A 225,595-nucleotide genomic window follows, 5' to 3' on the forward strand; every position below is an offset into this window, starting at 1 on the left:
ATTTTGGTTTGTAAGGCAATTATCTATGTATATCTTGCCTTACAGATTTTTTTTTGCTCACTTTTTCAGTGCCATTGGACTTTAGTCCTCACTACAAACGTGATAAAGATTATTTTATTCGACACACAAGCACGCGGGTTCCTCAATCACTTAATTCCTCCTCAAAGCAATGCTTCAGCTTTTGAGCCAGCACCTCAACGTTAGGCTTTCTCAACATAGTAAGATGATTCCCAGGAACTCTAATCACCTCAACTTTTTGGGTCGTTAATTCGCTCCAGCCAAGAGTCGGATCATGATGATTCATGCTTAGCTGTTCCCTCGATCTAAACAGAGTAATTCGCTGCGGATAAATTTTCGGTCGATAGCTGAGAGTTGCTTGACTATTGGCCTGAAATACAGTAAACATCGAGGGAATTGCCAGCTCGCGCCAGCTTCTTTCTTTTGACTCCTGAGATAGGATGCTAACCATAACCGCCTGTTTCCAATTCCAGCGATGCCAAAAATTAGCTGCAAAATTAAGCATCTTATTTAATTTCGGAAATTTGGCAGCAATACCGCCACTTTGAACATTTTCTGCACCAGCCACCAAGCGAAAATAATCTACTACAAAAGGCCAGATAGAGCGCGAAACAGTAGTCAGAATAAACTTGCAACCGTCCCAAAAAGAAGGTTTGTTAGCAGAAACCGGCGCTAAAGTATCCAGCACAGCAAGCAAAGCCACTTCATCCCCTGCTACGAGCAACTGTTGAGCCATCTCAAAAGCAACCAAACCTCCAAAAGACCAACCTCCTAAAAAATAAGGCCCTTTTGGTTGAACGGTACGCAAGGCTGCGATGTAGTCAGCCGCCATGTCTTCAATGCTAGTTAACGGAGAACTTTCGCCGTCAATACCCTTTGGTTGCAGCCCGTAAAACGGTTGGTTTTCTCCTAGCTGATACGCTAACTCGACATAAGGAAACACGACGCCAAAGATGGGATGGATGCAGAAGAACGGGGGATTTTTACCGCGAGGCTTAATTGCAACTAAAGGCGACCATTCCAGAGAATTTGTTCCTGAATTTAGCGAATCTGCTAAACCTTCAATTGTCGGATTTAAAAAAAGAGCAGACAGCGGCAACTCGCGCTCAAATTGCTGGTTAATCTCATTGATGAGGCGGATTGCCAGCAGGGAATCTCCACCCAAATCGAAGAAGTTATCGCGAATGCCAACGCACTCTGCGTTGAGGATTGTGGCCCAAATTTCGGCGAGGGTTGACTCGGTTGGTGTGCGAGGTGCAATGCAGCTTTTATCTATTGAATTGCTAGTTAGATTTCCCGGTGCAGGTAGGCGCAGGCGGTCAATTTTGCCATTGAGAGTTAGGGGCAGAAAATCCATCGTCACAAAAGCATTGGGAATCATGTAATTGGGCAGTTGTTGTTTGAGGAAATTACGCATTTCCACGGGATTAAGCGTCTGATTGTGATTGGGGACGATATAAGCAACTAGGCGTTTGTTGCCAGACAAATCATCCACAGCAACCGCCGCTGTTTCTTTGACTGCTGGATGCTGAACCAGCAGCGCTTCAATTTCTCCCAATTCTATTCGATAACCGCGAATTTTTACCTGTTCGTCAGTGCGGCCTAAAAACTCAATATTGCCGTCGGGAAAATAGCGAGCTAAGTCACCAGTTTTATAAATTCGTTCTCCTGCTTTCTGGCTAAAGGGGTTAGCAATAAATCGCTGGGCGGTTAATTCGGGGCGGTTCAGGTAGCCTCGCGCCAATCCGCTGCCGCCGATGTACAATTCACCGGGAATTCCAACGGGTACAGGCTGTAAATTTTTATCTAAAATATAGAGTTGAGTGTTAGCTATGGGGCGGCCGATTGGCGGTTTTTTGCGTGAAGCGAAGCTATCCCGCAGGGAATCGCCAATTTCGGCCAAACTTGACCAGACTGTCGCTTCTGTAGGGCCGTAAGCGTTAAAAAATCTGCGCCGGGAAGCCCAGCGTTTAACAATATCCGGGGAACAGGATTCGCCAGCACAGATGATTGTTTGCAGTGCGGGAAGTTCGGCGTTTGGAAGGACAGCTAGCAGCGAGGGCGGGAGGGTAGCGTGGGTAATAGCATTGTCCTGCAAAAATTGGATTAATGTTTGTCCGGGCAACAATGATTCTTTCTTGGCACAGTAAAGTGTTGCTCCGGTTCCTAATGCCATGACAATCTCAAAAATTGAGGCATCAAAACTCAGGGAGGCGAATTGCAAAATGCGGTGATTTGAGTTTAAGTTAAAAGCTTCTATTTGAGCTAGGGCTAAGTTGTAGAGTCCCCGATGTTCGATTAAAACGCCTTTGGGTTTTCCGGTTGAACCCGATGTGTAAATGACGTAGGCTAGGTTTTCTGGTAGGATATTTGTAGTTGGGTTTTCTGGGCTTTGTCGGGCGATAATTTCTCTGTCGGAGTCCAAACACACTACTGAAAAAACTCCGTAATTTTCCGGCTGCGTCAAGTTTTTTGCTAGGTGCTGCTGAGTTACCAAAATCGACACCTGAGCATCTTCTAACATGAAGTTAAGCCGCTCTTGAGGATAAGTTGGATCTAAAGGCAGGTAGGCTGCGCCTGCTTTGATAATGCCTAGCAATCCGACGATCGCATCTAAGGAACGTTCTACACAAAGGCCCACTAAAACTTCTGGTGCTGCTCCCAATTGCTGCAAGTAATGTGCAAGTTGGTTGGCTTGGCTGTTGAGTTGGCGGTAGGTTAACTGCTGGTTTTCAAAGACGGCGGCGACAGCATGGGGCGATCGCGCGACTCGCTCTTCAAATGGCTGATGAAAACACTGGTTTTGCGGATAATCTCTCTGAGTGTCATTCCAATCTATTAATAATTGCTGGTATTCTGGCGCTGTCAGCAAAGCCAAGTCGCTGAGGTGCTGTTTGGGATTGGCAACAATGGCTTCGAGCAGCGTTTGGAAATGTCCCGCCATGCGCGCAATTGTGGCGCTATCAAATAAGTCTGTGCTGTAGACAAATTGCCCTTGAATACTTCCTGCATCTTCCCACAAGTGGCACTCTAAATCTAGCTTGGCGGTTCCTGCGTCAAAGTCAATCACCTCGAAAGCGATTCCCGGCAATTCTAGCGCTGCTATAGGAGTGTTTTGCAGGCTGAAACTAACTTGAAATAGGGGATTGCGACTCAACTCGCGATCGGGGTGCATTTCCTCAACCAACTTCTCGAAGGGCAAATCTTGGTGAGCGTAGGCTGCCATTGCGACGTTTTTTACCCGATGCAATAGTTCCCGAAAAGTTGGATTTCCTGATAAATCTGCACACAGCACCAAACTGTTGACAAAAAAACCGATTAATGCTTCTATTTCGCTCAGGTTGCGATTGGCGATCGGCGTTCCTACTGCAATATCTACTTGTCCTGTATAGCGGTACAGCAAAGTTTGAAAAGCGGCTAGTAGAGTGATAAATAAAGTCGCGCTTTCTTGCTGGCTCAATGACTTTAGCGCCTCGCTCAAAGCAGGGGATAGTGTTATACATTGTTTAGCGCCGCGGTAGGATGGAACGGCTGGTCTTTGCCTGTCTGTTGGTAGATTGAGTGTGGTAATTCCGTTTAACTGCTGCCGCCAATAAGCTAACTGGGTTTCTAATACTTCGCCCTGCAACCATTGGTGCTGCCATTCTGCAAAGTCGGCGTACTGCACGGGCAGTTCTGGTAAGTGCGAGATCCCATTTTTTACAAATGCTGTGTAGAGCGTTCCCAGCTCTCGAATTAGCACTCCAATCGACCAACCATCAGCCACAATATGATGTAAATTCAGCAACAATATATGTTGTGTTTCACTCAGTTGTAGCAGCGTTACTTTGAATAACGGCCCGGCGGCTAAATCGAAAGGGCATTGCGCTGCATCGGTTGCGAGTTGCAGCGCTGCGGTTTCCTGCTGAGTTGGCGAGAGATTTTGTAAGTCGATTGTGGGGAGGGATACGGTTAAAACGGGAGCAATAATTTGTACGAGTTCCCCTTCCAAAAGCGTAAATGTGGTGCGTAAAGTTTCGTGCCGCTGCACAATTTCGTTGAAGGTTTGCTCTAAGGATCTTAAGTTGAGGGAACCTGTTAAGCGGAGCGCTGTTGAGACATTGTAGAAAGGATTGCCCGGTGCTAATTGATTGAGGAACCAAAGCCGCTGCTGAGCAAATGATGCGGGGAAGACGAAAACATCTGTTTCTTGCTGCATATTCATCGAAATTGCACCCGTTCAACCGCCTTAATTTTTATTTACTTTCTTGATTAAAAGATGATAGCTTCATCCGCCGACTGTCCCGAGAAATCGCCACTAAAGCAGGAGCTTTAATATTAGCCTCGCTCTCTTTTAAATTCTCCACAATCTTCGACAATTCTCTGATTGTCGGTGCTTCAAAAACGCGGCGCAAAGGCAACTCTACCGCGAAAGCATCTCGCACTCTCGAAACAAGCTGAGTCGCCAGCAGCGAATGACCTCCTAATTCAAAGAAATTGTCCCGAATACCCACTCGCTTTATCCCCAAAACCTCACCCCAAATTTTCACTAAAACTTCCTCAATAGAAGTCTGAGGCGCAACATAACCGCCAGCCCATTCTAACTTAATCGGCTCCGGTGCAGGTAAAGCGAGGCGATCGACCTTTCCGTTAGCCGTCACCGGTAGCGACTCCAGCACCACAAAAGCCGACGGAACCATATATTCCGGCAGTTTTTCTGCTAGATAAGCCTGCAACTGTGGCACTAATTTACGCGCTGCTTTAGCTTGTAAGGGATTGTTAGCATAAGAGCGCCAAGGACGCAAGTTATCGCGTCGGATTTCTGGCACAAAATCTCTGGTTTCGCCCCGTGCAAACACTACATCGTAGCGCCCTTGACTGTCGGAATTAGACCAACTAATATTAACATTATACGGAACTTCCAAAGCATACCAAGCTTCGGGATATACTCCTAAATCCTCGATTCTTTCTACGGCTTTCTGCAACTGACCTGCTGTTGGAAATTTATCGACAGACAGCGACTCTGCCGTCTTAACTGCTGCCGTTACCCGCGCATTAGGAACATTAGCAATTCTTAAAACATCGAGTTGATTTTGCAATAATATTTGTTGTACCTTGGTAACAGTCAGATTCTGATTTTCAGCCGACCAATCCAGCCGTTTCGCTCCCCCAAACTCCCCTTTGGCTAGGGAGTGGGGGGGTTCTGTTTCCGACGCAATATGCAGAATAGCATTGTACCGAAAATCAGTTAACTCATTGTGATAACTACCGCGAATTAATTGAATTTCTACGCACCTAATCTGCGGAAATCGGTGCTTTAATGCACTAAAAAAATCTGGTTCAATAACTAACTCGGTTTCTTGAAAAATTTGCATTTGTACTCGCTGCTGCAACTGTTCGCCAGCCAGAGAAGGTTCGGCTTGATACAGTTGTACCGAAGCGTGAAAAGCTGCCAGCAACGGCAAGCTGCGGATATCTCCGATGAATATAAAGCCGCCGGGAGCAGTTGCTTTCACCGCACCTTCTAGCACCTGCACGAGATAGTCGATATTCGGGAAATATTGCACGACAGAGTTGAGAATAACTGCGTCAAAAGCTGCTGTCTCTACTCCTTCAAAGTCTGTCGCCATTTTCTGAAGCAGCGTTACATTAGCTAACTGTTGATTTGCCAAGTGCTGCTGAATATAGTTGAGCGAAATAGGTGAAAAGTCTGTGCCGCAATATTGAGTGCAGCGAGAGGCAATTTGGAACAGCAACAAACCTGTGCCGCAGCCAATTTCTAACACTCGGCTAGGCTGCAAAGCTAAAATTTGGGCGGCTTGATTGTTCGCCCAGTCGCGCATCTGTTCTGCTGGGATTGGCTGATTAGTATAACTGCTATTCCAGCCGACAATATTAAATGTTGGATCTGAGTCAACAGCAGGTTGATTGTAAGTTTCATTGTAGAGCATTTGCCACTGCAAAACCTGTTCGTCCTGCAATTGCATTATTTGGTTTTTTTCGCTGGCACTGCTATATTCTGCATTCAGGGCAATATAAGCTACTAAACGTTTATCTCCCTGTCCATCTTCCGAAGCTATTGCTACAGTTTGTTGCACCGCCGGATGTTGAGTTAATACTGTCTCGATTTCTCCTAATTCGATGCGGAAACCGCGAATTTTTACTTGTTCGTCGATGCGTCCTAAAAATTCAAGGTTGCCATCAGCTCTGTAGCGCACTAAGTCGCCGGTTTTGTAAATTCGCTCTCCTGAATTTGGTTTAAAAGGATTGACAATAAAGCGTTCTGCGGTTAAATCTGGGCGGTTGAGGTAGCCGCGAGCGAGTCCGTTTCCGCCGATGTACAATTCGCCAACAACCCCCATTGGTACGGGCTGCAAATATTTGTCTAATATATAGATTTGAGTGTTAGCAATGGGGCGGCCAATTGTCGGGGCGATTTCTGTTTGCTCTGTTGCAGGAATATAACCGGAAGTTGTGACGACGGTGTTCTCGGTTGGGCCGTAATTATTTACTAGCTGGAATGGATGGGATTTTAAAGGAGGTTGTTGCAGTTTTTCGCCGCCTGTGAGCAAGATTCGTAACGCTGTTGTTTGAGGCCAATCTAATAGCAAAACTTTCTCGGCTAAAGGTGTTGGCAAAAAGCTAATGGTGATCGCGTTTGATACTAACCAGTTTTGCAGTTTTTCAGGATCTCGCCTCATGTCATCTTCTGGAAAGTAGATGCTAGCTCCCGCGGCGAGATAAGGCCAAATTTCCCACCCGCAAGCATCAAAGCCGATCGCTGCAATTTGCGTTGCTCGATCGCCCGCTGACACCCCAAACTCTCTTTGATGCCAAAAAACGAGATTTAACAAGCTCCCGTGCTCAATTTCAACTCCTTTCGGCTTTCCCGTGGAACCGGAGGTGTAAATCGCGTAAACCAGATTTTCGGCTGTGACTGCGCTGGTGGGATTGTCGGCGATTTCTTGGGAAATCATCTCCCAGTCTGTGTCTAAACAAACTATCTGTAAATTGGGCGAGCGCAAATTCTCTATCCATTGCTGCTGAGTTAACACAACAGATAATTGAGCATCTTTTAGCATAAAGCTCGATCGCTCAGCAGGATAGCTCGGATCTAAAATTAGGTAAGCTCCTCCCGCTTTCAGGATACCCAACATCCCCAGGATCAGATCGAGCGATCGCCCGCAGCAAAGCCCGACTAAAACTTCCGCCCCAACCCCAATTTTTTGCAAATAACGTGCTAGTTGGTTGCTGCGGAGATTTAGCTCTCCATAGGTGACTCGCTCATCTCCAAATACCAGCGCCACCGCATCCGGTGTCCGATCGGCCTGCATTTCAAATAGCTGATGAATGCACAAATCTTGCGGATAATCCCCCTGAGTATTGTTGCATTCAACTAACAAATGATAGCGCTCTTGGGCGCTCAAATATTGCAAGTTGGCAATTCGCTGTTCGGGATTTGTCACAATCCTTTCTAACAGCGTTTGAAAATGCCCTATCAGGCGGATAATCGTAGCTTCATCAAATAAATCGGCGCTGTAAATAACCATCCCGCTGATGCCCTCCGAGCTATCAACCCACAGCTTATTGCTGGGCGATTGGTTGCTTCCCGAGCTGTTGGGCGATCGCTCCCACAAATGAAACTCCAAATCAAACCGCGCTGTACCCACATCTAACTGCTGCGGGCTGAGTGTTAATTCTGGCAATTCTAACCGATTCCCCGGCGCGTTTTGCAGCGCAAACGCCACCTGAAATAAGGGATTTTGGTTCAACGCGCGATCGGGGTGCAGTTCTTCTACTAACTTCTCAAACGGCAAATCTTGGTGAGCGTAAGCTCCTAATGCTACCTCTTTGACTCGGTTTAAAAGTTCCCGAAAAGTTGGATTTCCCGACAAATCTGTACGCAACACCAAACTGTTGACAAAAAAACCGATTAATGCTTCTATTTCACTGCGGTTGCGATTGGCGATCGGCGAACCTACAACAATATCTTCTTGCTGCGCGTAATGGTAAAGCAACGTTTTAAAAGCTGCCAGCATTGTCATAAACAGCGTCACTCCTTCGCGCTGGCTCAACGTTTCTAAAGCCTCGCTCAGTTGTTTTGGCAGTTGCAAAAATTGCCTTTTGCCTCGGTAACTTTGAATTGCTGGCCTGGGTCGATCCGCAGGCAAATTTAACATAGAAAGGCCGTTTAACTGCTGTCGCCAGTAAGCAAGCTGCGTTTCTAAAACTTCCCCTTGCAGCCATTCGCGCTGCCATTTTGCAAAATCAGCATACTGGATCGACAAAGCCGGTAAAGGCGAAGGTTTTTCGCTAGCAAATGCCGTGTAAAGTGCGCCTAATTCCTGAATAAGCACTCCGATAGACCAACCATCGGAGACAATGTGGTGCATATTCAGCATTAGTAAATATTCGGCATCATCTAACTGCAATAAAGTGACTCGCAGCAACAAGTCATTGGACAAATTGAAAGAGCGTTGAGCTTCCTGGGCGGTGAGCCTGTTTGCTTCAGTTTGTCGAGATTCCTTTGGCAAGTTTCGCAAGTCCACTACATTAAGCGGGAGGTGGAAAGCAGCAGCTATTCTCTGAACAGGTTGCCCCGAAACTAATGCTAAAGTCGTGCGTAAAGCTTCGTGGCGGCGCACAATTTCATTGAAGGTTTGTTGCAGCGCCGAAAAATTGAGCGAACCTGTCAAACGCAATGCTGCGGGAACATTATAAAAAGGATTGTTCGGTACTAATTGGTCGAGGAACCACAAGCGCTGCTGTGCAAAGGAAAGCGGGAGATTTCCGTCCCGCCCCATAGGAACGATCGGTGTAGAAGTAAAACTAGAAGTACGATTAGCTGCTTTTAAAAATGAAACTATTTCGGTTTTTTTCTGAGAAATTTCGGCGCGCAGTTCGGGTGTAATAATTCCTTCTGGAGCGTTGCAGCGCAGGCGAGATCCCTCAATAAAAATATTAATATCTAGACTGCGAAGGTAAGATAAAAACTCAACTAACTCCACCCTGACAGAATCTCTGGCATTTGGCGATGAACTCGATATTTTTGGATCGGGCATTTGGAGTCATCCTGTCATTACTTGGGCAAATCAATCAAAGAAATTCCACCAGCGCACAAGTTAAGAGCTTAACTTACCCCTTGCCGACTGTGGCCTAACCTAAGTATGATTCTGTTTGAATCCGCAACCAAAATCCTACCCAAGGTTTCAGCTTATGCCGTTCATGCCCTTCAATTTCCTGTTTCTATGGCTGGTGGGACTGCTGTCCATCGGCGTTCTTGGCGGAGGTATATACATTCTCTATGAATATTACATCGGCGAACTTGTAGGGATTTCCTACTTAGTCAGCGGAGTCTTGATGCTTCTTTGGTCTGTTGGCGGCCGCTTTATCAGTTTGCCGTTGTTCCGCCGCCCCGGTGCTGACGAACCGAAGCCGACGCGGACGGGTACGGTGCAGCGGGTAGAGAGGCCTGATGGCACTATTTTACAAGTAGAATTCTACGGCCCAGAGGACGGACAGCCGATTATCCTCTCACATGGTTGGGGGCCCAACAGTATGGTTTGGTATTACGCGAAACGGCAACTAACCGATCGCTTCCGAGTAATTGTTTGGGATCTTCCAGGCCTGGGAAAATCCACTCGACCAAAAAACAGCGACTACTCCCTAGAAAAATTTGCCCGCGATCTCGAAGCAGTCATTGCCATAGCAGGAACTAAACCTGTTATCCTACTCGGACACAGCATAGGCGGCATGATTTCTCTAACATTCAGTCGGCTTTTTCCAGAACTTCTCGGTAGTCGAGTAGCTGGTTTAATTCTGGTAAATACGACTTATACTAATCCCCTCAAAACCGCTATTTTTAGCGGTTTATTACGCGCTTTGCAAAAGCCGCTGCTTCAACCTATGCTCTACCTCACCATAGCTCTTGAACCCATTATGTGGGGAATGACTTGGCTGAGCTATCTCAATGGTTCACTGCACATCAGTGTAGAATTATCGGGATTTAAAGGCACTGAAACGCGCGGTCAATTAGAGTTCTCAGCTTTTTTATCAGCCTTGGGTTCTCCCGGCGTTCTCGCTCGCGGCACACTGGGAATGCTCAAATTTGACGAAACAAAAACTTTGCCATCAATTGACATTCCTGTGTTGGTGATCTGCGGCGATTCAGATATTGCCACTACCCCCCCAGCTAGCCTGCGGATGAAAGCAGAATTGCCTCAAGCAGAGCTAGTTACTATACAGAAAGGAGGACACATGGCATTAATCGAACATAACCAAGAGTTTGCAGAAGCTGTCAGGGCATTCTGCACTGAAATTTCGTGACTAAAAATGTGAGTTAAAATCCTGTATTTTCTGGCTGGGGATACCCTATTTTTCTTCTTAGTCTTAATGTCCCAAACTAAAAAAGAATTTTAGGTAAGTTGATAATAAAGCTTGTCCCCTTGCCCTCTGCACTTTCAACCGCAAGTGTCCCTTTATGGGCTTCAATAATACTCTTTGCTAAAAATAATCCTAATCCCCAGCCGGTTTGCTCCTCGGCACAGATGGTTCGACGAAATTGTTGAAATAGGATTGATTGAGCGTCTAGGGCGATCGGATTGCCTTCATTATGGATACTAAGGCTGATCTGCGTTTCAGTTTGCTGGAGCGTAAGTGTAATCGGCGTAGTAGCATTACCATATTTCACAGCGTTAATTGCTAAATTTTCAATCACCCGCCGTATTTCTTTACGGCTGCAATAAGTCCTAATTTCAGACTCAGCTACCAAAATAAACCGCTCTCCATACGTGAAGCTCAAATCTTGTACTACCTCTTGGACTAGCATCTCAAAATCGCATTCTTCAAATTCAATCTTTAAGCTCTGCCCTGCCCGCAGCCGACTCGCATCCAGCAGATTTTGAATCATCGAATCCACCCGATTGATCGCACTCAGCATCCTCGTCGCCACATCCCTATGGGTGTCTCCTCGTTCAAGCCGCCGCAGAGTTAGTTGAGTTCCCATTTTTACAACACTAATGGGATTTCTGAGATCGTGAGTTAGCGTCACCATAAATAATTCTTGAATATCTCGCAGCGTTTCGGAGAATTGAGTGGCCGCGTCATTAACGGCTTGCTCAATGGAGCCGATAATAATGTCTCTATCCTCCACTCCTAAAGGTGCTTCTTCTTCTAAAACTTGAAATATTACTTGACGGAGGAGGTGATACTCGAAAATTAGGTTAGTCATGGAGTAGTCAGCATACCCGGCCCGTTCATGCCCGTGCAGCTTGCCAATCCGCGTACTTTCTACCTCGTCGGCTGTGACTCGGGCAGGTGTCCTGACAATTCTGTTTGAGAGTTCATCTACCAGTTGGTTTAAGTACAGAGGTAGGGAATCTTGCAAGACAAGAGAATTTTGATGCGTTGATGCACCGACTTCCTCACGCGCCCGCTTCTCCCACATCCCCATAATTTTTTCAGAATTTTGTTTAAGACGGTCAGACGCTTGGTTGGACATCGTTTATGATTTTCTGGATGAGTGGCTGTTGAGAGAAGATTTTCTCCCTTATTTATAAGGCCCCGCAAGCAATCTTGCAAGTATCTAGGCAGCCTCAGCGTTTAGGAGGTTAGCAAGTAACAGGTCTAAATCTCATCGTGAAGCAGGCTTGAATATCAGTTCCCATTGCGGTAATTTCTACCGACAGGGCAGATGCCAATTCCACAAAACAATCCAAATCATCCCGCAATTATGTAATACCGATTTAATGTGAAGTTGCATATATTTCGATCCCCCTAAATCCCCCTTAATAAGGGGGACTTTGACCAAGCTCTTGTCCCCCCCTTATTAAGGGGGGTTAGGGGGGATCAGATTCTATGCAGCCTCATATAAAATTGGTATAAGGCCTTAAAATTCCACATCTTCTCGCTCATTTTCGTCGGTTCTGGGAGTATCCAAACCTTTCGCGGCCCAGCGCATTGTTTCAATGTATTTTGCCAGACTCGCCACAGTCGGAGCCTCAAACAAATTGCTGACCGATAACTCGACTTGCAAAGCGTCTCGGATGCGAGAAATCAACTGAGTTGCTAGCAGGGAATGCCCGCCTAGTTCAAAGAAATTATCGTAGATACTAACCTGCTGTTTTCCCAAAACTTTAGCCCAAATTTTCCCGATCGCATTTTCGAGCTCAGTCCGAGGCGCTACATAATTTTCTGTTAGATCCTCGCTGTCTGTATCTATATCAGGCAAGGCGCGGCGGTCTACTTTGCCATTAGGCGTCAGTGGCATATTCTCCAACACTGCATAAGTGGCAGGAACCATATATCCTGGTAACTTTTCTTTCAAAAATTGGCGCAATTCACTTGACTTAAGATTGGGAATTTCTAATTTTTCATTAATGCCGTCAGGAACAACATAAGCTACCAAATGTTTATCGTCGGGGATGTCTTCCCTCACAATTACTACTGCTTCGCGCACTTGTGGATGCTGGCACAAAGCCGCTTCAATTTCTCCCAATTCGATGCGGTAGCCGCGAATTTTTACTTGGTCGTCAATGCGACCTAAAAACTCGATGTTGCCGTCAGCTAAATAGCGACCTAAATCACCTGTTTTATAAAGGCTACAACCTGATTTATTGCTAAAAGGGTTAGGAATGAATGCAGCAGCAGTTAAATCAGGCTGGTTGAGGTAGCCTTTCGCCAATCCGTCACCGCCGACGTACAATTGACCTATAACACCGATCGCCACCGGCTGCAAATCCGCATCGAGGAGATAAATTTGCGTGTTGGCGATCGGACGGCCGATGGGGATAGATGTTGCGGTTTCGGGTACGTCTTGCACGCAATAATAAGCCGAAAAAGTAGTATTTTCTGTAGGCCCGTAAACGTGAATTATTTTAGGGGTTTGCTTTTGTTTGAGAAGTTTTTTAACCCATCTCATATCGAGCGCTTCTCCGCCAAACAGCAAGCAGCGCAGCGAATCAAAAGCTTGCGGTAAAACTCTAGCAATTTGTTGAAATAAGGCAGTTGTTAAAAACAAAACGGTGATGCCTTGTTGGCGCAGTTCTAAGGCTAAATCGTGAGGCGAAAGGGTAATATTTGTGCTAATTCCCACGAGTTGAGCGCCGTTAAGCAAGGCTCCCCAAATCTCGAAGGTGGCTGCATCGAATGAAGCGTTTGATGCTTGGGCAATTTTATCGGTAGGTTCTATTTTTATATAGTTGGTGTTGAGTACCAGCCGATTTACTGCTTTGTGGGTGACAGCAACTCCCTTGGGTTTTCCTGTTGAGCCAGATGTGTAAATAACGTAAGCTAGGTTGTCTGCTGTTGCGGTGTTGGCGGGATTTTCGGCGCTTTCTTTGGCTATGTGTTCCCAATCGCGATCGAAGTAAATCACCGAGTTTGAGAAGTCTCGGAAATTCTCAATCAATTTATCCTGAATTAGCAAGACTTTAACTTGAGCATCTTCCAGCATCAAGTTTAGCCGATCGCGCGGATAGCTCGGATCTAACGGTAGGTAAGCTCCTCCCGCTTTCAGTATAGCCAACATCCCGACAATTAGGTCGATCGATCGCTCTGCACAAAGCCCCACTAAAACCTCCGCCCCCACGCCGAGTTTTTGTAGGTAGCGCGCCAGTTGATTGGTGCGACTGTTGAGTTCTCTGTAAGTGATGTGCTGGCTGTCGAAAGTTAGGGCGACATCCTCCAGATGGTGCCGGGCTCGCTCTTCAAATAACTGATGAATGCACTTATTTTGAGGATAATCTGTCCGAGTATCGTTCCATTCTCTGAATAATTGATTCACTTCATCCTCGCTCAATAAAGGTAAGTTAGCGATTCTTTGTTCTGGATTAGCCACAATGCTTTCCAGCAGCGTTTTAAAATGCCTCAGTATTCGGGCGATCGTAACTTCATTAAATAAATCTGTATTGTACACAGCTAAGCCTCTGAGGCCTTCCGAATCTTCCCAATGTTCGCCGTATCTGCTCCTAAAGTTATCGGAAGCTTCCCACAAATGCAGCTCTAAATCAAAGCGCGTTGTTTGAGTCTCCAAATGAAAATAACTCAACTTTAATTCTGGCAATTCTAGCTCGTCCAGCGGCGCATTTTGCAGCCCGAATACCACCTGAAACAGCGGGTGGCGATTCAACGATCGCTCTGGGTGCAATTCCTCGACTAGCTTCTCAAAAGGCAAATCTTGGTGAGCATAAGCTCCCAGGGTTACTTCCCGCACCCGGCCTAAAAAATCTCGAAATGTCGGGTTTCCCGAACAGTCTGTTCGCAGCACTAAAGTATTGACAAAAAAACCGATTAATGCTTCAATTTCGCTCAGGTTGCGATTGGCGATCGGCGAACCTACCACAATATCTTCTTGTTGCGAGTAACGGTAAAGCAAAGTTTGAAATGCTGCGAGCACTGTCATAAATAAAGTCGCTCCTTCTCGCTGCGAGAGCGCTAAAAGTGCATCCTTCAGCTTTTTCGGCAGTTCTAAATATTGAGTTTTCCCCCGATAATTTTGCCTAGGTGGTGCAGGGCGATCTGTGGGCAAATTTAACATAGAAATCCCGTGCAGTTGCTGCCGCCAATAAGCTAGCTGAGTTTCTAATACTTCACCTTGCAGCCATTCGCGCTGCCACTCGGCAAAGTCGGCATATTGAAGTGATAATTCTGGCAGGGGAGATGGCTGTTGATTTATCAAAGCTGTATAGATAGCTTCTATTTCTCGAATTAGCACCCCGATCGACCAATCATCGGAGGCTATGTGGTGCATATTTAGCAAGAGAATATGCTCCCTATCTGTCAGCCGCAGGATGGTGACTCGCATCAGCGGCCCCCTGGATAAATTGAAAGGGCGAAGAGATTCTGCCGCGGAGAGTTTCTTTGCTTCTGTGTGCCGTTGTTCTGGCGGCAAATGTTGCAGTTCTAATAGTGTTAAATTAGTCTTGAAAGCGGCAGAGATTATCTGCACTGGTTGACCTGATACCGCTGCAAAAGTGGTTCGCAAAGTTTCGTGCCGCTGCACTATTTCGTTGAAGGTTTGCTCTAAGGCTGTTAAGTTGAGCGCACCAGTTAAGCGCAGTGCTGTTACTACATTATAGAAAGGGTTTTCCGGTGCGAATTGGTCGAGAAACCACAAGCGCTGCTGGGCAAATGATGCCGGAAAGACACACACTTCCGCATCCTCAGAAATATTCAGTCTTTCTATATCGTTTGTAAAGGAATTGTCATAAAATTCGGAGGCCATATCTGTTGCTCTTCGGGGATGGGATGTGTTAATTTTTTGATGGCGTGGGGTTGCTTTTTGAGGGTGCGATCGTCTCTTAAAACTTTCGCGAGCAAAAGATCGGAACTGTTAACATCATAAATCTGGGTGCGGGAGTGCGGGAGAGACGCGGGCAAAAGAAACCGAGTTTTTGACCGCACGATCAAGTTATCCGTTGAGGGGCTAGGAGTGCCACCCCCCAATCAAATTTAGTCGGCCAACGGACTCTTAGCCTTGTGATTCGGGTGCAATCGGGTGAGTTAGATGCGAGAATTACCGGGAGCAATTCGTGGAGAGGTCAAGCTGTAGTATGATTTCTAATTGCACAAAGTGTTCTTGGGGGGATTCCCTGCGGGATAGCTTTGCTTCACGCAATTTTCTCACATTTCTAGCTTAGCGACTACGATTGATTAAACAGTGTTCGCAATCTCTTAGATCAACTCACTATAACTTGCGACCTGATGCAGGCAAAATACTTAAGAACACTGAACGTGCAGTTTAAATTAGAGGTTATAGGCTAATGGCGCAGCGGAACGTATACTCGTCAAAGGACGAGCCAGAGGATGCACAATCAGCAGAAGAAGTCCTCCACTCAGTAATGCAAGAACTGGACGCTTTGCATCAAAATGTCAAAGGCCAGTTAAATCAAGACATTACTCGGCTGCAAACTGAAAAAAATCACCTGATTGAAGATATTGAAGACCTGCGGGAGCAATATCGCAAATTGCAGTCTCAGCAAATGGAATCTCTGTCTGGGCGATACATTCAGCAGCAGCAATTGTGGCTGAAGCAGTTGGCTCAAGTTTTGGCTCACAATTTGCAGGATTTGTTGGTGCAGCGGTTCAACGAACTCAGTGCTAATTCGGGAAATTCTCTCAGCAGCCCTATTCCCAGTGGCGAGTTCCCGATACCCTTGCCACCGAGCAACTACGACGAACGGGCTTCGCAGTTGCTGGCGGCGCTGGATGAAAGGATCGATCGCAGTTTCCAGATGCTGGAACAAGATTTAACCAGTTACGAAAGCGAGCTTTCCGTGCGGCTCAACAACATGAAAACCTTGGAACTGCAAGGGGAAGAGCTGTTACAAAATCTCGTAAACCGCATCAGGGAAGAACTCGAAGAAGAAGAAGCATATCTTGAGAATCCTTTCGATGCTCAAGATTCCTATGTCGAGGAATCAACTAATTCTGTTAATTCTGTCCGCCCGCAATTTCTGCCGCCAACACCTGCGGAAACGCCGCGAGAACCCGTGCCACAGCCTTCTTCAGCGCCTGCTGCAACTGTTAAAGCATCTTCTCAAGTACAGACAGGTTTGGTGCTGGCTTTGTCTTCGGCGGTGGTATTGTCGCTGTTTAATGTTTGTTTAAGAATTCTGATTAAAGGCAAAAATCCTCGGATGGTTTTTGGGTTGTTTGAATTTCCGGGGGTGGTGACTCCAGGTTTTGGAAATTCTTTGTTGATTTTGTTGATGCGGCTGATCGTGGTGATGGCTTTGATGCCGATATTGGCGACATTTCTCTATCCTTCTGTGTGGAAAGATATTAGGCGGTTGTTCGAGTCGGGCGATCGAGCTTTGTGGAGTAAAGTTTTAGGAAGCGCATTTTTTCTGTTTTTGTCTCAGGTTTTGATTTATTTGGCGATCGGCAATATTCCAGCGGGGATTGCGATTACGATTTTCTTTATTTACCCGATCGTCACCGTACTGGGTTCTTGGATATTGTTTGGCTCTCGCCCTAGCAAAGTCGGCTTTTTCGCGATAGTCGGGATTACCGCAGGTCTGATTTTAGCTGGGTGGCCGAGTTTTGCTGCCCAAGCTCCGGGCGGCGGCAATGTCGGGGTGGGAGTCACGGCGGCACTGGCTTCTGGGATTACCTTTGCAGGTTACGTATTGCTGACGCAAATGGCCGCGGGCAAGCTGCACCCAATTCCATTTAGTTTAGTTAATTTCGCCGCGATTTTTGTATTTTCCTCCCTGAGTTTGTGGGTGCCACTGTCGGAAAATTTTTCTCCTAAAATCGACCAAAATGTTTGGCCGGGTTTGATTTTGGGAGGTGTTGTTTTAGGGGTGCTGACGCTGTTTAGCTATCTTTTGAATAATTTTGCCATCCGCTTTGCGGGGGCAGCCTTAGCGTCAGTAATTGGCACTTTGGGGCCGGCAATGACCGCACTCTTCGGTTTTCTAATTATCAATGAGAAGTTGCAGCCTGTGGCAATTCTAGGCATGGCTGTAGTGACGTTGAGCGTGGCTGCTATGAGTGTAGAACGCATAACGGCTCCTCAAAAGAAGGCTAGTTAAGGCAAGAATTTGGGCGATCGCCCATTCCAAAACCCGGTTTCTTCAAGAAACCGGGTTTCTCTATGCCGAGACAATATCAATAGGCTTATTGCATAAATCTTTGATTGATAGGGAAACCGCAGAGGCATTTCAAGATAGGAGAACGAATGCCTACAATTAAAGTCTAAACAAGAGAAATAACCACTCGAAAACCCACAATACTAGCCTTACAATCCGGCTGATATCTGAGGCGACACGCGCTGCGACAATTCGGAGGATTATCGTTCCAAGAACCGCCCCGCAACAACCTCAGCGAAGAGTCGCCGTCAGATTCCCAAACGCTACCATCAGCAGGCGCACCGTTATAATTATTGTGCCAAGAATCCGCGCACCATTCCCAAACATTTCCGTGGAAATCGTACAATCCAAAAGCATTAGGTTTAAAACTGCCAACATCTGTCGTTTGAAAGCGATAAACTCCCTTCGGCGCATCAGCGTAATTAGAATTTCCGTTGTAATTGGCTAACTCGCTGGTAATCGTTTCCCCAAAGTGAAACGGCCCCGTAGTTTGCCCCCGGCAAGCATATTCCCATTGGGCTTCGCTAGGCAAGCGATAATTCTTACCAGTTTTGCGAGAAAGTCTCGCGCAAAACTCCAAAGCCTCGTACCAAGATACATTTTCTATAGGTCGATTTGCACCTTTAAAACGGGCAGCATCGGGATTGAGAAATATTTTAATTTCCGGCAGCGCCGCCACTGCTTTCCACTGGGCCTGAGTGACTGGAAATTTGCTAATATAGAAAGATCCTAAAGTTACTGGGTGCTGCGGTTTTTCGTCGCTGTCACCCCGCTCTTTTGGAGAACCCATGAGGAAAGTACCGCCAGGAATAGATACCATTTGCATGACTATACGGCTACCAAGAGGTTCTTCCAAAAAACGCGCTTTACCGCTGTTAAGGTTAGTTGGCTGCCCGCGCTTGTCTACTGTCACTACCTGAAATTCAAAAGTGCTTTTGACAGCCGCAATTCTCTGCGATGCCTTGTTATGAGGCGGATTGGTGTTGGATTTTACCCTGGGATTAACAGAGATATTGCTATTGATTGGCCCGCTGTGATTGAGCGGAGTATTAATAGCAAGTAGCCCTCCCTTTGTCACAGCAGAATTTAAAGCAAGTGGGCCTCCCTTGGTCACAGCAGAATTTAAAGCAAGTTGTCCTCCCTGGACAAAAGGGGGTTGGGGAGGTAAAGAATAGAGATTTAAAGCTTTGATTACTTCATCAGCCGATTGATATCTATTTTTGAGATAATCTTCAGTTAACTTATCTAAAATTTTTGTCAAATCGCTGCTGACTTTTGTGCTGGCGGGCAACCGTTCTCTCCAAACCCAGCCGCCGTTTATGGGGTCATAAAGGTCATCGGAACCGTCAACTTTTGGCAAGCATTGAGTTAGCAGTCTTAGGCAAGTTATCCCCAAACTGTACAAATCGCTTCCGGGGAAAACTTGACCGCGCATTTGTTCTATCGGCGAATATCCGGGCGTTCCTACCGTCGTGCCTACTTTGCTCATCAGGGAGCCCGTCACTTGTTTGGAAATGCCAAAATCTATCAAAACTAACTCTCCGCGCCCTCCTCTTCGGAAAGCTGAATTGCGAAAATTTCCCGCCTTTGGCAGAGATGAGCTAACAGAGGTGCGGCGGCGCATGATATTCTCAAGTTTGATGTCTCGGTGAATGACATTGCGATCGTGCACAAATTTCAAAATCGGCAGTACATCTGCCAACAACTGCCAAATTTTTTCTTCGCTAAAAACACCCTGCTGAGTTAATTCTGCTAGTAAAGTTTGCCCCTCAATCAACTCTTGTACTAAATAAAGTCGCTTGTCTTGCTCAAAATAAGCAATTAATCGAGGAATTTGGGGATGTTCGCCGAGTTCGTAAAGTCGTTTTGCTTCTGCTTTAAACAATTCTGTCGCTTTTTCAAGTGCGGAGGTTCCTTGAAATTGGGGTACAAACTGCTTAATTACGCAGGGATCGTCCATGCGATCGGTATCTACCGCTTCATAAGTTCTGCCAAATCCCCCTTCCCCCAACAGTCTAATCACGCGGTAGCGGTTTCTGAAGAGAGGCGTGAGGTCGGACTTGCCGCAACTTTGACAAAATTTAGAGTTGTCGGGATTGAAAGGATGAGAACACGCGGGATTAGAACAGTAGAACATATCTGGGAAGAAATGATCCGGTTAAGGTTATGATATATCTTTTTTGCCCCCTCATGAAGGAGTAAAAATTTGCAAGCTGTCCTGCATTTAAATTTAAGCTTTCAGGCGGGCAAGATGTTAAGCTTTGTCGAGGCGGGATCTCGTGTCCAGCCCAGAAGAGTTATAAGAAATCGATTTGAAGATAAAAAATAGTAGCTCGATCGACATCCGTAGTATTTAGTATTAAATCAAACACTCTAGAATTATCGGGCTAATGTTGTGAAGCCGGCATCGACATATCGATCCACAGGTAATTTTGAAGTATTTGGTATTGCGATCGCGATCGCGGCGCGTTTGGGCTAACCGGACTGCGACAACCATTGCAACTCAACAGATAATTCATGCTTTGTTCCGGTGAGGGCGCAATGTGTTGTGCGGCAATAGCGACATAACTGTTACCATGACTTGTTCTGCCACTGTCAACTACAAGCTCTGACAATCTTATTTATGGGCGGATTTTTTAAACAGTTTGGACACAGCACCTCTCAACATATGCGGTAGTAACTTTGGTCCCGGCAAAAAAACAATCCCTAACTGCTGCATTAATCCAAGTGCATCACCCTGCCCCCAATGCTCCACGATTTTGCCGTTCTCGACTCGATCGATGTGCATAACCGCCAAGCTGATTTGTTTGCCCGTTGGCGGCAAACCTTGAAATTCTCCGAGGTGTGTTGTTGTGAATGTTCCGCACGTCACCACTTTATTGTCTGCAACCACGACCTCATCAAAAACGTGTTGACCCTGACTAAAAGCTAGATAAAACGACATCCCGAACTGCTTGAACTCCTCCCCGTCCAATGGCTTTGGCATTCCCGCCATGTGAGCAATAAAATTCGGCGCTAGAAGCTCTAAGGCTTGTTCCATTTTGTGATCGTCGAACGCTTTGTAGAACTGGAGAACGATTGCTTTGTTTTGGTCAGTCAGCATACATAATTTTGTTTTGAACTAAATTGTAACGCGACTTACGATCGTTCGATCGCCCTTAACAAAGATCGTACTCTTGGCAGAACAATAAGGGCGTTGCTTAATCAGGGTATGAAAAAAATCACTTGAAAATCCCGAATTTTTGTGAATACTGGTTTCTATGACTTGCATATTTAGCCTTTCATACCCTAAATCAGCAACGCCCAATAAGGCTAGAAACTAAAAGAGCGATCGTACCGAATTGAAGAGCGATCGCACCACTGGTAATTTTGAAGTATTGGGTATTGCGATCGAGTGTTGGAAACTACAACTCATATCGTGTCCGATTAATCAGTTATCATTCAAATTCATCTTCAAAATAACCGAGCGCCTGGAATTCTCTACAAACTGTTTGCCACATTCCTTACAGCGATAGCACTGCTTCCCCCGTCGATAACCGTTTTTGGACAACTGCTCAGATTGACAATGAGGACATTTCATTACTTTCATTACATTACTTGACCGACCTTCCCCCACATACGACTCTAAATACGACACCAACAAGTCCTCAATCTGCTGTACCAGTTGTTGGCGATGCTGTCGATCGGGGTTGCGAAGTGCCGACAGAATGACAGCATTACTGCTGTGAACGCAAACCTCCGCTAACAGGCTGCATTGCGCCTCACTCAAGCTGGGATTTCTTTGCTTCAACAAACTCGCCATAAAGTCGATCGCCTCCTGAGTCATGCTTTCATCGATCGACTGGAAAATCTCGCGCGCTATATAAAACTGCACAAACACCACCCGTGATACAGGCTGTTCAAACATCTCTGCAACAGCAGTGACAAGGGTATGAATCATTTCGCGCAGCGGTAACTGAACGATTTCCGACGTGTTCGCCTGCGCCCACATCCCCTTAACCCGATCGGCATGACGCAGCTCCATTGCATTAAAAATGGCCGCTTTATCAGGAAAAAACTGATACAGAGAACCGATGGCTGTCCCTGCTTTTGCTGCAATTAGATGGGTAGTCGCCTCCCAATAGCCCACCTCGTCAAACACTGCTGCTGCTGCATCCAAGATTTTTTCGACTCTTTCTTTACCACGCTGCTGTTTCGGTTGACGGCGCAAACTGCTTGACAAATGTGAATATTCTGTCATATTCTAGAAAAGCGACAAATCTCTCACAATTTTATGTCTCAAGGAGAACACCATGCAGTCTATGCTTCCCGGTGCGCCTTGGCTGTTGGCACATAAGTCAATGCTGGCAGCGAACCAACCTCGCAAAATTTCCTTGTATGGCACCGACTATGTGATGTGGAAAGATCCTGCCGGAACCATCCATGCCTTGCCCAATGCCTGTCCGCACATGGGAGCAATGCTGTCGGAAGGATGGTGCGAAGCCGAAAGCGATCGCACAAGCGGTGTCGTCTGCCCGTTCCATGCCCTGAAGTTTGATGCTGAAGGCTGCACCGTATTACCCGGATCGAATAAAAAAACATTGCCCTTACTAAAACCGTTAGATCTGATTATTCAAGATGACTTCATTTGGTCTTATGGGGAATACGATCCGCAAGTCCCCATTCCCAATGTGCTCAAGGAAATCGCAGAAACTTACTACTTCATCGGGCATACCGCCGATCGCAGCGTTGAGACAAATTTGCTGACGATGCTGCTAAATATGCACGACTATAATCATCAAAACGGCACCCACCGGGACTTGTTTAGGATTACCGATGTGGAATTTCATCAATTCATTGATGAGGGACATCAATCCCATGCGTTTTATGATATGCCTACTGCCCCTTACACTTTGGCAGAAAAGCTCAGAAAACCAGATTTGTTTTTACTGCCCAGCACCATTAAAGCGCACCTAGAAAATCATTTCCCATCCCTAGTAATTTTTCATGGAGAAATGCCATTCGGCAAAGGTGCACAGTGTCATATATTCGTACCAGAAGCCGAAAATCGGACGCGGACTTATATTTTGCTGTTCGGTCAAGCAAAGCATCCTATATTTAAGGTGTTGGGGGGGACGTATCTCAATTTTGGCAAAGTTGTGGTGGATCAAGATGCGGATATTTTAGGAAAAATTTATCCCGATACGCCTCAAAAAATTAAACTCAATAATGAAGTTGGGATGGATTGGGTACGGCGCAATTTTGAAAGTTTTCCAAATGTGAGGGAGCCTAATCTTTCAAGGTAGATAATGAAGATGGCTTCAGCGTTATGCCACGCCGATCGCTTAATCGGTAAATGTTTTTAGATTTCCCATAAAGCCATTCCAGCACTTATTTTTTTACCTAACTACTTACTTTTGGGCAACAATTGATTGAGCGCACCACACAAGTATCCCTTCACGGTGTCCCTACTTGCACCTACACCGCTCGGAAGGGTAAAGATCATCTCGACAGTTAATAGGTTCCCATCCATTGAGGCAAACACATCAATTGGCAAAGCACGCTGAAATGCTGTTGCGGGATTTTCAGCTTTCATGACACCTGCGCTCACATCAGTGCTAATAGTTTTGATGCTCTCGCGGGCCAAAATGGGTCGTAATTGGGAAAATGCTCTCTCTACCGATAACCCCTCAACCTGAACACGGGCAGAAAAGGCGGCACCATTCAAAAAGTCCCCTTTTTTTTGAAAGCTTTCTTCGCAGGTTGTGGCAACAGCGGGGGTGGCTAAACACATGAGAGCAAGAGTCAAGAGGAGCGATCGCATATTAGCTAAGGAATGAAGAAGGCAACAATTATCAACATCATGATGAACCATCATGGGATTGTTTGGCAAGAGGTGCAAGTGCCTTCGACGGTTTTTAGCATGAGTTGCAGTTGAATTAGTATTTGCTTCTATTCTAGCAACTATAGAAACAAGAATAATTAAGGCTAAAGACTAAAAGGGCGATCGCAGTGAATTGAAGGGCGATCGCCCGTAGGTAATTTTGAAGTATTGGGTATTAAGTATTGTGATCGCTAGCAACCTCAACTGATTGCCTCAATCTTTCACCGGTACATCAGCTCGATCTGAGAATTTTCATCACTATAAAAAAAGACTAGGTATTTGTTTTTTTATTGAGTGTAAAAATTGCAATTGTATCACAATAGGATTACCCCTATCTGCTTGTTATGGAAATAGATCGTGTGCCATTTCTGAATCGCCTCCGGCGCACCATGTCCTCTGCGGAAGCTTGGGGGTTTAGTGTGGTTGGATATCTGATGTGGTTTAACTTATCGCCGTTGATGCAAGCAGAAATTGGCTCCGCATCGCTGTTGGTCTGGATTCCTGGTGTTATCGTCGGAATTCTGTTTAACCTTCAAGTTCAGAGTTTGGGTGAGAAATATCCAGATGTATCTGGAGGAACACCAAATTACATCACGCGATTGCTCGATCGTTACCCTACCCTTTCCCGCTACTTGGGGATTGCCTACTACTTGGGGTGGGTTTCCTTTCCGGCCATTAATGCGATCGTCATCACAGATTTGATCCAATTCCATTTAGCACCGATGGGGCTGAATATTCCAGAAAAAGTGTTTGAGATCGGTTTTACTGCGATCGCTTACTTTGTAGCATTCAGTGGCACCCGCGCCGTCGCCATTCTTCACCTCTTTTTTGTCTTTCCTTCGATCGGCTTTTTACTCCTCTTCTGCGTTCAGGGTTTAGGCTGGCTTGCCTTTTCGCCCCAAAGCGCCGGACTCTTGCCCAGCAGCATTGATGCCATCAGTGTCCACGACTGGCTGAAATGGTACTTGTTTGCCGCTTATAGCTTCTATGGCTGTGACACAGCTTCATCCTTTGTAGCAGACAGTCTCCACCCAAAAGACACCCTCAAGGCGCTGTCTTGGGTTGCCTGGTTCATGCCTCTGGTGTTTGTCGGTGGCACTTTAGTGTTGGTGCAGTTGGCAACCGCTGCCGGTTTAGAAGGCAATTTGTACGGCAAATTCCTGGTGGCTGCCAAGCCTTTCTGGGGAGACGCTGCCCCTGTCATAGTCACTTTGCTGGTTGCGGCTAGCTGTTTGTTGGGATCTGCGACTAGCGTTTGCAATACGCCCCGCATCCTTTTCCAACTCGCGCAGGATGGGCTGTTGTCTCCCGTGTTTGGCGCAGTGTCCCGTCGGGGTGCCCTAGAACCCGCGCTGTTGCTAACCTTTATATGTAGTTTAGGATTTTTAGTATGGGGCAACACCACTCGAATTGTCGTGGTGTCAGGGGTGAGTTTTTTCATTTCTATCATGGGGTTGCACTTGGGGCTGTGGATGCAGCGCAAGGATCCAGTCGTGCGTTGGGGGCGACTATCCTTAGCATTACTGGTGGTGGAGTTCATTTCCCTGGTGGTGGGTGGTGTTGCCTGGGGGTGGATGGATTTTGGTCTCGGATTGCTGTTGCCGTTAGTAGTGATAGCGATCGACGCTGCGATTCTGCGGATTCCTTGGGCATATTTGCATTTACCATGGTGGGATCGACTCCATACCAAGCCAGTAACTCCTCCTAAAAACGAAGATTTTGTGGTGCTTCAGGTCGCAATTTTGATTGCGCTGATTTGTGGTGCAGCGACGATCAGTTGGCTCATCCGCTCTTGGCTGCGGGTAGAAGCCGGAACCAACAATCCCTATCTGCTGATTATTGTGTTGATGACGCTGGCATTTCTGGGAGTGGCGATTGCTTGCTGGACAAGTCTGCCCCAGGTTGCTGCGATGGAAGAACTAGCAATCTCCTCGACTGCACAAGCTAAAGAACTGGAGACGACCCTAAATGAACTGAAAAAAGCTCAGATGCAAGTTATCCAAAGCGAAAAAATGTCTAGCTTGGGACAGTTGGTTGCGGGAATTGCCCATGAAATCAATAACCCGGTCAACTTCATCCACGGTAATCTCACCCACCTAGACGAATATACCCAAAATCTGCTGCAGATGATAGAACTCTATCAACAGCGCCATCCCAGCAACGATCCAGATGTGCAAGCAATGGCAGAGGAAATCGATTTGGAATTCCTCACTGAAGATATCCACAAGATAATTTCATCTCTAAGGGTAGGAACCGAGCGAATTCGCGGTATTGTCCTCTCGTTGCGAAACTTTTCTCGCATGGATGAAGCAGACATCAAAAATGTTGATATTCATGAGGGAATTGAAAGTACATTGCTGATTTTGCAACACCGGCTCAAAGATAGATCGGATCGTCCAGGCGTGGTAACGATCAAAGACTATGGCACATTGCCCAAGGTGGAATGTTTCCCCGGACAACTCAATCAGGTATTCATGAATATTTTGGTCAATGCCCTGGATGCCCTAGATGAGATGAATACCAAACGCTCGTATCAGGAGCTTAAAGACACCCCGAACCAGATTAGGATTAGGACTTCTGCGATCGACAATCAATGGGTGGAGGTTGCGATCGCTGACAACGGCATTGGTATGCCAGACCCAGTGAAGCAGCGCATTTTTGACCCCTTTTTTACCACCAAAGCGATCGGTAAAGGTACGGGTTTGGGAATGTCGATTAGTTATCACATCATTACTGAAAAACATGGCGGGAAAATCAAGTGTTTTTCTACACCTGTCTCTGGTACTGAGTTTGTGATTCAGATCCCCATTCGGCAACAGACAATTTCAGGATTCCCCATCGCTGCTCAATCTTAACCACTTCGGGTTCAGTGCAGCCCTCAAACAATCTGAGGCGGTACAGTAATCGATGGGGGTGTCAATTACCGCCAACTGCTCGATCTGAAGCCGTAACAATCTTAGAAGCGCGATCGCCCTTAACAAATATTGCACTCTTGGGATAACAATAAGGATAGAAACCTGTATTGCAGCGATCGCACGCTCATTGAAGAGCGATCGACCGCAGGTAATTTTTAAGTATTCGGTATTGCGATCGAGCGTTGGAAACTACAACTCATCAATCGTCACTAATCCCCCCTCAGTGAACTGAATCACAAGTTCTTGCTCGTCGAGCAAAGCAGTTCCAATCAGAGGTCTTCGCCCTGTAGCAAATACACGAACTTCTCGTTCTTCCCCGTCCCAAAGGATGATTGCTTCGTGAACTGCTACTAGGACTTCACTGTTATCTGCTAAGTTTACAGGCAGATCGTACAGGAACGGCAACCCCAGTAAGGTAACTGCCTCCGGTGGCAAACATAGGTAGTCAGTGAAGCCCGTATCTATGACAAACTCGATCGGGAAAGTAGAGCCGCTTGGGAGGAGAAACGTCAACGCGACGATCGCGTGCCGATCGGTCACAATACCAGAAATCACTTGTTGACACGCTCCATTACACCACCGAACGAAGCAGCCACATTGTAACCAATACGAATGCCAAAAAGTCGAGCATACGGATGCTTTGCCATCAGACTACGTGCGGCTTTTAGCCCAGTTTTATCAACTTCGTAGTCACCTGTTTCAATATCAATGATGACCATCTTGCCAATATTCTCTTCTAATTCAATTTTTTGGCGGATGGTACTCTCATACAAATGTTTCGCACGACGAGCGACTTCTTCACGACTCAAAAGGATTGTTTGCATACATTCCCTCTTTTTTGTAACTTTTGATCCTGTTATGGATATGATAGCTCACTTACACTGCTACATAACGTTGACTGAGTAGGCACGAATTGCTCTATCTACTGTCGCAATAGTCATAACATTCTGTAAAGCTTGACCTATAAGCATTCTGTCAAATGGATCGCGATGTAATGGTGGCAGTTTAGCCAGTTGAGCTACGCTACTTTCATCCAGAGAAAGACTGACAATTTGATGAAGATCGCGCTGTTTGGGTAAATATGTTTCGGGATGATCCGGCAGAGGTAACTTACCCAACTGGTACTTGACAATTGCTTCCCAGACTGAAACTGCACTCAAATAGACCTGATTATCTGGATCGCGAATTGCATCTCGAACATATGTTGATAACTGGGCGTCACCACTGATGAACCATAAAAATATGTGCGTATCTAGCAGAATCTTCATTTACCTTCAAATGCACAGAGGATATCTTCTGGCAAAGGATCGTCGAAATCATCTGGAACAGTAAACTCGCCTGCACACAAACCGAATGGTCGCAATTGCTTGCTGCTAGAAATAGGCCTGAGTTCGGCGATCGGCTTATCTGCAAGCAGGATAATAAAAGTTGCACCTGCTTCCACTTGACGCAGAAACTTTGAAGGATCGCGCTGAATTTCGTCAACTGTCACGTTCAACATAAAAATGCCTCAGTATAAAGCTTCATGGAGAATACTCCGCCTCACTCAATTGTAGATGATGGAGCGTATGCTCCCAGTTAGGATAAGTCTTGAATCATAATTAGTGAATTAAAGAGCGATCAATCTACTGGTATTTTTAATGTATTGGGTATTGCGATCGAAGCACGATCGGTTCCTGAAAATTCTCAACTCCACTTTCAACTACCTCGATACAGTCGGCCTACAACTGGCTTGTTATATCAAGTCCGAGCAATTGCATAATTTAATTGAACTCACAAGTTATTTGATTGCCAAGATTCAGCGTTTCCTGAACTTTTTCTTTCAGCTTATTGAAGTTCGTAGAGTATTTTTCCTTTAAATTAAATAACTCTCTCAGGTCTGAGTCTGTGAAGAAGCAACTAGCCAAAGGTGATAAAGGCATTGTACCAAATCCCAAAAGCTCACCCTTAGAATCTGTATATATGGGTTTTGAGTCAACCAATTCAATTCTAGATCTCAAGGTAAGTAGACTTTTGCATTTCCTCTCAATATCATCCAATTGCTGGTAAAAAATTTGAATTTTTGACATTAACTCTCTACTACTTGGAGCAAGAAGTAAACGAGACGAGGTATCTCGCCATACGCCGCGATTTTCACTAAAGCATGATTGCCATTTTTTCGATAAAGCATCTTGATTTTGATTAAAAAGTTCCTGAAGTAAGTTGCAGTCTTGCTGTATTTCCAAGCTCAAAAGACAATGAATAGATGCAACCTGCTCACTACTTATAGATTTATCTTGATTGCTAAATATCTCTTCCCACTCAGAATAATACTTCTTGAGTAAATCACGATTATTGGGATCTGCCAAGTCATTGCATATATCTTCCCAAAACACTATATAGACAGGGAACTTATTTTCTAATTCACGCTCTTCCTTTAAAGACTGGACCAAATCTTGAAGCTTTGTATCTCTTGATGCCGTAGTTGCAATAATGTACTCACTGAGTGGAGGTGAAAAGCCTTCTGCTTTGACAATCTCTTCCTTGATTATTTTCTTGGTTAGCTTGTTATCCTCATATCTTTTACACTGAACACCTATATACTTGTTGCCGGAACTGTTTTGCCGACCATAAATATCAATACCATTTTGTGGCTGTCCACTTCTGCCATATTTCTGTGCATGATTGTCGTGCCATTTTCGTTTATAAATTTCCAATGTAATATCCTCAAATTCATCCCAAGATTTAGGTTTTGGTAAATCACTTGTGGAAGGTGTCGGCATGGCTGCTAATGTAATGTTTTTAACAGAGACTGCACTACTAGGATAGCACAACTACCAAATAATTCAGTTTCGATCGCCCCACCGAAAAAACAAATAGAAAACCCCAAACCCTATTTTAAAATAGGGTTTGGGGGTTTTCTTATATATCCAGTTTAAATCACAACTTGCTCGGCTCGATCGCAGGAGCACGCAGAGACACAGTTTTATCCGTAGCAGCCTTAGCCACCAAAGAAGGCACAGAATCGCGCAACTTTGCAGTCAACTGTACAGTAGTCGCATCGTAAACCTGAGTCAGCATCTTCGGATACAAACCAATGCCAATAATCGGCACTAACAGAGCCGCAATAATAAACACTTCTCGCGGTTCCGCATCCACCAACTCTTCGTGTTCCGACAATTCCTTATTTTCAGGGCCGTAGAAGATTTCACGCAGCATCGACAGCAGGTAAATCGGAGTCAAAATCACCCCGACAGCAGCTAGAAATACCACGCAAACCTTAAACACAGGATTGTAAGCATCGCTGGTTGCAAAACCTACAAACACCATCAATTCTGCTACAAAACCGCTCATTCCCGGCAAAGCCAAAGAAGCCATAGAACAAGCAGTCCACATAGCAAAAACCTTACGCATTTTTTGCCCGACACCGCCCATTTCATCGAGCATGAGGGTGTGAGTGCGATCGTAAGTGCAACCCACCATAAAGAACAAACTCGCCCCGATTAAACCGTGGGAAACCATTTGCAGCATTGCACCGCTAACACCCAAATCGGTAAACGAAGCTATCCCGATTAACACAAACCCCATGTGCGAAATCGAAGAATAAGCAATTTTCCGCTTCAAATTTCGCTGAGCAAAAGAAGTTAAGGCGGCGTAAACAATGTTAACCACACCCAAAATTACCAAGATGGGTGCGAAGGTAGCGTGAGCATCCGGGAGCATTCCCGCATTCATCCGCAGTAAAGCGTAACCGCCCATTTTTAGCAGAATTCCTGCTAGCAACATGTGGGCGGGTGCGGTTGCTTCGCCGTGAGCGTCAGGGAGCCAAGTGTGGAGGGGAAAAATCGGCAGTTTGACGCCGTAAGCTATTAAGAAACCTGTGTACAGGAGCAATTCTACATTGGGGGCGTAATCTTTAGCTGCGATCGCCCGCATATCGAAAGTCACAGTATCGCCGTAAAACGCCATCGTCAGCCCGCCCAGCAAAATAAAGAGCGAACCGCCTGCGGTGTATAGAATAAACTTAGTTGCTGCGTAGAGGCGTTTTTTGCCGCCCCAGATTGACAAAATCAGGTAAATTGGGACTAATTCCAGTTCCCAAACTAGGAAAAACAGCAACATATCCTGTACGGCAAAAACTGCGATTTGGCCGCCGTACATTGTCAGCATCAAAAAGTAAAAAAGCTTCGGTTTAAATGTGACCGGCCAAGCTGCTAAAGTAGCCAGCGTAGTAATAAAACCAGTCAGCAAAATCAGCGGCATCGATAAACCGTCAGCACCCACCGACCAATTCAAATCGAGTTGCTGCACCCAAGTATAACTTTCTACCAGTTGCAAATCTGGATTGCTGAAGTCGTACTGAGTGTAAAAAGCGTAAACAAGTAGGGCAAAATCGATCAAACCGACAATTAGGGCATACCACCGCACCGTCTTGCCATCCTTATCGGGAATTAAAGGAATCAGCAAGGACGCAGCAATGGGAAACAGAATTGTTGTTGTTAACCAGGGAAAGTTAGCTGTATCCATTGCGTTTTAAAATGATCCATCAGTTATTAGGTTTAAACACATTTTGCCAATTTTGGCCTAAATTTTATACTTTCTTTAGACGGAACATTTTTTTTTGCTATTATTTGGACAAATTATGCGATCGCAACAGTTAATTTTAATCAAAGATTTATTTCTATTGGTTAATTGTCAATTGTGACTTATGGAGCTACTAACCTAAGACCATTTCTTAAAATATCTCCTGGTGGACACGCCACCGTGCTCATTGGTGTCAACTTAAGACTGAAGCCCATAATAAATGTCGCTTTTTTTCGAGTCTCGATCCCCCTAAATCCCCCTTAAGAAGGGGGACTTTGAGTGCTTCCAGTTCCCCCCTTATTAAGGGGGGATCGAGGCCTCATCGTCAGACAGCAGACCGGTACTAACTTTTACCTTAAGTTGACACCAATGGACAATGCCGTTTCCCTAAAGATTTAACTAACTCCCGAAACGATCGCAAAACCCAGAACTGCGACAAACACAATCAGGGCATAAAATTGAGCGCGACCGCTCTCAAAGTATTTCAAACCTTCGCCACTAACCAAGGTGATAAACCCTGTCAAGTTGACGACACCATCGACGACTCGCAAATCCACTTCCATGACTTGCCGCGCTAAACGGCGGCTGCCTTTGACAAAGAGAAATTCGTTGATATCGTCGAGATACCACTTGTTGAGGGAGAACTCGTAAAGCGGTTTGATTTTTTGGGCGATCGCACTTGCGTCAATTTTACGGCTCAAATACATCAGAGAAGCCAAAGTAATGCCCAGCAAAGCAATACCTACAGAGCTTCCGCCCATGATTAGAAATTCCGTCAAATTGAACTCAGCAGCGTGTTCCAAAACTTCCTCGAGAGACTCGCCAGGAGCACGAACAAACTGCTCGAAATAATTGGCAAACGGCGTACCGAGAAAACCGATAAACACAGAAGGTACTGCCAGCACCACTAACGGCAGAGCCATTGTCAGAGGAGATTCGTGAGGCAAATGGTCGTGCTCATCGTGACTGTCACCAGTTGATGCCAATTCCTTAACGTTCATCGCTCCAGGGCCGAAAACAACACCGGGTTGCAACAGTTGCCGCTTGATGGCGCTGTCATTTCCTCGGAATTCGCCCTCAAAGGTGCTGAAATACATCCGGAACATATAAAACGCGGTCATCCCGGCCGTCAGCCAGCTAACAGCCCACAGAGCGGGATTTGCTGCGAAGGCGCTGGCGAGGATTTCGTCTTTTGACCAAAAACCAGCAAACGGCGGAATTCCGCAGATTGCCAAATTTCCGATTAAAAAGCAAGAAGCGGTAATCGGCATATATTTCCGCAAGCCGCCCATGACTCGCATATCTTGAGCGAGTGCAGGGTTGTGGCCTACAACTGCTTCCATACCGTGAATCACTGAACCTGAACACAGGAACAGCATTGCTTTGAAGTAAGCGTGAGTCATCAAGTGGAAAAGTCCGGCACTGTAAGCGCCGACGCCCATTGCCATCACCATGTAGCCGAGTTGGGAGATGGTGGAGTAGGCTAAGCCTTTTTTGATGTCATTTTGGGTAATCGCGATCGAAGCACCCATAAATGCCGTAAAACAGCCTGTACAGGCAATCAAATTCATGACTGCCGGCAGCCCCTCAAACACCGGGTACATCCGAGCGATCAGGAATACGCCGGCGGCTACCATCGTGGCGGCGTGGATTAGAGCCGAAATCGGTGTCGGGCCTTCCATTGCGTCTGGTAGCCAGACGTGGAGGGGGAATTGAGCGGATTTGGCTGCTGGTCCCAAAAATATCAGGACGCCGAAGATTGTCGCCAGAGTCGCCGAAAGAGCACCGGATTCGACTAAGGAGTGCAGGCGTTCGCCCATCACCTCAAATTCAAAGCTGCCGGTGGCCCAGTAAATGCCGAGGATGCCCAGCAGTAGGCCGAAGTCGCCGACGCGGTTGGTGACAAAAGCTTTTTGGCAAGCGTCAGCAGCGGGTTTGCGATCGTACCAAAATCCGACTAGCAGGTACGAACACATACCTACGAGTTCCCAAAAAATGTAAATCTGAACGATGTTCGGGCTGATTACGAGACCCAACATCGACGCGCTGAAGATGCTCAGGTAGGCGTAAAAGCGCACGTACCCGTCATCGTGCGCCATGTAACCGTCGGTGTAAATCATCACCAAAAAGGCGACCGTGGTTACGATCGCCAGCATTACCGCCGTCAGGGGGTCGATGATATAGCCCATATTCAGCGAGAAGTCGCCAGCAGAAGCCCACTGAATAGTGCGGGTGTAGGGTGCGTGGCCCTGTAGTTGACTCCACAGCAATGCGAAAGAGAGTACCATTGACCCTCCGAGTGCGGAGACGATTAATATCGCATTCGCTTGTCGGAGTTTGTTGGTTGCCTGGTTAAAGGTGATTAAGCCTAGACCTACTAGCATTGCGCCTGCCAGTGGCAGGACTGGAATCAGCCAAGCATATTGATAAAGCAGTTCCATGACTGATAGGTAGTTTAAAGTTTCTACTAGATATTGACAAAACTGTAAACAATTGTGACACACGGCTGCGCCACTGGGCCAAAATACTTGCTCCAATTCTTTAAGTATCGCTATACCGGAGTGCGATCGTCTCGCGCTCGCACTACTTTTTTCCTCGCGAGACGATCGCACTCAACTGCGAAAATTATTATTCTCGTGCCAACAGAAACTATACGATAAATCTCACAGTCCTGTGCCTTCAAGACGGCGAGATTTATTTTGGTGTCAGATGGTTGATAGACAAATGGGGAAAGCTTTCTGCTTTCTACATAAAAGCCGAATGCCTTCTACACCAGAGCCGAATGCCTTGGGACCATTACCGGTTGGCTACTTCCTGAAGTTGCAGCCGTTGAGATGGGGAAGCTAGGTGAGCCGCGAGCATCCAGGAATCCAGAGTCCGCCGCAGTTCCTCGCGTCCTTGGTAGTCTTCCAATCTAAATCGAACTTTATCGCCCTCAAACAAAATCAGCGTGGGCAGACTTGTCAGCCGATAAGTGTGGGCCAACTTGAAACATTGATCTGCATTCACCCCTACGAGCTTGACTTTTCCTGCCCACTGTGCCTCAAAAGTCTTAAGCGTGGGGTCGATCGCGCGGCACAAACCGCACCAAGGCGCCGAAAAGTGAACTAAAACGGGGGTAGAGGCTTGAAACACCTCTTGTGCAAAAGTGCGTTCGCTAACCGACAACACCATGAGCCCTCAAAATTTAATAATTTTTTTCTATCCTAGGGATCATGCTACCAGTATATGTTCCTAGTTACACGCATCAAAAAAGGATGAATTTCCCACAACAAACCGGTAAAAATCACTACACCTACGTAGGAAGGGCGCAGAAACTCAAGCAAATCAAGGGTTTGACGCTTTTGCAGGATTGCCAAAAAAGGAATAATTGAGGTTCGAGATTTGATGGTTTCAAAGGATTCTCCAAAACGAGCCTGAAGCCGACTGTCGCCGTGCCACACTCCGAACAAGTGGTGAAGTACCAAACCGATGGAAGTGACTAGGGTAAAGCTAGTGCCAATCCACAGGGTGTGGGCCACGCACCAAATCACCTGTCCCACCATTTGCGGGTGACGGGTGATGCGAATAATGCCAGTTTCGTAGAGGTGAACTTGGGGCTTTTGGATGGCGGCAATTTCTAGGAGGTTGAAAGTTGCTGGATACAGAAACAGAAAGGAAATTGCCGAAAGTATCCAAACTGCGGGTTTAACTCCGGGTACTCCCTGTACTTGCCAAAGCTGCACGCCGTCGTAGCGATGGTTGAAAAAGTAGACAATCAGAATGACAGCTAGCGGCAAACTGACTAGGGCAAACAAAACGCGGTAAAGTCTCGGCCCGATCAGCTTTTCACCTTTTGGCCGGAGGGCTGCTAAACCGCTGTGGGCGATCGCAAAAACCAGTAACAGGCCCAGAATAACTAAGTGGGAGTCGAGCGCCAAGTCGATCGTCATTGCAAATATTAAGAAAAGTTATTGATTCTCGGCCAATTTGTGTCACAAAGTATCTATGGGAGCATTCAGCGGTTATCAGTCAGTTAACTGTTCACTGTTCGCTGTTGACTGTTGACTGTTCGCTGTTCGCTGTTCGCTGTTGACTGTTCGCTGTTGACTGTTCGCTGTTTGCTGTTCGCTGCCTACAGTCAACCGTCAACCGTCAACTGACAACTGACAACTGACAACTGACAATTTAGATATATGTCTGACCTTCCTTTCACTTTAGACCAGTTACGCATTCTCAAGGCGATCGCCTCTGAAGGAAGCTTCAAACGCGCCGCGGACAGCCTCTATGTATCCCAGCCAGCAGTTAGCTTGCAGGTGCAAAACTTAGAGAGACAGTTGGACGTGCCGCTGTTTGACCGGGGGGGGCGGCGGGCGCAACTGACCGAAGCCGGACACCTGCTGCTGAGTTACGGCGAGAAAATTTTATCGCTTTGCCAGGAAACTTGTCGAGCTCTGGAAGACTTGCAAAATCTCCAAGGCGGTACTTTGATCGTCGGCGCTTCCCAAACAACGGGAACCTATTTGCTGCCCCGGATGATTGGGATGTTTCGCCAAAAGTACCCGGATGTAGCAGTACAGCTTCACGTTCACTCCACTCGCCGCACGGCGTGGAGTGTGGCCAACGGGCAAATCGATTTGGCAATTGTTGGCGGAGAAATTCCTACCGAACTTGTAGAAGCTTTAGAAATTGTTCCTTACGCTGAGGACGAACTGGCTCTGATTCTTCCTCCGTCTCACCCGATGGTACAACAAGAAACTATCCAAAAAGAAGACCTTTACAAATTGCAGTTTATATCCCTCGATTCGCAGTCTACGATCCGCAAAGTAATCGATCAGGTGCTGACTCGCTGCGGCATAGACACGCGCCGGTTGAAAATAGAGATGGAACTAAATTCGATCGAAGCCATTAAAAATGCCGTTCAGTCGGGGCTGGGAGCTGCTTTTGTCTCGGTTTCGGCGATCGAAAAAGAGTTGCTCATGGGCGTCTTGCACAAATCTCAAATGGACGAAGTTGTGGTAACTCGAATTTTGTCGCTGATTTACAACCCCAACCGCTACCGTTCTAAAGCAGCAGAGGCTTTCAGCAATGAAATTTTGCCCCAGTTTGCTACTTATTCGACCATCCAGGAGAGGAAAGAACCCCCGGCGCTCGATTTGGGATTCATAGAAATAGCAACTCCCAACTCGGCGGGAGCTTAATCTATTAGGTCGCTGGCAGTTAGCAGTTCGCGGTTAGTTGATAAATCCAACTCTGATTTAACAATCGCTTTTTCTTCCCTCTTCCCTCTTCCTTCTTCCTTCTTCCCTCTTCCTTCTTCTTACCAAACAAAAATGGAAGTTTACTGCACCCGACCGGGCTGCCCGCGCCCTCAAAACTATTTTCCCGACCTCGATGACAGTTCGCGGCTGAAAACGGTGCAGCAAAAGTTTTGCACCGCTTGCGGGATGCCCATGATTTTGAGCGGCCGCTATTTGCCCGTGAGGTTGTTGGGTCAAGGCGGTTTTGGGGCGGCATTTTTGGCCAGAGACCGCTATACTCCCGCAATGCGGCAGTGCGTTGCTAAACTTTTGCAGCCGTCGGTAAGTCTAACTCCGCCCCAGCTAAAAATCGCTCAAACTCTGTTTGAACGGGAAGCGGCGGTGCTAGAAGAACTGGGAAACGAACATTCCCAAATTCCGAGTTTGCTCGCTTTTTTTGAGCTGACTGTTACGAGTTTGCAGCCGGGAAAAAACGATCAGTTTTTCTATCTGGTTCAAGAATTTATTGACGGTACAAATTTGGAGGATGAACTAGGTGTTAAAGGCAGGTTTTCGGAGGCGGAAACGGTGGAGGTGCTGCGGGAAATTTTGAAGGTTCTCGATTTTGTGCACTCTCGCGGTTCGATTCACCGGGATATTAAACCTGCTAATATTATGCGGGCTAAAAATCGTCGCCTTTATTTATTAGATTTTGGGGCTGTTAAACAAGTAACACAAAGTGTTGGGAGTGCAAAAGCTTCGACTGGTATTTATTCTTTGGGTTACGCTCCGCCAGAACAGATGAGCGGGCAAGAAGTTTATCCGGCAACGGATTTGTATGCTTTGGCTGTGACTTGTATTACTTTGCTGAGTGGTTTGCAGCCGACGGAGCTTTTTGATAGTTACAGAAACGAATGGAATTGGCATTCGCGGGCGCCGGTAAGTTCGCGTTTGGCTCACGTTCTCGATCGAATGTTATTATCAGCTCCCAGCCAGCGTTTTCAATCTGCGAGTGAGGTGGAAGCGGCTCTGATGTCTCGGCCTCAACAACATTCTCAACCACCTACAGTCGTGGTGGCGCCACCTCCGATACCTCTTCAACCGACTCTGCCTCCTCCTGTACGGGTTCCTGCAACACCTCCAGGAGGGCTGCAACCTTCGCAGAGAAGGACTTTTTCGATTTGGGAGGTTTTGTCGGGGGCGGCGTTTACGGGTTTTGAGGGGGGGGTGCTGGCGATCGCCCTGACGAGTTTGCTGCCCTCTCCTGGCTTGAGTATTGGATTGTTGGGGATGATTGTGGCGGGTTTGATTTACGGCCAGTACCGCAGGGCGATCGAACAAACTGAGATGTTGATTATTGGTGCAGGTACTGTGGCTTTGCTGTGGTTTTTTCCGGTTTTACAGACGGCGGCAGGTGCGATTTATCCGAATTCTCCGATCACTGGCGTGTTGTTTGTGGGATGGTTGGGTGCTTTGGGTGCGATCGCTGGCACAGCTATTTTTCGCTTGATTTATAAGTTACTTTCTAATATTTTTTAAGCTAATTAAATCGATGCAAAATCAGAAGTTGATTAACCCGAATTGGGTCATTGCTTGGGGCCCAGAAGCCCGATCCCACCCTGCAACTTGGGAAACGTCCGGTTTTGCCATAATCGGAGATCAACCCACCTTCAGCCCCAATCAGCGATTTGTGCTGGTAGGTGACTGCTGCTTTGATCGCACCCCAATTATCAAACAACATATTGATACAGATGGATTGACCGATTTGGCGATCGTCGGCCGGCTCTGGGAACAGTCAGGCGCTCAAACTTTGAGCTTACTGGAAGGACAATTTGCCCTTGCCGTGTGGGATAGAGACGAGCAAACCTTGTGTCTGGGGCGCGATCGCGTTGGAGCCAAAACCCTCTATTACACCCGTACAGGAACGACTCGCTGGATTGCGCCTCGACTGCGATCGCTCAATCCGTATCACGATCGAGAACTCGATTTAGTTGCTTTGCGCGACTATTTGTGCTGTGCATTTGTACCGGGAGCACAAACGCTGTGGGAAGCGGTGCGAGAGTTGCGGCCCGGTAGCTACCTGTACTTACCGGATATTGAGGCGCAGAGATACTGGCAGCCACAGGAGCAAATTACTAACGCCGATCGCCCTTTGGAATGGCATAGTCAACAAGTGCGATCGCTTTTGGAACAACTGGTGCAGGAAGCGCTACCAGCGGGAGAACCAGTCGCAGCATACCTTTCGGGTGGTATTGATTCCAGTTGCGTCACGGCGATCGCCACAAGGCTGCACGATCGTCCGGTACACACTTTTTCGATGCACTTTGGCGCTCAATATCCCAGCGAGATTGAATTTGCCAACATCGTCGCAGCACATTGTGGCACTGAGCACCATATTTTAGAAGTTTCGCCAAAGCAAATTTGGGAGTTGCTGCCGGAAACGCTGGCGGCGATGGATGATCCGGTGGGGGAAGGCTTGACGGTTCCCAATTTGCTGTTGGGGCGATCGGCAAAGCAATTCGCAGACGTGGTACTCAATGGCGAAGGTGGCGATCCGTGCTTTGGCGGGCCGAAAAATAAGCCGATGCTGCTCAACAGTTTGTATGGTTCGATTCAGGGTAAACCAGATCCGATCGCAGCTTACTTGACTTCGTTTCAGAAATGCTATGTGGATTTGCCACGTTTGCTGAAGCCGGAGGTTTGGGAAAAGGTGAAGAATGCGCCTTCCGTCTTTGCTGAGGAATTGCAACAGACAGAAACGACGTTTTTGAATCGGCTGATGCGGCTCAACATTGAGTTTAAAGGAGCCGATTACATTTTGACCAAGGTGAATAATCTCACGGCTGCGGCGGGGCTAAAAGCTCGATCGCCCCTATTCGATGCGCGGATGGTGGCACTGAGTTTGCAAATTCCGCCAGAATATAAGCTTTCGGGCGCGCAGGAAAAAGCGGTTCTCAAGGCGGCTGTGGCGGATTTGCTGCCCGATGTCATTGTCAACCGTCCGAAAAGTGGGATGGTGATGTCGATGCAGCAGTGGTTTTTGAGGGATTGGCAGCGGCAAGCGCGATCGTTGTTGCTGAATCGTCATGCGGCGATCGCGCCTTATCTCGATCAAACACTAATTCGCGAGTGGCTAAACTATCGTGGCGAAGTTTTTCCCCGCTATGGGCTGAAGCTGTGGCTACTGGTGACGCTAGAAATTTGGTTACAAGTGAATCGCCGTTAGTTACCCCAAATTATGGTAGGGGGCCGTGCCTTTTGTCGTGTCAACTTCAGCAGTTGACGCCCAGATTTGTCGATCGACAGCGGCATTTTCCCTAGGCGGTTTTCGCTCTTGTTTATAGAACCGAATTAAACCGCAGAGGGCGCAGAGGATACAGAGAAACGGAAGAGACAGATGAATCATTCCGATGCCAACGGATTTGATATACAGTGTATTTCATAAACCTGGAATACGCTGTATATAGCAATCCTAAATCATTTGTCAATTTCTTGCTCCCTCCCCTTGGGTTCGGGGAGGGTTGGGGTGGGGTAAAAAGTTTACGACTCCTGCAAGGATTGCTTTAGCTCTCCTGCGATGATTATGGGATGTTTTGTTTCACCCTTTTTAAATTCGCCAACAGTCTCTTGAAATCGCCCGCAATTCTTAATCGGCTGCGATTCTTCAACCCGCAATTTTAACCAGCCGCATTTTTAAACCCCAATTTCAAGCACTATTTTACCAGTTACTGAGCCTGTTTCTAACAGTTCGTGAGCGGCTCGCGCTTCTTCGAGAGGGAAAGTTTTGCTGACGTGAATTTTTAGCAAGTTGCGATCGCACAAACGAGCACACTTCTGCAAAATGTGAGCCTGCTGTTCCTGTTCCTCCACCAAACCTTCCAGCATCGGTGTTAACATTAATTCCAGACTAATTCTCAGATTCCGCATTCTCGCTGTTTTCAAGTTGCCCAAAGCCGGATCGGGTTCCAAAATTGTTACCAAATCTCCATAAATCTTCACAGCCGGAATAGTTTGGTAAAAAGTTTCTCCCCCAACTGTATCGAAAGCCAAATCAACTCCTTGTCCTTGAGTCCAAGTCAAAACCTCATCGACAACATTGGTATTTTTGTATAAAATAACTGAATCTGCACCTAGGTGCTTGACAAAATTGGCTTTTTCCTCAGAACTAACAGTCGTGCAAACCTCTGCACCCTGCAACTTCGCTAACTGTACCGCGACGTGGCCGACACCGCCGGCACCAGCTTGAACCAGCACTTTTTGGCCGGCTTGCAAGCGCCCTCGATCGTACAGCGATTCCCAAGCTGTAATTAAAACTAACGGTGCCGCCGCCGCCTCAGCAAAACTTAAAGCAGCAGGCTTGAGGGCGAGAAAGCGTTCGTCTACAACGGCAAACTCAGCATAAGTACCGATCGACCCGCCCAAACCGCCATTGCAGAAAAAAACTTCGTCTCCCACTTGGTAACTTTGCACACCATCACCGACAGCCTCTACGACTCCAGCACCGTCGCACCCCAAAACGTGAGGAGTTTTCTCGGGGTAAAAAGTGCCGCGCGATCGCAACTTAGTATCTATCGGATTAATCCCCGCCGCTCGCAACCTTACCAAAACTTCAGTTTCTGTTTGTATAGTAGGCGCGGGGATATCTTGCAGTTTCAATACGGATGGGCTTCCGGGGGTTTGAAAAATGATCGCTTTCATCATGGGTGTTACACTAGATCAGATAATCCCTAGACTTTATTGTATATTGCTTACCAAAGCAACAAAAAACTTTTTGTTTATCCCAAAGTTTATGATTGTTGGTAAAAGGCCTTACGTAGCTCGGCAGCGGCAGTTTTATAAACAGTTTGAGGAGTTATCGTTTCTGTCCATAAATCTCTACGATCGTGGTCAATATTATATGAGTAAACACTTTTTTAATTCTGGATCTAAAGTTGGTGGCAATAGAATGTTCAAACACTTATCTACCATCGTACAACCTATAGAGTTCTCTCAATCATTACCTACTAAAGTTAGCAATTTAGTTCTCAAACAAGTTGTTTGTGATGGGGAGTGTTGCCCAAAATCCAGAATAGCTTATGATCGAGATCTACGTTTATTTTCATTCTTCCCGAACCTCCCCCAATACAAACATAAAATCTGGGGAAGTCAATTATTAAGTCATAATAACCAATCCATAGAAAAAAGGGTAGGTAAAAAAAACAATGGACTACTTCATTTATTTCAAAATGACATAATAATTTCTACAAAAGCCCAAAATGTCATCCAGGTAAGGAGACGTTTTGCAACAGCGATCTACTTTGTTGAGGCTGCAAATCAAAAGCCTGTAAGGTTGGTGGATTTAAATTACCACCTCCGAACAGGTATAGATTTAGGGATTGATCGGCTCGTAGCTTTGGCATCCAATAAGCCAACATTTACTCCAACTATCTATGATAAAAAACATCTCAAATCAATCAATCAGCGTTTCAATAAGCGCCGAGCATTTTTACTGTCAAAACTTGACAAGGGAAAATATACCACGCGCCAAATCCAGCAAATCACCTTGAAGCGAAACAAGCGATTAGAAAACTACTTTCATCAAACCAGCAGTTTGATTGTCAAGCGGTTGGTGGATGATAAAACAATCCAGTTAATTATTGGCACAAGTGTGAGGGGTGAACAAAAGATAAAATTAGAAAAAAAGCATCAGAGTTTTGTGGTGGTTCCTTATACCCAGCTCGTCAAATTTATTACTTACAAAGCTGAGTTAGTCGGTATCAAGGTAATAGTTACACAAGCATCTTATACAAATAAGTGCAGTTTTTTGGATTTAGAGCCTGTCGGTAAGCAAGAGTCTTACCAGGGTAATAAAGGTAAATGTGAGTGGTTTCGGTCTTTCAATGAAAGTAGGATTAATGCTGATGTGAATGCAGCGTTAAATATGCTTACAAAAGTAAACGTAAACTCACCCTTAACTTCTCTTAGAGGAGTGCTACAACCGTATATATGTGTTTTTAGTTTCACCTGTACGGGTTGATCCTGTACGAAAAGACCAACATAAAGTTTGGTAATCTCAAGTATGGCCCGGTTTTTTGTGAACTGTTAACTCTCTTGTCGCCTTCACGGCGCTCTAACCTTGTATTCGTTACCCATCCGTGACGATACTTAGTTATTTTTAAATAGATTGGCTTCAGATAACTACAACAATTGTCGAGCGGTGCTAATCGATGTTCGATCTAGATTTATTTTTTTACTTTGAGATTCTTGCATATCTTCTGGGATTATCGGCGACTTTAGGCTTGGTGTCCGCGATTTATCTCAAGCGGCACCGAAGGCTATCTAGTCTACCGCTAGCCCACGAGCAACGGCAGTTGGGAGAATTAAAGGCCGAGGATTTATCCGCGGGATTGAAAATGCGGAAAAACTTTTTGATTTTCCCGAACTCACATCAGTGGCCGGCAACTAACAGCTTCTTGGATAAAGTTTTAGGTATGGGCCGCGCTGTATTCTTCGCCAAGCAACAGTGCCTAACTGTGAATTCTTCGCATCTTGTGGGGCCTCGAACCTGCAAAACCCTAAGTCTGAGCATTTCGGATTCGATGGGGGAAAATCTTGATCGCCCAAATGCCGAGAATCCTCCCAAAGTTAATGGTTTCGCGCAATTAGAGGAAGATTTGTTGGGCGAAATCCTAGCAGGTACTGATTCGCCGGGGGGAGCAGAATTCTTTGATGCCTTAGTTTGCCACTTAGCCTCAGCACTCGGAGTTCGCACCGCCGTCGCTGCCAAATCGATTAAGTCGAAGGCACGCAGCGATGCTGCTGCCGATAGATTGCAACTTATCAGTTTTTGGAGCGACGGACAGCAGCAGCCAAACTTTGAGTGTGACACCGCCAATACTCCCGAAGCGCGGGTGCTGGAGGCGGGAATGTATTCCTGTCCCGACAACCTCTGGGAAACCTTTCCAGAAGACCGCAGACCGGTAGTTACAGGTGCGCGCAGTTTCCTGGGAGTCTTGCTGAAAAACTCTTACGGCGAACCTTTAGGCATTATTTGTATTTTCCACGATCGACCTCTGGTCGAAGCACATCTTGCCAAATTCCGATTAATTCTCAGCATCTTTGCGGGACGGGCAGCCGCCGAATTAGAGCGGCAGCGCCTAGAAGCAGCACTGTCCACTGTAGAAGCGAAATACTGCGCCCTGGTAGAACAAATGCCGGCTGTCACCTACATTTCTCCCCTCAACCGCACGGCTGCCAAACTTTACATCAGCCCGCAAATCGAGACTTTTCTAGGTTATTCTGTAGCTGAATGGAGAGCCGATCCCGACCTGTGGCTGAAACTCGTTCACCCAGAAGACCGTGACCGCGTGTTAGTTGAAAACGCTACACAGAAATTCACCGATGGAGAAGATATCTTCTGCGAGGGGTCGCTGGTTTCAGAATACCGCGCGATCGCCCGCAACGGCCGAGTCGTCTGGTTCCGCGATCAAGCGACCGCAGTTCGCGATCAAGCAAGCAAGTCTGTCATCCTTCAAGGCGCAATGTTTGACATCACAGAGACTAAAGTAGCAGCCAGCGCGCTGCTAGAAAGCGAATACCGCTATTACACCTTGGCAAAAATACTGCCGGTCGGGATTTTCCGCGCCGACGCTACTGGAGAGTGCTTGTACGTCAATGAGCGATTTTTGGAGATGGCGGGACTGACTGTGCCTAAGGCACTAGGCGAAGGTTGGGCGCAAAGTTTGCATCCCGAAGACCGCGAGCGTGTTTTGAGCCAGTGGTATCGCGCTGTCACAGATAAGTTGCCCTGTAACTTAGAGTACCGTTTTTGCAACGGTGACTTCACCACCTGGGTCTTTTCGCAAGCAGTGCCAGAAATGACCAAAAGTGGTGAAGTTCTAGGCTATCTCGGCACGTTGACCGATATCACAGATCGCAAGCAGGCAGAATTCGCCCTGCAACAGGCCGAAGAGAAATACCGCAGTATCTTTGAAAATGCGATCGAAGGCATTTTCCAGATAACGCCTGACGGGCGCTACCTCAGCGCTAACCCTGCTTTGGCGAGAATTTACGGCTACGAGTCGGCAGCCGAATTGATCGCGAATATCCAAGACATAGACCGCCAACTTTACCTCGATCCCAAGCGCCGCGTCGAGTTTTTGCGCGCGATCGAAAAACACGGTTTTGTGTCTGAGTTCGAGTCCCAAGTTTACCGCGCTGACGGCACTACTATCTGGGTTTCCGAGAACGGCCGGGCAGTTCGCGACCCTGACGGAAATTTACTTTACTACGAAGGCACTGTCGAGGATATCACCCTCCGCAAAATAGCCGAAGATAAGTTAGTACACGATGCTTTGCACGATATGCTAACTGGTTTGCCCAACCGATCTTTATTTATGGATCGCTTGGGACACGCGATCGATCTTTCAAAACGCCGCCCCGAGATTTTGTTTGCGGTGCTGTTTATCGATCTTGATCGCTTTAAGGTTGTTAACGACAGTTTGGGGCATTTAGTGGGCGATAGGTTGCTGATCGCGATCGCGCAGCGCCTGGGAATCTGTTTGCGCGCTGGAGATACCGTTGCACGTCTCGGTGGCGACGAATTCGCTATTTTGTTGGAAAATATCAAAAGCACTGAGGATGCGATCCAGATTGCGGAACGAGTGCAAGCGGAACTGGCAGAGCCTTTTTACCTTAACGAATATCAAGTTTTTACCAGTGCTAGCATTGGGATTGTTTGTTCTGGTTTACCTTCGTATCCAAGGGAAACCAGCAAACTGTCGAGTCCCGAAAATCTGGGAAATATCGATCGGGAAAATTCTTTGTCTTGCTTATCTTCCGACTCTCCTGTTCCCAATGTCCCGTTGTCCGTATTGTACGATCGGCCTGAAGAACTGCTCCGAGATGCAGATGCTGCCATGTATCATGCTAAGGGATTGGGCAAAGCTCGCCACGAAGTTTTTGACTTAAGTATGCACACTCGCGCCGTCGCCCTTTTGCAACTCGAAAACGACCTGCGACGCGCTTTAGACTCCCAGGAATTTCAGCTTTACTATCAGCCTATCGTCTCTCTAGTTACTGGTAAAATCAGCGGTTTTGAAGCGCTGATACGGTGGTATCACCCGCAGCGGGGTGTCGTATCTCCCGGCGAGTTTATTTTAGTAGCTGAAGAAACTAGATTGATTATACCTATGGGCTGGTGGATGATGCGATCGGCTTGTCATCAGATCCACGAGTGGCACCACAAATTCCCAGCAAATCCGCCGTTGACTGTCAGCGTCAACCTTTCTAATCAACAATTTAAACAACCGGATTTAATCGATCGCATTCGCGAAATTTTACAAGAAACTCAGCTTGACCCGCGTACTTTAAAGTTAGAAATTACTGAAGGAGTCATCATGGAAAATGCCGAATCAGCAGTCGCTATCCTCGCGGAATTGAAAAAATTAGAAATTCAATTATATATTGACGATTTCGGCACTGGCTATTCTTCTTTGAGTCGCCTGCACACTTTTCCAACTGATGCTTTAAAAATCGATCGAGCTTTTGTCAGCCGCATGACTGAAGATGAAGGCAACGAAGCGATTGTACAGACTATTTTAATTTTAGCCAGTCATTTAGGCATGGATGTAATTGCGGAAGGAATCGAAACCAGCGAACAGCTTAATTTACTCAGAGCGCTGCAATGCGAATACGGACAAGGCTACTTTTTCTCAAAGCCGATAGACAGCATCGCAGCCACACTTTTGATAGAAAGTCAACCTAAATGGTAATTTTACTGTTGACGGTTGACTGTTGGCTGTTGACGGTTGACGGTTGACTGTTGACGGTTGACGGTTGACTGTTGACGGTTGACTGTTGACGGTTGGCTGTTGACTGTTAACCTTTGGGTTTTTGTTTTAGTGAGTTAAGATAAGCATTTAGTTTGGGTGAAAGTTCATTTAATAAGGGATGCAGGCGATCGCTCTGTTCTTGAGTTAAAAGATTTCGAGCTCCGTCAAGTCTTAACCAGTGTCTTGTTTCGTTTAAGGAGCCTCTGGCAATTTTAACAAAACGCTGATTATCTTGGCAGCTATAGCGTCCATGTCCTTCTGCAATATTAGCACCAACACTATCAGGCGATCGCACTATTTGTTTGCCCATCGTATCCTTCGCAAAGTCGTCCCATTTTTTAACAATAAACCATATTTCATTTGATATTTTTTCAGCTAATTGATAAACTCTTAGCTGTTGGAAGCTTTCCATCTTAGCTCCTTTAACATAGTCAACAGCCAACAGCCAACAGTCAACAGTCAACAGTCAACAGTCAACCGTCAACCGTCAACTTCCTTAAAGTTTCGCTTCCAAAGACTTGAGAAACTCAGTATTTACCCCCGACTCCCGCGTCAGGGCAATTTTCCCCGTACGAGCAATTTCCTTAATCCCAAATCTATTCAGAACCTGGACGATCGCCACCATTTTACCGGGATCTCCGACAACTTCCAATGTCAGCGTATCATCACCAATATCCACAACTCGCGCTCTAAAAATTTGAGCTAACTCAATTATCTCCGATCGCGTCCCGCTAGCTGCATTAACTTTCAGCAACATCAACTCCCGTTCCACACAGGGAATTTCCGTTATATCCTGAACTTTAAGCACGTTAATCAACTTGTACAGTTGCTTTGTCAATTGCTCGATAATTTGGTCATCTCCCGGTACAACCATCGTAATCCGAGACACTCCCCCTTGTTCCGCCGGGCCAACGGCCAGACTTTCAATATTAAAACCCCGACGGGCAAACAAACCAGCAATTCGAGTGAGGACACCCGCTTCATCTTCAACTAAAACCGAAAGAGTGTGTTTCATTTCTCCAAAAAGACGCATTTCGTGCAATTCTACTTTCGCCAATTCGCCTTTAAGCAGAAGTGCACGCCCATTGAACCTGCCTTAGACATTTTATCGCGAGTTATTGGCCGTTCATCTCCGGGAAAAAACAATATATGAAGCTGTCGGGGCCAGAGTCACGTCCGATCGACAATATCACTCATAGATCAGCGTAAATCCGCCCCCACCCGCTTATTGTTGTCGATCGCACCCACACCATCTAAGTTTTTTGTGTACGAACGTACACAATTACTTGAGCGAATAAAAATTTTTCAGGTCTTGTCGCTGACGGGGACTGAAAGTTTGAGACCCATTGGATCTCAAACTTCCTTCAAATAAAAACCCGGTGTTGCAGCGACGGCATTTGGCGGCGGACTTGTTCTAGTCGATCGGGATTAATTTCTGCGATCGCCACACCCGGTTCCTCTCCAGCATCAGCCAAAACCACACCCCAAGGGTCTATAATCATCGCGTGACCGTGAGTTTGACGGCGGCCGTAGTGGCGGCCAGTTTGTGCAGGGGCAATCATATAACAAGTATTCTCGATCGCCCTAGCTTGCAACAAAACCTTCCAGTGATCCTTGCCAGTGTAAGCAGTAAACGCCGCCGGCACGAACAAAATATCAGCCCCCTTGTACGACAAATGCCTGTACACTTCCGGGAACCGCACGTCATAGCACACCGAAAGTCCCAGCGTCCCCAACTCCGGCGACACATAAACCGGTGGCAAATCTTCACCAGCTTTCACAGTGTTCGATTCCCTGTAAGTAATGCCGTCGGGAACATCCACATCGAACAAATGTACTTTTCTGTACCTTGCCACTTCAGTGCCGTTTGGGTCTACCAGCAAAGAGGTATTGTATACCTTCCCCCCCTCCGTCGGCACGGGAAACCCGCCACCCAGAATCGTTACCTGGAACCGTTGGGCCATCGTTTTGAGGAATTTTTCGCTTTGGAGTCCGATCTCCTCTGAAAAAGCAATCTTTTCCTCCTCTTCTCCCATAAACGAGAAATTTTCTGGTAAGGAAACTAACTCGGCACCCCGACGCACTGCCAGGTCGATTAATTCCTCTGCCTGAACCAAATTTTTTTGCAGGTCAGGCAAGCTAGTCATTTGAATTGCTGCGGCGAGATAAGACTTCATCGATTCACAATATTAGTCATTAGTCATTAGTCATTAGCCATTAGTCATTGGGAACTAATTTGATAACTAAATAGTTTATATCCTTGGCTTTTACCCATTTAGGCGCTGGTTTTGCACTAACTGGTATGGTGTGAGAGTTTTGATATTTGAGTTTTAAATTAACCTGTAACTCATAATTCAAAAATCAAAACTCTCAGCTTTTACCTCCTAGGTTTTGCAACCTAAGTTCCCTCAAATCTTAAGGCATTGGATGGAAAAGCAGGTCGGGGAAAAAGCGGTTAAATTCAATTAAAGCCGCAGCTTGAATAGATATCCAAAGGATAGCCAATACTGGTGCTGTCGAAAGAAACTTGACAAAGTATTGCATGAATTCTGCTCCTGAAAATTCGAGACAGTTGGTAATTGCCGATCAATCTAGCGCGCTAATTGCTAATTTCTAGTTAATTACTTAACTGTTAGCTATTAGCTCTTCTCCATTTCCCAATTTTAGCGGGGGGAAACCGTAATTTCGTCGTCCTTCGCAAACATTTCACCGCTGGTGATGGATGTGAGAGCTGCCAGAGGCCATAAAACGCCACTCAGCATACATTTGATTGCCAAAGGAACGTCGATAATAATCTCTTTTTCCTCTGGAGTTGCTGATTTTTTGGTAACTTGCAGATAAGAACGGCCGACCCAACCAATCCAACCTGCCATATACAAGAACAGTATGCTAGGAATCAAAAAGTCCCCTGCTTTGCTCAAGTTGCCGTCTACGATTAAGTGCGGGTATCCTTCCGGGCCGCACATAGCTTGAGAATAGCGCTCGAATCTTGCTTTCGCAGATGCGGGGTCGCCATTGGTAGAACGTGCATTTTTAGCCAGTTCCTTGAATTCGGGAGAGTCTTTGCACGGCACTAAATTGTAAGCCGAAGCAACTGGAGCAAAACTGAACCAGACACTCAACACTAAAATTGCAGCAAACAATCGTCGCATGGAATTGTTTCCTTTTGTTACAAAACAATAAGTTTTTGTACAAGCATTTCAACTTGCCGATCGCGAATCCAGATTACCGCATTTGTTGACAGTCTAAAGTATCCATCAGTGATGCGGCAAAGCCCAATAGAATGAGGGATTCGCGTTTTCATAGGTCAATGCTGAGCTAGCAATACCGCGAGGATATTCCTTCCTTGCATCAGATGATGACCTTACCTGTCGATCAGGCAAAAATCCCTTAACAATAACCTGAGTACAGGTAGAGCGGGGGACTTGCGCCGAATTAGTTAAGCTAGCAATAACTAACCTATCAAATAAAATTACCAGTTAATGGCAACCATTTTCGCGATCGAAACAAGTTGTGACGAAACAGCAGCAGCGATTGTTAAGAATCGTCAAGTTTGCAGCAATGTTGTAGCATCACAAATTAAAATCCACGAGCAGTTTGGCGGAGTAGTGCCGGAAGTGGCTTCGCGGAGTCACCTAGAAATGCTAAATCAGGTAATTGCCCAGTGTCTCGGTGAAGCAAACCTGAGTTGGTCAGAAATTGACGGGATTGCAGCGACTTGTGCCCCCGGTTTAGTAGGCGCATTGTTAGTCGGGCTGACAGCGGCGAAAAGCTTGGCAATAGTCCATCAAAAACCTTTTTTAGGCGTCCACCACCTCGAAGGGCACATCTACGCTTCTTACCTTACCGAACCCGACTTGCAGCCACCGTTTTTGTGTTTGTTAGTTTCCGGGGGACATACTAGCTTTATTTACGTCAAAGATTGTGGCGTTTACGAAACTGTAGGACAAACACGAGACGACGCCGCCGGCGAAGCTTTTGATAAAGTCGCGAGACTGTTGCAGCTAGGATATCCCGGCGGGCCGCTGATTGACAAATTGGCCGCCCTTGGCAATCCCCAAGCATACCCCCTACCAGAAGGCAGAATTTCGCTGCCGGGAGGCGGCTATCATCCCTACGACAGCAGTTTTAGTGGGTTGAAAACAGCAGTTTTGCAGTTAGTGCAGAAACTCAAAAAACAAAGTAACAATGTGAGTAGCGAAGGTATTTTGTCTGCCTCTACAATTAATGATATTGCGGCCAGCTTTCAGGAAACTGTAGCTAAGAGTTTAACAAAAAGAGCGATCGACTGCGCCGTAAATTTCGGGCTTAGCACTATTGTAGTCGGCGGCGGAGTTGCAGCAAACAGCGGACTGCGAAAACATTTACAAGCAGCAGCAGCCAAAAACAACTTGCGAGTATTGTTTCCCCCATTAAAATATTGTACCGACAACGCAGCAATGATCGGCTGTGCGGCGGCAGAACACTTGCAGCGAGGACACACATCACCGCTGACTTTGGGAGCAAATTCAAGAATGGCTGTCAGCGATATTATGGAACTGTACAAGAGTCATTAGTCATTAGTTATTAGTCAACAGTCAACAGTCAACAGTTAACAGTCAACCCAACGATGAAAATCCGCGACGCAGTAGAAAGCGATTTGCCAGCAATTGTCCAAATATACAACGCAGCAATACCCGGCAGAATGGCCACAGCAGATTTAAAACCAGTCTCAGTCGAAAGCCGCCTCGCGTGGTACAGAGAACACTCCCCCAATTCCTGGCCGATTTGGGTAATTGAATCAGAAGAAAATATTCTTGGCTGGCTGAGTTTTCAGCTTTTCTACGGACGCGCCGCCTATCAGCATACAGCAGAAGTTAGCATCTACGTCGCACCCGATCGCCAACGCTGCGGAATCGGACAAAAATTATTGCAATCGGCAATTGTCCAAAGTCCAGAATTGAACCTTAAAACTCTCATAGGCATAATTTTTGCTCACAATCAGCCGAGTGTAAGGTTGTTTGAGAAATTGGGCTTTCAGCGGTGGGGATATCTGCCACAAGTTGCCGAACTTGACGGCGTTGAAAGAGATGTCGTAATTCTGGGTTTGCGTTGTCTGTAGGAACTGATATCAATTCCGGGGCCACCGGAATTGATGTGATGTTTGCTCAATCTGCTAAAATTGTAATTTCATCCAAAGATGCGATCGCCACATCAGCTTTTTCCAAATGACTAACCTGGGCATTTCCCCAGCAAATCCCGATACAGCCAGCCGCGCCCGCATTTTTACCCATCTGAATATCGCCCGCTGAATCTCCCACCATCAAAGTTGCTGCGGGATTTACTCCGAGTTTCTCACAAGCTTGCAGAAACAATTTCGGGTCGGGTTTATGAAGCGTGGAATCCACTCCCATTTCTAACTGAATCCACTCGGCTAATGCGTGGTGTTTCACAAATTTTTGCACCACAGCCGTCGTAGCCGCCGAAAGAATTCCCAGTTTTAAACCCGCTTCCGAAAGATATTTCAGCACTTCCAAACTGCCGACAAATAAAGGAGAAACAGCACTATTTTTAAACATTTCGTCGGCTTCGTCAAAAGCGCGGCGCGCAATAGTTAAAGATTCCAACCATCCCCTGCCGGTTTCCGCGATGTATCCCGCTGCAACAATCTCATTTTCCCTGCGACTACCGACTGCTAGCAAACCCGTGGGGTCAATGCTGCCGCCTTCGATGCCGAAAGCCATTTGTAAAGGCTCTCCAACGCCCGGAATTTGAGCGTCTGCGAGGCGGGCTCGCTTAATCCCCAACAATCTCAAAAACTCCTGAGAATCCTCTAGAGTGCCGTCTTTGTCAAAAATTATGGCTTCGATATTTGAGAAGGTAATGCCCCGACATTTAATAGTTACCAAGAATCATAACTCCGTAATTTTTATATGGTTTTCTATCTTCCCATATTGCGCTATTTTTGGCAATTATTAGTGGCTCGCGATCGTTGTGTTCCTACAAAATCTTGATACAACATTAGACATCTCCAATAATTATTGTGGAACAGGCATCTTGCCTGTTCAAAACAGGCTTTTCGGGAGATGAATCTTGTTGTGTGCCTACAAAATTAGGGCACAACATTGTTGTGTCCCTACAATCAACACACTAAAATCTTCCCGCTAAATTGGCAACGGTTAATGCTAGTTGAACGGGCTGGACAGGCTTGGCAATATGCGTTTGAAAACCAGCTTCGATCGCCCTTTGCCGTTCTTTATCGCTCACATAAGCAGTCAGTGCAGCGGCAGGGATTTCTCCTCCGGCTTCCGCAGCAAGAGCTCGCACTTCTCGAATTAAGAAATACCCATCTTTCTCTGGCATTCCGATATCGGAGATTAGCACGTCATATCGGCCGGGATTCTCAGTCAAAGCATCGATCGCACTTCTGGCAGATGCAACTGTTAAAACCTCAGCCCCGTAGCTTTCGAGCACAAATTCTAAGAGCTCCCGGGTATCGATCCGATCGTCCACAGCTAAGATGTGCAAGCCTTCGAGAGAGGGAACGATGTCCTTTGAGGGGTTTAAAGGCCCTACCAAAACACTTGACTTTAAATTGAGCGGCGATGTCAACTCGACAGGCAACGATCGCAACGGCAATCTCAGAGTCATTGTAGTTCCTTGTTCCTCACCCGGACTATCCGCTTGCACCGTTCCTCCGTGCAATTCTACCAGATGACGCACGATCGACAAACCCAATCCCAGCCCTTGATTAGCCTTGGTGCTGCTGGAATCGCCTTGATGGAAACGATCGAAAATATACGGCAAGAATTCTGCCCCAATGCCTTTTCCCGTGTCGCTAACTCGAAGTTGAGCGTGATTATCGATCGCTGCCAGCGTGACTTCCACTCGTCCCCCCTCAGGAGTAAACTTAAGGGCATTAGACAAAAGATTCCACACAACTTGCTGCAAGCGAGCAAAATCACCTAAAACAGTCGCACCACTCAACTCCGAAACAATTTGAATATTTTTTGCGGAGGCTGATAATTGAACCACATCGATCGCAGCTCCCACCACCACAACCAGATCGATCACATGGATATTAAGAGCGAGCTTGCCGTTGGTAATCCGAGAAATATCCAGGAGATCTTCGATTAACTGAGATTGCGTCCTCGCGCTGCGCTCGATCACCTCTAGAGCGCGATTAGCGGCTGCTTCCTTAAGCTTGCCGGAGCGCAGGACTTGTGCCCATCCCATGATCGGAGTCAGGGGATTGCGGAGTTCGTGGGAGAGATTCGCGAGAAATTCATCTTTAGCACGGTTAGCGGTTTCTGCCTGTTGGCGGGCCAACTGTTCCTGCTGCAATAACTCCGATCGCTCTATCTCAAACTGCTTGCGCTCAGTGATATCCTCGATCGACAACAGAATCATTAAAGCCTGGTCTTCTCGTTCAAGTTTACAAGCATTCAGCAGCATAGTTTTGATCCCGATCTGCTCAAACAGGTGATCCAACTCAAAGTTTTGAAGCTGAACATTACTAAGCAGAATATCTTCCAATATCGATCGCAGTTGGGGAATATTCCACTGCCCGTTGCCTAGCTCAAACAGCGACGATTTTGCTGTTTCTGACGGTGAAACCTGAAACATTTCATAAAACGATCGATTTGCTTTATTCACTCGGAAATTAGCATCTAGGACGACTAAAGGCGTTTGCACAGTTTCCACAATGGTTTCAGCATAATTTCGGGCTTCCTCCAAGGTTCTGGCACTGCGTTTAAGAGCATCAATATCGAGCAAAACCATCACCACACCGTCAATCTGGTTTTCCGTTGTCCGGTAAGGACGAATGCGGAGGTTGTACCAATATCCCGATAAAGTTTCAACTTCTTGTTCTTTAGTCTGGAGAGTATCAATCACCTCCAAAATCATCTGTTCCAAGTCGGGAACGTTCAGAGTTGAGCGGATGTCGCTAAAAGGCCGTCCAACATCTGTGGGAATCACACTAAAAATTTCCTGTGCCGTTGGCGTAAAGCGTCGAATCTGTAAATCGTTTGTCAGCATTAAGATAGGGATATTGATACTGGAAAGCAAATTTATCAGATCGTTATTGACCAGGCTTTGTTCAATATTTCGGTTGCGAAGTTCCTCGTTAGTGGTAGTGAGTTCCTCGTTAGTGGCTTGAATCTCTTCTTTGGCAGTTTCTAACTCCTCGTTGGTGCTTTGCAACTCCTCGTTGCTCGATAGGATTTCTTCGTTCGCAACTTTGATGTCTTGGTTGAGATTTTCCTGTTCCTGGATCACCGCTTGCAGTTGCGCTTGAACCGCAGTTTTTTCTTGGTAAGCAGTTGCAAGTGCCTGCCTCAGTAGCTCAACTTCGCGCACTAAATCAGCTTGCTCGAAGCTTTCAAAAGGGAGAGTGCTGAAGTTAAGCACCGTGGGTGAAGCCTCTTCAAATACCACCAAAAAGTAGCGTCCTTCGACCGCCTGTGGCGGGAACGGAATCACCTCAAAATTGACGATAGTCGATCGTCCGCCCGATTCAACAACCGATACCCCTTCTTTCCTAACGGTCACATTATGCGTTTGTGCGTGATAAATGGCGGTGCGAAGCTCAACTAGCAAGCCTTCCCTTGCCATTGTCAGCAAGTTTAAGTCGGCCGTTCCGAAGGCCAGTCTCAAGTAAGGATTGATGTCTCCCCGCACTTGCAGGATGTTCATGAGCTCGTTGATAACCACACCTGCTAGGGCATAGCGATTCAAAATCAGTTGGTCTGTTTCTCGCTGTAAATCAAAGCTATTTGTCAAATTTTCCTTCACTTCCTGCCCTTCACGTACTTTAGCGACGGGATAGGAACTCGGCGTAAACGAAAAAGTGGGACGAGTCGCCGTCAACTTTTTGGCATAAATTTTAGATTTTTTATCCACTGAAGTAAACAAGTATGAGAATTTTCCGGTACTCTCAGAAGTGCCTAACAAGAGAAAGCCATTTGGGTTAAGACTGTAATGAAAAATGGGCATCACTTTTTTTTGCAATGACTCTCCCAAGTAGATCAGCACATTGCGACAGCTAACTAAATCGATATTGGAAAAAGGCGGGTCGCTACCTAAGTTTTGTCGGGCAAATACACACATTTCGCGCACTGCCTTGCTGATTCTATAGCTACCTCCTTCTTGGGCAATAAAGAAGCGAGTACGTCGTTCTGGTGAAACATCTACCATCTGGTTTTCTGAGTAGACGCCAGACCTCGCTTTGTTGATCGCGTGTTCGCCAATGTCTGTGGCAAAAATCTGGATCGGTGGCGGGATAACTCGATCGCTCAAAAACTCTAACAAGCAAATGGCGATCGAATAAACTTCTTCACCTGTCGAACATCCCGCCACCCAAATCCGAATCGGAGTTTCGGCCGATTTATTTTGGGTAATCGTGGGGAAAACCAGCTCTTTTAACTTTTCAAAGGCTTCGGGGTCACGGAAGAAACTGGTAACGTGGATCAGGATTTCTTCATACAAAGCTGTGACTTCAGCCGAATTGTCTCGAAGATGTTGTGCGTAATCATTCAAGGTTTCCAGCTTGTACAACACCATCCGCCGCTGGATGCGTCGAGCGATCGTGGTGGGTTTGTAGTGGCTAAAATCAACGCCTGTGGTGGATTTCAGCAGCGCAAAAATATTTGCCAGGGCATCTCCCTGTTCGGGCGATTCCTCAAGTTTTGTCAGGGGAAGCGGGCCAGTCAGAAGCGGACTGCGACTATAGTTTCCCAGTTCCTCGGCAATTTTTTCCGGTGGCAGAACGAAATCGACATTGCCTGTAGCAACAGCGGTATTCGGCATACTATCGAATTTTGCTGTGTCTTGACATTGAGCAAAAGTCATGCCTCCGGCTGCTTTGATTGCCTTGAGCCCCAGTGAACCGTCTCCGTCTCCCCCGGATAAAACTACGGCGATTGCTTTGTGCCCGCGATCGATCGCCAATGAGGTAAAAAACGCATCTCCCGGCATATATTTGCCATAAATCTTCTCGCGGGGTGATAGTTGCAGGACGCCTTTAGATAGCACCATCTTGGTGTTGGGCGGAATAACGTAGACTTGATTGGGCTCTACGGCTACGCCGTCTTCTACCTCATTAACAGGCATTTCCGTCGTTCTCGCGAGAATCTCGCTCAGCAGACTTTTGTGATCGGGGGCTAAATGCTGAATCAGCACAAACGCCATACCCGTATCAGTCGGTAAATGGCTCAGTAACCCCGTGAATGCTTCCAAACCTCCTGCTGAGGCGGCAATCCCAACAATAGGAAAGGGGGCATCGGTTTCGGTTAAGTGTTCGCTGTCGAGGGCGGCTGGTGCGATCGATTCGGGTGTATTTTCGGGAGATGATTGAGCAGAAGTCATGATGTGAAGTCCTCGACTTCAGTTATGTAGCAGCAAACACATCTGGTAAGCGTGTGGCTAAGTAATTTTGACTATTTTTATTAAAACTTAACTTGCCACCAGCACGCAAGTAGCGTGTGGCTAAGTAATTTTGACTATTTTTATTAAAGCTTAACGTGCAACCAGAACGCAAGTAGCTTAAGGAAGAGCTGTAGCTTTGAAGCTATTAGATCAGCGCGCTCTGAAAACTCTATCTGCTGTTGGGGCGATCGCAAGGAGAAGCTAGCAATAACCAGGTATATTTGTTTACCTATTTAGCTTTTTAGAGGGATCAGTGTAGCAGACAGCGCGATTACTGATTCCGTATTAATTCTAGCAGTATAAGCGACTTGTGCGCCTTGTATTCCTTTTAAATCTTCTACTCGTTTTTGAATTTCGGAGACTCCAGCAGCTTTTAATGCTGTTAAGAATGCTGGGTCGCTGTAAACATCTTCAGAAAACGAAACTTCGTCACTTTTAGAAAGATTTTGAATGCGGGCGGCTTTGTTGACTGTAGAGCCAAAATAGTCGATCGAATTATTAAGATTTACGAGCAAAGCCGTACCTCGGTGAATGCCAATTCTGACTTGAATCCACTCTTGTTGTTGGCGAGTGGAGTTATACTCTCTCAAACAGGCTACAGCACCAGCGGCAGCCATAATGGCTTGTTCGTTGCTGATAAAGGAAGCCATGACGGCATCGCCGATGGTTTTAATGACTTTACCGCCAAATTTCTCGATAAACTCAAAGAAAATTTCAAAATGATCGCGCACAATATTGTAAGCTTTAGTATCTCCCAGCGTTTCGTACATTCTGGTAGAACCGGTAATATCAGTAAACATAATAGTAATCGCCCGAATCTTGACTCGCTCTCTTTCCGATATTACTCGATCGCCGAACAAACGCTTATAATCCGGGTGATGAAGCAGTTGCATTCCTGACAGCCGCAGGGGCAATTGTTCTAATGTCAATTCATCTGGCAATTCATCTGAATGCAAAATCAGCCCGGACAAATTGTGATCGGTATTAGTTAGTTCTATCTTAACTTTTCCGGGACGCACGACTAGCTCTTGTTTGTCAAAATCTGGGCCGGCTAACTGTTTGAGTTGAATTTCTTGTATGCCTTCTGTTTCTGCGCCTTCAACCTTTAAAATCCCTTTAGCTAAAGTGAGGGGACAGCAGTAGCGATATCGACCGTTTTCTAAGGTGACAGTTTCGGATTCGGTGCAGTATAAAGGCGTTACCAGTTGCAGTTTGCTCTGGAGTACGGGAGGGGGAGCGCAGACGGGCCGCAGTTGCGGGTCTTCGATTTTTTTGTTCAGGGAAAAAGTAACTTCGACGCGATCGAGCAAATCAATTTTAAACTCGCGATCGCACATTGGGCAAAAAGACATTTCTGATGTGTCTGCCAAATCCTTGAATTCGTCTGTAATCATGTTGCAGTGGGGGCAGTGAATATCCCAGTGCAAGTCGAAGACACCGGCTTTGACTCCGTGCAGAAATTCCGAAGTAATTCTTTTAATATTCTTGACTGTATCGCCTGCTAGGTAGTAAGGGTTAATCCGCAATCTCTGCAAAATGTGGGAACCGATTAACCAGTTTTCGATTTGGTCGATCGTTCCTTTGCTAGAATTGGAACGTTTTTTAAGCTGTTCAAATTGTTCTTTCAAAAGTTCGCTGTTCATTTTGCGCTTGCCTTGGAGCGTCAGGGCAAGAAATATATAAGGATTATGTTGTGTGATTTGTGCGCCTGGTTTGTTCTTGCCTGATAATTCTGATGAGCTTGCACTTGTGCGGATGTCCCTGATGTTTGTAAATCTTAACAAATTAGCACGCAAAAGGCGATGTTTCTTTAGGCAGAGGGATCTGCAACTTGCATCAATTCAAAGTGCGATCGCTGCATCGGTCTACAGAAATCTCTTAAATCTCGGTAATTGGGAATTGGTAATTGGGAATTGGGAATTGGGAATTGGGAATTCTCAACCACCCAGCAGCGACTAATGACTAATAACTAACTCAAAAAAAAAAGAGGGAATTTTCCCTCTTTTAATCACACACTAACTGCGATGTTATTCTTCCGTCGCAGGAGGGATTTCTTCCTCTACTACATCTAATACTGCTTCGGGTGCTGCTTCGGGTGCTGCTTCGGGTGCTGCTTCGGGTGCCGCTTCCGGTGCTACTTCGGGTGCTGCTTCGGGTGCTACTTCCGGTGCTACTTCCGGTGCTACTTCCGGCAGATCCTCTTCCATTGCTGAGGGTACGTCTTCGAGTATTTCGTCGGAGAGTTCATCATCAACATCAGTTGAGTCTACAGGAATGTCCATGCCTGCTTTAGCTTGCTTTTGAGCCAGCATTTTCTCACGGAACTTAGCTGCCATTTCCTCAGCTTTTTCGTACACCAATTCGCGATTTTTGACCATCGCGCCCGGTTCCGGTTCCAATTGCTTAGTGGAGAGAGAAATCCGGCCCCTCTCGGCATCCAAGTCAATGATCATCACTTTCACTTCGTCGTTGACATTGAAGACGCTATGAGGCGTATCGATGTGATCGTGTGAAATTTCCGAGATGTGCAGCAAGCCGCTGACGCCGCCGATGTCGATAAAGGCACCGTAAGGCTTGATACCGCGTACTGTACCGATGACCACTTCCCCGACTTCGAGGCGGTTCATCTTGCGCTCAACTAAGGCGCGACGATGACTCAACACTAGGCGGTTGCGGTCTTCGTCTACCTCTAAGAATTTTAATGGTAATTCTTCGGCGACTAATTCTTCCTTCGGTTTGCGGGTGCTTATATGAGAACCGGGAATAAAGCCTCGCAAGCCTTCTATTCTCACGAGTGCGCCGCCGCGGTTGGTGGCAAATACTTGCGATCGTACTGTGGCATCTTCTGCTTGCAGTTGTCGCACTCTTTCCCACGCCCGCATATACTCGATGCGCCGGATGGACAGGGTTAATTGTCCGTCTTCATTTTCATCGGTTAGAATGAAAAATTCTCTGGTTTCGTTTGATTGCAATACCTCTTCAGGGCTTTCGACTCGATTGATCGACATTTCCTGAATGGGAATGTACGCTGCTGTTTTAGCACCGATATCAATCAGAGCGCCCCTGGGTTCTATACTAAAAACTGTACCCGCTACTACATCGCCCGGGCTAAAGTGATAGTCATATTTATCAAGTAGGGCTGCAAAATCTTCGTGAGTAAAGCCGATGTCTTTGACTGTGGTTTTGAGATTGACCATGCGAATAGTTTCCTAGGATTTCTCTCCTTCATGTTTTTCGTTTGTGCCGGCAGATATTAGAGATTTTGGTGAAAAAGCGATTAACTTTTTTCCAAATCTTTTACTAAAGTCAGTTTTCGCTAACTTTTGCCGGGTGCAACTGCACACCAGCGCTTGCCATTACTGTTACTCCATACTCTGTGTTAAAACGTTTAATCTTAACATTCCGAGTCAAGTAGACTATTTTGACACTCTCAGGTATAAATAAACTGAGATTCTTCATTCAACGAGCCGACTTGCTGGCGACAGGATTACTCCAGTCTAAGTAGAGGTCGGTTTCTCCAGAAGCGTAAATTTCGGTATGCCCTACCGTATTTAATTAGTCACCGATCTTTAGTTAGGTTTTGTTCAAATGCGAGCTTTCCTAAACTGCAACACCGTTAGGTGTGACTACGCACTCAACTAATCCAGTTAAGTTTTTACGTTGTCTAGTTATACTCTATTTTAGACCGATGACGATCATATCACACCCAGCACTCTTACTGAGAAAAAAGAACACTCGCTCGAATGAGAGTCCCTTGAGTCGCTATTCCTCCCGGCCTTCCTCGCGACACGGTTTTCAATCTCCCAGAATATTTCTCTAAATTAATTTAAGCGAGCTTAGCTGGGACTAGCGCAGGATGCGGGGCTTTCTCGATCGACTGCTTCGGAATCTGGCAAATCTGCGTCAAAATTTGGAGCAGTTTCTGTATCTTCAGCTTCGTTGAGGGGATTCTGAAGGTGATTTAGGGTATCTACAAAATCTCGGATGCCTCGAAATTGCCGATATACTGAGGCAAAACGGACATAAGCGACTTCGCTGAGCGGCCGCAGGTGCAACAGCACCAGTTCCCCTATTTCTGAACTGGCGATTTCTCGGAGCGATCGACCTTGGAGTTGCGCCTCAATTTCTTCTGCCAGAGTTTCGAGATGCCCGGAAGACAAACCGGTTTTTTCGCAGGCCCGAATCAATCCCCTGACTAATTTTGACCTGTCAAAAGATTCGCGCTTGCCGTCCCGCTTGATCACCGTAATCGGGACAAATTCTATACGTTCGTAAGTTGTGAAGCGGTGCTGGCAGCTCAAACACTCACGCCGCCGACGGATGCTTTGACCTGATTCGGCTGAACGCGATTCTAGAACCCGGCTATTTGTGTGTTGGCAGGAGGAACAGCGCATGATTGCTGATTTTAACAGGCATTGCCAGCAAATTGCCATTCATCTAACCGCCTGGGGTCTGATGAATGGCTGGACTAGAAAAATCACTTAGCACACAGCGGTGAAATAGTCCCGCACCAAATTAGATCACTATGATGCGGGCTAACCGCAGTCCGGTTCAAGATATTTTGGACGTGCTGCAGGCGTATAGCTAATTATTTGCCAATCCGGGGAGGTTCCCGAAAGGCGATCGCAAAAAATAGTACGCCTATGGCTAAAGCCAGAATCAAAATGTAAGCAACACTTTCCATGTTAAATTTTCCCTATCTTCCCTTGCCGTATTATTTTATCTTAATTACTGGTTTTATTATTAACTAAAAAAACCCGGTTTCTTGAAGAAACCGGGTTTTTGTGTAGCGGGGAAGTTTCCCCCCCTACCCAGAGGCTGGCGAAATCTAGAGAGATTCTTCTCTTCTTGTTGTTACGTCGCCCACCTTTTGGAACAGGCCCCACTCGACTTGTTCTTCCAGGTCAGCCTCAACTCCAGCAAACACGTCGCGGAAAATAGTCCGAGAACCGTGCCAGATATGGCCGAAGAAGAATAACAAAGCAAAGCAAACGTGTCCGAAAGTGAACCAACCGCGAGTCGAAGTGCGGAAAACGCCGTCCGAATTCAAGGTTTCACGATCGAATTCAAACACTTCACCTTTTTGAGCCGCGCGAGCAAACTTCTTAACATCTAGAGGATTATTAAAGGTTTGACCGTTAAGTTCGCCGCCGTAGAAGCTGACGGTAACTCCGCTTTGTTCAAAGCTGTATTTTGATTCAGCACGGCGGAAGGGGATGTCAGCGCGAACGATCCCATCTTTGTCCGTCAAAATCACTGGGAAAGTTTCAAAGAAGTTGGGGAGGCGGCGAACCGACAATACCCGACCTTCGCTGTCAGTAAATACTGGATGACCCAGCCAGCTTTTCGCAATACCATCGCCATTGACCATCGCGCCGGCCCGGAACAAACCGCCTTTAGCAGGAGAGTTGCCCACGTAGTCGTAGAAAGCCAATTTTTCGGGAATTTGTTCGTAAGCTTCTTGGAAGCCTTGACCCCCGGCCAAGGTAGCTTGAGCTCTGCGATCGATTTCTTGTTGGAAATAGCCGCTGTCCCACTGATAGCGAGTCGGGCCAAAAAGTTCGATCGGAGTAGCAGCAGAACCGTACCACATCGTACCCGCAACCACAAAGGCTGCGAAGAACACGGCAGCGATACTGCTAGAAAGTACAGTTTCGATATTCCCCATCCGCAGGGCTTTGTAAAGACGTTCCGGCGGCCGCACTGTCAAGTGAAACAAACCGGCAATTACGCCGACTACGCCCGCTGCAATGTGGTGAGCCACGATGCCGCCCGGATTATACGGGTCAAAGCCTTCTGGGCCCCAAGCAGGCGCCACTGGCTGGACGTGACCGGTCAGGCCGTAGGGGTCGGACACCCACATTCCCGGGCCAAAAAGTCCCGAAAGGTGAAATGCACCGAAGCCGAAGCAGAGCAAGCCGGAGAGGAACAGGTGAATGCCAAACATTTTTGGCAAGTCGAGGGCTGGTTCACCGGTGCGAGGGTCTCTGAAAAGTTCTAAGTCCCAAAATACCCAGTGCCAAACTGCTGCTAAGAACAGCAGGCCCGAAAGGATGATGTGAGCGACGGCCACGCCTTCAAAGGACCAGAAGCCCGGATCGACATTACCTTCGCCCGTGATGCTCCAACCGCCCCAAGAACCCGTAACTCCCAAGCGAGTCATGAAGGGCAACACGAACATCCCTTGACGCCACATTGGGTTCAGAACTGGGTCTGTGGGGTCAAAAACTGCTAATTCATAAAGGGCCATTGAGCCGGCCCAACCTGCCACGAGGGCAGTGTGCATTAAGTGTACAGAAATCAATCGGCCTGGGTCATTTAAGACGACTGTGTGTACGCGATACCAGGGTAGTCCCATTGACTGCGGTTCTCCAAGGTGTAAGTGATGATGTCTATTTTTACGGAAAAATCAGATTCTGAATCCCCAGCAGTTACCTGCAGGGTTTAAACTCTGCCTTTTGCCGACTGCCATCTACCTTCAAAGGTGGAGGCATAAAAATGAAAGTTATTTAAAGAAGTGTATCGAGTGTTAGAACCGATTGCAATATGTTGGGCATTACATTAGTTGCGGGTTGCCCATTTCGCAGCGCGCGGCGATCGTCCCGAGGCGTTCGAGGACTTGCTCGGCATCGATCAGTCTGGTGAGGGTGACGTTGCCGATATTTTTGGCGGGATCGGCGGGATCGGGACGGACTGCTGGTTGGACTTCTACCATGAGTACGGCGTCTTCTACGCGGTAGAGCCACATTTTTTCGTTGCGATCGGAAAGACAGAGGTTGAGCTGTTGGATGTCCGGTGGCCGCCTCCAGGCGGCGTGACTCCACTCGCCGCCTACCCCCCAGACGCGCCCAACTTTCCAGCCGTCGGATAAGAAGAAGTATTTCACTTGTGTACGCTTGTTGAGATTTTTTTGTCTAACATAACGCAAAACTGCAATTGTACGGAATTACGGAATTATTGAACCGCGAAGACGCGAAGGGTGCATATAAATATTGTTATTCGATCGACTATTGCCTATAATATGCTATGTAAGGCATAATTGCTCCCAATGACATGGAACATTGAGTTTCAATCTGATTTTTACTCTGAGTTTACCGAATTCCCCACTGATGTCAGATTAGAGCTTTTAGCAAAACTCACACTGTTACAAGAATTTGGTTCTAACCTCAAGCGTCCTCACGTCGATACTCTCAATGGTTCTAGCTACACCAATATGAAAGAACTTAGGTTTCAGGCGGCTGGTGGAGTTTGGCGAGTCGCTTTTGCATTTGACCCCCGCAGAGAAGCGATTTTGTTGGTAGCTGGGGACAAATCTGGTAGTAGTGAGAAGCGATTTTACAAGCAACTAATTAAGATAGCAGATAGTAGATTTGCCGACCATTTGAATAAGTTAATGGAGCCAGAAACAGATGACAATTAGCCTGAAGACTATTATGGAGAATTTACCTCCCGAACAACGAGCCATAGTCGAAAAGCGAGCGGTTGAATTAATGGCTGAAGAAATGACATTGCAAGACTTACGAAAAGCAAGGAAATTTACTCAGATTCGCATGGCAGAATTATTAAATATGCGTCAAGAAAATGTCTCGCGGCTAGAACGCCGTGCGGATTTGTTGGTATCTACTTTGCAAAGTTATATCGCGGCAATGGGTGGGGAGTTGTCATTTGTCGTAGAATTCAAAGATCGACCCCCCGTAAAAATTACTGGATTAACATCGATGTTTGAAGAAAGCAGCTACACTAATGGAGAGGAAGAGTTTTAATTGAGGAAACTAAAACCTAATTTTGCCAGATGTCTATTCTTCAATCTAAAATCTAAAATCTAAAATCTAAAATCGAATGACCGCACAAACACCAGTACAATTCCAAGACAGTTTCGACATCATCGTAGTAGGTGGCGGACACTCCGGCTGTGAAGCCGCCCTCGCCACTTCTCGCCTCGGCTGTCGCACCCTTCTCCTCACCCTCAACCTCGACAAAATTGCGTGGCAACCTTGCAATCCGGCTGTCGGTGGCCCGGCTAAGACCCAACTTACTAACGAAGTTGATGCGTTAGGCGGGGAAATTGGCAAAATGGCCGATCGCACTTATCTACAAAAGCGCATCCTCAACTCTTCACGAGGCCCCGCAGTGTGGGCCCTGCGAGCACAAACTGACAAGCGGGAATACGCCGCTGTGATGAATAATATTGTTGAAAACCAAGAGAATTTGACCATCCGAGAAGCGATGGTAACAGACTTAGTTTTGGGCAAAAATGAAGAAGTAATCGGAGTCGAAACATACTTCGGCGTCGCTTTTGAATGCAAAGCTGTAATTCTGACCACAGGTACTTTTTTAGGTGGCACAATTTGGGTAGGCAATAAGTCGATGCCCGCCGGACGTGCCGGAGAATTTGCCGCCGTTGGTTTGACGGAAACTCTCAATCGTTTAGGCTTTGAAACTGGCAGATTAAAAACAGGAACTCCGGCAAGAGTTGACAAACGTACTCTGGATTATACCAACCTGGAACCGCAGCCGGGAGATGCAGAGGTTCGCTGGTTTAGTTTCGATCCAGAAGTTTGGATCGAACGGGAACAAATGCCTTGTTATTTAACTCGAACTACGCCCGAAACTCACCAGTTAATTAGAGACAATTTGCACCTTTCTCCAGTCTACGGCGGCTGGGTTGATGCGAAGGGGCCGCGCTATTGTCCGAGTATTGAAGATAAAATTGTACGGTTTGCGGATAAGGAAAGTCACCAGATTTTTATTGAACCGGAAGGTAGAGATATTCCTGAACTTTATATCCAAGGTTTTTCGACTGGTTTACCGGAAACTTTGCAATTGCAAATGTTGCGGACTCTTCCTGGTTTGGAAAAGTGCGAGATGATGCGCCCTGCTTATGCTGTTGAGTATGATTATTTGCCGGCTACTCAGTGCTTTCCAACGCTGATGACTAAGAAGATCGAAGGGCTGTTTTGCGCGGGTCAGGTGAACGGTACAACTGGATATGAGGAGGCGGCTGCACAGGGGATTGTGGCGGGGATTAATGCAGCCAGGTTTGCGAAAAATCAGGAGATGATTGTGTTTCCTCGTGAGCAAAGTTATATCGGCACTTTGATCGATGATTTGTGTACGAAGGATTTGCGGGAACCTTACCGGATGTTGACTTCGCGATCGGAATATCGGCTATTATTGCGATCGGACAATGCTGACCAACGCTTGACTCCGCTGGGACGGGAAATTGGTTTGATTGACGATCGGCGGTGGGAGTTATTTGAGCGGAAAAAAGCTAATATTGTGGCAGAGAAGGAACGCTTGTACTCGACGCGGGTGAAAGAGCACGAGGAGATTGGCAAGGCAATTTTGGCAGACACTCAACAAGCGATTAAAGGTTCAATTACTCTCGCTGATTTGTTGCGTCGTCCGGGTTTTCATTATGTCGATTTGGAACGGTACAATTTAGGCAATTCTAGTCTGAAGTTGGCTGAGAAAGAGGGTGCAGAAATTGACATCAAATATTCGGGCTATCTGCAAAAACAGCAAAATCAAATTGATGAAATTGTCAGACATGAACGCCGACAATTGCCTGCGGATTTGGATTACATGGCAATTACAACTCTCTCGAAAGAGTCGCGGGAAAAGTTGACTAAAGTGCAGCCACTGACTATTGGCCAAGCGGCCAGAATTGGCGGGGTAAATCCGGCTGATGTTAATGCTTTGTTGATTTTTCTGGAAGTGCGAAACCGTCAGCAGCCAGCGGGTGTAGGTAAATAAGCTAAACTAGAGGTGTCTCAAGGCTTCCTTCAATTTTATGAAATCGCAGTGTGAAAAAGTGTGACTCTTGTGGAACCACTATTTTGTTTGGCGGCTTTCAAATTGATGGATATAGATTCTGGGCGTTGCTGAGTCACGGTATGAATCAACTTTTCGCTTGATGTTACAAAACTCACCCGACTGGGCTTATAAAAATTCCGAAATCTTGAATTTATACCTGTATTCAGCAATGCCACAAAAAAGGAAAACGGGCAGAATCTCAACTCTAATTGATGAAATGCTGCCAGTATATTGTAGATATTGATCAATCCTCGAACCAAGTCAGAATTTCGCAAACATCCCGTATAAAAATCAGCGTTCATCCGTGGTTCAAACATCCCCGAAATTCCCACCATTTTTGCCAACCTCAAAGCCTTAGAAGACCAGCGAGATGCCTTGCTGCACGCTTATATACGCGGTCACTGGTGGTACTAGGAAATAGAGCGGAATTTGGTATTGGGCGATCATTGCACAATCGGCTAAATAGTCATTCCCCAGCTTCGATAACAAAAGTGGGAGAGTCAGAGAGAGGGAGAAGTAGGAAAATCTTCCTTTATTCTCCTGACTACTGACTACTGACTACTGATTACTGACTACTGACTAATGTGCCCAGAGAATCACGCCAGCTTCATAAGGACTGCTGAGATTATCGTGCTTCGGCAAAACCCGCAACGACAAACCTTGCAAACCGCTAGAAGTATAAGTAATGTCAGCCGTATAAAGGCTAGCATTGTGAGAATCTTCTCCCAAATACTCCATCACCACCGGCACGCCACCAATGATATCGCCGTTAGCATCAACCGAACCTTGATAAAGTTCAACTTGCACGTCCGCAGGGGTCAATCCCATCAGATTAATCCGAGATTTAACAGCGATCGACTGATTGACCTTAACTTCCTTATCCTGAGAAATATCAACAGCCTCAATCTTAATATCGTGCCACTTCGCGAGAACGTGCTTCTTCCAGTGAGACAACTCCTTGGCCGGAGCGCAATTATCCGAAGTCATCGTGAAGAATCGATCGCTCACCGGGAAATATGCCCGCCGTGCGTAATCCTTCACCATCCGAGCAGTATTGAACAAAGGACAATTCAAGCGAATAGAATCTTTCATTTTCGCCGTCCAACCGCGGGGAATTCCATCAGCATCCCGGTTGTAAAACAGCGGTACAACTTCTTTTTCCATCAAGTCATACAAAGCATTAGCCTCGACTTCATCCTGATACTTAGTATCTTCGTAAAATTCCCCATGTCCGATCGGCCAACCGGTACGAACATAATCAGCCTCATCCCACCATCCGTCAAGAATGCTCAGATTCGGTAAACCATTCATCGAAGCTTTCATCCCGGAAGTACCGGAAGCCTCACGCGGGCGGCGCGGCGTATTCAGCCACACATCGCAGCCAGACACCATCATCCGAGCAACGTTAATGTCGTAGTTCGGTAAAAACACCATCGAACTCATCGTCTCGTGCTCGCGGATGAAGTGAACGATATCCCGAATCAATTCCTTACCCGGAATATCCATAGGGTGAGCCTTCCCAGCAATCACAAACTGCACCGGGCGATTTTGATCGCGCATGATCCGCATGATTCGATCGACATCGCGCAAAAACAGCGTCGCCCGCTTGTAAGTAGCAAAACGGCGTGCAAACCCGATCGTCAGCACCTTCGGATCGAGAGCCTCCCGCGCGTGTTCGATTTCCGTTTGGGCCGCACCGCGCTCACGCAAAGTCTTTTGCAGCCACTCCCGTGCGAACACCACCAACTCCGAGCGACAGCGTTCGTGATTGCGCCACAATTCCTCATCAGGAATCGACGACATCCGATCCCAGAGTCGATCGTCCTTACCGGTCATTTCCCAGTCCGGGCCAAGGTATCGATCGTACAACTCCTGAGTAGACTTCGCCACACAACTGCGAGCGTGCACCCCGTTGGTAATCGAAGTAATCGGTACTTCTTCCTGCGGCAAACCCGGCCACAAACCCTGAAACATCGGGCGCGACACCACACCGTGCAAAGCCGCTACCCCGTTGACAAAACTCGACATTTTAATTGCCAAAATTGCCATATTCAGAGGTGCGGACAAATCGCCAGTATTCTCCCGGCCCAATCCCAAAAACTCATTTTGCGACAAGCCAAATATCTTGGGATACTGACTCAGATAGTGCATCACCATATCCGGCTCGAACAAGTCAAACCCAGCAGGCACCGGCGTGTGAGTCGTAAACATACTGCTCGAAACCACCACCTGTTCCGCTTCTACGAAACTCAGGTGATATTCCTCCATCAGCATCCGAATGCGTTCCAAAGCCATGAAAGCCGCGTGGCCTTCATTCATGTGATAAGCCGTAACTGTCAGCCCCAATGCCTTGAGCATTTTCACGCCGCCGATGCCCAGCATGATTTCTTGGTGCATCCGCAGAGTTTTGTCACCGCCGTACAGTTGGTCGCTAATATCTTGGTCGTAGCGGCTGTTAGGTTCAATATTTGTATCCATCAGGTACAAAGGAACCGTTCCCACTTGTACTCGCCAAATCCGGGCGTACACCTTGCGGCCGGGATAGTCTACCTCAATCCGCAATTCCGAACCGTCGGGATTGCGTTCTGGGTGCAGCGGCATATTGTAGAAATCGTTGAGCGGATAGCGTTCTTGCTGCCAGCCGTCGGCGTTGAGATACTGCGAAAAATAACCTTCTTGGTATAGCAAGCCGACACCGACTAAGGGCAAGCCCAAATCGCTAGCTGATTTGAGGTGGTCGCCTGCGAGCACGCCCAAACCGCCGGAATAGATCGGTAGGGCTTTAACTAAGCCGAATTCCATCGAAAAGTAAGCGTAGCATTCTTGCTGCTCGGTGTCGCGCTGTTTGCGGTACCAGGCGCGATTTTTGAGATAATCGTCTAATTGTTGGGCTGCTCGGTTCATTTGGGCAATGAAGCCTTCATCTTCTGCCATTTCTTGCAGTCGCTCTTGAGATATGGTTCCGAGCATCAGCACCGGGTTTTGGTTGCTGGAGTCCCAGAGGTCTCGATCGAGGCGGCGGAAAAGGTCTTTGGTATCAACGTTCCAATCCCAGTGCAAGTTGTAGGCAAGCTGGCGCAGGGGTTCGAGAATTGCCGGTAGCGACGGGGAAACGTTAAATGTGCGAATCGGCTGCATAGACAAAGCTTTTATGTTTGAGTAGCGATATTTTCCTCTGTCTTTGGGTACAAGTCCGTTATTCTGCACACTATTTTAAGTTTTAACAAGGGCGGGCGATCGGCTGTTACCTTAACTGCGGTGGCGCGAGCAAATGCCGATCGCCCTTAAAACCGCTTGCCGCACTTCCTGATGAGATTTCTCAATGCCACTAGACCGAAAAATCCAGTGTCCGCCGCCCGCGTGTTCCAGCAAAATTCTCTTTCCGTCGGGCAAAACTATTTGCCACAAGTTTAAAACGGAGGTTTTAATAAGCTTGCACTGGATTTGGTGCAAGTTGGTTTCCATGACCTTGAGTTGATGCACTACCTGATTTTGTGCCGCTGATTTCATCTGATTTTCACTTCTGATTTAACGCCTTTGAGAGAAAGGGGCTTGGTTTGCAGCCCAAACCTCAGCAGGTTAAGGGGTATGCACGTGTTTGACATCAAACACTTGCACTAATAGGAGACACTAATGTTAAGGCGGTTTGAGCAAGCTAAACACCCTATGTCAGGCCCGCCCGACCGCTTTTTGTCGTGTCTATAAAAGCAAGCATACTTGCGACCTCGCAGTTTATCAAGTGTGCTTGCTTTGTTTTGCTGATATGTCCAGAAAGAAGCCCAATCAAGATCCAAATACCAAGCCAGCCTTGCAAGTATTAAGAGAGGCTGTCGGTTTAACTCAATCTCAGCTCGCAAGCCAAATCCCCGATAAAACAGGAGCAAAAACTTTAACTAGACAAGCGATTAGCAATTGGGAGCGAGGACTTGACGCCCCTGAGCTGACAATTCCTCAAGTTAAAGCGCTGTGTCACGCTTTGGGCAAGAATCTTAACGAATTGCCCGACAACTTAGGTCCGCCGAAGCGCTCTAGCAGCGATGATGTTGGGGGTGCAGCGCAGGAAAACCAGTCCGGAGACTAAGATTCTCGGTCAATAACTATAACTTTCGGGTGTGAACGAAGCACCAAATCCCTATGGATGGGTGAGGCGCGCAGATTAACTATTGTTACCAATAGATAAATCTTGAACCGCGACTCACTCACCCTACAAATGACTAATAACTAATGACTAATGACTAATGACTAATGATTAATTAAGCCATTTGCACTTTCCTCAACATAGAATTTACCAAAAGTTTGGTAGCATCACCAGCCGAGAGGGCAGGGCTGAAATAATAACCCTGAATTTCTTGACAGTGGAGTTCGCGCAAACACTCCAACTGCTCTTGAGTTTCTACTCCTTCTGCTACTACGCTCAAGTTCAAATCGCGCCCCAGTGTCGCTACAGCCTTGGCGATCGCCCGTTCGCAGGGATCAGTCGTCAGTCCGCTGACAAAGGATTTATCTATTTTTAAGATATTCAAGGGAAACTTTTTGAGATAATTTAGAGAACAATAACCCGTGCCGAAATCGTCCAGCGCAATTTGCACTCCCATATTCTGCAACTCCCTGAGAACTTTTGTGGTATAATCCACATCTTGCATGGCTGTAGTCTCGGTAATTTCTAACTCTAAATACTTGGGTGCTAAACCGCTTTTTTCCAAGCAGTTCGCTACCATTTCTAATAAATTAAATTGCTGGAACTGCCGAGCCGAAACGTTGACTGCTACCCGCAAATCTGGCTGCAAAGCATCCTGCCAAGCTTTATTTTGAGTGCAGGCTGTTTGCAGTACCCATTCCCCAATAGCTACAATGAGCCCGTTCTCTTCGGCGATCGGAATAAATGTAGTGGGAGTAACTAAACCTAATTGTGGATGTTGCCAGCGTAGCAGGGCTTCCATGCCCTGAATTTTCCAAGTAGTGATGTTGACTTTTGGCTGGTAGAAAACCTCAAATTCTCCCTGTTCTAAAGCCTCGTGCAGCCTGTGTTCTATAGTGAGTAACTGGCTCCCTTGGGGATTAATTGTTGAAGTATATAACTGATAGTTATTTCTTCCCATTTCTTTAGCGCGGTACAAGGCGGCATCGGCATTTTTGACTAAAGTTTCGGCATCTTCACCATCATCGGGATAAAGGGCAATGCCGATGCTGCTGCTAACATGAAAGGGTTGTCCTTCTAGTTTAAATGCAGGCTTTAAATTGTGGAGGATTCTTTGAGCTGTTTTAACTGCATCTTCTAAGCAATTGATATCGGGAAGCAGTATGGTAAATTCGTCGCCTCCCCAGCGGGCAACCGTGTCAGTCGATCGCAAAGTGTCGCTGATGCGTCCGGCAAAACCTTCTAACAGGCGATCGCCTGCAGCGTGACCTAGTGTATCATTAATCTTTTTGAACCTGTCCAAGTCTAAAAACATCACAGCTAGCATTTTTTTGGTTTGTTTAGCTTGTTTTAAGGAAGCCAGCAGCCGCTCGTTAAAAAGTATCCGGTTCGGCAAACCAGTGAGTTGGTCATAAACAGCTTGATAGCGAATAATTTCTTCAGCTTGCTTGCGCTGAGTAATGTCCATCATCGTACCGATCGCCCTTACTGCTTTGCCACTTTCATTGCGGATGATGTAGCCGCGATCGAGCACAAAAACATATCCCCCGTCTGCACGGTGAAAGCTGTATTCTTCCGACCAACATTGAGCGTCTGAGTTCATTGTTTCGTTGAAGCTTAACATCACTCTTTCCCGTTCTTCGGGATGAATATTTAGCCACCACGATTCTAATTCTATCGTCTGAGTTTCGTTGAGTTTGTATCCAAAAACTTTTTCAAATTCTTCGCTCAACCAATACTCATTTTTTAATAAATCAAAATCCCATACGGCATCATTTGTCGCCCTCGTCAGCAGGTGAAAGCGTTCTTCGCTTTTGCGTAGTTTTTCTTCGGATTGCACCCGTTCCGTTACATCCCGAAAGCTGAATACTCGACCCGTAATTTTGCCTCCCGTGCGCTGGGGCAACGAGTAGCGCTCGAAGATTCTGCCATCTGTAAACTCGATGATATCGTAACTTTCTGCTGCGGGGCGATCGGACAATTCTTTAGCACAGTTGAGAAATATTTCTGGGTATTTTAACTGATTGATTCCGAACTCCCAAATTTGCTTGTTATCTCTCGAATCCAGCAGGAAATCCGGCAAGTGCCACATTTCGGCAAACTTGCGATTAAAGGTGAGCACTGTGCCTCCACTGTCAACCGCCAGAATACCGTCAGCAGTAGATTCAATGGTTGCTTGAAGCAACGAAAGAGATGTTTCTAGTTCTAACTCTGCTAATTTGCGATCGCTGATGTCAAACGCTGTGATTAAGATCGAGGCTTTTTTTTCAAATTTTATAATATCTACAGTTGCTTCCAACCAGCGCATTTCTCCAGTTTTCGTGACTATTATTAATTCATATTTTGACCCGGCCGTTGAGCGCGCGTCACTGGATTTACCCCATTTTTTAACTATTTCTAAAAAATCTCGATGAATTAAGTCATATAAATCCAATGCTAGTAATTCTTCGCGAGTATATCCTGTCAGAGCTTCTGTCTGAGCATTGACATAACGGAACTGTCTGCGGTGATAGATAAATGCCACAGCATTCACAGTTTCTATCAGTTGGCGAAACTTTTTTTCACTGCGGCGCAAATTTCTTTCAGCCCGCTTGCTATCGGTAATATCTTGTGCTATGTATAACTTGCCGCTGACCTTGCCTTTACCGTCGCGAATAAGTGAAATAGAAAGCAGTACAATTATTTTTTTTTGCTGTTTAGAAAGGTAGACTTTTTCGACGTTGCGGACAGAACCTTCGGCTGTTAAACTTGCTAACTCTAACTCGGGTGCAGGTGATTCAGTTTTCTTAAAAAGTCCGGCTATTGGTTTACCTAACAACTCTTTTTTAGAGTATCCCAAAAGTTGACAGGTAGCTTGGTTTAACGACAGGATATGACCGCCCGGTGTAGTCGCAATTATCGAGACGTTCATTTCCTCGCAAATATCGAGGGCATATTCGGCAGTTTGCTGCAAATCTTGTGTCATTTGGGCAATAGTATCCCAGATATCCTGTTCTTTTTTTGGATACAACACTTTTTCTCCTTCTGGTAACTTGTTCTTCCCTGTTTCAGACTTGGCTTTGATTAACCCGATCCCCTGGGATAAAATATTTACTGTGTTCGTCCTGATCAATAATGAGATTACTACAGAAATAAAAGCCAGATAAGAACCGATTATTTTTAACCTAAAAGTACGCTCTTTCTCCGGGATTTCCTCAGATTGTATAAAATTGTCAGTCCGTAAATTTACTGACTTTATGTGGGATAATTTCTCCAACAATAAGTCGGCGCTTGCAGACGCAGGAGGGCGAGATGTCGATCGCAAATAGCTATGTTTCTCAGGCGCAACCAAAATTGATCCTAAAGCGCGATTGCCGTTTCCCTCCCCTACACTTGCCAACAATATTTTTGCATTAATGCAACATTCCACACCAAAAATAGCAGCAGTTAAATATCCCCAAATTAATCCATAGATAATTTTCATTTCCTCCTGCTCCTAATTTTAAAAAGATGCTTTTGCCATCAAAAATATAAAAAAATTGAACAGAACTTGAGGTGTCATAGCAAAACGGAGCCAACCTTAATTTATGTGGATTTGTAAATTAAATTTTACCAAGCTAAGAATTTAGCCTTATAACTAATTACAATTTTAATCTTAATTTAAAATGTGTCATCAGCCATTGTGCCACAAATTATCCGCCATTGTGCGTAGACACCGGGTGGGAGCGCGCTAAAATTAGATCATTCCCGCAAGGAGGCGACCGGGATTTGTTAGAAAAATAAACAATTAGCTTAAAATCGATGCAGAGGTCCCCTAATTGAACCCATGAGTCAGACCATCCCAGAACTCCAAAAAGAAGTCCGCGCGCTGCAAGCACAAGTTACTGCCCTGCAAGAGTCGCGGGAAAAACTTGGCGTACAGCGCTCTGAGTGCCGAGTGGCAGTCAGTTTTCCCAAAAATAATACTCCTGAAGCCATTGCCGAGTTCCACCAGCAAACTGCTGCTTTTGGGGAGCAGTGGTTGCAGCAAATCCAGGAAATTGACCGAGAGACTAAAAATATTGAAAAGCAACTGCAACAAAAACAGGCTTTACTCAATTACAAGCAAGGTGAACTAGAAAAAATGCTGGCCGGAGAGCACTGGCAAGAAGTAGAAAACACTGTTCAAACCGGGGAAAAGCGCTTGCAAGCACAAGCTCGCAAAATCAATCAAGTCGCAGCGCAGCTAGAGGTAGAAATCCAAGCTTTAAAAGCACTCTACGACCAACTAAATCCGAGTTATTCCGAGTGGTTTCAACAACCAACTCAAATAGTCAAATTTTCTGCAACAACTATTCCTTACGCTGTTCCCAGCAGCAGCGGGTTGATCTTGGAGAATAAGGAGATTGAGTGGGAAAAAAAGTAGTTTTTACTTTTAAAGTTTCAAGGTAAATTCGTGATTTGAATGTAGCCGTCGAACGATCCAATAAGCAAGACAGATGCGACGGCAACATCGCAAGGCTTTTACCTGCTTTTTTAGATAAAAAATACAAAACTGCCTCTGGCGCAGTTAATTTTAAGATTTTTGAGTTTCATTTTTTGAAACAGGTTTATTTTTAACTCTGGTGTCCACCTAAAATCTAAACTATAACTGTTCTGGACGCATCAACCGGGTTTTACGAAAAGACTTTGTTGCAGCCCTCGCTTCCGCTAAAAAACCCGGTTGATGAGAGTGAGGAGTGCGTAATCCCTGTCTAAAATCTCACATAGACTTACTGATGAAACAATTGATTTGGATAGCGCTATTTATTCTGGTTGCGGTGGCGGCTGTGGGTTGGCGTTCTGACTCGTGGCAGCGGTTGTCGGCTGTACCGGAAGTTTCAATCGAGCGCAATATCCACATTTCCCCAAACCCCTCTCCCTCACCATTTTATGCTGAAAAAAATGCAGCCGGCCAACCCCAAATTGACCCGTCCCGGTTGTGGAAACACGTCGAGACTTTAGCAGGAGAACGTGAGGGAGAAGGATCTCGCTCTTTTACTAGAGATTACATTTCTAAACAACTGCAAACATTAGGATTTTCCGCAGATTTGCAGCCGTTCGATCGCGGAATCAACGTCTTCGCTGAGAGAAAAGGCACTGACTCAAACGCCGGTGCAATTTTAGTGGCAGCACACTACGATACTGTACCAAACTCCCCAGGCGCTGACGACAATGCGACGGGAGTTGCAGTAGTTTTAGAAGTAGCAAGATTGCTGGGTTCTCGCCCCACGCCTCGGACATTGCAGGTAGCATTTTTCGACAGGGAAGAACTCGGACTTTTAGGCAGTTTAGCATTCACCGGTAGCGAGGCGCGGTTAAAAAATTTGCAGGGTGCGATCGTCCTGGATATGGTAGGTTATGCCTGCCGCACGCCCGGATGCCAGCAATATCCCGAAGGATTGACAGCGCAACCTTTTCTAGAAGCATCGGGGGTAACTTCTCCCGACAAAGGCGAGTTTATCGCTGTGATTGGCGATGCCGAACATCCGCTGCTATTGAAAAGTTTTGCGGAGTCTGGAAAAGCCGATTTGCCGCCGGTGGTGGCGCTGCCGGTTCCGCTGAAAGGGTTGCTGACTCCCGATGTTTTACGCAGTGACCACGCGCCTTTCTGGTATAAAGGAATTGGTGCCGTGTTGGTGACGGATACTGCAAATTTGCGATCGCCCCACTATCACCAATCTAGCGATACATTAGCAACTATCGATCGACCTTTTTTCGCCGGTTCTGCTCAAATTGTTGTCAATGCCGTGGCTAAATTATTGGAAATTCGGTAATTAGTAATCGGTAATTGGTAATCGGTAATCTACTCGTTACCCGGAAGAGCCTGGGAACCAGTGAAGTTCCCAAGTTTCCTTCTTCCTTCTTCCTTCTTCCTTCTTCCTTCTCACAAATGACTAACAAAGAAAGCCTGCAACGGCATTTACTGCAACTAGACAATCGAGGCTACAAAGCCTACAAAGACATTCAAGGTAATTACGACTTTTCTGAATTCACATTAATTATTGATTACGTGCAGGGAGATCCGTTTGCTTCTCCCAGTAAATTTAGAGTCCTAGTTCCGCCAAACATTGCTCAAATTCCTGGCGAACTTTTCAAGTCTCGCAGTCGAGAAATAGCCTTGCGAGATTACCTAACTCGCCAGTTTGACAAAGCAGCCTACAGCATCAGCAGCAAACGCGGCACTGGCAAAAGCGGTATGATTGCAGTGACTGGCTTCGGACAAGAAGTTTTAGAGCGAACTTCCGCATTTATCATTTCCTCAAATACATCCGATATCGAAGATTTAGGAGGAGTTGAACTGCGATTTGCCGTCGGACTTCCAGCGGGCGGGCGCAGTATTTTAGGGCGACAAGCTGCTGAAATGCTGTGCGAAGATATCCCGCAAATTGTCAGCAATTCTCTGAAGTATGCTAACTTAAATGCTGCTGAATGTCGCCGTCACGTTGAAACTGTAGAAGATGCTGACTGGCTGCGGCAGCAGTTAGCTGAAAAAGGATTAGTTGCGTTTGTTGCTGACGGTTCTATTTTACCCCGCCGCAGCGGTGTTGACAACAGCCCTTTGTTAAATAATGCTGTGGCTTTTCAGTCGCCGCTGTCATTAAAAGTTGAGTTTAATTGTCCGAATCGCGGTTTGATTTCCGGTATGGGTATTCCCGCTGGCATTACTTTGATTGTTGGGGGCGGCTATCACGGCAAATCAACTTTACTCAGGGCTATCGAGTTGGGAGTTTACAACCGAATTCCGGAAGATGGCCGGGAATTTGTGGTGACTAATCAGGCGGCAGTGAAAATTAGAGCGGAAGATGGCAGAAGTGTTGCGGGAGTTGATATTTCGCCTTTTATTAACCACTTGCCACAAGGTAGAGATACTGCACAATTTTATACTGAGAATGCGAGCGGTAGCACGTCGCAAGCTGCTAATATTATTGAGGCTTTGGAATTAGTCGCTTCTTCAGAAGAGGATTTAGTGCCTGTTTTATTGGTGGATGAGGATACCGCAGCGACGAATTTCATGATTCGCGATCGCCGAATGCAGGAACTCATCGCTAAGGATAAGGAACCGATTACGCCGTTTATTGATAAAGTTAAACAGTTATACGCAGATTTGGGCGTATCGACTATTTTAGTCATGGGCGGAAGCGGCGATTATTTTGATGTGGCAGATACTGTGATTGCAATGGAAAATTTTAAAGCAGATGATGTGACGGAAAAAGCTAAAGAAATTGCTATAAATTACCCGATTAGCCGTGCTGCTGAAGGGGGAGAAACTTTTGGTGAGATTACTCAAAGAGTGCCGATTCCTGCTAGCTTAGATCCGAGTCGGGGACGGCGAGATGTGCGGGTGAAGGTGCGGGATGTTGATGAATTGGCTTTCGGAACTGAGGAGATTGATTTGGGTGCTGTTGAGCAAATTGTGGACAGCGGACAGTTAATGGCGATCGCTGCGGCAATGGTTTATGCTAAGCAGCAATACATGGACGGGAAACGCACTTTGTCGGAAATCATAGATTTGGTGATGGCAGATATTGAGGCGCAGGGGATGGATATTTTATCGCCTTTTCCTGAAGGGGATTTTGCCATGTTTCGACGGTTTGAATTGGCGGCGGCAATTAATCGGCTTCGCAGTTTGTCGGTTGTTGCTAAGTAGACTTGCTTAATATAAGTGTATTGTTGTCCTACTTTTGATATGCTGGCGAAAGTGAGTGCAAAAACCGCGATTGAAGTATGACAGGCAATATAGGACAACTGACTGCTTTAAGCGATCGACCTTATTTAGTATTAAGCAATCAAGGCGAGGTTTTACAGCTAGAGTTAAAACAGCAGCAGCACGTATTGGGGCGCGATCGCACTCGTGCGGATTTAGTCATTCCCGAACCCTGGCGGGCAGTTTCGGGCGTTCACGCTGTTTTGCGCCAAATTGGGGATAATTACTGGATTTACGACGGTGACGGGCAGCGACCGAGCACTAATGGCTTATTTGTCGATCGCACTCGCATCACTCCCAATGACGGTTATTGTCTGAAAAACGGCACAGAAATTAAAATCGGTCTCGATCCTCAAAATCAAGTTTTGCTGAGTTATTTTAATCCGCTGGCGAATCAGGTTGCTGTCCCTAGCAAGCAGTCAATTCTTCTTAAGAATCGGTCGGTTTTGTTGGGCCGCGATCCAAACGCTTCGCTGCAATTAGATGCGCCGCTTGTTTCTAGACGCCACGCCACAATTGACCAAGACAGTCGCGGCAATTATATTTTGCGAGACCACAGCGTTAACGGGGTTTTTGTTAACGGTCAGCGAGTGACAAATTCTCTACAGTTGTCCGAGGGAGATGCAATTCGGATCGGCTCGTTTACTCTAACTTACCGCAGCGGTGAGTTGGAGATGCAAGACTCCGGCCATCAAATTCGTTTGGATGCTGACAGTCTGGTGATTCCGAAGCGTTTGGATAACATCACTTTGGCGATCGAACCGGGGCAGTTTGTGGCTTTAGTCGGCGGTAGCGGTGCGGGTAAATCTACTTTAATGCGGACGCTTTTAGGCATTGAAAAAACTACTAACGGCGCTGTGTTTCTCAACGGCGACAACCTGCGCCAAAACTTCAATATTTACCGCAATCAAATCGGTTACGTGCCTCAAGATGATATTGTACACGCAGATTTGACAGTAGAAGAAGTCTTGAGTTATGCAGCTAAATTGCGCTTACCTCCCGATACAGATGTCAAGCAGGTAGTCGCAAAAACTTTAGAAGATATTGAAATGACTCACCGTCGCAAGGCTTTGGTAAAACAGCTTAGCGGCGGACAGCGAAAGCGGGTCAGTATTGGAGTTGAACTGTTAGCAGACCCGAAACTTTTCTTTTTAGACGAACCGACTTCAGGACTCGATCCGGGTTTGGATAAGAAGATGATGCAACTGCTGCGAAAGTTGGCAAATCAAGGCCGGACGGTGATTCTGGTGACTCACGCGACGGCAAATATCACGATGTGCGATCGTATTGTTTTTATGGGTCGCGGCGGACGCCTTTGTTACTTCGGCCCGCCTAGGGAAGCGCTCGATTTTTTCGATGTCAAAACGGGCGATTTTGCAGACATTTACAACGAATTAGAAACAGGAGAAACTAACGTTCAAAGCTGGGGAGAAAAGTTTAATAAATCCCCCTACTATCAGCGCTATATTGTCAACCACTTCAGCACAGGCAAGGCTAATGCAAAAATACCTTCTGCATCAAAATCTCAATCTTTTGTAAAACAACTCGTTTTGCTCGCCCAGCGCTATTTTCAGCTTATTTCTCGAGACTTAGTTAACTTGAGTTTAGCTCTTTTAACGGCTCCGATAGGCATTAGTTTACTGCGGCTAGCCGTCAGAGATAAAGACCCGTTAATTGGAGCGCCGGAGGCAACTTTAGCACCTTTAGCGCTCAGAGTTTTATTTGTATTTACCTGTGCAGCTATTTGGGTAGGACTGGCAACTTCTCTGCAAGAAATTGTTAAAGAATCTGCTATTTATCTGCGCGAACGTTTGGTAAACTTAGGATTGTTTGCTTATTTGGGTTCAAAATTTTTCATACTTTCTGGTTTAGCAGTATTGCAAACGCTGTTAATGGTAGGAGTTATTTTGATTTCTTTTAAATCCCCGGAACCGAGTTTTATTTCCTGGGCGATGGGGGCAAGTATTACCACATTCCTAACTTTGCTGAGCTGCATAAGTCTCGGATTAGTGGTTTCCGCGATTGTTAAAAATAGCTCTCAAGCTAACAGCGCTTTGCCTCTATTATTGCTACCTCAGATTATTTTTTCGGGAGTTTTGTTTAAGATGGAAGGTGCGGCGAGCAAGTTTTCTTGGCTGATGTTAAGCCGTTGGTCTGTGGGGGCTTACGGCTCTTTAGTTAATGTGAATGCGATGGTGCCCGCACCTACTACATTACCGGATGGGAGTACGCTTCCTCAGCCGTTTGAGCCTACTCCGGTTTACGATCCAACCTGGGAGAATTTGGGTTTAAATTGGGGTATTTTGTGCGTGCATATTTTCGTTTATTTGATGTTGACTCTGTGGTTGCAGAAGCGGAAAGATATTCTATGAATTATTGGCTGATGAAGTCGGAACCGGATGTTTATAGTATTGCGGACTTGAAGGGCGATCGCACTTCTATTTGGGATGGCGTTCGCAACTATCAAGCGCGCAATTTTATGCGAGAAATGAGTCGGGGAGATTTAGTATTTTTTTACCATTCTAATACTAAATCTCCGGGTATTGTCGGGTTAGTGCGCGTCGTGGAAACAGGGATTGCTGACCCAACTCAGTTCGATATGAATAGCCAATATTATGATGCTAAATCGCAGTTAAAGGCGCCTCGCTGGGAAACTGTGAGAGTTGAGTTTGTTGAGGAATTTGCTAAGTTAATATCTTTGGATGAACTGAAACAAAAGTTTAGTGCTGATGAGATTTTGGTGGTGAGGAAAGGCAATCGGTTATCGGTGATGCCGGTATCTGAAGTTGCTGCCCAGAAGATTTTGCAGATGAGATGAGTTGTGACCATTTAACTTGCATATTTGGGGCGGGCTCTTCGGCCCACCCCACAATGCTTAAAGACTTTACAAAAATCCTCGGTAAGGGTATTGAAATTTTGCTTTTTTTAGGCTATTTTCTACTAAGTTGTGGTTGTGCTTAGTAATATGATTCGCGAAAATTTGAGTCAGGCAAGCAATCAGGATTTGGGCGGGGAAGATGCCCACCCCACAGGTCAATATCAGCTTTTTGTGGGACAGGCTTCTAGTCTGCCACTTAAACTCCGAGATGCTCAATTAAAAGTTACTTACAGAAATTTACCTCATTGGGAGTTAGAAGGAGCGGTCTATTTCATCACTTTTAATACTTGGGAAAAGCTGGAATTAACTCCGGCTGCGAGGCAAGTTGTCCTCAATGCTTGCAAGTTTTTTGATAGGCAAAGGTATCAAATATTTTGCTTAGTTGTAATGCCCGATCATGTGCATATGCTCATGCAGCCTTTAGAAAAGTCGGATAATAAATTCTGGTTGCTCAGCAGCATTCTACACAGTATGAAAAGCTACAGTTCTAAACAAATTCCCAAGGTGATGAAGCATATTGGTACTGTCTGGCAGGATGAGCGACATGACCACATTGTCAGAGATGAACGAGAATTTCAGGCTTTTTGGGAATATATTAGGCAAAATCCTGTCAAAGCTGGTCTTTCAGTGACTCCAGAGGAATACCCTTTTTTCTGGCAAATGTAAGTAGTTGGACAGAATTAATTACACAAAATAGAATCTAAAATTCTCTTTCTGTGAGCCTTACAAAATTATATATGTGTAAGTATTTTTGTCCATGTACTTATGAAGTTTAGCTTTTTCTGAATTTCTTGTGGGGTGGGCATCTTGCCCGCCCAAGCTTCAGTCACAGGCAAGATGCCTGTGCCACAAGCTTCAGTCACAGGCAAGATGCCTGTGCCACAAGGATTTCACAGGCAAGATGCCTGTGCCACAAGGATTTCACAGGCAAGATGCCTGTGCCACAACAATTCTTGTGGGGTGGGCATCTTGCCCGCCCCAAATATTTGCACAGGCAAGATGCCTGTGCCACAACAATTCTTGTGGGGTGGGCATCTTGCCCGCCCAAACTATTTGCACAGGCAAGATGCCTGTGCCACAACAATTCTTGTGGGGTGGGCATCTTGCCCGCCCAAACTATTTAAAATTATCCTAAAGACCGGCCGCACAAACAGCCGCTCCAATTAACCCTACATTATCATTTAAAACCAATCTCACCGGCATCATTTCTAACAGCGAATCCATCCGGCCTTTGTGGGTAAAAGCTCGCATAAAACCCCCTTCTTGAATCAGTGGCAAAATTTTAGGAGCGATGCCGCCAGCTATGTACAAACCACCGTAAGGTAAAAGTGACACAGCCATATTTCCCGCGACAGCACCGTAAGCTTCTACAAACATTTGCATTGTTTGTTCGGAAAGCCGATCGCACTTTTTGAGTGCCGCCTGTGCAATTGTCGCCCCCGGATCGACAGTCTTTTCAGTTTTCCCAACTTCTGACTCCCATTGTTTGATAATTTCCCCTACCTCCGCTGATTCCGGGGCAAATTTTCTGTCCCGCAAAAACTGGTAAATTGCCACAATTCCCTGTCCCGAAACGACTCGCTCGATCGATATTCTGGGAATGTCGTGTTTTGCCAACAAATAATTCAGCAATTCAAACTCTAACTCCGATCGCGGCGCAAAGTCACCGTGTCCCCCTTCCGAAGAAAAAACCCTCACCCCATTTACGTCGGGAATTGCAAAACAATTTCCCAAACCAGTACCCGCACCAATCACAGCAATTGGAGCGTGTTGTTGGGGTTTTCCAACTTGCAAAGTGTGCAAATCCTTAGCATCCAAACCGCACACGCCGTAGCCAACCGCAACAAAATCATTAATTAAACTAACGTGTGATATTCCTAATTCCTGTTCCAGACGTTTCGCATCCAGGCGCCAAGGCAAATTAGTCAGTTTTGCAGTGTTGTTAACCACCGGGCCTGCGATCGCAAAACAAGCTTTTTCAGGCACTGGCGCAAAATCCAATTTCATAGCAGCTTCCGTCAAAAACTGCTGCACCATCGGTACTAAATCAGGGAACTCCCCGCTCGGATAGCGAAACTCGTAAAGAGCGTTCATTTCACCATCAGCAGTCCTTTCTACCAAGCGTAAAATTGTCTTAGTCCCGCCAATATCGCCCGCTAATAATAATGCCATAAATCTCTTTTTCCACCAAAGATAACATTCCCCATTTAAACACCCACAGTATTAATTGCCAACCAAGCCCGCAGCACCTCAGCCACAGTCCAAGCTTGAGCCGTACAGCCCCGCGGCGAGTGGGGGGCGTCGCCCTCAAAAATTTCGCTCATACTGCCAACTCCGCCGGCCATTATATGATGTGCCATCGGTTCTAGGAATTCGCGAGCTTGTGCTGGGTTTTTGTATACGTGTAAGTGCGCCAAGACAAACGGGCCAATCAGCCAGCCCCAAACTGTGCCTTGGTGGTAGGCGCTGTCGCGCTGCAATTGGTCGCCTCCGTATGTGCCGCGATACTGCGGGTGCTGCGGCGAGAGGCTGCGGAGGCCGACAGAAGTGAGCAACTGTTGAGCGCAGGCGTCCACCACGCCACGCTGCTGGATGGGCGTCAGTAACGGTGTATAGCGGGTTTCCTGGCGCATCCCCGCTGACAAGGAGTTGGCGGAGTGAGGAGGAATCGAGTGTAGGGGCAGGGATACGGCGAATATTTGGTTGGGCCGCAGGGAACTATCGTTTCCGTCGGGGCCGTCGAGAACGTCGTAACAGTAACCGGTTGAGGCGTTCCAGAAGCGAGGAAATCCGGCGGCTGTTCGATCGCCCAATTGCTGGTATTCATTGTGAGGCTTGCCCAGTTTTCGAGCAAAACTTGCCATAGCTTGTATAGCATTGTACCAAAGCGCGCTGAGTTCGATCGGCTTACCAATCCGAGGCGTCACCACCCAATCGCCGATTTTCGCGTCCATCCAAGTCAGTTGCACACCCTTCTCCCCGGCGTAGATTAAACCGTCATCGGGATCGACGCGGATCTTATACCGAGTTCCCTGTATGTGCCAATCAACAATCTCACATAAAGTAGGCCAGAGTTCGCTCAAAAGTTCCTCGTCCCCCGTGGCATCGATATAAGCGCGAATTGCCTCAAAGTACCAAAGGGTGGCATCTGCGGTGTTGTATTCCGGTGCGCCGCCCGCATCGGGGAAGCGGTTCGGCAGCATCCCCCGATCGACATACCGCGCAAATGTCCGCAAAATTGATCGCGCAATTTCCCCTCGCCCGGTACAGATTGTGAGACCGGGTAGGGCGATCGTCGTGTCGCGCCCCCAGTCGCTAAACCAGGGATATCCGGCGATGATCGTTTTGCCTTCGGGTTCCTCCGGTAGCGGGCGGCTGACGATAAATTGGTCGGCGGCTAGCACTAAGTGATTGATCCAGTCGGGAGATTCGCTCACTTTTGACCAGTTTTGCAGCAGTTGTTGGTCATAAGTGCGACGCACTTCTAAAGCTGTACCGCCGTTGAGTTCGGTATTTTTCTCGGTGCTGGCTATCAATGTGAGAGAACTTCCCGGTGCGATCGTCATGTGAAAAGTCGCCGCGTGCAAGTGATCCTCGCAGTAGTCCAATCCGCGGCGCTTTTCGGCTGCTAGGTCAAATCCGTAATGCCAATTGTATAAGGGCGCAGAGACTCGAAATTTGGCCTCTGGTGGGGCATCTGTCAGCAGGTACAGGGGTGCAGCCTTAGGAAATGCAGTCACGCAGACCCCGCTTTCCAAGGTTTCTAGGCTCATCGGCCAGTCGCCGACGCTCGTCGTGTGGTGGTAGTCGCGATAGTTGATCAGGGCTTTGACAGCGAGGGCGATCGGTTGTGAGGCGCGGTGCAGGCGGTATTGAATATATGTTGTGTTAGCACCTTGCTGCATCCAAATCCGCTTTTCCAGGATAGCGTCGGCGAGAGCAAACCTCCAAACTGGCGTCGTGCCTTCGAGGTGAAAGCTTTCGATGTAGTTGTAGCCGTGGGGTTCGATCGTACCGTCGGCCCAGCGGTTTGTATAAAGCGGATAGGGGCGATCGTTATACACAGCCGTCTCGTCTAGCTTGGCGAGCATCAAAGTGCGTCCCAGCGGGGGTTTGAGGGCGGCTACCAGCAGGCCGTGATAGCGGCGGGTGAGGAGATTCGCGATCGTCCCGCTAGCGTAACCGCCGATCCCGTTTGTGACCAACCACTCGCGAGACTCCGCCGAGTCGAGATTGCAGCAGATTTCCCGTCCAAAAGCCATAACCATAAATTACACACTCGCGCTGATTTTTGACCTACCTTTAGGTAGATTTTCGACATAATATCAACCAGAAATATCAACCCTTGCAGGCCGTTAATTTGGCGATCGCCCCCGTGCCGATTCCTGCTGTAATTTCGGCTTCACCAACCGCTACTTTTGCCCCGTACACAATTTTAGCCTTTGATGCCTCTGTCTAAAGTTAGTTGTTTGTTATATTAAGTAATATTACCGTCTAAACAGGCGCTGAACGTTAAGGGCAAGGATTTGATAGCGCGTCGGGCGATCGAACTACCAACCTATTTTATAAGGAGAACAGCTCAAAGTGAAGATAGGAGCAAATTACCTCGGCAATAACCAATGTGAATTTACCGTTTGGGCGCCCACCCTCAAACAAATCGCAGTCCAAATTGTTTCCCCAAAAAAACGCCTGATACCCCTGCAACAATCAGCAGAAGGTTATTGGCGAACCACAGCTACAGACATCGAACCAGGAACCCTTTACACTTACCAAATCGAAGGAAAAACCGACCGACCAGACCCAGCCTCAAAATATCAACCCCAAGGCGTACACGCTCCGTCGCAAGTAATAGATGAAAATATCTTTACTTGGACTGACACAAATTGGCAAGGCGTGTCGCTAGCCGAAATGATTATTTACGAACTGCACGTCGGCACATTCACCCAAGCCGGAACATTTGAAGCAATAATTCCCCAGCTAAAACAACTTAAAGAATTGGGAATCAACGCCATCGAAATAATGCCAGTAGCCCAATTTCCTGGCCATCGAAACTGGGGATATGACGGCGTATATCCCTACGCCGTTCAGAACTCCTACGGCGGCCCCGAAGGCTTCAAAACACTCGTCAACGCCTGCCACGAACACGGCATTTCAGTAATTCTCGATGTAGTCTACAACCACCTCGGCCCCGAAGGAAACTATCTCAGGGACTTCGGCCCCTACTTTACATCAAAATACGGCTCGATTTGGGGAGACCCCCTCAACTTCGACGACGCCTACAGCGACGGGGTACGCAACTACTTTATTGAAAACGCCCTCTACTGGTTTCGAGACTATCACATCGATGCCCTGAGATTAGATGCAATTCAAGCAATATTTGAAGTAGGTGCCAGACCTTTTTTACAAGAACTCTCCGATGCCACAGCCGATATTTCCCAAGAACTAGGACGGCAACTTTACTTAATAGCCGAAAGTGACTTAAATGATGTCCGCACTATACGTCCCAAAGAACTCGGTGGCTTCGGACTAGACGCCCAATGGTGCGATGATTTCCACCACGCACTGCACGCCTTGCTCACCGGAGAAGACGACCGATACTACCAAGATTTCGGCAAGTGCGAACACTTAGAAAAAGCCTTCAAAGAAAGCTTTGTTTACTCCGGCCAGTACGCCCCCCACAGAAAGCGGAAACACGGCAATTCTGTTAAGGATGAACCGGGTCATAAGTTTCTGGTGTTTGCCCAAACCCACGACCAAATCGGCAACCGCATTTTGGGAGACAGACTCTCGAAAATAATTGACTTTGAAGGATTGAAACTTGCAGCAGGCACAGTCTTAATTTCTCCCTACATTCCCTTCTTTTTTATGGGAGAAGAATACGGAGAAGAAGCACCGTTTTTTTACTTCGTTTCCCACTCGGACGAAAACTTAATTGAAGCTATCCGCAAAGACAAACAACAAGAATTTAAAATCTTTGAAGGTCGAGGCGAGTTTCACGACCCCCAGAGTCCTGAGACTTTCAATAAGTGTAAGTTAAACTGGGAAAAACAAACCCAAGGCAAACACAAAATCCTTTGGGAATGGCACCAACATTTGATTCAACTGCGCCGGACAATACCAGCCCTTAAAAAACTCGACAAAAACAGTCTAGAAGTCTCCAGCATTGAAGCGGAAAAAATCTTATTTCTACGTCGCTGGACAGATGACAGCCAGATATTCTGCATTCTAAACTTCAACACGCAAGATGTCGCTTTTACGGCTGCACTGCCCCAAGGCAACGGTCACAAAATTTTAGACTCGGCTGATGAAAAATGGATGGGTTCAGGTTCTAGCTTGCCTGAAAAGATAAATTCAGAGCAAAAATTGACCGTTAAACCGCAGAGTTTCGCACTCTATGAATTAGAGTAATTAAAACGGGAAGCAGAGCCTCAAATACAGGCGTTCCCAGGCAGAGCCTAGGAACAAGAAACAGGAGGCAGAACCTCTCTCATTCTCAGGCTATGCCGCGGAATGTAGTCCCACAAGAAACGGGAGGCAGAGCCTCTGTCGTTCCCAGCCTGTGCCCATTGGTGACAACTTAATGTTAAACGTAGTATCGGTCTGCTGTCTGACGATTAGGGTTCGATCCCCCCTAGCCCCCCTTAATAAGGGGGGGACAGGAATTTTCTCAAAGTCCCCCTTATTAAGGGGGATTTAGGGGGATCGAGACTCAGTTAAAAGCGAGATTTATCAGGGGTTTCATTCTTAAGTTGACACCAATGCCCTCTGCCGAGGAATGCAGTCGAGGAGGCTCTGCCTCATATATTAAAAAAGAAAACCCTAAAAAACCAGGAGTAAAATTAAAATGATGAGAATTCCCACAACAACTTATCGGATTCAATTTCATGGAGGTTTTAACTTTGAAGCCGCCAAACAAATCCTTAGCTATTTGGAAGAATTAGGAATTACCGACGTTTACGCTTCGCCGATATTTAAAGCTAGAAAAGGCAGCTCTCACGGATACGATGTCGTTGACTCCAATCAGCTCAATCCCGAATTGGGAACATCAGAAAACTTTGAAGCCCTCACATACGAAATCAAGAAACGGAACATGGGATGGCTGCAAGATATTGTCCCGAACCACATGGCTTACGACACTCAAAATTTGCTGCTGTTAGACGTATTGGAACACGGGCCAGATTCCGACTATTTCGATTACTTCGATATTGAATGGAATCACGCTTACGAACATCTCAGGGGTCGAGTGCTGGCTCCGCTGCTAGGAAATTTTTATGGAGATTGTTTGGAAAATGGCGAGATTCAACTCAAATACAGCGAAATTGGGCTGACCATCAATTATTATAGCTTACAATTGCCAGTAAAAATTGAATCTTATGCTAAATTTATCAGTCATAATTTGGGGCATTTAGCCAGAGAATTAGGCAGACGGCATCCAGATTTTATCAAGTTTTTAGGAATTCTTTATTTAATTAAAAATACCCCTTCAGAAACTAAAGGTAAAACCCGATACGATCAGATAGCTTTTGTCAAAGGACTGCTGTGGGAACTCTACAATCAAAATCCCCTTGTGCAGGAATTTATCGATGAAAATATCAAATTTTTTGCCGGAGAAAAGGGCAATCCTGAAAGCTTTAATCTGCTAGATGATTTGCTTTCCGAGCAGTTTTACCGTCTGTCTTTCTGGAAAGTGGGGGCCGAAGAAATTAACTACCGAAGGTTTTTTACAGTCAACGAACTTATTTCGGTAAAAGTTGAAGAGATTAAAGTTTTTCACAAAAACCATGCTCTGATATTCGACATGGTTGATGAGGGAAAGTTTACCGGATTGAGAATCGACCACATCGACGGACTATACGACCCCACAGAATATTTGAAACGGCTCCGGGAGAAAACCCCAGACACTTACATCACTGTTGAAAAGATTCTGGAACACGAAGAAGATTTGCCGTCATATTGGCCGATTGAGGGAACGAGCGGCTACGACTTTTTGAATTACGTAAACGGCGTTTTCTGTCGGTGCGATCGCGAACAGCAATTTACCGAAATCTATCAGAGATTTACTCGCTTAACCGCTCCCTACGAACAGTTGTTTTTAGATAAAAAAGGACTGATTGTTGAGAAAAACTTGGCGGGAGATGTAGACAATTTAGCTCAACTTTTGAAGAACATCTCTGGTCAATCGAGACAGGGAAATGACTTTACTCGTCCCGGTTTGGAAAAAGCATTGGCGGCTGTTTTGACGATTTTTCCAGTCTACCGAACTTACATCAATCAAGACGGTTTGAGAGAGTCCGATCGCACTTACGTAAAATATGCGATCGCCCATGCCAAACAACAAGTACCGCGACTCCTCAAGGAACTTAATTTTATCGAAACGGTGCTGTTGCTGGAAGAAGAAGAAACTCTAACACCAGAACAAAAAGAGCAGCGTCGGCACTTTGTAATGAAACTCCAGCAGTTGACGGGCCCATTAATGGCAAAAGGCGTGGAAGACACACTTTTATACGTCTACTATCGGCTTTTATCTCTTAACGAAGTGGGAGGAAATCCCAGCCAGTTCGGCGTGTCGCTGGTAGATTTTCACGAGTTCAACAAACAGCAGCAAGTCGCTTGGCCGCACAAAATGAATGCTACAGCTACCCACGATACCAAACGCGGCGAAGATGTGCGAGCCAGAATAAACGTTTTGTCAGAAATTCCCGATGAATGGGAACAGCAAGTCAGGTCTTGGAGAGAGGTAAACTCTTCTAAGAAAGTCAACTTTGCGAATCGAATGGTTCCAGATACTAATGACGAATACTTCCTGTACCAAACTCTGCTCGGCAGTTTTCCCTTTGAGGGAATTGAAAACACTGATTATGTCGATCGCCTGAAAGATTATGTGATTAAAGCTGTCCGCGAAGCAAAAGTTTATACGGCTTGGCTGAGACCGGATAACGATTACGAAGCTGGTTTTATGACCTTTGTCGATACCGTTCTCGAACCTTCAGAACAAAATCAGTTTCTCAACAAATTTACACCTTTCTGTAAAAAAGTAGCTAATTACGGAATTTTCAATTCTTTATCTCAAACGCTGCTGAAAATCACGTCTCCGGGCGTTCCCGACATTTATCAAGGGACGGAATTCTGGGATTTAAGCCACGTCGATCCGGATAACCGCCGTCCCGTTGATTTTGATCGCAGAATCGAGGTTTTGCGGGAAATTAAAGAGCAAGCTCAGACGGATATTTTGCAACTGGTTGAAGATTTGATTGCGACGCGGGAAGACGCGAGAATTAAGTTGTTTTTGACGGCAAGAACCCTAGAAGCGAGAAAAAAATACTTGCAAGTTTTTCAATCAGGCGATTATCTGCCTCTGCAAGCAGTTGGGCCGTTTAAAGATAATGTTGTTGCCTTTGCCAGAAGCTTTGGAGAGACTACCGTTATTGTCATTGCTCCCCGGTTTTTGACGGGAATTGTCAAACCAGAAGAAATGCCGATCGGCAAACAAGTCTGGAAAGATACTAATTTGCAATTGCCCGACGAAATGCCGTCTATTTGGCAAGATGCGATTACAAATCAGGCTGTAGAAACTGACGGTACGTTGGCAATTGGTGAAGCTCTCACTTACTTTCCTGCAGCTCTGCTGATCGGTAAAAAATAGCAATCAAAAACTGGAAAATTCAAGAATTTTCCGAGATTCCCAGGAGGCGGACTTGAGGCTCTCCCTCAATAAAATATTGCTTCCCAGGCACAGCCTGGAAGTAAACGGGTAGGGACACTGCATAGCCGTGTCCCTTTTCAGAATTGATATTAAACCTGATTTGAAGTCAAAAAACCGATCGCCCCTACCAACCAAACAAAATTTATACACATAAGACGGCAAATACAACACAACGTATACGGTTTGCCACAATACCCGAATGGATCGCACACCGTACATTGGGAAGAGTAAAGAAAAGCAAAGCAGTCAACAACTGTAGCGGTGCAAGCCTCACGGATGCAACCGTCCCTCAACAGGTTCGGTAAATACCCCTTCATCGCAAGGTCTACCGCCCGCAGTATAGAGATCAGCACCCTATCGAAGACTGTATTAAAGCAGGACTCACTACCCGTAAACAGCGAGGTAAAATCGCAGTCCTGAATAACCAGACTATCGCACAGATAAAACACCAAAATTTTGTAGAGATTGGAGCCGGAACACCCCTATGGGAAAAGTAGTTGGAATTGACTTAGGTACGACAAACTCCTGCGTCGCAGTTATGGAAGGCGGCAAACCCACCGTCATAGCCAACGCCGAAGGGGGTCGCACCACACCTTCCGTAGTAGCATATGCTAAAAATGGCGATCAACTTGTCGGACAAATCGCCAAGCGTCAAGCCGTGATGAACGCCGAAAACACCTTTTACTCAGTAAAACGGTTTATCGGGCGTCGGGTTGATGAAGTAACCCACGAAACCACTGAAGTTTCCTACAAAGTCCTCAAAGTCGGCAACAGCCTCAAACTAGACTGTCCCGCCCGCGGCAAGCAATTTGCCCCAGAAGAAATTTCTGCACAAGTTCTCCGCAAACTCGTAGAAGACGCCAGCAAATACCTCGGCGAAACTGTTACCCAAGCGGTAATTACTGTTCCCGCTTACTTCAACGACTCCCAGCGCCAAGCTACCAAAGACGCGGGAAAAATTGCCGGTATAGAAGTGCTGCGGATTATTAACGAACCTACAGCAGCAGCTTTAGCTTACGGATTAGATAAAAAGAGCAACGAAACCATTCTGGTATTTGACTTAGGTGGCGGTACTTTCGACGTATCTATTCTAGAAGTTGGCGACGGCGTGTTTGAAGTGTTAGCAACTTCTGGAGACACTCACCTCGGCGGTGACGATTTTGATAAAAAAATTGTTGATTTCATCGCTAACGAATTCCAAAGAGCTGAAGGAATTGACCTCCGTAAAGACAAACAAGCACTGCAACGCCTGACAGAAGCAGCAGAAAAAGCCAAGATTGAACTTTCGAGCGTTACTCAAGCAGAAATCAACCTGCCGTTTATTACCGCGACTCAAGACGGGCCAAAACACTTGGACACGACTTTGACGCGGGGCAAGTTTGAAGAACTGTGCTCGGATTTGATCGATCGCTCTCGCATCCCCGTAGAAAATGCGATCCGCGACGCCAAATTAGACAAATCTGCAATTAATGAAGTCGTCTTAGTTGGTGGTTCTACACGCATTCCTGCGGTGCAAGAACTGGTCAAAAAAATCCTCGGCAAAGACCCTAACCAAACGGTAAACCCGGATGAAGTGGTCGCAGTCGGTGCAGCAATTCAAGCCGGCGTACTCTCTGGCGAAGTCAAAGACATCTTGTTGCTCGACGTTACCCCGCTGTCTCTGGGCGTCGAAACCTTGGGCGGCGTGATGACCAAAATCATTCCCCGCAACACCACTATTCCTACCAAGAAGTCAGAAACTTTCTCGACTGCTGTAGACGGCCAAACTAACGTGGAAATTCACGTTTTGCAAGGCGAACGAGAAATGGCGAATGATAACAAGGATTTGGGAACCTTCCGCTTAGATGGAGTTCCACCTGCCCCCCGTGGCGTACCTCAAATTGAAGTTACTTTCGATATCGATGCTAACGGTATTTTGAATGTAGCTGCGAAAGATAAAGGTACTGGCAAGGAGCAATCTATTAGCATTACTGGTGCTTCTACTTTGCCTAGCAATGAAGTCGATCGCATGGTGAAGGAAGCCGAATCGAATGCTTCTGCTGACAAGGAACGTCGCGAAAAGATCGATCGCAAAAACCAAGCCGACTCTTTAGCCTATCAAATTGAGAAGCAGTTGGCAGAACTTGGAGACAAGGTTCCTGCTGATGACAAGACTAAGGTAGAAGGGCTGATCAAAGACTTACGCGATGCGATTAATAGTGAAGATGACGATCGCATCAAAACCTTGACAACAGAGTTGCAGCAAGCATTCTACGCTGTCAGCAGCAACCTGTACCAGCAAGCAGGCGGCCCAACTGATGGCCCTGGCGGCCCTGGTGGCTATGGAGACGGCGGCCCTACTGGCGGCGGCGACGACGTGATTGACGCCGACTTCACTGAAGGCAACAAATAGCAGGCTAAACTAAAAGCCCTAAGCTAGAAACAAGAAACCCGGTTTTTGTTCAAAACCGGGTTTCTCTGTATGATGAAAGATGATTCGGCGATTGAAGTCGCTTCTTGTCAAACGAAGTCCACTCGAAGCGGACTAAGAAGTAAAGTCAGGAGTAATCTAAAATGTCACGTTCTCCTATACAAAATTCCTCCCCAAATACTCTCAATAAATCTCATGTTGCATCCTTGCGCCGACTCCGCCGGATCAGCCATTTACTAGACAATGCAATTCCGATTCCCGGCACAAAATACCGCATTGGACTCGATCCGATATTGGGACTTATACCGGGCGGCGGCGATTTAATCACTTCAATTTTTGCAGGATATGTTGTCTTCAAATCCGCTCAAATGGGAGTGCCACAAGAGACTTTAGTCAAAATGGCCACTAACATCGTATTTGATACAGTTGCCGGTACTGTACCGGTAGCAGGAGATTTGTTGGATGTTGCTTGGAAAGCTAATGTCAAAAATATAGAATTGCTGGATGCTCATTTAGGTTCCCCTGAACAAGGCAAAAAAGCCGATTGGCTATTTGTGGCGGCGTTGTTATTGGGTTTGATATTAATTGTCGGAGGCGTGATTTTCTTGAGCGTGATGCTTTTTGGGTGGTTATTTCGAGTAGTTACAGGGCGTTGAGTTGGGGTTTTAGGATAAACCTAAATCACTCTGGCTGTGTCATGGTAAAAGCATCTAATCGGGATGATTTGTACTTAATAAAGTATATTAGAGGATGATTATTCGCAGGTAATAACATTGGGATTTAAGTAGCCTTAAGGTGAGTCGTTATTCTTTAATTTATCAATAAAAATCGACAATCTCACATATCGGCACCTTAGAAACAGGGCCTCGGAAAATAAACCCCACACTTCTTTTGTAGCAAGACTTGACAGAAATGATAGGACTATCAGCTACGAAAAAATAGCGGCGGCGATAAATCCTCAAGAAATACTAAAATGTGTGAGGGTTTTAAAATTTAACCAGCCCATGGCAAGAAAAGTTTTGGTGCTTTTACCCAGAAGAGATATGCGGCAGAAATCGCAGCTATTGAGCAGAGTCTATTAAAGCACTTCGGAGACATCAAAGACCAAGCAGCATCTCACTTGTGTTCAAAGTGAGATGCTGCCGTTCCTTTGACCGAAATCGAGGTAAATAAGCACTCTTCTTCTATCTCAAATGGGTTCTATATAAAGCGATCGCCCTTTCTCGAACCTAGAATAATATCTCTTAAGGGTATTGACAAAATTTATTAAATGTGTATTTAACTCTCAATTTTCTTGGAAACTAGCTATTGACCCGATCGCCCTTGAGTTCGATATAGTGATATAATCCAGACTATAATATCAAATTGATATAAATGCTTGAATTATCAGCCCTTGGGCTGCTACAGTTGCAACCCATGCACGGCTACCGGCTAAAGCAAAAACTGGAGCTGTTTATGAGCAGTTGCATCAGCGTCAACTATGGAGCGATTTACCCGCTGCTGAAGCGCTTGGAAGAGCGAGGCCAGATTGCGACAATTGCCGAAGAAGCCGGAGATGCGGGCTGTCCGCGCAAAATCTACGGAATTACCGCTCAAGGGCGCGATCTCTGGCGGCAAAAAATGCTCGAACACCCTCAAGAAAGCTGGGTTAACAGTGGTTCCCGGTTCCAAATCAAGTTTTTCTTTTTTGGCGACTTAGAACCCGCAGAACGGCTGAAGCTATTGGAACACCGCTTGCGAGCCTGTTACACCCGGCAAGACTACATCGAAAGCCTCAAGAGCGAATATCCACTAACCGACGACTATCAATTCGCCTCTCGCGATCGCTGCAAGTCAGTGCTGGCCTCAGAGATAGAGTGGTTAACCGAGCAACTAGCCAAGGAAAAAAGTGCGATCGCCGGAGTGCGTGATTCCCCAACCTCCGCCGAATCCGCCGACTCTAAGGGAAAATCCTTCCAACTCAGCCACTAAGGTGACTCATAAGAAGGATGTGTAATCTTCCCTGCGATCGTAGCTTTTGAGAGATAACAAGAAGCTTTCCTAAAAATAATCACTCCCTGGCTTTGCTAACTGCGATCGGACTAAAGCCCTGCACATACCCCAACCACCTTAAAAAGAGACTTTCCCGATTCGATCCTGTTTAAAATCGCTTGTCCTTATTCCCCCATGTTTGAGGGGAACGCCGGAAAATCAAAGATTTCGCCCAAGTCTCAGTCAGAAGTTAAAAAAAATCTAAGTGGTGCTGCCCATGAGTTATTCTAAATCCCCAGAATCCGTCGTTGAAGTTGAAGAGCAAAAATCTCCCACACCGGAACAGCACCCAACCGATGCAGACAGCGATCGACCGCAGGATTTGGCCCCCGTTGCCGATCGCCCCGAACCTGTTGCTAAACCGGAACAGCACCCAACCGATGCAGACAGCGATCGACCAGAGGATTTTCCGCCTATTGCCGATCGCCCCGAACCGGTTGCTAAACCACGATCGCGCTGGCCCCTAATTGCCGCGATCGCGATCGCCACAGGCGCAGCAGGTTTCGGCTGGTACTCGTGGCAATCGGGTCATAATCGCGCACAGCAACCGGCAGCAGCAGCCCAACCCCCAGGCATACCAGTCAAGCTTGCAGCCCTAGAAACCAGCTCAGTCCAAGATGCTTCGGAATTTGTCAGCAGCTTAGAGGCGAAGCGTTCAGTAGAAATCAAACCCGAAGCAGAAGGGCTAGTCACGGAGATTTTTGTCAAATCCGGGGACTTTATAAACAAAGGGCAAGCCATCGCCCGCATGAAAAGCGACAGCGCCCAAGCTGACTTGAGGCAATCCCAAGCCAACCTGATCCGCGCTCAATCCCACTTAGCCGAATTGCAAGCAGGAGCCAGGCCCGAAGAAATCGCCCAAGCTCAAGCCCAAGTCGCCCAAGCCCAAGCCAACCTAGCCCAACTGCGATCGGGCAGTCGCCCCGAAGAGATTGGTCAAGCCCAAGCCCGCGTTTCCCAAGCTGAAGCTGACCTCGCCGATGCCCAAACAGGTAGCCTCTTAGAAGACATCGCCCAAGCAAGAGCGCAAATAGAAGCAAGCACAGCCGAAGCAAAGTTAGCCAGCCAGCAACTTGCCAGATATCAGGCATTGGCAAAAGAAGGCGCAGAATCCGCGAACACCCTCGAACAATACACCCAAAAAGAAGGCAGCGCCAAAGCCAACCTCCGAGAAGCTCAAAGGCGGTTCGAGCAGCGGCAAAAGAACAGACAAGCCGAGATCGATCGCCGGACCGCAGCCTTGCAACAGCAGCGGCAAGCTTTGCGGCAATTGCAAAACGGTTCGCGCCCAGAGGAAATAGCCAAAGCCGAAGCAGAAGTCGCACAAGCCAAGAGCAGATTAGCGCAGTTAGCCAACGGTACGCGCCAAGAACAGCTCGATCAAGCTGAAGCGCAAGTTGCCGAGGCTGCCGCTCAAGTGCGCGGCTTTGAAGTACAACTGCAAGAAACTGCTGTCATCGCGCCCTTCGCGGGAGTCATCGGCGACATACCAGTGAAAGTAGGTGATAACTTGCAAAAAGGTGATGCGATCGCCACCCTGACAGAGAACCAATTGCTAGACTTGCGGTTATCAATTCCTTTGGAACGGCAGCCTCAATTACGCTTAGGGCTGCCAGTACAAATGCTCGACGCTCAAGGTAAGGCGATCGCCCAAGGTCAAATCAGCTTTATCTCCCCGAACGTCAGCGCCAATTCCCAAACAATTTTAGCTAAAGCCACCTTTCCCAACCCCACCGGCGAACTGCTTAATCTCCAGTTTGTAAAAGCTAAAGTCATCTGGAAACAGAACCCCGGAATTTTAGTTCCAGTAACAGCAGTTACTCGCTTAGGTGGGGAAACTTTTGTCTTCACAGCTCAAAAGCCGGAACAGCCAAAACCTGGAATGCCACCTTTAGTAGCGCGGCAAAAGCCCGTGAAATTGGGAGCCATTGAGGGGAATAATTATCAAGTTATCGAAGGTTTGCAAGCCGGGGAAAAAGTTGTTACTGCAGGCATCCTTAACCTGACAGACGGCGCTCCCATTATGGCTCAAGAGGAAGGGAAAGCAGCAGGGGAAAAATTACCATTAGCAAGCCAAAAATAAGGTATGTAGTTGCGCTTCAGCGCTCTTAATAGGTGAATTAAGAGCGCTAAAGCGCAACTACGTACCTTACCTGAAACTACTTGATTGCTCCGCTATAAAAAAGGGAGCTATTTTAATTTTTGACTGAAGTGCAATTAGGAATTACCAATTATCAACTAACAACTACCCATTACCCAAATAATGTTTGCAGATTTCTTTATTAAACGACCAGTCTTTGCTAGCGTCTGCGCCTTAATTATTGTTTTGATAGGCGCAATCAGCATTCCCACATTGCCGATCGAACGCTTCCCCGACATCAGCCCCACCCAAATCAACGTCACAGCCAACTATAGCGGTGCGAATGCTGAAGTTGTCGAAAATGCGGTAACAAACATCCTAGAAAGGCAAATCAACGGCATTGAAGGACTGAAATATCTAACTTCCAGTAGCACTAACAGTGGAACTAGCACCATTACAGCCACCTTTGATACTTCCCGCGACAAAGATATCGCCGCCGTCGATGTGCAAAATCGAGTGGCAGTTGCTCAACCACAACTGCCAGATGTCGTACAACGCACAGGAGTTACAGTTACAAAACAATCTAACAGCCTGCTGCTGGCTATAGGATTATTCACCGAAAATAAAGAATACGATACCATATTTTTAAGCAACTACGCCGACCTCTATTTAGCCGATACTTTAAAGAGAGTAAAAGGCGTGGGCGATGTGCGAATTTTTGGGGAAAGACGCTATGCTATGCGCCTGTGGATAGACCCCAATAAATTAGCTGCTCGTAAGCTAACAATGCAAGATGTAACAAGAGCAATTAATGAACAAAACTTGCAAGTTGGTGTAGGAACAATTGGGCAAGAACCAGCCCCCGAAGGGCAAATGTATCAGATTGATTTGACGGCAGAAAGTCGTCTAAAAAGCCCCACAGAATTTGAAGACATCGTTATTAAAAGCGAAACAAATGGAACTTTAGTTAAGCTAAAAGATGTTGGTAGAGCAGAATTAGGAGCAGAAAATTATAACTCTTTTCTGCGATTTCGAGGTAATGACGCGGTGGGTTTAGGGATTTATCAATTGCCGGGAAGTAATGCTCTAAATGTTGCCAACGCCGTCAAAGTAGAAATGGCAAAGTTAGCTAAAAACTTTCCTCCCGGGGTGATACATAGAATCGCACTAGATACGACTCAATTTGTCCAAGAGTCAATGGCCGAAGTAGTCAAAACTCTGTTTGAAGCAGTCTTGCTAGTGGTGATAGTTATTTTTGTTTTCCTGCAAGATTGGCGCACTACGATTATTCCCACCCTCACAATTCCGATTTCGTTGATTGGGACATTTGCCTTTATCAAAGCTTTCGGCTTTACGATTAACAGTTTGTCTCTATTTGGTCTTACCTTAGCAACAGGTTTAGTGGTTGATGACGCTATCATCGTAGTCGAAAATATTGACCGTCTAGTCCGCCAAGGTATGAATGCCCGCCAAGCAGCTTCCGAGTCAATGCGGGAACTTTTTAGTGCTGTAATTGCTACTTCCTTAGTATTGATGGCCGTGTTCGTACCAGTGGCATTTTTCCCTGGAACAACGGGAGCACTCTATAAACAATTTGCCCTAACAATTGCTTTTTCCGTACTGCTTTCTACATTTATGGCAGTTACTCTTACTCCCTCACTTGCGGCTATATTACTGCGCCCAGGTAAGAAGTTTGGCGGCCCGTTGGGTTGGGTGTTTAACCGAATTAATATTTTTCTGGATTGGATCCAAAAGAAATATAGAGATTCCTTAATATTCTTAACACGATTTAAAACCATTGTTACCCTGTTGTTTATCGCTTCTCTGGGATTCACCGCTTGGCTTTATTTAGCAGTACCGACAGCATTTATCCCAGAGGAAGACCAGGGTTATTTTCTGACAATTATTCAAGGGCCTCAAGGCGTTTCGCTGCAATACACCCAGCAGGTGATGGACGGAGTTGAACAAGAAATCCTCAAAGTTCCTGAAGTTGTGGGAACTTTTTCTGTAGGTGGGTTTGGTTTTAGTGGTAATAGTTCCAATCAGGGGATTATATTTACTACCCTTAAACCTTGGAAAGAAAGGGAAGGTGAAGATCAAACCGTACAAGCGATTATTGGTAAATTGCGGGGTAAGTTTTTCGCGATTCCAGAAGCTAGAATTTTCCCTGTGAATCCGCCTGCCATTCAAGGTTTAGGTCAATTTGGAGGCTTCCAATTTCAATTGCAAGACCGCAAAGGTAACAGCGGTTTAGATTCTCTAGTTCAGGCGATGGGCGGTATTTTAAAGCAGGCGAATCAGACGCCCGGATTGCAGGCGGTATTTAGTACGTTTGCTGCGAATACGCCTCAGTTACTTGTGGAAGTTGACCGCAATCGAGCTAAGGCTCTAGATATTCCCATTAATGATGTTTTCAGTACGTTACAAACGGCTCTGGGCTCTCAGTATGTGAATGATTTTAATCTGCAGCAGCGCAATTATCGGGTGTATGTTCAGGCGGATAAACAGTTTCGTGATAACCCTGAAGATATTAGTAAATTGTATGTCCGCTCTGGAAAGAATGAAATGATTTCTTTGAGCAATTTGGTGAAGATAACTCCGGTGGTGGGAGCGCAAAGTGTTAACCACTACAATTTATATAGGTCAATTGAAATTAGTGGCTCTCCGGCTCCGGGAGCGAGTTCTGGACAAGCGTTAAAATCGATGGAAAAGGTGTCGGCTGAAGTTTTGCCGTCTGGTTTTGGGTATGAATGGTCGGGGAGTTCTTTAGAAGAAATTGAGTCGGGGGGTCAAGCACCAATAATTTTTGGTTTGGGGCTGATTTTTGTGTTTTTGGTTTTGGCTGCTCAGTACGAAAATTATGTCGATCCTTTCATTATTTTGCTATCGGTACCTCTAGCGATTTTAGGTGCACTTTTAGCTCAGTCGTTGCGGGGTTTGGCGAATGATGTTTATTGCCAGATTGGTTTGGTGATGTTAATTGGATTGGCTAGTAAAAACGCGATTTTAATTGTGGAATTTGCTAACCAGTTGCGGGAACGGGGGTATTCAATTGCTAAGGCAGCAGTCGAGGCTTCTCAAGAGCGTTTACGGCCGATTTTGATGACTTCTTTATCATTTGTTTTGGGGATTGCTCCCCTAATTAACCCGGAAGGTGCCGGGGCGGCAAGTCGTAGATCGCTAGGGAATGCGATCGCGGGGGGGATGGTTGTTTCTACTGTCTTGAGTTTGTTTATAGTGCCGGTTCTGTATGTGGTGGTTGTCTCGGCTCGCGATCGCTTTAGGAAGCGCGATCGATTAGACAATCTGCCCGATGATGGTACAACTTTGAACGGCAAAACAATTCCAGGCGAGGAGGTTGAACGCGATAAAGTATCGCCCTTTTAGTTGGTAATTAGTTCCTTTAACTATCCGGTTAGTGGCTCTTTCTTCAAAATACCCCACTATCTGTGTCACCAACTTTTTGAGTGTTGCGACGCTGTGCGGTCACTCGCGGAGAATATTTTTTGTGCAGGTAGCGATCGCCCGATCGCACCCCATCGTGCAATAATGATATGACTTGCACAAAAGCTCTATTAGTAGGTAAATCTTGCCTACCTTACCGCTACATATAGCGTCTCAACTGTCAACCCGTGCAAGTTACCAATTAAACCGGCTGTTGCACTACACAAATTTTTCCTAATGGCTGAAGTCCCCCTAAATCCCGCAGAACTTGCAGAAGCCCTCAACGGCTTTACCGATATCAATTTCCAATTGCCAGACCCCGAAGACGAACAAATACCAGAGTTTGATTTTGAAAATCAGGTTGACAATGCCTGGAAAGTGTGCGATCGCTTCGACTTGCAAACCGACATTTGGCGGGGACGCATTCTCCGAACAGTCCGAGACAGAGAAAAAAAAGGCGGCGAAGGACGCGGCACAGGGTTTTTGAACTGGCTCAAAGAAAGAGAAATTGGCAAAAGTCAAGCCTATTCTTTGATAGAATTAGCTAATAGTGCTGATACTCTGATCCAGCAAGGAGATTTAGACCCAAATTCCATTAGAAACTTCAGCAAAAGAGCCTTTGTAGAAACCGCCAAAGCATCTCCCGAAGTGCAGCAAATGGTAACAGATGCCGCAGCCAGTGGCGATCGCATCACCCGCCGCGAAGTCAAACAACTATCCGACGAATGGATGGCAATGAACTCAGATTTATTGCCAGAAGAAGTCAAAGAAAAAGCATCTACCGGTTCTCTACCTTCCCGCTACCTCGCTCCTTTAGTCAAAGAAATGGAGAAACTCTCCCCATCTCACCAAAGCGAAATTCAAAAAGAAGTAGCAGAAAATCCCGACGTAGATACTGTCAAACAGCTAACATCCGACGCCAAGAACTTATCAAAATATCTCGACGCCGCCGCCCAAGTGCAAGCTCTCAATCAGTCTCACTTAGACATGGAAATGGCATTAGAAGAATCTTTGCGAGTAGGCTGTTTGGGAACCACCGCCGACGTTGTAAAACAAGCCGCACAGCTAGAACAAACCGTAGTCAAACTCTACACTATTTGGAAACGCTTAGGCAGTTTGGCAGATAGATTGTACGTGGATACAGGAGCAAGCACACCGAATTTGCGGTTGCTTTTGGGATGCTTGGACAGTCTTTCGGGAGAAAAGATTGAAGTGGATTTTGGAGATGGAGAACGCTCTATTCGCTTGCAAATTTTCAGCGAATAGCTCAACCTTGACCGCAGATAAAAGCCAACCTCCAGGCTCCTTATCTGCGTCGATTCCGGTTCATCGGCGGTTAAATTTTTTGATTTTTTTCCAAAGATAGCGGGGATTCAAATAACGCCGATATTTGGTAACCACTTCTTTCCCCAACAGCACGACGCTAATCCAAAAACACACTTCGGCCACAACAGCTAGAACGACAGATAAAGTAGTTTTTTGGGTAATGTCCAGCGGCAGGAAGGGCATAACCAAAAAGATTGCCAGCCACGGCAAAAAAGATATGACAAATAAAAACAAACCGAGCTTTTGCATAGATTCACATAATAATACAGCTTTGATATTCCCTTTATCTCTTAGTCCGCTGGGAGTGGATTTTGTTTGTATAGTAGCGATGTCAATCGCCGAGTGACTACAAATTCAGGCGTGGCTGATTCACGGTATGAATAAACTTTTCGCTTGATATTACAAAACTCACCATAGTGGGCTGATAGCAATTGGGAAATCTTGAATCCATACCTGTATTCAGCAACGCCCAAATTCACATCTTGTACCAATGTCAGCAACAGGCAAGATGTCTGTTCCACAAGAACATTTAGTATTTGTGGAACAGGCATCTTGCCTGTTCTTGAGAATGGTTCCACAAATGACTACAAACTTAATTGCCAAGCATCTCCAGCTCAATTCTTAATCCCCGTCGCCGCAATCCCCCGAATAAACTGCCGTTGACCGGCCAAAAACAGCAATACCACCGGCACTGTTCCAATTACCACCGCCGCCATCAACAACTGCCAACTGCTAGTAAACTGTTCCTGAAATTCCGCCAAAACCAACTGCACAGTCCGCAACTCCGGCCGCGTCGTAAACACCAGCGGCTTAAACAAATCATTCCACTCCCCGATAAACGTAAACAAAAACAGCGTCACCAAAGCAGGGCGGGCCAAAGGTAACATCACCTGCCACAAAACCTGCCAGCGGTTAGCCCCATCCAGCATTGCAGCCTCCTCCAACTCCACCGGAACAGTCATAAAATACTGGCGCAGCAAAAAAATCCCAAAACCGTTAGCCGCCGTAGGCAAAATCAGCGCCCCGTAAGTATTCAGCAGATGACCCCACTTCAAAACCAAAAAAATCGGAATCACCAAAAGCTGAAACGGAATTACCAGCGTCGCCAAAACCCCCAAAACTACGGCCTGTCGCCCCCGAAACTTCAGCCTGGCCAAAGCATAACCGGCCAAAGCAGAAGTCACAACCTGAAAACCCGTCACTGCGATCGCCACTACAGTAGAATTAAAGAATGCCAACAAAAAATTACCCCGTCGCCAAGCCTCTTGATAGTTCGCCAAAGTCAGGCCTGTGGCCTTGACACCAACACCAGATGGTGATAAAGAAACCAAAAATACAGCAGCCAGCGGCAGCAGCACCAGCGCAGCCCCCGCCAGCAACAAAATAAAACTCAGCAGTTCCAGCGCTTGAGACCTGTCAAAGGATTTACCCATAAATTTGTGAATTAACCTAAAATAATAAGCCTGTGAGGTTCTCTAACCCGATCGCCTCCCAGAGGATTCCCATACAACAACATAATATGTCGTAGAGGGAAAGAAGGAGTACCAAGCGAGAAAGTTGTGGTTAGGATATAATGTTACAGATAGAGTTGGTACTGTAAAACCCTTAAAGGTGGAGACATAGACCGTATTTCTATCATCTATTTCCGGGAAAAAGATCGACTAACGACTAATTCAAGTAATTAGTAAATAGATAGCATTCTAGCGATAGTCTTTCTGGAGTGTTCGACGGCAAAAGTCCGGCAAACACGCTGATGGCGCCAGTTTTTTCCCGGTAGTCAAAGAAAAGTTCTTTGTCGAAAGAATCCTCAGCTATAATCTCTGATTTAGATGGGGTGCGTTCAAAATAGGTAAAGTGCACGGTCACTGACCCCGAATTTTAAAGGGGTTTCCAAACATCCCAGAAGCTTATATGAGGAGACTACATATCTATGCCCCAGCTTGAGGCTAGCCCAACAATTGACTTTCAAACCGAAACTTACAAAGATGCTTACAGCCGCATCAACGCCATTGTGATTGAAGGCGAACAAGAAGCTCACGACAATTACCTGACACTGGCCGAACTGTTGGCTGATAAAAAAGCAGAGTTAATTGGCTTGTCCAAGATGGAAAACCGCCACATGAAGGGCTTCCAAGCTTGTGGCCGGAATCTTAAAGTCACGCCGGACATGGCATTTGCCAAGCAGTTCTTTTCGGAACTGCACAAAAACTTTCAGACGGCCGCGGCCCAAGGTCAGATTGTAACTTGCTTGCTGATTCAATCGCTAATTATCGAGTGTTTTGCGATCGCAGCTTACAACATCTACATCCCCGTCGCCGATGACTTTGCTCGCAAAATCACCGAAGGCGTTGTCAAAGAAGAATACAGCCACCTCAACTTTGGGGAAGTCTGGCTGCAAGCTCACTTTGAGGAATCCAAAGCCGAACTCGAAGCAGCCAACCGCCAAAACCTGCCCATCATCTGGAAGCTGCTAAATGCTGTCGCAGATGATGCCCGCGTCTTGGGAATGGAAAAAGACGCTTTAATCGAAGACTTTATGATTGCCTACGGCGAAGCCCTAGGCAACATAGGCTTTAACAACCGCGATATCATGCGGATGTCAGCACAAGGCCTCGCAGCCTAATTAATGTGGAAATAAAGAATGGGAAAAAAATTAAAAATTAAAAATTAAAAATGGGATAGCTCATTTTAAAATATAAATTTTTAATCTTCCCATCTTCCCTCTTCCATCTTTCATCTTCAATCTTCCTTCATTTGACAACTTAATGTTTGGTCTAATCGGTCACTTAACCAGCTTAGAACACGCCCAATCAGTAGCTAACGAGCTGGGCTATCCAGAATATGCCGATCAAGGTCTTGATTTTTGGTGCAGCGCACCGCCCCAAATAGTTGATCATATCACGGTAACAAGCATCACTGGACAAAAAATAGAAGGCCACTATGTGGAGTCCTGTTTTCTGCCAGAAATGCTCGCCACTCGCCGGATTAAAGCAGCCACTCGCAAAATCCTTAATGCGATGGCACACGCTCAAAAACACGGGATTAACATCACTGCTTTAGGTGGCTTTTCTTCGATCATTTTTGAGACTTTCAACTTGCAGCAAATTAAGCAAATTCGCAATCTCAAGTTGGAGTTCGAGCGCTTCACCACTGGTAACACTCACACGGCTTATATCCTCTGCCGCCAAGTAGAAGAAGCAGCCCCAAAATTGGGGATTGAGCTTTCAAAAGCCACTGTAGCCGTTTGCGGTGCTACTGGCGATATTGGCAGTGCTGTCTGTCGCTGGCTGAATGTTAAAACAAATGTAGCAGAATTGTTGCTCATTGCCCGCGACAAAGAACGATTGCAAGATTTGCAATCGGAATTGGGGCGAGGCAAAATTATGGACTTGGAAGAAGCCCTCCCCCAAGCGGATATTGTAGTGTGGGTAGCGAGTATGCCAAAGGGAGTAGAAATTGACCCCAAGACATTGAAGCAACCCTGTTTATTGATTGACGGTGGCTATCCGAAAAATTTGGCAACTCAGGTTCAGCATCCCGGAATTTACGTACTCAATGGCGGGATTGTGGAGCATTCCCTCGATATTGAGTGGAAAATTATGAAGATTGTCAATATGGATGTGCCGGGCCGACAGTTGTTTGCCTGTTTTGCTGAATCAATGCTGCTGGAATTTGAAAAATTGTATACCAATTTTTCTTGGGGACGGAATCAAATTACTGTAGAAAAGATGGAGCAAATCGGTCAGATTTCTGTCAAACACGGTTTCCGACCTTTATTAATGTCAGTTTGATGTTAAGAGTCAACAGTTAAATTTGAAATTTTAACTGTTGACTATTTTGTTGGGGCATCGGAATAATATTTTTCGGAGTGCAGCGCGAGCTTCCGGATCGCGCTATATGATAATTATGATGTGACCAAATTTGATATCCTACAAAATTTAAAACTCAAAGTTGGCAATTTTTCCGTCTTTTTTACTATCCCCAGACAGGGTAGGATCGGAAAATAGTCGATCGACTTTCACCTTAAAACCCTATAGAAATTATCAGCGTGGCAAACCCCGACCGCAAACCACTACTACTAGATTTTGAAAAGCCCCTGGCGGAACTAGAAACCCGAATTCACCAGATCCGCGAACTCGCCGAAGAAAACAGCGTCGATGTCACCGACGAAATTCGCAAACTCGAAGCTCGCTCGACACAACTGCGACAAGAGATTTTCAGCAGCTTATCCCCCATGCAGCGGCTGCAACTGGCCCGGCACCCGCGCCGCCCCAGCACCCTCGATTACATTCAGGCAATTAGCGACGAGTGGGTCGAGCTGCACGGCGATCGGCGCGGCGGAGACGACCCGGCCCTCGTCGGCGGAATTGCCCGCATAGACGGGCTTCCCACAGTCATCATCGGCCATCAAAAAGGGCGTGACACTAAAGACAATATCGCCCGCAACTTCGGCATGGCGGCTCCCGGCGGCTACCGCAAAGCCCTGCGGTTGATGGAACACGCCGATCGCTTCGGAATGCCAATTTTCACATTTATCGACACTCCGGGGGCTTGGGCGGGCTTAGAAGCAGAACAGCTCGGACAGGGAGAGGCGATCGCCTGTAACCTCCGAGAAATGTTTCGCCTCGACGTTCCCATTATTTGCACCGTCATCGGCGAAGGCGGTTCCGGCGGCGCATTGGGTATCGGTGTCGGCGAGCGGCTGTTGATGCTGGAACATTCCGTCTACACCGTCGCCACTCCCGAAGCTTGTGCGGCCATTCTCTGGAAAGACTCTGCTAAAGCTAACTTGGCAGCAGAAGCCCTTAAAATCACTTCTTGGGACTTGAAAAACCTCGGCGTTCTCGATCAAATAGTACCAGAGCCGATCGGCGGTGCTCACTCGAATCCCCTCAAAGCCGCTTCCATGCTCAAACAAGCTTTGTTGGAAAACTTAGCAGAACTAACACAGCTTACGGCTCAGCAGCGACGCGAGCTTCGGTATCAAAAGTTTCGCCACATCGGCGTATTCACTGAAATTTCTGCTTGAGCCGATGGATTCAGAGTTATCAGTTAGGAGTTAAAAATCTCTTAACTTTAAACTGATAACTCACAGCTCATTATTCTGCGGTTCAGTCAGCAGTGTTATAATTTCTCAGGTGACACCGGCTTAACAGTTCTTAATGTTGATCTCATAATTAACTGTGCTCACTCGCAGCAGACAGTTGTCTAATTTACCGAAGAAGGCTGCAATGCTTGAGGGAGTTGCCGAGCGAAAGTATTAGGACACTGAATGAACCATCCAACAACAAAGCAGGCTCTGATAACCGGAGCCAGCAGCGGTATTGGCAAAGCGACGGCTCTAGCGTTCGCCGCCGAGGGCATAAATCTGGCCTTAGTTAGCCGAGAGTCGGAAAACTTAGAAGCCGTTGCCGCAGCAGCCCGAGAAGTCGGAGTGAAAGCAGAAGCTTATCCCTTAGACTTGGCAAAAATTGAGCAAGTGCAAAGCAGCATCAGCGCGATCGCATCTCAATTGGGTTCCGTAGATATCCTGGTCAACAGCGCTGGCATGGGCTACACCGGCTCCTTAACGGAAACGCCGCTAGCCGAGTGGCAGAACGTTCTAGACCTCAATCTGACTAGCGTTTGGCAGTGCATTCTAGGAGTTTTGCCCTCCATGCGCGATCGCGGATCGGGAATCATCATCAACGTTTCCTCGATCGCTGGCAGCCAAACCTTCCCCAACTGGGGAGCCTACTGCGTCAGCAAATTCGGTCTCATGGCTTTGTCTAAAACCTTAGCCGCCGAAGAACGGGCTCACGGAATTCGCGTAACAGCAATCTGTCCGGGTTCTGTCAATACTCCCATGTGGGACACAGATACCGTGGACGCCGACTTCGATCGCACCGCCATGTTAACCCCAGAAATCGTCGCCCAATCAATTCTGCACGCAGTTCAGTTGCCAGCAAGTGCAGTAATTGAAGAAATCACCCTCATGTCCAACGCAGGAGTTTTGTGAACTTGAGATTTTAGACTGCTGGATTTTTCTCGAATTCAACAATCTTTGAATCTCTCGCTATATCCCCCTATCGAAAATCTCAAATCGATTCACCCTCACACCAACTTGTTATGACAATTGCATCTTCCACCGATTCCAATGGCTCGAACCCACTCTCGACTGACAGCATGAAACTGTTACAAACCGCAGAGAACAACTCCCCGCGCATCCCCACTCGACCCGATCGCAATTCCTCGCACGGTCAAGAATCCAGCGTGCCCAAACCCTCAGAAGTAGGCCAAGAAGAAATGATGGAGGCCGTTCGCACAATGCTGCTGGGAGTAGGAGAAGACCCCGAACGCGAAGGATTGCTCAAAACCCCAAAACGGGTAGCAGAAGCAATGCGGTTTCTCACCAGTGGTTACAGTCAATCCCTAGAAGAACTCCTCAACGGCGCTATCTTTGACGAAGGCCACAACGAAATGGTACTGGTACGAGACATCAGCGTATTCAGTATGTGCGAACACCATATGCTGCCGTTTATGGGTCGAGTTCACGTCGCTTACATTCCCAACCAAAAAGTAGTGGGATTGAGCAAATTAGCCCGAATTGCTGAGATGTACAGCCGCCGATTGCAGGTGCAAGAACGTTTGACACGCCAGATTGCCGAAGCAGTTCAGACAATATTGGAACCGCAGGGAGTAGCTGTAGTCATGGAAGCCAGCCATATGTGCATGACGATGCGAGGTGTGCAAAAACCCGGTTCTTGGACGGTTACGAGTGCCATGTTGGGCGTGTTTCAAGAAGAACAAAAAACTCGCGAAGAATTCCTGAATTTGATCCGCCACCAACCGGCATTCTTTTAATCATTAGTCATTAGTCATTAGTCATTAGTCATTAGTCATTAGTCAATCACTTTTTGGGTGGTGGCTAGCAATTAAGCAATTTGGTCACTAGCCCCCAGATTCATCCGCAGTCGCAATCTAAAATCTAAAATCTAAAATCTAAAATCTAAAATCAGATGACGATCGACTGATAAACCCATAAAATAGACGGGTGACTCATGACTTGTGACTAAATGAATCCTATTAAATTCGGTACAGATGGCTGGCGCGGCATCATTGCTGACGATTTTACATTCGATCGCGTGGCGTTAGTAGCTCCCCTAGCGGCACAAGTTCTCGCACAAACCGGCGGCAGCGATGGCAGCAGCGGTACCGTAATTGTCGGTCACGACCGCCGATTTCTGGCCGAAGAATTTGCCAAAACAGCCGCTATTGCCATCCAAAACGCAGGATTTGACGTGCTGCTTAGCGAATCCTACGCCCCCACTCCAGCTTTCAGCTTAGCTGCCAAACAATTAAATGCTTTGGGCGCGATCGTCCTGACAGCCAGCCACAATCCCGGTGCATATTTAGGATTAAAAGTCAAGGGCGGATTTGGCGGTTCAGTGTCGCCCGAAGTTACTCAAAAGATAGAAGAAAAACTCGAAAATCCGGCGGCACTTTCAGCAACTCCCGGCAAATTGGAGAATTTCAATCCTTGGCCGGCTTACTGCAAAACCTTGCGGGAAATGGTGGATATTGAGGCGATTAAAGAGGCGATCGCTAGTGGCAAAATCACAGTATTTGTAGATGTAATGCACGGTGCCGCCGCCGGAGGATTAGCTCAAATTTTAGAAGAAACAGTGCACGAAGTCAACAGCGATCGAGATCCGCTGTTCGGCGGCGGTGCACCCGAACCTTTGCCGCGCTACCTGTCGCAGTTATTTCGGGTGATGCGTACTCACCAGCGAAAAAGCTCTGGTTTGTCGATCGGATTTGTATTTGACGGAGATAGCGATCGAATTGCAGCCGTTGACTCTAGCGGCAACTTCCTCAGTTCACAAATCCTAGTTCCCATATTAATCGAACATTTAGCAAAACGGCGCGGGTTGACCGGGGAAGTCATCAAAACAGTCAGCGGTTCAGACATAATTCCCAAAATTGCCAAGCTGTACGACTTGCCTTTATTTGAAACGCCGATCGGTTACAAGTATATAGCCGATCGAATGTTAACCACCCAAGTCTTAGTCGGCGGCGAAGAATCGGGAGGAATTGGCTACGGTACACACATTCCCGAACGAGATGCTTTGCTGTCAGCGCTGTACTTGTTAGAAGCAGTTGTCAAATCCGGGGAAGACTTAAGCGAAATTTACACCCGGCTGCAACAAGAAACAAGCTTTACTTCAGCTTATGACAGAATAGACTTACACCTAGCAAACATGGAAGAAAGGTCGCGTTTGCTGTCGCTGCTGCAAAATCAACCCTTAACAGAAATCGCCGGCAAAGCAGTTGTAGATTGCAACAAAGTTGACGGATATAAATTCCGCTTAGCTGACGGAAGTTGGCTGTTAATTCGCTTTAGCGGAACCGAACCAGTGTTGAGGCTGTATTCAGAAGCTGCCACATTGAAAGAAGTCATGCAAAACTTAAACTGGGCGAAAACTTGGGCTCAGAGTTGAGAAGAATTTGCAACCGCAGATAAACGCAAATAAACGCGGATAAATTGATATCAAACCTCTCTTTCTCTGCGTTCTCTGCGGTCTCTGCGGTTAAAAAAAATCTTTCTTATTAACAAATCAAAAGTATTGTAGGGTGTGTCGCCTTTGAAAATCTCTAAATTCGACAGACAATCTTAAAGCGACGCACCTGACAAAGCTTAATACACAATAATTGTTCGTGCTTGTTTGTTCAACAATTGTGTAAGGTGCGTCGCCACTCGAAAAGTTGATTTTTATGCAGATATTTTTAATGGCGACACACCCTACAGTTAATGTTGCAAGAGTTTTCAAGAATTGGCATAAAAGCAAATGGCATACAGCGATTTCAGCCTTCCGAGAGTCAAAAAAGATTTTGGATTAACCTTAGATGAAAGCCGCAATTTATTTGCTTATACAAAACCAGTTTCACCCTCAGAAATATTAACAACAATCCGGCTCGATTATGTACCGCTAGCAACTTTTATTTCCACAGAAAAAGCCCGATCGGAATTTTTGATTGCCCCGATTTTAGCAGAAGTTCGGCGATTGTCCAACAAACAAGTTTCTCTTTTTTCCGGTAAGGATTTTACGGTCGATCCCGAAAGAGGCTTGCAAGGATTTTGCGATTATATTATTAGCGGTTCTTCAGAACAATTGTTCATCAGTGTTCCGGTTATAATAACAATTATTGAGGCAAAAAAAGAAGATCTTATTGGCGGTTTGGGTCAATGCGTGGCCGCAATGGTAGCCGCTCAATGTTTCAATCAAAACCAAGACACTGAGGTCGATCGCATTTACGGCGCCGTGACGACGGGTACTAACTGGAAATTCTTGATTTTGGAGGAAACTACTGTTTATATCGATCCGATTGAATACTATATTCAATATGTTGATAAGATTTTGGGAATTTTGTTGCAACCATTTTCCCAATCTTTTGTTAATATGGAGCCGTAAGTTTTAAGAGAAATAATGACCGATCGCAAATTGCTAGTTGTAGCTACGGGCAATCCGGGTAAACTCAAGGAAATGCAAGTTTATCTTCAGGATTTGGGGTGGGAATTGGAACTCAAACCGGAAGAGTTGGAAATCGAGGAAACAGGCGAAACTTTTATTGCTAATGCTTGCTTGAAGTCGTCTGAAGTGGCAAAAGCAACGGGCAAATGGTCGATCGCCGATGATTCTGGTTTAATGGTAGATGCACTCAACGGCCAACCGGGGATTTACTCGGCGCGCTACGGGAAAACCGATGCTGACAGGATATCTCGACTTCTCAAAGAATTGGGAAGCCAACAAAACCGGGAAGCACAATTTGTTTGTGCGATCGCGATCGCCCGTCCCGACGGTACAATTGCCTTGCAAGTAGAAGGAATTTGTCGGGGCGAAATCCTCCACACTCCTCGTGGTACGGGAGGTTTCGGATATGACCCCATTTTCTACTTACCCGCACAGCAACAGACTTTTGCCGAAATGACACCTGATATCAAGCGATCGCACTCTCACCGCGGCCTAGCCTTCAAGGCTTTATTACCACAAATGGCGAACCTTGTCAACCCCTAATGAGCAAAAAAGCCAACACAGGAGGTAACTGTGGCATTGGATAGTGACACTGAGGTATCAAAACTAAACAGGAAAGAGGTTTTTCGTTGGCAATGACCACTTACCGATGACCAATTACCAATGCCCAATGCCCCATATCCAATGCCCCAGTATCTTAGATTGCCTCCAAGTTCTTTTCCCCAGTCCGAATCCGAATAATTTGTTCTACAGGAGAGATGAAAATTTTGCCGTCGCCAATCTCGCCCGTCCGGGAAGCAGCGATAATTTTATCAACCACCATGTCAACCTGATCGTTTTCCACAACAATCTCGACCTTGAGCTTTTGCAAAAACTCAACGGTGTACTCAGAACCGCGATAGCGTTCAGTCATGCCCTTCTGACGGCCAAAACCTCTAACTTCAGAAACAGTCATCCCCACAATGCCAGCATTGACGAGTGCGATTTTCACTTCGTCTAGTTTAAAGGGGCGAATAATAGCTTCAACCTTTTTCAAGTTTCTCACTCCTAACAGTTAGTACCTTCGTTATATTACTTAAATCGCGTGACATCTTTTAATATCACTGCTAGTATTAAGTATTTTGTAAAATATACTACCTTATTTTGTACTCGCGATGAGAGGCACGCCAATCTTTAACAATATTCTTCCATTGGCCGGAGGCGCGGGATCTCGGCTCCGATCGATCGCGGTAGAGTGAAAAAGACCCAAGCCCTCCGCCACGGATCTGCTAAAACAGAAAAAGAACCCAGGAGACAGGAGTTTTCCGGGTTTCCACTTTGCCATGTGAGATTTGCACGTATTGCTGAAAACTATAATTGCTAGAGGCGGTCAGTTAAACTATTCCTATGCACCCAGCCAGCCCTCCCCCTGACCGCAGCGGGCTTGATGCCCTACTGAGAAATCGCCCCTTCCTCGCCTTGTGGACGGGCCAGTTATTGGCCCAAGTGGCGGATAAAATCTTTTACGTATTGCTGATTATTCTGGTGAAAACAGGCGGTTACACACCTGGACAGAATCCGGCGGAAAATTCTATGCTGTCAGCGGTGATGATCGCCTACACGCTGCCGGCGATCGTATTTGGTTCCGCAGCCGGTATCGTGGTAGACCGCTTTTCCAAAAAGCAAATGCTGATCGCCTGCAACGTGATTCGAGCCTTGCTGATTGTAGCTTTGCCGTTTTTGCCCAAAGCTTTTGTCGTCTTGTTGACGATAACGTTTTTGGTCTCTACCGTAACGCAATTTTTTGCTCCAGCAGAAGCCGCCGCCATCCCCCTGGCCGTGGGGCGAGAGGGACTGATGTCGGCAAATGCTCTGTTCGCCTCGTCCACAATGGGCGGGATTATTGTCGGGATGACGATCGGCGAACCGCTGTTTAGTTGGGTCAAACACAGCTTCGGACCAGCTTCTCAAGAGTTTTTGCTGGGCGGGTTGTACCTGATATCAGCAGGTTTGATCTATGCCATGCGGATCAAAGAAAGTCATGCCGGCAGCAGTGGCAAAAACGTCCATCCTTGGCTAGACCTCAAAGAAGGTTTGCGGTATTTGAAACACAATCACCTTGTCAGCAACGCGATGGTGCAGTTGACGATTTTGTATTCCGTGTTTGCCGCGCTTCAGGTGCTGGCGATCGCGCTTTCAGGCAAAATAGGTCTCAAAGAAACTCAATTTGGATTTTTGCTGGCTGCTGCGGGAGTTGGAATGGTCTTCGGCGCAGCCTTTTTGGGACACTGGGGTCATCGAATGCACCACAAACCTCTGCCTTTAATCGGTTTCTTGATGATGGGTTTTGTATTAGCAATGTTTGCCTTTACTCGACAGTTATGGGTGGGATTCGGATTGAGTGCTCTGTTCGGTTTTGGTGCTTCCTTAATTAACGGCCCCATGCAGGCTTTGATTCAAGAAAAAACTCCCGAATCTATGCGGGGAAAAGTCTTTGGCTTGGAGAACAATGCGATTAATATTGCTCTGAGTTTGCCTTTAGCGCTGACCGGCCCGCTGACGGATGCTGTCAGCAAAGCCGTGGGTTCGGATGACCTCGGCTTGCGGATTGTGTTGCTGAGTTTGGGCTTTTTGGTCTCGGTGATGGGCATGGCAGCTTGGAAACATACTCGCAAAGTATTGCAGGACGCACTGTGAACTTTGGCAAGAAGGAAGAAGGCCGAAGGAAGGAAGATAAAAAGAGGGAAGAGGGAGAAGTTAGAGGGCTTTCTTTTAGCGATCGATCTCTAACATAGCAACCGCGCTGATGGTTAGGACGTTCTTAATTGCTGAAACGATTGTTTTTATTGTCGAAGGTCGAAGGACAAATGCTATACAAGCCTCATAGCGTGGTAAACCGGCATAGAGGCCGCGATTTTCTCTGTTTCTTTTCTTCCTCTGCTGTTCCACAATTTCTCGATCGGGCGATCCATGTCCGATAGCACAATCTTTTGTAAAATCTCACCACTTAAATTTTCATAGTTTCATTAATTAAGATTAAAGTAGTATAAAAGCTTTCATTAAAAATCATAATTAGTTTAAGGAAGGAAATTCTGTGCAACTAAAAACTAAAGTGACCATCAGGCGTGCAACTGGTGGATTTGCTCTGATTGACAGCTTGATCCGCCACGGCGTCAAGCATATTTTTGGTTATCCCGGCGGCGCAATTCTGCCGCTTTACGACGAACTCTACCGCGCTGAAGAAACTGGCGCTATCAAACATATTCTGGTGCGCCACGAGCAAGGTGCTGCTCACGCGGCCGACGGGTACGCCCGCGCTACCGGACAAGTTGGGGTTTGTTTCGCTACTTCGGGCCCGGGCGCAACTAATTTGGTAACGGGGATTGCGACGGCTCACATGGATTCGATCCCGATGGTAATTATTACCGGTCAGGTTCCCCGTCCGGCGATCGGCACTGATGCCTTTCAGGAAACAGATATTTACGGGATTACCCTGCCAATTGTCAAGCATTCTTATGTAGTGCGCGATCCGAGAGATATGGCGCGAATTGTGGCAGAAGCTTTCCACATTGCGAGTACGGGACGCCCCGGGCCGGTCTTGGTTGACGTGCCCAAGGATGTGAATTTAGAAGAATTTGACTATCTGCCAGTGGAACCGGGATCGGTGAGAATTCCGGGCTATCGCCCGACGGTGAAGGGAAATCCTCGGCAAATTAATCAAGCAATCTATTTGCTGAAGGAAGCAAAGCGTCCTTTGCTTTATGTGGGCGGCGGGGCGATCGCCGCGGGGGCCCACGAGGAAATTAAGGAACTCGCCGAACTTTTCCAATTGCCGGTCACGACAACGCTGATGGGCAAAGGTTCCTTTGACGAAAACCATCCTTTGTCGGTGAAAATGCTGGGGATGCACGGCACTGCTTACGCTAATTTTGCCGTTACCGAGTGCGATTTGCTGATTGCTGTGGGGGCGAGGTTTGACGATCGCGTGACGGGCAAATTAGACGAGTTTGCCGCGCGCGCTAAGGTGATTCACATCGATATCGACCCGGCGGAAGTAGGCAAAAATCGGGGCCCTGATGTGCCGATAGTCGGAGATGTCCGCCATGTTTTGATCGATTTGCTGCGCCGCTGTCGGGAAACAGGAGTTTCGGGGAATGCCGGACAGACTGCGGAATGGCTGCACAGGATCGATCGGTGGAAACAGGACTATCCGTTAGTTGTGCCTCATTACCCAGACATTTTGTCTCCGCAAGAGGTGATTTCGGAGTTGGCTACTCAAGCGCCGGACGCTTACTACACAACCGATGTCGGTCAACATCAAATGTGGTCGGCTCAATTCTTGAACAACGGGCCGCGCCGCTGGATTTCGAGCGCTGGTTTGGGCACGATGGGTTTCGGGCTGCCGGCGGCGATGGGCGCGAAAATGGCGCTACCCGATGAGCAAGTGATTTGTATTGCTGGCGATGCTAGCGTGCAAATGAATATTCAAGAATTGGGAACGTTAGCACAATACGGCATTAATGTCAAGGTTGTTATTGTAAATAATGGCTGGCAAGGCATGGTGCGGCAGTGGCAGCAGGCGTTCTATGGGGAGCGTTATTCGTCGTCGAATATGACTGTAGGGATGCCGGATTTTGTGATGCTGGCTGAAGCTTATGGCGTGAAGGGGATGCTGGTTTCGCGGCCGGAGGAACTCAAAGATGCGATCGGTCAAATGCTCGCTCACGACGGCCCGGTGCTGATGAACGTGAAGGTGACGAGGGACGAAAACTGCTATCCGATGGTAGTTCCGGGTAAGAGCAACGCTCAAATGGTTGGTTTGCCAGAACGCAGCAAGTTGCAATCTGCGGAGTTGATTTATTGTCCGAGTTGCGGCGCGAAGAATGTTTCGAGCAATAAGTTTTGTCCTGAGTGCGGGACAAAAGTTTAACGAGTTTTGAGTGGGGACTTAGGCTGTGCCTATTAGTCTCAACTTAAGGTCAAACGTAGTCATAGACTGCTGTTTATCGTCGAGGCCAGATCCCCCCTAGCCCCCCTTAATAAGGGGGGAACCGGAGCGATCTCAAAGTCCCCCTTCTTAAGGGGGATTTAGGGGGATCTGGCCTCGGATAAAAGCGAGAGATACAAAGGTTTCAGACTTAAGTTGACACATATCGGCAAGGCCGTGTCCTTACCCGGATCGGCTGTTCCACATTTAACACCATCTCCGCTGGCATCGCATCGAGAGCTTTAATCTGTAATCTCTAAGCATATTTTATGAGCCAGTGTCTAAACCCTGATTGCCTATTCCAAAACCCGTCTGGCTATACAAAATTTTGTCAAAAATGTGGGAATAAACTGCTATTGGGCGATCGCTACGGAGCCCAAAAAATTATTGGACAAGGGGGATTTGGGCGCACTTTTCTAGCTATTGACGAGTATAAACCCTCAAAACCTCCCTGCGTTATTAAACAATTTTACCCCCAATTTCAAGGCATTTATAGTATCCAGAAAGCTGCTGAGTTATTTGAGCTGGAAGCAGTACGCCTAGAACAGTTGGGTAAACATTCTCAAATTCCCGACTTATTAGCATATTTTAGTCAAGATGGACGACAGTATTTAGTCCAAGAATTCATCAAGGGTGAAAATTTAGCCCAAACACTAGAATCTAAGGGATATTTTAGCGAAACGCAGATTCGCGACTTGCTTAATAATTTATTGCCAGTATTCGAGTTCATTCATTCCCGCCAAGTAATTCACCGGGATATCAAGCCAGAAAATATTATTCTTCGGCAAGATGGGCAAATGGTTTTAGTTGACTTTGGAGCCGCGAAATATGCGACACAAACGGCTCTAGCGGTAACGGGAACGAGGATCGGGACGGCTGGATATACGGCACCCGAACAAGCCAACGGTAAACCGATTCATGCGAGTGATATTTATAGTCTGGGTGTCACTTGTCTGTGTCTGTTAACTGAGGTTGAACCGATTGATTTATTCGATGATAGGGAGTTTGAGTGGGTGTGGCGAGAACACTTAAAAACATCTGTCAGTTCGGAACTGGGTCATATTTTAGATAAAATGATACAGCCTGCTATTAAGAAACGTTATCAATCTGCTACTGAAGTTTTGCAGGCTCTTGGTACTCGATTACCTCAATTATCAGCTCAAACACCTCCATCGGCACCGCCACCAGACTCGCTTAAATCGGCGCAGGGTGTTGACTATACTCGTCTGCGGGATTTATTGGCAGCAGGAAAGTGGAAAGATGCGGATAGGGAAACATTCAAGGTGATGTTAAAAGCTGCGAGACGAGAGAAGGAAGGTTGGTTGGATACGAACTCGATCGAGAATTTTCCTGGCGATGATTTGCGGACGATCGACCAGTTGTGGGTAAAATATAGTCAGGGTCGTTTCGGCTTTAGTGTCCAGAAAAAAATCTGGTTAGAAATAGGCGGTAAAGTTGATTATGACACTGAATGCAAGCTAGGCGATCGTGTCGGTTGGCGAAAGAGGAGAAAGGGGAGGAAAGGTTGGTTGGAGTACGATGATTTAACCTTTAATCTGGAAGCACCACGGGGTCACCTCCCGTCGTGTGCGCGTGTGTTTGCGTGGGGGGGAGAAGGATTGGGTTGGGTTGTTGGGGTGTTGGGGTGGTTGGGGTTGGTTGTGTGGTTCTCTCTTCTCTCGCATCGAGAGCTGTAGGCTGTAATCTATAGCGATTGCAGCCCTTGGTTGGTTTGCCCGATCGTAACAAGTTGCACTCTGCGGAGTTGGTTTATTGTCCGAGTTGCGGCGCCAAGAATGTTTCGAGCAATAAGTTTTGTCCTGAGTGCGGGACAAAAGTTTAAGGGCGGAAAGTAGGGACACGGGGGTCAAGCCATAGGTGTCACCAATCGCCTGAAAACAATTGTATCTCTGGTCGATCGCCGAGTCCCAACCTCCCTACACACAAGTCCGAAATCTCTCAACACAATTCATGACTGAAACCCCAACTTTCGATATCGCAATTATTGGTGCAGGGCCGGGCGGACTATGTGCAGCCCAGGGGCTAGCCAATTTAGGTTTTTCGGTAGCTGTGTTTGAACGAGCTAGAGCTTTACGTCCCATCGGCGCTGCTCTAGGGTTAGCAGAAGCGGGGTATAAGGCATTGGGTCTCATCAATGCCGATCTCGCTACCCAAGTTCGTGCCTTAGGTGTCAACCCACAGCGACAACTGCTGATGAGACCCAATGGCGAGGTTCTGTTTTCTGATGAATCGCCCTTGGCGGGTACTCCCTTCACTTGGCTAGCGTGGTATAACCTACAAACCTCATTGCACAACACACTGCCACCTACCGTATCCCTTCACCTTAACCATAAGTTTGTCAACTTCACTAAGGTCCCCGATCCGTCCAAGCCTCCCTTACGTTTGCACTTTGAGAATCAGCCCGATGTTGGCGCACGACTGTTAATTGGTGCCGATGGGTATCACTCGGTGGTTCGCGGTCTTACCGTGGGAGATGGTGCGCCTCTGTACACTGGAACCATGACTTGGCGAGGAATCTTGCCCCGTCACATCCTAGCCCCCCTCGCTGAACCCTTTGCAGAAGGGGCTGGTTTTCAACTGGTGGTCGGAGACCAGAAAAATTTTTGGATTATGGATGCAGGACCCGAGGAACTCGCTTGGACAGGGACTGCACTGCATCCGACTACAGAGAAGAGTACCGATGTTTTAGCTATGGTTCTCCAAGTTTTTGACCAATGGACTCCCTTTGTTGAAAGGGTTATTCGAGCAACTGACCCTACCACCATTGTGGAAACTGGCGTGTTCGATCGGGAACCAGTATCCCAATGGGGGGATAGAGAGAGAATCACCTTATTAGGGGATGCCGCTCACCCGATGCGACCGTCATTAGGATTAGGTACTACTATGGCCTTTGAGGATGCTGTGGCTTTAACAAAAAAACTCAAGGGGCTGAACTTGCAGGATACTTCTTGTGTTGCTAAAGCTCTTACGGACTATGAAGAGGAACGGATTGCGATCGCCACACCGTTACAACTGAAAGCAAGGCAAGGAGGAGAAGCATCCCATTCCCCGGACATAGCTGACCAACTCAAGACAGGCTTTGAATTAGCCTTAGCTGCTCGTAGACAAAAGGACACTTCTGTATAGAAAAATTCGCGGGAGTGGCAAATGAATCTTTATTTGGGAATAGATTTTGGCACGACTGGCGCCCGATCGACTGTCATAGACTCCCAGGGGAAAATATATTGTGAGACAGAGTATACTTTTGCCAACAACGGGCAACAACAGCCTGAATTGCCCTCGCTGTGGCAAAATGCGCTGTGGGATTCGATCGAGCAAATTCCCCCAGCAATCCGCAATCAGGTAAGGGCGATCGCCATTGACGGCACATCCTCCACTGTCATGCTGTGCAATACCGAGGGTATACCAGTATGCGAGCCGATTTTATACAATGATGCGCGCGGTGCAGCGGTGACAGAGAAATTGCGGGCGATCGCGCCGGATAACCACACAGTATTGAGCGCTACATCGAGTCTGGCCAAACTCCTGTGGTTGCAGGAGGGCGGGCACGGGGGCACCGCCCCTACGGTTTTCCTGCATCAAGCTGACTGGCTGGCATTTCTGCTGCACGCGAAATTGGGAATTAGCGACTATCACAATGCTTTGAAACTCGGTTTCGATGTTGATACTTTGTGCTATCCGAATTGGCTGATCGAGGGAATTGCGGGCGCTGCAAGTCCTGAATTGCCGCAAGTTGTCGCACCGGGCACGCCTGTGGGGGAAGTGAGAGCTCAAGTGGGCGATCGCTTCGGTTTTCCCCGCGATTGTATAATTTGTGCTGGCACAACCGATAGCATTGCAGCATTTTTAGCAAGCGGTGTCAATTTACCAGGGGAAGCAGTAACTTCTCTCGGTTCTACACTAGCAGTCAAACTGTTAAGTCATACCCGCGTAGATGATTCTAGATACGGGATTTACAGTCATAAATTAGGCGATTTGTGGTTAGTTGGAGGCGCTTCTAATACCGGAGGTGCAGTGCTGCGACACTTTTTTACTGATGTTGAGTTAGAGAATTATAGCACACAAATTGATCCAGCACAAGAGAGTTTGCTGGATTATTACCCATTGTTGAAAAAGGGCGATCGCTTTCCGATTAATGACCCTAATTTGCCGCCCAGACTCGAACCGCGTCCCGCTGATTCTGTGGAATTTCTGCATGGTTTGCTAGAAAGCATAGCGCGGATTGAAGCGCGGGGATATCAATTATTGCAAGAATTGGGTGCAACTCCTTTGACCAAAGTTTATACTGCTGGCGGCGGGGCAAAAAATCCGGTTTGGAGTGCGATTAGAAATCGTTATTTAAAAGTGCCTGTTGAAACGCCGATTCATACTGCGGCTGCTTATGGAAGTGCGTTATTGGCGAAGCATGGAACGCAAATTTAAAGGTGGTAAATTTGGACGGATATCGATATCGATTAAAACTAAAATGAGAGGAAGCAAACATTCTGATATATTGTGTTAAGTTGTTATCCCTAAAAATTAAGGACAATGGCAAAGCTACCTGATGACATCCTGAACACAATTTTTACCTTGCAGCGGCGGCTAGTGGAAATCCTCAACGAAACAACCGCCACAGAATACATTTTAATGCAGCAGTTTGGCGAGACAGAAGCGACACTCCCCGAACTTGAATCCCTGGATAATGTTAAGGAAAGGTTGAGAAACCCTTACAATCGTTTGTACAGGCTTTTGCAGCAGGTGGCAGAATCTCAACCCGCTGCGACTGCGGATACGTTAAACTTTCTGTATAGAACGATAGAACAAACAGAGGCGGCTGTCGATGCCTCAGAAGCAACTATCCGAGAAATCAAAATGGATTGGAATTTGTCATGAACCAACAACCTAGAATCCCCGACGCTGAAACCAGAAAGCGACACGTTGAAAAGATGCGTGAAGTCTGCCAACAGTTGGACGCTTTGACTCTAAACCTGGATGAATTAATCGCCATATTTGAAGCTGATAACCGCCGCCAGCGTCGAGAACGTTTGGCGGGTAAATACAGGCGTGTGGAATCTCAGGTAGTCGAATAAGATCGATCGAGGGGCGATTCCCTACGGGAGAGTCTTGAATCATTTCTTTTGAGTCCCCTCTGTTTGGACGCAAGGTTGTGTAGTAATGGTTTCAACCGCCGAATCCGATCGCGAGTTTTCAACGCAGGTTTGATATGATGCTAATTTTGGCGCACCATCCAGACTAAAAATCCCAATATTTTATCTACGGGAGGTAGCGGATAATCGGTAAGATCGATCGTCACTATTTGCCCTTCCAGCTTGAGAAACCGCCAAGCTGTGCCGCTGGAAACGCTGCCGTAGATGGCTGATATCGATCGACTTTTCGCTTCATTAAACTTCTGGGCCGCAACCATTTCAGCAATACATTGACCCAAACCTACTTTCAAATCTCCTTTTTTAGCTTCTACCATTACAATTGCTGGGGCTTCAATGTCTAATTGTTCGGGGGAACGGCTGATGAGAAAATCGCAAACTCCTGTAAGTCCAACAGCAGCATCGACATTAAATTCTTCACCCGAAAACACGCTGATTTGTTGGTTCAGAATATTGCGAACTTCCAGCAATACAGGGTTTATAATAGCTTCTGAACGGGCTTTTTCGGTGCTGGTAGCGATCGCCCAAGGCAAATTTGTCTCTAGTAGGGTTTGCAAGGCTGTTCCGGGTGCGATCGGCTCGATTTCCGGCAGAAATCTGATTCCTTCCACTACTGTAAGATTGAATGCTTCTTTAACCTTGCCGATCGTTGTAAATTGACTGTAAGGCATAAAATCTGATGTTGTTTTTATTTCTGCTTTTCTATTACACTCGCTGCAACTTAGCTGTTCTCGGATCGATGATTTTTCTGCCCACACCTGAAAACTTAATTGCCAGATTAGTTTTATCGCCTTCTCCCAAAACGTGAGTAATTTCTCCAACTCCAAAAGCATGATGAAAAACCCGATCGCCTGTTTTCCACTCTGCCGGTTGAGAACTGCCGGAATTAGCTGCTGAATTATTAGTTTTTCCCTTAGATGCAGCCGTTTTCCCCGCTTTAGTTTTCTTCGCACTTCCAGCCAGCAAATGTGTCGGCAATTCCCCTAAGAATAGCGAAGGGGTGCAGTGTTCCCGGAAACCTCCCCAAAGGCGGCGTTCGCGAGTGTGGGTGAGAAATAGCAATTCCTGGGCGCGAGTGATGCCGACGTAGCACAAACGGCGTTCTTCTTCGATCGCTTTCGGGTCGTCCAAACTGCGGAAATTGGGAAATAAACCCTGTTCCATTCCGACTAGAAATACCACGGGAAATTCTAACCCTTTTGCTGAGTGCAGCGTCATCAGCGACACGCGGGAATCTTCTTCCTGCAAGTCATCTAAATCGGATGCTAAAGATGCTTTTGCTAAAAATGATGTCAGCGTCGGTTCTTCGTTTTGTTCTTCAAATTGCAGCACAGCATTGTACAATTCTCTGACGTTTTCTATGCGATTTTCTGCTTCCTCGGTTCCTTGATTTTTCAAATCGTCAATGTAGCCTGAATCTTCGATAATTCCTTGGACAATTTGCGAAGCGGGCAGGGTTTCAACTTGCGATTGCCAACGACCAATCATTTCGGCAAACTTAATAATAGCTTTTGCAGATCGCCCTGCGAGAGTATTGACAGAAGATTCATCGCTGAGGATTTCCCACAACGGAATGCCCAATTGAGTTGCAGCGTCTTCGACTTTGGAAAATGTGGTATCGCCAATGCCGCGGCGGGGAGTATTGATGATGCGTTTGAGGCTGACGCTATCGTCGGGATTGGCAAGCGTCCGCAGGTATGCTAGGATATCTTTGATTTCTTTGCGATCGTAAAACTTGAGGCCACCGACAATATTGTAGGCAATGTCTAAACGCATTAACGCTTCTTCAAAGGATCGAGATTGAGCGTTTGTGCGGTAGAGAATCGCAAAGTTACTGCCGTTTTCGTATTCGGAGTTTTGGCGCTTCAAGGAATGAATTTGACCTGCTACAAATTCCCCTTCATCTAATTCGTTGTCTGCGCGCCAGACAACAATCGGAGCTCCCGGTTCGCGAGTCGGCCGCAGAATTTTCTCGATCCGTTCGGTATTGTGTTCAATCAAGTGGTTCGCGACTTGCAGGATGTTTTCGCGCGATCGATAATTTTCCTCTAATTTTACCATTGTCCGAGTTTTATCGTCTGACAAACCATCTCCAAAATCCTCTTGAAATTCCAGCAATATGGTATAATCTGCCATCCGAAAGCTGTAAATTGATTGATCGACATCGCCCACGACAAAAATCGAGCGGTTTTGCCATTTATCGAATTTTTTCGGGTCGGCGTTATTTGTCACCAGCATCCGAATCAAATCGTATTGAGTGCGGTTTGTATCTTGGTATTCGTCAACTAAAATATGGCAAAACTTTTTATGCCAGTAACTTAATACTTCCTCATTTTGGCTCAAAAGTTTAACAGGAACGAGGATTAAATCGTCAAAATCTAGGGCATTGTTGGCAGCTAAAGCGTCTTGGTAGCGACTGTAAACATCGGCAATCACACGACCTCTGTAATCCGGTTCTGCTGCTTGGTATTCTTGAGGCGACAACCCTTTATTTTTAGCATTGCTGATGATATAGCGGACTTTTCGCGGGTCAAATTTCTTGTCGTCGAGGTTCAGGATTTTGGTGACGATTTGCTTGACGAGACTTTGAGCATCTGACTCGTCAAAAATCGAAAAATTTTTCTTCCACTGGCGGCCTTTTTCGTCTTGGTATTTTTCAATATCGTAGCGGAGAATGCGACCGCACAAAGAGTGAAAAGTCCCCATCCAAATGTGTTTGGTAATTCTCTGGTAAATTTGCGATCGCAATTTCGTCTGCACATCCGGAGTCAAGTCTACCAAAGGTTTGCCATATTCCGCTTCAGCTTGCTGAGTTGCCAGCAATTTCTCAATTCTTTCTTTCATCTCCCTGGCGGCTTTATTTGTAAATGTCACCGCCAGAATATTTTCAGGATCGACTCGATGGGTGCGAACTAAGTTAGCAACTCGGTAAGTTAGAGCTCTGGTTTTGCCGGAACCAGCGCCGGCTACTACTAACAGCGGCCCGTTATAATGGGCGACTGCTTGGCGCTGAGATGGGTTGAGGTGGCTGAGCAAATCAGTGGTTTGAGTCATAGCTAGAAAGTTAGTTTAATTTTTTAAGGGGTAAATAATACTTGGTATGCGATACCGCGAGTTTTTTTAACGTAAGGTGCGCGTAGCGCACCCTATATTATAACTAGAACGGTGATTTTTTAAACTTTAAATATTTTTGGGTCAAGCGAGTTGTTTAAGGTAATGTGCTCGGCGCGCACCCTACACGATAACTAGATAGGTAATTTTTTTTAACGTTTAAATATCCGTGTCAGCCAAATTGCTGCTAATATTCCCAAGCCAATCCAGATGGCGATAATCACAACAGCGGCAGCCCGATTTATCGGTTTTCCCCGCTCTATTTCTGCGGCTGCTTTTTCCCGACACTCGGCTAAAACCTGTGGCGGAATCATCTTCAGTACCAGCCAAATTCCCAAAGGTACAATTATCAAATCGTCCAAGTAGCCGAGAACTGGTATGAAGTCAGGAATTAAATCGATCGGGCTAAAAGCGTAGGCCACCGTAAGCCCTGCTAAAATTCTGGCGTACCAAGGTACTCTCTGGTCTGTACTGGCTAAATAAACAGCGTAAGTCTCTTTTTTGAGTCGGCGGCCAGCTTGTTTTAACCATTGCATATAATGACTAATGACCAATGACCAATGACTAATGACTAATGACCAATGACTAATGACCAATGACTAATGACCAATGACTAATAACTAATGACTAATGACTAATACTTTTTTTAGTTGCTAAAAATGTAACAACCCGGATATTTAGCAATTTCAGTGGGAAGGTAAAGTATAGCATCTGTTGTATGTGAGGAGAATCAAGTTTATGAATTCAAATTTGCAACGTCGCGATCGCATTAATTTCCGTAGTCTGGTAACAGCGTTGTGTTTAACCTTAACTCTCGTTACTTTCGTGGGATTAGATCCGGTGGCGGCTCAAGAACAGCGGATCAGAACGTTGACTGTTACTGGGCGGGGGGTGGAAACGATTCCTACAACTCAAACGGAAGTGCGGCTGGGGGTTGAGGTGCAGGGGAAAACGGCGGCCGAGGTGCAGCAGGAAGCGGCCAGGCGATCGTCCGCTGTGGTAGAGTTGCTGCGATCGCGCCAAGTCGAAAAACTAGAAACTGCCGGCATCACCCTCAATCCCATTTATAACTACGACAACAACCAACAGCGCTTGACGGGCTATACGGCGACGAATACCGTCACTTTTAGGATTAATACTGCATCTGCCGGCACTTTGCTCGACGATGCGGTGAATGCCGGGGCCACACGTATCGACGGCGTGAGTTTTGCCGCCGCCGAAAGTGCGATCGAACAAGCTCAAAAACAAGCACTCAAAAAAGCAACTCAAGATGCTCAATCGCAAGCGGATGCAGTCTTGAGCGCCCTCAACCTCAAGCGGGGAGACATTCTCAGCATTCAAGTCAATGGTGCTAGCGCGCCGCCTCCTATGTACCGGCAATTGGCAGGTGCTCGCGCTGCTGCTGCTGAGGCTACAACGCCTGTGGTGGGAGGGGAACAGCAGGTAGAAGTTTCTGTGACTTTGCAATTTGGATATTAAATAGTTAGGGGTTGAACTGGCCACATCAGCTTGACCCTAACTATTTCTCGATTGATCAAGCAGCTTTTTCTACAAAAAACCTTAGCCGTTTTAACCGCTTCTGCGAGTAGTCGAGCAATTGTTCGCGTTCCAACACAAATATTTCCGCATCTTCGCCCCCAAGAGCCACAACAATCAAAGCATTAACAATTTGAGCGCCAAACAAACTTTCACTCTAAGTAAGTCGGTGGAAAAATTCATAATTATCTAAGAAAATATTAAGTGGCGCGCTCTGAATTAAAGTGTAACTGCTCACCGCAACTTTGTTGCGGTGAGCAGTTACGACAAATAGCTACAACCTATTATGAACTATGAACGCAATCTCTCCTTTTTCAGGGGGAGAGTTCCTCAATAAATAGACTCTCCGTTAAACCCTAGACGATCGCATTCCTCCTAAACAGAAAAGAGTGGACTCTTTTCTAAGATCCACTCTCTATTAAACTTTCTTAGGGCTAGCTTTAACAAGCTGGAGTTAAGCCCTTACTTTACCTAGTCCTTAATGATTCTCTTGTCATGAATGACCACTTGATCCTTGAGTTCTGGACTGCCGGAGATGTGAATATCGCTATCCTTATTTCCCTCTGCGGCGGATTCGGCTAGATATTGGGCAGATGACTTAACATCGTGCGCTGCACGTTTAGCAGATTCGGCTGCATTTTGGGCAGATGACTTTAAATCATGCGCTGCACCTTGAGGAGATGGGGTTGCATTTGGAGCAGAGGATCTAAAATCAGGCGCTGCACCTTTAGCAGCTCCGGCTGCATTTTGGGCAGAGGATCTAAAATCAGGCACTGCAGGTTTAGCAATTCCGGCTGCATTTGGGGCAGATGATTTAAAATCATGCGCTGCACCTTGAGGAGATGGAGTTGCATTTTGGGCAGATGACTTAACATCCTGCTTAACATCCTGCGCTGCACCTTTAGCAGATTCGGCTGCATTTTGGGCAGATGACTTAACATCCTGCTTAACATCCTGCGCTGCACCTTTAGCAGATTCGGCTGCGCTTTGAGCAGATGACTTGATTGATTCGGCTGCACTCTTGCCAGATGACTGAAGCGATTCGGCTGCACTTTTTATAGACGGTTCCACTGCCTTGGCTGTATCTTTTACAGTCGATCTAAGATCCTGAGTGGCCCCCTCAATTTCCTGAGCTACAGCTTTGACAGAAGGCTTAACTTCATCGGCAGTGCTCTTAATAGAGTCCGCTGCACTTTGTATAGAAGGCTTGACACCTTCGACTGTCTGCTTGACTGAATCTTTTACTTCTCTAATCGTAGGTTTGACTTCTTCGGATGCACTCTTGACTGCTTCTACTACAGAAGGCTTGGCTTCCTTAACTGTCTGATTGACAGATTCCGCTATACCTGTAATCGAAGGCTTAGTTTCCTCAACTGTCTCCTTGATTGCTTCTGCTGTAGCTTTGATAGATGGTTTAACATCTTCAGCAGTTTCTTTTACTACTGTCCCTAGCTCTTCTACAGTGTGTGTAATACCGTCTGCTACAGCGTGTGCTGCATCCCCTAAATTATCTACAGCACGGTTAACCGTATCAGCAGTACCTTTACCAATCATAGCGCCAGCAACTGAGCCTGCTACAGCACCAAGAATGCCTCCAGAGCGAGCACCGAGTATACCACCGACGGCAGCTCCAGCTATCCTCGCACCAATGCCTGAGCCTGATGATTGATCTTCCGTTGATTCTGCATTTTCGTTAGTCTGAGCCTGAAGCTGCTGGTTCTCGCTATTGTCAACTTTCTTTTCCGGGAAGTCAGGATTTGTATCAGGCTGGTTAAAAGTCTGCTTATTATCTGTCATAGATATCCTTCGGTATTACTACTACATTCACTAGATTAACTCTTACTTCCAACTAAAATCTACTGCTCAAGAACGAGATTTTGACTGTTACTTAAGAAGTAGATTTGCAAAGGTACTGATCGCTACGGCGCTAGCGACTCGCTGTTCATTCTACTTGGAAAAAGCTGGAGGCGCGCGATCGGACATCTGGCACACTCTTACCTGAGCCATCCAAAAATAACTCATGTATCATGTATACAGATATACAGACTTGTTAAGAGATTAACTATTTATTTCTAAAATTAAGCAAAGTTTATTAAATATCTACAGTTACCGATGTAAATGCTTAATAACTATTGAAAAAAAAGATTTACAGCTTATAAATCCAGGTTTAAAAAGGATATAAAATATATTGTGATTAATATTTTATAATTAATTATTTAATTAAGTGATTTGTTTTGTAGACTTTGCTGATTTACGGTAGGAAAGGCTAAATAAGGAAGTCATAGAAATCAGTATGCACAAACCTTCTGGATTTTCAAATTTTCAACTTATTTTTTTCATACCCTGATTAAGCAACGCCAGATGTTGGAGTGTGCTAACTCACTAACGGGCTCTTTGAACAGCAACTTGGCCGCTTTAGCCACAGACGCGCGATCGCACTTACGTGTAATTGGGCATAAGTTCGATCGCCCCCAACAACCCCCAAAACTTCAATTACTACCGGATCGTCGATCAAAGTGACAGAGATCGACTAAAGTAAACAGAAATTATTATTGGCGGTGATTTGAGTGATTGAGACTTTAGCAACAGGAGTCGCAGCAGCCGGTTCGCTGCTAGCATTGGGCGGGTTAGGCCTAGAGTTGAACTATCGCCGGACTGGAAATGCAAATAAACTAGAACTAACAGCCGGAGAATGGCACTTAGCCATCTCCGAACCCAACCGCTATCTTTTAGTCGGGGAAATGGAGTTCCGCAACCTGACACAGCGGTTCGAGGTTATGTTGCCGGAAGTGCGGGCACAGGTGAAACTTCTGTCTGACGGAAGTTTAGATGGCGTTACTTCCCAGACCAAGGTGATTCCTTGCCACAAAGAGGCAGCAGCCAGAGCAGACGATTACTGGTTCGGCTATATTGTTAAAGCCCAAAAAAACACGAAAATTAAAGTCTCTGTAGACATTCAAGGGCAAGATTTAACCAAATTGCAATCAGCTTGGGTGCAAGTACACTTCGTCACCTACGGCCCAGGCGGGCGCATCCCCAAAGTCCGTAACGTAGTAGTCCCGCTGCAATTTCCCAACTCCGACACCGTACCCATCGCCAGAAATGTCGGAGTGGCAGAAGTCTTGCCGATTCGCACTCACATACTGGCAGAACTGGACAATCCCGTCGAAATTGTCAAGCGGTACGTGTTGCCGCGCGCCCAGAAAGGCGATATTGTCGCCCTGGCAGAAACTCCCCTAGCTTTGATGCAGGGACGCTATCGCCATCCCAGCGAAGTCAAACCAGGATGGGCGGCAAAGCGAGTGTGTTTGTTTTTCTTGCCCACGTCGAGTTTGGCCACGGCTTGCGGAATGCAGACGTTGGTTGATGTAGTCGGCCCTTGGCGCGTAGTAGCGGCATTTGCGATCGGCGCTGTGGCTAAAATATTTGGTAAACCGGGAGTTTTTTACCAGCTAGCAGGGGAACAAGCCAGGCTGATCGACGACGTTACCGGGACTTTGCCTCCCTTCGACCAATTTATTGTCCTCGGCCCAGACAATCCCCAGCAAGTTGTAGAAGAAATTCAACGAGAAACCGGACTTGCCGCGGCGATCGTAGACGCTAATGACTTGAAAGCAGTTAAGATATTAGCAGCGACCTCCGATTTATCGGTAACATTCTTAGAGCAAGCCTTACGAAGCAACCCCGCCGGGAATGGTGACGAGCGAACACCGGTCGTTGTAATTCGACCTCTACCACAAAAATCTTGAGTTGAAAACTGAAAATTAAAAATTCAAAAAGATGATTTGCAATTTTTAATTTTCGATCGACCAAGAAAGGGAGAAGAATCAAAAGTTATAAGTTTTGAACTCAAAATTTACCCATTCAAAACTCAAAACTTATCTAAACTCTTCCCCTTTCTGAATTTTTATTTTTAAATTTCCATTCTCCACTTTTATGCTATGACTTCATTTCCCTCCCAAAACCAAAACCAGGTTGTGATTCGCCCGTTTCAGTATCGCGACATCGAGGTGATGGAACAACTGTGCGCGGAAACAGCCGAAGAGCCAGAAAATCGCAAGGGCGCAAGCTGCGACTTGGTACTAGGTAGAAAGTTGCAGCAGATTCGCCGCTGGTACGGACTGCTAAAGATTTTTAGCTTGTTTCCCAACCCTTGTCAGTCTCTGTTCCGGGCCCACGTTGCCGAAGAAGAGGGGACTGTTAAGGGCATAATTCAGATTTCTCCTTTCAACCGCACCCGCAGCACTTGGCGGATCGATCGCATAGGAGTAGACCCGGAAGCCCGCAGCAAAGGAATTGGTTCAATGCTGCTGCGCTACTGCTTTGAGGCAGTCTGGGAGGCGCGGACATGGCTGTTGGAAGTGAATGTCGGCGACACAACTTCCCTGGCTTTGTATCGGCAAAACGGGTTTCAGCCTTTGGCCCAGATGACTTACTGGACGATCGCCCCAGAACGCCTGCAAGAAATGGCCAACTCGACCCCAGATTTGCCCAACCTGCTGCCGGTCAGCAACGCCGACGCTCAGTTGCTCTATCAACTGGATACCGCGTCTATGCCGCCGCTGGTGCGCCAAGTATTCGATCGCCACATTCAAGATTTCAAAACCAGTTTTTTCGGCGCTTTAATCGAAGGTGTCAGACAGTGGCTGGGCAAAACAGAAGTAGTTAGCGGTTACGTATTTGAACCGCAGCGCAAAGCCGCGATCGGCTATTTTCAGGTGCAGCTATCCCGCAACGGCCAGCAACCGCACGTCGCCCAGTTGACCGTACACCCGGCCTACACTTGGCTTTACCCAGAACTGCTGTCTCAGATGGCGCGCCTCGTTCAAGATTTCCCACTTCAAAGCCTGCAACTGGCTTCCGCTGACTATCAGCCGGAACGGGAAGCTTATTTAGAGCAATTTGGAGCAGTGCGCGTGGAACACAGTTTGCTGATGTCTCGATCGGTGTGGCACAAATTGCGCGAGTCCAAGTTGGTCTCTCTCGAGGGACTCCAGCTATCAGAAATGTTGCAAAGTTTCCAGCCAACTCGCAAACCCGTACCGGGCCGGATGTCCTGGCTCGGCCCGATCGCTGGGGAAGCAACAGCAGGGCACCCGTCCTGTGAGATTAAACCTCTGTTGGCTGACTCAGGAAACAGCCAAACGAATCAAGTTAACCCCTTGGGTGGCCAAAATTCCGAATCAGCAGCAACTGATGGCAGCAGCATTTTGCCTTTAAATCTGCCAGAGTTGCCTCTAGACGGTGGCTGGCCCGGAGAACTCAATTCTTAATAATTGAAAGCAGAAGGTAAAAGGTAGAAGACAGAAAAAAATAGAATTAATCATCCAAAAAGTTCATTTTTTCGGTCATAATTCCAAAATACCCCTTCTGCTTTTGATTGATATCAACTTAAGATTACCTATCTTCTTCTTACTTTCTTCTCTTATTCCTTCGCGTCCTTAGCGTCTTCGCGGTTCGTTAAATAAGATTATTTCCGCAAAAAAACAGTAAATCTAAAATCTAAAATCTAAAATCTAAAATTGCTTGATTGATAATGTCCAAGGATAAATTATGGATTTCAGCACTGGGATTAGATATCGGCCTCAAACGAGTCGGCATCGCCGGGTGTGACGGCACGGGTTTAATAGCTACGGGCATTACAACACTGGTACGATCGTCCTTCGATCGAGACGTAGCTTATCTCCGAGAGATCGTCTGTGAGCGGAGAGTGCAAATTTTGGTTGCAGGCTTGCCCTACTCCCTGAGCGGAGAATTGGGCGCTCAAGCCCGACAGGTGCAGAAATATGCGAATCGCATCGCCGCAGCCTTAGAGCTCCCCCTAGAATACGTGGACGAGCGCCTGACTTCGGTTGAGGCAGAGGAATTGATGAAAGCTTCAGGGATTTCGCCGTCGCAAAATAATAAGGGTTCGATCGATCGCAAAGCAGCAGCCCTGATTTTGCAGGAGTGGCTAGACGAGCGAAGGCAAAATATCTCCGCCCTTCCCAATCCTTGATAGCTTGTAACAGAGGCGTGATATCCTGGTTGTGCAAGTTTGCTACGCACACCTGTAACCCTTGACAAACTGGAGAAAATTCTGCTGTACCCTCGGTACTAAAGAAGCACAAAATCGTGATTTGTCCTCAGTGTCGCTTGCTGACTCGACTGAGATTTAAACGCTGCACTCCTCGCCTGTGGAAAAAGCCGCGAGTCTCGCGGTTTAAGCTTGTGAACTGGCGATTGCCCACTTAGCCAGAATATCGCCACGAAAATTCCCAATTGTCAAGCCAACGTTACTGAATTATTGACGGAAAACTAAGATACACGCGATGTCCTCATCCCCATACCGCAAAAAAGAGAATGGCAATTCCAACGAAGAGTCCGTCACCCTGACGGATGAAGTTGGGCGATCGCTGACTTGCAACATAGAATATTCTATGAATCTCGAAGGTCAAGAATACGCTTTGCTGCTGCCAATTGACTCGCCAGTAGAAATTTTTACCTGGCACGGAGACGATAACGACGAAGCAGCAATTCCTGTAGAAGACGAGACCGAAATTGACAAAATTTTTGAGACTGCTAAAGTTGTCCTGCAAGAGCAGAACTTGACGCTCCGACGCACAGCGGTGACGCTGACTGTGGTTGGCGAATTGCCGGAATTTCCCGAAGAGGATATGGCATCTGATGTCGATCCAGATGAGGAGTCGGAGTTCGAGGAGCTCATGTGGCTGACCAGTTTCTACCACGAAGAACAGGAATATGCAATTTATACGCCTCTAGACCCGTTCTTTATCTTGGCTAGAATGGATGATGACGGCAAGCCAGAATTGCTCTCGGAAGAAGAGTTCCAAAGGCTGGAACCGATGTTACCTATGCTGGAAGACCAGTTCTTTGACGAGCTTGATTAGATATTAATGGCAGGCACAAGCCCTGATGGCAAAAAGCAGAATTTTTTACTATTTTATAAAAAAGTAAACTGCTCGCCCGATCGAACTTTTTCGAGGTGGCCGCTTCGGCCTTCGCGATCGGGCTTTTGAATTGGGCCGCGTGAATTGGGTCTTTTAAAGGGCTTGTATTCGTAACTTTTCGGTCATCAATCGCAGGTCATCAGTCATTAGTCGCTAGTTAACCGCCACTTATCCAGGACAACGGACTATGAATAAAGAACAAATGACAAAAGGCAGGGCGCGCGAGGGCCGAAAAGGTACTCCGCAAGTCTCTAAATGGTTGTTTTATCTGGCGTTGCTGCCGGCAATCTGGGGGGTTTGCGCTTGGCAAGGCTGGGCTTGGTGGAGCTGGGCTTCGGCGCCGCCTAAAATAGCTGAAACGTCAACTTCCCCCGGAGAGGATGCTGCTGTTTCGATCCAAATCCCGGAGGGTACTCCAAGTCAAAAAATTGGCCGGGATTTAGAGGCTGCGGGGTTGATTCGATCGAGTTCGGCATGGAATATGTGGGCCCGCTGGCTGACTCTGCAAAACCGCGAGGGAGGTTTTCAAGCAGGAACTTACCAACTGTCGCCGACTCAGCCTCTGAGTGCAGTTGCTGAGAAAATTTGGAAGGGCGAAGTCGCACAGCAGAGTTTCACGATTCCAGAAGGGTGGTCGCTGCAACAAATGAGCGCTTATTTTGAAGCGCAAGGTTTTTTTCCGGCTAAGGATTTTATGGCGGTGGCGAGTCAAGTTCCCTACGCTCAGTACCCTTGGCTACCGAGTGGCCTGCCTCATTTGGAAGGGTTTTTGTACCCGGATACTTATCAGCTAGACGGTGATGCAATTAGCCCGGAAGCTGTCATCAAGCAAATGCTCGATCGTTTCGAGCAGTTGGCTTTGCCGATATATCAAAAAAATCAGAAGAATACTAATCTGGATTTGAAAGAGTGGGTGACGCTGGCGAGTATTGTAGAAAAAGAAGCTGTGGTTGCTTCCGAGCGCAATCGTATTTCTGGAGTGTTCAACAACCGTCTGAAAAAGGGTATGACGTTGGGATCTGACCCGACAGTTGAATACGCTCTCGGCATCAGGCAAACTAAGGAAAAGCCTCTGACTTTTAAGCAAGTAGAAACGCCTTCTCCTTACAATACTTATATAAATCCAGGACTACCCCCAACTCCGATCGCATCTCCGGGAATAGCAAGTCTGGAAGCGACTCTGACTCCGGAAAATACAGAATACCTGTATTTTATGGCTCGATACGACGGCACTCACATTTTTAGTCGCACGCAGACGGAACACGATGCTGCTATTGCTAAAGTTGAGCAGCAGTTACGATTGAATCCATAGATTGGCAATGACTAATAAAAAAGTAAAAAGTCAAAAGTAACAAAGGAAAAGCCATAATTATTAACTTTTGATTTTTTACTTTTTCAATCTTTAACTCCCAATTTCTTATTTCTCAATCTAAAATCTAAAATCTAAAATCTAAAATCATTATGACTTGGGGTAAATTACTACAGCCTGACTTAGTTCTAGGCGATTCTGTCATGAAGTTAACGGCTGATATTCTGCAGAAATATCAGATAAAAGGATTAGTGTTGGATGTGGACGAAACTCTTGTTCCCATTACGGCAATGAATGCTTCTCCTGAACTCAGCTTGTGGGTGCAAGAAATTAAACCCGTGGTATCGCTATGGTTGGCAAGCAATAATTTAAGTCAAAATCGGATCGGTCGAATTGCTGATTCTTTGAATCTACCTTACATCACGGGTGCTGCTAAACCGTCGCGCCGCAAGTTGCGAACAGCAGTGACGGCGATGAATTTGCCGGTGGAACAGGTGGCGATGGTGGGCGATCGACTTTTTACTGATGTTTTAGCTGGCAATCGTTTGGGTATGTTCACTATTTTAGTGGAACCAATGGTTGATGCTGGGTATGCGCTTCGCAAGTATCCGGTGCGCTCTTTTGAAGTTTGGGTTTCTCAAGTTTTGGGGGCTTCTCTTGATAGCAGAAAGTAGAAAGATTTAAATGAGTAAAACTATTGTTGTTAAAATTGGAACTTCGACTCTGACTCGATCGACTACCGGAAACTTAGCTCTTTCAACTATTGCTGCATTAGTCGAAATTTTAGCTGATTTGCGGCAGCAAGGCCATCGAGTAGTTTTGGTTTCTTCGGGTGCGGTTGGGGTGGGCTGCGCGCGCTTGGGCTTGACGGAACGCCCGCGAAATATCGCTCTGAAACAGGCTGTGGCGGCCGTGGGCCAAGGGCGGCTGATGCGGGTGTACGATGACTTGTTTACTACTCTACAACAGCCGATCGCTCAAGTATTGCTCACCAGGGGCGATTTAGTGCAGCGTAACGGTTATGTTAACGCTTACAATACTTTTCAGCAACTGCTCAGATTGGGCGTGATTCCGATCGTCAATGAAAACGATACTGTGGCGGTAGACGAGCTCAAATTTGGCGATAACGACACGCTTTCGGCGCTAGTAGCGAGTTTGGTAGAAGCAGATTGGTTGTTTGTGCTCACAGATGTCGATCGGCTGTATTCCGCCGATCCGCGCAGCAATCCCGACGCGCAGCCGATCGCCTTAGTCCAAAGTATGGCACAGCTCACAGAATTTCAGGTGCAAACAGGAGATTCCCGCAGCGGTTGGGGAACCGGCGGAATGGTGACAAAAATTGAAGCGGCGAGAATAGCAACTGCATCGGGAGTACGTACAGTCATCACTGACGGCTGCTTTCCTGGTAATATCGAGAAAATACTTAACGGAGAGTCGATCGGTACTCAATTTGAGCCTCAACCGCGCCCTGTAAACGCTCGCAAACACTGGATAGCTAACGTGCTAATTCCGGCAGGAAAACTATATTTAGATGCGGGTGCTGTCAAAGCAATTTCCCACGGCGGAAAATCGCTTTTAGCTGCGGGTATTGCTCAAGTAGAAGGAGAATTTCAAGCTGATGATTCCGTGCAGTTGTGCGATGCAGCCGGCAAGCAAATTGCTAGAGGACTTGTGAATTATAGCAGTTTAGAATTGAGACAAATCCAGGGCTGCAAGTCAGAGAAAATTGCTGAGATTTTAGGCTATGCAGGCGTAGAAACGGCGGTTCACCGAGATAATTTAGTGATTGTTTAAACTAACAAATATCGAGACAGTCGATCGGGCAATGAGCGAAGGCAGAAATTGAGGATACTTGCAGCACAGTCTTGCAAGAATTTGTTTGGCTGTGTCGGAACAGTTCGTTCATCGCTTCTGTAAACAGTTCAAATACATTTTGTGCTAACTCTAAAGCTGCTTGGCATTCCGCATTAGTAAGTTTGATCTCTGCTAAAACTTGCAACATCTCTGGCGTGTTTAAAAGGTGATAATTTTCTAAACCCCCATAACCTCCTCCAAAATCAACAGATTCTTTTTGGTTAATTTGCTGTAATTCCATTACCACTGCTAGCGCCGCTTCAAAAAACACTTGGGCAGTTCCTTCGAGGACTTCCACTAACACCAGTTTCTGAATGGGAGAAGCTTTCCAAGCGTAGCGTTCCAGCACTGAACATAGCGATCGAGTTTTTTTAGTTTCTTCACCCCAAAGCAGTCTGAAGTCCCCGTAACTCATTAATTGGTTTAAGCCCAGTTCCTCTAGGTATTCTAGATAGTCGTGCCAGTAATAGTTTTTTTTATAAGTATATTTATTAATTAGTTCTTGAACTTTGTTATTACTAGAAGATTCTCGCAGTACATATTTATTTAAATCACTCAATCCCACAGCTAAAGGAGCGAGTACAGGTGCAAAAATTAGTCGTTGATTCGCGTGAATGTGTTTATTGGCTAGAAAGTCAAACAATGGCAATTTGGCAAATTCTTGCTTTTTAGGTTCAATGAATGCTACAATGCCTTTCATACTTTTTTCGCCTGAATGGTTACTGTCAAGATAATCTTCATACATCTGTTAATTATCTATATTTTCGACCATAAATAATTGTGTTTATTATCATACATATTTGTATTTAACATCATAGGTAAGAGTGTTGGCAGTCACAGGAAATTGTGACTTGTATCATATTGTGCCAGAAGTTTGAGCATCTTGCTCGCTAGAGATAAACTGTTCTACATTTACATTGCATATTTCGGGCATTGCTCAAAGCCACCCTACAAGAGTTGGATTATTTATTTACAGCTAATTTAAAGGCTGATTAGCTTATCTAGGCAAGTGAGCATCCTGCTCGCACTCCTAAAAAATGCTTTTTACAAAATCCAGGGGAGCCATGCAAATCACTCCTAGACACATAGGGGTCTAGAAACCCGGTTTCTTCGCAGATTCCTCGCTGCTAAACCCAGATTTCTCGTAGAAACCGGGTTTCTTTAACCCTTGCTTTTATTGCTTCTTCCCTCTTTCCTCTTCCCTCTTCTTATTCCTTCTTCCTTCTTCCTTCGGCCATAAGTCTCAAAATGACAATTTCCCATTCCCAGAATTGCCTTTAGGTGCGTTCTGAGTTACTCTATCTTTTGGATCAGTTCACCCAATTATAGGAGTTAATCTTGGAACGGACTTTTTTAGCGATTAAGCCCGATGGCGTACAGCGCGGACTCGTCGGCGAAATTATCGGTCGTTTTGAAGCCAAAGGCTTTAAGCTAGTTGGCATGAAGCTAATCACGGCGAGTCGCGAACTTGCCGAACAGCATTATGGCGTACATAAAGAAAGACCCTTTTTTGCGGGACTGGTAGACTTCATCACTTCCGGGCCGATGGTGGCGATGGTGTGGGAAGGCGACGGCGTTGTGGCCTCGGCGAGGAAAATGATTGGCGCAACAAATCCTCTGAATTCAGAACCGGGGACAATTCGCGGCGATTTGGCGGTGAATGTGGGTCGCAATATTATTCATGGTTCTGATGCTGTGGAAACTGCCCATGCGGAAATTAGCCTTTGGTTCAAGGAAGAAGAATTGAGTGCTTGGACACCTTGTTTAACTCCTTGGATTGTGGAATAGTTTTGATATTCTCCCGATGGTTAATCGGGAGATATAGCATTTCTCAAACAGATGAACTCTCCTATCGCGGACTCACTCATAACTGTAAAATATAGAAGAGTTTGACATTTTTACTCCTTACCAAGCTATTGCTAGTAACGAGAAGAAAAAATGTTAATCAGAACTTAAAAACTCCAAATAATTATTAGTCAATTCTTTGACTGCTAATTCGTAAAACTGCTGACCGTGTTCAGGGGTTGCTAAGCCGGGATTTGAACCCATTCTCCCGTCGGGAAATCGGCGGCGGAAGTCAGTAGCACCGTAAATTTTGTGCCCGGAAGCGACTTCTTCCGAAAGCGGAGCTTGCTTGATTGCTTCTGGATAAAGGTACTGGGTTAAGGCGATTTCGCTGGGGGTGGCGTGGGAACCTTCTTGGTTTCCGTATAATTCTTTTGCTAGTTTGTACACTGAACCGCACATGAACCAGTTGCCGATTTGACACTGGATTCGATCGGCATTCGGTAAATTTAAGTCAGACAAATGCGCGTAAGTCTCGGAAAATGCTGCTTTCATGGTGGCAATGTTGCCGCCGTGACCGTTGATGAAGAAATATTTCTCAAATCCAGCTTTTGCCAAAGATGTGATATAATCTCTGATTACGAGTATCAGCGTCTGCGGTCGGAGGCTGATTGTGCCGGGAAAGCTGGTGTGGTGCAAAGCCATCCCTACATTAATTGTCGGGCCGATTAAGGCATTGGCAGCTTCGCCGACACCGCGGGCGATCGCACTCGCAGCAATGGCGTCAGTCCCGATCAAGCCGGTGGGCCCGTGCTGTTCGGTGGAGCCGATCGGGATAATTATGCCTCGGGAGCTTTCGAGATAAGCTTCTACCTCGGGCCAGGTACTCAAATGCAGCAACATGATAGGCAGTCTACAGAATTTTTACTTGCTATCGTCGATCGTAGCGGGCACGGGAAGAAAAAGGAATTTCGGCAAACTTATTATTGTATTCTTAAAAAAGCTCTACAGTGCGATCACACCTTTACCGTTATATTACTTAACGTTAATAATTTAACCACTTGATAATCAAAACTTTACCTTTTAATAACCTTTTAAGAGTAGTATAACAACCATATCCCTCTAGATTGGGTGTTACGTGGTCAATTAACAGCGGGCAATGTTTTATGAAATTAACACCGACCCCGAAAAATGACCAGACTTCTGAGTCCTGGACGCAGGCAGACAGCGCGGTTCCGGCAACTGCTCTACGGCTGTATTCCTTACACGAGCAAGTAGCAAAGGTCGAGCGCGTGTCTGTGGGGTGGACTGGCGAAAGATTCTAAGCGATCAATCAAATGGCGATCGTACAAGCGATCGCAGCGCGAGAGTGCCTCAGCTACTGAAGAAGGTACCTCGCGCTAGCCACATACAAACATCACTCCCACTGATATTTATGTCTTCTGCTGAATTAAGCGAAAGTCCTTCTAGGTTGGCTGTTGGACAAGCCGGCCGTATCTTGTTATTGGAAGGTGAAGATCTGTTGCGGGAAATGCTAGCTTTAGCCCTTAAAGAACAGGGCTATGAGGTGGTGGTTACTAGCGACGGGCGCAACGCTCTGCCTTCTGTACAGGCTTCTTCGTCATACCACGGTGAATTTGCCTTTAACCTGTTAATTATGGATTCAATTAACGGTTTGGATCTGTGTCGAATGTTACGGCATCAAGGAAATCCCGTCCCTATTTTGATTATCGGTGCTAGAGGAAGTGCCAACAATTGCGCTTTTTATCTAGAAGCCGGATCGGATGATTATCTGACCAAACCTTTTGGAATGCGGGAGTTTATCGCTCGCTGTCGGGCGCTGATGCGGCGCCAGCGCCTCGGTCAGTTGCGACAACCGATGATGCTGCAATATAAGAGCATAACTCTGTATCCTGAAGAGTGCCGTGTGTTGGTTCGCGGTCTGGAAGTGAAATTTTCTCCTAAACAGTTTCGCTTACTAGAACTATTTATGAGTTATCCCCGGCGAGTTTGGTCTCGTGATCAGTTGCTGGAAAAAATTTGGGGTCAAGATTTTATCGGAGACAGCAAAACAGTTGACGTGCACATCCGCTGGCTGCGGGAAAAGTTGGAAATAGATCCGGGCCAACCGGAATATATCATTACGGTACGTGGGTTCGGCTATCGATTTGGTTAATTTTTTAATCAGTTGTAGGGTTGCAAGTTGCCGTCGAATAAACGTAGGGACACAACATTCTTGTGTCCTTATTTGTCTATGTAGAGTTCGCAATGCAAGAGCTTGAAGGCTCAACCCGTAGACCTATTGTAGTGACCGTTGCCGTTATCTTTTACCCTTGGCGAGGGGTATAACTCAAAACTCCCCTGTCCACTGCCAACAATAAACTTTTGAGCAATCTCCTGCAACCGCAACAGCCGCCACCATATCTGAACTCGGAATTAATTCCATTAAAGACCATCTCGATCCTTCTTCGGGGTTTTCTTCAACATTTAACAGCGCTGCCGGTTCTCCTGGTGCGAGGCTGACATCAAACTGATTCAGAGGAATAGAAAGTCCTTTACCGACTGCTTTGATATAGGCTTCTTTGCGAGTCCAGCAGGTAAAAAAAGCTCTGGGTTGAAGATGTTCTGGGAGCGAAAGCAACACAGAGTGTTCTAAGGGTGAAAAAAACTTTTCAGCAATTTCCAGGCAAGGAAAGTTGGTATTTATGGCTTCAATATCAACACCAATATCTCTACTTTTGGTAATAGCAATTAGAGCCATGTTCCCTGAGTGAGACAAATTGAAACGGAGGGTATTTCCACCTTGGGCTGCGATGAGAGAAGGTTTGCCGTAGGGATTGTAGTCAAAGCGCAAAATGTGAGAATTTATGTTGAGATAGCGACTCAGAATCGCTCTCAGCGCGCCACGACTCACAATAAATTGCGATCGACCTTTTGGAAATCGAAAACCCTCGGCTTTTGTCAGCTCGTCGTTAGAGAGAGTCTTTTGTAAGCTCTGCAAGCAATATTCTGTTTGAGCCAGAGAGACTCGCCAAACATGAATTTCGCCGAGATTCAATGTCAAGTCTTGGGGTGGAGAATTCCACGAATCAAAAGCAGCAATCATGTATTTATCTTCTTTTCTGAGTCACCTCATCCAGCATTCCCAGAAACAGGCAAGATGCCTGTTCTACAACACATGAATTTCAATCGCAAGGGTCAATTAATCCAGGTTTGTACAACTTTTCCTGCTAATTGCTGTCCCAACCAAGGCGTATTTGCCGATCGCGACTTCAGACTTTGCCCGTCAACAGTCCAACTCATTTCCGGGTCGAATAAAATCAGCTCAGCAGAGACTCCCGGTGCAACCGTGGCGGGGGTTTGCCCGATACAAACGGCAGGGCCTGCGCTCAACACTCGCCACAGTTCTAAAGCCGAAAACTCACCAGTTTCTACCAGTCCGTGCCACAGTAAAGGCAAAGCTAATTCCAAGCCGATCGCCCCAGGCGGACTATCAGCAAAAGCCACAGTTTTCTCCTCATAAGTATGCGGGTTGTGATCGATCGCGATCGCATCAATTACGCCATCTTTCACAGCTTGAATCAGCGCTAATTGGTCGCTGAGATTACCCAACGGTGGTTCTAGGCGTAAATTCGGATCGTAGGCTAACGAAGCAGTCAGAGCATTTTTCCCGCCGCCGGAATTTTTCGAGTTTCCTGAAATTGCCCCGACATTCAACAGCAAGTGCATCCAAGTCACACTCGCAGTCACCGGCAAACCCCGCGCCTTCGCATCTCGAATCAATTCCACGCTGCGCGCTGTAGAAACGCGCATAATGTGCACTCCTGTGCCCGCAGATGCCACCAACTCCAGGATGGCCGCCAAAGCCGAAGTTTCCGCACTCGCGGGAATTCCCGGCAAACCCAAGCGCACCGACACCGCACCCTCTCTCACCGCGCCATTTCCTGCCAAAGTTCGATCGCACGGCCACAAAGCCACCGACTTGCCCAAAGGCTGAATATACTCCAGCAAACGCCTCACCAGAGCCGGATTAGACAGCGGCAAACCGTCCGCAAAACCCACCACTGCACAGGAGGCCAGCTCGCCCAACTCGGCCATCTGCTGCCCTTTAACGCCCGCTGTCAGCGCTCCCCAAAAATACAAGCGGGGCAGCCCGGGCGACAAATTGCGGATATGTTGCTGCAACAAAGCTAAACCGGCCAAATTGTCAACAGGCGGCGACGTATCCGGCAAAATCGCCAGCCGCGTAAAACCGCCAGCCGCCGCAGCGTGCATCAAGGATTCCAGGGTTTCTCGATCCTCAAAACCCGGTTCTCCGCTGTGGCTGTAGATATCAGTTAACCCTGCCCCCAAAATTAGTCCCTGGCAATCTCGCACTTCCGTGTCAGCGGGAAACTCGGTAATTTTTTTGTCAACGGCTTCGATCTTACCTTCGGTAATTAGAATATCAGCGATGCGATCGCTCCCTGAAACTGGATCTAGCACTCGTACATTTTGTAGCAGTTCGCGGCTCATATAGCAGAAGGAAGAAGGAAGTTCGGCAACGGATTATGTAACGGATGTAACGGATGTCAGGAAGAAGGAAGAAGCAATCCACCGCATTAGTTTCAGGAATTAAGAACTTCCTAAGCGTCGGGCGCGGTTGTTATCAAAATTCAAACATTTTTCAGGCGGGCGAAGCGTAGCGGTGGGCATTCCTTCCGCTACGGGTTCGCCCCCAGCACTTTACTAATTACAGTGCTCCTGCGGCTGTTTTGTCAAAAACGCCGCCGCTCAAATGAGTTGTCACATTCATCGCTTGTAATACTGGCAAACCATCGGGGCCGTGGGGATAATCAATCACGCTAACGGCTCCGTTTCCTTGTTTGAATTTCCAGAAATGTTCTGGTTCTAAACCGAATAGGTGGCAGAGAATAGCTTTGTTAATGGCATCGTGAGCAACCACAATCCCAGTACCAGAAACAGAATGTACAATTTCTCGCCAAGATGCGATCGCCCGAGTCCAAACGTGCTGCAAATTCTCTCCTTCGGGCATTTGCACTGTTTCAGGAGATGTTTTCCATTCCTGTAACAAACCCGGATAGGATTGTTCTATTTCTGATTCAAACTTTCCTTCCCAAAGCCCGTGGCTGATTTCTCTCAACTCGTCGCGGAGTTCCAGTTGTAAACCGCCGTGATATTGGAGAATAATTTCCGCCGTTTCTTTCGGGCGCAGCATGGAACTGCTGATCGCAAAATCTAATTTTACATCCTTGAGAAATTCTGCCGCTCGCCTGGATTGTTCGCGGCCGTTATCGTTAAGAGGTACGTCAATTTGCCCTTGAAATTTACCGGCTTTATTCCAGTCGGTTTCCCCGTGACGCACCAGCAACAAGCGCGGCCCTTGGTGTCCGTCCCTTGGTTTGGGAAAAATTTCCCCGGTATGGGAAGTTAAATTGACCGATTCTAATTGAACTGCAAGTTTCTTTTTTTGTTCTCCGAGTTCGTTGTTAGTAACAGGGGAAGTTCCAAAATTAATGACGCTAATTCCGCAATTTGACTGTTGAATTGATTGATAGTAATCCGGGGTAATTTCCGACGCGGTGGCGATGAGAGCGCGGTTGATTCCGTTGTGACCTATTACTAGAATTGTGCCGTCTTGGTGGCGCGATAAAAGTTCTTGCCAAAAATGACGGGCGTTAGCAAAAATTGCCAATACGGGAAAGTGTTCGATTTCTCCGTCAGCAGATGGCAGTTTCATGGAAAATTTGTCTGGCTGTCTTTGCCACTGCTGATATGCTTCGGGGAATTTGTCGATCGCATCTTGGCGCAGCATTCCTTCCCACAGAGGCAAATCGATTTCCATCAAATTATCAGTTGGGTGGAGTTGTGGCGGATTTGTCAAGCGCGACAGGATGATTTCCGCTGTTTCTTTGGCTCGTTGCAGGGGACTGGTATAGGCGGCATCAAAGGCGATACTGCTGAGTGTGTCGCCTACTTGCAGGGCGGTGTTGCGGCCTGCTTCTGTCAAAATTGATTTATCGAGGCGGCCTTGGATGCGGCGTTCTTGATTGTAGGTGCTTTTGCCGTGACGGACTAAGATAATGCGAGTCATTCGATTTTAGATTTTAGATTTTAGATTTTAGATTTAGCCTGCTACCCCGCTGCGGTTGCGCCGTGCGGATATTACCTCATACATCGCGGGTGCTTATGCCGCACTACTCCTGTAGGGTGCGCCATAAGCACCGTTGGGCTAAGGTGTGAACCTTACGTATACATGGCGGAGCGAGGATTTGTGGCGTAAGTCTTGTTGAGGAGAGTCAAAAAGATGAGCCAGTGAAATTTTACCAGTTGTCGGGATACTCTCGTCTTCAACGACCTATGATTAAAGACGGAAAAGATTTAGCCACGGATTCGCGCGGGACGGAAAAGCAGGAATGACACTGAAGCGGGTGATTTTAGGTATTTTAACGGCGATCGCGATCGCCCTGGTCGGTTTATCTTTACTTGCTAGTTGGAATCAGCCGCAAATTCAAAGCCGGCTGGAACTCTACCAAACAAATTTGCTGCTGCACGCCTCGGAGTGGCAAGGAGACAATAATCAGAGTGCTAATTTAAGTTCGGCGCGCAACAATATTGTCGGTGCAGATCCTTTAAATACGGCTTTGACGCAATATCAAGCAGCGCGAGACTCGACTCGCAAAACTCTCGAAACAACTCAATCACAATTTAAAGGAATTCAGTCTGCCATCGCCTCCAAGTCGCCTGACAATACTCTGAATTTGGCTCAAAACAAGGCTTTGTCAGAGTCTATCGATCAACAGTCAGTGCTGCTAAACGAACTTGAGTTGCGCTTGGGAATTTTGCAAGCAAGCAGTGGCAAAACTGAGGCGGCGCTTCAAACTTGGAAAAATTTAGTTGAGCGCTACAAAACTCAAATAGATGACGATTCTTCGGTGGTAACTGCTCAAGTTTTAACGGGAATTTGGAGCAATCCGGCTCAACTGCTGCCGGATGCCGAGCCGCGCATTCAAAAGTCTTTGGATGGCTGGTTTCGCTATCGCGCTCTAGCTCAACTTTACAAGCTGCAAGAACGTTCTAAAGAGCTGGTGGCCCTCCAAGCAGCAGAGCAAGTAACGGCTGAGCAAGCTGTAGAAAAGTTGGCACTTATTGTTGGCGTTCCGGCGATATCACTTTGTATTGGTACGGTTTTGCTGGTTGGTTTGACCGTGCAGTGGTTGTTGCAGCGGAAGCAGTTAGATACAGCAGGTTCCGGCCCGGTGTTGGCGCGAAATGCGAGCTTGACTTGGGATGTGCCTTGGGACGGTGAGATTGTTTGGCAGGTGCTTGTGGTCGGCTTTTTCTTTGTCGGGCAAATCTTGATTCCCTATTTGTTGCTGCCAGTTTCTCTGGCTGTTTTAAAACTCAATCCTGCTACTTTTGACCCGCGCGACAAGGCTTTTTATATCTTTGCTACTTATGTGTTGCTTTCGGCTGGGGGGCTTTCGGTACTGTATTTTTCGGTCAAGTCTTTTTTGCCTTTGCCGGAAGGTTGGTTTCGGATTAATTGGCGGGGAAGTTGGTTTTTGTGGGGTTTTGGCGGCTATTTTGTTGCTTTGCCTTTGGTCGTTTTAGTGTCGCTGATCAATCAGCAATTTTGGCAGGGACAAGGCGGCAGTAATCCGATTTTGCCGATCGTTCTCGAAGGTAGGGATAACGTGGCTTTGGCGGTGTTTTTCGGCACTGCTGCGATCGCCGCTCCGGTTTTTGAGGAAATCGTGTTTCGGGGCTTTCTGCTGCCTTCTTTGACTCGCTATTTGCCTGTTTGGGGGGCGATCGCCGCTTCTGCTTTCTTGTTTGCCGTGGCTCACTTGAGTGTCTCTGAGATTCTGCCTTTGGCGACTTTGGGTGCGGTTTTGGGGTTTGTGTACACGCGATCGCGCAATCTCCTCGCTCCTATGCTTCTCCACAGTCTTTGGAACAGCGGTACTCTCCTGAGTCTGTTTCTTTTGGGCGGCGGCGCGAGTTAATTCGGACGGTTGTTAATAATTGTGAATTAATCGGTTTTTTTTGACAGCGATCGTCAGGGCGATCGACTCTTGCCATAAATAGCAGTAGGCTGCTCGGTGCGCCCCTGATATCTAGTCCGGTAAAATAACTGGAATTTCATTAGGGGCGGGTTCACCCTAATCTGTAATATCAGCCACCGATCCAGATCGACCCGCCCCGGTTCCTTACTTTAGCGGAAAAACAGGGTTTAACATGGAAGTAATATCTTGTCGGCTGATGATTGAGAGACTTACCCGGGCGATCGTACCAAGCGGAAGTTGACAATCCGGCTAATTTATAGCTAAATTTTAATTTAGGATGAGGCTTAAACCCAATGAGCAATTTGAACAGCCGCAAGTTAGAGGGAACGCCGAGTTGGATGCGTTTCGCACCCTACGCAGCCTTGGGCATTTTAATATTTTCTCTCAATTCAGGCAGCGAACTCAATTATTTCTTGAGAGGCTACTTGGTGATTCTACAGGCTCAAGTCGGTATAGTTCTGCTGTATTTTGCGATGTCTAAGTTTCGCAAAAACCCAAATAAATGAGTAAAAATTAGTAAGATTACTTAGGTCGATCCTTTAAGGTCGCGCATTAAAAGTAGATCGCAGAAGTAAAAATAAAAAACTGGGGAAAGTAAAAATGGTAAAAGATAAAACCGTAGCAGTTGTGTTAGCTTTCTTTGTAGGAGGTTTCGGAGTTCACAAATTTTATTTGGGCAATAACTTAGCAGGGGTATTATACTTGCTATTTTCTTGGACATTAATTCCGTCAGTGATCGCATTTTTCGATTTTATCGGCCTGCTGCTGATGTCGGAACAAGCTTTTCAGGTTCAGTACAATGGCGGCACGTTGCCGTCTGGGTATGCCCTCAGAGCAGCAAAAGATGTAACAGGGGCGATCGGCGAATTGAAAAAACTTTACGATATGGGCGCAATTACGGCGGAAGAATATGAAGAAAAACGCCAAAAATTGCTGCGAGAATTGTAATTAAGAAGGAAGTTCGGCAACGGATTATGTAACGGATGTAACGGATGTCAGGAAGAAGGAAGTTCGGCAACGGATTATGTAACGGATGTAACGGATGTCAGGAAGAAGGAAGAAGAAAGCCCACTCTCTTAAAAAAGTGGGAGTGAAATAAGTAAGTGTGAGATCACAACTATTATTTAAGGATAAAATTAAAGTGTCTCAAGATTTATACTGGCTGCGTCAAACTCCCAACTGGGTGTGGTATGCTTTTATTCCCTACTTCGGCGGATTGGCGATCGCCTATGCAGGTCAAAAGTCAAATATTCGCAGTTGGATGGGATGGGGTGTTGCCATTACTTTAGCAGCACTAGCGGTATCTTCTTCAACTAATTTGGGTACGATCGTTTGGGTCGCTCAAATTGTTACTGCTTTTAGTTTGAAAAAGCGCTATCTCATCAAAACCGCACCTAGAGGCTTACTGGTTCCTGCAACTGCGACAAATGCCGAAGAACTGGCAAACGTGCGCGGCAAAATAGATATTAATGAGTGTACCAAAGACGATATGGTCAGAATCTTGGGTTTGCCGATCGTCTACGCCAACGATATTGAATCTTTGCAAAATGAGGGCTACATTTTTACCCACGCCGAAGAGTTATCAGAAATAGCCGGAGTTCCCGAAAGTCACGTCAGACGCATCGCCCCGATGATTTGTTTTAGCTACAATTATCAAAAAGAATTGCAGTTTACTTGGAAACGGTTAAATATTCTTTCGCCGGAAGAGTTGATAGAAAACGGTTTAGATCGGGTTGTTGCCGAAAAAATAGTTAGAGAAAGGCAGAGAAAAGGCGCTTACAAATCAGTTGTCGAAGTCAAGCGGCGGACGGGACTGCCTTTCGATTCATACCGCCATATTTGTTAATTGGCCGTTGTTAGCACAAACAACTTATGACAACACAATTAGACTTTGACCGACAAAAATTGTATGATACAGATTACCTGAGATGGATTGAAACCACTGTGGAAAAGTTGCGGGTTCGTGACTATTCAAACATGGACTGGGAAAATCTGATTGCAGAAATAGAAGACATGGGGCGAAGTGAACGCCGGAGTTTAGAAAGTAATCTGGTGGTAATTCTCCTGCACTTGCTCAAGTGGCAATTTCAACCGGATCAAAGAAGCGGTAGTTGGAAAGGCAGCATTCTGGAACATCGCAGACGCATTCGCAAATCTCTGAAAGATTCCCCCAGTCTCAAACCCTATCTTGAAGAGGTCTTAGTTGAATGTTATGCGGATGCAGCAGAACAAGCAAGTGCTGAAACTGGATTGTCTTTAGAAACGTTTCCGAAATTATGTATGTACACTGCGGCCGAGGTTCTAGATTCTGACTTTCTGCCCGATTTTATGCCTGATGAGATGATTCAAGGGTAGCATGGCAAAAAAACTCGATCGCCTCCTGGTAATTGACATTCAATGCACCGGCTGGCAAAAATCTCCCCCAGAAGGCGGGCTCAGCGAAATTATAAAAAAAGTATTTATCCTCTTGACATTTACACAAAAAAATGATATTTCAATATATTGTGAAACTCCTACTTTTCCTTAGCATCAACTCCAAGCCGGGGTAAGTTTTCAAGACTCTGCCTTAAATATCAGTGGTATTCTATCAGAATTATTATTGAAACGGAAAACGACACAATAGTAGCAGTACCACTAACATCACACTTATGTCTGACTCTCCTCCATCCCCAATCTCCCCAGAAGCCGCACCGGAAAGTGCTGCTACCGAAAACCGCAGTTCCAAAACTCGGCAACTGTTGGGCATGAAAGGGGCCGCTAGCGGGGAAACTTCCATCTGGAAGATTCGCTTGCAACTGATGAAACCGATTACCTGGATTCCCCTGATTTGGGGCGTGGTGTGCGGGGCGGCCTCTTCTGGAAACTATGTTTGGAATCTAGAGAATTTCTCGATCGCAGCAGCTTGTATGTTGATGTCAGGGCCGTTGCTGACCGGCTACACTCAAACTTTGAACGATTTTTATGATCGAGACATCGACGCCATTAACGAGCCCTACCGTCCAATTCCCTCCGGGATTATCTCGATTCCCCAAGTAGTAACGCAAATTTTGGTATTATTAGCCGCTGGCATTGGGGTGGCTTATGCTCTAGACTTGTGGGCGGGCCATGAATTCCCGATAATGACTGTTTTGACTCTCGGCGGCGCGTTTCTAGCTTATATCTACTCTGCGCCCCCGCTGAAACTCAAGCAGAATGGCTGGTTGGGAAATTATGCCTTGGGTGCTAGCTACATTGCCCTGCCTTGGTGGGCTGGTCAAGCTTTGTTTGGTACACTAGATCCCACGATTATGATTTTGACCCTGTTTTACAGTTTGGCAGGGCTGGGGATTGCGATCGTTAATGATTTCAAAAGTGTTGAGGGCGATCGGCAATTAGGGTTAAAATCTTTGCCAGTGATGTTTGGCATCAGCACTGCAGCTTGGATTTGCGTGTTGATGATCGACATCTTTCAAGCTGGGATTGCAGGCTACCTGATCAGCATCCACCAAAACCTTTACGCTGTCATTCTGCTGCTGCTGATAATTCCCCAAATTACTTTTCAGGATATGTACTTTTTGCGTAATCCCCTGGAAAATGATGTTAAATATCAGGCAAGTGCTCAGCCTTTCCTGGTTTTGGGTATGCTGGTAGCAGCCTTGGCACTGGGTCATGCGACTTAAGCAGAGTTTTGAGGTTTGAGTTAAAAAATTTTGAATTCAAAAAATCTAATTCACTTCTCAAAAAAATACCAAGCTCTGCAACGTTAAGAAAAGTTTTGAATTTTGAGTGGTGAATTAAAAAGTTTTTAATTCAAAAAACCTAATTCAAGGCAGCGTGTTATTCAAGAAAAAATGTTGAATTAAAAATTAAGAATTTAAGAAAGCTAGCTTTTTTAATTTTTAATTTTTAATCGGACTTGATGAGGTTTGAAGGTCTGAACGTGGCAGAATTTTTCTCAAATATCAAAGATACATTGAGCAAAGTCACTAACGCAATAAGCGGTAATTCCGATCGAGAACCGCCGAAGGCTGCGAAGGGCAATAAGCTCAACTCGCCGGAATCCGAGGCGGAATTTTATACACGGACAAGGGATGAGCGATCCGAGTATGTGGTATCAGAAGATTCTGCGCCTCTAGAAGAGTCAGAATATTTAGAGTCAGAATATTTAGAGTCAGAATATTTAGAGCCAGAATACGCTCGATATCCAATAGTCAATCGCAATTGGCAAGGGTTGAAGCGCTTAATTGCTTGGTTGGAAATTGAACCTCAAGTTACCAGCTTGCAAACCAAGGGAAAAGAATTGTTGCGGCCGGGATTAAGTTTGCTGGGAACTAAATCACCCCAAAAATCGGATAGTAGCGAATTGCCGGAAAATAGCGCATCGCCGAACACCCAACTGCAGATAAATACGGCACTACAGGAAAATAGCGCACCGCAGGAAAATACTAAAAAACGTATCCCCCGCCGCCCTAGATTTTGGATAAGTTTAGGTGTGGCAAGTATAGGCGGGGGCGCTTTAATCTACGGTTTATGGATTTTGTACACCTTAGACAAAGGTTTGCCAGATGTTAACGATTTGTCCGCCTTTAACCGCGACGGGACACTGACAATTAAGGCGGCCGATAATACGATTTTGTTGCAGTCGGGGCCTGCAACTAGAGATAAACTGAAACTTCAAGAAATTCCCGAACTGTTGGTTAAAGCTTTTATTGCCATAGAAGACCGCCGTTTTTACCAACATCGCGGGGTGGATTATCAAGGTATTGTGCGATCGATTGTTTCTAATTTGATAGCGAGAGATTTAGTGCAGGGCGGCAGTACAATTACGCAACAATTGGCTCGCGTTGTTTTTCTTAATCAGGAAAGAAGTATTAAGCGGAAGGTTCGGGAAGCTCTTTTAGCTCAGAAAATAGAGCGTGAGTTGAGTAAAGACCAAGTTTTAGAAAGATATTTAAATCTGGTTTATTTGGGTTCGGATGCCTACGGAGTGGCAGATGCAGCTTTGGTTTTCTTTAGCAAAACAGTCGATAAATTAACTTTGGCAGAGATGGCAACTTTGGCGGGTTTGCCGCCGGCACCGAGCGAATATTCGCCTTTGGTTAATCCGGATATTGCTAAGAAACGCCGCAATCTTGTGCTGCAACAAATGCAGCAAGCGAATGTAATTACAGAGGCTCAGGCGATGGCGGCGATGGCGGAACCTATCGCCGTTAAACCAAGTCCGCCGAAGCGATTTAAAGTAGTCGCACCTTATTTTGCTAGTTACATTCGGAAGGAATTGCCACGCTATGTTTCTGAGGATGCTTTGGAAGCTGGCGGTTTGACTGTCGAGACGACGGTGGATTTGAAGTGGCAGAAAATAGCGGAACAGGTTGTTAAAAATGCGATCGAAGTTGATGGCCGCAGTCAGGGCTTTGAACAGGCCGCTTTAGTTTCTATGGACACTAAGACTGGGGAAGTTAAGGCGCTGGTAGGAGGTGGAAATTTTAAGGAAAGTGAATTTAACCGTGCTACGCAGGCTTTGCGGCAGCCCGGATCGACGTTTAAAGGGTTGGTTTATGCCGCGGCGATGGCGGCTGGTTTTTCTCCATATGACGGTTACGAAGACGAACCAATTATTATCGACGGCTATCAACCAAATAATTATGGCAAAAAATTTAGCGGTTGGCGATCGATCTCGGATGCTTTGACACGTTCGGTGAATGTCGTAGCTGTGAAGGTGTTGATGGATGTGGGGTTTGAACCGGCGATCAAAGTAGCCAACGATATGGGAATTAAGTCGAAATTGAGTCCGATTTATTCCCTAGCTTTGGGTTCTTCGGAGGTGAATTTGCTGGAGTTAACCAATGCTTACGGTACTTTAGCCGCGCAAGGGAATTTTATTGAAGCCCACGGAATTAAGCGGGTGATTAATCAGCGGGGAGATGTGATTTATCAGGCTAATTTTAAACCGAAGCGGGTTTTGGATAAGGATAGTGCTGCGATTACTACTTGGATGTTGGAGGGCGTTGTCCAAGACGGTACGGGGGGGCCTGCTGCTTTAAACGATCGCGCTGTAGCAGGCAAAACTGGTACTTCGGAAAATGTCAGGGATTTGTGGTTTATTGGTTACATTCCACAGGTTGTGACTGGGGTTTGGCTAGGGAATGATGATAATTATCCCACCTGGGGAACTAGCGGTACGGCGGCGTATAATTGGCGCGATTTTATGAGTCAAGCTGTTAAGGGAATGCCGGTTGAGAAGTTTCCGAAGTTGCCGGAGTTGGAGGGCCGCAAAGGCAGTATTAAGCCCAAACCGGTGGAGCCTAAGAGGATTATTCGGGGGATGATTGTGAATGAGGATGGTGCGATCGTACCTTACAATCCCAATCCTCAACCCCGGTATCGCGAGTGGCAAGAACCTGCTTATCAAGAACCTGCTTATCAAGAGCCTGCTTATCAAGAACCTGCTTATCAAGAACCTGCTTATCAAGAACCGGGATATTAAACTCTCGGTTTGGAGTAAGGGTTTTAGTTTTTTTTCAATTGCTTTAGCCTCACCATAAAAAATCCGTCCATGTGATGTGTGTGCGGCCAGACTTTCACCCATCCTTCGGGTGATGGCTGTACGGGTAAATCAATTGTTGGCGGTTCGATTTGCCAGTGAGGATTGCTGTCTAAGAACGATCGAATAACTGTTTCATTTTCCAAGGGATGAATTGTGCAAGTTGCATAAACTAATACGCCGCCGGGCTTGACAAAAGTCGCTGCATTTGCGAGCAATTCCGATTGCAGTTGAGATTGTTGTTGAATGTTTTCGGGCGTGTGATGCCACCGGGCGTCGGCGCGGCGGTGGAGGGTTCCGAGGCCAGAACAAGGTGCGTCTAGTAAAACTCTGTCTGCGAGGTTAACAAACTCTGGGAAATGGCGGCTGTCTCCGGTATGAATTTTAATGGATTTCATCTTGAGTCTGTCTGCATTTTCTTTAAGTTTTTTGAGTCTGCTGGCGGTTTTGTCGCACGCATAAATTGTGCCTTCATCCTGCATTAATTCGGCGCTGTGGGTGGTTTTTCCCCCCGGCGCGGCGCAGGCGTCGATAATGGTTTCCCCTGGCTGGGGCCCTAGTAAATGGGTGACTAATTGAGCGCTGCTGTCTTGGATTGTCCACCAACCTTCGCTGTATCCGGGGAGGTTTTGAATTGCGCCGATGCTGCCATTTAGTCTTAATGCTTGTGGCAAGTGTGGGATTCTGCTAGTTGAGATGTTTTGGGATTTGAAGGCAGCTTCGATTTGGGCGATCGAGCTTTTTAAGGGATTAATTCTCAGGTCAATTGTGGGGGATTGGTTGAACCATTCACAGAGTTGTTCGGTTTCGGTTTCGCCTATTTGTTCGATCCACAATTTTACCAGCCATTCGGGGAAGCTGTGCAGAATTCCTAGGCGTTCGACGGTTGATTTATAATTCGTAACTGTTAATGGGTTTAAGTTGTTATCTGTTAAACGGATGTATTGGCGCAACAAACCGTTGACAAAACTGCTGAGTCCTGAAAATCCGTTTTCTTTTGCTAGTTGAACGGTGGTGTTGACGGCGGCGGAGGGGGGAATATGGTTGAGATATTCGAGTTGATATAAGCCTAAATGTAAGATGGTGCGGAGTTCGGGCGGTTGTTGGGAGGATTTCTTTGTGGCTAGTTTGTCGATGATGAAGTCGATCGATCGCATTCTCCTGACGCTACCGTAAACTAATTCTGTCACTAAACGCCGATCGAGGTCGTTGAGTTGAGAATTGCTGAAAGCGCGATCAAGGGCGGCATCTGCGAATGCACCGCGGCGGTGGACTTCGCGGAGTGCGAGAAAAGCTATTTGGCGGGGATTTTGCATAACATATTACATAAAAGGACTTACACAATGTTAAGTGTATAGTGTAAATTGCTGCTTATCTAAATTATTGCAAGTTTAGTTTTCAGCTTGTTCGGGTTTTGTTGAAACTAACGGTTCTAATAAATTGCGTTCTTCGATCGCAAGTTCTAGCAAAACTCGTCTGTCGCCCTTGGTTTCCTTATAGCGGACAGCCGCTTTCAGCAGGCGGATGGGAATTTGGAATTGTTTGTAGTTGCTGGTTGGTTCTCGCCACAATTCTAACCAAGTGCGTGCGGCTTGGTCGCTTACCATTTCTGACATTAGCAGGGGGATATTTCCCACAATTCCCTGTCCTAAGACTGAGAGATATTCGTATTTTTTGTAAACTGCAATCAGGCTGGTGATGCGAGTTTGAGATATCGGTATATCGTGCGTGTTGATGAACAGGTTGCGGATAATTAAATCGGCATCTTCTGCATAAGCTTCCTCGTCTGGTTCTAGGCGTTGGAATGCGTCGTATAACGCGCCGATACCTGCATTCCAATGATTTAATCCGAGAAGGGCAATAGCGCGGTTGAACAAGGCATATGAAGATTGATCACCAAGTTCGATCGCTTTGTCGCAAGATATTAAAGCTTCTTCATAGCGTTTGAGGTTTTTGAGTACATTGCCTCGTAAAACCCAAGCCAACTGATAATTGACATCAAGTTCGATCGCCCGATCGTAATATACTAAGGCTTCTTCATAGCGTTTGAGGTCGTCGAGTACATGACCTCGCTGAACCCAATTCCACTTATCATTGGGGTCAAGTTCGATCGCGCGATCAAAAGATACTAAAGCTACATCGTAGCGTTTTAAGTTGTTGAGTACAATGCCTCGGAAAGCCCAAGCCCACCGATCATTGGCATCAAGTTTGATCGCCCGATCGTAAGATTCTAAGGCTTCTTCATAGCGTTTGAGGTTTTTGAGTACATTGCCTCGTAACACCCAAACAGGCGAATCATTGGCATCAAGCTCTATCGCCCGATCGTAAGATTCTAAGGCTTCTTCATAGCGTTCGAGGTAGTTGAGTACATTACTTCTGGTAGCCCAAGCCCACTTATAATTGGCATCAAGTTCGATCGCCCGATCGTAAGATTCTAAGGCTTCCTCATAGCGTTGGAGGTTGTCGAGGACATCCCCTCGCTGAACCCAAGCCCACGGATCATTCTCGTCAAGTTCGAGCGCCCAATCGTAAGATTCTAAGGCTTCTTCATAGCGTTCGAGGTTGTTGAGTACATCACCTCGCATACGCCAAGCCCACTGATAATTGGCATCTAGTTCGAGCGCCCTATCGTAAGATTCTAAAGCTTCTTCATAGCGTTTGAGGTTGTCGAGTACATCGCCTCTGCTAGCCCAATCCCACGGATCATCCTCGTCAAGCTCGAGCGCCCGATCAAAGGATTCTAAGGCTTCTTCATAGTGTTTGAGGTTGTTGAGTAGATAACCTCGCTTAGCCCAATGCCACGGATCATACTCGTCAAGTTCGATCGCCATCTCGTAGGATACTAAGGCTTCATCATAGCGTTTAAGACTTTCGAGTACATCGCCTCGATTCGCCCAAGCCCTCGCATAATTGGAGTCACTTTCAATAGCCTTATCTAAACATTCTAATGCTTCATCGTAGCGTTCCAGGCTATTTAAACAGCGTCCCTTTTCTCCCCAATCCCTTGCCTCGCCGCGACTTGCTACCAATTTTTCCGCATATTCTAAAGCTGAAACATAGTCTTTCTGTTCAATACAATTTTCAATTTCATCAAAATAAGCCTTCAGACGCGGGTCTTCCTCATTTCTCTCAATAGCCTCCAGCGCCCGCGTATAATATTCTCGTTCCATGACAGCATCAGGTGGAATCGGTTTCAAACCTGGCCGATACATAAAATGACTTTCTTTCTCCGCCAAATCAACATCCGCCATCCTCAATCCCAATCGCTGCTGCAACTCTTGCCGCGTATACCAAACCCGAATAAAATCCACAATTAATCGAATCGGTTGATTGCGCTGCTTCTTTACCTCCAGACAAAAACGCATCAATGGTTCCCGCAATTCATACCAAGACTCTCGTCCTATTTCTTCAGTTTTGACATAACCCTTATCTCGCAAATCTTTAAGTTGGCTAGATACAGTTCGCTGCTCGATAAAACAGCGTTTAGCAATTTCTTTGACTGGTGCGCCCCCCCCTCTATCGCACAAAAAATCAACAATTTTTCGCTGCTGATTTGATAGATATTTCATCCGATCCTGATAGTAAGGCGTGAGGCTATCCAGCATTTCCATAAACGGTTCTACCAGTTTATCGAGCGATTCTGGAGTCATCAGAAAATCAGAAAAAATAATATAGACGCGAGGATTGCCACCAGAAAGGTAATGCACAACTTTAATGCGATCTCGCCCTGTGGGAGTTTGAATAAAAGATGCTAAATCATTATTTCCTTTTAAGTTGGCAATATGATTTAATAAAGCTACAGCATCATCGAGCTTAAACTCATCTAATTCATGTAAATCAAAAAAATCATAAAAAGGATTATTAGAGAGCTTGACTCCATCAAACAAGCTTTGTGATGTTGCCAAAAGTGTCAAAAATGAATAATTTTGAATATACGCCCTCAACTGCTTCTGCCCGAAATCCCCCAAGCCGCTAAACACGTCCTCTAAATTTTCGACAATCAACAACAGCACCCGCTTGCCAACAAAGTCTCTCAGCAATTCTGCGGCCTTAAATTCAGCTTGCTCCGGCGACAAATCATAAAGCTTTTCAACATCATTCTTTAACTGAGCTTCATATTCTGGCTTATATTCTTTAGCAATTGCCCGGAATATTCCCCGCAATAAATCCAAAAAAGACGCAATACTATGCCACTCTTCTTCGTGCAGCCACGCAATTAGCAATTTATCCTGCAAATCTTCCATCTTAGCTACGCGATTATAAATCAGGGAAACCAAGTGCGTTTTGCCCATGCCACGCGACCCTATTAGTAGTTGAAAATGCTTGTTATCTGTTAGCGCGCTCACCCGAATTAGCTTTACTAAATGTTCTGCCAGTGCGTGACGCTGTACTAAGATAGCTTCCAGGGTTTCTGGTGATATCAAGCTAGGAGTAAATTGAGAGATAAATGTATTTTTCATAATATCTATTGGGTTTAACTGGTTCCCAGGCACAGCCGGGGAACCGATATCTAGAGGCTCTGCGTCGTCGGTTGCGGAGGAAAACAGGAGGCAGAGCCTCCGGATCAGCCTCCCCAGGCAGAGCCGGGAAGGAGAAAATGCTTGTGAGACAAGGCTTTTATAATTTATACGTCTAATTTACCATAAATTTTAAAAATATACGTTAGTTTTGTTGTACATTTTTTAAAGCAGTGTTAGACTGCCCTTAACAAGCAAACAAGCGCCCCTAGCTGTTACTAGAGACGCTTTCGATCGCTTGTTTTTTTCAGAGCGACTGGCTGCAACCATAAACGCTCGTCAAGTTCCCATTTTTACGGTCTTTGTACAGACCAAGGAGTTTATATGTCTGATTTTAGCACCAACCAAGTCATTCTGGTTTCTACGGCTCCAACTGATTCGGCAACACCGCCTGAAACTGGAGGTTTCATGCCTTTACTGATGTACGGAGGAGTTGCAGTAGCCGTGATTTTTGCGATGGCTTACTTTTCCCAAACTTTGCTCAACTCGATTACTCAGTTGACCAAAACCCTGAACAAAAAACACAAATAATCACTGGTTCCCTGGTTCCCGGGCTCTGCCTGGGAATCGATATCCAGAGACTCTGCCTCCCAAGTCTTAGACTCGCGGGAGGCAGAGTCTCCAAATCTACCTCCCCAGGCGGAGCCGGGGAACAAAAAAAAATATAAAAAATCTTCTTTAAGACTTGTTAGAATACACAAAACTTCATACTTTCCCCAACACTGGATGACCTTTTTCAACGCCTCCGAACCCCTAATCCGCTGCAAACAGGAACATCTCGACGTACAAGACCGCGAAGGCCTGTTGCAACTCCGCTGGCAAATTGGAAATATTACTCTTTTCTCAGGACTTTATACCCGCATCGACCAAACTTTTCTGCTTTGGGGTTTGGTGACAGGGGGGATTTTTTTTACCGCTCAGTTTTTCCCCATCAGTTGGAGCTTTCAGGCGATTCTGTGGTCAACTTTGACTTTAGTTGGCACTGCGGGAATGGCTGTTTTGACTTTGTTTTGGGTAAGAGTCGAGCGAGTTAGCTGGATTCTTTACTCTTGGGCGATTTTGATGATAACTGGTTTGGTTTTGACGGATTGCAGTATTTTTGCCGGTTGGGGAGGTTTGTTGCTGCACCTTTGCGATTTGTGGTTGGGGTTGAGCGCGATCGGCTATTTGTTGACGGGACTCGGTTTGCGATCGCGCACTTTTCTCCTGATTGGACTAACTCATTTATTTAGCATCCCTCTATTAACTTTTGTTGCACCTTGGCAATATCTAACCACAGGAATAATTATGGCGGGCTGTTTGTTGTTATTGTCCGAATTGCAGTGGGATATGCGATCGCCGATCGACAATAGTTTGCTAAGCGCAGAACAGAAAGAATTTAATAGAAGTCAACAGCAACTGCGACAGAGTGGCGCGATTGTATCCAAATAAATCACAAATGTAAAGAATTCTGTACGAGTGCTGACACTTTCCACAAATCGTACACAATAGTAAAGATACAGCATAAATAAAAAACAAACTTTAACCAGAACAGGTGTTTTGCTGTTTTACCTGTGAATCGCCAACATTAGGGGAACGGTGTCCGGGAGGCGACTGGCTAACAATGCTGTACTTGCGACCATAAAAGTTAATTCCGGTTGAGAGTAGTTGTTAAAACAAAAAAAGTGGTGCAGGGTTTTTACCGTTTCCCCTGCTTCGCAGTCTCTGAGGAGAGGCTAAACCCTCTACTAGAACAGCCCGACGAGATTGACACAGGTTTTGACAGTTGCTCAGACCGATTTTTGAGTTCAGTGTTTAAGAAAATTGAGGAAATGCTCGCTGACGAGCATTGCAGGACTTAGGATTAAATAAGTCCTGCTTTAGTTTAGAAAATTTAAGTTCTGTTTTACTCTGACGTGCGTTTTTGCAATATTTCCCTTACTTCCATTAAAATCTGGCCCAACATATTTTTGCCGCTGCCATCTTTACCGCAACCCCAATAGTAATCAACAGGGGAATTTTCGACTATTTCCTCATCCGCTGTAGCAAGTAAAATTTCTCTAATTTCAGGATGAGTTTCAAATTTGCGGAGTACGGCTTTTCGCATGATATCATCTTTTACTTCTTCCCAATCTTTGCGGAGGGGACGAGAGCGATCGCGCCCCATTTGTGCGGCATCTTTCGGCGTTTTTGCTTGGCGAATTTGGTCACAATGAGCCGTTTTGGGAAACTTGTGTGCTTGAAAATAATGTTCAGTAGTTGGCCAATATTCTCCGTCTAACTCGAATCCATGACTGGAAAAATTAGAAAAACAGCCGTATTCGCTGCGAGTGCTGTAAAAGTAGATAGTCATAATGTCTGCGATTTCAACCGCCCTAATAATTTTGGTCAACCGTCAGTTTTACCTCTCTTGATTCTGCACTATCTTCAACCGCACATCAATATCTTCAAGATGGGAACCAATGTAAGACAGCAGGGCATAGATAAATACGATCACCCCTACCATTTCCAAAATTTCCTCAACACAAACCATCAAACCGTATATCAAGTTTCGTTTAGTTACCGCATCTGCATAATAGCCAGTAACCATTTCCATGCCAAGTGCTCCACCCACATATATACTGCCTGCTAGTAAGAAAAAGTTCCTTGTTTTCCGGGGTAGGTGCCGGAGAAACTTGAGATAAGCCAGCGCAGTAACCCCAACAAAAATCGCCCCCGGAATTACCCAAATGAAGTAAAAAATTCCCCCTAAATGCAGTGCCTTTCGCAAGTCGTTAATAATTAATATTTCGTGCAGACTCAATATTTCATCTAAAGAAAAAAATACAAACATGAACGCCAGCGCTTTCCAGTGCCCAAAATACCGATCGCCCTGCTTCTTCTTAGCACTAGCAATAATACCTAGCAAAATCGCGCAAAACAGCAAAGTAAATGACGAGTACCACGAAGGATAATTTATTTCTTGGTCTAAGTTAAACAAACTAATCCAGCGTTCTTTATAGTTAAAACCGTAGCGCAGGACTTGTACGATGCAACCAGCAACAGCAAAGAAGAGCACCCAAATGCTGAGAGAGAAGGCAACTCTCTTCGGCGAAACAGAAATAAGGAATTTCATCAAGTTTTTGATAAACTAGAACAAGCAAAATCAAACTATAAAGTAAAAAGTCAAAAATCGCAAGAGCGGCGCAATCCGCCACCTCGGATTTTTATCTACAAAAAATCACCAATCACTGACAATGCACGTTCAAATTGAAACCTTCACTGTCCGCAAGCGGTTTGCCCTTACCATCAGCCGCGGTACAACAGCCCAAAGTACGAATTTATGGGTAAAATTAGCACACGAAGGCATCGAAGGTTGGGGAGAAGCATCGCCCTTTTCCACAGGTTCTCGGCCCCAAACTACCGAAATTCTGCTAGTCGCATTGCAGGAAGTTGCACCGCTGCTAGAAAAGTTTACTCCCTTCGATCGCCAAAAAATCGAACAAGTATTAACAGAGGTAAACTTACCCTCAGCCGCCCGCGCCGGTATAGACATGGCAATGCACGACTGGCTGGGCAAAAAAGCAGGCTTGCCGCTGTGGAAAATGTGGGGATTAGATCGATCGCGCATCGTCCCCACCTCCGTCACAATCGGCATTAATTCGCCGTCTGGTGCAAGAGAAAGAGTGCACGATTGGTTTGGCAAAGATGCGACAGATCCAGCAACCATCAAATACCGCGCCGTCAAGGTTAAATTAGGAAATCCCGAAGGAATCGAAGCCGACAAAGCTATGTTAACAGCAGTGCTAGACGAGGCACCCGCTAACATTAAAATCAGTGTAGATGCTAACGGCGGTTGGAGTTTAAAAGATGCAGCAGAGATGTGTCACTGGCTGGAAAAATACCAGATAAATTATGTCGAACAGCCGCTTTCACCCCTCGCCGATATGAATGAATTCTCAGAACTGTACCGTCAATCGCCCCTGCCAATTTTTGCTGATGAAAGTTGCTTTAATAGTTCCGATATACCCAAGTTAGCGCAGTGCTTCCACGGCATCAATATCAAAATGATGAAGTCAGGCGGATTGACCGAAGCAATGCGGATGATTCACACAGCCAAAGCCTGCAATTTGCAAGTAATGTTCGGCTGCTATTCAGATAGCGCGATCGCAAATACAGCAGCAGCACAACTTTCACCGCTAGCTGACTATTTGGATTTGGACAGTCACTTAAATTTATTAGACGATCCTTTCACCGGTGCGATCGTCGAAAATGGGTGTTTGCTGCCAAACGGGCGATCGGGATTGGGAGTGCAGCGAGTTGAGATTGTAGAATAGAAGTCTCGTTAAACAGTTGACAGTTGACAGTTGACAGTTGACAGTTGACAGATAAAAATAAATCTGGAGATAGTATGATACCAGTAGAATCAATTGGACAGGGAATCGATCGAGAAGCCAAGCTTTTCTTTGAAGAACACAAGCCGCCGACTGATTTAATTTTTGATGATGGTGCAGAAATGGAAAGCAACCGCCACCGTATAGCAATGACCGTTTTAATCCGTTCTGTAGAACAAGGTTTAGCTAACCGCAACGATTTTTTTGTCGGTGGCAATATGTTTATTTATTACAGCGCTAAACAGATTCGGAATCAGGATTTCCGAGGCCCGGATTTTTTCGCTGTGTTGGGTGTTGACAGCAATACTTCCCGACAAGGGTGGGTAGTTTGGGAAGAAAACGGACGTTACCCGGATGTGATTGTGGAACTGCTGTCGCCGTCAACGGCAAATCAGGATACAGGCAAAAAAAAGGATATTTACGAGCAGGTTTTTAGAACTCCTGATTACTTTGTTTTCGATCCTTTCGCTCCGAATTCTTTGCAAGGATGGCGTTTAGATGCCAGCCGGCGCTATCAGCCGTTAGTGCCCAACGAGCGGGGTTGGTTGTGGTGCGAAACGTTAGGTTTTTGGTTGGGCACTTGGGAAGGAATTGTCGATCGAGAAACAGCAACTTGGGTGCGTTTTTTCGATGAATCTGGCAATTTAGTTTTGTTGCCGGAGGAAGCCGCTCAACAACAAGCCGAAGCCGCTCAACAGCAAGCGGAACAGGAACGCCAGCGAGCCTCGCGACTAGAGGCCAGATTGCGAGAATTGGGAGAAGATCCGAATGATCTTACCCTGAACCAAAATCGCAGCTAACACCCAATCGATTTTAGATTTTAGATTTTAGATTGAAGCTAAAATCTAAAATCCCCCATCTCACAAGTAAATCAATGACTAAAAACTATCCGATCAAAAATGGCCAAGTTGCAATCCTGCTGCACGAGGGAATTCTCGGTTCTTCCGGGAAAACAGGTTTAGCATTTTTGCGCTACAGCGAAGCACAAATTGTAGCAGTAATAGACCGCCAATGTGCCGGACAATCTTTACCTGAATTAACTCGCCTTCCTCAACAAGTACCGATAGTTGCTTCCGTTGCAGAAGCACTGCAATTTGCGCCGGATATTCTGCTAATTGGTATCGCTCCTTCCGGCGGGGTTTTGCCTGCGGAATGGCTGCCAGAAATTAATCAAGCGGTAGCAGCAGGTTTGTCAGTTGTCAACGGTTTGCACGCGAAACTTGCACCTTTGATAACAGTTCAGTTAACCGAAAATCAATGGATTTGGGACGTGCGTCAGGAACCGAAATCTGTCGGTGCGATCGCCTCTGCTGCTGCGGCTAAATTAAGTTGTCGCCGCGTGTTAACCGTCGGCACAGATATGAGTGTTGGCAAAATGTCAACCAGTCTGGAACTCAATCGCACTTGCTTGCAGCGGGGTTTGCGTTCCAAATTTTTGGCAACCGGACAAACTGGTTTAATGATCGGAAATGAAGGCCTTCCTTTGGATGCAGTGCGAGTTGATTTCGCCGCTGGTGCTGTCGAACAAATGGTGATAAAATTGGGTTCTGAATGCGATATTCTGCACGTAGAAGGGCAAGGTTCGCTATTGCATCCGGGTTCGACGGCGACTCTGCCGCTGTTGCGGGGTTCGCAGCCAACTCACTTAATTTTAGCGCACAGAGCCGGCCAAACTAGCATTCGCAATCACCCGCACGTATCGATTCCCAGGTTATCAAAAGTGGTTGAATTGTACGAAATGGTTGCTGCCGCTGCGGGTGCTTTTTTAGGGGGAAAAGTGAGCGCGATCGCCCTCAACACTCATCACTTAAATGAGGCAGATGCGCTGTTAGCAATAGCTGAAGTTCAAGCAGAAACGGGATTGCCTTGTACCGATGCCGTAAGGTTTGGCGGGGAGGTTTTGTGGGAGGCGATCGACAGTTGATCTGCTACAATCAACACCAACCAGCAAATAGCTACATAAAACTATGACACCAAGCATTCAAGCAAAAACACTGACCCTGCACGATGTCAAAACAAAATTTAACTTCCAACTTTGTGAAGACGAGCAATTCTTCCGGGAGTGGATTGACGATTTACCTGAAATTACTGATGAAGAAAAGCGATATTTAGACAAAGTAAAGGCTGGCTATACTAACAGTGCCAACCACTCCATGATAGAAGATACCGTGAAAATGGTGGTACTTGCTCCATTGCTATTTTTAGCAGATTTATACCTGAATCCCTTTCATATAGAAGCCGAAAAATCGGTGGAACTTGTCACCGTGGATGAAGGTATACTTGTCAGAGGAAGTATTGATGTTCTGCTTTTAATTGAATCTTTTTGGGTGGTTGCGCTCGAAGCGAAGCGAGCACAATATTCCGTTGAAGCTGGACTTCCTCAGTTACTATTTTATATGCTGAATGACCCCAGTCCAGAACAAGTAACCTTTGGGCTTTTGACAAATGGCAGCAGTTTTCGATTTATCAAAGTGACCAAACGAGACATACCGCAGTATGCCGTGTCTAAACTTTTCGATATTGGGAGTCAAGGAAACGAACTTTACGAAGTTTTTCGCATTTTGAAGCGACTAGCTGGTATAATTGCGAGTAACACATCTTCTACTTAAATACATAATAAGGCTGTGGACAACTCAAACTAAACGAGACAGCCAACAAAAATCACAATGAATGAAAATTCTTTGGAGTTGCCGTCTGAATGCGCCATCCGCCCAGCATCAGCTCAAGATATCAAATCAATTAGAAAGTTAGTGTGGAGCGCAAGACTCGATCCAACTCAGTTGCGCTGGGAGCAATTCTGGGTCATCGAATGCGAGGGAAAATTGGCAGCTTGCGGGCAGTTGCGGAACTTTGCGGGCGTGCAAGAATTAGGCAGTTTGGTGGTAGCGAAAGATTGGCGCGATCGAGGTTTGGGAAGCTACCTCACAAAATATTTAATTCAACAAGCTACAGAACCGCTATATTTAGAATGTTTGGGAAAGCGACTCGCATCATTTTATACTCGCTTTGGCTTCGTAGAAGTTTCCGTACAAGAATTGCCGCAGTCGCTTAAATTCAAGTTCGGTTTGTCTCAATTAGCTAAAACTTTATTCAAAATTCCTGTAACAATTATGCAGTATCAAGCAGGTTGTCTATAATTATGACTTTTATGAATTTAAGATTCTGAATTTATGAATGGATTTTAAGTTCGACCTGTTCAATAATTGGATAACAGGGTGCGATCGACCTGCATCGATCAAAAACTCCTACCGCCTCCTGATATCTGCGTAAGTCTCGATCGCCTATTTTCTATAACTAAAGAGGTAGGTACAAATCAACATCGCATGGCAAAGGCGGGTGAGTGCCCAAGTTGACCGCTTATATCATAGATCCGCTTACGGGCCCCTAATGGCGCACAGAGTGTCAGAAACCGGGTTTTTAGGGGTTTGGTGCGTAAGTCACGGACTAGATATGTATGGATATTCCGGATTGGGCGATGGAGACTGCGTAAGTTCATAATTCACTGTTGGCGGTAGTCCAGTTGGCTATATTGGCACAGCTACCAGCCTGATATTTAGGCAGCAACCTTTGCAAAATCGTTGCAGGCAGGGGGGAAAGTGTCCTGTGCCAGTACCAGACTCGGAAAGTGGACTGGCGATCGCACCAAAGACATTGGACTCCTGGCAAATTAGTAAGTGTAAAGCAAGTGAGTCACAACCCAATCAAAAAATTCAACCCAAAAATTAAACCCAAAAATTACAGATATTCACAGCAGCAGTAATGCGGAATCAGAGAATCTCTAATGTAGCTAACAACATCTACCCTTGAGGTAAATCCCACCAACTGCTCAACCATGAAATCCGTAATTCAATACCTCGGAATTACTGGATTTATACTCCCCGCAACCGCTTCTCAAATCCCCTCAACATTTCAAAAAATCTTGGCCTTTTATCCTGATAAAACTACGGAAGGCAAGAACAATGAAATATCAAGGCAATCAATCAATCTTAACCTAGGAAATGCAGCCTCTCAAATAGCATAAACAGACAATTACACATCCATATATTTTAACACCACAGGAGTAAATATCATGTTCAACGTAGTAAAAGCTTTCGGCTCGATTTTCTCTACCCAAGGATACAGCACAGCTAACAATATGCTCATCAAAAATTACGTCAACACCAATTTCCACTACTTCAACGAAGAAGCTGTCGTCGATGAATCGATTTACCCGAATCAAACAGGTCGCGTCCGCTTCCAAGGTAGCTGGTGGCCCGCACGTTGCGATCGCCAAATCACCCTCACACCGGGAGACACCGTTTTTGTCATCGGCGTTGACAACATCACTCTGTTAGTTTCCCTCGCTCCCGCAGACTAAATCAGAGCATGAACGACCAGGAAATGCAACCTTTTAAATAGCATCTATAGGCGATTAAACTTCCATATATTTTAACACAAAAGGAGTCAACAAAATGTTTAACGTAATAAAAGCTTTCGGTTCAATTTTTTCTACTCACACCTACAGCACCGAAAACAATATGTTAATCGACAACTACATCAACACCAATTTTAACTATTTCAACGAAGAAGCAGTGGTTGATGAATCGATTTACCCGAATCAAACAGGTCGCGTCCGCTTCCAAGGTAGCTGGTGGCCCGCACGGTGCGATCGCCAAATCACCCTCACACCGGGAGACACCGTTTATGTCATCGGCGTTGACAACATCACTCTGTTAGTTTCCCTAGCTCCTGCAAACTAAACTAGAACTCGCTCTAAACCTGTTCACGGTCAGAACCCCGACTTCTTGAAGAAGTCGGGGTTCTGACTATTATGTTTTTTAGTGGCAATTTGGCGATCGCTTCCACTCAACACCTGACGCAAGAGAGCAATATCTGCCTCAGTTTATTTGCCAGTAGAAATATGGAAGATCGCGCTACCATAAAATGGCATTTTTGAGAGCTTGTTTGTTGAGGCGATCGCGGAGTTGAGATTCGCTACTTTCTCCGCTGACTGCTGCTTTTTCTGATGCCTTAGCGATCGGCGGTAGTGGTTCGAGCAGTTTGGCTTGAGCTTCCTGAATTGAAGGGTAATTTTCAGCCCAGGATGAAATCGCTTCTGAAAGGACATCGATCTCATCGAATAAGGGTTCAATTAGCTGGGCTAGTTCGGTTAATTGTTCGGCCGAGAAGAGCGATCGCTGCTGAGTTAATAGTTCGATAAACGAGTCGATATTTTGTTCGGGGAGTGACATCGATTCCCGTTGGATTTTGTTAATTGTTTGGCGAACAAATTCGAGAGACAAATCTAATAAGTGCGCGATCGTCTCTAAATTCATTCCAAACGCTATCATCCGACGAATGGCTTCTAACTTCGCCTGCCGCTTACCTTGTTCGAGTCCTTCTTCTAAGCCTTCTTGCTTGACTTCCTGATAAAATCGAGTTTGTCTGAGTTCGCTTAAATTAAACATGGCGGCAATTTACTCGCGGCTTTTCTCGGGAAGTTTATAGACGATAATTGTTTCGATCAGGTTAATTAAATCGCGTTGAACGGTTGGATCGGACAACTGTTGTCGGGCCATTGCGATCGACTGCCGTGCTTGTTCTGCTGCTGTCTCTGCTGGCTCGATTACCAGTTTAACAACTTTGACTCCCAGCGATCGATCTGCGGCTTCTGGCAATTCATCGAGGTAAATCCGTTGGACGCGCTGACTGGTTAAGAGCTCCTGAAATTGCAGCATCTGTTCGTGTTCGATGCGGCGATTGGGATAGATGACAACGACGCGCCAAGGATTGAGTGGTTTGTATTGTCGCAGATAGAGAAAGAGTTCGCCAAAGATGCGGTAGTACAAGTCGGCATCGGGTTGAAACTGAACTTCAGCTAAGTAAAATGGTTTTTCAGGTTCTTCGGTTTTGGGGAGAAATAACCCGTCGATGCGGAATGCGAGTTGTTTGATTTCGCGGGAGGTGAATTCATAGGCGGCGGCTTCGTCTGGAGAACGATCGATCAGTTCAAAGAAGAAGCTGGGAAATTCCTGAAACAGGCTGTAGAAAATGGTGTCTGTTTTCATGAGTTGTCGATGCGAATCGATGACTTGTGACGAGGGCTTTCATCATAATCTGCTTTCATACTTGCTAGCTTTCCTAATCCAAGCGAATGCGACGAGAAAAACTGCCCAAACCAAAAATTTTTATGAGATCCTTCTGCAACCAAGAGTAAGCCAAAGCCGTGGCAGGAATGTGGCGAAAAAAATTGTCGTCAAAATTACCGTCGTGAGGCACATTTCTTATCCATATAGCTGAATTCGGGCGTAACAAGCTTAGTTGTTTGGAAGAAAAATCTATCTTACCTCTGTGAGTTTCAACAAGAGGGATATAATGTTCGTTAATAGCAATCTCAATCTTATTTTTTGCATTTTCTGGTAATGGTTCTAGGAACCAATCAAATAGGAACCAATCCAAGTAGGGAGGACTGCCAAAAGGTCCTGGATTGGGAGGAGATGCTGAAATCTCGCCCACAAGACGAGCTGGTAACATTGCTGCTATCGGCAGTCCCGGAATTAGTTGCTTAAACCAGGTATTAACAATTAACTGGTAAGCATCAAGCGCTCCTTTGTAAACCTTTTCTGCACGGATATGCAGTCGCTCTAGAGTGTACCCTTGCCCACGCGATTCACACAGAGTTGGATTGATATTAGGCCAAGGATTCTGCAATGCAGACTCACCCAAACTCTGAAGACGGTTAACCTCTTTTCTGAGTTGATTGAGATAGTATTGTTGTTCCTTTATTCTAAAAGAATTGCCTATATCTGGCAGAATAACGTTGCAATTCAACTTAGCTTGTGCTTCAATTTCGGAGAGAGTTGCCTCAATTTGTACTAGGGGAACTTCATCAAGTTCCCACCACTTGAGTGTGGTCAACCTAGAATTTGATCGATATTTGACAATGGCAAGTGCTGCTCGCCACGCAGCTTCGCGAATGAGTGGTTCGCTATCAACTAACAATGTAGGGGATTCTAGTTGTCGTGAAAGGTTTTTGACGAGTTGATCGAGTGTCCAACGCCAAGCCCAAGCTGACTCATGTCCGGGTCGGGAAGTCATGACCCTCGGCCATTTGTACCGCTCCTGCGAGCCAGACCAATTCAAATCCAGGGGCAAATCAACTACGTTTTGTAAATTCTCACTACCTTCATACCAGGCGACTTCGATTCTCGTGCCATGTGTCCGCACACCAATGGGTTTAACTGTACCATCTTGCCGGATTGGAGCGATGAGTTCAGCCAGCGAACCAACTCCTTCGATCCAAGCTTGCATTGCTGTTTGAATTTGCTGTCCGCACTTGCGGGGTGATGGCAGCGGTACCTGTTCATCTCCCCAACGTGTAGTTCCCTCGCGCACAATTTCGGCAGCAAATGCAGGGTATTTTTTCGCGATCGGCACTAATAGTTTTGACACTAGCTCGTGACCAAAAGTTGCTGTAGCAATCGTCAGAGGATATCGCCAATTCTCTAGTTGCTGAGGATCGCTGACCAAATTTTCTACCTTCGATGGGTCGTCTGCTAAGCTTTGCGCTGCAAACCACTCAGTTAAGATTGGCAAAGGGAAGGAAATTATTCCTCTGGAACGCTCAACAACCAACCTAGAATCTAAAAGTGGCTTGAGTGCATCTTTTGTAGGTGCAACATCAGTAGCGCGAATCCGATCGCCTCCACACTCGACACACAGCATTGCCAATCGTTTCAGCAGTTGGTCGCAATTCCTGGGGTCTGCATTTACTTGTTTTAGTGCGTCTTCAACAAGCCACCATAATAGCTCTCCTTTTGAGCGCGGAGCTTTCTCATCCGCCCTCCGCAGATACCTCGCTACAATTAGGGCAAACAGAGGGCGGCGAATAGCATCTCTGATAGATTCAGTCCAACCCGAACAGATCATCGCAGTCATTTGCAGCTTGGAGACTCGTTCGATCAGGGCATAGGCTTGCTCTTGAGACAGCAAGGGGACGATGATTTTCCCTTGAACATCATCAGTGTATTGGGTTGGTCTGCTGGTGATGATTACAGTCGTATTGCCCCATCCCTCAACGAGACGATGAGCTTCGCTGAGAACTTTACTGGCAAGTATGGTATCTACTTCATCGAGTCCGTCAAGAATCACGATCGCACCTTGAGTTTTGGGATTGCCCAAGCCATCGGCAGCAGCTTCTACAGCTTTTTTCAGGGGTCTTTCCTGCCGCCATTGCCACGATTCCAGGTAGACAGGTATAGCAGTATTTGGACTTTCCTGTGCTTGTTGAATTGCTTGCTGAAATAGACGTTGTGCAATTAATGTCTTGCCAATGCCCAATTCTCCAACCACAAGACTCACTTTTCCAGGGTCAAGTCTCAGGTTGGAGGGAGGCGATCCAATTGAAAGATCATCAGCAAGACTCTCAGCTTCCTCTTTGCTGGAGACAGCAATCCGAAAGCGCTCTATGCACCATGCTCTGGATTCTCGCTTCAGTTCCTCTAAACGAATCAGGCGGTTGCTGGGTTGGGAATTGACTGAAAATGAGGCTAAAGGCTGAGGTTCGCATCGCCCAGCCACATCAGCAACATCTTGCCACTTCAGCTTGAGGGCAGCACAGATTTCTTTGAAAATATTGGCATTTTTTGGAGTTCCGTCAAAAAACTCATCAATCGTTGTCCGTGAGATGCCAGTCGTATTTCTCGCAGATGCTCCTTTCTTCTTTGTACGGGAATTACTGATATGGGTTGCTAAATCTGACTTTGTGACAAATGAATTTGCTAGAGCCTGATTCGCTTTTTTAATTCCTTCAGTCGAGAGTTTGAGCGATCGTCCCACCTGTCCAGCCATAGTCCCTATTTCAGTCTTTTAACTATCATAGCCACCTGAACAGAACCTGGACAGAATATGACAAGCCATTGAACATTACCTGAACCAGCTTCCTCGGTTAAGTTTGGCATCTTGTTGGAAGCTCAGTAACAAAATAAATCTCATGAAAGCTTCCCACAAGAAAAAATGGCTCAAAATTATCGAGTTTACCGTAGTGGGTGTTGCCACCTGGCTCAATCCCCATGCAGGATTTCTGCTCTTTCTGCTCCGGCTGTGCTTTCAAATTCTGGCTGCGTTGCAGAAAGATGAGGTGAGTGAAACAGACAAGGACGAACAACCAACCCGGTGCTTGCGTTCGCGCAACCGATCCTATGGAGAGGGAGACATCACAAGGCGATCGCTTCCTCATACTCCAGTTCAGTCCACCAAGCAGTAAAAGTTAAGTTAGTCTCATGATTCGTGGATGCGATCGCTACTCAAACTATCGAGCGATCGCTCCAGAACCCTTTTGTTACAATCAAAGCAATTCCCATCTTCACATTACCGAAGTATGCAAATTATTCTAGAAGTCCCCGATCGCCTCGGCGAACAACTGCAACAACTGGGCGATCGCCTCCCAGAAGCCCTCGATCGCGCACTCCAGGAACTCACCCCCCCAGAAACCATCCCCTACCAAGACGAGCTCCAAATCGTCGCACTGCTTGCCAGTCAACCCAGCCCAGAAGTCATCCTCGCTATCCGCCCCACGCCTGCATTGCAAACCCGCATGAGCGAATTGCTCGATCGCAATAAATCCGGCACTCTCTCGCGATCGGAAGAAGTCGAACTCGATCGATACTTGCTCCTAGAACATTGGGTACGCTTAGCCAAAGCTCATGCTTACAAACACTTACAGATAGCAGCATGAGTTATGTACCAGCCACTTTGCGTCGGTTAGTGACTCAACGCGCCGGAGAGCAATGCGAGTATTGCCGATTTCCCCAAACGGCTGCACTTTTCGCCTTTGAAATGGAACACATTATTGCCGAAAAACATGATGGCATCACCGTCGTGGAAAACCTAGCGTTATCGTGTCCTTGCTGCAACCGTTTCAAAGGAACTGACCTCGGTTCGATCGATCCTGAAACACAACAGCTAACCCCCTTTTTTAATCCCCGTCTCCAGAAATGGTCAGACCACTTTCGGTTAGATAAAGGAACCATTGTCCCACTGACTCCGCAAGGGCGCGTAACCGCTAAAATTCTCCAATTTAACCTCCCAGAACGCATCCTCGAACGCGAGCAACTCATCACTAGCGGAGAATATCCACCACCCTATCCACAAACAACATGATGGCTCTTTTCCCTCGCAGTAGGGATCGATCAATCTAGAAAATATTGCTATTATCGATCGCAATAACTCGATCGATATAATATACCTGAAAAAAGAACTTAAATATCCACCGATAAATGGTTTATTTCAATAAACCGTGCCTTGAGTATGCTTAAATAAGCTTAGACACTCGCTAAGCATATTTAAACCAGTGAACTTTCAATCAGTCATTGCCACCTTAAACAAATTCTGGAGCGATCGAGGATGCCTGATCGCCCAATCCTACGACACAGAAAAAGGTGCAGGAACCATGAATCCCCACACCTTTCTCAGAGCAATCGGCCCCGAACCTTGGTCTGTCGCCTACATCGAACCCTGTCGCCGCCCCACCGACGGACGCTACGGCGAAAATCCCAACCGCTTCCAACATTACTATCAATATCAAGTTTTAATTAAACCCTCTCCTCCCAACATCCAAGACATCTATTTAGACTCCCTCAGAGCATTAGGAATTAGCCCAGAAGACCACGACATTCGCTTCGTAGAAGACAACTGGGAATCGCCCACCCTCGGAGCTTGGGGCGTCGGCTGGGAAGTCTGGCTCGACGGCATGGAAATCACCCAATTTACCTACTTTCAACAGTGCGGTAGCATTGACTGTCGCCCCGTCTCCATTGAAATTACCTACGGACTAGAACGCCTAGCAATGTATCTCCAAGAAGTCGATGCCATGACGAAAATTCAGTGGAAGGATGGCATCACTTACGGCGACGTTCACCTGCAAGGAGAAATAGAACAGTGTACTTATAACTTTGAAGCTTCCAATCCCGAATTGCTGTTTACTCTATTTGGCTTGTACGAGCAAGAAGCCGAACAATTGACCAAAAAAGGATTGGTTTTGCCTAGTCTTGATTATGTGCTAAAATGTTCTCACACTTTCAATTTACTCGATGCTAGAGGTGTGATTTCGGTAACGGAAAGAACCCGCTACATCACAAAAATTCGCAATTTGGCGCGGCGAGTGGCTCAGCTTTATTTGGAACAGCGCGAAAAGCTGGGTTTTCCTTTAGAAAAAGCTGTAAAAGTTTGAGTTTGAGTTGGATTGTAGGGCGGGCATCTTGCCTGCCTTAAGAACGGGCAAAATGCCCGTTCCACAAAGAGTGAGTTGGATTGGGGAGTGGGCATCTTGCCTGCCTCGAAAACGGGCAATATGCCTGTTCCACGAAAGCCATATTTTTAATTAATTAAATGCCTAATTATTCGGAAAATAATACAGAAACAAATCCTCAACTGCGAATTGATAATGTTAGTTTAAAAACACCGATCGCCTCAAGTCATTTGTTGGAAAATATATCATTTCAGGTACACAAGGGATCTCGCGTGGCAATTGTTGGCCCTTCAGGTGCCGGCAAAACAACGCTGTTGCGACTGCTAAATCGGCTCAGCAGTCCCACCAGCGGCTCGATTTATCTGGAAAATACAGAATATCGCCAAATACCTGCGATCGAACTCCGCAAACAAATCACCCTCATCCTGCAAGAATCTAAGCTTTTGGGAATGTCGGTGCGAGAAGCATTGGCTTATCCTTTGAAGCTGCGGGGCGTGAGTTCATCAAACATTGCTGAGAGAATTAGCGGGGCGATCGAACAACTGCACATACCCCAAGAATGGCTCAATCGCACCGAATTGCAGCTTTCCACAGGCCAAAAACAGCTCGTGGCGATCGCCCGCGGCATCATCCTGCAACCAAAAATCTTGCTTTTAGACGAGCCAACATCCGCCCTAGACGCAGGAAAAGCCGCCCACCTTTTGGAAGTATTGATACAGCTAACAAACGGCCAAACCACCATTGTAATGGTAAACCATCAATTAGAATTAGCCGAGCAATTTAGCACGCGAATTCTGCATTTACAGCGCGGAAAGCTCATCGAAGATTTGCCCTCTCATCAAATAAATTGGGTACAACTGCGGCAAAATTTAATCCAAGCAGAAGCTGAAGCCCAACAAGAATGGTGAAGATAAAAAATTGGAGGCAGAGCCTCTGGTGTAATTATTTTGGATGTTTTAACCGCAGAGGGCGCGGAGAAAGAGAGGAGATAAATAAAGAAAGAAAGTATTTTACAAATTGTTTAGGAAATTAAACCCATTTTTTGATAAAGTGGTCGGACTAAGTTTTTTAAAGCTGGCAACTGTTTGGTAAAAGCTATGGAGCCTAAAACACAAATTATACCTCCAATGATGACTGTATTGGGAGCGCCGATAGAATTTGCCAATCCGCCGGCAATTAAATTCCCAAACGGTGTCACTCCAAAAAAGGCCATCGTGTATATGCTCATCACTCTTCCGCGTTTGTCGTCTTCAACTATTGTTTGCAAAAATGTGTTTCCTCCTGCAAATTGCAAAATGAAACCAAACCCAACGAACAACATCATGATTAATGAGAGCCACAAGACGTGGGACAAACCAAAACCTATCAGTCCAAATCCCATAATTGCGGGTGAAATCGCAATCCATTTGCCGAGGCCAACTATACTTTGGCGCGAAATCAAATAAATCGCGCCCCCAAAGGCTCCGACTCCGGAAGCTGCCATCAAAAAGCCTAGTGTTTGTGGGCCGCCGTTTAGAATTTTGGTGGCAAAAATTGGGACGAGAACGGTGTGCGACATTCCGGCAAAACTTACTAATCCTAATAGCAGTAGAATTGCTCGAATCGGGGGAAACCCGAAGGCATAAACGAATCCTTCTTTTAATCTTTGTAAGGGTTTGGTATTAGTTGCTGCAATTTTACGGGCTTTGATCTGCATCGCTAATAAGCCTGCAATTACAGCAATGTAGCTGAGTCCGTCAATGAGAAAGCAATAACTTGGCCCGACTGTAGCTATTAGCAAACCTGCAATTGCTGGGCCGATTAATCGGGCGCCGTTGAACATCGAAGCGTTGAGGGCGATCGCATTTGCTAAATCTTCTTTCTTTTCTACAAGTTCGGGCACAAAAGCTTGCCGTGCCGGCGCGTCAAAGGCGTTAATTGCGCCTTGGAAGAAACTCAGTACCATGATCTGCCAAATGTTAACGACTCCTGTTAGCGCTAAAAATGCTAGCGCTAAGGATTGAACCATTGCTAATATTTGAGTGGCAATTATGACTCGGTGGCGGTTCCAGCGATCGATTAAAACTCCTGCAAAAGGCAGTAAAATTAATGTGGGGATTTGACTTATAAATCCCACCACGCCGAGCATCCAAGGTGAATCGCTCAAATTGTAGACAAGCCAAACAGTAGCGACTTGCGTCATCCAATTGCCAATCAGTGAGATGCCTTGTCCTGCAAAAAACAGGCGATAATTTCTCGATCGCAGCGCTGGAGGAAGTTTTATTGTTTTGATTTTTGCTAGTAGATTCATGCAAGAGTACGGCTAGAGCAATCCTATTTGATTGGTAAACATTTTTTAGGGGTAGCGCCCCTGGGCTTACCCCTAATTAGCGAAGGGCAACCATCGGGGGACTGCCCCTAGACTCATTATTATGAATCATTGAGAATTGCGATATGAGCCGGAGGTTCTATTTTACAACTCCCGAAAACCCGGATTTGAGTATTGTTAAATTTTTGGCCGCAGCAAAACGATCGCAACAGTTAAATTTTTCTGTCGCGATCGCTTGACTAACGAGAAATTCCTTCCCCGAACCCTTCCCTCAATTAATGCTCAACAGCCAAGTGCCGAGGTAACGCAGCAAGGGAACATCCCCAGGGGTGCGGATGCGGACGTTGAAATGGTACATTCCGCCCGGAGATGGGTTTCTGACGTTGGAGAGTACAACCTCAACATTGTTGCCGGCGGCAATTGGTTCTGTGGGATAAATTTCTATGAAACGATTTTCTTTGTCCCAGATTACTTCTTGCAATTGGATTGTTTTGTCTTTGACGCGCACTTTAATGTCTTTTTGGTCGAATTCGCCTTTGTAGTAGTCGGGATAGGATATGTTCAGTTGGGCGATCGCCAAACTTACTTTTTTGGAAGGAATTCGCAGCCGATATCTATCGCCGCTCATCCCGGCTGTACCGTAATCCAAGCGATAGTTTAATTGGTTGGCGCGATCGGGGCCGCCGAAAATCGTCAATCCTGGCATGGACTGGGCTAAACTGATGGCGGGCAACCCAGTCACCAAGCAACCTGTAACCGCTAGTGCTGAAAATAATCGTCGCATAACAACTCCTCTAATTAAACTCTTGGTGAACCTTAAATATTGCTCGCCGAAATTTGCGATCGTGCCTACAATATATCGAATGTCTCAGCAATTTGATGAGGGCGAGCGACCGCCGGCTGAGGTCACTTTTTTTTTGCGTAATTTGTGCGTAATACTGATAACAGACATTCAAACTACAAAATTAGGCGACATAAAATTATATCATAATCGGCGGCAAACTTAACAATTTAGTGAATTTGAATGTATAAGATAAGTTAAAGATACGGGTCGAATTTGGGCGATCGGCTTTAGTATCAACGAGGGAAGTTTAGGGCAACGGCTGCTTCAATGTAAAGCAAGGCATGGGGCGATTAAAAATCGCACTTCAAGAAACCTGCGGAGGCAGGTTTTGTCTGTGCAGGCGCGGTTTCAACCGTCCTAGGAAGGCTTAAATAAGGAGAGTGTATGAAATTAGCGATCGCAAAAGAAATAGCAGCAGGGGAACGCCGGGTGGCTTTAGTACCCGACGCTGTAGCCAAATTGGTAAAACAAGGCGTCGAAGTTTGGGTTGAGGCAGGTGCCGGCGCAAAATCCTTTTTCTCGGATCTTGCTTACGAAGAAGCGGGAGCTCAGGTTGTCGCCGATACCGCTAGGCTGTGGGGCGAAGCCGATGTCGTCGTCAAAATCGGGGCGCTGCAAGAATCAGAAGTTCATCAACTCCGGGAAGGAGGCGTTTTCATCGGATTTTTGAATCCTCTGGGAAATCCAGCTTTAGTGCAGCGTTTAGCCGATCGCAAAGTAACGGCATTCAGCATGGAAATGATCCCGCGCACCAGCCGCGCTCAAAGCATGGATGCGCTGTCATCTCAGGGTAACGTTGCCGGTTACAAAGCGGTACTGATCGCAGCCGCAGCATTGCCAAAGTATTTTCCGATGCTGACAACGGCGGCGGGTACAATTCGCCCCGCGAAAGTATTGGTAATGGGTGTGGGCGTTGCTGGCTTACAGGCGATCGCCACGGCGCGCCGTTTGGGTGCGGTAGTCGAAGCCTTCGACATCCGCCCGGAAACAAAAGAACAAGTGCAAAGTTTGGGCGCTAAATTCCTCGATGTCGAACTCAAGGAAGAAACCGTCGCCGCCGGAGGCTATGCTAAAGAACTATCAGAAGCGGCTAAAGAATACACCCGCCAAGTGCTCACCCAACACGTCAGCGCTTCCGATGCAGTTATTACAACCGCTCAGGTTCCCGGCAGAAAAGCACCTATTTTAGTTACTAGAGAAATGGTTTCTCAAATGAAGCCCGGATCGGTAATTGTTGACCTCGCGGGCGAACAAGGCGGCAATTGCGAATGCACGGAAGCGGGGAAAGATGTTGAATGGAACGGCGTTAATGTCATCGGCCCGATTAATGTGCCCTCCTCGATGCCTGTCCACGCTAGCGAAACTTACTCGAAGAATATCTCCTCTTTACTTCAGTTGATGGTGAAAGATAAGGAACTCAATTTGAATTTTGAAGACGATATCATAGCTGGTGCTTGCGTTGCCCGCGACGGTGAGATTAGCAACCAGCGAGTTCGCGATGCTTTGACTGCTGAGGCTTCAGCAGTCAATAGTTAGGAAGGAGTCATTAGTCATTAGTCATTAGTCATTAGTCATTAGTTGTTGTTAATCCAATAACTAACAAGAACTAATGACTAAGAAACAATTGCCCGGTTCCTGCTGACTAATAACTACAGGATTGACGCATTAAGACCTACAAACCAGTTTTTTTACAAAAATACTTCGCGGTTGCCCGCAAATAAGGTAAGTAAAAAACCTGGTTTCTCAACACAGCGTGCGTAAGTTTTGAACTAACAACTAACAACTAATGACTAATGACTAATGACTAATGACTAATGACTAATTACCAATTACCAATTACCAATTGTTATGGCAGAAGGATTGATTGCAGGTTTAGTGGTGTTTACTCTAGCGTCGTTTGTGGGATTTGAAGTAATTAATAAAGTCCCGCCGACGCTGCACACACCTTTGATGTCGGGTTCCAATGCGATTTCGGGAATTGCCGTTTTAGGTGCAATTCTGATTTCTGGCCAAGGCAATGTGACTGTTACTTCGATTTTGGGGACGATCGCCATCGCCCTGGCAACAATTAACGTTGTCGGCGGTTTCTTAGTAACCGATCGAATGCTGCAAATGTTCAAGAAAAAAGAGGTTAAAGCGTGAGCGATTTTCTGCCCAGTGGCATTCAACTAGGTTATTTAGTTGCCGCATCTTTGTTTATTATCGGTTTGAAACAGTTGGGTTCCCCTGCAACCGCCCGTCAAGGGAATGTGTTAGCTGCGATCGGGATGTTAATTGCGATCGTCGGTACGTTACTGGAAAAGCAAGTAGTCAGCTACGAATTGATTGCTGTCGGAATCATCATCGGTTCCATTTTGGGAACAATTATGGCGAAAACCGTGGCGATGACGGATATGCCGCAGATGGTGGGTTTGCTTAACGGTTTCGGGGGTGCGGCTTCTGCACTCGTTGCTGTGGGCGAATTCTGGCGCTATCTCAGCATCCCGGAATCGCCGGCGCCTGATGCGACAATCACGATCCTTTTGGGTGTGTTGATTGGCGGAATTACTTTCACTGGTAGCCTTGTGGCGTTTGCGAAACTGCAAGAATTGCTACCGGGTGCGCCAATGACGTTTCCGCTGCAACAGCCGTTTAATGCCATGCTGGCGATCGCACTTTTAGCCGGCAGTGGTTATATGCTGACGAAGCCGGAGGATGTGCCGGTATTCCTGGGTTTGGTGGCGATTTCCAATATTCTGGGAATCATGTTTGTGCTACCGATTGGCGGTGGCGATATGCCTGTGGTGGTGTCGCTGCTTAACTCTTATTCGGGGATTGCGGCGAGTGTGGCTGGGTTCATTTTGATGAACAATATGCTGATTATCGCTGGTGCATTGGTGGGCGCGTCGGGGATTATTTTGACGCAAATCATGTGCAAGGCGATGAATCGATCCTTGGGTAGTGTGCTGTTTAGCGCTTTTGGTAGCGGTGGCGGTAGTGCTGGGGCTGCTGTTGGGGCTGCTGGTGCTACTGACAAAACTGTTCGCAGCATCAATCTCGAAGAAAGTGCGATGATGTTGGGTTATGCGCGATCGGTTGTAATTATTCCCGGTTACGGAATGGCTGTAGCGCAAGCGCAGCACGCTGTGCGCGAGTTAGCCGACGGTTTGGAAAAAATGGGTGTTGACGTGAAATACGCGATTCACCCGGTGGCTGGGCGGATGCCTGGGCACATGAATGTGCTGCTGGCGGAAGCAAACGTGCCTTATCCGCAGTTGTACGATATGGACGACATCAATCCGCAGTTTGAAGAAACGGATGTGGCGTTGGTAATCGGGGCGAATGATGTGGTGAATCCGGCGGCGCGTCACGATACGGCGAGCCCGATTTACGGGATGCCGATTTTGGAGGTTGATAAGGCTAAGCATACGATCGTGATTAAGCGCGGGATGAGTGCTGGTTTTTCCGGTGTAGACAATGAGTTGTTCTACAAAGATAAGACGATGATGTTGTTTGGTAGCGCTAAGGATGTGGTTGCCAAATTGGTTTCTGAAGTGAAGCAGTTGTAGAATTTTTTAACCGCAGATTAACGCGGATTAACGCGGATGATTAAACCCGGTTTCTCCAAGAAACCGGGTTTTTGTTTTGGGTTTGTTTTGATATCAATATTCTTCAGTCTCTTAGAGAGGGAGTTCGTTGTCGTTGATTTGGTAAATCCGTGGGCTGATGCCGATGCTTACCCAGACGAAATTGAAGCAACTATTAAAGAAAATGAGGCTGCTTAAAACATGGCACGAATTTGCCATAACAAGACTTACGCACTCCGACAAAGAAACCGGGTTTTTACCGAATCAGTCCGCAGCAACAAAGTATTTTCGTAAAAAACCTGGTTTCTGGGCCGCCATGCGTAAGTCCTTATAATTAAATCCCCCATTGCTCCCAAGATTAGGTAAAATTATTGGCGTGTCTGAGGATAAACTATATGCGCTGGGTTCGATATATTGCGATCGCGATCGTCAACGGTTTCGGTGTCGTCATCGGTATTATTTGGGTTGCAGTCCCCACAACAGTGGCTCAACCTTCCCTAAACTACCAACTCGCACTCTCTGGGCGACAGCCAGACGGCGAAACTCCGCAATCGCTTTCGGAACTCTACAAATTGCGCGATCGGCTCAAAGTACAATTAGATAACCTTGCCAAAAGTTCCGACAGCGCCCCGTTTCCTGCTGAACTTTGGAAATCAGCAACCCACCGCCAGCAATCTCAAACTCTGACGCAGCAACTCCAAAACGTTCAAAGTCAGATTCAAATAGAAGAAAGAGCCAAATATAATTGGGACGATGCTGCTAAATTAGCCGCCCAAGCAGCCTTAATTGGACGCACTTCTAATCCTTCTTCTGCTACTTGGGAACAGTCCCAGCGGCTGTGGGAGTTGGCTATCAATACCCTGCGACTCATTCCTCACGATTCTTTTTTGGCCGATCGGGCGATCGATAAAACCATCGAATATCAAGGAAACCTCAGTGTCGCTACCTATGAAATGCAAGTTGCACGTTCTGTTGAGAAAATTAGAGCCGAGGAAGAAGAGATAAGAGAGCGAGCCCGCAAAGAGCAAGAGAAAAAAGAATTTGCTCGTCGAGAAATAGAGAGAAAAGAGCAAGAGAAAAAAGACCGGGCTAGAAAAGAACTTGAAAGGCAAGAGTTTGAAAAGCAAGAATTAGCCCGAAAAGAAATTGAAAGGCAAGAACTAGCGAGAAAAGAACTTGAAAGGCAAGAATTTGAAAAGCAAGAATTAGCCCGAAAAGAAGTTGAAAGGCAAGAAGTTGAAAGGCAAGAGTTAGCCAGGCAAGAACTTGAAAGGCAAGAATTAGCTCGTAAAGAAGTTGAAAGACAAGAACTTGAAAGGCAAGAATTAGCCCGACAAGAACTTGAAAGACAAGAATTAGCCAGACAAGAATTAGCCAGACAAGAACTTGACAGGCAAGAATTAGCAAGACAAGAATTAGCCCGACAAGAACTTGAAAGACAAGAGTTAGAGAGAAATCAGCAAGCAACTTCTCAACCAACTCCTGAATCAACTGCAACACCAACTCCCGCCCCAGCTACGCCTGCTGCGTCCCCGTCGAACTTTTTGTTTGTGGGGGATACTAACAGAGATGGCCAAATTAACCAGCAAGACGAAGCGGGAAAAGAACAATGGTCTTTGTCCAGTGGTGCGCTAATTTCATTTAACGATCGCAATAACGATCGCGGCAAGATACCGACTTGGAAACAAACCAAAGTTAGCGCTCCCCGCCGTGCAGCAATGCTTTCTCAAGTTAACTTAACACTGTCTGAAAGCTTTAAAACCTCTCAACTATTTATCACTGCTGATAGCATTGCTAGCCCTCACATCAGCGTTTTTCAGAAGACGGGCGACGGCTGGCAACCTGTAGATATATCCGGTGCTAAACCTCTAGTTTTCAGCACGAATATTGTTTTAGGTGTGGAAGCCAAACAATTTGCCGATCGCAATTGGAACGGCACTGTTAATCTCAAAGCAACTGCCCAAAACAACGGTCAAGAAATCGCCTCCACAACAATCCAAATGGGCGTTAGTCCTTGGATGATAGCGCCCAATACAGCACCAGTAACCGAAGTTCAGGTCAGCGACAGAGGCGCGGTAAACAGCGAATTTATCTCCCAACTCAAACAAGCAGTAGAACCCACGGGCGCTAGAGTAAAAATTATCCAGGGCGATCGCACTTGGATGCAAGACACCCAGAAAAACGGATACGTTCAATTGCCAGACAAATCGGATCTACGCCTGTTTAATGTAGCCATAAAAAGCAATAGCGAACCCGAGAAAAACCCGCCTGTTAAATCAACTCAAGACCGGGATTTGAAAGTATTTAAAATTGGCAATCCTCGTTCTTTAGACCCTGTAAGTCAGTGGTCTGACGGATACGGCAATTTGCAGGTGACACCGCCGATTCCCGGACACCCAATGGGTCGAGTTTATTACGGGAATTCGGGAAATGCTAGTTTTAATCCAGAGGTACTTGATTTTATTCAAGCTCAGAGAATTCAAGGGCCGCCAGTGGATATTGATACTTCTTGGCTTTTGACTCGCCAAGTCGATGAAATTATCAATTTTATTCCCACTCAAACTCCCGGACAATATGTAATGGCGATCGCCAGTCCCGAAGCCGGAGTTAAGCTATTGGAAGAATTGGAGGGAAAAGGTTACGGCGATGTTACGATCAATCGTGGTTTAAGCACTCAAACAACTGTCAGCGCCGCCTTGAAAAACCGTGCTTTAATTCAACACAATCTCTATTTGCAAAATCAGAAACTTAATCCGATTATAGAGAAGTTGAAAAGAGAGTTTTTACTCGGAGACGACCAAATTATTCAAGTTCCGGCGATGTTTGGCTACAGCGGTTATGCTTGGTGGCCAAATATGGTCAATTCGGTGCCAGTTAACGGCAAGTTGTTAGTTTCAAATCCGCGCGGGCCAATGATTGAGGGTGTAGATTACACTCAGGAAAGATTGCGCCAACTGCTGCTTCCTGCTGGCGTCAGCGTTAGTTTTCTGGATGACAGGTATTATCAAGAATTGAAAGGAAACGTGCAGTCGGCGACGAATACTGTGAGGAAGCCAGAAGACCGGCCTTTTTGGCAGTCTTTGCCCAATAATTATTAATGGGTAATGGGTAATTGGTAATGGGTAATTGGGAATTGGTAACTCGTAGGGGCGGGTTTGACCAACCATCTATGTTTAAAACTCAGTATATAATAAACCCGCCCCCCATGCTAGGAGTTTAAGAGATGCCTCTCGTCGGAGCAGAGGGGGACTAAGCAATAGATGTGAATTGGCAATTAATTCGCTTTTTTATTGTTAGCAGTAAAAAGCTCCATCGCTATAATATAGATACGACATTCCCCGCAGTCAAACCCTTGATTAACTATGACACTAAAAGAATTAGAACCGCAACTGCTTTCCCTGACTCCGCCCGAGAAAGCTCAAGCAATACAGATATTAGCTCAAAGTTTAGCTAACACCTGGCAGGGAATTGAAAAAACTCCCGGTGTAGTCGGCGGTAATGCCAGGATTGCAGGGACTAGAATTTCTGTTTGGGGATTGGTAGAGTCTCGTCGATTAGGTGCAACTGATGCTCAACTTTTAGAAGATTATCCGCATCTTAGTGCTAGCGACTTGAAAAATGCCTGGGCTTATGCTGAAGCATTTCCTGACGAGATTGAAGCAGTAATTAATTTGAACAATATAGACTAATATCATGGCAGGTTTGTATGCAGATGAACAATTCCCTCGGGTAGTAGTTGAATTACTTCGCGCTTTAGGTCACGATGTGCTTACTGTACAAGAAGCGAGTAATGCAAATCTGGGCATTCCTGATGAAGATGTCCTGGCTTTTGCTGTCACAAAGGAACGGGCAGTTTTAACACTCAATCGAATCGATTTTATTCGACTGCACGCTTCACAACCTAATCATGCTGGTATCATTGTCTGCAAAGACGATCAGCAGGACAGACAGAGGATGGCTACACGTATTTCGGAGGCTATTTCTAATGTGGAAACATTGAGAGGAATGCTGGTTCGAGTCAATCGTCCATCTCAATAAGTAACAGAGATTTAAAAAATTGGTAAATTGCGATCGCCCCAGCAGAGAGATTTCTCGATCGACACGGACGGCATTTTGTCAAGAGCCTTACGTTACTGGTGCAGTGCAGGCGATCGCACCAGTAACGTAAAATGTCTAAAAGCGGTCTTTGTAAAATAAATTTAGCCCCATGAGCGACGAACAGGAAAAAAAACAAATTTTGACTCAGCAACCGGAAACAATTTCCACTGCCAGCGATGAGTTCGATCGCAGTGAAATTGCCAGTGGCGATTCAACTTCCGCACCCCCAGAAACTCGCGCAGAAATTGTCGTGCCCAAAGATATTTCAGCGCCAATCGACGAGGCCGAAACAATTCCAATTGCCGCCGATAGCGCGCCGGAAACAACTCAACTTGCAAGTTATCCGCCTCCAACAATTCCAACTGCCAACCCCGAACCAAAACCAGCCCGATCTTGGCAAATCTTGGCAGTTTTTCTCAGCGGAATCTTAGTCGGTTCCGTCCTTAGTCTCGGCAGTTTGCTCGCGTGGAGAATGTATCAAGAAAGAGCGAACCTTCAAATCAAACTACCCGCTGACGTACCCCTCCCCGAAAGCCCTCCGCCTGTCGCCACAGCGCCCGCCAACCGCCTGCCCGGACTTCCCCCAGCCCCGGGAAATCGACTCCCCCCCACAATCCCTCCGTCGCCCCGTCCCACTCAAATACCCTCTCTGTCTGGCCTTCCGCAACTTGCTTCCCCCTCGCCGTCGCCGTTGCCTTCTCCAACTCCAACTCCCGCTGCGGTTGAAACCCCTGTAACTGAGCGAGTTTACTTTCAAGCCGGCGCTACGGGAACTATTCTGAGCAATAGTTTGCGAGCCAACATATCCAGGCGCTACTTACTGGAGTGCAATAGCGGCCAAAGCATGACAATAAATGTTCAAGAAGGTCAAGTTAGCGCAGCAATTATTGCTCCTAACGGTGAAAATTTAGGTACTGCTGATAGCACAGGTCCGTGGCAAGGTCAACTAGCGAGTAGCGGCGATTATACTATTGAAATTTCAGGCGATCGCCAAGCAAACTACCAAGTTAAGATTGAAGTCAAATAGCAACTATAATTGTATCAGGGGGTAGTTACACAATACATAAACCCGCCCTGGTTGCCAATTACAAATTACCCATTACTAATTACCAATGGTTGCACAAATATCTCCAAGCATCTACGAAGCAAAAACTCAAGAAATTGCCAAAGAAATACTGAAGGCAACTCAAGACAAAAAGCGATCTTTTTTCGGTCAACTCCAAGACCAAATGCGCTGGGACGACAAACTGATGGATTGGGCGATGGCGAGCCCCGGACTGCGGGTGCAATTGTTTCGATTTATTGACTGTTTGCCGGCACTCCGCAGCAAGCCGGAAATTGCCCGCCACCTGCAAGAATACCTGACCGCTGAAGAGGTAGAATTGCCCGAAGCTTTGAAAAAATTGCTCAATTTTACTAACGCTGATTCGATTCCTGGACAATTGGCTGCGACGACGGTTGCGCCTGCGGTGGAAACATTGGCACACAAGTATATTTCTGGGGAAAATATCAAGCAGGTAATTAAAACATTAGAGCGGCTTCGCAAAGATAAAATGGGTTTTACAGTTGACCTTTTGGGGGAAGCTGTCATTACTGAAACTGAGGCGCAAATTTATCTTAACCGCTATTTGGAATTGATGGCTGAACTCGCCAATGCAGCGAAGAATTGGCCGCAGGTAGATGCAATTGACAAAGCAGACGGCGAAACTCTGCCGCGAGTGCAAGTATCGGTAAAGTTAACGGCTTTTTATTCTCAGTTTGACCCTTTGGATGCTAAAGGTAGCGAGGAGAAAGTAAGCGAGAGAATTCGCCTGTTACTGCGCCGCGCGAAGGAGTTGGGATCTGCTGTTCATTTCGATATGGAACAGTATGCTTACAAAAGTTTAACTCTGACCATTCTCAAAGACTTATTGTTAGAAGAAGAGTTTCGCAGTCGCACGGATATTGGAATTACATTGCAAGCATATTTGCGCGACAGCGCCCAAGATTTGCAAAACCTGATTTCCTGGGCAAAAAAACGCGGAAATCCGGTAACGGTGCGGCTGGTAAAAGGCGCTTACTGGGATCAGGAAACTATCAAAGCGATGCAGAAAGATTGGCCGCAGCCGGTCTACAATGATAAAGTTGCTACCGATGCCAATTTCGAGCAGATGACGCAGTTGCTGCTAGAAAATCACGAATATTTGTATGCAGCTATTGGCAGTCATAATGTGCGATCGCAAGCGAGGGCGATCGCCATTGCCGAAACTCTCAATATACCGCGCCGCCGCTTTGAAATGCAAGTGCTGTATGGCATGGGCGACAAATTGGCTAAGCTTTTGGTCGATCGGGGTTATCGCGTTCGAGTCTACTGCCCCTACGGCGATTTGCTGCCGGGAATGGCTTATTTAATCCGCCGTTTGCTGGAAAATACCGCCAACAGTTCTTTCATCCGGCAAAGTTCCGAAGAAATGCCGATCGAACAATTGTTAGCCGCACCAGTTGCTAATGGCAATGACCAGCTAGTTTACAGCAAAGTATTTCCCAACGTTGCCGATACCGACTACGCCAATACCAAATTGCGGCAACAAGCAGAAACAGCCATCAAATCCGTGCGCGCCAGCTTAGGCAAAACCTATTTACCGCTAATCAATGGCGAGTACCAAAATACTGAAGCAACCGTTAACTCTCTCAACCCTTCCAATCCTACAGAAGTAGTTGGCACCATCGGATTGCTTTCCGAACAACAGGCCAAACAAGCCCTTGAAGCAGCAAAAGCAGCCTTCACAGGTTGGCGAAAAACCCCCGTCCGCCAGCGCGCCGGCGTCCTCCGCAAAGCCGCAGAATTGATGGAACAGCGGCGGCACGAACTATCAGCTTGGATGGTGTTTGAAGTCGGCAAACCTGTCAGAGAATGCGATGCCGAAGTTTCCGAAGCTATTGATTTTTGTCGCTACTACGCCGACGAAATGGAACGGTTAGAACAAGGGAAAAATTACGACATCCCCGGAGAAACTAACCGCTACAGCTATCAGCCACGCGGCATTTCTTTAATCATTTCACCTTGGAATTTTCCCCTCGCAATTCCTGTGGGCATGACAGTTGCATCCCTGGTTGCTGGTAATTGTACTTTGCTCAAACCTGCGGAAGTTTCCTCAGTAATTGCAGCGAAAATAGCCGAAATTTTGCTAGAAGCTGGAATTCCCAAAGGCGTATTTCAATACGTTCCTTGCAAAGGTTCAACGGTGGGCGCTTACATGGTAAAACATCCTGACGTTCACATGATTACTTTCACAGGTTCTCAGGAAGTTGGCTGTCAGATTTATGCCGATGCTGCGATTTTGCAGCCGGGACAAAAACACCTGAAACGAGTAATTGCGGAAATGGGCGGCAAGAATGCAATTATTGTCGATGAAAGTGCGGATTTAGACCAAGCAGTTGCAGGCGTAGTTTATTCGGCATTTGGATACAGTGGCCAAAAATGTTCCGCTTGTTCGCGAGTAATTGTGGTCGAATCGGTGTACGATAATTTTGTGGCAAGATTGGTAGAAGCGACGCGATCGCTCAATGTCGGCCCAGCAGAAAATCCCGGCACTCAAGTCGGCCCTGTGATCGATGCAAATGCCCATTCGCGCATCCGCGAATACATCGAAACAGGCCGCGCCGAAGCTAAAATAGCTTTAGAAATGCCGGCACCGGAAACCGGTTATTTTGTCGGCCCAGTCATTGTTACGGAAGTATCGCCCACAGCAACTATCGCCCAAGAAGAAATTTTCGGCCCGGTTTTGTCGGTGATTCGGGCAAAGAATTTCAGCGAAGCGATTGTGATTGCTAACGGCACTAATTTTGCTTTAACCGGTGGATTGTATTCTCGCACGCCTTCGCATATCGATCGAGCCGCATCCGATTTTGAAGTCGGAAACCTGTACATCAATCGCGGAATTACCGGCGCTGTGGTATCGCGCCAACCCTTCGGAGGATTCAAACTTTCGGGAGTTGGTTCTAAAGCTGGCGGCCCGGATTATTTGCTGCAATTCCTCGAACCCCGCACCATAACCGAAAATATTCAGCGGCAGGGTTTTGCGCCGATTGAAGGAGTAGATGATTAATCATTCCTTTGTTCGTAGTGAGGGCTGAAGTCCTCTCTCTGGCCGTTAAGTTAGTAGGGTGCGCCTAGCGCACCTTACGGGCGGGGTAACAGAAAAAATTTGTGCCAGATTAGCTAGTTATAAAATGGAATCTACCAAAGATCGCGATCGACTAAATTCTCACAACCCTTCACTTGACAAGTGGCTGCGATTTTTAATTATAGCCGTATTAGTCATAGGTATTTTATTTCGCTTCGCCAATCTCGATCGCAAATTTTACTGGATCGACGAAACATATACTTCTTTGAGAGTTTCGGGCTATACCGAAGCCGAAATAATCAAACAAATTTCGTACCAGAAAATAACCTCGCCTGCGGATTTACAAAAATATCAGCAGATAAATTCCGAAAAAACTTTAAGGGATACACTGAATTCTTTAGCAACCGAAGACCCCCAACACCCGCCGCTGTATTATGTACTAGCGCGATATTGGGCGCAATGGTTCGGCAGTTCAGTGGCAGCAATGAGAAGTTTGGCTGCCGTGATTAGCCTGCTAGTATTTCCCGCAATTTATTGGCTGGCTTGGGAGTTATTTGAATCTTCAGCAGTAGCGTGGATGGCGATCGCAATTTTCGCAATTTCTCCCTACCACATCCTATTTGCCCAAGAAGCAAGACAGTACAGTTTGTGGACATTAACTACTATTTTATCCAGTGCAGCCTTGCTGCGAGCAATGCGCTCTGACGAAAATCAAAATGCTGTCGCCCTCGTTCTTTCCTGGGCGCTTTATGCAGGCACAGCAACACTGGGATTGTACACCCACTTGTTATTTGTCTGCGTCGCTGCCGCCCACGCAATCTACGTCGCAGTTATTGCCAACTGGCGCGATGTGAAGACATTCATTTCCTATTACGTAGCAGCTTTAATCGCATTGATTGGCTTCATGCCTTCCCTGGTAAATACTGTTGAAAACTTCAATCAAGTTAGAAGCACAACAGCATGGGCCGAACAAACAAATTACTTAAGATTAGTTAGCAGGTGGGTTGGTTCCCTCAGCATAGCATTTTTTGATATAGGCATTGATGGAACTGCCAACGCCACACAACTAGCCTTGCTAATTCCAGTTGGTATCATGATTCTAGCTTTAGTCGGCTATGCCCTTTATTTTTTATGCCGACAAACACCAAAGCGAGTGTGGTTGATGGTATTGTTATTAATTGCAACAACTGCTTTGTTTTTAGCAGTACCTGATATAATGAAAGGTGGAAGACGATCGGGAAATCCGCGATATTTAGTTCCTTGTTATGTGGGAATTCAGCTAGCAGTGGCTTACCTGCTGTCTGCGAAAATTAGTAACAATTTGGAGAACTTCAAACAGCAAAAACTGTGGAAAATAGTTATAGTTGCAGTTTTTTCCGCAGGTATTATATCCGGTGGAGTTAGTTCTCAAGCAGATATTTGGTGGAATAAAGGCAGCGGTTGGTTGCGTGCCTTGGAAGTAGCTGCGACGGTCAATTCTGCTAGGAATCCCCTAATTATCAGCGATGCCAATATCGCACATATCATGCCTTTAAGTTATCACCTAGAACCAAAAGTCACACTGCTAATAGAACCCCGCTGTTACACTTCTTGCTACAAAAATCGAGAATGGGCAAAGAAAAAACCCCAACCCCCGCAAATTCCCGGCGGTTTCAGTGAGTTGTTTTTATACAGACCCTCCTCTACTTTGCGATCGGCAATTCAGCAACAAAACTATCAAATAAATCCGGCTGACACTAATGTCGAGCTTAATCTGTGGAAACTTACCAAAAAATAATCTAAAACATTAAGGCAAAAAACACGGGTTTGCTGCCAAAAAATGTATTATTCACTGGGAGATACTAACCCTAAACGGCATTTTTGGAAGTATGTCGCAAGTAGAGTTTGATAGGTTTGCTTTTCGTGGTAAGCTATAAGTTAAGAATCAAAAAATAACATCAAAAATCTCAAATGACAGTCACTGAAACCTCCAACATTCGTAAACTGCTGTGCGATCCAGACTTAGGGCTAATTCCTCACCTAGAAAAGTGCCTGAAAGACTTGCACTCATCTGCGATCGCCAACGGAGAGAAATTCAAGGTAGAACCTTATGATATAGAACTCACAAGCTGCCATACTCAGAAGCATCCCAACGACCAAAAACCCCTCGTCACGCAGTCAGTGTTAATAAAAGTTCCCCTGACTGGGAAAGTTGAAGACAAGATGCACCTATATCTGATCGCAACAGAGTTGCAAAACCAAATCGACTTCAAAATTATCGACTGGAGTGCCTTAGAACGCCGCCAATACGACATTCAGGGCATCCCCTTAAAGCAGCCGATCACCAAAATAGACGGCGAGATGAATTACGAGTTAGTATTCGATCGACCAAGCTACTGCTGCATCACCCTGTGCCGCCAATTTGACTTAACTTACGCCGCCAATTTTTAATGGGGCTTCTACGGGCGGGTTTCACCAACAATATTTAGGTTAATTAACTATCCATAAAACCCGCTCATATCCTATCCCACGGTAAACCCCTTGTACATTTTTCGCGTTCAATACAAATCAATGTTGATGTAGATTGTTAGTTATGTGGGGGCGGGTTTATGTAGATTGTTAGTAGCAATTGGATATTGTTGGTGAAATCCGCCCCTACCAAATCTGGTAACAGTATGTCAAGCCCATTACCAATTACCAATTATCAATTCCTATTACCAATTAATTCAAACAGCTCGATTCGCAGTTTCCGCAAGAATCCTCTTAATATCAGCAGGAGTCAGACTCGGATTAGCTTGCAACATCAAAGCTATCACGCCGGATATTTGTGGCACTGCCATTGAAGTACCCGCAAAATATCGATAGGGAATCCCCGGTTGAGAAAGCGGCACAGTTGAATAAACATCACCAAAATCCGCCCTACCACCGTCGCCGCCCGGAGCAACAAAATAATTAATAGTCTCCGTACCTGCCTGGTTAGAATAATCCGCAAACAAGCCATTTTGGGTAACACCACCGACAGCAATTCCTACCTCATTGGCAAACCGAGCCGGATAATCTGGTTGTAGGCGAGCATCATTTCCCGCCGCCGAAATCACGATCGCACCTTGAGCTTCAGCGACTCGAATAGCATCCAATTCTTGCTCATTCAACTGGAGGCCGCCCAAGCTTACATTAATTATCTTCGCTCCATTTGCCACAGCATAATTAATCGCATTAATTTCATCCCTAATTTTACCCTCCCCTGCCCCATCAAGTATTTTTAAAGGCATAATCTTCGCAGTCGGAGCCGTTCCAGTAATCCCAACCCCATCTCTTTTCGCAGCAACTAAACCCGATATATGAGTGCCGTGATTGTTATCGTCCATCGGGTCATTATCGTTGTTGACAAAATCCCACCCTCGGAAATCGTCAACAAAGCCATTGCCATCATCATCAACCCCGTTGCTAGCTTTATTGCGACCGATCGCATCAACACCGGTTTCCCCCGCATTGCTCCAAATATTCCCCGTCAAATCCGGGTGATTGTAGTCAACTCCGCTATCGATAACTGCCACGACAATTCCGTCTCCAGTCAACCCCTGGGCCCAAACCTCTGGAGCTTTAATTAAATCTCTGCCCCACTCGTCTCCGCCCAAGTCGGGAACATCAGGAAAAGTTGCAGTACCTTGAGCTTTAGCAACTGCCGCCGCTGCATTCACCAAACCGAACCCAAAACGAGAGTCAAAACCCTGCAAGTTGCTCGCATTGTTAGCAGAAACAGTTGCCGGGGTTGCAGACAGATTGAGGGAGAAAGTTGTACTGCCTTGGTATTGATAAATTCGGATAAAGTAAGTTCCTGCTGCTAAACCGTTGATGTCGATCGACTCCGGCGATAAATCCAATTGTTGAGAAGAAGCAATAATATCGGTGAAGTCAATAGAATTGTCGCCGTTAAGATCTTTAATTAATGCCACGTCAACATCCGCCGTCAAACCGCTGACAGTTAATTTAAAGTCGCTAGTAGCCGGCAAAGTAAAGCGGTAAAGGCCGTCTGGCCGGGCGTTGCTAACCGAGTCGGCGATCGTTTGAGTGCCGCCCAAAACGCCTAAATCGCGAGCTTGATCCAGTTGGTTGCCCAATACGGTAGTTGCAGAGATGAATGTAGAGGCGAGGTCTTGTGGAGATGCGTTGGCTACCAAGCCTAAAATAGCATTGGATTGGCGAATTTTAATTAATGTATTGGAAATACCGGGGGCGATCGATATTTCTTCGAGAATCAAGTCAGCTTCAGTAAGATTGTCAGTCAGTCCGATCGAATCCACAAAACTGTTAAAGTCAGTAATAACGTCTGCTGTCGCCGGATCGGAGACTGCTAAATCGCTGCGGAGGACAAAGGTATCTGGGCCCAAACCCCCTGTCAGCGTATCTTTGCCCGCATCGCCCACTAAAACGTCGCTGCCAGAGTCACCGTTGAGGGCGTCATCTCCCTTACCTCCCTCCAAGGTATCGCTGCCGGCATCGCCAAACAGGAAGTCGGCGCCGACACCACCGTTAAGCAAATCGTTGTCTGCGCCCCCTAACAGCGTATCGGAATTGCCACCGCCGAGAATGCGATCGTTACCATTATCACCGCTAATTATTTCGGCATCCGAGGAACCGACAATAAAATCGTTGCCGCCGAGGGCAAAAAATCCGTTAGGATAAGGAGTCAAAAAGCCCGGAGTCAAGGCGAAACTGTTGGGGCTATCATCTAAAAGATAGGAAAAACCGTCAGGGCTCGGGCCGGGCATAGAAATGTACTCCTAGTGAGGTATATCGATCTAAATTTTAGATTTTAAATTTAAGTTTGTGGTTAAAAACGCCCTAAATAGTCTGTAATGCGCGCATTACGCACAGTCTGTAGAGGTCTGCATAGGTTAGGTTAAACAGATTTATTCCGTCATATCATGCCGTGTAAATCAACCACAATTCCGCCTTACCCCCTCTAAAATATAAAATCTAAAACAGTATAACTTAATCCCAAATTCAAAATCGGGATCAGAAAATGGGAAAACAACACTTGCATCGAATTCAAAATTTTTTCAACATCGCGAAGTCGCATTTAAAGCCTTATTTGCGCTATTTGATTTTGGGCGGGACGTTTTTATTTATTGCCAAAGCGTTTTTAACTCACTGGCGAGAAGTGGCGAATATCCAAATTCGAGCCGAAAGTTTTCCGTTGCTGGCGATCGCCCTTGGCGTCACTTTATTTTCTCTAATTTTTGTCGGCTGGGTGTGGATGTTGATTTTGCGGGAATTCCGCCAACCTGTAACTGCGGCATGGGCGATTCAAGTTTTTCTCAAAACTAATATTGCCAAGTATTTACCGGGCAATATTTGGCATTTTTGGGGTCGAATATTGGACGCCAAAAAGGCAGGCATTTTCCCGAAAGCTGCTACTCTCAGCGTGTTGCTGGAACCGCTGCTGATGGCTTCTGCGGGCGTTTTGATTGGGTTGATTTGTTTTGACAAATTCAATTGGTTTTTGCGGATTGTCGGTTGTGCTGCTATTTTAACGGCGATTCATCCCCGAATTTTAAATCCGATCGTCCTATTTGTAGAGCGGTTGAAGTTATCAAAAAATAATGGGGAAAATTCAGAGGCTGAGGAGGCGGCGGGCGCGGGACTGAATTTTCGTGTAGACTCTACCTCCAATCTAGCTAAAAAAACATTGCCTGTCAAGTCCCGCCGGAAAATTAATTTGCCAATTAAACGCTATCCTTTAGTGCCGTTAATCGGACAAATGTGTTTCATCGGATTGCGGGGCTGCGGTTTTTTGCTAACGGTAATGGCTTTAACTCCGGTGGACTTTAGCAATATTCCCAACTTGTTTGGTGCTTTTTGTTTTGCGTTTGTTGTCGGTTTAGTTGTGCCGGGTGCACCGGGGGGAATGGGAGTATTTGAAGCAACGGCGATCGCCCTGCTGTCTGATCGCTTTTCTACGGGTATAATTCTGGGTGCGGTGGCTTTGTATCGGATAATTAGCATTCTGGCGGATGTTTCTGGTGCTGCTTTGGCAAAGCTCGATCGCCAGCGGGATCGGCGCAGTAAAAAACAGTAAAAAAAGGTGAATTTAAAACTAAATATTGTCGTGATTCTAGGGTGCGGGGCAGAAAATGTGAGATTATGTGCGATCGAACTACAAACCTGTTTAATTGCGGATGCGATATCAGATTAAAGCATTTTTTCCAGAAATTGCTTGGCGCGATCGCACTTCGGGTTACTAAAAAACTCCTGCGGTGGCACATCTTCCGCCACCTTTCCCCCATCCAAAAACAATATCCGGTGGGCGACTTCCCGCGCAAAACCCATTTCGTGAGTTACAATCGCCATCGTAATTCCCGTTTTTGTCAAAGCTTTCATCACATCTAACACTTCTTTAACCATTTCTGGATCGAGTGCAGAAGTCGGTTCGTCCATCAACAAAATTTCCGGTTCCATAGCCAAACAGCGGGCGATCGCCACCCGTTGTTTTTGTCCCCCCGAAAGCTTAGAAGGATAAACGTCCGCCTTATCTGACAAACCCACTTTTTCCAGCAATTCTAACCCCTTCAGACGCGCCTCATCCTTAGCAACCTGCTTCACCTTTACAGGCGCATAGATCACATTTTGCAGCACAGTCATGTGCGGGAACAAGTGGAAATGCTGAAAAACCATCCCCACTTTCTGGCGGATTTTCATAATATCTGCCTTCGGCAAAGTAATATCCACCCCGTCAATGTATATCTTTCCGGAAGTGGGAATTTCCAGTAAATTCAAACACCGCAAAAAAGTAGACTTGCCGCACCCCGAAGGGCCGATAATGGCAATCACTTCTCCTTTATGAATCTCAGTAGTTATCTCGCGCAAAACCTTCAGATTGCCAAAAGATTTATACAGGCGATCGACCTTAACTGCTACTTTGGAGTCTACGTTCGAGTACATTGGCCCCCCAAGTTAAACTAAGCACCATCAAATAATAAATTGCGCCGACAAATATCAAAGGTTCAAAGTAAATATACTTTTCTGCTCCCACAATTGTAGCGCGGCGCAGCAAGTCTTCTACGCCAATTACTGAAACTAAAGCTGAATCCTTCAGCAAAGCAATACTTTCATTCACCAATGCAGGCAAGATGTTTTTCAACGCTTGCGGCAAGATAATATCGCCCATCATCAGTTTGTAGGGAACGCCAAGGGATTCTGCGGCTTCTTTTTGACCTTTATCTACGGCTTGAATTCCCGCGCGGATCGTTTCGGAAATATAAGCCCCAGAATTGAGGAAAAAAGTAATGACGCCAGCTTGCAGCGCCGATATATTATAGCCCGTAAGCTGCGGCGTTGCAAAATAAACTAAAGTCAACTGCAAAATTAGCGGTGTTCCGCGAAAAATTGAGGTGTAAGCAGTGGCAAACCAAAACAGCGGTTTAATGCTAGAAATCTTAAACAGAGACAGCACGATTCCCCAGATAAATCCGAGAAATGCCGACAGCAAGGTAAAAGTTAGCGTTACCCAAATCCCGGACAAAATATAAGGCAAACTCGGCAAGATTTTGCCAAAATCTAACCCGAAGTTGGGCGCTACCGCAGGCTGATTTGCTTGAGCAGGTTCTTGCGGAATTGGTCGAGAAAACCACTTAGTAGCTAGTTCCTTAATTTGACCGCTGGCTTTCATTTGCTGGAGGACTCGGTTGAATTCTGGAACTAATCTCGAACCTTTCGGAAAGGCGATCGCCGAACCGCTTTCTTCAGTATTCGGGATTGTGTTAAATTCCAAGTCCGGGTTCGCTGCTGCATAACCCGTAGCAACAGTATCCTCGATCACTCCCGCCGCGAGGCGGTTCGATTTAATTTCTTGAATGATGTCAGGAATCCTATTGAGAGGGGCCAGTTGCACCCCGGCCATTTTTTTCACAGCTTCCTGCTGAATGCTTCCGAGTTGAACACCTACTTTTTTCCCGGCTAAATCTTCAGCTTTGGTCAAATTGCTGCCTTTATTGGCGACAATTGTATTTTGAGCTTCGTAGTAAAGGTCAGAAAAATCAACATTTTTTTTCCTTTCTGCTGTGGGAGTCATTCCGGCCATTACAAAATCGGCTCTTCCAGCCTGCAAAGCGGGAATTAAGCCGTTAAAATCCATGCCAATTACTTTCAGTTCGTAGCCCAATTTTTTAGTAATATATTTGGCAATATCGATGTCAAAACCGATGATTTCGTTGCCGCTAACAGCCGTATCTTTAAATTCATAGGGCGGGTAGTCTGGGGAAGTCGCCAGTGTTAAAGTCTTGTTGGCTTGGGCGTAACTGGCGATCGCAATTAAACAAAAGGCGATCGCGATCGCCGCCGCCAGCATTGATTTTAATTTTAAAGGTTTCATATCGAACATTGTCCTAAAAAATCCCCTCGCCCCGAAAACATACCACAAATCGGAATCAAGTCACCATTGTAAAGGAAGATATGCTCCTGGACGCACGGGTTGCCATAAACCGGGTTTGATGGACAAACAAACTGCATAGTTAGCCTTCAACAATGGTAAAAAACCCGGTTATAACGGTATTAATGCGCCTGGGCATAAAGATAGATAATTGTGCCACTAAGTTATATTTAAAAAATGTCCTAAATGCACAATTTTTAACATTTTAGAAAGTAAAGCTTGTCCGCACAACTCCCACCCATGTTGTACCGTTGTCCTATTTGCGATCGGTATTTCTAATCATCCAGCATATTCCATCTATATGTGGTACAAAATATTCAGTAGATAAGAGCAAAAAATGCGATATTACTTCTAAGCCACCGGGAACGATCGAGTGGGAGTAATACCATTGTCGATTATTGATTTTCGATTTGGAGAGATGCCGTCTGTAAGTCCTGTGTTAATTACAGGACTTACGCAGAAAATTTATAGTCTAAGAGTCAACTGTCAACTGTCAACTGTGTGGAATAGTGTTGCAAAAATGCTTCCAGTTCTGTCCGTCCTTGTTGGGTAATTGAGTTGTAGAAGACTTCTTTTTGTCCATTGGGAGTGTAGAAACGATAGAAGCGTCGATCGAGATCGATTTGTCGCAGGTATACTAAGGGAACGCCAACAGATGCAAGGAGTCGGGCTTTTTTGCGATCGCGCACCTGCACCTCTGGGCGATCGTGCCAATGAGATTGACATTCTATCACCAGTTTAGCTTGGCGACTAGCACAATAGCCACGTTCCATCAAGGCGAGATCGACTCTGGAACTCACCCAAAATTTCCAAAGTTCAATGGGAAGACGGGTGAAAGTTTCGGGACGGGAACAGATGATTTCTAGGGGAACTTGGGGACAGTAACGGAAGCGATCGCCTAAAATCATCTCTAGAATATCGATAGCGATCGTTTCTAACTCGTTGATAATTTCTCCGCTTTGGAATTGGGGAAATGAAGACAAAGAATTGTCACAGTCAAAGGCGTATAGCATGAGTTTTATTTCCGATTAGGGTTAGTGGGAATTAAAGGGGTTGTAGATGACTGTCCAAGCGTTTGCACCAAGAGCGGTGGCAGTCCAAGCGCCCTTCTGGTAAGGTTTGCCTTCTTTCCGAGCGCGGTAGAGAGTTGTGGTGAATACCTCCAGCAGTTGTGCGGCTCTATGGGTTGTGCAGGATTGCTCAATTACAGTTGGTTGGGATTGGAGTTTTACCCTTCTCTTTTTGTTAAGGGAGTCGAGGGGAGCGGGTGGCTCGTCTGGGAAAAGGCTGAGTTGGAAGGCTGTCATAAGCTGAACCTTTGAGTGTTAATGATTCAAGCCTATTGGAGTCAACTCGATTTCTCCAGAGCAGATTGGTGAAGATCGTAAAGTTCCCCAAACTTCCCCGATCTTTGCTGTCAGCAGCGTTTAGAAGCGGTTAATCTAGTAGCAATACAAATGAACGGACTACATCAATGACTCGAAGACGCAAATCCCGCAGTGTGCAGGCTACTGAAGAAGGAATCAGAATACTTAAAGAATCCAAAGCTGCTAATCGTGACAGTGAAGGGCGGCGTCTGACGTTTGAGCGTATTGCAGAGAAAGCAGGTGTAGATCAAAAGACAGTCAAGACCTTCTTATACGGTGGTGGAGTCGATCCGGAGTCTGCGTGGGCGATCGCTGAAAAGGGTTTTGGCTTAAAAGTGACAGATATTGTCGGTATCGAGGCGTGGAACCAGGTTTGTTCAAAGTCAAAATTACCAAAGCTTGGGCATACAAAAGGATTAGAAAATACAGTCTTAGCAACTCAGAGCAGTCTCGAACATCACAATAATATTCCTCGCAGTGGTGCTGTTGAGTTTGTCGGTCGCACGGAGCAACTTTCAGAATTGCACCAACTTCTGGAAAAAAACAATCAGGTAGCAATTGCGGCGATCGCTGGTATGGGCGGTGTTGGCAAAACTGAACTCGCGATCCAGTATGCTCAAGGTCATGCAGAAACATACAAAGGCGGTATTTGTTGGCTGTATCCCAAACGTGGAGAGATCGGAGTTCAAATTGTCGAGTTTTCGATCGCGCATTTTCCAAACTTCACCTTACCCAATGGATTGACATTAGCTGGTCAAGTACAATTCTGCTGGCAACGTTGGGCTGAAGGTCAGGTGTTAGTTGTTATTGATGATGTTGCAGATTACAGACAAATTAAGGCTTATTTACCATCTGAATCTCGCTTCAAAGTGTTGATTACAACGCGGGAAAGGCTTGGTAAACCGCTTGCTCGTCTAGATTTAGATGTGCTGAAGCCGAAAGCAGCTCTAGCTCTGCTGAAGTCTTTAGTTGAGCGAGAAAGGCTAAAACGAGAGCCTTGGGTTGCTAGAAATTTATGCAAGTGGCTTGGTTATTTGCCTCTAGGATTGGAATTAGTAGGGCAATATTTGGCACAAGATGAAGATTTATCTTTAGGAGAAATGTTGCGACGATTAAAGCAGAAACGTCTAAGACATTCAGCCTTGAAGAATCCAGAACCAACAATGACGGCTCAACTAGGAGTTGCCGATGCTTTTGAGTTGAGTTGGGAACGCCTAAATGATGCTGAGCAGAGGTTAGGCTGTCTTCTGAGTTTGTTTGCTCCAGCGCCCATTCCTTGGAAACCCAATGAATTACAGCTTGCAGTGAGTGAAAAAGATGCAAAAGCCATAAAAGAAGCATTAGAATCTCAAAGAATTACTCAGGAAATACTGGAAGAATTGGAAAACTCCCTAGAAGCGACAGAAGAAGCTAAAAATAAGCTTGTTCGATTGAATTTACTTCAGCCTTGCGGTGAGGGAATTTATCGGTTTCATCAACTTATCAGAGAGTTCTTTCGGCAAAAGCTAGAGGCACTACCAGAGGCAGAAGAACTGAAATTTTACTTGGTAGGATATATAGCAGCATTGGCGAAACAGATACCAGATTCACCAAACCACTATGAAATTAACATTATTTCTCCTCTTATTCCTCATATAAAAGAAATCGTTAAAGAGATGAGTCAATATCTTAGCGACTCAGACTTTGGATATCCTTTTACTCTATTAATTTCTTTCTATGAAAATCAAGGTCTGTACGCTTTAGCTGCTGATTCGTGCCAATTTTTTATAGAAAAGCTACAAACTCGTTTTCCAGAAAATCTTTTTTCTGTGACTGTTGGCAAACAAAAATTAGCAAGACTTTATATGTTGCAAGGCTTTTATAAAGAAGCAGAAATACTTTTTGAAACTGTTTTATTATTTTTCAAAAAATATCTGGATGCCCAACATTTATGGCTAATAACTATCCAACACGAGCTTGCGTTAGTTTACATTTTCCAAAATCGGTTTAACGACGCCGAAAAATCATTACTAATCTGCTGGAAAAAAATCGTAAATAATTCCGAATTAGATGGTTTTGATGCCGAGGAAAAATTTCAAATACACGAAAATATTAGCGAAGATCAAACACTGGCATTTATACCTATTTTACGTCAGCAAAGTTGCCCAAATAAAAGCATTGATATACTGATTACGGTTTCAAATACTTTAGGAAAAGTGTATAAAGACCAGGGTCGCTATAATGAAGCTGAATCTCTACTTGAAGAGAGCTTAGATATTGCTAAAAATTTATTAGATAATAACCATCCAGCAATAGCTGCGTACAAAAATAATTTGGCATCTCTTTACAACGTTCAGGGAAAATATAGACAAGCTGAAGTTTTATTTATGGAATCTCTAGATATTATTAAAAACTTGTTTGGAGAGTATCATCCTGATGTAGCTTCTGTTATCAACAGTCTAGGAAATGTCTATAGATCGCAAGAAAATTACAATAAAGCTGAATCTTTTTTCAAGCAAGCTTTAGAAATTAGGAAAAATTGTTTATCCGAAAATCATCCAGACTATGCTGTTAGTCTCAACGATTTAGGACTACTTTACACAGAGCAAGTTCGTTATACAGATGCAGAACCATTGCTTTTAAAAGCTTTAGAAACAAAGGAGAAATCGGTGGGAAAGAAGCATTTAGATTATGCTATGAATTTGAATAATTTAGCGATTGTATACTTTTACAAGGATCAACTTAAAAAAGCAGAGTTATTATATGTAGAATCTTTACAAATAACAAGAGAAATTTTAGGAAAAGATCATCCTGATGTTGCTTCTAGTTTTCATAATTTAGCAGACTTGTACTGCCGACAAGGGAAATTTGACGAAGCAGAGGAGTTATGGAAGAAAGCTTTCAAAATTGCTTTAAAGACTTGCGGGCCGGATCACCCTGATACTATCCAGTATCAAATATTACTGGCAGAGCTGCCTTATATTCGCACAATTCCTGCTGAATCTATACAAAAGATGATAAAGGCTTTTCCTGGAAGATTTGCATTAGCAGATCTAGAATCAAAACTTAAAAGAAAATCAAAAGAGAACCGTAAAGCTCAAGGATTTAGAAACCAGAGGCAACCTCGTGCTTCAATCATTGAGGGTATTAGTAGTAAGGATATTTTTCCAACTCCAGAGTAGTTGTACAATTTAGTTCCAGTAGCTCAAAAAATATTCTCGCAATTAAGTGAGTTAATTAAACAGCAAGCTGTTAAGGGTTATCAGCAATTGGGGAAAGGAATTGTCTTAATTGAAGTACAAAGATCGTATGATGAACTGACTGTGGCCTATGTAACACAAAATAATTGTATAAAGGCGTCCCAAAATGCTCCAAGTGAAATGTGGGATTCAATTCTGATGTTTTTGGAAATGTATAATCCAAAAGATTACTTTATTGTGCTGATTGTAGATCCATTAGAACATCCTGGCTCGAACACTTGTCATCACTATATGATGCCCCTATAAACTAAAGTTTCAGTTTTTCAACTGAAAATGATTAAGATTGAAGGTTGAGATGTAGATCTGCGTTATCTGGTTCGGTGGTAAGAGAGCGATCGCACTCACACCCCCAAATCCAACTCGATCGAAACATTTCTTCATCTTTCTCTGAATTAAGAGAATCGTCGGCTAAAACAGAGTAGGAGAATTTCCGCTACGATCGAGAGTAGATAGGCTAGCACCAGATAAAATAAAGTAAAAATTCCATCCGCACTACCCGTTGAGATGGCTGCGAGCTCTCGGTTCAAAAGTGGAGATTTTGCTACCTTGGCATTTGCGGGGGGAAATGGCTACAGAAATTCAAAATACTTGGAATTTATACAAATAGAAAGACAGAAATCGACGACAGCCGATCGATCTATTGTGGAAAACTTGCCGATTTCTGTGGAAAACCCCCCTTTTCCTGTGGAAAACTGTAACTAAATTAAGTGCGATCGCTCTAACGCGATTGATAGCATTTAAAAAATTGGAGGAATAGCGGTAAGTAAAAATACTTTCCCGATTCTTCAATTAATCCGTGTATCCGTGTCAAAATCACTGGTTGTGCCTTCATTTTTCAGAATCGTAGCTAATTTGGTCGGAATGGTAAGCCGGCGGCTCAACGTGAATTAAGATGCGTACAGGGCTGAAACGTTCTTCCAAACGGGCTTCTACTTCTTCTGTAATCCGGTGAGCTGTTTCTACATCGACAGCATCGACAATCATGTGCATATCAATAAATACTTGACGCCCTACAACGCCACGGGAGGCGATCGAGTGACAGTTGACAACCCCTGGTACATCGATCGCGATCGCATGAATAACTTCCGGTGCGATCGCCATTTCATCCACCAACCAAGGCAGATTTTCTGTTAAAACCTTCCAACCGCTGCTAAATACCAAAACAGCCACAGGAAAAGACAAAAACACATCCAGGGATTGTAATTGAGGTATGTTCCAAACCTGCCCTTGCCAAACACCAATCAACCCGGCGATGACCATAATTGTCACCCAAACATCGCTCATCGTGTGCTTAGCGTCAGCCACTAAAATCGCGCTACCGAGACGTTGACCAACTCTGCGCTCGTAAAAAGTGACAAAAATATTAATCCCCAGTACAATCAGCAAAATCCACAATTCATTTGGCGATATTTTGACAACTTTACCCCCGTTAATCAGCCTTTGGACAGCACCGCTGATAATTTCAAAACAGGCAATTCCCAGAAAAGCAGCAATTCCCAGAGCTCCGAGAGCATCAAATTTTTGGTGTCCGTAGGGATGATCGCGATCGGGCTGCGGGTTAGCATAATGATTAGTTACTAATCCTAAAATATTATTAGCGCTGTCCGTAACACTGTGCAAAGCATCTGCTAGCAAACTGAGGGAACCAGTCAGCCATCCCACGGCTGCTTTTATTGCCATCACCAGCAAATTTAGCAATAAAGTAATTATTAAAACCTTGCGGACTTCGGAACGGTTATCGGCAACCATAAAATCTCCTCACTCGGCCGTCAAGTTTTCTGGTTTCTAGTTTAAAGCTTATCAAGTCATAAAAGGTTAAAAGTATTGCTGAATCTAGCTTGCGACTAGATTTATATTCATTAATTTAGCCTAGCTTCTTGAGACAATTTTTAATTAATAGCAGTTTCGCTGCCCAATTGAGCTGGAATGTACTTATTTTGGGTTACTATATTTTTTATCATTAACAATAGTATGTTAAATTTCATTGCCCATGTCTCTTTCTCCGCTGACACTGAATTTAGTCGAAGGTTCTGTCTCCTTTAGCTTTTCCCCGCAAGCCGCGCGGGATTTGCAAAGCGAAATTGCAGCTTTGATGGAAAGCTTGAAAGCTGTAGCAGCCAAAACCGCTGGCGCTAAAGCTTCTCCCCAAAAACCGATGGAATATCGGTATGCAGGAGATGTATTTTTGGAAGTTTTCTGCAACCCGAATATCTGGCCAACTCCTTTTGCTGCGAAAGTGCTGATTACGGTTCGGGACGATCGCGTGCGCGTCACCACCGAAGCCGAACTCAGCCGCCTGCGCGACGATCTCGCTCAGTATATCGAACAAGTCGGTTGAAATTCTCAACCTCGATCGTTTGTAGTTAATAGGTTGAATCTGAGTTCAGATACCATTCTCAAGAACAGGCTTTCCAGCCTGTTCCACAAACATTGAATTTTCTTGTGGGGTGGGTTTCTAGGCCGCCCGTGAAAGGATTACTGACAAAGGATAGCTATCTGCCGGCGAAGCCGACCATTCCCACATTGAACCTGCATAATTCTTAGCATTAAATCCCACATTTGTCAACACAGAAGTCAACCATGCAGAGCGAATTCCCCCACTACAATAACTCACAATTTGAGTTGACAACGAAACTCCTTTCTGCTGCAAAATAGCGACTATTTCCCCACGACCCAGCAGTTGTCCCTGTTTGTCCATTAACTCTTTGTAGTAGAGGTGAACCGCACCGGGAATGTGGCCGCCCCGCTTTTCTCCGTAAGGTGTTTTACCTGCATATTCTCGCCGCTCTCTGGCGTCAATAATGACTAAATTTTCATCTCCTAAAATAGCTTTCAATTCATCCCGCTGAATTTCCCAATTCGAGCGGCGAGATATTACAAAATCTCCGGTTTTAGGTGGATTGTTTGCAGCTTTTACTCGATTAATTCCAGCTTGGATTAAAGCCCTATATCCTCCATCTACAAAAACTGCTTTTTCGTGTCCCAAAGTCCGCAACATCCAAACAATTCGCCCGTCTTCGCCCCACCCTTTCACCGAATCGGCAACGACTATGACAGGTTTGTCTTGACAAATGCCAATTGCTTGCAGTTTTTGAGTTAAAAGTGTGTTATTTTCGATAATTTTTCCCTTTTGGGGAAAGTGCGATTGAGAAAATTCCTGCCAAGTTACGGGAATAGCTGGTGGGAGACGGCAAAACCACTTTAAAACAGGTTGACGAGCATCGAGCAGAGTTGCGCCCCCTGACAGTAATTGCTTAGCTAAATCGGCCCTTACTATCCAATTATTTGCCCAATTATACACTAAATTACACAGGAAATTAGACATGATTTATTGAGCAATTTTTCCTGTACCAGCACCGCAGGCTAAAACCCCTTTGGTATTAGTTGGATTAGCTGGTTTAATCTTGCCAGGAGCAGCATTTATACACAAGATTGTTTGGGTCTTGTTTCCCACCAAAAAGACTCCCCCCACCAAACTTTTGAGATTAGCTTGCTTCGATACTCCGTAGTTAAATACAGCACCTTTTTTCACCATGCCGATCGAGTAGCTGTAATTGGCTTCGTCAGGTTTAACTTGGAGACCGAGATAAACCAAGAGATTGGAAACAGAACTTGTAAAGCCTGCTTTTTCAGCATAGTAAACTTGCTGAGCTTTATTCATCGAACCCACAAATTTTTTCGCTTGTGATTCCTTAGCTTTAAGCGTTGGTAACACTTGAGCTTCCGAGACAGGACTAAAAACAACTGGCAGAGTTAGAGCTGCGATCGCAACTTTGAGCTGCCAGTTGCGGCTGCTAGGAATCATGCTTAATTTCACAGATAACAGGCGGAATGAGCGGTTGAGCAACATACAATTAAACTAATTGTTTTGCCTGAAACTGTTTCAACGCCCAAGGAGCAACCGTGCCGTGTTCTGTGATTATTCCCGATATTAATTCCGCCGGAGTAACGTCAAAAGCGGGATTGTAAAATTCGACTCCCACAGGACAAATTTGTGTAGTTCCCACTTGATACATTTCAACAGGATCGCGTTCTTCAATGGGGATTTGGCTGCCGTCGGAAAGTTCAAAATCAATTGTTGACAGAGGCGCAGCGACAAAGAAGGGAACGTTGTGAGCTTTGGCAACAATTGCTAAACTGTAAGTGCCGATTTTATTGGCAGCATCGCCATTAGCAGCTATTCTGTCTGCACCGACAACTACTGCGTGAATCATGCCGAGTTTCATGCAGTGAGCGGCCATATTGTCAGCTATTAATGTGACAGGAATTCCTTCTTGCACGCATTCCCAAGTGGTGAGTTTTGCACCTTGGAGACGGGGCCGAGTTTCATCGGCAAAAACTCTTCCAAGTCTTCCTTCTCGCCAAGCAGAACGAAATACACCTAAAGCAGTACCGTAGCCTGCTGTTGCCAACGCACCTGCATTGCAGTGAGTTAGTAAGTTCAATTTTTCGGGTGTAGCTGGCAGAACTTCTAAACCTTTGTCACCGATATCTTTACAAGTTTGCAAATCTTCTGCTTGAATGGTTTTAGCCATTTCTAACAAAGTTTTTTGCACTTGTTCGACAGAACCGCTAGTTCTCTCGGCTGTTTTGAGCATTCGCGATATTGCCCAAAACAAATTAACCGCAGTGGGACGAGTCGATCGCAATAACTGGCCAACTTGTTCTAATTTAGTAAAAAACTCGGTACGATCGCTCGTTTCGATTTCTCGCGCCCCCAAATACATCCCGTAGGCTGCTGCTACCCCGATCGCCGGAGCACCTCGGACTATCATAGTTTTAATCGCCTCAGCCATATCTTCGTAGCGACTAATTTCGACTACACCGTATTCTTTTGGCAGCCGGTTTTGGTCAATTAGCAGAACTCGGTCTTCTATCCAGGTGACGGGGGAAACAGGGGAGTTTTGAGCGGTCATCTATTTCAATTATGTGAGGGACAAGTTTCTATGATGCCATGAAGGCGACTATTCCTCTATGTTATGAGGGACACGCTGAATTTGCCAAAATCCCAGCCCTGCGGTTTGAGATTCGAGACTGGAGATTTGAGATTGAAGAATGGCTGGATACCTACCACTCTTTGGGTTTGGAATTTGCGTAGAGTTGGATTCTTTTTCACAAAAGTGTACTTAGTAAAAAACCGTACATTAAGTTGTGTAAATTATACTTACGTTTTTTGAAAAATTTCCGTAATCGGGAACAAGCTAGCTGTACCAGGGGTCTGGTTTTTTTAAGTTGAGAATGAAAAAGTGCGATCGAGCAACTTTCCAGATCCAACAGATTTACAAGAATCACAAAAATAGATAATCGTAAAGCTTTGTCTGTACAACTTGTACAGAGTTAAAGGCAGGTTTTGTGGTAGCCGTATTTGTGGTTAATTGAAGTAGCGACTATCATCGCACGGAAACAACATTTTGAAAACCTAACTAGGTGCATGGGGGAACAGTAATTATGAAAAACCAACACATAGTATTCGTAGATTCAGCAGTTGAAGATTGGCAGAGTCTGGCGGTCGGTGTTAAAGCGGGTAAAGAGGTAATTTTAGTCGATCGGGGGCGGGACGGCATCGAACAAATTGCCGAAGCACTGCAGAGCCGCAAAGGTATAGAAAGCGTTCACATTATTTCTCACGGGGAATCGGGAAGTTTGCAGCTAGGGCCAACTATCCTGAATTCCGACAATTTAGAAACATATCGCGACTGCTTGAAACGGTGGTTTTCGTCATCTGTCAACTCAATTAAAAATCGATTTGAAATTCTGCTATACGGATGTAATGTAGCAGCAGGTGAAAAAGGAGAGGCTTTTGTACAAAAGCTGAGCAAGTTAACAAAAGCTAACATTGCTGCTTCTTCAGATATTACGGGGAGTGCCCAAAAAGGCGGAAACTGGGTACTTGAATACGCTACGGGAGCGATCAAAACAGGATTGGCGATCGAGCCGGAGGTAATGGCAAGTTACGCGCATACCTTGGCGATATTCACTGTTACTAATACCGCTGACTCTGGGCCTGGTTCGCTGCGAGATGCAATTACTCAAGCTAATGCCCTTGCTGGGGCGGATATTATTAACTTCAACATTCCCGCACCAGGCGTTCAGACGATCGCGCCATTGACTTCTTTACCGATAATTACCGAGGCCGTAACGATCGACGGCACATCTCAGCCAGGATTCGCCGGCACCCCGCTGATCCAACTCGATGGAACCAATGCCGGGGGTACAACTAACGGCATACTCATCACCGGCAGTGGCAGCACCATTCGGGGACTAGCAATCAATCGTTTTCAGGGTTCTGGAATCTTCATTTTAGGTAATACCGCCACAGGCAACTCTGTACTCGGCAACTACATCGGCACCGATCCCAACGGTACCGCAGACTTGGGCAACGGTGCTAGTGGCGTAGTAGTTGACAATGCAGCGGGCAACACGATCGGCGGGACTGCAGCGGGCGATCGGAATATCATTTCTGGCAACAATGCTTTCGGCGTGTTAATAAATGCCGCAGGTGCCACAGGCAACCGAGTGCTGGGCAACATCATCGGCACCAACGCTGCTGGTACTGCTGCGTTACCAAATGCCTTGACGGGCGTGCAAATATCGGGTGGTTCTAACAATATCATTGGCGGAACGACAGTAGCCGATCGCAACTTGATTTCTGGCAATGGCAGCGCTGGCGTGTTTATCGATGGTGCCACAGCCACAGGCAACACTGTGCTGGGCAACTTCATCGGCACCGACATCAACGGTACCGCAGACTTGGGAAACGTCGGTTTTGGCGTGGCTATTCAGAATGCGCCCAACAACACGATCGGCGGAAATACCGCAGGCGCGCGCAATATCATTTCCGGCAATAATGCTTTCGGTGTACTAATTCAAAACACCCCTGCTACCAGCAACGCGGCCACAGGCAACACTGTGCTGGGCAACTTCATCGGCACCGATGTCAACGGCACCGCAGACTTGGGCAACACCTTGACTGGCGTGCTCATACAGGATGCTGCAGGCAACACGATCGGCGGGACTGCAGCGGGCGATCGCAACATCATTTCCGGCAATGACGGTTTCGGCGTGCAAATTCTCAACGCCAATGCCACTCTCAACTCGGTACTCGGCAACTACATCGGCACCAACGCCGCAGGCACCGCTGCCTTGCCAAACACTATTGGTGTAGTTGTAGACAATGCACCCAGCAATACGATCGGCGGTAGTGTCGCAGGCGCTGGCAATATTATTTCCGGCAACAGCAGTCCCAACGCAGGTTTAGGCGTCCAGATTACAGGCGCCTCTGCAACAGGCAACACTTTGCGCGGCAACTTCATCGGCGTTGCAGCCAACGGTACTAGCCCGTTAGGCAATAGCTCGATCGGAGTACAGATTACCGCAGCAGCAACTAATAATGCGATCGGTGGTACAGCAGCAGGTGAAGGAAATATCATCGCCAACAACGGCAATATCGGCGTAGCTATTGCATCCGGCATCGGCAACAGCATCCAAAACAACTCGATCTTCGCCAACGTCGGCATCGGCATCGACCTCGGCAACGACGGCATCACCGCCAACGATCCCGGCGACGCCGACACCGGTGCAAACAACCTCCAAAACACCCCCGTACTCACCACCGCTACCGCCAGTGCTGGCAGCGTCACCGTCGCGGGTACTTTCAACAGCACTCCCAGTACCCCGTTCACCCTCCAAATTTTCGCAAACACTTCCCCCGGCACCCAAGGCCAAACCTTCATCGCTTCTATCCCGGTAACTACTGACGCCGCCGGCAACGCTGCTTTTAATCAAACTTTCCCAGCAGCCGTCACCGCAGGCCAATTAATCACCGCGACAGCAACAGACGCCGTCGGCAACACTTCGGAATTTTCCGCACAGCCTGTTCCCGTTGTCGTACCGCTGAGTACCATCACCGGCATCAAATTTAACGACATTGACGGCAACGGCACTCAAGCCGCCGGAGAACTCGGTGTCGCCGGAGTGACTGTTTTTCTCGACACTAACGGTGACAACATCCTCAGTGCCGGTGAAACTTCCGCAACTACCGGGGCTGACGGCAGTTTCACTTTCGGCAACTTGCCTGCCGGCACTTACAACGTTCGGGAATTTGTGCCAGCTGGCAGTCGGCAAACTACTCAAAACCCCCCCCCAGTGATTCTGACAGCAGGTCAAACTACTCCTGCTACGGTGAATTTCGGCAACCAAGCAATACCCGCTGTACTCGGCAGCATTACTGGTATAAAATTTAACGACGCTGACGGCAACGGCACTCAAGCAGCCGGAGAACTTGGTGTTCCGGGAGTGACTATTTTCCTCGACACTAACAACGACGGCATTCTCGATGCCACAGAAACATCGACAACCAGCGATGCTAACGGCAGCTTCGCTTTCCCCAACTTGGCCTCCGGTACTTACAACGTCCGGGAAGTCGTGCCGCCATTCAGCCAGCCAACTACTCCCAATCCGGTTCCAGTGACTCTGACAGCAGGCCAAACTACTCCTGCTACAGTTAATTTCGGCAATAGCCTTCAGGCGGGCACCATAACTGGCATTAAATTCAACGACACCAACGGTAACGGCACTCAAGATACCGGAGAAATTGGCATCCCTGGCGTCACGATTTTCCTTGACACTAACAACAACGGCACTTCAGACACCGGAGAAACCCAAGTTACTACCGGTACCGATGGTAGCTACAGCTTCCCCAACCTGCAAACAGGCACTTACAACGTCCGGGAAGTGGTGCCGACAGGTTTTACACCAACCACCCCTAATCCCCGAACCGTTCCCTTAGATCCAGGTCAAACTTCCACTGCCAATTTCGGCAATCAACAAGTCCCGCCAACACCAACTCCGACATCGCCTCCCCCTCCAACTCCGACTCCGACTCCGCCTCAGCCTCCGACTCCCGTCCAACAAAGCAGCATCAGCGGTCTTAAATTCAACGACGGCAACGGCAACGGTACTCAGGATGCGGAAGAAACCCGTCTTTCGGGATGGCAAATTTTCCTCGACGCTAACGGGAACAACTCTTTAGATGATGGCGAAACTACTGTTACCACTGACAATTCTGGTAATTATAGCTTCAACAACCTCAATCCCGGCACCTACAATGTGCGGGAAGTCCAGCAGACTGGTTGGACGCAAACTACTGCTAATCCGGCGGCGGTTAATCTGGGTAGTGGCGAAAGTCAATCGAACGTTAATTTTGGCAATTTCCAAAATATTAGTATCTCCGGCAGCAAGTTTAATGACCTCAATAACAATGGGGTTTTGGATGCTCAAGAACCGCTCTTGCCGAACTGGCAACTCTTCCTTGACGCTAACAGCAATGACTCTTTAGATGCTGGAGAAGTTAATACTTCTACTGATAGTTTGGGCGGCTACAGTTTCGCCAATTTAGGCCCGGGAACTTATCGAGTTCGGGAAGTCAATCAACCTGGTTGGACGCAAACTACTGCCAATCCTGCTGATATTATTGCTGTCAGTGGCACTAATGTTGACAATATTAACTTTGGCAATTCCTTCGCCCAAGTCCAACCAACACCAACACCAACACCACTACCACCGCAAGAAGGACAAGATGCTGACTGCATTTGTTCGCAAATTGTTTTACCCAGCATTAGCAGTATTCGCAGTCCAAATTCTGTCACTAATAGCCGCAACGGTACTAACGGCAACGACACTATTCTCGGCACTAATAACGGTGACGAAATAAATGGTTTTGACGGCGATGATTTGTTGGCAGGATTGCGGGGCAATGATAATATTTACGGGGGACTTAACAGTGCTTTCCCGGTTGGCCCAGATATAGACACGGACTTGGTGTTTGGCAATGAGGGTAATGATTACCTCAATGGGGTTGCTGGAGATGATTTAATCTTTGCGGGCAAGAACGAAGATGTTGTTTACGGTGGCAAAGATGACGACATTATTTTCGGCGACCAGGAGAGCGATACTTTAATTGGCGACCAGGGTAACGATACTATCTACGGGGGAACTATTAACCCCTTCGACCCGGATTTGACTGGCAACGATTTGGTGTTCGGTTTGGCGGGCGATGACTTCCTCAGCGGGGAGAAAAATCAAGATACGATCGCAGGTGGTGATGGTAATGATACAGTGCGTGCTGGCAAGGGCGATGACTTAGTTGTCGGCGAATTGGGCAGCAACCTGCTGTTTGGCGATGAAGGCAGTGATACTATCTGTGGCGGCGAGGGGGAAGATACAGTGTACGGGGATATTGGTAGCCCCCTCCCCATTGGTTCTACGGGCGGAAAAGACCAAATATGCGGCGGTTTGGGCAACGATTGGTTGTTTGGCAATGAAGGTCAGGATACTGTCAACGGGGATACTGGGAACGATACTCTTTACGGCGGTAAGGATGAGGACAGTTTGCTTGGCAGTGCTGGGGACGATTGGCTGTTTGGAGATCAGGGGAATGATACTCTGATTGGAGGTACCGGGAACGATCGATTTATGTTGGGTATTGACCTCGGCAGCGAGACTATTTTAGACTTTCAATACGGCCTCGATTCGATCGGGCTAATTGGTGGTCTAAATTTCTCGCAACTGAGCATTGTTGCCGAGAATAATTCTACTCTTATCCGAGTTACTGGTTCCGGGCAACTTTTGGCAACTCTCAGCAATGTGCCTGCAAGCGTGATTACTGCCACAGATTTTGCACTCCTGTAGTGCGATCTAGCTAATTAATTAGGTGAGAATATTGTAGGGACGATGGATTAAGAAACTGTTGGCAAATAAAAAAAGGGTGAAACCAAACATTTTACAGGAGATTCCACGTTATTTGTGAAGTACACCCCTGATCCATGAATCCCCGTAGGGAAAAGGCATTGCCTTTTCCCTACTACTTTATGAACCTAGAATACGCTGTATAATCATGGCAAATAAATTCTGATGAGCCAGAAGTAATATCGTTTTCGGTTACACAGCGCCGTGTTCTACCTGGGGAGCATCTCACTTTGGCAACCAAGCTAGAAATTGGACTTTTGAGCAAGAAGACAGGAGGCTCTCTGCCCCCCTAAGTCACCACAACCTGCTGTACCTCGTTTCAGACCCCAATCAGCCCAAACCCGCCTTCCTCGCGCACAGCCTGCTGCTTGATGACCAAATTACCCGCTTTCTATTGGGAGAAAAAAGACAAAATAGAAAATAGCTTGCCCCATATACCCTACGGCTGGTCATGCACTACTTTGAGAAATCGCTTTTCTCTCTAAAATTTTGTGGCAGCCCTTACCAAAGCATCACTGAAGCTTCGCCACCAGCCAAGTTAGAGTATAAGCGAATTCTCAGCACATACCGCCGACCTTTATAAAGCCGAACATTGATTTGTGCATTCAAGTCTGTGCCACTGTCGTCGTCACCAGCAACATATTTCAGATCACCACTCTGATCCTCGAAAAGAACCATGACTGTATCTGTTTCTCCGAAGGTTCCAATTGTATAGCTTCGAGTAGCAGAGGGGTTGATCGCAAAGTTTTTCTGTTCAGCAGGTGCGAGGGATAGAATCTCCGAACGGAAGGGTTTAAGTTCTGTATAACTCGAGTCATCAAGCGGGGGATAGAATAATCGTACCTGCAACACATCCTGCTCAGAAAGTCCGCCAGCCGGCTTTAATCCGTTCTGGTACTCCACAGGTTTCTCAATGAGTCCCGCTGCAAAAGCGTAGTGCATGATTGAGTTGGGGTCCCACTTTGACCCCTCCACTTCTCCTACTGCAAGCTTTTGGAGCACATTATAAAAAGTTGTATCTCGATCCCACTCGTTAGGAGCAGCAGCAAAATATTTATAAACGGCTTCTTCGTTCCATATGATACCTGCAAACGGGTTTTGGTGCTCATGAGGGAAACCTAAAGCGTGGCCTATCTCGTGAACAGGGACATCTACCCCACGGGAATCAGCCCGAAGATCCCAGCCGAAGTTCATGGTTCGCTCGCCTTGCTTAGGAATATCGAGCGCATCGCGGCCAAGATATGACCAGGCTCCATCCCCTTGCACAAAGCCGATTCGTATCTCTGCCTCGCTGATGTTCCGAACCTCCTCAAACTTGATACCAATCCCTACCTTCTTCCATACCTCAAACCCCTGCCGCACAATCTCCTTCTGTTCATTCCCGCCTGAATTGGGACCACTCTCAAAAAAGTAATAACGTAATTTTGTACCGTTAACCCACTTCTTCCCGATTAACCGTATTAGACGAGCACGCTCCGGCGACACGCTCGGATCGAAAGTGCGTGGAGGAACCTTGGGCAAAGCACAAAAATGTTGTGCTTCTTTACCTGATTCGACGCCATCTAAACCAACTTTGATTCCGAGCTTAGCTTCAAGTTGTTCGATGCGTTTTAGTAATTGCTCAACTAGATAAGAGTCGATTTGTGAAATTTTAGTCATGACAAATTCCTCCAAAGTGAATAACTAGAGACTTTAAGTCCCCAGAACCAGCTATTTTGAGAATGTTTATTTTCATCTACCTGAATCAAGTGGGAACACAGTAGATTCAGGAAAGAGAAACTGCAATCATGTCAACAATGACCTAGATAAATGCGAGCTGTCGAGCTTTACGGTTGGCAATCAAACACTATCCAAAGTATTGATATCAATAATTGACAATAGCCTACGACAGCTTACTGCATAGCCTTTATAGGCTATCATATCAAACTTGGCCTAGTGGGGGTCGTAGGTTCAAACCCCCCCCGCTTCGATCGACGACAAAACCCGCTTAATTAAGGGGGTTTTGTAGTTTTTGTAAATATTTTCACTCTTTGGCAATGATTAAACAATCACTGTCAACTTTAGACAGCATATCTGGAAACGCTGACGTGTAGTTGCCATTTTTGTCTACAATCCTGCGGAGTATATATCCCTTCTCAGCAGGTCTGCCGAAAAACGAGTTTGTGCGATGCCAGAGATCTCCATTCGGAGTGTTCGGATCTCGATCGATCAAAAAATCTACAAGCCACTGCGGCACAGACCATCCAAACACTATCGGCGTGATGTGTGCGTGCTGCAAAGTTGCATCAGAGAATCGGAACAAGTAAGTGATCCGAGAAAATTTGACTAAATAAAGTAACATCCGTCCCGCCATTGATGAATGAAATGTCCAGATAACAGGGTCAAAAACGCGCAGCAATAACGTCCGTTCGTCAGCATTCCAGTCTGAACTGTACATCGTCAAACAATGGTCGGGTAAAACATTCCCGTCCATAAAAAATATACCTTGCAGGACTTCGGGTAACTCCGCTGGGTGTGCTACTTTCATCCAATTCGTGATGTCTTTTAGTTGCTTTTGTTCGATTAACATGGTATTATTTATCCTCAAAATAGTTGTGTTTTGGTTTCCTATTAGATACCCCCTTGATTTCTTAGTCGATCGATCGGACTTCGTTTGTGTGGCGTGCGGTTTCAACTGAGATGTTGCACCATTGCCAATAAGTTTTTCAAGGGCGGGCGGGACACCCCACAAGAAACTTGATGTCTTGTGGAACAGGCATCTTGCCTGTTCTTGAGAATTGTGTAATATCTCAGTTTCAACCGCTGTCTGATGCGAGCTTTTGGATTAATTACCCCTGCCAATTCGGCTCCGGCGAGCGACGCACTTTGCCTACCGTACTCACGACATCCACCAGCATCTTGAGTGCGATGTCTTTACCGGGGCAAATCCGTCCCGCGCTACGATCGCCCACCGAATTAAAACCCATGTGAAAAGGGCACAGATTCTCCCGCTTAGGGTTGAATTCGTATACCGTAGAGCCCCAGAAACTCCCGTCTAGCAGCCCCAGACTGAGCGGTATCAGTACCTTGGTTCCGGCGGGGAAAGTGCGCTCTTTGCCCGCTACCGTTGCGGTGAAAGGCTCTGTCGCGACTCGGTGGGTGGCGCTGACGGGGGCCCAGAGGCGGGCGCATTCCAGGAGGAAGAGCTCGATCGACTGGCGATCGTCCAAATCGAGATCGTCCCAAAAATCAGTCGGGTTAATTTGGGCCGTCTGCTGTCCTTTATAGGCGGGGAGAGGGCGGTGTCCCATTGCCGTGTTGCCTAGGTGCAGGGGGCCTTGCAGTCCCGCTATGCCCATAATCGATGTCATCAGCTTCGCCAATTCCCGTTTAGTCATGGCGTTGTTTTCCGAGCTCTCCTCGAAGTCGGCTAAAGCTGGGGAATTTTCATAGATAGTCGCTGCACGCTCGATTAGAGTGGACAAATCCCCGTGTCCAAACAGGTTCAGGCTTTGCAGCAGGTTGCCGATGACGGCGAAGTAGTGCAGCGGGCTTTGGCGGGTGTAATGTAATTCGGTGAGGAGTTCGATCGACTCTGAATCGTCTGGATTAATCCCAAAGATGACGTAGTGCAAATATCGGACTAAAAATCCCATCCAACCACGCTTGACATCGGTAAAAAACGCTCCCCCCGCACCGTGCGACATCTCGGCATAATCGGCAGCTAGCCGATCGAGCAACCGTCTGCTGATTTCGTCTCCCTGGCGATCCGTTGTCGCACTGTTGAAGAGATATTTCTGCATACAGCTTCGGAATGCTGCGTGGTTGCTGCTACTATCAGTTTCGCGATCGGACAAAGACAGTAGAAAAAGGTTTCTGCCGCCGACATCTTGGTTGGGCGCGCGATCGGAATCGAGTACAGAAGTACCAAGCCGCCATCCGCGCGCCTGGGGCGATGTGAGTGCTTTTTCCAGCGTGTCAAACTCTCCCATCACGACTTGCCCCGCGCAGCAAAAATTGGCTCCGAAAGCCAGCCTTTTTAGTGGCAAATAGGTGGGTTCGTTGGCAATCAAACCCTCAATCAGGGCGATCGGCGGTAACATCGTTTTGCTGAGACTTTCTTCCGGGTTTTGCAAAGCCCAAACCTGAAACTCGTTCAGGGCCGGGTTCATCAGCGATGAGAAAATAGTATCTAAATTTAGGTTCATCATAATTCCTCCGAGAACCCTTCGCCATAATGCGCTTCGCATTTAGCAGCAAGAGGGTATTGAGCAGTAATAGAGCGGGAGTGAATACCGGCTTCATTGCCAAAATCAGTAAGTATAACTATAGCCATCTTTCTTTGTGAAGGCAGTGGCAATATAGATATAGTTTTACTGAATATGTCTGCGCTCAAGTCTAGCCTTTTTCCGGAGATTGAGTGGAATTTTTAACAATTTCTGGTAAGTATATCTACTTTCTGAATCTCAAGTATTAGCCCCCATCTTTGAGAGCCGCACATAAACCGTAGTTATGTGCGACTACTTGCTATTAAATTTAGCCAAAATCGGCGACATTAATTAGACTGGACGACACCCCATTCAGAGCAGCTAAAATTTCTCCGGTTGCTGACAAACGGATGAAGGTTGCACTGTTTTCTTGAGTTATTGACAGTTGGGAGAAAGTAAGATTGTTGCCTAGAGAAAGCAAATCTTTAGTGCCTTCTTTTTTGTGATCGCGCCCTGTTGCACTTTGAAGACTCCGCAAATAAGCGAATAAACCAGGGCTTTTTGTCCAGTCCCGCAGCGTCACCTCATCATTGTTAATGAATTTCAGCAAGTCATCGCCGCTCATCCCCTCATCATTAGCAGCCCAATCACGCCAGCGGTAAGGCGATTCAATCAGCAGCTTGTACTTATCAACTTTTCCCTATAAAAAGGCTTTTTCTTCTCTGACCTTTTCTACATCATCTAAAAGCTTGAGAAATAGAATCCCAGTAAATTGGGCCAAACGGTCTAATTCCCCATTCATTCCCTTTTCTTTCCGCATGATGTCAGGCGCAGATTTTATCACGCTTTCGAGAGGTTGAGCGGTGGTGACGGGTTTATTGGTTTGAGATGTAGTGCGTTTGGGCATTTTGAGAGAAAATTAAAGTAATCAAACTTAGAAATAGAACTCTTAGAAAATATCTATTAGACTGAGTACAAAAGATTTTGTAATTGATTTAGTGCTTTTTCTAAATTTTCTTGACCTCCAAACAGTGTTAATATTTGACTTGCATCACCATACTCAGCAAATTCAGGATATTTTCCAATTGAATCGACAATATGACGAAACACCATAATTCCTTTTTTAGAATATTTATTTAAAAATATTACTAATATTTCTTTTTCTTTCTCATTATATTTTTCCCAAAAATTAGCATTGTTATTAAGTACCCATTCACTTCGCTCCTTTTCCGTAAAATTTGGACTTTTCATAAAATCAATGGATTCTCTAAACGTATGTTGAATTTGATGGCTATCTTTCATTGTAGAAAGATAGACAGCACCGCGTCGGCCCAATTCTCCGTTTGATTCATCCCAACGTATTCTTTGAAAATCCATGTCTATATCAGAAATAACCTGGTTATCAATTTTGTACAAGCAATCTCCTTTGACTTTTAATACAGCATTACTCCTTTCATCGATCCCAGTATTTTCTACATCATAACACTGGTAACAAAGCTCAAAAGTTAACGCCAATTCTTCTTGATTTTCTGTAAAGAAGGGCGAAACAGACGATAGGTCTACTGCTACACAACCGACTTCAAACCCAACTTCCAGAGCTAAATCCCTTTTTACTAATTTAGAATTTATTATATAACTATCAATTTTTACCATTAGACTATTTAAATCAAGAGGTGGTACATCTTCTTGAATAACTTTGAGGCATGATGCCATATCTGGATAAATACAAACAATTCCTCCTCGTTTATTACAGTCAGATAGTAAGTTCTTTGCAATGCTATTTATTTTAGGTTTTCTATCTTTATAAAAAGCCTCATCTTTGGTGACAAAATGCACTACGTATGAACTCAGTAATTCTAAAATTGCCTCCCAAATAACAGAATCCTTAAACTGTTGATTGTTATTATTTGGTGGCGATTTTTCGTTAATTCTTTTTAACGCTGATTGAGCGTGTTCCCATGTAAAATCAACTCTATGAAATAACGAGTCTAGTTCTGTGATTCTTGCCTGAACAGCCGATTTTATTTCAGCTTCATCGGGGACTTTGTAGGGAGAGTGAGACCTCATAATTACTGAAATGCTTTTAAAATTTTTCTTGATTTCTTCAGTCGCTTTTACTCCTTTCGCAATTGTATTTCTAGTAATTTCCTCTTCAAGAACTGAAGGCAAGCCTATTTTACCATTTATTATTTTTAGAATATAAATTAACGCCGAACCTATAGCAGTTCTCAGCAAAAGATTAGAGTCTTGCAACCATATATTTGCATCAATTACCACACAAATTGGTTTTTGTTCTGCGGACATTATTACAACTCCTTTCACTTCTCCTAAACCGAATACAATAAACTCTGCAACTGCTCGACTGCCTGCTTCAATTTATCTGCTCCGCCAAATAAGCCAGCAATTTCCCGCACGTTGCCATACTTCTCAACCGCTTTCACCTTCAGAGATGCTGGCATTACCAACTGCTGCGGCCTACCTTGAGCATAAATCCCAAATCCCAAATCTAAAATCTAAAATCTAAAATCAAATGACGCCCGCTAAAGTTTCCCACCAGTACAAAAGCACTTTAGAAGAAACCCGCAGGCGTCAAAATCAAGCAAACTTAAATCTTAGAAAAGACCCAGTGTGAAAGATTTGTCGATCGGGAAAATAGCACCAATACCCAACCACAAAGTTACCGCAGTTCCCAAGAGGAAAACAGTAGTAGCAACCGGGCGGCGGAACGGATTTTGAAACTTGTTAACATTCTCGATGAACGGAATCAAAATCAAGCCAACGGGAACACCAGCCATACAAGCAATACCCAACAATTTGTTAGGCAAAACGCGCAGGAGTTGGAACACAGGCCACAAATACCATTCCGGCAGAATTTCCAGCGGAGTAGCAAAAGGATTAGCAGGTTCCCCAACCAAAGACGGGTCTAGTACAGCCAAACCCACGCACAGAGAAATCGTTCCCATGATGACTATAGGGAAAACGTAGAGCAAGTCATTAGGCCAAGCTGGTTCGCCGTAATAGTTGTGACCCATGCCCTTAGCGAGCTTAGCGCGAAGGTCTGGATCGCTCAAATCTGGTTTTTTGAGAATAGACATAGTGAGAGTGTTCTCCTTTTAGTTTTACCCGGGCCTGCCATTCCGCTGTATTCGTTAGTTTGAATCAGCGGCGCGATCGCAGGAAGTATTAGCCGTAAATAAATATCATGAGTGATGAATTCTGAATTTTCAACTCACAATTCAGCGGGGGGCAAAAAAAATACCGCCCCCACAACTCAAAACTTACAACGGGCCAGAGATACCTTGCTTGCGAATCATCAAGAAGTGAGCCAGCATGAAGACTACAATCAGCCAAGGCAACACAAAAGTGTGCAAGCTGTAGTAGCGAGTCAAAGTACCTTGACCGACGCTGACACCGCCACGCAGCAGTTCAACCATCAAAGAACCGACAAACGGGATAGCTTCGGGGACACCGGAAACGATTTTAACCGCCCAGTAACCGATTTGATCCCAAGGCAGCGAATAGCCGGTCACGCCGAAAGAAACAGTGATGACTGCCAAGATTACTCCTGTCACCCAGGTTAATTCGCGGGGCTTTTTGAAGCCGCCTGTCAGATAAACCCGGAAGATGTGCAAAATCATCATCAGCACCATCATGCTCGCAGACCAGCGGTGGATGGAGCGGATCAGCCAGCCGAAGTTGACTTCAGTCATCAGGTATTGCACTGAAGAAAAAGCTTCTGCTACCGTCGGACGGTAATAGAAAGTCATGGCGAAGCCGGTGGCAAACTGGATCAGAAAGCAAACTAAAGTAATTCCGCCCAAGCAATAGAAAATATTGACGTGCGGGGGTACGTACTTAGTAGTGATGTCGTCGGCGAGCGCCTGAATTTCCAGGCGTTCCTCAAACCACTGGTAGGTTTTTGAGTCGGTGATTTGTTTAGAAAACATGGAGCCAGAATTCCTAAAAGAATATTGCTGTGGTTGAGGTTCAGGGCAGCAGCCACAAGGTTTTTTGTCGCCCCGCGCCGAGCAGCTTGCTTTTACTAGCAAATGCCTGAGGCTATTTTTTAAATTTGGAGCTGACGAAAGGAACTCTATTGTGCGATCGCCTGCAAGCCCTGGGAAACTAAGCGGTGGCTTGTCCCTACTCGCTGGCGTTGCCCGATCAAATTCCAGACTGTGATAAAAAATGTAACATAATTGCCGTGCAATTTTCACGCGAGCGATGCTTTTGCCGAGTCTCAAATACCCTTTTCTGCAAGCTCAACATCCCCCCCAAGCTGGCATAGAGCCAAGACCAGAGCCCAGAAGCAAAGTCCGAGCCTGCCACCGGCTCGCTGGGGCGTAAATTTTAATATTTATGATAAAACTTCACTCATTTTGCGATTTAATGTTACGTTAAACTAATTTTTTGTTCGCGGCGGACGTTTGACGAATGCCGAATGCCTTGGGGAGAGTTAAAGGCGCAAAAGCTTAAAAGCCTACAAACTTAAAATACAGGAGATGCAATACTTGCCTATCTTTTACAGAAAAATCATGCACAGACGAGTTTTCCAGATTGCTATTTTACTTTTCCTCCAAGTCGCCCTAGTTCTAGGCCCGTGGGCCGGGCCTGCGGCGGCCCTAACTCCAGAACAGCAGCTTTTGAGCGAAGCTTGGCGAATTGTCAATCGCTCTTATGTGGACGACAAATTCAACTCTAAAAACTGGTGGTCGATTCGCGAAAAAGCTGTCAAGCAACCGCTTAACGACAGACAGCAGACTTACACGGCCATCCAGGGGATGCTGGCGAATCTCGACGACCCGTTCACGCGACTGCTGAAACCAGAACAGTACCGCAGTTTGCAGGTTAACACTTCGGGAGAATTGACGGGTGTGGGGCTGCAAATTGCGATCGACCCCCAGACAAATACCCTGACAGTGGTGGCTCCTTTGGCCGGCTCACCGGCGGATAAAGCTGGCATCCAACCCCTCGATCGCATTGTGAAAATTGATGGCACTCCTACCTCAGAATTGAGCCTAGACGAAGCAGCAACTCGAATGCGCGGCCGCATCGGCACTGCCGTTACCTTGACCTTGGGGCGCGAGGGAAGGGACGCTGCTGAGGAAATTGAGTTAGTGCGCGATCGCATTGCTCTGAATCCGGTTTACGCCGAATTGCAATCGGGGGCCCAGAATTTGCCGCTGGGCTACATTCGCTTGAGTCAATTCAGCGCTAACGCCACTGAGGAAGTCGCTCGCGCGATCGACCGCTTGGAAAAACAAGGAGCCGCCGCCTACATTCTAGACCTACGGAACAATCCGGGCGGACTGTTGCAAGCAGGGATTGAAATTGCCCGCTTGTGGCTCGATTCCGGGACGATCGTCTACACCGTGAACCGACAAGGCATTCTCGGCAGTTTTGAAGCCTCTGGACAAGCCCTAACTAACGATCCGCTGATTGTTTTGGTGAACAAGGGAACTGCCAGTGCTAGCGAAATTTTGGCGGGTGCGCTGCAAGATAACGGCAGAGCTCAACTGGTAGGAGAAAAGACTTTTGGCAAAGGGCTGATTCAGTCGTTGTTTGATTTGTCTGACGGTTCTGGGTTGGCCGTGACTGTTGCTAAGTACGAGACACCGAACCATAAAGATATTAACAAGCTGGGCATTTCGCCCGATCGCGTAGTGCCTTTGGAACCCATCGCGCGCGATCAGATTGGCACCGCAGCAGACTTGCAATATCAAGCTGCACTGCAACTACTGAAAGAAAAAACCGTGCTGGCAAAGTCAGTATAAGCCTGAGTTTGAAGTTTTGAGCTTGCAGCAGGCGTCAATACATATATCTAAGTCTGTCTCTGCGTTTCGTTCGCAAGGACAGACAAGAATCATCCTAAAAATTCTTTAACTCAAAAGTGATATCACGTCCGACAGATTCATCTGTCATTCTTCGCTGTGCGAAGCAATGACATAAAACGATGCTATCGGACGTGATATCAAAACCCAAAGCTGCTGTTCCCTTAAGGTTGGGGGGTTGATTCCTCGGCTTCGGGTACATCGGCTTCTTGCAAAATCACCTGACGCTGCTGCGGGTCAGCTTGGTTGCTTTGCTCTTGCATCACAGTTTTAGCCAGACTAGGGTCAAAGTAGCGGTTAAAGTCTGATCGCGACTGATTTACTCGCTCTTGGGTAAGATTGACTTCAGCTTGGATTTCGTGCAATTTTTCTTGCACCGCCCGGTAGTGAGGCCAAAGCTGAAGCAAAGCAGAAGTGGCACAGACTGAAAGTACCATGTTGACTGCCAACTTGACGCCTGTTTCGGCCGCGAGGGTTTGGTGAGGATAAGAACGCTGGCGGCTGCTGCTGCGACGAGGAGTAACCCGAGGGGGGTTTTTTACAGGACGCAGTGGGGTAACGGGGGGTTGAATCGCTTGCATAATTTTTTTTCAAATACCTGAGACTGACGTTTTAGAGTTCAACAGAGCAAATTCTGAGCTTAACGCACACTCGCCGCTGTTTGTCAGGGTGCCGACAGCCAAAATTGTTGAGACAAAGGTGACCCCTGAAGACGGAATTTTCCCATAAAAATGCCTGCCCTTGCAGTGTCGTCTTGCTGAACACAAACAATCTACTGCACTGGGGCAGCAATTGTCTGTATCTGTAAAGCGAGAGATTTAACTGTTCAGGCAGGCGTTTTGCGGTTCGCAACTGGTGTCTGGAAACTATTTGTACAGTTCAGTTGACAGCCGGAAAGCCATGATTCCGGGAATCAAAGCAATTACGAGCGCTACGTAGACTTGGGTATCTGTTAAAGACATATTCGCAAAACTCCTTTTCGCGGGCACGATATTTCACCAATTTGAGACAAATTGGCACTTTTGGGAATCATTTGTTACAACTTGCAACACAAATGCTGCGTCCGGGGGGGAGTGGTCCAGTGGCGCAGTGGCCCAGTGGCGCTGTTTTTGAGTGTCGGAGGGGGAGAATTTTTCCTTGTTTCCGGGGACTGCTTCGTTCGGACGTTGTTCGGACGATCGCCTCCCACAGAATTACCGCGTTAGGTTAAGATTTAAGTGAAGGTGACACTAATGTTAGACAGAGCGGGTAATTTGCGCTGCGCTCGACCCTTGCCATTTTTAGGTGCACAAAATAGTTAATGCTAGATCAATTTCTCGACGCTTCACCCAATTTTGGAGTTGACGGCTTTTTATTATTGTTGGTTTTGGTGGCTTTGGAGGCTGTACTTTCGGCTGACAACGCGATCGCCCTGGCGTCTATTTCTAAAGGTTTGGAAGATGCCAAGGACCAGCAAAAGGCTCTCAACCTTGGTTTGATAATTGCTTTTGTACTGCGGATCGCCCTAATTTTAACGGCTACCTGGGTGATCCAATACTGGCAGTTTGAACTGCTTGGTGCTCTCTACCTGCTGTGGCTTGTTTTCCAACATTTTACTTCAGAGACAGACTCCGAAGGAGAACATCACGGGCCCAGGTTTGCGACTGTGTGGCAAGCAATTCCCATGATTGCTTTTACGGATTTAGCGTTTTCATTGGATAGCGTTACTACTGCGATCGCTGTTTCTGACAACACTTTTATCGTCGTAACAGGCGCTACTATTGGAATTATTGCCCTGCGATTCATGGCCGGATTGTTCATCCGCTGGCTGGATGAATTCGTTCACCTAGAAAGTGCTGGTTACATCACAGTTGGGTTCGTGGGAATGCGGTTGTTGGTGAAAGTAATTGATCCAAATTTAGTTCCTCCGCAATGGCTGCTAGTTTCCAGTATCGTCTTGATGTTTGTCTGGGGATTTTCTAAGCGTACTCCCGAGCCAGTCGAGATTGCAAAATCTCTAGAAATGGCTCTCAATCAGCCGGATTCAGAAGTTGCTGTGCCGGAATCGCAAGGACAAAAATCCGAAATTTAACATACTTTCATCTGAATAAAATTAGCTTAAATCTGTCAAACCAACAAGATTGAAGGCTGGTCAAAACGTGCAAAAGCCTTTCATCCCGGTGACTTTAGTCTGGGGATGAAAGGCTTTTATTTTGTAATATCCTTTCCTTCACTAGCCGATCGAACTCATGGGAGTACAATTTGGCCTATGGGAAGGCATTTATCAAAATCAAACTCAGCAATGGTTAGACTGGTGGGATAGCGAGGGGAATTGGTTGCTGAGGGGGTTGGCGGCATATTGGCGATCGATCCGGATCTGATTTGAGCCTCGGTGGTGGCTGTATTTTTTGAGGACAGGGAAAGAGGGCGAGGGATGAGAAGGAGTTGCGGGCGATCGCATTCACGTGTCGGGAAAAAATGTAACCTTCCTGTTGAGTGGCTGCCAGAAAACTTCGCGATGCACCAGAAATCTGAGTCAATCCACTCCAACAGGGATGTGATACGTCAGTCACCTACAAGTTCCCTAGGAATCAATACAGGATTACGGCTCTTCCGAATTCTCTCAGATCCGCCAAGACTAAGATTTTGTTCGGCTTTAATAACCCTAAGCTGCGCCACTTTATGATGATATTGTAGAAACTTATCCTTTAACTGTTGATCGATCATAGTTGTTTGAAACTGGGCATCCTGGAACATCAACAACATTTCAGGTTTTATTTCAATATCATTAGCGCAAATAAAAGTGTTCACAATAACCTGAAATGTCAATGGTTTTTTATGGTCAAGATGGCTCTCATAAATAGCTACCTTATCGCCAGTAATATCGCATTCAACTTTTCCCTCCTGATCGGCACACTTTTCAAAGTATCTTTTTTTAGTTACCCGCAGATCATCTTCAACAATGGCACGGCAGGCTTCTAAAAATTCTTGATAAAGAGACTTTCCTTTAGCATAAATCGCTGTTCGATAAGAAAAATCCGTTCGAGAGCCATCTGTTCTTTCTATCCAAAAGCAACTTGTCGGCATATCTGTTCTATCTTTGTACAAACGTTTTACACCACATCCAATCTTTTTATCTGCTTCAGGATGGCGATCCAGAAGAGCCAGTAAAATATCGCGATCATCACCTGCTATGGTTTGACCATTTCGATAGCGCTCCAACATATTTTTGAAGTGTTCAATAGCATCTTTTTGGGATTTGAACTCTATTCCATTGAGAACAATTGGTTGCCTTGCCATTTAAACTCCCTACCAGTTTTCTATGAGGTATAATTTAAATTATCTCGCAGATGTGGTACCATAGATCATAATAGACCTCTTGCAAAATAATTTTATGATATAATGGAAAGTTTTGCTTGACTGGATTGAATCCCAACTATTAACTTATTTTTACTCTTGCCTTGCTAGAAACAGGATAAAATACTAGTACAGCTCGGCGAAAATAGAATACCCACTAAACCGCTAATACTTTACCCTTATAAGTCCACTTGAAGGGCTTTGCCATAGTTCGATTAAAGTAGTCGATGAAATCTAATATCCGGTTTTTTAGTTCATTGGTACTCGTGAAAGTTCCCCGTCTGAGCAGCTTACGGACAAGGATACTAAACCATATTTCAATTTGATTAAGCCAAGATGAGTGTTTGGGCGTGTAATGGAAAACAATTCGATGCGTTGGGTCACTTAAAAAGGCTGCTCGTGTTTGCATTGATTGAAGGATGCCACTTTTACCCTTAACACCCAAATCAATTTCTAATCCTTCCAATTCAACTACAAGGCGAACCAAAGATTCAGACTGATGAGTATTGAGGCAATCCATAATTAAATGCCACTTTTTGGTATCAGGGTCGCTCAAGAGCAGAGCAGATAGGTTTTGGGCAAAGTCTTGTTCAGTTCGTGAGTCTCCACAAGTCGGATAGATAACTTGACCTGTCACAATATCGAAGTTGGCAATTAATGCCTGTGTGCCATGACGGATATACTCAAATTCTCGTCGTTGAACTTTACCTGGTCGCAATGGTAAGTCTTTCTCTTTACGTTCAATTGCTTGAATACCTGTCATTTCATCAATGCAAACTG

Annotated in this window: 182 protein-coding genes; 98 read left to right on the forward strand and 84 right to left on the reverse strand. The window is 46.2% G+C overall.

Features of this window, described 5'->3' with window-relative positions; translation table 11 throughout:
• Positions 1-142: 142 nt before the first annotated feature.
• Both QUA74_RS02010 and QUA74_RS02015 read right to left on the reverse strand, forming a co-directional pair.
• The gene (locus QUA74_RS02010) at positions 143-4,222 is read right to left on the reverse strand and encodes an amino acid adenylation domain-containing protein (protein ID WP_333324478.1); all 4,080 of its coding nucleotides are present in this window, start codon (positions 4,220-4,222) and stop codon (positions 143-145) included.
• A 31-nt stretch (positions 4,223-4,253) separates the two neighbouring features.
• On the reverse strand, positions 4,254-9,059 hold the full coding sequence (locus QUA74_RS02015) for an amino acid adenylation domain-containing protein (RefSeq protein WP_333324479.1): 4,806 nt from the start codon (positions 9,057-9,059) through the stop codon (positions 4,254-4,256).
• Between the two features lie 154 nt (positions 9,060-9,213).
• On the opposite strand from QUA74_RS02015, the gene QUA74_RS02020 reads away from it, so the two are divergent.
• Positions 9,214-10,323 carry an alpha/beta hydrolase gene (locus QUA74_RS02020; RefSeq protein WP_333324481.1) on the forward strand — a complete coding sequence of 370 codons (1,110 nt, stop codon included), beginning with the start codon at positions 9,214-9,216 and terminating at the stop codon, positions 10,321-10,323.
• 76 nt (positions 10,324-10,399) lie between these two features.
• Here the strand turns inward: QUA74_RS02020 and QUA74_RS02025 are convergent, their stop codons facing one another.
• Both QUA74_RS02025 and QUA74_RS02030 read right to left on the reverse strand, forming a co-directional pair.
• Positions 10,400-11,497, reverse strand: a complete 1,098-nt coding sequence (locus QUA74_RS02025) for a HAMP domain-containing sensor histidine kinase (RefSeq protein WP_333324483.1) — start codon at positions 11,495-11,497, stop codon at positions 10,400-10,402.
• Between the two features lie 387 nt (positions 11,498-11,884).
• Positions 11,885-15,220 carry an amino acid adenylation domain-containing protein gene (locus QUA74_RS02030; RefSeq protein ID WP_333324485.1) on the reverse strand — a complete coding sequence of 1,112 codons (3,336 nt, stop codon included), beginning with the start codon at positions 15,218-15,220 and terminating at the stop codon, positions 11,885-11,887.
• Positions 15,221-15,758: 538 nt separating this feature from the next.
• On the opposite strand from QUA74_RS02030, the gene QUA74_RS02035 reads away from it, so the two are divergent.
• Positions 15,759-17,534 carry a DMT family transporter gene (locus QUA74_RS02035; RefSeq protein WP_333324487.1) on the forward strand — a complete coding sequence of 592 codons (1,776 nt, stop codon included), beginning with the start codon at positions 15,759-15,761 and terminating at the stop codon, positions 17,532-17,534.
• Between the two features lie 163 nt (positions 17,535-17,697).
• Here the strand turns inward: QUA74_RS02035 and QUA74_RS02040 are convergent, their stop codons facing one another.
• The 4 genes from QUA74_RS02040 to QUA74_RS02060 form a co-directional block, all read right to left on the reverse strand.
• Positions 17,698-19,728, reverse strand: a complete 2,031-nt coding sequence (locus QUA74_RS02040) for a bifunctional serine/threonine-protein kinase/formylglycine-generating enzyme family protein (protein WP_333324489.1) — start codon at positions 19,726-19,728, stop codon at positions 17,698-17,700.
• Positions 19,729-19,978: 250 nt separating this feature from the next.
• Positions 19,979-20,206, reverse strand: a complete 228-nt coding sequence (locus QUA74_RS02045) for a hypothetical protein (protein ID WP_333324490.1) — start codon at positions 20,204-20,206, stop codon at positions 19,979-19,981.
• Between the two features lie 2 nt (positions 20,207-20,208).
• On the reverse strand, positions 20,209-20,694 hold the full coding sequence (locus tag QUA74_RS02050; protein ID WP_333324492.1) for an ester cyclase: 486 nt from the start codon (positions 20,692-20,694) through the stop codon (positions 20,209-20,211).
• 327 nt (positions 20,695-21,021) lie between these two features.
• On the reverse strand, positions 21,022-21,831 hold the full coding sequence (locus QUA74_RS02060) for a TetR family transcriptional regulator (RefSeq protein WP_445302118.1): 810 nt from the start codon (positions 21,829-21,831) through the stop codon (positions 21,022-21,024).
• A gap of 52 nt (positions 21,832-21,883) precedes the next feature.
• Here QUA74_RS02060 and QUA74_RS02065 point away from each other — a divergent pair, with 52 nt between their 5' ends.
• Positions 21,884-22,876: a Rieske 2Fe-2S domain-containing protein gene (locus tag QUA74_RS02065; RefSeq protein WP_333324494.1), complete on the forward strand. Its 993-nt coding sequence runs from the start codon at positions 21,884-21,886 to the stop codon at positions 22,874-22,876.
• 101 nt (positions 22,877-22,977) lie between these two features.
• Here QUA74_RS02065 and QUA74_RS02070 read toward each other — a convergent pair whose 3' ends face one another.
• The gene (locus QUA74_RS02070) at positions 22,978-23,463 is read right to left on the reverse strand and encodes a hypothetical protein (RefSeq protein ID WP_333324496.1); all 486 of its coding nucleotides are present in this window, start codon (positions 23,461-23,463) and stop codon (positions 22,978-22,980) included.
• 335 nt (positions 23,464-23,798) lie between these two features.
• Here QUA74_RS02070 and QUA74_RS02075 point away from each other — a divergent pair, with 335 nt between their 5' ends.
• A complete protein-coding gene (locus QUA74_RS02075; protein WP_333324498.1) occupies positions 23,799-26,309 on the forward strand; it encodes an ATP-binding protein in 2,511 nt (836 codons plus the stop codon).
• Positions 26,310-26,558: 249 nt separating this feature from the next.
• Here QUA74_RS02075 and QUA74_RS02080 read toward each other — a convergent pair whose 3' ends face one another.
• The 9 genes from QUA74_RS02080 to QUA74_RS02120 all read right to left on the reverse strand — a co-directional run bounded on the left by QUA74_RS02080 (position 26,559) and on the right by QUA74_RS02120 (position 34,864).
• Positions 26,559-26,924, reverse strand: a complete 366-nt coding sequence (locus tag QUA74_RS02080) for a clan AA aspartic protease (protein ID WP_333324500.1) — start codon at positions 26,922-26,924, stop codon at positions 26,559-26,561.
• A complete protein-coding gene (locus QUA74_RS02085; protein WP_333324502.1) occupies positions 26,921-27,193 on the reverse strand; it encodes a hypothetical protein in 273 nt (90 codons plus the stop codon). Before QUA74_RS02085 ends, QUA74_RS02080 begins: the two co-directional genes overlap by 4 nt.
• A 60-nt stretch (positions 27,194-27,253) precedes the next feature.
• Complete coding sequence (locus QUA74_RS02090; protein ID WP_333324504.1) at positions 27,254-27,637, reverse strand: type II toxin-antitoxin system VapC family toxin; 384 nt, start codon at positions 27,635-27,637, stop codon at positions 27,254-27,256.
• The gene (locus tag QUA74_RS02095; protein ID WP_333324506.1) at positions 27,634-27,870 is read right to left on the reverse strand and encodes a type II toxin-antitoxin system Phd/YefM family antitoxin; all 237 of its coding nucleotides are present in this window, start codon (positions 27,868-27,870) and stop codon (positions 27,634-27,636) included. Before QUA74_RS02095 ends, QUA74_RS02090 begins: the two co-directional genes overlap by 4 nt.
• A gap of 262 nt (positions 27,871-28,132) precedes the next feature.
• Complete coding sequence (locus QUA74_RS02100) at positions 28,133-29,131, reverse strand: restriction endonuclease (RefSeq protein WP_333324508.1); 999 nt, start codon at positions 29,129-29,131, stop codon at positions 28,133-28,135.
• Positions 29,132-29,288: 157 nt separating this feature from the next.
• Positions 29,289-30,875: a photosynthetic/respiratory NAD(P)H-quinone oxidoreductase subunit D1 gene (gene ndhD1, locus QUA74_RS02105; protein WP_445251604.1), complete on the reverse strand. Its 1,587-nt coding sequence runs from the start codon at positions 30,873-30,875 to the stop codon at positions 29,289-29,291.
• A 452-nt stretch (positions 30,876-31,327) separates the two neighbouring features.
• Positions 31,328-33,373 (reverse strand): NAD(P)H-quinone oxidoreductase subunit 5, encoded by a 2,046-nt coding sequence (locus QUA74_RS02110; protein ID WP_333324774.1) that lies wholly within the window; start codon positions 33,371-33,373, stop codon positions 31,328-31,330.
• A gap of 355 nt (positions 33,374-33,728) precedes the next feature.
• Positions 33,729-34,106: a thioredoxin family protein gene (locus QUA74_RS02115; RefSeq protein ID WP_333324510.1), complete on the reverse strand. Its 378-nt coding sequence runs from the start codon at positions 34,104-34,106 to the stop codon at positions 33,729-33,731.
• A gap of 44 nt (positions 34,107-34,150) precedes the next feature.
• Positions 34,151-34,864 carry an NnrU family protein gene (locus QUA74_RS02120; protein WP_333324512.1) on the reverse strand — a complete coding sequence of 238 codons (714 nt, stop codon included), beginning with the start codon at positions 34,862-34,864 and terminating at the stop codon, positions 34,151-34,153.
• 243 nt (positions 34,865-35,107) lie between these two features.
• Here QUA74_RS02120 and QUA74_RS02125 point away from each other — a divergent pair, with 243 nt between their 5' ends.
• From QUA74_RS02125 to QUA74_RS02135, 3 genes are all read left to right on the forward strand, one after another.
• The gene (locus QUA74_RS02125; protein WP_333324514.1) at positions 35,108-36,112 is read left to right on the forward strand and encodes a LysR family transcriptional regulator; all 1,005 of its coding nucleotides are present in this window, start codon (positions 35,108-35,110) and stop codon (positions 36,110-36,112) included.
• Between the two features lie 132 nt (positions 36,113-36,244).
• Positions 36,245-37,690 (forward strand): serine/threonine-protein kinase, encoded by a 1,446-nt coding sequence (locus tag QUA74_RS02130; protein ID WP_333324516.1) that lies wholly within the window; start codon positions 36,245-36,247, stop codon positions 37,688-37,690.
• 13 nt (positions 37,691-37,703) lie between these two features.
• Complete coding sequence (locus tag QUA74_RS02135) at positions 37,704-39,377, forward strand: asparagine synthase-related protein (protein ID WP_333324518.1); 1,674 nt, start codon at positions 37,704-37,706, stop codon at positions 39,375-39,377.
• Positions 39,378-39,844: 467 nt separating this feature from the next.
• Here QUA74_RS02135 and QUA74_RS02140 read toward each other — a convergent pair whose 3' ends face one another.
• A complete protein-coding gene (locus QUA74_RS02140) occupies positions 39,845-40,849 on the reverse strand; it encodes a zinc-dependent alcohol dehydrogenase family protein (RefSeq protein ID WP_333324776.1) in 1,005 nt (334 codons plus the stop codon).
• 91 nt (positions 40,850-40,940) lie between these two features.
• On the opposite strand from QUA74_RS02140, the gene QUA74_RS02145 reads away from it, so the two are divergent.
• Both QUA74_RS02145 and QUA74_RS02150 read left to right on the forward strand, forming a co-directional pair.
• Positions 40,941-42,167, forward strand: coding sequence for a transposase (locus QUA74_RS02145; RefSeq protein WP_333324520.1), 1,227 nt, complete (start codon positions 40,941-40,943; stop codon positions 42,165-42,167).
• A 190-nt stretch (positions 42,168-42,357) separates the two neighbouring features.
• Positions 42,358-45,903 (forward strand): EAL domain-containing protein, encoded by a 3,546-nt coding sequence (locus tag QUA74_RS02150; protein WP_333324522.1) that lies wholly within the window; start codon positions 42,358-42,360, stop codon positions 45,901-45,903.
• A gap of 106 nt (positions 45,904-46,009) precedes the next feature.
• On the opposite strand, the gene QUA74_RS02155 is transcribed toward QUA74_RS02150, so the two are convergent.
• The 5 genes from QUA74_RS02155 to QUA74_RS02175 all read right to left on the reverse strand — a co-directional run bounded on the left by QUA74_RS02155 (position 46,010) and on the right by QUA74_RS02175 (position 49,115).
• Complete coding sequence (locus QUA74_RS02155) at positions 46,010-46,375, reverse strand: four helix bundle protein (protein ID WP_333324777.1); 366 nt, start codon at positions 46,373-46,375, stop codon at positions 46,010-46,012.
• Between the two features lie 84 nt (positions 46,376-46,459).
• Complete coding sequence (gene ilvN / locus QUA74_RS02160) at positions 46,460-46,978, reverse strand: acetolactate synthase small subunit (protein ID WP_039887977.1); 519 nt, start codon at positions 46,976-46,978, stop codon at positions 46,460-46,462.
• 349 nt (positions 46,979-47,327) lie between these two features.
• On the reverse strand, positions 47,328-48,140 hold the full coding sequence (locus tag QUA74_RS02165; RefSeq protein ID WP_333324524.1) for a carbon-nitrogen hydrolase family protein: 813 nt from the start codon (positions 48,138-48,140) through the stop codon (positions 47,328-47,330).
• Between the two features lie 238 nt (positions 48,141-48,378).
• Entirely contained in the window at positions 48,379-48,507 is a 129-nt protein-coding gene (psaJ, locus tag QUA74_RS02170; protein WP_333037175.1) for a photosystem I reaction center subunit IX, read from the reverse strand.
• A gap of 119 nt (positions 48,508-48,626) precedes the next feature.
• Positions 48,627-49,115: a Photosystem I reaction center subunit III gene (locus tag QUA74_RS02175; RefSeq protein WP_333324526.1), complete on the reverse strand. Its 489-nt coding sequence runs from the start codon at positions 49,113-49,115 to the stop codon at positions 48,627-48,629.
• Positions 49,116-49,445: 330 nt separating this feature from the next.
• Here QUA74_RS02175 and tsaD point away from each other — a divergent pair, with 330 nt between their 5' ends.
• Both tsaD and QUA74_RS02185 read left to right on the forward strand, forming a co-directional pair.
• Positions 49,446-50,519: a tRNA (adenosine(37)-N6)-threonylcarbamoyltransferase complex transferase subunit TsaD gene (gene tsaD / locus QUA74_RS02180; RefSeq protein ID WP_333324527.1), complete on the forward strand. Its 1,074-nt coding sequence runs from the start codon at positions 49,446-49,448 to the stop codon at positions 50,517-50,519.
• Between the two features lie 53 nt (positions 50,520-50,572).
• On the forward strand, positions 50,573-51,064 hold the full coding sequence (locus QUA74_RS02185; protein ID WP_333324529.1) for an N-acetyltransferase family protein: 492 nt from the start codon (positions 50,573-50,575) through the stop codon (positions 51,062-51,064).
• 46 nt (positions 51,065-51,110) lie between these two features.
• Here QUA74_RS02185 and QUA74_RS02190 read toward each other — a convergent pair whose 3' ends face one another.
• The 3 genes from QUA74_RS02190 to QUA74_RS02200 form a co-directional block, all read right to left on the reverse strand.
• Positions 51,111-51,851 carry an HAD family hydrolase gene (locus QUA74_RS02190; RefSeq protein ID WP_333324530.1) on the reverse strand — a complete coding sequence of 247 codons (741 nt, stop codon included), beginning with the start codon at positions 51,849-51,851 and terminating at the stop codon, positions 51,111-51,113.
• Between the two features lie 241 nt (positions 51,852-52,092).
• Positions 52,093-56,310 (reverse strand): chemotaxis protein CheB, encoded by a 4,218-nt coding sequence (locus QUA74_RS02195; RefSeq protein ID WP_333324532.1) that lies wholly within the window; start codon positions 56,308-56,310, stop codon positions 52,093-52,095.
• A 293-nt stretch (positions 56,311-56,603) separates the two neighbouring features.
• Positions 56,604-58,013 (reverse strand): adenylate/guanylate cyclase domain-containing protein, encoded by a 1,410-nt coding sequence (locus tag QUA74_RS02200; RefSeq protein WP_333324534.1) that lies wholly within the window; start codon positions 58,011-58,013, stop codon positions 56,604-56,606.
• A 52-nt stretch (positions 58,014-58,065) separates the two neighbouring features.
• Between QUA74_RS02200 and QUA74_RS02205 the strand changes: the two genes are divergently transcribed.
• Complete coding sequence (locus tag QUA74_RS02205; RefSeq protein WP_333324536.1) at positions 58,066-58,329, forward strand: hypothetical protein; 264 nt, start codon at positions 58,066-58,068, stop codon at positions 58,327-58,329.
• A 68-nt stretch (positions 58,330-58,397) separates the two neighbouring features.
• On the opposite strand, the gene QUA74_RS02210 is transcribed toward QUA74_RS02205, so the two are convergent.
• The 5 genes from QUA74_RS02210 to QUA74_RS02230 form a co-directional block, all read right to left on the reverse strand.
• On the reverse strand, positions 58,398-59,567 hold the full coding sequence (locus QUA74_RS02210) for a 30S ribosomal protein S1 (protein ID WP_333324538.1): 1,170 nt from the start codon (positions 59,565-59,567) through the stop codon (positions 58,398-58,400).
• Positions 59,568-60,206: 639 nt separating this feature from the next.
• Positions 60,207-60,764, reverse strand: a complete 558-nt coding sequence (nrdR, locus tag QUA74_RS02215; RefSeq protein ID WP_333324780.1) for a transcriptional regulator NrdR — start codon at positions 60,762-60,764, stop codon at positions 60,207-60,209.
• 194 nt (positions 60,765-60,958) lie between these two features.
• Complete coding sequence (locus QUA74_RS02220) at positions 60,959-61,054, reverse strand: photosystem II reaction center protein T (RefSeq protein WP_006635641.1); 96 nt, start codon at positions 61,052-61,054, stop codon at positions 60,959-60,961.
• Positions 61,055-61,198: 144 nt separating this feature from the next.
• Positions 61,199-62,728: a photosystem II chlorophyll-binding protein CP47 gene (psbB, locus tag QUA74_RS02225; protein ID WP_333324540.1), complete on the reverse strand. Its 1,530-nt coding sequence runs from the start codon at positions 62,726-62,728 to the stop codon at positions 61,199-61,201.
• A 198-nt stretch (positions 62,729-62,926) separates the two neighbouring features.
• A complete protein-coding gene (locus tag QUA74_RS02230) occupies positions 62,927-63,256 on the reverse strand; it encodes a hypothetical protein (protein ID WP_333037185.1) in 330 nt (109 codons plus the stop codon).
• A gap of 162 nt (positions 63,257-63,418) precedes the next feature.
• Here QUA74_RS02230 and QUA74_RS02235 point away from each other — a divergent pair, with 162 nt between their 5' ends.
• The 3 genes from QUA74_RS02235 (at position 63,419) to mnmG (ending at position 66,126) form a co-directional block, all read left to right on the forward strand.
• A complete protein-coding gene (locus QUA74_RS02235; protein ID WP_333324542.1) occupies positions 63,419-63,790 on the forward strand; it encodes a type II toxin-antitoxin system RelE/ParE family toxin in 372 nt (123 codons plus the stop codon).
• Positions 63,780-64,133, forward strand: a complete 354-nt coding sequence (locus QUA74_RS02240; RefSeq protein WP_333324544.1) for a transcriptional regulator — start codon at positions 63,780-63,782, stop codon at positions 64,131-64,133. The genes QUA74_RS02235 and QUA74_RS02240 overlap by 11 nt, the downstream gene beginning before the upstream one ends.
• 76 nt (positions 64,134-64,209) lie before the next feature.
• The gene (gene mnmG, locus QUA74_RS02245; RefSeq protein ID WP_333324546.1) at positions 64,210-66,126 is read left to right on the forward strand and encodes a tRNA uridine-5-carboxymethylaminomethyl(34) synthesis enzyme MnmG; all 1,917 of its coding nucleotides are present in this window, start codon (positions 64,210-64,212) and stop codon (positions 66,124-66,126) included.
• A gap of 639 nt (positions 66,127-66,765) precedes the next feature.
• On the opposite strand, the gene glgP is transcribed toward mnmG, so the two are convergent.
• Entirely contained in the window at positions 66,766-69,324 is a 2,559-nt protein-coding gene (gene glgP, locus QUA74_RS02250; protein WP_333324782.1) for an alpha-glucan family phosphorylase, read from the reverse strand.
• 111 nt (positions 69,325-69,435) lie between these two features.
• Positions 69,436-69,696 (reverse strand): hypothetical protein, encoded by a 261-nt coding sequence (locus QUA74_RS02255; protein WP_333324547.1) that lies wholly within the window; start codon positions 69,694-69,696, stop codon positions 69,436-69,438.
• Between the two features lie 253 nt (positions 69,697-69,949).
• On the opposite strand from QUA74_RS02255, the gene QUA74_RS02260 reads away from it, so the two are divergent.
• Positions 69,950-70,267, forward strand: a complete 318-nt coding sequence (locus tag QUA74_RS02260; protein ID WP_333324549.1) for a helix-turn-helix transcriptional regulator — start codon at positions 69,950-69,952, stop codon at positions 70,265-70,267.
• A 172-nt stretch (positions 70,268-70,439) separates the two neighbouring features.
• On the opposite strand, the gene QUA74_RS02265 is transcribed toward QUA74_RS02260, so the two are convergent.
• Positions 70,440-73,787, reverse strand: a complete 3,348-nt coding sequence (locus QUA74_RS02265) for an EAL domain-containing protein (RefSeq protein WP_333324551.1) — start codon at positions 73,785-73,787, stop codon at positions 70,440-70,442.
• A 342-nt stretch (positions 73,788-74,129) separates the two neighbouring features.
• Between QUA74_RS02265 and QUA74_RS02270 the strand changes: the two genes are divergently transcribed.
• The 6 genes from QUA74_RS02270 (at position 74,130) to QUA74_RS02295 (ending at position 81,573) form a co-directional block, all read left to right on the forward strand.
• The gene (locus tag QUA74_RS02270) at positions 74,130-74,708 is read left to right on the forward strand and encodes a hypothetical protein (RefSeq protein ID WP_333324553.1); all 579 of its coding nucleotides are present in this window, start codon (positions 74,130-74,132) and stop codon (positions 74,706-74,708) included.
• Positions 74,709-75,060: 352 nt separating this feature from the next.
• Positions 75,061-76,098 (forward strand): M28 family peptidase, encoded by a 1,038-nt coding sequence (locus tag QUA74_RS02275; protein ID WP_333324555.1) that lies wholly within the window; start codon positions 75,061-75,063, stop codon positions 76,096-76,098.
• Positions 76,099-76,214: 116 nt separating this feature from the next.
• Entirely contained in the window at positions 76,215-77,972 is a 1,758-nt protein-coding gene (locus QUA74_RS02280; RefSeq protein ID WP_333324557.1) for an ABC-ATPase domain-containing protein, read from the forward strand.
• Between the two features lie 77 nt (positions 77,973-78,049).
• A complete protein-coding gene (locus QUA74_RS02285; protein WP_333324559.1) occupies positions 78,050-80,401 on the forward strand; it encodes an FHA domain-containing protein in 2,352 nt (783 codons plus the stop codon).
• On the forward strand, positions 80,398-80,847 hold the full coding sequence (locus tag QUA74_RS02290) for an EVE domain-containing protein (protein ID WP_333324560.1): 450 nt from the start codon (positions 80,398-80,400) through the stop codon (positions 80,845-80,847). The genes QUA74_RS02285 and QUA74_RS02290 overlap by 4 nt, the downstream gene beginning before the upstream one ends.
• A 147-nt stretch (positions 80,848-80,994) precedes the next feature.
• Complete coding sequence (locus QUA74_RS02295; protein ID WP_333324562.1) at positions 80,995-81,573, forward strand: REP-associated tyrosine transposase; 579 nt, start codon at positions 80,995-80,997, stop codon at positions 81,571-81,573.
• 465 nt (positions 81,574-82,038) lie between these two features.
• Here the strand turns inward: QUA74_RS02295 and QUA74_RS02300 are convergent, their stop codons facing one another.
• The gene (locus QUA74_RS02300) at positions 82,039-83,079 is read right to left on the reverse strand and encodes a glucokinase (RefSeq protein WP_333324564.1); all 1,041 of its coding nucleotides are present in this window, start codon (positions 83,077-83,079) and stop codon (positions 82,039-82,041) included.
• Positions 83,080-83,114: 35 nt separating this feature from the next.
• Positions 83,115-85,175, reverse strand: a complete 2,061-nt coding sequence (locus QUA74_RS02305) for an amylo-alpha-1,6-glucosidase (RefSeq protein WP_333324566.1) — start codon at positions 85,173-85,175, stop codon at positions 83,115-83,117.
• A gap of 316 nt (positions 85,176-85,491) precedes the next feature.
• Between QUA74_RS02305 and treZ the strand changes: the two genes are divergently transcribed.
• The 7 genes from treZ (at position 85,492) to QUA74_RS02340 (ending at position 100,518) form a co-directional block, all read left to right on the forward strand.
• Positions 85,492-87,315, forward strand: coding sequence for a malto-oligosyltrehalose trehalohydrolase (gene treZ, locus QUA74_RS02310; protein ID WP_333324567.1), 1,824 nt, complete (start codon positions 85,492-85,494; stop codon positions 87,313-87,315).
• A 439-nt stretch (positions 87,316-87,754) separates the two neighbouring features.
• Entirely contained in the window at positions 87,755-90,550 is a 2,796-nt protein-coding gene (gene treY / locus QUA74_RS02315; protein WP_333324784.1) for a malto-oligosyltrehalose synthase, read from the forward strand.
• Positions 90,551-91,094: 544 nt separating this feature from the next.
• A complete protein-coding gene (gene dnaK / locus QUA74_RS02320) occupies positions 91,095-93,002 on the forward strand; it encodes a molecular chaperone DnaK (protein ID WP_333324569.1) in 1,908 nt (635 codons plus the stop codon).
• A gap of 161 nt (positions 93,003-93,163) precedes the next feature.
• Positions 93,164-93,676: a DUF4112 domain-containing protein gene (locus tag QUA74_RS02325; protein WP_333324571.1), complete on the forward strand. Its 513-nt coding sequence runs from the start codon at positions 93,164-93,166 to the stop codon at positions 93,674-93,676.
• Between the two features lie 718 nt (positions 93,677-94,394).
• Positions 94,395-94,991 carry a PadR family transcriptional regulator gene (locus QUA74_RS02330; protein ID WP_333324573.1) on the forward strand — a complete coding sequence of 199 codons (597 nt, stop codon included), beginning with the start codon at positions 94,395-94,397 and terminating at the stop codon, positions 94,989-94,991.
• Between the two features lie 277 nt (positions 94,992-95,268).
• Entirely contained in the window at positions 95,269-97,134 is a 1,866-nt protein-coding gene (locus tag QUA74_RS02335; protein ID WP_333324576.1) for an efflux RND transporter periplasmic adaptor subunit, read from the forward strand.
• Between the two features lie 180 nt (positions 97,135-97,314).
• A complete protein-coding gene (locus QUA74_RS02340; protein ID WP_333324578.1) occupies positions 97,315-100,518 on the forward strand; it encodes an efflux RND transporter permease subunit in 3,204 nt (1,067 codons plus the stop codon).
• A 43-nt stretch (positions 100,519-100,561) separates the two neighbouring features.
• Here QUA74_RS02340 and QUA74_RS02345 read toward each other — a convergent pair whose 3' ends face one another.
• Entirely contained in the window at positions 100,562-100,696 is a 135-nt protein-coding gene (locus QUA74_RS02345) for a hypothetical protein (protein ID WP_333324580.1), read from the reverse strand.
• 116 nt (positions 100,697-100,812) lie between these two features.
• On the opposite strand from QUA74_RS02345, the gene QUA74_RS02350 reads away from it, so the two are divergent.
• Complete coding sequence (locus QUA74_RS02350) at positions 100,813-101,841, forward strand: hypothetical protein (RefSeq protein ID WP_333129130.1); 1,029 nt, start codon at positions 100,813-100,815, stop codon at positions 101,839-101,841.
• A gap of 60 nt (positions 101,842-101,901) precedes the next feature.
• Here the strand turns inward: QUA74_RS02350 and QUA74_RS02355 are convergent, their stop codons facing one another.
• From QUA74_RS02355 to QUA74_RS02365, 3 genes are all read right to left on the reverse strand, one after another.
• Positions 101,902-102,150: a transporter suffix domain-containing protein gene (locus tag QUA74_RS02355; protein WP_333324582.1), complete on the reverse strand. Its 249-nt coding sequence runs from the start codon at positions 102,148-102,150 to the stop codon at positions 101,902-101,904.
• A 365-nt stretch (positions 102,151-102,515) separates the two neighbouring features.
• Positions 102,516-103,334: a carbohydrate ABC transporter permease gene (locus QUA74_RS02360; protein WP_333324584.1), complete on the reverse strand. Its 819-nt coding sequence runs from the start codon at positions 103,332-103,334 to the stop codon at positions 102,516-102,518.
• Between the two features lie 235 nt (positions 103,335-103,569).
• Positions 103,570-103,761 (reverse strand): hypothetical protein, encoded by a 192-nt coding sequence (locus QUA74_RS02365; protein ID WP_333324586.1) that lies wholly within the window; start codon positions 103,759-103,761, stop codon positions 103,570-103,572.
• A 70-nt stretch (positions 103,762-103,831) separates the two neighbouring features.
• Here QUA74_RS02365 and QUA74_RS02370 point away from each other — a divergent pair, with 70 nt between their 5' ends.
• From QUA74_RS02370 to rdgB, 8 genes are all read left to right on the forward strand, one after another.
• On the forward strand, positions 103,832-104,524 hold the full coding sequence (locus QUA74_RS02370) for an aldehyde oxygenase (deformylating) (protein ID WP_333045307.1): 693 nt from the start codon (positions 103,832-103,834) through the stop codon (positions 104,522-104,524).
• A gap of 142 nt (positions 104,525-104,666) precedes the next feature.
• Positions 104,667-105,692, forward strand: a complete 1,026-nt coding sequence (locus tag QUA74_RS02375) for a long-chain acyl-[acyl-carrier-protein] reductase (RefSeq protein ID WP_333324588.1) — start codon at positions 104,667-104,669, stop codon at positions 105,690-105,692.
• Between the two features lie 257 nt (positions 105,693-105,949).
• Complete coding sequence (accA, locus tag QUA74_RS02380) at positions 105,950-106,930, forward strand: acetyl-CoA carboxylase carboxyl transferase subunit alpha (RefSeq protein ID WP_333324590.1); 981 nt, start codon at positions 105,950-105,952, stop codon at positions 106,928-106,930.
• Positions 106,931-107,173: 243 nt separating this feature from the next.
• A complete protein-coding gene (locus tag QUA74_RS02385) occupies positions 107,174-107,899 on the forward strand; it encodes an SDR family oxidoreductase (protein ID WP_333324592.1) in 726 nt (241 codons plus the stop codon).
• 110 nt (positions 107,900-108,009) lie between these two features.
• Positions 108,010-108,744 carry a GTP cyclohydrolase I FolE gene (folE, locus tag QUA74_RS02390; RefSeq protein ID WP_333324594.1) on the forward strand — a complete coding sequence of 245 codons (735 nt, stop codon included), beginning with the start codon at positions 108,010-108,012 and terminating at the stop codon, positions 108,742-108,744.
• 212 nt (positions 108,745-108,956) lie between these two features.
• On the forward strand, positions 108,957-110,381 hold the full coding sequence (locus QUA74_RS02395) for a phosphoglucomutase/phosphomannomutase family protein (RefSeq protein WP_333324596.1): 1,425 nt from the start codon (positions 108,957-108,959) through the stop codon (positions 110,379-110,381).
• Positions 110,382-110,729: 348 nt separating this feature from the next.
• Positions 110,730-111,353 (forward strand): hypothetical protein, encoded by a 624-nt coding sequence (locus QUA74_RS02400; RefSeq protein WP_333324598.1) that lies wholly within the window; start codon positions 110,730-110,732, stop codon positions 111,351-111,353.
• A gap of 15 nt (positions 111,354-111,368) precedes the next feature.
• Positions 111,369-111,956, forward strand: coding sequence for an RdgB/HAM1 family non-canonical purine NTP pyrophosphatase (gene rdgB / locus QUA74_RS02405; protein ID WP_333324600.1), 588 nt, complete (start codon positions 111,369-111,371; stop codon positions 111,954-111,956).
• A gap of 154 nt (positions 111,957-112,110) precedes the next feature.
• On the opposite strand, the gene QUA74_RS02410 is transcribed toward rdgB, so the two are convergent.
• Positions 112,111-112,449: a P-II family nitrogen regulator gene (locus tag QUA74_RS02410; RefSeq protein WP_006633346.1), complete on the reverse strand. Its 339-nt coding sequence runs from the start codon at positions 112,447-112,449 to the stop codon at positions 112,111-112,113.
• 350 nt (positions 112,450-112,799) lie between these two features.
• On the opposite strand from QUA74_RS02410, the gene QUA74_RS02415 reads away from it, so the two are divergent.
• From QUA74_RS02415 to QUA74_RS02445, 8 genes are all read left to right on the forward strand, one after another.
• A complete protein-coding gene (locus QUA74_RS02415) occupies positions 112,800-114,089 on the forward strand; it encodes an MFS transporter (RefSeq protein WP_333324602.1) in 1,290 nt (429 codons plus the stop codon).
• Positions 114,090-114,486: 397 nt separating this feature from the next.
• Complete coding sequence (gene ilvB, locus QUA74_RS02420; RefSeq protein ID WP_333324604.1) at positions 114,487-116,322, forward strand: biosynthetic-type acetolactate synthase large subunit; 1,836 nt, start codon at positions 114,487-114,489, stop codon at positions 116,320-116,322.
• A 326-nt stretch (positions 116,323-116,648) separates the two neighbouring features.
• Positions 116,649-118,076, forward strand: coding sequence for a serine/threonine-protein kinase (locus QUA74_RS02425; RefSeq protein ID WP_333324606.1), 1,428 nt, complete (start codon positions 116,649-116,651; stop codon positions 118,074-118,076).
• Between the two features lie 68 nt (positions 118,077-118,144).
• A complete protein-coding gene (locus QUA74_RS29790) occupies positions 118,145-118,222 on the forward strand; it encodes a zinc-ribbon domain-containing protein (RefSeq protein ID WP_445251605.1) in 78 nt (25 codons plus the stop codon).
• Between the two features lie 128 nt (positions 118,223-118,350).
• On the forward strand, positions 118,351-119,526 hold the full coding sequence (locus QUA74_RS02430; protein WP_333324607.1) for an NAD(P)/FAD-dependent oxidoreductase: 1,176 nt from the start codon (positions 118,351-118,353) through the stop codon (positions 119,524-119,526).
• Between the two features lie 21 nt (positions 119,527-119,547).
• Positions 119,548-120,822, forward strand: coding sequence for an FGGY-family carbohydrate kinase (locus tag QUA74_RS02435; RefSeq protein WP_333324609.1), 1,275 nt, complete (start codon positions 119,548-119,550; stop codon positions 120,820-120,822).
• A gap of 105 nt (positions 120,823-120,927) precedes the next feature.
• Positions 120,928-121,272, forward strand: coding sequence for a hypothetical protein (locus tag QUA74_RS02440; RefSeq protein WP_333324610.1), 345 nt, complete (start codon positions 120,928-120,930; stop codon positions 121,270-121,272).
• Positions 121,269-121,469, forward strand: coding sequence for a hypothetical protein (locus tag QUA74_RS02445; protein WP_015174854.1), 201 nt, complete (start codon positions 121,269-121,271; stop codon positions 121,467-121,469). The genes QUA74_RS02440 and QUA74_RS02445 overlap by 4 nt, the downstream gene beginning before the upstream one ends.
• 140 nt (positions 121,470-121,609) lie before the next feature.
• Here the strand turns inward: QUA74_RS02445 and QUA74_RS02450 are convergent, their stop codons facing one another.
• From QUA74_RS02450 to QUA74_RS02460, 3 genes are all read right to left on the reverse strand, one after another.
• Complete coding sequence (locus QUA74_RS02450) at positions 121,610-122,215, reverse strand: hypothetical protein (RefSeq protein ID WP_333324612.1); 606 nt, start codon at positions 122,213-122,215, stop codon at positions 121,610-121,612.
• Between the two features lie 34 nt (positions 122,216-122,249).
• Entirely contained in the window at positions 122,250-124,598 is a 2,349-nt protein-coding gene (pcrA, locus tag QUA74_RS02455) for a DNA helicase PcrA (protein WP_333324614.1), read from the reverse strand.
• 209 nt (positions 124,599-124,807) lie between these two features.
• Positions 124,808-125,191, reverse strand: a complete 384-nt coding sequence (locus tag QUA74_RS02460; RefSeq protein WP_333324615.1) for a YkvA family protein — start codon at positions 125,189-125,191, stop codon at positions 124,808-124,810.
• A 202-nt stretch (positions 125,192-125,393) separates the two neighbouring features.
• Here QUA74_RS02460 and QUA74_RS02465 point away from each other — a divergent pair, with 202 nt between their 5' ends.
• The gene (locus QUA74_RS02465; RefSeq protein WP_333324617.1) at positions 125,394-126,134 is read left to right on the forward strand and encodes an SIMPL domain-containing protein; all 741 of its coding nucleotides are present in this window, start codon (positions 125,394-125,396) and stop codon (positions 126,132-126,134) included.
• Positions 126,135-126,189: 55 nt separating this feature from the next.
• On the opposite strand, the gene QUA74_RS02470 is transcribed toward QUA74_RS02465, so the two are convergent.
• On the reverse strand, positions 126,190-126,339 hold the full coding sequence (locus QUA74_RS02470; RefSeq protein ID WP_333324618.1) for a hypothetical protein: 150 nt from the start codon (positions 126,337-126,339) through the stop codon (positions 126,190-126,192).
• A 323-nt stretch (positions 126,340-126,662) separates the two neighbouring features.
• Entirely contained in the window at positions 126,663-127,988 is a 1,326-nt protein-coding gene (locus QUA74_RS02475; protein ID WP_333324620.1) for a hypothetical protein, read from the reverse strand.
• Positions 127,989-128,758: 770 nt separating this feature from the next.
• Between QUA74_RS02475 and QUA74_RS02480 the strand changes: the two genes are divergently transcribed.
• The 7 genes from QUA74_RS02480 (at position 128,759) to proB (ending at position 136,244) form a co-directional block, all read left to right on the forward strand.
• Positions 128,759-129,940 carry a F420-0:Gamma-glutamyl ligase gene (locus QUA74_RS02480; RefSeq protein WP_333324622.1) on the forward strand — a complete coding sequence of 394 codons (1,182 nt, stop codon included), beginning with the start codon at positions 128,759-128,761 and terminating at the stop codon, positions 129,938-129,940.
• A 192-nt stretch (positions 129,941-130,132) separates the two neighbouring features.
• A complete protein-coding gene (locus QUA74_RS02485; protein ID WP_333324624.1) occupies positions 130,133-131,464 on the forward strand; it encodes a GNAT family N-acetyltransferase in 1,332 nt (443 codons plus the stop codon).
• A gap of 263 nt (positions 131,465-131,727) precedes the next feature.
• Positions 131,728-132,189 carry a Holliday junction resolvase RuvX gene (gene ruvX / locus QUA74_RS02490; protein ID WP_333324626.1) on the forward strand — a complete coding sequence of 154 codons (462 nt, stop codon included), beginning with the start codon at positions 131,728-131,730 and terminating at the stop codon, positions 132,187-132,189.
• Between the two features lie 313 nt (positions 132,190-132,502).
• Positions 132,503-133,081, forward strand: a complete 579-nt coding sequence (locus tag QUA74_RS02495; protein ID WP_333324628.1) for a DUF3727 domain-containing protein — start codon at positions 132,503-132,505, stop codon at positions 133,079-133,081.
• 247 nt (positions 133,082-133,328) lie between these two features.
• On the forward strand, positions 133,329-134,453 hold the full coding sequence (mltG, locus tag QUA74_RS02500; RefSeq protein WP_333324630.1) for an endolytic transglycosylase MltG: 1,125 nt from the start codon (positions 133,329-133,331) through the stop codon (positions 134,451-134,453).
• 149 nt (positions 134,454-134,602) lie between these two features.
• Positions 134,603-135,124 (forward strand): YqeG family HAD IIIA-type phosphatase, encoded by a 522-nt coding sequence (locus tag QUA74_RS02505; RefSeq protein ID WP_333324632.1) that lies wholly within the window; start codon positions 134,603-134,605, stop codon positions 135,122-135,124.
• Between the two features lie 10 nt (positions 135,125-135,134).
• A complete protein-coding gene (gene proB, locus QUA74_RS02510) occupies positions 135,135-136,244 on the forward strand; it encodes a glutamate 5-kinase (protein ID WP_333324634.1) in 1,110 nt (369 codons plus the stop codon).
• Position 136,245: 1 nt separating this feature from the next.
• Here the strand turns inward: proB and QUA74_RS02515 are convergent, their stop codons facing one another.
• Positions 136,246-137,004, reverse strand: coding sequence for a hypothetical protein (locus tag QUA74_RS02515; protein ID WP_333324636.1), 759 nt, complete (start codon positions 137,002-137,004; stop codon positions 136,246-136,248).
• A 638-nt stretch (positions 137,005-137,642) separates the two neighbouring features.
• Here QUA74_RS02515 and ndk point away from each other — a divergent pair.
• Complete coding sequence (gene ndk / locus QUA74_RS02520; protein WP_333324638.1) at positions 137,643-138,092, forward strand: nucleoside-diphosphate kinase; 450 nt, start codon at positions 137,643-137,645, stop codon at positions 138,090-138,092.
• A 153-nt stretch (positions 138,093-138,245) separates the two neighbouring features.
• On the opposite strand, the gene QUA74_RS02525 is transcribed toward ndk, so the two are convergent.
• Positions 138,246-138,992 (reverse strand): creatininase family protein, encoded by a 747-nt coding sequence (locus QUA74_RS02525; protein WP_333324640.1) that lies wholly within the window; start codon positions 138,990-138,992, stop codon positions 138,246-138,248.
• 263 nt (positions 138,993-139,255) lie between these two features.
• Between QUA74_RS02525 and QUA74_RS02530 the strand changes: the two genes are divergently transcribed.
• Both QUA74_RS02530 and QUA74_RS02535 read left to right on the forward strand, forming a co-directional pair.
• Positions 139,256-139,414, forward strand: coding sequence for a hypothetical protein (locus tag QUA74_RS02530; protein ID WP_333324642.1), 159 nt, complete (start codon positions 139,256-139,258; stop codon positions 139,412-139,414).
• 110 nt (positions 139,415-139,524) lie between these two features.
• Positions 139,525-140,265 (forward strand): response regulator transcription factor, encoded by a 741-nt coding sequence (locus QUA74_RS02535; protein WP_333324644.1) that lies wholly within the window; start codon positions 139,525-139,527, stop codon positions 140,263-140,265.
• 174 nt (positions 140,266-140,439) lie between these two features.
• Here the strand turns inward: QUA74_RS02535 and QUA74_RS02540 are convergent, their stop codons facing one another.
• The 3 genes from QUA74_RS02540 to QUA74_RS02550 form a co-directional block, all read right to left on the reverse strand.
• Positions 140,440-141,195, reverse strand: coding sequence for a 4'-phosphopantetheinyl transferase superfamily protein (locus tag QUA74_RS02540; RefSeq protein WP_333324646.1), 756 nt, complete (start codon positions 141,193-141,195; stop codon positions 140,440-140,442).
• Between the two features lie 92 nt (positions 141,196-141,287).
• Positions 141,288-142,604, reverse strand: coding sequence for a dihydroorotase (locus QUA74_RS02545; protein ID WP_333324648.1), 1,317 nt, complete (start codon positions 142,602-142,604; stop codon positions 141,288-141,290).
• Positions 142,605-142,821: 217 nt separating this feature from the next.
• Entirely contained in the window at positions 142,822-144,183 is a 1,362-nt protein-coding gene (locus QUA74_RS02550) for a histidine phosphatase family protein (protein ID WP_333324650.1), read from the reverse strand.
• Between the two features lie 322 nt (positions 144,184-144,505).
• Here QUA74_RS02550 and QUA74_RS02555 point away from each other — a divergent pair, with 322 nt between their 5' ends.
• From QUA74_RS02555 to QUA74_RS02585, 7 genes are all read left to right on the forward strand, one after another.
• Positions 144,506-146,098 carry a type II CAAX endopeptidase family protein gene (locus QUA74_RS02555; RefSeq protein ID WP_333324652.1) on the forward strand — a complete coding sequence of 531 codons (1,593 nt, stop codon included), beginning with the start codon at positions 144,506-144,508 and terminating at the stop codon, positions 146,096-146,098.
• Positions 146,099-146,451: 353 nt separating this feature from the next.
• Positions 146,452-146,664 (forward strand): hypothetical protein, encoded by a 213-nt coding sequence (locus QUA74_RS02560; protein ID WP_333085335.1) that lies wholly within the window; start codon positions 146,452-146,454, stop codon positions 146,662-146,664.
• A 94-nt stretch (positions 146,665-146,758) separates the two neighbouring features.
• Positions 146,759-147,106: an NINE protein gene (locus QUA74_RS02565; RefSeq protein WP_333240887.1), complete on the forward strand. Its 348-nt coding sequence runs from the start codon at positions 146,759-146,761 to the stop codon at positions 147,104-147,106.
• A gap of 193 nt (positions 147,107-147,299) precedes the next feature.
• Positions 147,300-148,004: a helix-hairpin-helix domain-containing protein gene (locus QUA74_RS02570; protein WP_333324654.1), complete on the forward strand. Its 705-nt coding sequence runs from the start codon at positions 147,300-147,302 to the stop codon at positions 148,002-148,004.
• A 26-nt stretch (positions 148,005-148,030) separates the two neighbouring features.
• A complete protein-coding gene (locus tag QUA74_RS02575; protein ID WP_333324656.1) occupies positions 148,031-148,513 on the forward strand; it encodes a DUF29 domain-containing protein in 483 nt (160 codons plus the stop codon).
• Positions 148,514-148,806: 293 nt separating this feature from the next.
• Complete coding sequence (chlG, locus tag QUA74_RS02580) at positions 148,807-149,817, forward strand: chlorophyll synthase ChlG (RefSeq protein ID WP_333324658.1); 1,011 nt, start codon at positions 148,807-148,809, stop codon at positions 149,815-149,817.
• Between the two features lie 239 nt (positions 149,818-150,056).
• Entirely contained in the window at positions 150,057-152,624 is a 2,568-nt protein-coding gene (locus QUA74_RS02585) for a penicillin-binding protein 1A (RefSeq protein ID WP_333324785.1), read from the forward strand.
• 23 nt (positions 152,625-152,647) lie between these two features.
• On the opposite strand, the gene QUA74_RS02590 is transcribed toward QUA74_RS02585, so the two are convergent.
• A complete protein-coding gene (locus QUA74_RS02590) occupies positions 152,648-153,997 on the reverse strand; it encodes a 16S rRNA (cytosine(967)-C(5))-methyltransferase (protein ID WP_333324660.1) in 1,350 nt (449 codons plus the stop codon).
• 75 nt (positions 153,998-154,072) lie between these two features.
• Positions 154,073-157,141 carry a tetratricopeptide repeat protein gene (locus tag QUA74_RS02595; RefSeq protein ID WP_333324662.1) on the reverse strand — a complete coding sequence of 1,023 codons (3,069 nt, stop codon included), beginning with the start codon at positions 157,139-157,141 and terminating at the stop codon, positions 154,073-154,075.
• A gap of 381 nt (positions 157,142-157,522) precedes the next feature.
• Between QUA74_RS02595 and QUA74_RS02600 the strand changes: the two genes are divergently transcribed.
• Positions 157,523-157,729, forward strand: a complete 207-nt coding sequence (locus tag QUA74_RS02600; RefSeq protein ID WP_333032811.1) for a hypothetical protein — start codon at positions 157,523-157,525, stop codon at positions 157,727-157,729.
• A gap of 195 nt (positions 157,730-157,924) precedes the next feature.
• The gene (locus QUA74_RS02605) at positions 157,925-158,629 is read left to right on the forward strand and encodes a hypothetical protein (protein ID WP_333324663.1); all 705 of its coding nucleotides are present in this window, start codon (positions 157,925-157,927) and stop codon (positions 158,627-158,629) included.
• Between the two features lie 454 nt (positions 158,630-159,083).
• Here the strand turns inward: QUA74_RS02605 and QUA74_RS02610 are convergent, their stop codons facing one another.
• The gene (locus QUA74_RS02610; protein WP_333324665.1) at positions 159,084-159,530 is read right to left on the reverse strand and encodes an NADAR family protein; all 447 of its coding nucleotides are present in this window, start codon (positions 159,528-159,530) and stop codon (positions 159,084-159,086) included.
• A gap of 48 nt (positions 159,531-159,578) precedes the next feature.
• Complete coding sequence (locus tag QUA74_RS02615; protein ID WP_333324667.1) at positions 159,579-160,292, reverse strand: hypothetical protein; 714 nt, start codon at positions 160,290-160,292, stop codon at positions 159,579-159,581.
• Positions 160,293-160,413: 121 nt separating this feature from the next.
• Here QUA74_RS02615 and QUA74_RS02620 point away from each other — a divergent pair, with 121 nt between their 5' ends.
• From QUA74_RS02620 to QUA74_RS02650, 7 genes are all read left to right on the forward strand, one after another.
• Positions 160,414-161,493: a dipeptide epimerase gene (locus QUA74_RS02620; protein WP_333324669.1), complete on the forward strand. Its 1,080-nt coding sequence runs from the start codon at positions 160,414-160,416 to the stop codon at positions 161,491-161,493.
• A 74-nt stretch (positions 161,494-161,567) separates the two neighbouring features.
• Positions 161,568-162,350, forward strand: coding sequence for a Uma2 family endonuclease (locus QUA74_RS02625; protein ID WP_333324671.1), 783 nt, complete (start codon positions 161,568-161,570; stop codon positions 162,348-162,350).
• Between the two features lie 74 nt (positions 162,351-162,424).
• Positions 162,425-163,474, forward strand: a complete 1,050-nt coding sequence (locus tag QUA74_RS02630; RefSeq protein ID WP_333324673.1) for a DUF1611 domain-containing protein — start codon at positions 162,425-162,427, stop codon at positions 163,472-163,474.
• 43 nt (positions 163,475-163,517) lie between these two features.
• A complete protein-coding gene (locus QUA74_RS02635) occupies positions 163,518-164,159 on the forward strand; it encodes a type I restriction endonuclease (protein ID WP_333324675.1) in 642 nt (213 codons plus the stop codon).
• A gap of 57 nt (positions 164,160-164,216) precedes the next feature.
• Complete coding sequence (locus QUA74_RS02640; RefSeq protein WP_333324677.1) at positions 164,217-164,687, forward strand: GNAT family N-acetyltransferase; 471 nt, start codon at positions 164,217-164,219, stop codon at positions 164,685-164,687.
• 932 nt (positions 164,688-165,619) lie between these two features.
• Positions 165,620-165,907 (forward strand): NfeD family protein, encoded by a 288-nt coding sequence (locus QUA74_RS02645; RefSeq protein WP_333324679.1) that lies wholly within the window; start codon positions 165,620-165,622, stop codon positions 165,905-165,907.
• Between the two features lie 94 nt (positions 165,908-166,001).
• A complete protein-coding gene (locus QUA74_RS02650; RefSeq protein ID WP_333324681.1) occupies positions 166,002-166,289 on the forward strand; it encodes an NfeD family protein in 288 nt (95 codons plus the stop codon).
• A gap of 174 nt (positions 166,290-166,463) precedes the next feature.
• Here QUA74_RS02650 and QUA74_RS02655 read toward each other — a convergent pair whose 3' ends face one another.
• From QUA74_RS02655 to QUA74_RS02665, 3 genes are all read right to left on the reverse strand, one after another.
• A complete protein-coding gene (locus QUA74_RS02655) occupies positions 166,464-166,997 on the reverse strand; it encodes a hypothetical protein (RefSeq protein ID WP_333324683.1) in 534 nt (177 codons plus the stop codon).
• A 9-nt stretch (positions 166,998-167,006) separates the two neighbouring features.
• Positions 167,007-167,597, reverse strand: a complete 591-nt coding sequence (locus QUA74_RS02660) for an Rpn family recombination-promoting nuclease/putative transposase (protein WP_333324685.1) — start codon at positions 167,595-167,597, stop codon at positions 167,007-167,009.
• A 73-nt stretch (positions 167,598-167,670) separates the two neighbouring features.
• Positions 167,671-170,379 (reverse strand): hypothetical protein, encoded by a 2,709-nt coding sequence (locus tag QUA74_RS02665; RefSeq protein WP_333324687.1) that lies wholly within the window; start codon positions 170,377-170,379, stop codon positions 167,671-167,673.
• Positions 170,380-170,521: 142 nt separating this feature from the next.
• Here QUA74_RS02665 and QUA74_RS02670 point away from each other — a divergent pair, with 142 nt between their 5' ends.
• From QUA74_RS02670 to QUA74_RS02690, 5 genes are all read left to right on the forward strand, one after another.
• Complete coding sequence (locus QUA74_RS02670; protein WP_333324689.1) at positions 170,522-170,794, forward strand: hypothetical protein; 273 nt, start codon at positions 170,522-170,524, stop codon at positions 170,792-170,794.
• A gap of 114 nt (positions 170,795-170,908) precedes the next feature.
• Positions 170,909-171,265 carry a hypothetical protein gene (locus QUA74_RS02675; RefSeq protein ID WP_333324691.1) on the forward strand — a complete coding sequence of 119 codons (357 nt, stop codon included), beginning with the start codon at positions 170,909-170,911 and terminating at the stop codon, positions 171,263-171,265.
• On the forward strand, positions 171,262-171,690 hold the full coding sequence (locus QUA74_RS02680) for an HNH endonuclease signature motif containing protein (RefSeq protein ID WP_333324693.1): 429 nt from the start codon (positions 171,262-171,264) through the stop codon (positions 171,688-171,690). The genes QUA74_RS02675 and QUA74_RS02680 overlap by 4 nt, the downstream gene beginning before the upstream one ends.
• A 190-nt stretch (positions 171,691-171,880) precedes the next feature.
• Positions 171,881-172,759 (forward strand): glycine--tRNA ligase subunit alpha, encoded by an 879-nt coding sequence (gene glyQ / locus QUA74_RS02685; protein WP_190660228.1) that lies wholly within the window; start codon positions 171,881-171,883, stop codon positions 172,757-172,759.
• Between the two features lie 158 nt (positions 172,760-172,917).
• On the forward strand, positions 172,918-173,685 hold the full coding sequence (locus tag QUA74_RS02690; protein WP_333324695.1) for an ATP-binding cassette domain-containing protein: 768 nt from the start codon (positions 172,918-172,920) through the stop codon (positions 173,683-173,685).
• A 113-nt stretch (positions 173,686-173,798) separates the two neighbouring features.
• Here the strand turns inward: QUA74_RS02690 and QUA74_RS02695 are convergent, their stop codons facing one another.
• Together QUA74_RS02695 and QUA74_RS02700 are read right to left on the reverse strand one after the other, a co-directional pair.
• Positions 173,799-175,067, reverse strand: coding sequence for an MFS transporter (locus QUA74_RS02695; RefSeq protein ID WP_333324697.1), 1,269 nt, complete (start codon positions 175,065-175,067; stop codon positions 173,799-173,801).
• Positions 175,068-175,356: 289 nt separating this feature from the next.
• Positions 175,357-175,869 (reverse strand): DUF2808 domain-containing protein, encoded by a 513-nt coding sequence (locus tag QUA74_RS02700; protein ID WP_333324698.1) that lies wholly within the window; start codon positions 175,867-175,869, stop codon positions 175,357-175,359.
• 444 nt (positions 175,870-176,313) lie between these two features.
• Here QUA74_RS02700 and QUA74_RS02705 point away from each other — a divergent pair, with 444 nt between their 5' ends.
• The 11 genes from QUA74_RS02705 (at position 176,314) to QUA74_RS02755 (ending at position 190,129) form a co-directional block, all read left to right on the forward strand.
• Positions 176,314-177,465 carry a Re/Si-specific NAD(P)(+) transhydrogenase subunit alpha gene (locus QUA74_RS02705; protein ID WP_333324700.1) on the forward strand — a complete coding sequence of 384 codons (1,152 nt, stop codon included), beginning with the start codon at positions 176,314-176,316 and terminating at the stop codon, positions 177,463-177,465.
• A 312-nt stretch (positions 177,466-177,777) separates the two neighbouring features.
• A complete protein-coding gene (locus QUA74_RS02710; RefSeq protein ID WP_006633295.1) occupies positions 177,778-178,071 on the forward strand; it encodes an NAD(P) transhydrogenase subunit alpha in 294 nt (97 codons plus the stop codon).
• Complete coding sequence (locus QUA74_RS02715) at positions 178,068-179,477, forward strand: NAD(P)(+) transhydrogenase (Re/Si-specific) subunit beta (protein ID WP_333324702.1); 1,410 nt, start codon at positions 178,068-178,070, stop codon at positions 179,475-179,477. Before QUA74_RS02710 ends, QUA74_RS02715 begins: the two co-directional genes overlap by 4 nt.
• Before the next feature lie 36 nt (positions 179,478-179,513).
• Positions 179,514-179,693 (forward strand): hypothetical protein, encoded by a 180-nt coding sequence (locus QUA74_RS02720; RefSeq protein ID WP_333324704.1) that lies wholly within the window; start codon positions 179,514-179,516, stop codon positions 179,691-179,693.
• Between the two features lie 197 nt (positions 179,694-179,890).
• On the forward strand, positions 179,891-182,593 hold the full coding sequence (locus tag QUA74_RS02725) for a protein-arginine deiminase family protein (protein WP_333324705.1): 2,703 nt from the start codon (positions 179,891-179,893) through the stop codon (positions 182,591-182,593).
• A 264-nt stretch (positions 182,594-182,857) separates the two neighbouring features.
• A complete protein-coding gene (locus tag QUA74_RS02730) occupies positions 182,858-183,184 on the forward strand; it encodes a DUF433 domain-containing protein (RefSeq protein WP_333324707.1) in 327 nt (108 codons plus the stop codon).
• A gap of 4 nt (positions 183,185-183,188) precedes the next feature.
• On the forward strand, positions 183,189-183,533 hold the full coding sequence (locus QUA74_RS02735) for a DUF5615 family PIN-like protein (protein ID WP_172190526.1): 345 nt from the start codon (positions 183,189-183,191) through the stop codon (positions 183,531-183,533).
• Between the two features lie 169 nt (positions 183,534-183,702).
• A complete protein-coding gene (locus tag QUA74_RS02740; RefSeq protein ID WP_333324709.1) occupies positions 183,703-184,620 on the forward strand; it encodes a hypothetical protein in 918 nt (305 codons plus the stop codon).
• A gap of 85 nt (positions 184,621-184,705) precedes the next feature.
• Positions 184,706-187,681 (forward strand): L-glutamate gamma-semialdehyde dehydrogenase, encoded by a 2,976-nt coding sequence (pruA, locus tag QUA74_RS02745; protein WP_333324711.1) that lies wholly within the window; start codon positions 184,706-184,708, stop codon positions 187,679-187,681.
• Positions 187,682-187,805: 124 nt separating this feature from the next.
• On the forward strand, positions 187,806-189,476 hold the full coding sequence (locus tag QUA74_RS02750; protein WP_333324713.1) for a glycosyltransferase family 39 protein: 1,671 nt from the start codon (positions 187,806-187,808) through the stop codon (positions 189,474-189,476).
• A 173-nt stretch (positions 189,477-189,649) separates the two neighbouring features.
• On the forward strand, positions 189,650-190,129 hold the full coding sequence (locus QUA74_RS02755; protein WP_333324715.1) for a hypothetical protein: 480 nt from the start codon (positions 189,650-189,652) through the stop codon (positions 190,127-190,129).
• Positions 190,130-190,404: 275 nt separating this feature from the next.
• Here QUA74_RS02755 and QUA74_RS02760 read toward each other — a convergent pair whose 3' ends face one another.
• A complete protein-coding gene (locus QUA74_RS02760; protein ID WP_333324717.1) occupies positions 190,405-192,450 on the reverse strand; it encodes a S8 family serine peptidase in 2,046 nt (681 codons plus the stop codon).
• A 254-nt stretch (positions 192,451-192,704) separates the two neighbouring features.
• Between QUA74_RS02760 and QUA74_RS02765 the strand changes: the two genes are divergently transcribed.
• Positions 192,705-193,760: a UPF0104 family protein gene (locus QUA74_RS02765; RefSeq protein ID WP_333324719.1), complete on the forward strand. Its 1,056-nt coding sequence runs from the start codon at positions 192,705-192,707 to the stop codon at positions 193,758-193,760.
• A gap of 113 nt (positions 193,761-193,873) precedes the next feature.
• Here QUA74_RS02765 and QUA74_RS02770 read toward each other — a convergent pair whose 3' ends face one another.
• From QUA74_RS02770 to QUA74_RS02785, 4 genes are all read right to left on the reverse strand, one after another.
• Complete coding sequence (locus QUA74_RS02770) at positions 193,874-194,623, reverse strand: amino acid ABC transporter ATP-binding protein (protein ID WP_333324721.1); 750 nt, start codon at positions 194,621-194,623, stop codon at positions 193,874-193,876.
• Complete coding sequence (locus QUA74_RS02775) at positions 194,589-196,052, reverse strand: ABC transporter substrate-binding protein/permease (protein ID WP_333324723.1); 1,464 nt, start codon at positions 196,050-196,052, stop codon at positions 194,589-194,591. Before QUA74_RS02775 ends, QUA74_RS02770 begins: the two co-directional genes overlap by 35 nt.
• Before the next feature lie 536 nt (positions 196,053-196,588).
• On the reverse strand, positions 196,589-197,122 hold the full coding sequence (locus tag QUA74_RS02780; protein WP_333324725.1) for a DUF2726 domain-containing protein: 534 nt from the start codon (positions 197,120-197,122) through the stop codon (positions 196,589-196,591).
• Between the two features lie 21 nt (positions 197,123-197,143).
• Entirely contained in the window at positions 197,144-197,416 is a 273-nt protein-coding gene (locus tag QUA74_RS02785) for a hypothetical protein (RefSeq protein WP_333324727.1), read from the reverse strand.
• 167 nt (positions 197,417-197,583) lie between these two features.
• Here QUA74_RS02785 and QUA74_RS02790 point away from each other — a divergent pair, with 167 nt between their 5' ends.
• From QUA74_RS02790 to QUA74_RS02800, 3 genes are all read left to right on the forward strand, one after another.
• Positions 197,584-200,637 (forward strand): tetratricopeptide repeat protein, encoded by a 3,054-nt coding sequence (locus QUA74_RS02790; RefSeq protein WP_333324728.1) that lies wholly within the window; start codon positions 197,584-197,586, stop codon positions 200,635-200,637.
• The gene (locus tag QUA74_RS02795; RefSeq protein WP_333324730.1) at positions 200,638-200,961 is read left to right on the forward strand and encodes a hypothetical protein; all 324 of its coding nucleotides are present in this window, start codon (positions 200,638-200,640) and stop codon (positions 200,959-200,961) included.
• A gap of 258 nt (positions 200,962-201,219) precedes the next feature.
• Positions 201,220-201,417: a hypothetical protein gene (locus tag QUA74_RS02800; protein WP_333324731.1), complete on the forward strand. Its 198-nt coding sequence runs from the start codon at positions 201,220-201,222 to the stop codon at positions 201,415-201,417.
• Positions 201,418-201,543: 126 nt separating this feature from the next.
• On the opposite strand, the gene QUA74_RS02805 is transcribed toward QUA74_RS02800, so the two are convergent.
• Entirely contained in the window at positions 201,544-202,464 is a 921-nt protein-coding gene (locus QUA74_RS02805) for a cation diffusion facilitator family transporter (protein WP_333324733.1), read from the reverse strand.
• Between the two features lie 241 nt (positions 202,465-202,705).
• Between QUA74_RS02805 and QUA74_RS02810 the strand changes: the two genes are divergently transcribed.
• Positions 202,706-203,053 carry a hypothetical protein gene (locus QUA74_RS02810; RefSeq protein WP_015174783.1) on the forward strand — a complete coding sequence of 116 codons (348 nt, stop codon included), beginning with the start codon at positions 202,706-202,708 and terminating at the stop codon, positions 203,051-203,053.
• 117 nt (positions 203,054-203,170) lie between these two features.
• Here QUA74_RS02810 and QUA74_RS02815 read toward each other — a convergent pair whose 3' ends face one another.
• From QUA74_RS02815 to mtnA, 3 genes are read right to left on the reverse strand one after another with little or no spacing between them, the layout of a single operon-like run.
• A complete protein-coding gene (locus QUA74_RS02815; RefSeq protein WP_333324736.1) occupies positions 203,171-204,040 on the reverse strand; it encodes a rhodanese-like domain-containing protein in 870 nt (289 codons plus the stop codon).
• Positions 204,041-204,043: 3 nt separating this feature from the next.
• Entirely contained in the window at positions 204,044-204,565 is a 522-nt protein-coding gene (locus QUA74_RS02820; RefSeq protein WP_333324738.1) for a type IV pilin-like G/H family protein, read from the reverse strand.
• 4 nt (positions 204,566-204,569) lie between these two features.
• A complete protein-coding gene (mtnA, locus tag QUA74_RS02825; RefSeq protein ID WP_333324740.1) occupies positions 204,570-205,631 on the reverse strand; it encodes an S-methyl-5-thioribose-1-phosphate isomerase in 1,062 nt (353 codons plus the stop codon).
• A gap of 38 nt (positions 205,632-205,669) precedes the next feature.
• Between mtnA and QUA74_RS02830 the strand changes: the two genes are divergently transcribed.
• Together QUA74_RS02830 and QUA74_RS02835 are read left to right on the forward strand one after the other, a co-directional pair.
• Entirely contained in the window at positions 205,670-205,813 is a 144-nt protein-coding gene (locus QUA74_RS02830) for a hypothetical protein (RefSeq protein ID WP_333064245.1), read from the forward strand.
• Positions 205,814-206,163: 350 nt separating this feature from the next.
• Complete coding sequence (locus QUA74_RS02835; RefSeq protein WP_333324742.1) at positions 206,164-211,404, forward strand: SdrD B-like domain-containing protein; 5,241 nt, start codon at positions 206,164-206,166, stop codon at positions 211,402-211,404.
• A 558-nt stretch (positions 211,405-211,962) separates the two neighbouring features.
• Here QUA74_RS02835 and QUA74_RS02840 read toward each other — a convergent pair.
• The 9 genes from QUA74_RS02840 to petB form a co-directional block, all read right to left on the reverse strand.
• Entirely contained in the window at positions 211,963-213,120 is a 1,158-nt protein-coding gene (locus tag QUA74_RS02840; protein ID WP_333324745.1) for a matrixin family metalloprotease, read from the reverse strand.
• A gap of 364 nt (positions 213,121-213,484) precedes the next feature.
• A complete protein-coding gene (locus QUA74_RS02845) occupies positions 213,485-214,030 on the reverse strand; it encodes a hypothetical protein (protein ID WP_333324747.1) in 546 nt (181 codons plus the stop codon).
• 259 nt (positions 214,031-214,289) lie between these two features.
• Positions 214,290-215,651 (reverse strand): cytochrome 450, encoded by a 1,362-nt coding sequence (locus tag QUA74_RS02850; RefSeq protein WP_333324749.1) that lies wholly within the window; start codon positions 215,649-215,651, stop codon positions 214,290-214,292.
• 325 nt (positions 215,652-215,976) lie between these two features.
• The gene (locus QUA74_RS02855) at positions 215,977-216,273 is read right to left on the reverse strand and encodes a hypothetical protein (RefSeq protein ID WP_333324751.1); all 297 of its coding nucleotides are present in this window, start codon (positions 216,271-216,273) and stop codon (positions 215,977-215,979) included.
• 75 nt (positions 216,274-216,348) lie between these two features.
• Positions 216,349-216,555 carry a type I restriction-modification system subunit M N-terminal domain-containing protein gene (locus QUA74_RS02860; RefSeq protein ID WP_333324753.1) on the reverse strand — a complete coding sequence of 69 codons (207 nt, stop codon included), beginning with the start codon at positions 216,553-216,555 and terminating at the stop codon, positions 216,349-216,351.
• Positions 216,556-216,611: 56 nt separating this feature from the next.
• The gene (locus QUA74_RS02865) at positions 216,612-217,952 is read right to left on the reverse strand and encodes a PIN domain-containing protein (protein WP_333324755.1); all 1,341 of its coding nucleotides are present in this window, start codon (positions 217,950-217,952) and stop codon (positions 216,612-216,614) included.
• A gap of 23 nt (positions 217,953-217,975) precedes the next feature.
• The gene (locus QUA74_RS02870; protein WP_333324758.1) at positions 217,976-218,107 is read right to left on the reverse strand and encodes a hypothetical protein; all 132 of its coding nucleotides are present in this window, start codon (positions 218,105-218,107) and stop codon (positions 217,976-217,978) included.
• 153 nt (positions 218,108-218,260) lie between these two features.
• Complete coding sequence (petD, locus tag QUA74_RS02875) at positions 218,261-218,743, reverse strand: cytochrome b6-f complex subunit IV (RefSeq protein ID WP_333324760.1); 483 nt, start codon at positions 218,741-218,743, stop codon at positions 218,261-218,263.
• A gap of 183 nt (positions 218,744-218,926) precedes the next feature.
• Positions 218,927-219,595 (reverse strand): cytochrome b6, encoded by a 669-nt coding sequence (petB, locus tag QUA74_RS02880; protein WP_015174799.1) that lies wholly within the window; start codon positions 219,593-219,595, stop codon positions 218,927-218,929.
• Positions 219,596-220,183: 588 nt separating this feature from the next.
• On the opposite strand from petB, the gene ctpA reads away from it, so the two are divergent.
• Complete coding sequence (ctpA, locus tag QUA74_RS02885; RefSeq protein WP_333324762.1) at positions 220,184-221,422, forward strand: carboxyl-terminal processing protease CtpA; 1,239 nt, start codon at positions 220,184-220,186, stop codon at positions 221,420-221,422.
• Positions 221,423-221,643: 221 nt separating this feature from the next.
• On the opposite strand, the gene QUA74_RS02890 is transcribed toward ctpA, so the two are convergent.
• Both QUA74_RS02890 and psaM read right to left on the reverse strand, forming a co-directional pair.
• Positions 221,644-222,060: a slr1601 family putative cell division protein gene (locus tag QUA74_RS02890; RefSeq protein ID WP_333324764.1), complete on the reverse strand. Its 417-nt coding sequence runs from the start codon at positions 222,058-222,060 to the stop codon at positions 221,644-221,646.
• Between the two features lie 285 nt (positions 222,061-222,345).
• Positions 222,346-222,441, reverse strand: coding sequence for a photosystem I reaction center subunit XII (psaM, locus tag QUA74_RS02895; protein ID WP_190660159.1), 96 nt, complete (start codon positions 222,439-222,441; stop codon positions 222,346-222,348).
• A 338-nt stretch (positions 222,442-222,779) separates the two neighbouring features.
• On the opposite strand from psaM, the gene QUA74_RS02900 reads away from it, so the two are divergent.
• Positions 222,780-223,550, forward strand: coding sequence for a TerC family protein (locus QUA74_RS02900; RefSeq protein ID WP_333324766.1), 771 nt, complete (start codon positions 222,780-222,782; stop codon positions 223,548-223,550).
• Positions 223,551-223,764: 214 nt separating this feature from the next.
• Here the strand turns inward: QUA74_RS02900 and QUA74_RS02910 are convergent, their stop codons facing one another.
• The 3 genes from QUA74_RS02910 to QUA74_RS02920 form a co-directional block, all read right to left on the reverse strand.
• Positions 223,765-224,031, reverse strand: coding sequence for a hypothetical protein (locus tag QUA74_RS02910; protein WP_333324768.1), 267 nt, complete (start codon positions 224,029-224,031; stop codon positions 223,765-223,767).
• Positions 224,024-224,758, reverse strand: coding sequence for a DCL family protein (locus QUA74_RS02915; RefSeq protein WP_333324770.1), 735 nt, complete (start codon positions 224,756-224,758; stop codon positions 224,024-224,026). The genes QUA74_RS02910 and QUA74_RS02915 overlap by 8 nt, the downstream gene beginning before the upstream one ends.
• Positions 224,759-224,972: 214 nt before the next feature.
• A partial coding sequence (locus tag QUA74_RS02920) for a transposase (RefSeq protein WP_333324772.1) occupies positions 224,973-225,595 on the reverse strand: 623 nt, incomplete at its 5' end.

The organism is Microcoleus sp. LAD1_D3 (genome assembly GCF_036702135.1).
Taxonomy (GTDB): Bacteria; Cyanobacteriota; Cyanobacteriia; order Cyanobacteriales; family Microcoleaceae; genus Microcoleus.

Excerpts from the sequence above, each read along its gene's own strand:
- QUA74_RS02740 (WP_333324709.1), top strand. The coding sequence starts at position 183,703 with ATGAGCGACGAACAGGAAAAAAAACAAATTTTGACTCAGCAACCGGAA.
- QUA74_RS02845 (WP_333324747.1), bottom strand. The coding sequence starts at position 214,030 with ATGTTAATCGAACAAAAGCAACTAAAAGACATCACGAATTGGATGAAA.
- QUA74_RS02730 (WP_333324707.1), top strand. The coding sequence starts at position 182,858 with ATGACACTAAAAGAATTAGAACCGCAACTGCTTTCCCTGACTCCGCCC.
- QUA74_RS02820 (WP_333324738.1), bottom strand. The coding sequence starts at position 204,565 with ATGTTGCTCAACCGCTCATTCCGCCTGTTATCTGTGAAATTAAGCATG.
- ilvN (WP_039887977.1), bottom strand. The coding sequence starts at position 46,978 with ATGAAACACACTCTTTCGGTTTTAGTTGAAGATGAAGCGGGTGTCCTC.
- QUA74_RS02270 (WP_333324553.1), top strand. The coding sequence starts at position 74,130 with ATGAGTCAGACCATCCCAGAACTCCAAAAAGAAGTCCGCGCGCTGCAA.
- QUA74_RS02665 (WP_333324687.1), bottom strand. The coding sequence starts at position 170,379 with ATGGCTGGACAGGTGGGACGATCGCTCAAACTCTCGACTGAAGGAATT.
- QUA74_RS02735 (WP_172190526.1), top strand. The coding sequence starts at position 183,189 with ATGGCAGGTTTGTATGCAGATGAACAATTCCCTCGGGTAGTAGTTGAA.
- QUA74_RS02625 (WP_333324671.1), top strand. The coding sequence starts at position 161,568 with ATGATACCAGTAGAATCAATTGGACAGGGAATCGATCGAGAAGCCAAG.
- QUA74_RS02445 (WP_015174854.1), top strand. The coding sequence starts at position 121,269 with ATGAACCAACAACCTAGAATCCCCGACGCTGAAACCAGAAAGCGACAC.
- QUA74_RS02775 (WP_333324723.1), bottom strand. The coding sequence starts at position 196,052 with ATGAAACCTTTAAAATTAAAATCAATGCTGGCGGCGGCGATCGCGATC.
- QUA74_RS02290 (WP_333324560.1), top strand. The coding sequence starts at position 80,398 with ATGAATTATTGGCTGATGAAGTCGGAACCGGATGTTTATAGTATTGCG.
- QUA74_RS02530 (WP_333324642.1), top strand. The coding sequence starts at position 139,256 with ATGAAATTAACACCGACCCCGAAAAATGACCAGACTTCTGAGTCCTGG.
- QUA74_RS02075 (WP_333324498.1), top strand. The coding sequence starts at position 23,799 with ATGGAAATAGATCGTGTGCCATTTCTGAATCGCCTCCGGCGCACCATG.
- QUA74_RS02095 (WP_333324506.1), bottom strand. The coding sequence starts at position 27,870 with ATGTTGAACGTGACAGTTGACGAAATTCAGCGCGATCCTTCAAAGTTT.
- QUA74_RS02305 (WP_333324566.1), bottom strand. The coding sequence starts at position 85,175 with ATGGTTATGGCTTTTGGACGGGAAATCTGCTGCAATCTCGACTCGGCG.
- QUA74_RS02590 (WP_333324660.1), bottom strand. The coding sequence starts at position 153,997 with ATGCAAAATCCCCGCCAAATAGCTTTTCTCGCACTCCGCGAAGTCCAC.
- QUA74_RS02800 (WP_333324731.1), top strand. The coding sequence starts at position 201,220 with ATGGCTGCGAGCTCTCGGTTCAAAAGTGGAGATTTTGCTACCTTGGCA.
- QUA74_RS02220 (WP_006635641.1), bottom strand. The coding sequence starts at position 61,054 with ATGGAAAGTGTTGCTTACATTTTGATTCTGGCTTTAGCCATAGGCGTA.
- QUA74_RS02835 (WP_333324742.1), top strand. The coding sequence starts at position 206,164 with ATGAAAAACCAACACATAGTATTCGTAGATTCAGCAGTTGAAGATTGG.
- QUA74_RS02155 (WP_333324777.1), bottom strand. The coding sequence starts at position 46,375 with ATGGAAAGCTTCCAACAGCTAAGAGTTTATCAATTAGCTGAAAAAATA.
- QUA74_RS02330 (WP_333324573.1), top strand. The coding sequence starts at position 94,395 with ATGCTTGAATTATCAGCCCTTGGGCTGCTACAGTTGCAACCCATGCAC.
- QUA74_RS02150 (WP_333324522.1), top strand. The coding sequence starts at position 42,358 with ATGTTCGATCTAGATTTATTTTTTTACTTTGAGATTCTTGCATATCTT.
- QUA74_RS02440 (WP_333324610.1), top strand. The coding sequence starts at position 120,928 with ATGGCAAAGCTACCTGATGACATCCTGAACACAATTTTTACCTTGCAG.
- QUA74_RS02610 (WP_333324665.1), bottom strand. The coding sequence starts at position 159,530 with ATGACTATCTACTTTTACAGCACTCGCAGCGAATACGGCTGTTTTTCT.
- QUA74_RS02810 (WP_015174783.1), top strand. The coding sequence starts at position 202,706 with ATGTCTCTTTCTCCGCTGACACTGAATTTAGTCGAAGGTTCTGTCTCC.
- QUA74_RS02765 (WP_333324719.1), top strand. The coding sequence starts at position 192,705 with ATGGGAAAACAACACTTGCATCGAATTCAAAATTTTTTCAACATCGCG.
- QUA74_RS02710 (WP_006633295.1), top strand. The coding sequence starts at position 177,778 with ATGGCAGAAGGATTGATTGCAGGTTTAGTGGTGTTTACTCTAGCGTCG.
- QUA74_RS02670 (WP_333324689.1), top strand. The coding sequence starts at position 170,522 with ATGAAAGCTTCCCACAAGAAAAAATGGCTCAAAATTATCGAGTTTACC.
- QUA74_RS02725 (WP_333324705.1), top strand. The coding sequence starts at position 179,891 with ATGCGCTGGGTTCGATATATTGCGATCGCGATCGTCAACGGTTTCGGT.
- QUA74_RS02550 (WP_333324650.1), bottom strand. The coding sequence starts at position 144,183 with ATGACTCGCATTATCTTAGTCCGTCACGGCAAAAGCACCTACAATCAA.
- QUA74_RS02060 (WP_445302118.1), bottom strand. The coding sequence starts at position 21,831 with ATGACAGAATATTCACATTTGTCAAGCAGTTTGCGCCGTCAACCGAAA.
- QUA74_RS02695 (WP_333324697.1), bottom strand. The coding sequence starts at position 175,067 with ATGAATCTACTAGCAAAAATCAAAACAATAAAACTTCCTCCAGCGCTG.
- QUA74_RS02430 (WP_333324607.1), top strand. The coding sequence starts at position 118,351 with ATGACTGAAACCCCAACTTTCGATATCGCAATTATTGGTGCAGGGCCG.
- ctpA (WP_333324762.1), top strand. The coding sequence starts at position 220,184 with ATGCACAGACGAGTTTTCCAGATTGCTATTTTACTTTTCCTCCAAGTC.
- psaJ (WP_333037175.1), bottom strand. The coding sequence starts at position 48,507 with ATGCAATACTTTGTCAAGTTTCTTTCGACAGCACCAGTATTGGCTATC.
- QUA74_RS02645 (WP_333324679.1), top strand. The coding sequence starts at position 165,620 with ATGTTCAACGTAGTAAAAGCTTTCGGCTCGATTTTCTCTACCCAAGGA.
- petB (WP_015174799.1), bottom strand. The coding sequence starts at position 219,595 with ATGTTTTCTAAACAAATCACCGACTCAAAAACCTACCAGTGGTTTGAG.
- QUA74_RS02770 (WP_333324721.1), bottom strand. The coding sequence starts at position 194,623 with ATGTACTCGAACGTAGACTCCAAAGTAGCAGTTAAGGTCGATCGCCTG.
- QUA74_RS02840 (WP_333324745.1), bottom strand. The coding sequence starts at position 213,120 with ATGACTAAAATTTCACAAATCGACTCTTATCTAGTTGAGCAATTACTA.
- QUA74_RS02275 (WP_333324555.1), top strand. The coding sequence starts at position 75,061 with ATGAAACAATTGATTTGGATAGCGCTATTTATTCTGGTTGCGGTGGCG.
- QUA74_RS02135 (WP_333324518.1), top strand. The coding sequence starts at position 37,704 with ATGCAAAATCAGAAGTTGATTAACCCGAATTGGGTCATTGCTTGGGGC.
- QUA74_RS02605 (WP_333324663.1), top strand. The coding sequence starts at position 157,925 with ATGACCTTTTTCAACGCCTCCGAACCCCTAATCCGCTGCAAACAGGAA.
- QUA74_RS02760 (WP_333324717.1), bottom strand. The coding sequence starts at position 192,450 with ATGCCCGGCCCGAGCCCTGACGGTTTTTCCTATCTTTTAGATGATAGC.
- QUA74_RS02425 (WP_333324606.1), top strand. The coding sequence starts at position 116,649 with ATGAGCCAGTGTCTAAACCCTGATTGCCTATTCCAAAACCCGTCTGGC.
- QUA74_RS02790 (WP_333324728.1), top strand. The coding sequence starts at position 197,584 with ATGACTCGAAGACGCAAATCCCGCAGTGTGCAGGCTACTGAAGAAGGA.
- mnmG (WP_333324546.1), top strand. The coding sequence starts at position 64,210 with ATGACCGCACAAACACCAGTACAATTCCAAGACAGTTTCGACATCATC.
- QUA74_RS02495 (WP_333324628.1), top strand. The coding sequence starts at position 132,503 with ATGTCCTCATCCCCATACCGCAAAAAAGAGAATGGCAATTCCAACGAA.
- QUA74_RS02680 (WP_333324693.1), top strand. The coding sequence starts at position 171,262 with ATGAGTTATGTACCAGCCACTTTGCGTCGGTTAGTGACTCAACGCGCC.
- QUA74_RS02325 (WP_333324571.1), top strand. The coding sequence starts at position 93,164 with ATGTCACGTTCTCCTATACAAAATTCCTCCCCAAATACTCTCAATAAA.
- QUA74_RS02065 (WP_333324494.1), top strand. The coding sequence starts at position 21,884 with ATGCAGTCTATGCTTCCCGGTGCGCCTTGGCTGTTGGCACATAAGTCA.
- QUA74_RS02900 (WP_333324766.1), top strand. The coding sequence starts at position 222,780 with ATGCTAGATCAATTTCTCGACGCTTCACCCAATTTTGGAGTTGACGGC.
- QUA74_RS02145 (WP_333324520.1), top strand. The coding sequence starts at position 40,941 with ATGATTGTTGGTAAAAGGCCTTACGTAGCTCGGCAGCGGCAGTTTTAT.
- QUA74_RS02585 (WP_333324785.1), top strand. The coding sequence starts at position 150,057 with ATGAGGTTTGAAGGTCTGAACGTGGCAGAATTTTTCTCAAATATCAAA.
- QUA74_RS02025 (WP_333324483.1), bottom strand. The coding sequence starts at position 11,497 with ATGTCCAACCAAGCGTCTGACCGTCTTAAACAAAATTCTGAAAAAATT.
- QUA74_RS02355 (WP_333324582.1), bottom strand. The coding sequence starts at position 102,150 with ATGCAAAAGCTCGGTTTGTTTTTATTTGTCATATCTTTTTTGCCGTGG.
- QUA74_RS02505 (WP_333324632.1), top strand. The coding sequence starts at position 134,603 with ATGACTTGGGGTAAATTACTACAGCCTGACTTAGTTCTAGGCGATTCT.
- QUA74_RS02115 (WP_333324510.1), bottom strand. The coding sequence starts at position 34,106 with ATGGTGTTGTCGGTTAGCGAACGCACTTTTGCACAAGAGGTGTTTCAA.
- tsaD (WP_333324527.1), top strand. The coding sequence starts at position 49,446 with ATGGCAACCATTTTCGCGATCGAAACAAGTTGTGACGAAACAGCAGCA.
- QUA74_RS02515 (WP_333324636.1), bottom strand. The coding sequence starts at position 137,004 with ATGAAAGGCATTGTAGCATTCATTGAACCTAAAAAGCAAGAATTTGCC.
- mtnA (WP_333324740.1), bottom strand. The coding sequence starts at position 205,631 with ATGACCGCTCAAAACTCCCCTGTTTCCCCCGTCACCTGGATAGAAGAC.
- QUA74_RS02085 (WP_333324502.1), bottom strand. The coding sequence starts at position 27,193 with ATGCAAACAATCCTTTTGAGTCGTGAAGAAGTCGCTCGTCGTGCGAAA.
- rdgB (WP_333324600.1), top strand. The coding sequence starts at position 111,369 with ATGACCGATCGCAAATTGCTAGTTGTAGCTACGGGCAATCCGGGTAAA.
- QUA74_RS02475 (WP_333324620.1), bottom strand. The coding sequence starts at position 127,988 with ATGACAGATAATAAGCAGACTTTTAACCAGCCTGATACAAATCCTGAC.
- QUA74_RS02630 (WP_333324673.1), top strand. The coding sequence starts at position 162,425 with ATGACTAAAAACTATCCGATCAAAAATGGCCAAGTTGCAATCCTGCTG.
- glgP (WP_333324782.1), bottom strand. The coding sequence starts at position 69,324 with ATGCAGCCGATTCGCACATTTAACGTTTCCCCGTCGCTACCGGCAATT.
- QUA74_RS02260 (WP_333324549.1), top strand. The coding sequence starts at position 69,950 with ATGTCCAGAAAGAAGCCCAATCAAGATCCAAATACCAAGCCAGCCTTG.
- QUA74_RS02860 (WP_333324753.1), bottom strand. The coding sequence starts at position 216,555 with ATGCCCAAACGCACTACATCTCAAACCAATAAACCCGTCACCACCGCT.
- QUA74_RS02165 (WP_333324524.1), bottom strand. The coding sequence starts at position 48,140 with ATGAAGTCTTATCTCGCCGCAGCAATTCAAATGACTAGCTTGCCTGAC.
- QUA74_RS02020 (WP_333324481.1), top strand. The coding sequence starts at position 9,214 with ATGCCGTTCATGCCCTTCAATTTCCTGTTTCTATGGCTGGTGGGACTG.
- QUA74_RS02650 (WP_333324681.1), top strand. The coding sequence starts at position 166,002 with ATGTTTAACGTAATAAAAGCTTTCGGTTCAATTTTTTCTACTCACACC.
- QUA74_RS02655 (WP_333324683.1), bottom strand. The coding sequence starts at position 166,997 with ATGTTTAATTTAAGCGAACTCAGACAAACTCGATTTTATCAGGAAGTC.
- petD (WP_333324760.1), bottom strand. The coding sequence starts at position 218,743 with ATGTCTATTCTCAAAAAACCAGATTTGAGCGATCCAGACCTTCGCGCT.
- QUA74_RS02525 (WP_333324640.1), bottom strand. The coding sequence starts at position 138,992 with ATGTTGCTGCATTTGAGTACCTGGCCCGAGGTAGAAGCTTATCTCGAA.
- QUA74_RS02415 (WP_333324602.1), top strand. The coding sequence starts at position 112,800 with ATGCACCCAGCCAGCCCTCCCCCTGACCGCAGCGGGCTTGATGCCCTA.
- QUA74_RS02615 (WP_333324667.1), bottom strand. The coding sequence starts at position 160,292 with ATGAAATTCCTTATTTCTGTTTCGCCGAAGAGAGTTGCCTTCTCTCTC.
- QUA74_RS02540 (WP_333324646.1), bottom strand. The coding sequence starts at position 141,195 with ATGATTGCTGCTTTTGATTCGTGGAATTCTCCACCCCAAGACTTGACA.
- QUA74_RS02595 (WP_333324662.1), bottom strand. The coding sequence starts at position 157,141 with ATGAAAAATACATTTATCTCTCAATTTACTCCTAGCTTGATATCACCA.
- QUA74_RS02785 (WP_333324727.1), bottom strand. The coding sequence starts at position 197,416 with ATGACAGCCTTCCAACTCAGCCTTTTCCCAGACGAGCCACCCGCTCCC.
- QUA74_RS02120 (WP_333324512.1), bottom strand. The coding sequence starts at position 34,864 with ATGACGATCGACTTGGCGCTCGACTCCCACTTAGTTATTCTGGGCCTG.
- QUA74_RS02720 (WP_333324704.1), top strand. The coding sequence starts at position 179,514 with ATGATTAAACCCGGTTTCTCCAAGAAACCGGGTTTTTGTTTTGGGTTT.
- QUA74_RS02700 (WP_333324698.1), bottom strand. The coding sequence starts at position 175,869 with ATGCGACGATTATTTTCAGCACTAGCGGTTACAGGTTGCTTGGTGACT.
- folE (WP_333324594.1), top strand. The coding sequence starts at position 108,010 with ATGACAATTGCATCTTCCACCGATTCCAATGGCTCGAACCCACTCTCG.
- QUA74_RS02100 (WP_333324508.1), bottom strand. The coding sequence starts at position 29,131 with ATGCCGACACCTTCCACAAGTGATTTACCAAAACCTAAATCTTGGGAT.
- QUA74_RS02575 (WP_333324656.1), top strand. The coding sequence starts at position 148,031 with ATGACAACACAATTAGACTTTGACCGACAAAAATTGTATGATACAGAT.
- QUA74_RS02240 (WP_333324544.1), top strand. The coding sequence starts at position 63,780 with ATGACAATTAGCCTGAAGACTATTATGGAGAATTTACCTCCCGAACAA.
- QUA74_RS02175 (WP_333324526.1), bottom strand. The coding sequence starts at position 49,115 with ATGCGACGATTGTTTGCTGCAATTTTAGTGTTGAGTGTCTGGTTCAGT.
- QUA74_RS02450 (WP_333324612.1), bottom strand. The coding sequence starts at position 122,215 with ATGCCTTACAGTCAATTTACAACGATCGGCAAGGTTAAAGAAGCATTC.
- QUA74_RS02370 (WP_333045307.1), top strand. The coding sequence starts at position 103,832 with ATGCCCCAGCTTGAGGCTAGCCCAACAATTGACTTTCAAACCGAAACT.
- QUA74_RS02280 (WP_333324557.1), top strand. The coding sequence starts at position 76,215 with ATGACTAACAAAGAAAGCCTGCAACGGCATTTACTGCAACTAGACAAT.
- QUA74_RS02600 (WP_333032811.1), top strand. The coding sequence starts at position 157,523 with ATGTCTGATTTTAGCACCAACCAAGTCATTCTGGTTTCTACGGCTCCA.
- pruA (WP_333324711.1), top strand. The coding sequence starts at position 184,706 with ATGGTTGCACAAATATCTCCAAGCATCTACGAAGCAAAAACTCAAGAA.
- QUA74_RS02195 (WP_333324532.1), bottom strand. The coding sequence starts at position 56,310 with ATGACTTCTGCTCAATCATCTCCCGAAAATACACCCGAATCGATCGCA.
- QUA74_RS02560 (WP_333085335.1), top strand. The coding sequence starts at position 146,452 with ATGAGCAATTTGAACAGCCGCAAGTTAGAGGGAACGCCGAGTTGGATG.
- QUA74_RS02340 (WP_333324578.1), top strand. The coding sequence starts at position 97,315 with ATGTTTGCAGATTTCTTTATTAAACGACCAGTCTTTGCTAGCGTCTGC.
- QUA74_RS02400 (WP_333324598.1), top strand. The coding sequence starts at position 110,730 with ATGGCATACAGCGATTTCAGCCTTCCGAGAGTCAAAAAAGATTTTGGA.
- QUA74_RS02890 (WP_333324764.1), bottom strand. The coding sequence starts at position 222,060 with ATGCAAGCGATTCAACCCCCCGTTACCCCACTGCGTCCTGTAAAAAAC.
- QUA74_RS02125 (WP_333324514.1), top strand. The coding sequence starts at position 35,108 with ATGTCTGACCTTCCTTTCACTTTAGACCAGTTACGCATTCTCAAGGCG.
- QUA74_RS02660 (WP_333324685.1), bottom strand. The coding sequence starts at position 167,597 with ATGAAAACAGACACCATTTTCTACAGCCTGTTTCAGGAATTTCCCAGC.
- QUA74_RS02545 (WP_333324648.1), bottom strand. The coding sequence starts at position 142,604 with ATGAGCCGCGAACTGCTACAAAATGTACGAGTGCTAGATCCAGTTTCA.
- QUA74_RS02185 (WP_333324529.1), top strand. The coding sequence starts at position 50,573 with ATGAAAATCCGCGACGCAGTAGAAAGCGATTTGCCAGCAATTGTCCAA.
- QUA74_RS02210 (WP_333324538.1), bottom strand. The coding sequence starts at position 59,567 with ATGGTCAATCTCAAAACCACAGTCAAAGACATCGGCTTTACTCACGAA.
- QUA74_RS02565 (WP_333240887.1), top strand. The coding sequence starts at position 146,759 with ATGGTAAAAGATAAAACCGTAGCAGTTGTGTTAGCTTTCTTTGTAGGA.
- QUA74_RS02805 (WP_333324733.1), bottom strand. The coding sequence starts at position 202,464 with ATGGTTGCCGATAACCGTTCCGAAGTCCGCAAGGTTTTAATAATTACT.
- QUA74_RS02620 (WP_333324669.1), top strand. The coding sequence starts at position 160,414 with ATGCACGTTCAAATTGAAACCTTCACTGTCCGCAAGCGGTTTGCCCTT.
- QUA74_RS02830 (WP_333064245.1), top strand. The coding sequence starts at position 205,670 with ATGAAGGCGACTATTCCTCTATGTTATGAGGGACACGCTGAATTTGCC.
- QUA74_RS02375 (WP_333324588.1), top strand. The coding sequence starts at position 104,667 with ATGTTTGGTCTAATCGGTCACTTAACCAGCTTAGAACACGCCCAATCA.
- QUA74_RS02010 (WP_333324478.1), bottom strand. The coding sequence starts at position 4,222 with ATGAATATGCAGCAAGAAACAGATGTTTTCGTCTTCCCCGCATCATTT.
- nrdR (WP_333324780.1), bottom strand. The coding sequence starts at position 60,764 with ATGCGCTGTTCCTCCTGCCAACACACAAATAGCCGGGTTCTAGAATCG.
- QUA74_RS02855 (WP_333324751.1), bottom strand. The coding sequence starts at position 216,273 with ATGAGCGGCGATGACTTGCTGAAATTCATTAACAATGATGAGGTGACG.
- QUA74_RS02110 (WP_333324774.1), bottom strand. The coding sequence starts at position 33,373 with ATGGAACTGCTTTATCAATATGCTTGGCTGATTCCAGTCCTGCCACTG.
- chlG (WP_333324658.1), top strand. The coding sequence starts at position 148,807 with ATGTCTGACTCTCCTCCATCCCCAATCTCCCCAGAAGCCGCACCGGAA.
- QUA74_RS02050 (WP_333324492.1), bottom strand. The coding sequence starts at position 20,694 with ATGCTGACTGACCAAAACAAAGCAATCGTTCTCCAGTTCTACAAAGCG.
- QUA74_RS02235 (WP_333324542.1), top strand. The coding sequence starts at position 63,419 with ATGACATGGAACATTGAGTTTCAATCTGATTTTTACTCTGAGTTTACC.
- mltG (WP_333324630.1), top strand. The coding sequence starts at position 133,329 with ATGAATAAAGAACAAATGACAAAAGGCAGGGCGCGCGAGGGCCGAAAA.
- QUA74_RS02265 (WP_333324551.1), bottom strand. The coding sequence starts at position 73,787 with ATGAAAATTATCTATGGATTAATTTGGGGATATTTAACTGCTGCTATT.
- QUA74_RS02200 (WP_333324534.1), bottom strand. The coding sequence starts at position 58,013 with ATGAACAGCGAACTTTTGAAAGAACAATTTGAACAGCTTAAAAAACGT.
- QUA74_RS02555 (WP_333324652.1), top strand. The coding sequence starts at position 144,506 with ATGACACTGAAGCGGGTGATTTTAGGTATTTTAACGGCGATCGCGATC.
- QUA74_RS02435 (WP_333324609.1), top strand. The coding sequence starts at position 119,548 with ATGAATCTTTATTTGGGAATAGATTTTGGCACGACTGGCGCCCGATCG.
- dnaK (WP_333324569.1), top strand. The coding sequence starts at position 91,095 with ATGGGAAAAGTAGTTGGAATTGACTTAGGTACGACAAACTCCTGCGTC.
- QUA74_RS02350 (WP_333129130.1), top strand. The coding sequence starts at position 100,813 with ATGGCTGAAGTCCCCCTAAATCCCGCAGAACTTGCAGAAGCCCTCAAC.
- ndhD1 (WP_445251604.1), bottom strand. The coding sequence starts at position 30,875 with ATGGATACAGCTAACTTTCCCTGGTTAACAACAACAATTCTGTTTCCC.
- QUA74_RS02295 (WP_333324562.1), top strand. The coding sequence starts at position 80,995 with ATGATTCGCGAAAATTTGAGTCAGGCAAGCAATCAGGATTTGGGCGGG.
- QUA74_RS02030 (WP_333324485.1), bottom strand. The coding sequence starts at position 15,220 with ATGGCCTCCGAATTTTATGACAATTCCTTTACAAACGATATAGAAAGA.
- QUA74_RS02015 (WP_333324479.1), bottom strand. The coding sequence starts at position 9,059 with ATGCCCGATCCAAAAATATCGAGTTCATCGCCAAATGCCAGAGATTCT.
- QUA74_RS02865 (WP_333324755.1), bottom strand. The coding sequence starts at position 217,952 with ATGTCCGCAGAACAAAAACCAATTTGTGTGGTAATTGATGCAAATATA.
- QUA74_RS02755 (WP_333324715.1), top strand. The coding sequence starts at position 189,650 with ATGACAGTCACTGAAACCTCCAACATTCGTAAACTGCTGTGCGATCCA.
- QUA74_RS02535 (WP_333324644.1), top strand. The coding sequence starts at position 139,525 with ATGTCTTCTGCTGAATTAAGCGAAAGTCCTTCTAGGTTGGCTGTTGGA.
- pcrA (WP_333324614.1), bottom strand. The coding sequence starts at position 124,598 with ATGACTCAAACCACTGATTTGCTCAGCCACCTCAACCCATCTCAGCGC.
- QUA74_RS02035 (WP_333324487.1), top strand. The coding sequence starts at position 15,759 with ATGGCGCAGCGGAACGTATACTCGTCAAAGGACGAGCCAGAGGATGCA.
- treY (WP_333324784.1), top strand. The coding sequence starts at position 87,755 with ATGAGAATTCCCACAACAACTTATCGGATTCAATTTCATGGAGGTTTT.
- QUA74_RS02130 (WP_333324516.1), top strand. The coding sequence starts at position 36,245 with ATGGAAGTTTACTGCACCCGACCGGGCTGCCCGCGCCCTCAAAACTAT.
- QUA74_RS02300 (WP_333324564.1), bottom strand. The coding sequence starts at position 83,079 with ATGGCATTATTATTAGCGGGCGATATTGGCGGGACTAAGACAATTTTA.
- QUA74_RS02870 (WP_333324758.1), bottom strand. The coding sequence starts at position 218,107 with ATGCCAGCATCTCTGAAGGTGAAAGCGGTTGAGAAGTATGGCAACGTG.
- psbB (WP_333324540.1), bottom strand. The coding sequence starts at position 62,728 with ATGGGACTACCCTGGTATCGCGTACACACAGTCGTCTTAAATGACCCA.
- proB (WP_333324634.1), top strand. The coding sequence starts at position 135,135 with ATGAGTAAAACTATTGTTGTTAAAATTGGAACTTCGACTCTGACTCGA.
- QUA74_RS02780 (WP_333324725.1), bottom strand. The coding sequence starts at position 197,122 with ATGCTATACGCCTTTGACTGTGACAATTCTTTGTCTTCATTTCCCCAA.
- QUA74_RS02705 (WP_333324700.1), top strand. The coding sequence starts at position 176,314 with ATGAAATTAGCGATCGCAAAAGAAATAGCAGCAGGGGAACGCCGGGTG.
- QUA74_RS02915 (WP_333324770.1), bottom strand. The coding sequence starts at position 224,758 with ATGGCAAGGCAACCAATTGTTCTCAATGGAATAGAGTTCAAATCCCAA.
- QUA74_RS02285 (WP_333324559.1), top strand. The coding sequence starts at position 78,050 with ATGACAGGCAATATAGGACAACTGACTGCTTTAAGCGATCGACCTTAT.
- QUA74_RS02040 (WP_333324489.1), bottom strand. The coding sequence starts at position 19,728 with ATGTTCTACTGTTCTAATCCCGCGTGTTCTCATCCTTTCAATCCCGAC.
- QUA74_RS02465 (WP_333324617.1), top strand. The coding sequence starts at position 125,394 with ATGAATTCAAATTTGCAACGTCGCGATCGCATTAATTTCCGTAGTCTG.
- QUA74_RS02360 (WP_333324584.1), bottom strand. The coding sequence starts at position 103,334 with ATGGGTAAATCCTTTGACAGGTCTCAAGCGCTGGAACTGCTGAGTTTT.
- QUA74_RS02335 (WP_333324576.1), top strand. The coding sequence starts at position 95,269 with ATGAGTTATTCTAAATCCCCAGAATCCGTCGTTGAAGTTGAAGAGCAA.
- QUA74_RS02750 (WP_333324713.1), top strand. The coding sequence starts at position 187,806 with ATGGAATCTACCAAAGATCGCGATCGACTAAATTCTCACAACCCTTCA.
- QUA74_RS02255 (WP_333324547.1), bottom strand. The coding sequence starts at position 69,696 with ATGAAATCAGCGGCACAAAATCAGGTAGTGCATCAACTCAAGGTCATG.
- QUA74_RS02140 (WP_333324776.1), bottom strand. The coding sequence starts at position 40,849 with ATGAAAGCGATCATTTTTCAAACCCCCGGAAGCCCATCCGTATTGAAA.
- ruvX (WP_333324626.1), top strand. The coding sequence starts at position 131,728 with ATGTCCAAGGATAAATTATGGATTTCAGCACTGGGATTAGATATCGGC.
- QUA74_RS02460 (WP_333324615.1), bottom strand. The coding sequence starts at position 125,191 with ATGCAATGGTTAAAACAAGCTGGCCGCCGACTCAAAAAAGAGACTTAC.
- QUA74_RS02485 (WP_333324624.1), top strand. The coding sequence starts at position 130,133 with ATGACTTCATTTCCCTCCCAAAACCAAAACCAGGTTGTGATTCGCCCG.
- QUA74_RS02815 (WP_333324736.1), bottom strand. The coding sequence starts at position 204,040 with ATGTCTAATTTCCTGTGTAATTTAGTGTATAATTGGGCAAATAATTGG.
- QUA74_RS02385 (WP_333324592.1), top strand. The coding sequence starts at position 107,174 with ATGAACCATCCAACAACAAAGCAGGCTCTGATAACCGGAGCCAGCAGC.
- QUA74_RS02090 (WP_333324504.1), bottom strand. The coding sequence starts at position 27,637 with ATGAAGATTCTGCTAGATACGCACATATTTTTATGGTTCATCAGTGGT.
- QUA74_RS02635 (WP_333324675.1), top strand. The coding sequence starts at position 163,518 with ATGACACCAAGCATTCAAGCAAAAACACTGACCCTGCACGATGTCAAA.
- psaM (WP_190660159.1), bottom strand. The coding sequence starts at position 222,441 with ATGTCTTTAACAGATACCCAAGTCTACGTAGCGCTCGTAATTGCTTTG.
- QUA74_RS02850 (WP_333324749.1), bottom strand. The coding sequence starts at position 215,651 with ATGATGAACCTAAATTTAGATACTATTTTCTCATCGCTGATGAACCCG.
- QUA74_RS02690 (WP_333324695.1), top strand. The coding sequence starts at position 172,918 with ATGCCTAATTATTCGGAAAATAATACAGAAACAAATCCTCAACTGCGA.
- QUA74_RS02395 (WP_333324596.1), top strand. The coding sequence starts at position 108,957 with ATGAATCCTATTAAATTCGGTACAGATGGCTGGCGCGGCATCATTGCT.
- QUA74_RS02640 (WP_333324677.1), top strand. The coding sequence starts at position 164,217 with ATGAATGAAAATTCTTTGGAGTTGCCGTCTGAATGCGCCATCCGCCCA.
- QUA74_RS02675 (WP_333324691.1), top strand. The coding sequence starts at position 170,909 with ATGCAAATTATTCTAGAAGTCCCCGATCGCCTCGGCGAACAACTGCAA.